220 protein-coding genes, 3 tRNA genes, 1 rRNA gene, 3 pseudogenes, 3 riboswitches and 1 other annotated feature are annotated in these 230,686 nt (G+C 35.8%); of the genes and pseudogenes, 67 read left to right on the top strand and 160 right to left on the bottom strand.

Annotation, left to right across the window (positions count from 1 at the left end):
• Positions 1 to 70 precede the first annotated feature (70 nt).
• From AAA915_RS04390 to AAA915_RS04365, 6 genes are read right to left on the bottom strand one after another with little or no spacing between them, the layout of a single operon-like run.
• The gene (locus tag AAA915_RS04390) at positions 71 to 829 is read right to left on the bottom strand and encodes a sugar phosphate isomerase/epimerase family protein (protein ID WP_294830834.1); all 759 of its coding nucleotides are present in this window, start codon (positions 827 to 829) and stop codon (positions 71 to 73) included.
• Positions 826 to 1,488 carry a bifunctional 2-keto-4-hydroxyglutarate aldolase/2-keto-3-deoxy-6-phosphogluconate aldolase gene (locus AAA915_RS04385; protein WP_265667076.1) on the bottom strand — a complete coding sequence of 221 codons (663 nt, stop codon included), beginning with the start codon at positions 1,486 to 1,488 and terminating at the stop codon, positions 826 to 828. Before AAA915_RS04385 ends, AAA915_RS04390 begins: the two co-directional genes overlap by 4 nt.
• A gap of 13 nt (positions 1,489 to 1,501) precedes the next feature.
• Complete coding sequence (hxlB, locus tag AAA915_RS04380; protein ID WP_294830830.1) at positions 1,502 to 2,056, bottom strand: 6-phospho-3-hexuloisomerase; 555 nt, start codon at positions 2,054 to 2,056, stop codon at positions 1,502 to 1,504.
• Entirely contained in the window at positions 2,050 to 2,679 is a 630-nt protein-coding gene (locus AAA915_RS04375) for an orotidine 5'-phosphate decarboxylase / HUMPS family protein (protein WP_265667078.1), read from the bottom strand. Before AAA915_RS04375 ends, hxlB begins: the two co-directional genes overlap by 7 nt.
• Positions 2,657 to 3,637, bottom strand: a complete 981-nt coding sequence (locus AAA915_RS04370) for a sugar kinase (RefSeq protein ID WP_294830826.1) — start codon at positions 3,635 to 3,637, stop codon at positions 2,657 to 2,659. The genes AAA915_RS04375 and AAA915_RS04370 overlap by 23 nt, the downstream gene beginning before the upstream one ends.
• 27 nt (positions 3,638 to 3,664) lie before the next feature.
• The gene (locus AAA915_RS04365) at positions 3,665 to 4,954 is read right to left on the bottom strand and encodes a gluconate:proton symporter (RefSeq protein WP_338200151.1); all 1,290 of its coding nucleotides are present in this window, start codon (positions 4,952 to 4,954) and stop codon (positions 3,665 to 3,667) included.
• Between the two features lie 215 nt (positions 4,955 to 5,169).
• On the opposite strand from AAA915_RS04365, the gene AAA915_RS04360 reads away from it, so the two are divergent.
• Positions 5,170 to 6,165 (top strand): LacI family DNA-binding transcriptional regulator, encoded by a 996-nt coding sequence (locus AAA915_RS04360; RefSeq protein WP_294830821.1) that lies wholly within the window; start codon positions 5,170 to 5,172, stop codon positions 6,163 to 6,165.
• Between the two features lie 142 nt (positions 6,166 to 6,307).
• Here AAA915_RS04360 and AAA915_RS04355 read toward each other — a convergent pair whose 3' ends face one another.
• Together AAA915_RS04355 and AAA915_RS04350 are read right to left on the bottom strand one after the other, a co-directional pair.
• Positions 6,308 to 7,297 (bottom strand): D-2-hydroxyacid dehydrogenase, encoded by a 990-nt coding sequence (locus AAA915_RS04355; RefSeq protein ID WP_294830818.1) that lies wholly within the window; start codon positions 7,295 to 7,297, stop codon positions 6,308 to 6,310.
• A gap of 121 nt (positions 7,298 to 7,418) precedes the next feature.
• Positions 7,419 to 8,084 carry a coenzyme F420-0:L-glutamate ligase gene (locus AAA915_RS04350; protein WP_294830815.1) on the bottom strand — a complete coding sequence of 222 codons (666 nt, stop codon included), beginning with the start codon at positions 8,082 to 8,084 and terminating at the stop codon, positions 7,419 to 7,421.
• Positions 8,085 to 8,364: 280 nt separating this feature from the next.
• Between AAA915_RS04350 and AAA915_RS04345 the strand changes: the two genes are divergently transcribed.
• Entirely contained in the window at positions 8,365 to 9,567 is a 1,203-nt protein-coding gene (locus AAA915_RS04345) for an aromatic acid exporter family protein (RefSeq protein ID WP_294830813.1), read from the top strand.
• A 102-nt stretch (positions 9,568 to 9,669) separates the two neighbouring features.
• Here AAA915_RS04345 and AAA915_RS04340 read toward each other — a convergent pair whose 3' ends face one another.
• From AAA915_RS04340 to rsmG, 21 genes are all read right to left on the bottom strand, one after another.
• Complete coding sequence (locus AAA915_RS04340) at positions 9,670 to 12,471, bottom strand: BspA family leucine-rich repeat surface protein (RefSeq protein ID WP_338200146.1); 2,802 nt, start codon at positions 12,469 to 12,471, stop codon at positions 9,670 to 9,672.
• Positions 12,472 to 12,820: 349 nt separating this feature from the next.
• Entirely contained in the window at positions 12,821 to 13,294 is a 474-nt protein-coding gene (ribH, locus tag AAA915_RS04335) for a 6,7-dimethyl-8-ribityllumazine synthase (protein WP_294830807.1), read from the bottom strand.
• 1 nt (position 13,295) lies between these two features.
• Entirely contained in the window at positions 13,296 to 14,522 is a 1,227-nt protein-coding gene (gene ribA, locus AAA915_RS04330; protein ID WP_294830804.1) for a GTP cyclohydrolase II, read from the bottom strand.
• 11 nt (positions 14,523 to 14,533) lie between these two features.
• Positions 14,534 to 15,139, bottom strand: a complete 606-nt coding sequence (locus AAA915_RS04325) for a riboflavin synthase (protein WP_046324258.1) — start codon at positions 15,137 to 15,139, stop codon at positions 14,534 to 14,536.
• Entirely contained in the window at positions 15,124 to 16,185 is a 1,062-nt protein-coding gene (ribD, locus tag AAA915_RS04320) for a bifunctional diaminohydroxyphosphoribosylaminopyrimidine deaminase/5-amino-6-(5-phosphoribosylamino)uracil reductase RibD (RefSeq protein ID WP_338200140.1), read from the bottom strand. Before ribD ends, AAA915_RS04325 begins: the two co-directional genes overlap by 16 nt.
• A 120-nt stretch (positions 16,186 to 16,305) precedes the next feature.
• Positions 16,306 to 16,439, bottom strand: a riboswitch (FMN riboswitch).
• A gap of 107 nt (positions 16,440 to 16,546) precedes the next feature.
• The gene (locus AAA915_RS04315) at positions 16,547 to 16,741 is read right to left on the bottom strand and encodes a hypothetical protein (RefSeq protein ID WP_294830798.1); all 195 of its coding nucleotides are present in this window, start codon (positions 16,739 to 16,741) and stop codon (positions 16,547 to 16,549) included.
• Positions 16,742 to 16,889: 148 nt separating this feature from the next.
• Positions 16,890 to 17,636, bottom strand: coding sequence for an aspartate/glutamate racemase family protein (locus tag AAA915_RS04310; RefSeq protein WP_294830795.1), 747 nt, complete (start codon positions 17,634 to 17,636; stop codon positions 16,890 to 16,892).
• Between the two features lie 14 nt (positions 17,637 to 17,650).
• Positions 17,651 to 19,222 (bottom strand): UDP-N-acetylmuramoyl-L-alanyl-D-glutamate--2,6-diaminopimelate ligase, encoded by a 1,572-nt coding sequence (locus AAA915_RS04305; RefSeq protein ID WP_294830793.1) that lies wholly within the window; start codon positions 19,220 to 19,222, stop codon positions 17,651 to 17,653.
• 44 nt (positions 19,223 to 19,266) lie between these two features.
• A complete protein-coding gene (locus tag AAA915_RS04300) occupies positions 19,267 to 20,421 on the bottom strand; it encodes a sensor histidine kinase (protein ID WP_046324245.1) in 1,155 nt (384 codons plus the stop codon).
• 4 nt (positions 20,422 to 20,425) lie between these two features.
• A complete protein-coding gene (gene croR / locus AAA915_RS04295; protein WP_046324244.1) occupies positions 20,426 to 21,112 on the bottom strand; it encodes a response regulator transcription factor CroR in 687 nt (228 codons plus the stop codon).
• A gap of 178 nt (positions 21,113 to 21,290) precedes the next feature.
• The gene (locus tag AAA915_RS04290; protein ID WP_338200136.1) at positions 21,291 to 22,259 is read right to left on the bottom strand and encodes an ABC transporter ATP-binding protein; all 969 of its coding nucleotides are present in this window, start codon (positions 22,257 to 22,259) and stop codon (positions 21,291 to 21,293) included.
• 1 nt (position 22,260) lies between these two features.
• Complete coding sequence (locus AAA915_RS04285; RefSeq protein ID WP_338200134.1) at positions 22,261 to 23,787, bottom strand: ABC transporter permease/substrate-binding protein; 1,527 nt, start codon at positions 23,785 to 23,787, stop codon at positions 22,261 to 22,263.
• Between the two features lie 187 nt (positions 23,788 to 23,974).
• The gene (locus tag AAA915_RS04280) at positions 23,975 to 25,837 is read right to left on the bottom strand and encodes an ABC transporter ATP-binding protein (protein WP_046324349.1); all 1,863 of its coding nucleotides are present in this window, start codon (positions 25,835 to 25,837) and stop codon (positions 23,975 to 23,977) included.
• Positions 25,838 to 25,846: 9 nt separating this feature from the next.
• Positions 25,847 to 27,571: an ABC transporter ATP-binding protein gene (locus tag AAA915_RS04275; RefSeq protein WP_046324241.1), complete on the bottom strand. Its 1,725-nt coding sequence runs from the start codon at positions 27,569 to 27,571 to the stop codon at positions 25,847 to 25,849.
• A gap of 141 nt (positions 27,572 to 27,712) precedes the next feature.
• Positions 27,713 to 28,495 (bottom strand): DUF1129 family protein, encoded by a 783-nt coding sequence (locus AAA915_RS04270; protein WP_338200130.1) that lies wholly within the window; start codon positions 28,493 to 28,495, stop codon positions 27,713 to 27,715.
• 9 nt (positions 28,496 to 28,504) lie between these two features.
• The gene (ychF, locus tag AAA915_RS04265; RefSeq protein ID WP_338200128.1) at positions 28,505 to 29,605 is read right to left on the bottom strand and encodes a redox-regulated ATPase YchF; all 1,101 of its coding nucleotides are present in this window, start codon (positions 29,603 to 29,605) and stop codon (positions 28,505 to 28,507) included.
• A gap of 24 nt (positions 29,606 to 29,629) precedes the next feature.
• Positions 29,630 to 29,905 (bottom strand): DUF951 domain-containing protein, encoded by a 276-nt coding sequence (locus tag AAA915_RS04260; RefSeq protein ID WP_046324238.1) that lies wholly within the window; start codon positions 29,903 to 29,905, stop codon positions 29,630 to 29,632.
• Positions 29,898 to 30,785 (bottom strand): ParB/RepB/Spo0J family partition protein, encoded by an 888-nt coding sequence (locus AAA915_RS04255; protein ID WP_338200126.1) that lies wholly within the window; start codon positions 30,783 to 30,785, stop codon positions 29,898 to 29,900. The genes AAA915_RS04260 and AAA915_RS04255 overlap by 8 nt, the downstream gene beginning before the upstream one ends.
• On the bottom strand, positions 30,763 to 31,542 hold the full coding sequence (locus AAA915_RS04250; RefSeq protein WP_110445546.1) for a ParA family protein: 780 nt from the start codon (positions 31,540 to 31,542) through the stop codon (positions 30,763 to 30,765). The genes AAA915_RS04255 and AAA915_RS04250 overlap by 23 nt, the downstream gene beginning before the upstream one ends.
• Before the next feature lie 15 nt (positions 31,543 to 31,557).
• A complete protein-coding gene (gene noc, locus AAA915_RS04245) occupies positions 31,558 to 32,406 on the bottom strand; it encodes a nucleoid occlusion protein (RefSeq protein ID WP_198202303.1) in 849 nt (282 codons plus the stop codon).
• Positions 32,407 to 32,421: 15 nt separating this feature from the next.
• On the bottom strand, positions 32,422 to 33,144 hold the full coding sequence (rsmG, locus tag AAA915_RS04240; protein WP_198202302.1) for a 16S rRNA (guanine(527)-N(7))-methyltransferase RsmG: 723 nt from the start codon (positions 33,142 to 33,144) through the stop codon (positions 32,422 to 32,424).
• Between the two features lie 157 nt (positions 33,145 to 33,301).
• Here rsmG and AAA915_RS04235 point away from each other — a divergent pair, with 157 nt between their 5' ends.
• Together AAA915_RS04235 and AAA915_RS04230 are read left to right on the top strand one after the other, a co-directional pair.
• The gene (locus AAA915_RS04235; protein WP_046324233.1) at positions 33,302 to 33,838 is read left to right on the top strand and encodes a CvpA family protein; all 537 of its coding nucleotides are present in this window, start codon (positions 33,302 to 33,304) and stop codon (positions 33,836 to 33,838) included.
• A 228-nt stretch (positions 33,839 to 34,066) separates the two neighbouring features.
• Entirely contained in the window at positions 34,067 to 35,137 is a 1,071-nt protein-coding gene (locus AAA915_RS04230; RefSeq protein WP_338200120.1) for a C39 family peptidase, read from the top strand.
• Between the two features lie 59 nt (positions 35,138 to 35,196).
• Here AAA915_RS04230 and AAA915_RS04225 read toward each other — a convergent pair whose 3' ends face one another.
• The 11 genes from AAA915_RS04225 to yaaA form a co-directional block, all read right to left on the bottom strand.
• Positions 35,197 to 36,126, bottom strand: a complete 930-nt coding sequence (locus AAA915_RS04225; protein WP_338200118.1) for an FAD:protein FMN transferase — start codon at positions 36,124 to 36,126, stop codon at positions 35,197 to 35,199.
• Positions 36,127 to 36,136: 10 nt separating this feature from the next.
• Positions 36,137 to 36,928, bottom strand: a complete 792-nt coding sequence (locus tag AAA915_RS04220; RefSeq protein WP_294762612.1) for a tyrosine-protein phosphatase — start codon at positions 36,926 to 36,928, stop codon at positions 36,137 to 36,139.
• Positions 36,929 to 37,011: 83 nt separating this feature from the next.
• Positions 37,012 to 37,560: an NADPH-dependent FMN reductase gene (locus tag AAA915_RS04215; RefSeq protein WP_046324230.1), complete on the bottom strand. Its 549-nt coding sequence runs from the start codon at positions 37,558 to 37,560 to the stop codon at positions 37,012 to 37,014.
• Between the two features lie 11 nt (positions 37,561 to 37,571).
• Positions 37,572 to 38,111: an NADPH-dependent FMN reductase gene (locus AAA915_RS04210; protein WP_046324229.1), complete on the bottom strand. Its 540-nt coding sequence runs from the start codon at positions 38,109 to 38,111 to the stop codon at positions 37,572 to 37,574.
• Between the two features lie 155 nt (positions 38,112 to 38,266).
• A complete protein-coding gene (locus AAA915_RS04205; protein WP_046324228.1) occupies positions 38,267 to 38,872 on the bottom strand; it encodes a TetR/AcrR family transcriptional regulator in 606 nt (201 codons plus the stop codon).
• A gap of 105 nt (positions 38,873 to 38,977) precedes the next feature.
• Entirely contained in the window at positions 38,978 to 39,199 is a 222-nt protein-coding gene (locus tag AAA915_RS04200; RefSeq protein ID WP_046324227.1) for a hypothetical protein, read from the bottom strand.
• A gap of 453 nt (positions 39,200 to 39,652) precedes the next feature.
• Positions 39,653 to 40,327: an ABC transporter ATP-binding protein gene (locus tag AAA915_RS04195; protein WP_338200112.1), complete on the bottom strand. Its 675-nt coding sequence runs from the start codon at positions 40,325 to 40,327 to the stop codon at positions 39,653 to 39,655.
• A 1-nt stretch (position 40,328) separates the two neighbouring features.
• On the bottom strand, positions 40,329 to 41,390 hold the full coding sequence (locus AAA915_RS04190) for an ABC transporter permease (protein ID WP_338200110.1): 1,062 nt from the start codon (positions 41,388 to 41,390) through the stop codon (positions 40,329 to 40,331).
• On the bottom strand, positions 41,390 to 41,923 hold the full coding sequence (locus AAA915_RS04185; RefSeq protein ID WP_294879380.1) for a TetR/AcrR family transcriptional regulator: 534 nt from the start codon (positions 41,921 to 41,923) through the stop codon (positions 41,390 to 41,392). The genes AAA915_RS04190 and AAA915_RS04185 overlap by 1 nt, the downstream gene beginning before the upstream one ends.
• Before the next feature lie 125 nt (positions 41,924 to 42,048).
• Positions 42,049 to 42,654 (bottom strand): histidine phosphatase family protein, encoded by a 606-nt coding sequence (locus tag AAA915_RS04180; RefSeq protein WP_338200107.1) that lies wholly within the window; start codon positions 42,652 to 42,654, stop codon positions 42,049 to 42,051.
• A 50-nt stretch (positions 42,655 to 42,704) separates the two neighbouring features.
• A complete protein-coding gene (gene yaaA, locus AAA915_RS04175) occupies positions 42,705 to 43,472 on the bottom strand; it encodes a peroxide stress protein YaaA (RefSeq protein WP_338200105.1) in 768 nt (255 codons plus the stop codon).
• A 56-nt stretch (positions 43,473 to 43,528) separates the two neighbouring features.
• On the opposite strand from yaaA, the gene AAA915_RS04170 reads away from it, so the two are divergent.
• A complete protein-coding gene (locus AAA915_RS04170) occupies positions 43,529 to 44,209 on the top strand; it encodes a hypothetical protein (RefSeq protein WP_338200103.1) in 681 nt (226 codons plus the stop codon).
• Positions 44,210 to 44,256: 47 nt separating this feature from the next.
• Here the strand turns inward: AAA915_RS04170 and AAA915_RS04165 are convergent, their stop codons facing one another.
• Complete coding sequence (locus AAA915_RS04165; protein WP_338200101.1) at positions 44,257 to 44,598, bottom strand: hypothetical protein; 342 nt, start codon at positions 44,596 to 44,598, stop codon at positions 44,257 to 44,259.
• Between the two features lie 187 nt (positions 44,599 to 44,785).
• Between AAA915_RS04165 and AAA915_RS04160 the strand changes: the two genes are divergently transcribed.
• Entirely contained in the window at positions 44,786 to 45,205 is a 420-nt protein-coding gene (locus tag AAA915_RS04160; protein ID WP_338200099.1) for a hypothetical protein, read from the top strand.
• A gap of 18 nt (positions 45,206 to 45,223) precedes the next feature.
• The gene (locus AAA915_RS04155) at positions 45,224 to 45,445 is read left to right on the top strand and encodes a hypothetical protein (protein ID WP_338200254.1); all 222 of its coding nucleotides are present in this window, start codon (positions 45,224 to 45,226) and stop codon (positions 45,443 to 45,445) included.
• Positions 45,446 to 45,685: 240 nt separating this feature from the next.
• Here AAA915_RS04155 and AAA915_RS04150 read toward each other — a convergent pair whose 3' ends face one another.
• From AAA915_RS04150 to AAA915_RS04130, 5 genes are read right to left on the bottom strand one after another with little or no spacing between them, the layout of a single operon-like run.
• Positions 45,686 to 46,534 (bottom strand): PTS system mannose/fructose/sorbose family transporter subunit IID, encoded by an 849-nt coding sequence (locus AAA915_RS04150; protein WP_110445528.1) that lies wholly within the window; start codon positions 46,532 to 46,534, stop codon positions 45,686 to 45,688.
• Positions 46,531 to 47,352: a PTS mannose/fructose/sorbose/N-acetylgalactosamine transporter subunit IIC gene (locus tag AAA915_RS04145; protein ID WP_122037219.1), complete on the bottom strand. Its 822-nt coding sequence runs from the start codon at positions 47,350 to 47,352 to the stop codon at positions 46,531 to 46,533. Before AAA915_RS04145 ends, AAA915_RS04150 begins: the two co-directional genes overlap by 4 nt.
• On the bottom strand, positions 47,349 to 47,825 hold the full coding sequence (locus AAA915_RS04140; RefSeq protein WP_122037218.1) for a PTS sugar transporter subunit IIB: 477 nt from the start codon (positions 47,823 to 47,825) through the stop codon (positions 47,349 to 47,351). The genes AAA915_RS04145 and AAA915_RS04140 overlap by 4 nt, the downstream gene beginning before the upstream one ends.
• Positions 47,806 to 48,255, bottom strand: a complete 450-nt coding sequence (locus tag AAA915_RS04135) for a PTS sugar transporter subunit IIA (protein WP_122037217.1) — start codon at positions 48,253 to 48,255, stop codon at positions 47,806 to 47,808. Before AAA915_RS04135 ends, AAA915_RS04140 begins: the two co-directional genes overlap by 20 nt.
• On the bottom strand, positions 48,245 to 49,336 hold the full coding sequence (locus tag AAA915_RS04130) for a tyrosine-protein phosphatase (protein ID WP_187156850.1): 1,092 nt from the start codon (positions 49,334 to 49,336) through the stop codon (positions 48,245 to 48,247). The genes AAA915_RS04135 and AAA915_RS04130 overlap by 11 nt, the downstream gene beginning before the upstream one ends.
• A 166-nt stretch (positions 49,337 to 49,502) precedes the next feature.
• On the opposite strand from AAA915_RS04130, the gene AAA915_RS04125 reads away from it, so the two are divergent.
• Positions 49,503 to 50,303 (top strand): MurR/RpiR family transcriptional regulator, encoded by an 801-nt coding sequence (locus tag AAA915_RS04125; RefSeq protein WP_187156851.1) that lies wholly within the window; start codon positions 49,503 to 49,505, stop codon positions 50,301 to 50,303.
• An 88-nt stretch (positions 50,304 to 50,391) separates the two neighbouring features.
• On the opposite strand, the gene efp is transcribed toward AAA915_RS04125, so the two are convergent.
• The 3 genes from efp to coaA all read right to left on the bottom strand — a co-directional run bounded on the left by efp (position 50,392) and on the right by coaA (position 53,122).
• Positions 50,392 to 50,964, bottom strand: coding sequence for an elongation factor P (gene efp, locus AAA915_RS04120; RefSeq protein WP_046324214.1), 573 nt, complete (start codon positions 50,962 to 50,964; stop codon positions 50,392 to 50,394).
• A gap of 181 nt (positions 50,965 to 51,145) precedes the next feature.
• Positions 51,146 to 52,135 carry an ornithine cyclodeaminase family protein gene (locus AAA915_RS04115; RefSeq protein ID WP_187156852.1) on the bottom strand — a complete coding sequence of 330 codons (990 nt, stop codon included), beginning with the start codon at positions 52,133 to 52,135 and terminating at the stop codon, positions 51,146 to 51,148.
• Between the two features lie 72 nt (positions 52,136 to 52,207).
• Complete coding sequence (coaA, locus tag AAA915_RS04110) at positions 52,208 to 53,122, bottom strand: type I pantothenate kinase (RefSeq protein WP_338200088.1); 915 nt, start codon at positions 53,120 to 53,122, stop codon at positions 52,208 to 52,210.
• Positions 53,123 to 53,217: 95 nt separating this feature from the next.
• Here coaA and AAA915_RS04105 point away from each other — a divergent pair, with 95 nt between their 5' ends.
• Positions 53,218 to 53,790 carry an SGNH/GDSL hydrolase family protein gene (locus AAA915_RS04105; protein WP_338200086.1) on the top strand — a complete coding sequence of 191 codons (573 nt, stop codon included), beginning with the start codon at positions 53,218 to 53,220 and terminating at the stop codon, positions 53,788 to 53,790.
• Between the two features lie 14 nt (positions 53,791 to 53,804).
• On the opposite strand, the gene AAA915_RS04100 is transcribed toward AAA915_RS04105, so the two are convergent.
• Complete coding sequence (locus AAA915_RS04100; RefSeq protein ID WP_338200084.1) at positions 53,805 to 54,254, bottom strand: GNAT family N-acetyltransferase; 450 nt, start codon at positions 54,252 to 54,254, stop codon at positions 53,805 to 53,807.
• 8 nt (positions 54,255 to 54,262) lie between these two features.
• Positions 54,263 to 56,557, bottom strand: coding sequence for an RNA polymerase recycling motor HelD (helD, locus tag AAA915_RS04095; RefSeq protein WP_338200082.1), 2,295 nt, complete (start codon positions 56,555 to 56,557; stop codon positions 54,263 to 54,265).
• A gap of 210 nt (positions 56,558 to 56,767) precedes the next feature.
• On the opposite strand from helD, the gene AAA915_RS04090 reads away from it, so the two are divergent.
• The 6 genes from AAA915_RS04090 to AAA915_RS04065 all read left to right on the top strand — a co-directional run bounded on the left by AAA915_RS04090 (position 56,768) and on the right by AAA915_RS04065 (position 62,742).
• Complete coding sequence (locus AAA915_RS04090; RefSeq protein ID WP_338200080.1) at positions 56,768 to 57,412, top strand: M57 family metalloprotease; 645 nt, start codon at positions 56,768 to 56,770, stop codon at positions 57,410 to 57,412.
• A 24-nt stretch (positions 57,413 to 57,436) separates the two neighbouring features.
• Positions 57,437 to 58,081, top strand: coding sequence for a histidine phosphatase family protein (locus AAA915_RS04085; RefSeq protein WP_338200078.1), 645 nt, complete (start codon positions 57,437 to 57,439; stop codon positions 58,079 to 58,081).
• 27 nt (positions 58,082 to 58,108) lie between these two features.
• Complete coding sequence (locus tag AAA915_RS04080; protein WP_338200076.1) at positions 58,109 to 58,963, top strand: class I SAM-dependent methyltransferase; 855 nt, start codon at positions 58,109 to 58,111, stop codon at positions 58,961 to 58,963.
• A 153-nt stretch (positions 58,964 to 59,116) separates the two neighbouring features.
• Positions 59,117 to 60,499, top strand: a complete 1,383-nt coding sequence (locus AAA915_RS04075) for a glycoside hydrolase family 1 protein (RefSeq protein WP_338200075.1) — start codon at positions 59,117 to 59,119, stop codon at positions 60,497 to 60,499.
• Complete coding sequence (locus AAA915_RS04070; RefSeq protein WP_338200073.1) at positions 60,499 to 61,926, top strand: PTS sugar transporter subunit IIC; 1,428 nt, start codon at positions 60,499 to 60,501, stop codon at positions 61,924 to 61,926. The genes AAA915_RS04075 and AAA915_RS04070 overlap by 1 nt, the downstream gene beginning before the upstream one ends.
• 93 nt (positions 61,927 to 62,019) lie before the next feature.
• Positions 62,020 to 62,742 carry a GntR family transcriptional regulator gene (locus AAA915_RS04065; RefSeq protein ID WP_338200071.1) on the top strand — a complete coding sequence of 241 codons (723 nt, stop codon included), beginning with the start codon at positions 62,020 to 62,022 and terminating at the stop codon, positions 62,740 to 62,742.
• An 89-nt stretch (positions 62,743 to 62,831) separates the two neighbouring features.
• Here AAA915_RS04065 and AAA915_RS04060 read toward each other — a convergent pair whose 3' ends face one another.
• The 6 genes from AAA915_RS04060 to AAA915_RS04035 all read right to left on the bottom strand — a co-directional run bounded on the left by AAA915_RS04060 (position 62,832) and on the right by AAA915_RS04035 (position 68,959).
• Positions 62,832 to 64,037 carry an ABC transporter substrate-binding protein gene (locus AAA915_RS04060; RefSeq protein ID WP_420915107.1) on the bottom strand — a complete coding sequence of 402 codons (1,206 nt, stop codon included), beginning with the start codon at positions 64,035 to 64,037 and terminating at the stop codon, positions 62,832 to 62,834.
• 351 nt (positions 64,038 to 64,388) lie between these two features.
• Positions 64,389 to 65,099, bottom strand: coding sequence for an ABC transporter ATP-binding protein (locus tag AAA915_RS04055; RefSeq protein ID WP_110445509.1), 711 nt, complete (start codon positions 65,097 to 65,099; stop codon positions 64,389 to 64,391).
• Entirely contained in the window at positions 65,100 to 65,882 is a 783-nt protein-coding gene (locus tag AAA915_RS04050; protein WP_338200068.1) for an ABC transporter ATP-binding protein, read from the bottom strand.
• Between the two features lie 2 nt (positions 65,883 to 65,884).
• Entirely contained in the window at positions 65,885 to 66,841 is a 957-nt protein-coding gene (locus AAA915_RS04045) for a branched-chain amino acid ABC transporter permease (protein WP_338200066.1), read from the bottom strand.
• 8 nt (positions 66,842 to 66,849) lie between these two features.
• A complete protein-coding gene (locus AAA915_RS04040; protein WP_174794826.1) occupies positions 66,850 to 67,728 on the bottom strand; it encodes a branched-chain amino acid ABC transporter permease in 879 nt (292 codons plus the stop codon).
• 25 nt (positions 67,729 to 67,753) lie between these two features.
• Positions 67,754 to 68,959 (bottom strand): ABC transporter substrate-binding protein, encoded by a 1,206-nt coding sequence (locus AAA915_RS04035; RefSeq protein ID WP_420915106.1) that lies wholly within the window; start codon positions 68,957 to 68,959, stop codon positions 67,754 to 67,756.
• A 453-nt stretch (positions 68,960 to 69,412) separates the two neighbouring features.
• On the opposite strand from AAA915_RS04035, the gene AAA915_RS04030 reads away from it, so the two are divergent.
• Positions 69,413 to 69,727, top strand: a complete 315-nt coding sequence (locus AAA915_RS04030) for a hypothetical protein (RefSeq protein ID WP_174794824.1) — start codon at positions 69,413 to 69,415, stop codon at positions 69,725 to 69,727.
• A 125-nt stretch (positions 69,728 to 69,852) separates the two neighbouring features.
• Here the strand turns inward: AAA915_RS04030 and AAA915_RS04025 are convergent, their stop codons facing one another.
• The 4 genes from AAA915_RS04025 to AAA915_RS04010 form a co-directional block, all read right to left on the bottom strand.
• Complete coding sequence (locus AAA915_RS04025) at positions 69,853 to 70,812, bottom strand: polyprenyl synthetase family protein (protein WP_338200061.1); 960 nt, start codon at positions 70,810 to 70,812, stop codon at positions 69,853 to 69,855.
• A gap of 1 nt (position 70,813) precedes the next feature.
• On the bottom strand, positions 70,814 to 71,359 hold the full coding sequence (locus tag AAA915_RS04020; protein ID WP_338200059.1) for a Gx transporter family protein: 546 nt from the start codon (positions 71,357 to 71,359) through the stop codon (positions 70,814 to 70,816).
• Between the two features lie 11 nt (positions 71,360 to 71,370).
• On the bottom strand, positions 71,371 to 71,748 hold the full coding sequence (locus tag AAA915_RS04015) for a NusG domain II-containing protein (RefSeq protein WP_338200057.1): 378 nt from the start codon (positions 71,746 to 71,748) through the stop codon (positions 71,371 to 71,373).
• Positions 71,749 to 71,822: 74 nt separating this feature from the next.
• Positions 71,823 to 73,718, bottom strand: coding sequence for an FAD-dependent oxidoreductase (locus AAA915_RS04010; protein WP_338200055.1), 1,896 nt, complete (start codon positions 73,716 to 73,718; stop codon positions 71,823 to 71,825).
• Positions 73,719 to 73,962: 244 nt separating this feature from the next.
• Between AAA915_RS04010 and pplA the strand changes: the two genes are divergently transcribed.
• The 3 genes from pplA (at position 73,963) to AAA915_RS03995 (ending at position 77,094) form a co-directional block, all read left to right on the top strand.
• Positions 73,963 to 74,880, top strand: coding sequence for an extracellular electron transfer flavoprotein PplA (gene pplA / locus AAA915_RS04005; protein ID WP_338200053.1), 918 nt, complete (start codon positions 73,963 to 73,965; stop codon positions 74,878 to 74,880).
• Positions 74,881 to 74,949: 69 nt separating this feature from the next.
• A complete protein-coding gene (locus AAA915_RS04000) occupies positions 74,950 to 76,035 on the top strand; it encodes an FAD:protein FMN transferase (protein ID WP_338200051.1) in 1,086 nt (361 codons plus the stop codon).
• A gap of 45 nt (positions 76,036 to 76,080) precedes the next feature.
• The gene (locus tag AAA915_RS03995; RefSeq protein ID WP_338200049.1) at positions 76,081 to 77,094 is read left to right on the top strand and encodes a UbiA family prenyltransferase; all 1,014 of its coding nucleotides are present in this window, start codon (positions 76,081 to 76,083) and stop codon (positions 77,092 to 77,094) included.
• A gap of 55 nt (positions 77,095 to 77,149) precedes the next feature.
• On the opposite strand, the gene AAA915_RS03990 is transcribed toward AAA915_RS03995, so the two are convergent.
• The 7 genes from AAA915_RS03990 to AAA915_RS03960 all read right to left on the bottom strand — a co-directional run bounded on the left by AAA915_RS03990 (position 77,150) and on the right by AAA915_RS03960 (position 85,566).
• Positions 77,150 to 78,622 carry a hypothetical protein gene (locus AAA915_RS03990; protein ID WP_338200047.1) on the bottom strand — a complete coding sequence of 491 codons (1,473 nt, stop codon included), beginning with the start codon at positions 78,620 to 78,622 and terminating at the stop codon, positions 77,150 to 77,152.
• Between the two features lie 319 nt (positions 78,623 to 78,941).
• The gene (locus AAA915_RS03985) at positions 78,942 to 79,202 is read right to left on the bottom strand and encodes a hypothetical protein (protein ID WP_338200045.1); all 261 of its coding nucleotides are present in this window, start codon (positions 79,200 to 79,202) and stop codon (positions 78,942 to 78,944) included.
• A gap of 224 nt (positions 79,203 to 79,426) precedes the next feature.
• Positions 79,427 to 81,241: an FtsX-like permease family protein gene (locus tag AAA915_RS03980; RefSeq protein ID WP_338200043.1), complete on the bottom strand. Its 1,815-nt coding sequence runs from the start codon at positions 81,239 to 81,241 to the stop codon at positions 79,427 to 79,429.
• A 54-nt stretch (positions 81,242 to 81,295) separates the two neighbouring features.
• Positions 81,296 to 83,101 carry an FtsX-like permease family protein gene (locus tag AAA915_RS03975; RefSeq protein WP_338200041.1) on the bottom strand — a complete coding sequence of 602 codons (1,806 nt, stop codon included), beginning with the start codon at positions 83,099 to 83,101 and terminating at the stop codon, positions 81,296 to 81,298.
• A gap of 11 nt (positions 83,102 to 83,112) precedes the next feature.
• Complete coding sequence (locus tag AAA915_RS03970) at positions 83,113 to 83,862, bottom strand: ABC transporter ATP-binding protein (RefSeq protein ID WP_174794813.1); 750 nt, start codon at positions 83,860 to 83,862, stop codon at positions 83,113 to 83,115.
• A 175-nt stretch (positions 83,863 to 84,037) separates the two neighbouring features.
• Positions 84,038 to 84,652 (bottom strand): ECF transporter S component, encoded by a 615-nt coding sequence (locus tag AAA915_RS03965; RefSeq protein ID WP_174794812.1) that lies wholly within the window; start codon positions 84,650 to 84,652, stop codon positions 84,038 to 84,040.
• A gap of 119 nt (positions 84,653 to 84,771) precedes the next feature.
• The gene (locus tag AAA915_RS03960; RefSeq protein ID WP_338200037.1) at positions 84,772 to 85,566 is read right to left on the bottom strand and encodes a DUF4931 domain-containing protein; all 795 of its coding nucleotides are present in this window, start codon (positions 85,564 to 85,566) and stop codon (positions 84,772 to 84,774) included.
• A gap of 112 nt (positions 85,567 to 85,678) precedes the next feature.
• Between AAA915_RS03960 and AAA915_RS03955 the strand changes: the two genes are divergently transcribed.
• Positions 85,679 to 86,890, top strand: a complete 1,212-nt coding sequence (locus tag AAA915_RS03955) for a L,D-transpeptidase family protein (RefSeq protein WP_338200035.1) — start codon at positions 85,679 to 85,681, stop codon at positions 86,888 to 86,890.
• Positions 86,891 to 87,049: 159 nt separating this feature from the next.
• On the opposite strand, the gene AAA915_RS03950 is transcribed toward AAA915_RS03955, so the two are convergent.
• From AAA915_RS03950 to AAA915_RS03940, 3 genes are read right to left on the bottom strand one after another with little or no spacing between them, the layout of a single operon-like run.
• A complete protein-coding gene (locus AAA915_RS03950) occupies positions 87,050 to 88,375 on the bottom strand; it encodes a family 4 glycosyl hydrolase (protein ID WP_338200033.1) in 1,326 nt (441 codons plus the stop codon).
• A gap of 18 nt (positions 88,376 to 88,393) precedes the next feature.
• Positions 88,394 to 90,022 carry a PTS transporter subunit EIIC gene (locus tag AAA915_RS03945; protein WP_338200031.1) on the bottom strand — a complete coding sequence of 543 codons (1,629 nt, stop codon included), beginning with the start codon at positions 90,020 to 90,022 and terminating at the stop codon, positions 88,394 to 88,396.
• 31 nt (positions 90,023 to 90,053) lie between these two features.
• A complete protein-coding gene (locus AAA915_RS03940) occupies positions 90,054 to 90,839 on the bottom strand; it encodes a carbohydrate deacetylase (protein WP_294830697.1) in 786 nt (261 codons plus the stop codon).
• 148 nt (positions 90,840 to 90,987) lie between these two features.
• Here AAA915_RS03940 and AAA915_RS03935 point away from each other — a divergent pair, with 148 nt between their 5' ends.
• On the top strand, positions 90,988 to 91,701 hold the full coding sequence (locus AAA915_RS03935) for a MurR/RpiR family transcriptional regulator (protein WP_110445491.1): 714 nt from the start codon (positions 90,988 to 90,990) through the stop codon (positions 91,699 to 91,701).
• 371 nt (positions 91,702 to 92,072) lie between these two features.
• Here AAA915_RS03935 and AAA915_RS03930 read toward each other — a convergent pair whose 3' ends face one another.
• Positions 92,073 to 94,604: a M1 family metallopeptidase gene (locus tag AAA915_RS03930; protein ID WP_338200028.1), complete on the bottom strand. Its 2,532-nt coding sequence runs from the start codon at positions 94,602 to 94,604 to the stop codon at positions 92,073 to 92,075.
• A 237-nt stretch (positions 94,605 to 94,841) separates the two neighbouring features.
• On the opposite strand from AAA915_RS03930, the gene AAA915_RS03925 reads away from it, so the two are divergent.
• Entirely contained in the window at positions 94,842 to 95,195 is a 354-nt protein-coding gene (locus AAA915_RS03925) for an aggregation-promoting factor C-terminal-like domain-containing protein (RefSeq protein ID WP_294919815.1), read from the top strand.
• Between the two features lie 115 nt (positions 95,196 to 95,310).
• Here AAA915_RS03925 and AAA915_RS03920 read toward each other — a convergent pair.
• The 24 genes and pseudogenes from AAA915_RS03920 to AAA915_RS03805 all read right to left on the bottom strand — a co-directional run.
• Positions 95,311 to 95,888 (bottom strand): annotated as a pseudogene (locus AAA915_RS03920) (transposase); the annotation flags it as partial.
• A 45-nt stretch (positions 95,889 to 95,933) separates the two neighbouring features.
• On the bottom strand, positions 95,934 to 97,526 hold the full coding sequence (locus AAA915_RS03915) for an ATP-binding cassette domain-containing protein (protein WP_294919613.1): 1,593 nt from the start codon (positions 97,524 to 97,526) through the stop codon (positions 95,934 to 95,936).
• Positions 97,498 to 99,105 carry an ABC transporter ATP-binding protein gene (locus AAA915_RS03910; protein ID WP_294919611.1) on the bottom strand — a complete coding sequence of 536 codons (1,608 nt, stop codon included), beginning with the start codon at positions 99,103 to 99,105 and terminating at the stop codon, positions 97,498 to 97,500. The genes AAA915_RS03915 and AAA915_RS03910 overlap by 29 nt, the downstream gene beginning before the upstream one ends.
• Entirely contained in the window at positions 99,105 to 100,694 is a 1,590-nt protein-coding gene (locus AAA915_RS03905) for an ATP-binding cassette domain-containing protein (protein ID WP_294919609.1), read from the bottom strand. The genes AAA915_RS03910 and AAA915_RS03905 overlap by 1 nt, the downstream gene beginning before the upstream one ends.
• Positions 100,695 to 100,726: 32 nt before the next feature.
• Positions 100,727 to 101,608 carry a lanthionine synthetase LanC family protein gene (locus AAA915_RS03900; RefSeq protein ID WP_338200249.1) on the bottom strand — a complete coding sequence of 294 codons (882 nt, stop codon included), beginning with the start codon at positions 101,606 to 101,608 and terminating at the stop codon, positions 100,727 to 100,729.
• A 40-nt stretch (positions 101,609 to 101,648) separates the two neighbouring features.
• Positions 101,649 to 102,731, bottom strand: coding sequence for a lantibiotic dehydratase (locus AAA915_RS03895; RefSeq protein ID WP_338200023.1), 1,083 nt, complete (start codon positions 102,729 to 102,731; stop codon positions 101,649 to 101,651).
• Positions 102,732 to 102,839: 108 nt separating this feature from the next.
• Complete coding sequence (locus tag AAA915_RS03890; RefSeq protein ID WP_338200021.1) at positions 102,840 to 102,977, bottom strand: hypothetical protein; 138 nt, start codon at positions 102,975 to 102,977, stop codon at positions 102,840 to 102,842.
• Positions 102,978 to 103,204: 227 nt separating this feature from the next.
• Positions 103,205 to 103,882 (bottom strand): hypothetical protein, encoded by a 678-nt coding sequence (locus AAA915_RS03885; protein ID WP_294919601.1) that lies wholly within the window; start codon positions 103,880 to 103,882, stop codon positions 103,205 to 103,207.
• Between the two features lie 19 nt (positions 103,883 to 103,901).
• Entirely contained in the window at positions 103,902 to 108,560 is a 4,659-nt protein-coding gene (locus AAA915_RS03880) for a type IV secretion system protein (protein ID WP_338207473.1), read from the bottom strand.
• A gap of 13 nt (positions 108,561 to 108,573) precedes the next feature.
• The gene (locus tag AAA915_RS03875) at positions 108,574 to 110,817 is read right to left on the bottom strand and encodes a VirB4 family type IV secretion system protein (RefSeq protein ID WP_294919595.1); all 2,244 of its coding nucleotides are present in this window, start codon (positions 110,815 to 110,817) and stop codon (positions 108,574 to 108,576) included.
• A gap of 15 nt (positions 110,818 to 110,832) precedes the next feature.
• Positions 110,833 to 111,927, bottom strand: coding sequence for a hypothetical protein (locus AAA915_RS03870; protein WP_338200016.1), 1,095 nt, complete (start codon positions 111,925 to 111,927; stop codon positions 110,833 to 110,835).
• A 76-nt stretch (positions 111,928 to 112,003) separates the two neighbouring features.
• A complete protein-coding gene (locus AAA915_RS03865; protein WP_294919591.1) occupies positions 112,004 to 112,291 on the bottom strand; it encodes a hypothetical protein in 288 nt (95 codons plus the stop codon).
• Positions 112,292 to 112,314: 23 nt separating this feature from the next.
• Positions 112,315 to 112,719 (bottom strand): hypothetical protein, encoded by a 405-nt coding sequence (locus AAA915_RS03860; RefSeq protein ID WP_294919589.1) that lies wholly within the window; start codon positions 112,717 to 112,719, stop codon positions 112,315 to 112,317.
• 39 nt (positions 112,720 to 112,758) lie between these two features.
• Positions 112,759 to 113,184 (bottom strand): hypothetical protein, encoded by a 426-nt coding sequence (locus tag AAA915_RS03855; protein ID WP_338200014.1) that lies wholly within the window; start codon positions 113,182 to 113,184, stop codon positions 112,759 to 112,761.
• A 218-nt stretch (positions 113,185 to 113,402) separates the two neighbouring features.
• Positions 113,403 to 113,648 carry a hypothetical protein gene (locus tag AAA915_RS03850; RefSeq protein WP_294919585.1) on the bottom strand — a complete coding sequence of 82 codons (246 nt, stop codon included), beginning with the start codon at positions 113,646 to 113,648 and terminating at the stop codon, positions 113,403 to 113,405.
• A gap of 807 nt (positions 113,649 to 114,455) precedes the next feature.
• A complete protein-coding gene (locus AAA915_RS03845) occupies positions 114,456 to 115,355 on the bottom strand; it encodes a hypothetical protein (protein WP_294919584.1) in 900 nt (299 codons plus the stop codon).
• Between the two features lie 66 nt (positions 115,356 to 115,421).
• Complete coding sequence (locus AAA915_RS03840) at positions 115,422 to 116,303, bottom strand: hypothetical protein (protein ID WP_294919583.1); 882 nt, start codon at positions 116,301 to 116,303, stop codon at positions 115,422 to 115,424.
• Between the two features lie 9 nt (positions 116,304 to 116,312).
• Complete coding sequence (locus AAA915_RS03835; RefSeq protein ID WP_294919581.1) at positions 116,313 to 116,924, bottom strand: JAB domain-containing protein; 612 nt, start codon at positions 116,922 to 116,924, stop codon at positions 116,313 to 116,315.
• A 50-nt stretch (positions 116,925 to 116,974) separates the two neighbouring features.
• Positions 116,975 to 117,418, bottom strand: a complete 444-nt coding sequence (locus AAA915_RS03830) for a hypothetical protein (RefSeq protein ID WP_294919579.1) — start codon at positions 117,416 to 117,418, stop codon at positions 116,975 to 116,977.
• A 25-nt stretch (positions 117,419 to 117,443) separates the two neighbouring features.
• Entirely contained in the window at positions 117,444 to 117,956 is a 513-nt protein-coding gene (locus AAA915_RS03825) for a hypothetical protein (RefSeq protein ID WP_294919577.1), read from the bottom strand.
• 77 nt (positions 117,957 to 118,033) lie between these two features.
• Entirely contained in the window at positions 118,034 to 118,297 is a 264-nt protein-coding gene (locus tag AAA915_RS03820; RefSeq protein WP_294919575.1) for a hypothetical protein, read from the bottom strand.
• The gene (locus tag AAA915_RS03815; protein ID WP_338200008.1) at positions 118,294 to 118,545 is read right to left on the bottom strand and encodes a type II toxin-antitoxin system HicA family toxin; all 252 of its coding nucleotides are present in this window, start codon (positions 118,543 to 118,545) and stop codon (positions 118,294 to 118,296) included. Before AAA915_RS03815 ends, AAA915_RS03820 begins: the two co-directional genes overlap by 4 nt.
• A gap of 9 nt (positions 118,546 to 118,554) precedes the next feature.
• Positions 118,555 to 118,926, bottom strand: a complete 372-nt coding sequence (locus AAA915_RS03810; RefSeq protein WP_338200247.1) for a DUF3854 domain-containing protein — start codon at positions 118,924 to 118,926, stop codon at positions 118,555 to 118,557.
• Between the two features lie 123 nt (positions 118,927 to 119,049).
• Complete coding sequence (locus tag AAA915_RS03805; RefSeq protein ID WP_338207472.1) at positions 119,050 to 120,099, bottom strand: hypothetical protein; 1,050 nt, start codon at positions 120,097 to 120,099, stop codon at positions 119,050 to 119,052.
• A gap of 440 nt (positions 120,100 to 120,539) precedes the next feature.
• Between AAA915_RS03805 and AAA915_RS03800 the strand changes: the two genes are divergently transcribed.
• Complete coding sequence (locus tag AAA915_RS03800) at positions 120,540 to 121,073, top strand: helix-turn-helix domain-containing protein (RefSeq protein ID WP_338200004.1); 534 nt, start codon at positions 120,540 to 120,542, stop codon at positions 121,071 to 121,073.
• The gene (locus AAA915_RS03795) at positions 121,058 to 121,933 is read left to right on the top strand and encodes an IS3 family transposase (protein WP_338200245.1); all 876 of its coding nucleotides are present in this window, start codon (positions 121,058 to 121,060) and stop codon (positions 121,931 to 121,933) included. Before AAA915_RS03800 ends, AAA915_RS03795 begins: the two co-directional genes overlap by 16 nt.
• Positions 121,934 to 122,002: 69 nt before the next feature.
• On the opposite strand, the gene AAA915_RS03790 is transcribed toward AAA915_RS03795, so the two are convergent.
• The 11 genes from AAA915_RS03790 to AAA915_RS03740 all read right to left on the bottom strand — a co-directional run bounded on the left by AAA915_RS03790 (position 122,003) and on the right by AAA915_RS03740 (position 131,360).
• Positions 122,003 to 122,656 (bottom strand): nitroreductase family protein, encoded by a 654-nt coding sequence (locus AAA915_RS03790; protein WP_294920640.1) that lies wholly within the window; start codon positions 122,654 to 122,656, stop codon positions 122,003 to 122,005.
• 2 nt (positions 122,657 to 122,658) lie between these two features.
• Entirely contained in the window at positions 122,659 to 123,546 is an 888-nt protein-coding gene (locus AAA915_RS03785; protein WP_338200000.1) for an SDR family NAD(P)-dependent oxidoreductase, read from the bottom strand.
• Positions 123,547 to 123,689: 143 nt separating this feature from the next.
• Complete coding sequence (locus tag AAA915_RS03780; protein ID WP_338199998.1) at positions 123,690 to 124,280, bottom strand: TetR-like C-terminal domain-containing protein; 591 nt, start codon at positions 124,278 to 124,280, stop codon at positions 123,690 to 123,692.
• 41 nt (positions 124,281 to 124,321) lie between these two features.
• Positions 124,322 to 124,852, bottom strand: coding sequence for a hypothetical protein (locus AAA915_RS03775; RefSeq protein WP_338199996.1), 531 nt, complete (start codon positions 124,850 to 124,852; stop codon positions 124,322 to 124,324).
• Between the two features lie 165 nt (positions 124,853 to 125,017).
• The gene (locus AAA915_RS03770) at positions 125,018 to 125,281 is read right to left on the bottom strand and encodes a hypothetical protein (RefSeq protein WP_046324173.1); all 264 of its coding nucleotides are present in this window, start codon (positions 125,279 to 125,281) and stop codon (positions 125,018 to 125,020) included.
• Between the two features lie 177 nt (positions 125,282 to 125,458).
• On the bottom strand, positions 125,459 to 126,277 hold the full coding sequence (locus AAA915_RS03765; protein ID WP_338199993.1) for an alpha/beta hydrolase: 819 nt from the start codon (positions 126,275 to 126,277) through the stop codon (positions 125,459 to 125,461).
• Positions 126,274 to 127,035, bottom strand: coding sequence for a YibE/F family protein (locus AAA915_RS03760; RefSeq protein WP_338199991.1), 762 nt, complete (start codon positions 127,033 to 127,035; stop codon positions 126,274 to 126,276). Before AAA915_RS03760 ends, AAA915_RS03765 begins: the two co-directional genes overlap by 4 nt.
• Positions 127,032 to 128,156: a YibE/F family protein gene (locus tag AAA915_RS03755; RefSeq protein ID WP_420915105.1), complete on the bottom strand. Its 1,125-nt coding sequence runs from the start codon at positions 128,154 to 128,156 to the stop codon at positions 127,032 to 127,034. Before AAA915_RS03755 ends, AAA915_RS03760 begins: the two co-directional genes overlap by 4 nt.
• 125 nt (positions 128,157 to 128,281) lie before the next feature.
• Complete coding sequence (locus AAA915_RS03750) at positions 128,282 to 129,058, bottom strand: transcriptional regulator (protein ID WP_338199987.1); 777 nt, start codon at positions 129,056 to 129,058, stop codon at positions 128,282 to 128,284.
• A 25-nt stretch (positions 129,059 to 129,083) separates the two neighbouring features.
• Positions 129,084 to 130,169: a D-alanine--D-alanine ligase family protein gene (locus AAA915_RS03745; protein WP_338199985.1), complete on the bottom strand. Its 1,086-nt coding sequence runs from the start codon at positions 130,167 to 130,169 to the stop codon at positions 129,084 to 129,086.
• A gap of 168 nt (positions 130,170 to 130,337) precedes the next feature.
• Positions 130,338 to 131,360 carry a helveticin J family class III bacteriocin gene (locus tag AAA915_RS03740; protein WP_338199983.1) on the bottom strand — a complete coding sequence of 341 codons (1,023 nt, stop codon included), beginning with the start codon at positions 131,358 to 131,360 and terminating at the stop codon, positions 130,338 to 130,340.
• 124 nt (positions 131,361 to 131,484) lie between these two features.
• Between AAA915_RS03740 and AAA915_RS03735 the strand changes: the two genes are divergently transcribed.
• Positions 131,485 to 132,489, top strand: a complete 1,005-nt coding sequence (locus AAA915_RS03735) for a CAP domain-containing protein (RefSeq protein ID WP_338199981.1) — start codon at positions 131,485 to 131,487, stop codon at positions 132,487 to 132,489.
• Positions 132,490 to 132,549: 60 nt separating this feature from the next.
• Here the strand turns inward: AAA915_RS03735 and AAA915_RS03730 are convergent, their stop codons facing one another.
• The 6 genes from AAA915_RS03730 to AAA915_RS03705 form a co-directional block, all read right to left on the bottom strand.
• Positions 132,550 to 133,023 carry a nucleoside 2-deoxyribosyltransferase gene (locus AAA915_RS03730; protein WP_174794795.1) on the bottom strand — a complete coding sequence of 158 codons (474 nt, stop codon included), beginning with the start codon at positions 133,021 to 133,023 and terminating at the stop codon, positions 132,550 to 132,552.
• Between the two features lie 47 nt (positions 133,024 to 133,070).
• Positions 133,071 to 133,901 (bottom strand): hypothetical protein, encoded by an 831-nt coding sequence (locus tag AAA915_RS03725; RefSeq protein ID WP_338199979.1) that lies wholly within the window; start codon positions 133,899 to 133,901, stop codon positions 133,071 to 133,073.
• Positions 133,902 to 133,912: 11 nt separating this feature from the next.
• Positions 133,913 to 134,596, bottom strand: coding sequence for a TetR/AcrR family transcriptional regulator (locus AAA915_RS03720; RefSeq protein WP_174794793.1), 684 nt, complete (start codon positions 134,594 to 134,596; stop codon positions 133,913 to 133,915).
• A gap of 141 nt (positions 134,597 to 134,737) precedes the next feature.
• Positions 134,738 to 135,718 carry a ribose-phosphate diphosphokinase gene (locus AAA915_RS03715; protein ID WP_174794792.1) on the bottom strand — a complete coding sequence of 327 codons (981 nt, stop codon included), beginning with the start codon at positions 135,716 to 135,718 and terminating at the stop codon, positions 134,738 to 134,740.
• A gap of 154 nt (positions 135,719 to 135,872) precedes the next feature.
• Positions 135,873 to 136,529: an alpha/beta fold hydrolase gene (locus tag AAA915_RS03710; protein ID WP_174794791.1), complete on the bottom strand. Its 657-nt coding sequence runs from the start codon at positions 136,527 to 136,529 to the stop codon at positions 135,873 to 135,875.
• Positions 136,526 to 137,371, bottom strand: a complete 846-nt coding sequence (locus tag AAA915_RS03705) for a glycosyltransferase family A protein (protein WP_338199975.1) — start codon at positions 137,369 to 137,371, stop codon at positions 136,526 to 136,528. Before AAA915_RS03705 ends, AAA915_RS03710 begins: the two co-directional genes overlap by 4 nt.
• A gap of 228 nt (positions 137,372 to 137,599) precedes the next feature.
• Here AAA915_RS03705 and AAA915_RS03700 point away from each other — a divergent pair, with 228 nt between their 5' ends.
• The 3 genes from AAA915_RS03700 (at position 137,600) to AAA915_RS03690 (ending at position 140,534) form a co-directional block, all read left to right on the top strand.
• The gene (locus AAA915_RS03700) at positions 137,600 to 138,226 is read left to right on the top strand and encodes an IS607 family transposase (RefSeq protein ID WP_174794789.1); all 627 of its coding nucleotides are present in this window, start codon (positions 137,600 to 137,602) and stop codon (positions 138,224 to 138,226) included.
• Complete coding sequence (locus tag AAA915_RS03695) at positions 138,213 to 139,376, top strand: RNA-guided endonuclease InsQ/TnpB family protein (RefSeq protein ID WP_338199973.1); 1,164 nt, start codon at positions 138,213 to 138,215, stop codon at positions 139,374 to 139,376. Before AAA915_RS03700 ends, AAA915_RS03695 begins: the two co-directional genes overlap by 14 nt.
• A gap of 192 nt (positions 139,377 to 139,568) precedes the next feature.
• Positions 139,569 to 140,534, top strand: a complete 966-nt coding sequence (locus AAA915_RS03690; protein ID WP_420915104.1) for a DUF1002 domain-containing protein — start codon at positions 139,569 to 139,571, stop codon at positions 140,532 to 140,534.
• A gap of 4 nt (positions 140,535 to 140,538) precedes the next feature.
• On the opposite strand, the gene AAA915_RS03685 is transcribed toward AAA915_RS03690, so the two are convergent.
• Entirely contained in the window at positions 140,539 to 141,342 is an 804-nt protein-coding gene (locus AAA915_RS03685; protein WP_338199971.1) for a ribonuclease H family protein, read from the bottom strand.
• Positions 141,343 to 141,411: 69 nt separating this feature from the next.
• On the opposite strand from AAA915_RS03685, the gene AAA915_RS03680 reads away from it, so the two are divergent.
• Both AAA915_RS03680 and cls read left to right on the top strand, forming a co-directional pair.
• Positions 141,412 to 142,344, top strand: a complete 933-nt coding sequence (locus tag AAA915_RS03680) for an alpha/beta hydrolase (protein WP_294602426.1) — start codon at positions 141,412 to 141,414, stop codon at positions 142,342 to 142,344.
• Positions 142,345 to 142,361: 17 nt separating this feature from the next.
• Positions 142,362 to 143,825 (top strand): cardiolipin synthase, encoded by a 1,464-nt coding sequence (gene cls / locus AAA915_RS03675; protein ID WP_420915108.1) that lies wholly within the window; start codon positions 142,362 to 142,364, stop codon positions 143,823 to 143,825.
• 51 nt (positions 143,826 to 143,876) lie between these two features.
• Here the strand turns inward: cls and AAA915_RS03670 are convergent, their stop codons facing one another.
• Positions 143,877 to 144,518: a nitroreductase family protein gene (locus AAA915_RS03670; RefSeq protein WP_338199965.1), complete on the bottom strand. Its 642-nt coding sequence runs from the start codon at positions 144,516 to 144,518 to the stop codon at positions 143,877 to 143,879.
• Between the two features lie 136 nt (positions 144,519 to 144,654).
• Between AAA915_RS03670 and AAA915_RS03665 the strand changes: the two genes are divergently transcribed.
• Positions 144,655 to 144,957, top strand: a complete 303-nt coding sequence (locus AAA915_RS03665; RefSeq protein WP_338199963.1) for a nucleoside triphosphate pyrophosphohydrolase — start codon at positions 144,655 to 144,657, stop codon at positions 144,955 to 144,957.
• Positions 144,958 to 144,984: 27 nt separating this feature from the next.
• Here the strand turns inward: AAA915_RS03665 and AAA915_RS03660 are convergent, their stop codons facing one another.
• A complete protein-coding gene (locus AAA915_RS03660) occupies positions 144,985 to 145,461 on the bottom strand; it encodes a hypothetical protein (RefSeq protein ID WP_338199961.1) in 477 nt (158 codons plus the stop codon).
• Between the two features lie 122 nt (positions 145,462 to 145,583).
• Positions 145,584 to 145,822: a binding site (T-box leader), on the top strand.
• A gap of 59 nt (positions 145,823 to 145,881) precedes the next feature.
• Between AAA915_RS03660 and asnA the strand changes: the two genes are divergently transcribed.
• The 3 genes from asnA (at position 145,882) to AAA915_RS03645 (ending at position 148,619) form a co-directional block, all read left to right on the top strand.
• The gene (gene asnA, locus AAA915_RS03655) at positions 145,882 to 146,895 is read left to right on the top strand and encodes an aspartate--ammonia ligase (protein WP_338199959.1); all 1,014 of its coding nucleotides are present in this window, start codon (positions 145,882 to 145,884) and stop codon (positions 146,893 to 146,895) included.
• Between the two features lie 122 nt (positions 146,896 to 147,017).
• On the top strand, positions 147,018 to 147,722 hold the full coding sequence (locus AAA915_RS03650) for an NAD-dependent protein deacylase (protein WP_338199957.1): 705 nt from the start codon (positions 147,018 to 147,020) through the stop codon (positions 147,720 to 147,722).
• 117 nt (positions 147,723 to 147,839) lie between these two features.
• The gene (locus tag AAA915_RS03645; RefSeq protein WP_338199955.1) at positions 147,840 to 148,619 is read left to right on the top strand and encodes a TerC family protein; all 780 of its coding nucleotides are present in this window, start codon (positions 147,840 to 147,842) and stop codon (positions 148,617 to 148,619) included.
• On the opposite strand, the gene AAA915_RS03640 is transcribed toward AAA915_RS03645, so the two are convergent.
• Positions 148,614 to 148,973: a DUF488 domain-containing protein gene (locus AAA915_RS03640; protein ID WP_338199953.1), complete on the bottom strand. Its 360-nt coding sequence runs from the start codon at positions 148,971 to 148,973 to the stop codon at positions 148,614 to 148,616. The genes AAA915_RS03645 and AAA915_RS03640 overlap by 6 nt on opposite strands.
• A 43-nt stretch (positions 148,974 to 149,016) precedes the next feature.
• Here AAA915_RS03640 and AAA915_RS03635 point away from each other — a divergent pair, with 43 nt between their 5' ends.
• The 3 genes from AAA915_RS03635 to AAA915_RS03625 all read left to right on the top strand — a co-directional run bounded on the left by AAA915_RS03635 (position 149,017) and on the right by AAA915_RS03625 (position 152,439).
• Positions 149,017 to 149,646, top strand: coding sequence for a DNA-3-methyladenine glycosylase (locus tag AAA915_RS03635; RefSeq protein ID WP_338199951.1), 630 nt, complete (start codon positions 149,017 to 149,019; stop codon positions 149,644 to 149,646).
• Between the two features lie 132 nt (positions 149,647 to 149,778).
• A riboswitch (Lysine riboswitch) is annotated at positions 149,779 to 149,955 on the top strand.
• Positions 149,956 to 150,064: 109 nt separating this feature from the next.
• Positions 150,065 to 151,690, top strand: a complete 1,626-nt coding sequence (locus AAA915_RS03630; RefSeq protein WP_338199949.1) for an ABC transporter substrate-binding protein/permease — start codon at positions 150,065 to 150,067, stop codon at positions 151,688 to 151,690.
• On the top strand, positions 151,690 to 152,439 hold the full coding sequence (locus AAA915_RS03625) for an amino acid ABC transporter ATP-binding protein (protein ID WP_338199947.1): 750 nt from the start codon (positions 151,690 to 151,692) through the stop codon (positions 152,437 to 152,439). The genes AAA915_RS03630 and AAA915_RS03625 overlap by 1 nt, the downstream gene beginning before the upstream one ends.
• 66 nt (positions 152,440 to 152,505) lie before the next feature.
• Here the strand turns inward: AAA915_RS03625 and AAA915_RS03620 are convergent, their stop codons facing one another.
• A complete protein-coding gene (locus tag AAA915_RS03620) occupies positions 152,506 to 153,408 on the bottom strand; it encodes an alpha/beta fold hydrolase (protein WP_338199945.1) in 903 nt (300 codons plus the stop codon).
• Positions 153,409 to 153,623: 215 nt separating this feature from the next.
• Between AAA915_RS03620 and AAA915_RS03615 the strand changes: the two genes are divergently transcribed.
• Positions 153,624 to 154,025, top strand: a complete 402-nt coding sequence (locus AAA915_RS03615; RefSeq protein WP_122025529.1) for a hypothetical protein — start codon at positions 153,624 to 153,626, stop codon at positions 154,023 to 154,025.
• A gap of 70 nt (positions 154,026 to 154,095) precedes the next feature.
• Here AAA915_RS03615 and AAA915_RS03610 read toward each other — a convergent pair whose 3' ends face one another.
• A complete protein-coding gene (locus AAA915_RS03610) occupies positions 154,096 to 154,467 on the bottom strand; it encodes a hypothetical protein (RefSeq protein WP_147446411.1) in 372 nt (123 codons plus the stop codon).
• Between the two features lie 177 nt (positions 154,468 to 154,644).
• Between AAA915_RS03610 and AAA915_RS03605 the strand changes: the two genes are divergently transcribed.
• Together AAA915_RS03605 and AAA915_RS03600 are read left to right on the top strand one after the other, a co-directional pair.
• Positions 154,645 to 156,240, top strand: coding sequence for an ATP-binding protein (locus AAA915_RS03605; RefSeq protein WP_338199941.1), 1,596 nt, complete (start codon positions 154,645 to 154,647; stop codon positions 156,238 to 156,240).
• 1 nt (position 156,241) lies between these two features.
• Positions 156,242 to 156,928: a response regulator gene (locus tag AAA915_RS03600; protein WP_338199939.1), complete on the top strand. Its 687-nt coding sequence runs from the start codon at positions 156,242 to 156,244 to the stop codon at positions 156,926 to 156,928.
• Between the two features lie 91 nt (positions 156,929 to 157,019).
• On the opposite strand, the gene AAA915_RS03595 is transcribed toward AAA915_RS03600, so the two are convergent.
• The 3 genes from AAA915_RS03595 to AAA915_RS03585 form a co-directional block, all read right to left on the bottom strand.
• Complete coding sequence (locus tag AAA915_RS03595; RefSeq protein WP_338199937.1) at positions 157,020 to 158,018, bottom strand: NAD(P)-dependent oxidoreductase; 999 nt, start codon at positions 158,016 to 158,018, stop codon at positions 157,020 to 157,022.
• A gap of 18 nt (positions 158,019 to 158,036) precedes the next feature.
• Positions 158,037 to 159,116, bottom strand: coding sequence for an AEC family transporter (locus tag AAA915_RS03590; RefSeq protein WP_294603440.1), 1,080 nt, complete (start codon positions 159,114 to 159,116; stop codon positions 158,037 to 158,039).
• 249 nt (positions 159,117 to 159,365) lie between these two features.
• Positions 159,366 to 160,694, bottom strand: a complete 1,329-nt coding sequence (locus tag AAA915_RS03585) for a replication-associated recombination protein A (RefSeq protein WP_294603492.1) — start codon at positions 160,692 to 160,694, stop codon at positions 159,366 to 159,368.
• A 269-nt stretch (positions 160,695 to 160,963) separates the two neighbouring features.
• Between AAA915_RS03585 and AAA915_RS03580 the strand changes: the two genes are divergently transcribed.
• Positions 160,964 to 161,803: a LysR family transcriptional regulator gene (locus AAA915_RS03580; protein WP_122025518.1), complete on the top strand. Its 840-nt coding sequence runs from the start codon at positions 160,964 to 160,966 to the stop codon at positions 161,801 to 161,803.
• 76 nt (positions 161,804 to 161,879) lie between these two features.
• On the opposite strand, the gene AAA915_RS03575 is transcribed toward AAA915_RS03580, so the two are convergent.
• Positions 161,880 to 162,755 (bottom strand): SDR family NAD(P)-dependent oxidoreductase, encoded by an 876-nt coding sequence (locus AAA915_RS03575; RefSeq protein ID WP_338199933.1) that lies wholly within the window; start codon positions 162,753 to 162,755, stop codon positions 161,880 to 161,882.
• 13 nt (positions 162,756 to 162,768) lie between these two features.
• Positions 162,769 to 163,413 carry a nitroreductase family protein gene (locus AAA915_RS03570; RefSeq protein ID WP_122025516.1) on the bottom strand — a complete coding sequence of 215 codons (645 nt, stop codon included), beginning with the start codon at positions 163,411 to 163,413 and terminating at the stop codon, positions 162,769 to 162,771.
• 207 nt (positions 163,414 to 163,620) lie between these two features.
• Between AAA915_RS03570 and AAA915_RS03565 the strand changes: the two genes are divergently transcribed.
• Both AAA915_RS03565 and AAA915_RS03560 read left to right on the top strand, forming a co-directional pair.
• Positions 163,621 to 165,144 carry an SLAP domain-containing protein gene (locus tag AAA915_RS03565; protein ID WP_338199930.1) on the top strand — a complete coding sequence of 508 codons (1,524 nt, stop codon included), beginning with the start codon at positions 163,621 to 163,623 and terminating at the stop codon, positions 165,142 to 165,144.
• A 207-nt stretch (positions 165,145 to 165,351) separates the two neighbouring features.
• Positions 165,352 to 166,869: an SLAP domain-containing protein gene (locus AAA915_RS03560; protein ID WP_338199929.1), complete on the top strand. Its 1,518-nt coding sequence runs from the start codon at positions 165,352 to 165,354 to the stop codon at positions 166,867 to 166,869.
• Positions 166,870 to 166,933: 64 nt separating this feature from the next.
• On the opposite strand, the gene AAA915_RS03555 is transcribed toward AAA915_RS03560, so the two are convergent.
• A complete protein-coding gene (locus AAA915_RS03555) occupies positions 166,934 to 168,772 on the bottom strand; it encodes a BspA family leucine-rich repeat surface protein (protein ID WP_338199927.1) in 1,839 nt (612 codons plus the stop codon).
• A 182-nt stretch (positions 168,773 to 168,954) separates the two neighbouring features.
• On the opposite strand from AAA915_RS03555, the gene AAA915_RS03550 reads away from it, so the two are divergent.
• Positions 168,955 to 170,478 (top strand): SLAP domain-containing protein, encoded by a 1,524-nt coding sequence (locus AAA915_RS03550; RefSeq protein ID WP_338199925.1) that lies wholly within the window; start codon positions 168,955 to 168,957, stop codon positions 170,476 to 170,478.
• 69 nt (positions 170,479 to 170,547) lie between these two features.
• Here the strand turns inward: AAA915_RS03550 and AAA915_RS03545 are convergent, their stop codons facing one another.
• The 4 genes from AAA915_RS03545 to AAA915_RS03530 all read right to left on the bottom strand — a co-directional run bounded on the left by AAA915_RS03545 (position 170,548) and on the right by AAA915_RS03530 (position 174,267).
• Positions 170,548 to 172,506: a BspA family leucine-rich repeat surface protein gene (locus AAA915_RS03545; protein WP_338199923.1), complete on the bottom strand. Its 1,959-nt coding sequence runs from the start codon at positions 172,504 to 172,506 to the stop codon at positions 170,548 to 170,550.
• A gap of 47 nt (positions 172,507 to 172,553) precedes the next feature.
• Positions 172,554 to 173,471, bottom strand: a complete 918-nt coding sequence (locus AAA915_RS03540; protein WP_338199921.1) for an HNH endonuclease — start codon at positions 173,469 to 173,471, stop codon at positions 172,554 to 172,556.
• A 118-nt stretch (positions 173,472 to 173,589) separates the two neighbouring features.
• Positions 173,590 to 173,730, bottom strand: a complete 141-nt coding sequence (locus AAA915_RS03535; RefSeq protein WP_109917899.1) for a hypothetical protein — start codon at positions 173,728 to 173,730, stop codon at positions 173,590 to 173,592.
• Positions 173,731 to 173,907: 177 nt separating this feature from the next.
• The gene (locus AAA915_RS03530) at positions 173,908 to 174,267 is read right to left on the bottom strand and encodes an iron-sulfur cluster biosynthesis family protein (protein ID WP_294830610.1); all 360 of its coding nucleotides are present in this window, start codon (positions 174,265 to 174,267) and stop codon (positions 173,908 to 173,910) included.
• A 188-nt stretch (positions 174,268 to 174,455) separates the two neighbouring features.
• On the opposite strand from AAA915_RS03530, the gene AAA915_RS03525 reads away from it, so the two are divergent.
• From AAA915_RS03525 to htpX, 3 genes are all read left to right on the top strand, one after another.
• Positions 174,456 to 175,556 (top strand): SLC13 family permease, encoded by a 1,101-nt coding sequence (locus AAA915_RS03525; RefSeq protein WP_338199916.1) that lies wholly within the window; start codon positions 174,456 to 174,458, stop codon positions 175,554 to 175,556.
• A 107-nt stretch (positions 175,557 to 175,663) separates the two neighbouring features.
• The gene (locus AAA915_RS03520) at positions 175,664 to 176,224 is read left to right on the top strand and encodes a LemA family protein (protein WP_110445437.1); all 561 of its coding nucleotides are present in this window, start codon (positions 175,664 to 175,666) and stop codon (positions 176,222 to 176,224) included.
• 16 nt (positions 176,225 to 176,240) lie between these two features.
• Positions 176,241 to 177,137 carry a zinc metalloprotease HtpX gene (gene htpX / locus AAA915_RS03515; protein ID WP_338199913.1) on the top strand — a complete coding sequence of 299 codons (897 nt, stop codon included), beginning with the start codon at positions 176,241 to 176,243 and terminating at the stop codon, positions 177,135 to 177,137.
• A gap of 29 nt (positions 177,138 to 177,166) precedes the next feature.
• On the opposite strand, the gene AAA915_RS03510 is transcribed toward htpX, so the two are convergent.
• Positions 177,167 to 178,105 (bottom strand): helix-turn-helix domain-containing protein, encoded by a 939-nt coding sequence (locus tag AAA915_RS03510; protein ID WP_338199911.1) that lies wholly within the window; start codon positions 178,103 to 178,105, stop codon positions 177,167 to 177,169.
• 160 nt (positions 178,106 to 178,265) lie between these two features.
• Positions 178,266 to 178,357: riboswitch (TPP riboswitch) on the top strand.
• Between AAA915_RS03510 and AAA915_RS03505 the strand changes: the two genes are divergently transcribed.
• Positions 178,326 to 179,756 (top strand): ATP-binding cassette domain-containing protein, encoded by a 1,431-nt coding sequence (locus AAA915_RS03505; protein WP_338199910.1) that lies wholly within the window; start codon positions 178,326 to 178,328, stop codon positions 179,754 to 179,756. (Overlaps the previous riboswitch by 32 nt.)
• A 9-nt stretch (positions 179,757 to 179,765) precedes the next feature.
• Positions 179,766 to 180,419, top strand: a complete 654-nt coding sequence (locus tag AAA915_RS03500) for an energy-coupling factor transporter transmembrane component T family protein (protein ID WP_338199908.1) — start codon at positions 179,766 to 179,768, stop codon at positions 180,417 to 180,419.
• A 41-nt stretch (positions 180,420 to 180,460) separates the two neighbouring features.
• Here the strand turns inward: AAA915_RS03500 and AAA915_RS03495 are convergent, their stop codons facing one another.
• The 12 genes and pseudogenes from AAA915_RS03495 to yycF all read right to left on the bottom strand — a co-directional run bounded on the left by AAA915_RS03495 (position 180,461) and on the right by yycF (position 194,279).
• Positions 180,461 to 181,876, bottom strand: coding sequence for a glycoside hydrolase family 32 protein (locus AAA915_RS03495; RefSeq protein WP_338199906.1), 1,416 nt, complete (start codon positions 181,874 to 181,876; stop codon positions 180,461 to 180,463).
• Positions 181,877 to 181,910: 34 nt separating this feature from the next.
• Positions 181,911 to 182,342: pseudogene (locus AAA915_RS03490) on the bottom strand (PTS sugar transporter subunit IIA); the annotation flags it as partial.
• 57 nt (positions 182,343 to 182,399) lie between these two features.
• A pseudogene (locus tag AAA915_RS03485) lies at positions 182,400 to 183,818 on the bottom strand (PTS transporter subunit EIIC); the annotation flags it as partial.
• Between the two features lie 18 nt (positions 183,819 to 183,836).
• The gene (locus tag AAA915_RS03480; RefSeq protein WP_338199905.1) at positions 183,837 to 185,240 is read right to left on the bottom strand and encodes a family 43 glycosylhydrolase; all 1,404 of its coding nucleotides are present in this window, start codon (positions 185,238 to 185,240) and stop codon (positions 183,837 to 183,839) included.
• A gap of 123 nt (positions 185,241 to 185,363) precedes the next feature.
• Complete coding sequence (locus AAA915_RS03475) at positions 185,364 to 186,344, bottom strand: LacI family DNA-binding transcriptional regulator (RefSeq protein WP_338199903.1); 981 nt, start codon at positions 186,342 to 186,344, stop codon at positions 185,364 to 185,366.
• An 89-nt stretch (positions 186,345 to 186,433) separates the two neighbouring features.
• Positions 186,434 to 186,913 (bottom strand): 23S rRNA (pseudouridine(1915)-N(3))-methyltransferase RlmH, encoded by a 480-nt coding sequence (gene rlmH / locus AAA915_RS03470; protein ID WP_338199901.1) that lies wholly within the window; start codon positions 186,911 to 186,913, stop codon positions 186,434 to 186,436.
• 491 nt (positions 186,914 to 187,404) lie between these two features.
• Positions 187,405 to 188,616, bottom strand: coding sequence for a S1C family serine protease (locus AAA915_RS03465; RefSeq protein WP_294603485.1), 1,212 nt, complete (start codon positions 188,614 to 188,616; stop codon positions 187,405 to 187,407).
• 64 nt (positions 188,617 to 188,680) lie between these two features.
• On the bottom strand, positions 188,681 to 189,478 hold the full coding sequence (locus AAA915_RS03460; protein WP_122025503.1) for an MBL fold metallo-hydrolase: 798 nt from the start codon (positions 189,476 to 189,478) through the stop codon (positions 188,681 to 188,683).
• Between the two features lie 15 nt (positions 189,479 to 189,493).
• Entirely contained in the window at positions 189,494 to 190,321 is an 828-nt protein-coding gene (locus AAA915_RS03455; protein ID WP_046324125.1) for a two-component system regulatory protein YycI, read from the bottom strand.
• A gap of 2 nt (positions 190,322 to 190,323) precedes the next feature.
• Complete coding sequence (locus AAA915_RS03450) at positions 190,324 to 191,658, bottom strand: hypothetical protein (protein WP_338199896.1); 1,335 nt, start codon at positions 191,656 to 191,658, stop codon at positions 190,324 to 190,326.
• Positions 191,648 to 193,501, bottom strand: a complete 1,854-nt coding sequence (gene walK, locus AAA915_RS03445; protein ID WP_174794753.1) for a cell wall metabolism sensor histidine kinase WalK — start codon at positions 193,499 to 193,501, stop codon at positions 191,648 to 191,650. Before walK ends, AAA915_RS03450 begins: the two co-directional genes overlap by 11 nt.
• A 61-nt stretch (positions 193,502 to 193,562) precedes the next feature.
• Complete coding sequence (yycF, locus tag AAA915_RS03440; protein ID WP_046324122.1) at positions 193,563 to 194,279, bottom strand: response regulator YycF; 717 nt, start codon at positions 194,277 to 194,279, stop codon at positions 193,563 to 193,565.
• A 140-nt stretch (positions 194,280 to 194,419) separates the two neighbouring features.
• Between yycF and AAA915_RS03435 the strand changes: the two genes are divergently transcribed.
• Together AAA915_RS03435 and AAA915_RS03430 are read left to right on the top strand one after the other, a co-directional pair.
• Positions 194,420 to 194,492, top strand: a tRNA-Lys gene (locus tag AAA915_RS03435).
• A gap of 277 nt (positions 194,493 to 194,769) precedes the next feature.
• A tRNA-Lys gene (locus AAA915_RS03430) sits at positions 194,770 to 194,845 on the top strand.
• A 63-nt stretch (positions 194,846 to 194,908) separates the two neighbouring features.
• Here AAA915_RS03430 and AAA915_RS03425 read toward each other — a convergent pair.
• Positions 194,909 to 195,430, bottom strand: coding sequence for a P-loop NTPase family protein (locus tag AAA915_RS03425; protein WP_338199892.1), 522 nt, complete (start codon positions 195,428 to 195,430; stop codon positions 194,909 to 194,911).
• Between the two features lie 139 nt (positions 195,431 to 195,569).
• Here AAA915_RS03425 and AAA915_RS03420 point away from each other — a divergent pair, with 139 nt between their 5' ends.
• Both AAA915_RS03420 and AAA915_RS03415 read left to right on the top strand, forming a co-directional pair.
• Positions 195,570 to 196,445 carry an alpha/beta hydrolase gene (locus AAA915_RS03420; RefSeq protein WP_338199890.1) on the top strand — a complete coding sequence of 292 codons (876 nt, stop codon included), beginning with the start codon at positions 195,570 to 195,572 and terminating at the stop codon, positions 196,443 to 196,445.
• 89 nt (positions 196,446 to 196,534) lie between these two features.
• The gene (locus AAA915_RS03415; RefSeq protein WP_338199888.1) at positions 196,535 to 197,620 is read left to right on the top strand and encodes a DUF4097 family beta strand repeat-containing protein; all 1,086 of its coding nucleotides are present in this window, start codon (positions 196,535 to 196,537) and stop codon (positions 197,618 to 197,620) included.
• Positions 197,621 to 197,870: 250 nt separating this feature from the next.
• Here the strand turns inward: AAA915_RS03415 and AAA915_RS03410 are convergent, their stop codons facing one another.
• The gene (locus AAA915_RS03410; RefSeq protein ID WP_338199886.1) at positions 197,871 to 199,457 is read right to left on the bottom strand and encodes an ATP-binding cassette domain-containing protein; all 1,587 of its coding nucleotides are present in this window, start codon (positions 199,455 to 199,457) and stop codon (positions 197,871 to 197,873) included.
• A 469-nt stretch (positions 199,458 to 199,926) separates the two neighbouring features.
• Here AAA915_RS03410 and AAA915_RS03405 point away from each other — a divergent pair, with 469 nt between their 5' ends.
• The 7 genes from AAA915_RS03405 to AAA915_RS03375 all read left to right on the top strand — a co-directional run bounded on the left by AAA915_RS03405 (position 199,927) and on the right by AAA915_RS03375 (position 205,733).
• The gene (locus AAA915_RS03405) at positions 199,927 to 200,250 is read left to right on the top strand and encodes a PadR family transcriptional regulator (RefSeq protein WP_294604646.1); all 324 of its coding nucleotides are present in this window, start codon (positions 199,927 to 199,929) and stop codon (positions 200,248 to 200,250) included.
• On the top strand, positions 200,234 to 200,878 hold the full coding sequence (locus AAA915_RS03400; RefSeq protein WP_338199884.1) for a DUF1700 domain-containing protein: 645 nt from the start codon (positions 200,234 to 200,236) through the stop codon (positions 200,876 to 200,878). Before AAA915_RS03405 ends, AAA915_RS03400 begins: the two co-directional genes overlap by 17 nt.
• 2 nt (positions 200,879 to 200,880) lie before the next feature.
• Complete coding sequence (locus AAA915_RS03395) at positions 200,881 to 201,690, top strand: DUF4097 family beta strand repeat-containing protein (protein WP_338199882.1); 810 nt, start codon at positions 200,881 to 200,883, stop codon at positions 201,688 to 201,690.
• An 80-nt stretch (positions 201,691 to 201,770) separates the two neighbouring features.
• A complete protein-coding gene (locus tag AAA915_RS03390) occupies positions 201,771 to 202,649 on the top strand; it encodes a DUF4097 family beta strand repeat-containing protein (protein WP_338199880.1) in 879 nt (292 codons plus the stop codon).
• 205 nt (positions 202,650 to 202,854) lie between these two features.
• Positions 202,855 to 203,589, top strand: a complete 735-nt coding sequence (locus AAA915_RS03385) for a DUF4097 family beta strand repeat-containing protein (RefSeq protein WP_338199878.1) — start codon at positions 202,855 to 202,857, stop codon at positions 203,587 to 203,589.
• Between the two features lie 358 nt (positions 203,590 to 203,947).
• Positions 203,948 to 204,688: a DUF4097 family beta strand repeat-containing protein gene (locus AAA915_RS03380; protein WP_338199876.1), complete on the top strand. Its 741-nt coding sequence runs from the start codon at positions 203,948 to 203,950 to the stop codon at positions 204,686 to 204,688.
• A gap of 316 nt (positions 204,689 to 205,004) precedes the next feature.
• Positions 205,005 to 205,733, top strand: coding sequence for a DUF4097 family beta strand repeat-containing protein (locus tag AAA915_RS03375; protein ID WP_338199875.1), 729 nt, complete (start codon positions 205,005 to 205,007; stop codon positions 205,731 to 205,733).
• A 54-nt stretch (positions 205,734 to 205,787) separates the two neighbouring features.
• Here the strand turns inward: AAA915_RS03375 and AAA915_RS03370 are convergent, their stop codons facing one another.
• Entirely contained in the window at positions 205,788 to 206,507 is a 720-nt protein-coding gene (locus AAA915_RS03370; protein ID WP_338199873.1) for a GntR family transcriptional regulator, read from the bottom strand.
• Between the two features lie 109 nt (positions 206,508 to 206,616).
• Entirely contained in the window at positions 206,617 to 207,324 is a 708-nt protein-coding gene (gene deoC, locus AAA915_RS03365; protein WP_338199871.1) for a deoxyribose-phosphate aldolase, read from the bottom strand.
• 328 nt (positions 207,325 to 207,652) lie between these two features.
• Between deoC and AAA915_RS03360 the strand changes: the two genes are divergently transcribed.
• The 5 genes from AAA915_RS03360 (at position 207,653) to AAA915_RS03340 (ending at position 211,422) form a co-directional block, all read left to right on the top strand.
• Positions 207,653 to 208,417 (top strand): lysophospholipid acyltransferase family protein, encoded by a 765-nt coding sequence (locus AAA915_RS03360; RefSeq protein ID WP_338199869.1) that lies wholly within the window; start codon positions 207,653 to 207,655, stop codon positions 208,415 to 208,417.
• A 10-nt stretch (positions 208,418 to 208,427) separates the two neighbouring features.
• Entirely contained in the window at positions 208,428 to 209,267 is an 840-nt protein-coding gene (locus AAA915_RS03355) for a glycosyltransferase (protein WP_294604670.1), read from the top strand.
• A 21-nt stretch (positions 209,268 to 209,288) separates the two neighbouring features.
• Positions 209,289 to 210,236, top strand: coding sequence for a glycosyltransferase family 8 protein (locus AAA915_RS03350; protein ID WP_338199866.1), 948 nt, complete (start codon positions 209,289 to 209,291; stop codon positions 210,234 to 210,236).
• Positions 210,233 to 211,111 (top strand): lysophospholipid acyltransferase family protein, encoded by an 879-nt coding sequence (locus AAA915_RS03345; RefSeq protein ID WP_338199864.1) that lies wholly within the window; start codon positions 210,233 to 210,235, stop codon positions 211,109 to 211,111. Before AAA915_RS03350 ends, AAA915_RS03345 begins: the two co-directional genes overlap by 4 nt.
• Before the next feature lie 80 nt (positions 211,112 to 211,191).
• On the top strand, positions 211,192 to 211,422 hold the full coding sequence (locus AAA915_RS03340) for a cytochrome b5 domain-containing protein (protein ID WP_294604678.1): 231 nt from the start codon (positions 211,192 to 211,194) through the stop codon (positions 211,420 to 211,422).
• An 81-nt stretch (positions 211,423 to 211,503) separates the two neighbouring features.
• Here AAA915_RS03340 and AAA915_RS03335 read toward each other — a convergent pair whose 3' ends face one another.
• From AAA915_RS03335 to AAA915_RS03300, 8 genes are all read right to left on the bottom strand, one after another.
• Entirely contained in the window at positions 211,504 to 212,526 is a 1,023-nt protein-coding gene (locus tag AAA915_RS03335; RefSeq protein ID WP_338199861.1) for an alpha-L-fucosidase, read from the bottom strand.
• 9 nt (positions 212,527 to 212,535) lie between these two features.
• A complete protein-coding gene (locus AAA915_RS03330) occupies positions 212,536 to 214,512 on the bottom strand; it encodes an alpha-amylase family protein (RefSeq protein ID WP_338199859.1) in 1,977 nt (658 codons plus the stop codon).
• Positions 214,505 to 215,716, bottom strand: coding sequence for an MFS transporter (locus AAA915_RS03325; RefSeq protein ID WP_338199857.1), 1,212 nt, complete (start codon positions 215,714 to 215,716; stop codon positions 214,505 to 214,507). Before AAA915_RS03325 ends, AAA915_RS03330 begins: the two co-directional genes overlap by 8 nt.
• Before the next feature lie 203 nt (positions 215,717 to 215,919).
• Positions 215,920 to 216,921, bottom strand: a complete 1,002-nt coding sequence (locus AAA915_RS03320; RefSeq protein ID WP_338199855.1) for a LacI family DNA-binding transcriptional regulator — start codon at positions 216,919 to 216,921, stop codon at positions 215,920 to 215,922.
• Positions 216,922 to 217,239: 318 nt separating this feature from the next.
• Positions 217,240 to 217,998, bottom strand: coding sequence for a type I 3-dehydroquinate dehydratase (aroD, locus tag AAA915_RS03315; protein WP_338199853.1), 759 nt, complete (start codon positions 217,996 to 217,998; stop codon positions 217,240 to 217,242).
• Between the two features lie 15 nt (positions 217,999 to 218,013).
• Entirely contained in the window at positions 218,014 to 218,928 is a 915-nt protein-coding gene (locus AAA915_RS03310) for a shikimate dehydrogenase (protein WP_338199851.1), read from the bottom strand.
• 41 nt (positions 218,929 to 218,969) lie between these two features.
• Positions 218,970 to 220,739 (bottom strand): FAD-dependent oxidoreductase, encoded by a 1,770-nt coding sequence (locus tag AAA915_RS03305; RefSeq protein WP_338199849.1) that lies wholly within the window; start codon positions 220,737 to 220,739, stop codon positions 218,970 to 218,972.
• A gap of 21 nt (positions 220,740 to 220,760) precedes the next feature.
• Positions 220,761 to 221,960: an MFS transporter gene (locus tag AAA915_RS03300; protein ID WP_338199847.1), complete on the bottom strand. Its 1,200-nt coding sequence runs from the start codon at positions 221,958 to 221,960 to the stop codon at positions 220,761 to 220,763.
• 400 nt (positions 221,961 to 222,360) lie between these two features.
• Here AAA915_RS03300 and AAA915_RS03295 point away from each other — a divergent pair, with 400 nt between their 5' ends.
• Together AAA915_RS03295 and citG are read left to right on the top strand one after the other, a co-directional pair.
• Positions 222,361 to 223,275 carry a LysR family transcriptional regulator gene (locus tag AAA915_RS03295; RefSeq protein WP_338199845.1) on the top strand — a complete coding sequence of 305 codons (915 nt, stop codon included), beginning with the start codon at positions 222,361 to 222,363 and terminating at the stop codon, positions 223,273 to 223,275.
• Positions 223,276 to 223,425: 150 nt separating this feature from the next.
• Positions 223,426 to 224,265, top strand: coding sequence for a triphosphoribosyl-dephospho-CoA synthase CitG (gene citG, locus AAA915_RS03290; protein ID WP_338199843.1), 840 nt, complete (start codon positions 223,426 to 223,428; stop codon positions 224,263 to 224,265).
• A 45-nt stretch (positions 224,266 to 224,310) separates the two neighbouring features.
• Here the strand turns inward: citG and AAA915_RS03285 are convergent, their stop codons facing one another.
• The 6 genes from AAA915_RS03285 to rrf form a co-directional block, all read right to left on the bottom strand.
• Entirely contained in the window at positions 224,311 to 226,191 is a 1,881-nt protein-coding gene (locus AAA915_RS03285) for a flavocytochrome c (protein ID WP_338200241.1), read from the bottom strand.
• A 423-nt stretch (positions 226,192 to 226,614) separates the two neighbouring features.
• A complete protein-coding gene (locus AAA915_RS03280; protein ID WP_338199841.1) occupies positions 226,615 to 227,325 on the bottom strand; it encodes a glucosamine-6-phosphate deaminase in 711 nt (236 codons plus the stop codon).
• 1 nt (position 227,326) lies between these two features.
• Positions 227,327 to 229,213: a beta-glucoside-specific PTS transporter subunit IIABC gene (locus AAA915_RS03275; protein ID WP_338199839.1), complete on the bottom strand. Its 1,887-nt coding sequence runs from the start codon at positions 229,211 to 229,213 to the stop codon at positions 227,327 to 227,329.
• 39 nt (positions 229,214 to 229,252) lie between these two features.
• Complete coding sequence (locus tag AAA915_RS03270) at positions 229,253 to 230,095, bottom strand: PRD domain-containing protein (RefSeq protein WP_338199837.1); 843 nt, start codon at positions 230,093 to 230,095, stop codon at positions 229,253 to 229,255.
• A gap of 381 nt (positions 230,096 to 230,476) precedes the next feature.
• Positions 230,477 to 230,549, bottom strand: a tRNA-Asn gene (locus AAA915_RS03265).
• A 10-nt stretch (positions 230,550 to 230,559) separates the two neighbouring features.
• Positions 230,560 to 230,676: ribosomal RNA gene (gene rrf, locus AAA915_RS03260) — 5S ribosomal RNA — on the bottom strand.
• Positions 230,677 to 230,686: the final 10 nt, after the last annotated feature.

Genomic DNA, 230,686 nt, shown 5'->3' with positions numbered 1-230,686 from the left:
GTATAGATCCTTAAAGTCTGTGAGAATTTTTTAACGAGGAATCCGCTAATTAACTTCAAAATCCTAAATGTTACCTTTTACCATTGAAATAATCATGGAACTTTTCCATTTCTTTGCCAATAACTTCATCATCTGGCATTGCGAATTCAAAAGCACATTGTGCATCTTTAGGCAGGTATCTAATAACCGCTTTCCAGTTAAACATCCCACGGTCTAATGACTCAGTATTTTGCATTTTGCCTTCTGCATTAAGCATAGGATTCTTCAAGTGAATATAAGCTACAAACGGTGCGAGCTTCTTTGCGGCCAAATTTGGATCAAAGCCGGTAAAGGCAAGATTACCTAAATCAAATGTAGCAAAAATGGAATTGAAACCAGCTTTTCTGACAGCAGTCAGAAAAGCAAATATTGTATCTGGGTTACCACTTATTGGTGTCTGGTCATTCTCGATAGTTGTTTGAATAGTAGCTAAAGGTAAAGTGGCAAGATCTTCTGCTAAATCGCCATGGTATTTGTAGAAATTACCGGTACTAAACTTGATTTTTTGTGCGCCAAGCTCTTGGGCTTCTTTATAATACTTGTTTAAGTTCTGGTTAAAATTACCATTATCATCAAAAATATTATCAGGTACACTATAGTTTAATAATAAGCCTTTTTCTTTAATAGCTGGTGCCAGTTCTTTAATTTCTGCAGCTACATCTTTGAAATATTCACGTCTAAGTTCAATTCCGTCTGCACCTAAATCGGCAATTCTATCCACTAAGTCCAGTTGACTAATACCACTTTGAATCTCTTTTTCATAAACCAATGTATTAATTATTAAAGTCATGATTTGCTCCTATTTGTTCTAAAATCTACATATTTCTCATTAAATTTTTTTGCATTTTCAGTTACGGCTTCGTAATCATTCTTTTTACCTGGTCCGACTAAACTACCGCCTACTCCAATAACAAAAGCTCCCTTTTCAAACCATTCGTTCATGTTTGCTAATGAAACACCACCTGTTGGCATAACATTCACATTTGGAAATGGTCCGTGGATTTCATTGATCATTGTTTTGCCAGCAACTGAACCCGGGAAAACTTTAATTACGTCTGCCCCATATGTCAATGCATCTTGAATTTCAGTTGAAGTAAAACACCCTGGAATGTATGGAATCTGGTATAAATTACACATCTTGGCCGTATCTTTATTAAAAGAAGGACTAACCACAAATTTAGCTCCTGCTATAATAGCTAGCCTTGCTGTTGCTGGATCCAGCACCGTACCTGCACCAATAATCACATTTTTGTCACTGCCATATTCTTCTGTCAACCTTTTGATCGTTATATCTGCACTAGGAGAAGTAAATGCTAATTCAATAGCAGTAATATGTCCTTTTATACATGCTTTAGCAGTTTGGTAGGAATTTTCTTCATTATTACCTCTAACTACTGCTACGACTCCGGCTTCTTGAATTCTTTTTATTGATTCATATTTTAAAAGCATTTTATCTCTCCTATCATTCCATATTACTGTGCTGTTTTTTAGCAGCGCCATTAGAAACTTCATCTCTGATGCTCAACTTGAGACAAAGAATATCTAGCACAATGTGCACACTTTGGTCAAATAGAGAACTTAAAAGTTGAATAGATTCAACCCCATCCCCATTTTTAGTTGCTCCAGGCACTACTATCACCTGTTTCGATAATTTTGCCAGAGGTGAGCTAGCATTACTCGACACAGCAATTATTTCAACTCCATTTTTAGCTGCTTTTTCTGTTAATTCCAGCACACTGCTGGTCTTTCCAGAACCTGAGACAGAAACCAAAACATCGTGTGGCTGAATTGAGGGCGTAATTGTTTCCCCGATGACAAAAACCTGGTAACCAATATGCATTAACCTCATGGCAAAGCTTTTGGCCATAAAACCGGAGCGGCCTGAACCTAAAACAAATATTCTTTTATTCTTAGTAATTAAAGTTGCAGCTTGATCAATTTCTGCCTCGTTTACCTTATCCAGGACTGTGTTTATCTCTGCTAAAACGGGTTTAATTAAATGTTTAGAATCTAACATAAATTGATAATCTCCTTAAACTTGCTAGCCTCATTAATAGGATTATTAGATTGAACAATCTTACTTCCTACAATAACCTCTTGTACTTCATTTTGCACGGCTAATTTCTTTGCCTGCTCTAAATCAATACTACCGGCAACCGCTATGTTTTTAATTGTGGGGAATTTTTTCCTAAAATCAGAGACTAAATTAAGCAAATTTGCGTTTTTACCAGCATCATGAGAATTATGCAAGTTATAAATTGCATTAGGAAATTTGGCAATCTCTAAGATAGAATTATTGCTCATGCCCATTAAATCAATAAGCACTTCCCTATTTTTTTGCTCTGCAATTTCATAAACGCTGGCAAGAGTTTCCGGATCAGCCGTTCCCATTACAGTTAGAATATCCGCCCCTGCTTTAAATCCTTGTTCAAATTCGTATTGACCTTCATCGTTTGTTTTAGTATCTAATAAAAGTAAACTGTGTTTTAAATTTACATTTGCAGCTTTAATCTCATAAAAGCCGTAATCTTTTATTATTGAGGTACCAAATTCCACAATATCAGCAATACCATCAAGTTTTCGCGCCAATTGAACTGCGGTGGTTAACGAGACTCGATCAATTGCGACTTGCAGCTTCATCTTCAGAAACACCCTGTTTTTGGTAAAATTCTTGTAATTGTTCTTTTGTTGGATAACCGTCATTATCACCTAGGGTTTGCACCTGCAGACAGCCTACAGCATTACCGCGAATAGCCCCAGCCTTCAAACTTTTTCCTTCAAGTAAAGCAGTAATCAAACCCAAAGCAAACCCATCTCCAGCACCGACAGTATCAAGAACTTTATCTGGTTTAAAACTAGGAACAGTGTATTTTTCACCTTTAACATTTTTGACGAAAACACCTTTATCCCCGAGTTTAACCATTACCGTTGTAGTTCTTTCACCTTTCAAGTAAAAGTCAGCTATTTCTTCAGGATCTTCCGAACCCATTAGTGTCTTGCCTTCACTGATACCCGGTAAGACAATATCAGCCATACCTGCCAGCTCATTGATTGTCTTAATCATATAATCTTTGCTCTTCCATAAAGGTGGACGCAAATTAGGATCAAAGGTAATTAGTTTTTTAGCAGCAATTAGTTTTTTATAAAAAGCACGGAAAGTTTCTTCTGCAATATCGGAAATTGCAGGAAAAATTCCAGACATATGGGCAATTTTAACATCACTTAAATCAATATCAGCAATTTGGCTGGCTTCCAGGTGACAAGCAGCAGAATCACGACGGTAATTAAAAGTCGCAGGATCACCATGTGTTACTAACTGCTTTAATTGATGACCTGTAAAATACTTATCATCATAACTAACATACTTAGTTCCTACATTGTGAGCAGCAATAGTTTTTTGGACATACTTGCCAAAAGGATCTTCTCCAACTCGCGTAATATACTCAACAGAGTGTCCCAATCTTCTCACGCCAATAGCAACATTTAATTCAGCTCCACCCATTACTTTGTGAAAATCTTCAGTGTCTACTAACGAAACATCTGGATCTTTTGAACACAATATAACAAGTGGTTCACCAATAGTAATTACTTCAGACATAATATTTCCTCTCTTTGCTTTTCATACTCATCCAAAAAAGTGATAAACAAGAATTTCATTTATAATTGAAACTACCCACATTACCGGTACACCATATTTTAAGAAGTCCTTTGATTTTACCTTCATGTAGTCCAAGCCCCAAACATTCCAGGATTGGGTAATATCTACTGATACTGCCATCAAAGTTGGAACATATAAAAGTGGTAATAAGAAGGCATCACTGAATAATCCAGTGCTGTACAAAACTGCAGCGGTGGCAGCTCCGGCTCCCCAGACATGTAAAGGACCGCGGAACAAAGCCAGTGGAGCCAAAATACCCAAAGCAAGACAAAGGATTAAGTGTTGATGAGGCAAAACAGCTGCCAATATTGGGCGAAATCTTTCGGCATTAATAGTTGCTGCGCCAGTAAAACTTTCCAGAGCCATTAAAAACATAATCAAGCCTGCAATATCACTAATTGCATGAGAAATTGAATCATTTAAAAACTTGAGGCCCTTTTTGTAGTCTTTAAATTGACCAGTTAAGAAAATAGCAATAATACTTGCTAAAGTTAATGCAGGTACTGCATCCCATTTAAATGCCATGTTCATTAAAACTGGAATAATAGGAACAATGTACGCTACTTTAGGCACTTTAACAGTACTAGTTTCATTATTTTCAGCACCAATTAATTTAAGATTATCATCTGCCATTGCCGGATTAATCTTTTTACGATTGAAGAATAAAAAGACAATGATCGCTAGCAACTGTACTATTGCAGCGCATATACCAAAAGTAAGGTACTTACTGTCATAAGCAGCCTTTGGCACAAAGGCCTTCATCTGGTTATAAAGGACAACGTTGATATACATTGGTGCTCCAATAGCCATAGAGAATGCTGCTAAGGCAACATCTCGCGGTAATCCTAATGATAATAGAATTGGTAATAGAATAACACCAATTGCTATTACTGAACCAACACCGTATGCACTTACAAAAATAAACGCTGTAACTAAAACAACTAAAATTGCTGCCAGAAGTGGTTTCTTTTTACCAATTGACTTAGTAGCTTCTGATATTGCAGGCGCAATCCCACTATCAACCAGTACGCGACCAAACCATGAACCAAATATGATATAAATAATAGTTGGACCATAACTGAGCGCTGGTTGCGCGAAAACTTTTTTGATTGCTTCGTTAAATGGTACTAAACCAATGATGCACCATAAGATTGCCATCACGAAGAAGCCAATCATCAAGTTCCCACCTTTTAAGATGTACCATATAAATAGAGCAAAAGTTATTAATAGCAAGATTGCTATTACTGTAGAACTCATTACACTTACCCCTTTACTAACTGATTATTTCATCTAAATAATATCAGCTTATTACTTTTTAAGGTAACCGGTTACCCTCTTAATATAAAACATTTAGTTTATCTTTGCAAGCGCTTTTCAAATAAAATTATATACGCAATAATTTATGCAATATTTCATTTTAATGGCAGTAAAATGATATACTACTTTTAAAACAAGAAAAAAGAATAGTGATTATGAAAAAAGCAACAATTCGTAACGTAGCTGAATTAGCACAGGTTTCCGTTGCATCCGTATCAAGATATTTAAATAACAAGGCTAAAGGCAGGCTCTCTGAAGAAAAAGCAAAAGCGATAGAGCAAGCAATTAAAGACTTAAATTACATTCCTAATCTGGCAGCTCGTCAAATGGCTACCAATCAAAGTAAGACAATTGCCGTAGTTGTTTCCAATATAGACGATTATTTTTCAACTGAATTATTTAAAGGGGCATCTAACATTCTCAGAGTTAAAGGTTATGAAGCCTTTTTATTAGACACTAATGCCGAACAGCAGCGGGAACGAGAATTAATTAAAACCGTCAGCAGTAGTTTCTTTGATGGGCTGCTGTTTCAACCCTTGGGTAGTAATATCAAAACAATTCAATCCGAGTTTATTCACAACATCCCTACAGTAATTTTAGACAGACGCCTGGCTACTAAACGTTGGCCACAGGTTATTTCCAATAATATTACAGTTTCAAAGGACGCGACTAAATATTTTTTGAAGCAAGGCTGCGATGACATCTTAATTTTGTCTTCTGAAGTTAAAATCGCTTCTACGAGAAGAGACAGGTACAGTGGTGTGTGCTCAATTGCAGATCCTGATCAGATTCATTTAATTGAGCTGGACGAGGAATCATATAATTATATGGCGATTAAAAATAAAATTGAATCTTTCTTGTTGAAGCAAAAAGCTCAAAACAAGAAAACCTTGATTTTTAGTTTCAAGGAGCGTTGGTTGCTTGCCTTTTTACCAATGCTTTTCGCTGATGGCTTTTTAAATAGTGACGAGGTTTTAATTACGGGATTCTCAGACACCAAATTAGTACAAACTATTTTGCCCGAAGCAAGGCTAATTTCACAAAATCCATATTTAATGGGAGCAAGTGCTGCAGAAATTTTACTTAAGAGTTTAAGCGGTGAGGATACTAGTAAAAGACATGAGCCTCTTATTGTACCTGCTAAATTTTAGCTGTTATATTTATTACCATTTACCTGACAAAAGCAAATAAAATATAAAAAGCTTTGAGAACTGCATTCCCAAAGCTTTTTATATCTTTCCCAACCTAATTAACTATTTATTGGAGCATTTTGGCCTAAACTAACTTTTTTCCTTACAAATTAACTACACTCTTTACTTCTCCACCTGAGATAATTGTTTTAGCATCGTTTAAAGCAATCTCAATACTGTTTTTAACGGCTAGTTTAGTGAAAAAGGCAATGTGCGGCGTGATCAAAACTTGAGGCATTGCTTTTAATTCCTTGTAATCTTCCGGCAATGAGTTCAGCATATCCTTTTTATTATAAAAATCAGTTTCAGCGGCCAAGGTATCTAGAGCAGCGGCAGAAATTTGTCCATTTTTTAGCGCCGCTATTAAAGCCTGTGTGTCAACCAAACCACCACGAGCTACATTAATCAAAATTGGCTTTTTCTTCATTTTACTAATAGCAGTTTTATTGATAATGTTTTTGGTACTCGGTAATAAAGGAGTATGCAAAGAAATAATGTCTGCTTCAGCAAAAATGGTATCCAAATTCGTATAGGTAACATAAGGTTCAAGTGAAGCATCATAAACTGGATCACAGGCTAAAACTTTAGCCCCTAATGCGCTATAAAGCTGGGCACTGGCTCCTCCAATGTGACCGGCTCCAATTATGCCGACAGTACAGTTAAAAATTTCTGTGCTAATTGTACTTTCGTCATAAGTAAAATCACCATGTGCCATTCTGTCTTGATAAATACCAATTTTACGCAATAAGTACATTGCATCAGTTACGCCAAGTTCAGCAATAGCTCTTGGTGAATACGCTGCAACGTTAGTAATCTTAATGCCATTCTTTTTAGCGGCAGCTAAATCCTGGTTATCAACCCCAACTTGCCGAATGGCAAGTTGCTTAATCCCATACTGCCTAAATTTTTCATATACACTAGCACCTACAGGAAGATTGCCTTCAGAACTCACGCCGTCAAAGCCTTTAGCCAATTCTGCATTTTCAACACACAAATCTGCATGGACAATTTTTACTTCGACATTATTTTTTTGAGCCCAATTTTTAATACGGGATTCTTCCATTTTGATTACACCGTAACAAATAATCTTCATTTATTCTTTCTCCTACTCTTAATTAAAACCAGCACGTTTACTTTAATATTTATGAACTAAAAAGTCTTATGGATTTTAAGCCACAGTATCGCCAATACCAGAATCAGTATTTTGGTCATCTTCAAGTCCATGAATACACACTAAAGGCATATTGACTCCTCGTTGCCCCATTCATTACTAAACCAGCAGCGGCTGCTAGCAAATCACAAAGCGTTTCAGCTGTACCAGCTTCTTTATTTATCCTTAAGCCATTCAAACCATATAAACCTACTGCTACCTGATTAGCACCTTTTTTATCTGCCCTACCGTCACTGTCAGTAATGATTACACTAGTTTTTACACCTAATTCTTGGTAAAAAGTATTGCTGATGCGTTTAGCTGTTAAATCACAATTCTTAGGTAAAGTTATCGCTGTATTATTTTTACCCTTGTCAACACCGCCACTGGTTAAAAACAAACCGTTGGGAAGCCAAGCGCCAATATGATTTCCACTTATTTCTAATTTACTACCAGATGGGTCAGCGGTTTGGTCAATAATCACTTGAATTAAACTGGCATCCTTTCTGGGTATGCGTTGATGAATTCTTTTTGCCACAGAAGTTGGTGCTACGTGGCTTAAATCCACAATATTGCCCTGCGCCATTGAGCAAATTTTAGACGCTACACAAATAATGTCGTCAGCAGCAATCTTGAAATATTCTTTTTTGACCGTTTCAACTAATATTCGGGACAAGTCACAAGTTTCAGATATCATGGGCACGCCTTGCAAGCCAGTAATCGTAACCATATAAAATCTTTATCATAGCCGTTATTATTATTTTTCCTTAATATATTTATATAATACTCTAAAAAGTCGAACAACACTATGTATTTTATGGCTTGGGCAGCATAAAAAAGCATTACTCTAAATAACCTTGATGAAGTTAACAATTAAATCTAGGTCTAGGAATTTGTATAGTGAAAAAGGCCATTTTAACTATTGAAAATGGCCTTTTATATTACTTCTGCTACTAGTAAAAGTGCTACATGTTACGCTTTTTATTATATTACATGAAAGCGTGACAAAAATGGACATTAATAAATTTCTCAAGCGTAATCAAATATTATTACCGCTAATCAACCTGCTATCGAATTTTGGCAGTATTCTAGTTGGAATAGGCGGCGCACTAATTATCCGCGAATATTCAGATAATATCGTTGTGAATGGCTTGATATCAAGTATTAGTTCCTTAGCACTTATTTTGAGCGTCTTATTTATCGGATCAAGGCTTGATAATGTCGACAAACGCTGCACGTTAATTTGGATATATATCTTTCTGTGTTTATTCTTATTACTGCCGTTTACTTTTTCCCAAAAATACTTTGTCCCCATATATATTCTGGTTGACCTTTGCATTACAATGTTCAGTTTAGTTGAAGGACTATCATTTACGGGAAATTTAAAATCTCTTCTGACTGATAATTCACTCGAGAAAACCATTAACTACAATTCTATTGCTGGTCTGATCGGTAATATTGCCAGTATAGCTGCAATAGCAGCTCTGATTTTGACTACGCACAATTATTTATATTTTCTCTTAGTAGCAAGCAGCGGCTTTTTCATTAATATTTTCCTAGCTCTAGCTTTGCACCAAAGGCATTTTGTTAAAGATAAAAACAATTTTAAAACCATAACTCATTTGGTCAAGGTCTGGCACGATATTATTACTAGTAAAGGCCTGCACGCATCAATTATTGTTGCCATGTTTAATGGTGCTCTCCAATCTGTATTCAACGGACTGATGATTTACTTCTGGAAAACAATTGATCCTACATACAGTCAAGTATACTGGCTGCTGCTTGCTGTAGTCAGTGGTCTCTTATTAGGAGCTGTGCTTATTCGCTTTGATAACCATTTCTGGTTACTGCGCATCTTAGTCATAATTACCACTTTAGCATTAAGTGTGTTCTTTTTAAAACAAACAATCGCTACCATGTGCATTAGTACAGTGTTAATTTATGGAGAAACTCTACCAATCGGTAATTGGTGCAGCAAAGCCAGAATTAAACGGACCAGTAAAAATGTCCAGACTGCTCAATCAAGTTTTTTGCAACTAGGCAGTTCACTGTTAAATATCTTTTTTACCGTCGGAATTTCAGCAATTGCCAATGTGCTGCAGCGACCTGCTCTTACGCTCCTTGCTAGCGGAATTTCGTTATTACTAGTTTTTGACATTTTTGGTATTAACGTGCAAAATTATCGCTTAGGCAAAAGCAACAGGTCTAATTAAATTTCTTCTTCTTCGATATATCAATTTGGTAAAACATTAAAAAAGCTCTATCTAGCCTATTTTTACTATGATAGAACTTTTCTAATTATTATTTCTCAATTGCTAAAAATTAGCTTTTTTAATATAGCGATTCTTACCAACAATATAGTACAGCTTATTATGCATTTTAATAGCTCCACCATATGTTCTGATCGTTTGTTTCTTTTTCAATACTTTACGACCAGAACGCTTTACTTTCTTATTAGCCTTCCTGGTGTAGATATAGGCGTTGTGCTTAAGTTTGCGTTTGATACCTGTAACATTATTAGCCTTCACAAAAGTATCGTTTCCAAGTTCGTAATATTTCTTATTCTGAATAAGCCTACTGCCATAGGTTTTAATTTTTTTGCCAATAAAGTATTCGCCAGCTTTACGGCCACCATTTTGGTCATATAGATAGGAATTATGACGAACTGTTCGAATGACACCATTTCTCGAATAAACATAAGTAACAGTTTGTGGCTGGCTGCTAAAGAAGCCGGTAGCATTAACAGGTCTAAGTTTAAGAGTATAACCTGTAATATCCAAAGCCTTGGTAATGTAGCCTTCACCAACAACGCCAGTTAAAATCTTAGAGGGAGCAATTTCATTTTCGTTCTCATCCTGATAATGAACTTCAACTCTTGCTACAGTATTATTATCATTTATCCCTGAATTTGTTCCATGACCGTTTGAGCCGGAATTATTTGATCCTGAATTGTTTGAGCCGGAACCGTTTGAGCCGGAACCGTTTGAACCTGAACTGTTTGAGCCGGAACTGTTTGAACCGGAACCGTTTGAACCGGAACCGTTTGAGCCGGAACCGTTTGAGCCGGAATCATCCTTTTTGTAGACAAATGTAACGTCATCCAGGTCTTTTCCAATGGTTCCTGAAACTTTCCCCTGCGTGGCTATTAAAGTATATCCTGTAAAATCTTTTTTAAACTCGTAATTAGTGCTGTATGTACCAGTGAAAGACTCATCATCTGTAAGCTTCTTGCCGTTTTCATCTTGATAGTGAGCTGTTATTGTAGCTTGGCGCACATATGTTTCTTTTTTACCATTCCAATTTTTCATCAATTCATCTGATGGCCAATGATCTGAGGCGTCAGGTTTTTGCAATGATCCACCACCAACATTGAGCCAAATTCCTGGTGTATCAAGACCCATTTGTGAAAAGTTTTTGACATTGTCTCCTAATTTTAAAACTAGCAATCCTGCTTGACCTTTTAACATGCTGCCACAATACGTGTTATCGCTAATTTTAAAATTGCTGATATCTAGAGTCCGTAAGTTCGAAAGTTCAGGATACTTCTCGCCATGGTAAGTATCAGCGTAGAGATAGAACATTTGCCCCATGTTAGTTACATTTGTTGTATCAAAACTTGACACGTTCAAGCTGATTAAACTATTCGTATCTCGAAACATGCCGTACATGTCCGTAACATTTGCGGTATTAAAGTTGCTAAGATCTAAGGATGTTAACTTATTACATGCTTGGAACATACTATTCATAGTTGTAACTTTAGAGGTATCAAAGTTAGAGATGTTCAGCTCTTTTAGCTTTGTACATTTAAAGAACATTCCACCCATATCGGTCACATTACTAGTATCAAAGTTGGAAAGATCAAGGGACGTAAGTTTAGAATCCCAACCAAAGACTTGGCCAGTACCGCTAATATGAAAATAATACATACAGAACATTGCCGCCATATTTGTCACATTACTGGTATTAAAATTATGTACGTCAACGGTAGGTAAACTTGCACAACAATTAAACATATACTCCATATTTTTGACGTTAGAGGTGTCAAAGCTGGTAACATTTAATTTTTCAAGACCCTTACACTCTAAAAACATAAATGACATATCTGTGACTTGGGAAGTATTAAAATTCTGCAAATCCAATTCTTTGAGACTTTCACAACCAGCAAACATATATGACATATCTCTGACTTGGGAAGTATCAAATTTACTCAGGTCAAGTTCTTCGAGATTGGTACAGGCTTCAAACATATATGACATATCCGTAACTTTTCTAGTATCAAAGTTACTTAGGTCAAGATCTTCGAGATTGGTACAGGCTTCAAACATATAAGACATGTTTTTAACATTTGAGGTATTAAAATGAGAAAGATCTACGTGTTTAAGACTACTGCATTGGGCAAACCAGGCATACATGGTGGTTGCTTCCGAAGTATCAACGTTTTCTAAACCTTCAATTTCAGTTAGGCCTCTAAGACGAAGAAAAACTGACTTAACATCGCCGACAACTTTAAAGTAACCTTTAAAGTTTACCTTTTTTACATGCGCACACTCAGGGTCTGGTCCATCTTGAACTAGAAATCCAGCTACGAGACCAGCATTACTTACAATGGTCGGGTTTTTCTTATCTTGACTACCACTCACAGTTAATACGTTAGTATCACTATCGTAACTTACGTCAGCATTACCCCACTTACCTGTTTTAATAGTTTTTGTACTAATTTTATTTTCATTCTTAGTGATGTCTGTCTCTGGTTGATCATTACCAGCAGAAGTTTGAGAGTTGGAATTTTTATTGTTGCCCTGCGGCGAGTCTACACTCCCATTTTGAGTTTCATCTGCATTATTTGTAGTACCATTAGCATTTCCTTCTGGTGCAGTGGTATTTGCATTATCAGTAGTAACGCCCTGATTATTTTCTTGAGACACAGTACTATTTGCTACTCGAGTTTTAACACGACTATCATTCTTGTCAAAGTTTTGTGCAGTGTCCTGTGTTCCTGAATTGCTATCAGCCTTTACCACATTAGTATTTAAAATTGCTAAACCAAGTGCAGCTGCCGTTAAACTACTAAAAAGCAGTGCTCCAGTTCGCTTATTGTGGTTCAATCCTTTATTCATTTTTCACCTCAATAATAAAAATTATCTAATTTTGCTACTAAAAAAATGTGCATATCATTACAATTTCATTATATAATTAATTTAATAACATTGCAAGTAAAAATATTTTTTTAAAAGTGCTTAAAATAGCCATAAAATTAACATTAGTAACAAATTAAAATAACTATTTTACTGTTATCGGATAATATATTCATATATATTTTTAAAATTAGATTTAATAATTTAAAGATAAATCAACTAATAATAAAAGCAAACAGCAAGCCGCTAAAACTACTAAGACCAAAAACAAGCCACTTCTATTTCTAAAAATGACTTGCTATTTCTTTATTAAGGAGATGTACTTAATAAATTATAGTTGCTTTATTTGCTCTTCTATATTTAATACTTCTAATACATCCGTGGCACACTCTGCACCTTTATTGCCTGACTTGCCGCCGGCACGATCAGTTGCTTGTGCGACCGTATCGGTCATAAGTACACCAAACATTACTGGCACAGGCCCATTAGCTGAGGCGGCGGCTAGCTGTGAAGTTGTACCTTCACAAACATAGGTAAAGTGAGCTGTTTCGCCTCTAATTACGGCTCCTAATGCAATAATGCCATCAACTTTGCCACTCTTTGCCAGGCAGTTGACTGTACGAGCAATTTCAAAGGCACCGGGTACTTTCACAAGCACAATATTTTCATCTTTCACGCCTGATTTTTTCAATTGCTCTAGCGCACCTGAAAGTAGGCGGTCAGTTACCACCCCGTTAAACTGAGCAACGACAATACCAATCTTTTTATCCTGTCCCTGGGCAATGTTGCCAATAATTTCTTTCATGTTAATCTACCTCGTTTAAAATATGATTCATTTCATGCTTTTTAGTTGCCAAGTAATTCTTATTTTCTGCGGTCATGCCTACTTCAACAGGTATTCTTTTGACAACTTTAATGCCATAATTTTCTAATTGCGTTACTTTATCCGGATTATTGGTCATTAATTCAACTTCGCTCACGCCTTTTTGCCTTAAAATTTCAGCAGCAACATTATAGCGGCGTGCGTCAACCGGCAAGCCAAGGTGCTGGTTAGCTTCAACTGTGTTCATACCTTCGTCTTGCAGCTTATAAGCGCGCAATTTATTTTCTAGACCAATTCCCCGACCTTCTTGACGCAAGTATAAAACCGCTCCTGATCCATTTTGCTCAATTTTTGTTAAAGCTGCGGCAAGCTGAGCGCCACAGTCACAGCGCTTAGAACCAAAAACATCCCCAGTCAAACATTCACTGTGAAGCCGCAATAAAAGAGGCGCACCTTTTTTTACTTCACCCTTACTAATTAACAAAGTCGGTTGCTTTTCAGGATGCTTTTTATCCCTGAAGCCTTCAAGCTGGAAATGACCGTATTTAGTCGGAAAGTCAACCTTGGTAAAGGATTCAATCCCCAAATCTTTGTTTGCCTGATTCTTGCGGTATGCAATTAACTCTTCAATGGTCAAATAAGGAATACCAAGTCCTTCTGCTAAAGCCTTTAGGTCTTTACGTCTGGCCATCGTTCCGTCTTTTTTAATGCACTCGCAAATAAAGCCTACAGGTGCAACTCCTGCCAATCTAGCTAGATCCAAAGCAGCTTCAGTATGACCTGTCCGTTCTAGTACACCGCCTTCTTTAGCTACCAAAGGAAAAACATGACCTGGATGATAAAAGTCAGCCCACTGGCTATTAGGATCAGCCAATTTTTTAATAGTTTTAGCACGGTCAAAAGCTGAAATTCCCGTAGTGGTTTCAGTGGAGTCAACACTAAGGGTAAAAGCCGTGCCAAAAGTATCGTTCGAACCAGTTTCAATTGGTTTTAGTTGCAAGCGGTCAGCGTATGCCTTACTCATCGGCACACATAATAGTCCGCGTGCCTTAGTAATCATCATATTAACTGCTTGAGGCGTTACCTTTTCAGCCAAACCAATCATATCCCCTTCAGACTCACGTTGCGGCGAATCAGCCACAATGACCAACCCACCAGTCAACATATGTTGTAACACCTTTTGCATTTTTTCATTCAGTTGTTCTGTCATTTTTTCCTCCATTAAAATTCCTTTTTCCAAGCTTGAATTTGTTTGACAGCGTACCGACCAATCATATCCACTTCAATATTGACTTTGTCATGCACTTGATAGTGAGCCAAAGTAGTATTTTGTATGGTATAAGGTATTAAGCTCACTCCAAAATGATCATTTTGCGCCATTGTCACGGTTAAACTAATGCCGTCAATGGCAATTGAGCCTTTTTCAACAATAAAAGGAGCATACTTATGTGGTACTGCGAATTCTAATTCTATGGAATTCTCATTTTCGTTTCTTATTACCAGTTCAGCTGTAGTATCAACATGACCTGCAACAATATGACCATCAAGCTTACCATTTAAAGACAATGAAGGCTCTAAATTTACTAAACTACCTTTTTGCAAATTGCCCAAATTAGTCCGTTTCATTGTTTCCGGCATCACGTCTACTGCAAAGTCATTATCGCTCCAAGCGGTAACGGTTAAACAAATACCATTAACGGCAATGCTTGCCCCTAAAGGCAAATCTTTTTGCACTAATTTAGGAGCGCAAATACCTAGTCTTGCATGTTGCTCACTAATTTCCAAACGGGTTATCGTTCCCGTAGTTTGAATTATTCCTGTAAACATTCTTTTCTCCTCACGCGAATTCTGACATCTTGATTGAATTTTTTAACGTCTAAAAGTTGATAATCACTTTTTTCTGCTAAAGCCTGGCCAAACACAGCAGGTAATGCAGTACCGCCTAAAACTAAAGGAGCAATGTATGTCACTATTTCGTCAGCCAAGTCCGCTGCTACAAACTGGCTCTGGACATTGCTGCCGCCCTCAACTAATAATGATTGAATTTCATGTGCGGCTAAAAACTGCACAATTTTTGAAGGTGTCCATTTAGCAGCAGTAAAGCAGCGAATATTTTCAGCTACTTTTTGAGTCAGTTCACTTCTACTTAATAGCCAGATTTCACCAAGCGTCTTAAACATGCGACTGTTAAAATCTAATTGATTAGCATCTTTAGTCAGCACTATTCGAATAGGCGGCTTGGGTAAATTCTTAATTCTGACCGTTAAAAGTGGATTGTCTATTCGCAAAGTATTTGCCCCAATTAAAATTGCTTGGTTGTGCAAACGCAACTTTTGCACATCCACCTGAGCTGCATCCCCAGTCAAAATTGTTCTCGTTTTACCTGCAGCATTAATTTTGCCATCAATGGACATTGCATATTTAAGCGTCACAAAAGGCCTCTTTTTGTGATAAAAAAAGTTATAAGCAACGTTTAAATTTTCTGTACCACCGATTATCTCAGTTTGCACCCCATGGCTTTCTAGATATTCAATACCCTTGCCAGCTACAATTTGATGTGGATCAACCTGACCAATAACAACTTTTTTGATTCCGGCCTCAGCGACCTTTTTGCAGCAAGGAGGTTGCTTGCCGTAATGGCTACAAGGCTCTAGCGTGACATACAAAGTTGCACCTTGTGCCTGCTGGGGATCAGCTAAGTGTGAGAGTGTATTCACTTCTGCGTGTTCCTTACCAAATTGATGGTGGTAGCCGGTCGCTAGAACCTGATTGTCTTTAACCAAAACTGCACCAACTAAAGGATTTGTCCAAGTCATTCCCTGAGCTTTCAATGCTTCTTGAACTGCCATTTGCATATAATCCTTATCCTGCACTAATTTCACTTCCTAAGCATTAAAAAACCTCGTTGATTCAATCAACGAGGCTTATTTTATATTCATCAAATAAGATTTCAGCGAAGTTTAATAACGACGCGAGTTTTCTGTCTAATCTTGTTTGTTCTTCTCCCATCCAGACTTTAACTGTCGGTACTAGACTCACACTAGTTCCACCGCAAAACGCGGGTCACGGACTTCAATTATTAATTGTCACCGTCGGTAGGGAATTACACCCTGCCCCGAAGAAACCGTATTCAACTTATTCCAGTATAATATAGATATCCTATATCGGCAATAGCAATTTATTGTTTTATAAAATTATATATACGATAAGCTCAAACTTAAATAAAATAATTCCTTATAATTTCCAATCAGACAGATGAAGGGGGATATTATTATTTTTACCAAAATATTTCTTGAAGGCAGTGCCAAATGACAAATGGTCTTTAAGATGATTGCGATAAGCATCTTTAATGCTCAAAATTACTGTTACTGCTAAATTAGTAGTCAATATTATCAGTATGCCAATAAATATATATAAAAGATATAGCATTTTGTCCCTCCCATTTTCAACTGTATTACTTTTCTAATACACTACTACCAAGTGGCAACATTGTCAACACTTTTTAGTAAAAATAAATAGACTAATAATTCAAATTGATTACTAGTCTATTTTAATTTGTGTTAATTCTACGTATTAGTTAATACATATATTTCTCTATAGCAGTCTTAGGATCCATTCCTGCACGAATTTTTAGTTCTAATTCAATTGCCACATCAGCAATAATTACTTGCGGATCAATAACATTATACGGATGCTCTGGCGCCTTTTCCTGAGCTAAAGATAATTCAGTACAACCAAGTAAAATTACATTACAGCCATACTGATCATGCATGGTGCGTAATATGCGGTGATAAAGTTCGCCATCAACTACGCCTTTTTCTTTAATGTTGGAATAAATCAGCTCAGTAACCAGCGGTTGAATCTCAGGACCACCCAGTTCTACCTCACGGCCAACTTGTTCAATTTCGTCTTCGTACAGATGGTCATAAATCGAACCTTCCGTAGCAATCAAACCAATCTTTTTTTCTTCCGGATAATCATTTACGAACTTATGCACGGCAATGCGCATCATATGCAAAAAAGGAATGTCAGTTAGTTTAGCCAAGTCATCATAAAAATAATGTGCAGTATTACATGGCATCACGAAAAAATCGGGCTTTAGCATTGCTTGCTGGAGCACATCATCACGCAAGGCATTGAAAAAATTAGGCTGACTATGGTCTTTGATATAAGCCGTGCGGTCAGGAATTTGGGCATCATTAACTAAAATATAGTTCAGATAGTCCTGATCTTTAGTAATCTTTATACGGTGATTAATCATGCGGACGTAGCTTTCCGTTGCAATGGTACCCATACCGCCAATAATACTAAAAAAATGTTTCATTAATACCTACTTTTCTAACCGTTAAAATGTTCTTTTTGCCCTTCAAGTTCATCAATTACCTGTTGTGCAACTGTAATATCAGACGGATAAGGAGTATCTACTCCCCGGATCTTTTGATAGCTATCTTCACCTTTACCACAGATCAGAACAACATCACCCTGCTTGGACATACTGATTGCATCATGGATGGCCTTCTTACGGTCTAGTTCTATTGTGACATCAACTTTAGAATGATCGATCCCTGCATCAATTTCCTGTGCTATATCCATGGGATCTTCAAAGCCAGGATCATCTGTTGTCAGAAAGGCTTTATCAGCGTAGGCATTCAGGCTGTTACTAAAACCGGGACGACGAGAAACTCCTTTGTCACCAGGTGCCCCCACAACGACAATAATTTTAGGATTATTAAATTCTCGTTGCATAAAGCCCATAAGAGCCATCATTGAGGCTTCATTATGTGCGAAGTCCACAACCACTACTCCGTGCTTCTTTGTAACTTCTGTTTGCATTCTTCCAGGGACGGTAACTTGACTGATACCTTTAGCAGCATCGTCATAATTCATTCCTGCCAGTCCTGCACCAATTACTGCTGCGGTACCGTTAGATTCGTTAAAATCACCTAACATCTTTAACTGGTAATCACCAGCTATTTTAAGCTGCTTGGCTTTGTCGCTAACACATAACACCTGGAACCTGGTCCGTGACATATCAAGCTCTTGGGTCGAAAAACGAAAATCGATGGTCTGTTTCAGATCCGGATTAGTAAATTTTTCGTCAGCAAACAAGTAAATACTGTCTGGATCAGTAGTAGTCATGGCCGCAGCGTAAACTTCAGGAAAATGATCAGTCTGAGCGTTAATAATACATTTACGAGCATTAACCAGCAGCTGCAACTTACAATGTAAATAATCAGCGAAATTGGGATGCTCATTGGGTCCAATATGATCAGGTGTAATATTTAAGAAAAAGCCCAGGTCATAGGTCAGACCAAATACCCTGTTTTTCTTATAAGCCTGGCTGGAAACTTCCATAACCATATGCGTCATTCCGTTGTCTACAGCTATTCGCATATCACGGAACAAATCAAGTGATTCAGGCGTTGTCAAGCTTGACTTAAAAGTATCATCTTTTTTAGGTCCCACAACTGTGTTGACTGATGAAATTAACGCTGTTTTACCGCCGTTTACCTGATCTAACATCCCTTTTAAAAAGTAGGCCGTTGTAGTCTTACCTTTAGTACCAGTAATAGCTATTAAATATAAATCGTCTTGCGGGAAACGGAAAAATGCCGCAGACAATAACGCCATCGCTTTGGAAACATTGCGCACAATCAGTGCATGCATTCCCTTACCTTCCGGATAGGGTTGCTCTGCTACATAACAATTAGCACCATTCGCCTTTGCCATTGACAAATAAGTGGGACGAAAACCAGCACCTTTACAGAAGAATAATGTATTGGTATGAACGTCACGCGAGTCATACGACACATATTCCATCTTAGAAGATATAGTATCTTGGACAGCACTCGATTTAAGCAGATGGTGTTCTTTTAAAATTAAAATACAGGTATTTAAAGAAATACTCATGCTATACTCCTCTATTTATTATCTCAGTCAAAATTATACCACAGCTATGCTGGAGTTTTTTCACTCTTTAAGTTTAAAGGCAGGCAAATAATGAAACGGGTCCAATCTTTGTCAGATTCACAGCGGATTTTGCCCTGATGAAGATCAACAATACTTTTGGTAATTGATAGACCTAGCCCGGTGCCACCCGTTTGGGTATTACGAGAGCCTTCGACTCTGTAAAAACGTTCAAATATTTTTTTCAACGAATCTTCGGGAATTTGAGCACCATTGTTTTCTACCCGTAACTCAACTTCATTGTTATTAACTAAATTAGCAATTAAGTTAATTTGTGTTGCACCTGTACCGTACTTTAGCGCATTAGTGATGAGATTATTATAAACACGTACCAACTTTTCCGCATCAGCTTGAATAGTTAAATTTTTAGGTCTTGCTTCTATATTAAATACTATCCCTTTTTCCTGACCTTCGAATTCAAAGCCCGCGGCAACTTGCTCTAACATAGAAAAAATATGTAAAGAAGACAAATTTAATTTGGTACTAGTTGATTTTAACGTGGTATACTCAAGCAAATCATGAGCCAACGATTTCATCTGTTCAGCCTTCATATATGCAATATTAAGGTATCTTTGTTGATCTGCTGGATTTGACACCCCTGATTTCAGTAAACCCAAATAGCCAATGATAGAAGTTAAGGGCGTTCTGATATCATGAGAAACATTGCTAATCAGTTCGTCCTTTGACTTTTCAATCGCTTTTTCTTCATTAATCGCATTTACTGTACTGTCTACTAACGAATTAATTGAATCAATTACTTTTTGCAAATCAGTTTTGACTTTAAAAGAAATTGTATGGTCAAAATGTCCCTTAGCAATATAATGCAGTTCAGAAATAACATGTCTTAACTGCATTTGATGATAGCGTCGAATTAAACGCCAGTACAGAACGATTAAATCACCAATACCCATGAAAATAATAAAGGTATTCTGCCAGGACCATAAGTGGCGCCCGCCAGCAAAAGTAATGGTCTTTTTTAAAAAATATATCCCGTTAACCAGGTTTTTATCTTGTAAAATTGTCAAGTTGATTAAAATAATCACTGACAGGTTCAATAGTAGCTCTAGAACTACCGTTATAACGCCTTCAGCAAACAGCTCACTCTTTTCCGCAGCTGTCAGCTTGACCCTTTCCTTTTTCATCTAGTTAAGCCTCAACTTTATAGCCTACTCCCCAGACGGTCTGAATAACATCTTCACCACCCGTTGCCGATTGAATTTTGTCACGCAGGTGTGAAACATGCACCATAACGGTTTTAGCAGAAACTATCGATTCCTGCTGCCAAACTCGTTCAAAAATTTCATCCGCTGAAAATACCCGGTTAGGGTGACTGGCGAGCAAATATAAAATGCCAAATTCTAGGGCAGTCAACTGAATGTCTTTACCATCAATTGTCTTAACTTCATGTGAATCACGGTTAATAATCAGTGGTCCGACCTCTAAAATATCTGGTTCATCATCCTTAACCTGCTTTTGGCTACGACGCAAAAGTGAACGAACTCGTGCCATTACTTCCAAAGGATTAAACGGCTTAGAAACATAGTCATCCGCTCCAGTAATCAAACCTTGAATTTTATCCATATCACCAGTTTTGGCTGATACGATAATAATTGGGATATCAGAATCTTTGCGCACTTCCTTGATAACATCAATTCCGCTCATATTAGGCATCATGATATCTAAGATCATTAATGCAATATCTGGCGTCGTAGTTAATTTGGTAATTGCTTCTTTGCCGCTATAGGCAACAACTGGAGTGTAACCTTCATTTTTAAGATAAATACTTAACAACTCGACGATTTCTTTATCATCGTCAACAACTAAAATTTTCATAGGGCTAATTTCCCTTCTTTTTATTTATTGATTATTTTCGCTTTATTCCATTATTCCACTAAATATAGTTTAGCAGAATCTATGTCTAATATTTTAGTCAATTTTGTAACAAACTACTAATATTCAAGCATAACTTTATCGTTTTATTAAAAAAGCTGGACAGTTCCCAGCTTATTTCCTATTTTAAACTATTAATATTGTTCAAATATTTAATCAGCCACAGGCGATCAATGAAGCCTAAATATTTTCCATTATTATTTTGTACGGCAACCTCATTTTGACGGCTCAAAAGTAGCAGTAATGCAGCAATTTTTTCATTAATATTAATTACAGGCATTGCTGCCAGCGAATTAGAACTAGTTTGCTTAAATTCATTAAATAAGGCTGCTTGCTTTAATGGTGTTTCATATAAATTGTTCCCTAAGCTGCCTTTAAAAAAGTCCCTGACAAAATTGTTTGCCGGATGGCGTAAGATTTCTTGTGGCTGATCGACTTGTAATAATTTGCCATCCTTCATAACGCCAATCCTGTCAGCTAAGTGCAGGGCTTCATTCATATCATGCGTCACAAATAAAATTGTATTATGCAGTTGCTTGTGCAAATTAATTACTAGTTCTTGTAAATTTGCGCGGGAAAGTGGATCCAGAGCGCTAAAGGGCTCATCCATTAAAACAATCGGTGGCTTTGACGCAATCGCGCGTAAAATCCCAATTCTTTGTTGTTCACCGCCAGACAGTTCACGAGGATAACGGTGAGCATACTCTTGGGGATTTAGTCCCACTTTTTCCAATAAATTTGCGGCCATTTCCGTAAGATCAGCTTTAGCACCTTGAATTTCCGGAATCAAAGTAATATTTTTAGCGACAGTCATGTTAGGAAAAAGAGCAATTTGTTGTAAAACATAACCAATTTTCCAGCGCAATTTCTGAACGTTATAATCAGTCGTAGGCCGCTCATTGACTAAAATCTGTCCTGCACTAGGATCTGCCAAACGGTTAATCATTTTAATCGAGGTAGTTTTTCCACTGCCTGAGTTTCCTACCAAAACGAAAAGTTCGCCTTGCTGAATATCCAAATTAAGATCCTTAACTACTACTTTTTTAGCAAAGGTTTTATTTACATGCTCAAATTTAATTGCTGAAGTCATCTTACTTCTCCTTAAGCAAATGCTGTTTTAATAAAAAGTGACGTGCGACTTGTCCAGGATCCGTATTTTTAACATTAACTTCATAGTTCATTTCCTGCATCTGCTTTTCGGAAATCCTGCCAGCCAGCTTATTCAAGCTGCGAACAATTTGCGGATGCTTGCGGGCAAAATCATTGGTCATCAAAGGAGCGCCCTGATAAATAGGAAAATTATGCTTATCATCTTTTAAAATAGTCAAATGATATTGGCGCAATTCACTATCAGTTGAATAGGCATCAACGATGTTAACTTTATTCTGATTAATTGCCTGGTAACGCAAAGCCGGTTCCATTGACTTAACAGGGAAATCAATCTTGTATAATTTCTTAATACCCTTGAACCCATCACCACGATCAATAAATTCTAATGTCATTCCTCCTTTTAGCTGATTGGTGATATTAGCTAAATCACTGATTTTTCTTAAACGATTTTTCTTTTTAAATGAAGTTTTAACTGCTAGGGCATATGTATTATCGTACGCCATAGGCTTAAGCAAAGTAAGCTTATCCTGTTTATTCATTAATTCTTTTGCTTTTTCATAGGTTTCTTTTTCAGACAAACCAGCCGTTTTAACCGGAGACTTCGCAAAGGTTTCCAAAACAGTTCCCGTAAATTCTGGATAAATATCTATTTTATTGTTTTTCAAAGCAGTATATAAAAAGGTGGTTTTACCAAAATTAGGTTTCAAGGTCACTTGAACGTGTGGATCGTCTTGTTCAATTAACTCTTTATACATGTTAATCAAAATTTCTGGTTCAGAACCTAACTTACCAGCAATTGTAACTGTTTCTTTCTGACTGGCAACAGCTTGATAAATTCCACTTCCTGCTAAGAAGATGACACTAACTCCTAATATTCCCAAAGCTGTTTTAACTGAGGCATGTTCCAGCCACTTAATGAGCGCGCTTAAAGTAATCGCCAAAACGCCAGAACAAACAGCGCCAATTACAATTAGTCCGGTATTGTTGCGGTCAATTCCCAATAAAATAAAACTGCCCAGGCCACCAGCACCAATTAAAGCTGCCATGGTGGCAGTACCAATAATTAAAACTAAGGCCGTTCTAATACCCGAAATGATTGTCGGCACAGCTAAAGGTAATTCCACCTTAAGTAATTTTTGCATGCGTGACATGCCAAATGCGTCAGCAGCTTCTTCTAGTGCTGGATCAATTTCAGTTAATCCCAAGTATGTGTTCTGAAAAATCGGTAATAGTGCATATACCACTAAAGCAATCACAGCAGGCACTGTTCCAATCCCAACGATTGGAATTAATAAACCTAGAAGTGCTAGTGACGGAATGGTCTGTAAAATGCTGGCAACTTGCAATAATACCTCTGCTATTTTAGTGTGTTTTACTGCCCAAAAGGCCAAAGGCATGGCAATCACCATTGCAATCAGCAACGAAACTAACGATATTTGCAGATGCTGCAATAAAGCAACTCCTAAATCGCCTTTGCGCTGGCTTAAAATCTGGATAATTTGATTCATCGCTTAATTCCTTTATTACTTTTTTAAAATTTGAATTATCACCAAATTATATTAATAGTGTCGAACCAACTAAATTCATTTATTTTACCATAACACAAACTAATGGTTGAAAAGTAATTATTGCTTACACCATTATTTAAAGCAAAAAAATTCCCAGTCTATAGGACCAGGAATATTTTAAGTACATCTATTCTATTTCTTTTTTACCAGTATATAACTCGTAGTAATAACCCTTCTTCTTTAGAAGTTGTTCGTGATTGCCGGCTTCAATAATATGGCCATGATCAAGCACCAGAATTAAATCCGAGTTAACAATCGTAGACAGGCGGTGAGCTATGACAAAACTAGTGCGACCTGCAAGCAAGTTATCCATACCAGCTTGTACCAGTTTTTCCGTTTGGGTATCAATGCTTGAAGTGGCTTCATCCAAAATCATCACAGGTTCATCTGCTATCATTGCTCGTGCAATACTGAGCAGCTGCATTTGTCCTTGAGACAAGTCTCCGCCATTGCCATCAATGATTGTTTTATAACCTTCATCCAAATGATGAATAAATTCATCAGCATGAGATAAGTGTGCTGCCTGATATACGTCATCATCACTTGCATCGGTATTACCAAAACGAATATTGTCCATCACCGTACCGGTAAACATATGCGTGTCTTGTAAAACAATTGACAGAGACTGACGCAAATCATCCTTCTTAATTCTACTAATGGGAATACCATCATAAGTAATCGTACCAGAATTAATTTCGTAAAAACGATTAATCATATTAGAAATCGTCGTTTTACCAGCACCGGTTTCACCAACTAAGGCTACTTTCATACCTGGCTTAGCGTCAATAGAAATGTCGTACAAAATTTGTTTATTCGGCGTATAGCCAAAATTAACATGATCAAAGACGATATGTCCTTTAACAGTGACTTTCTTAACAGAGCCATCTTTTTGTGGTACGTTCCAATGCCAGGCACCCTTAACATTTTCATCCTTGGTAATAGTGACATCACCGTCATCAATTTCAACGGGTTGATCCTCTAACTTAAAGATTCTTTCTGCGCCCGCTAAAGCCATTACAATAGAATTTAATTGTTGTGAAATCTGGGCTATTGGCATTGCAAATTGCTTAGATAATTGCAAGAAAGCACCAATGACACCTAATGAAAGTGGGGCAATACGGTTAATAGCAACTGCTCCACCTAAAATAGCAATTAAGACGTATAGCAAATTGCCCATGTTACCCATAATAGGGAACAAAATTGTGGCATACGTATGAGCTTTACCAGAGGCTACTTTTAAAGATTCATTATAAGCATCAAAGTCTTCTTCAACTTCAGGTTCATGGCTAAAGACCTTTATTACCTTAAGACCATTAAGCATTTCTTCATTGTAACCATTAACTTGACCCAATTCTTTTTGTTGCAATTGAAAATAATGAGCGGAGCGAACGGTTAAAAAACGGACGATTATAATAGACAGTGCAAAAACAATCAAGGTAAATATAGTTAATTGCCAACTTAAAGCCAGCATGGCACCCAAAACAAAAATGAGGTTCAACGCAGAGTTCATAAACTGCGGAATTGATTGTGAAATCATTTGTTGCAAGGTATCAATATCATTAGTATAGCAACTCATGATGTCGCCATAATCATTTTCGTCAAAATAGGAAATTGGCAACATTTCCATGTGCTCAAACATTTCAAGCCGCACTCTATATTGTACTTTCTGGGCCAAAACTGCCATCAACACAGCAAAAAGATAATTAGAAATAAATCCGATAGCATAGCAACCAAACATAACTGCAATTGCATGTAAAAGCGGACCAAAATTTGGCTGGGCTTCTTTAGTTAAGGGAATAATGTAAACATTAATCAAACGTTCAATAAATAGTGAACCTAAAACGTTTGCTGCAGCTGTTAAAATTATTGCAATTGTTGAAGCAATCAGCATCCAAGGACTTGTACTGGCAACTAATTTAAGCAGACGCCATAAAATTGTGGAACGTTTACCAGTATTTTGGCTATTTTTATTTTCTACTGCTTTATCCAAATTAATCACCTACTTCTTCTGTTCTTCTTGAAACTTAGCAATTGAGCTGTATAAATCATTACGCTGCAATAGCTCTTCATGTGTCCCGATATCCTGAATCTTGCCTTCATCCATTACAATTATCCTGTCGGCATCTTTAATTGACACAATTCTTTGAGAAATAATAATTTTGGTAGTATCGGGCATATCCTTTGCCAAGGCTTCCCGAATTTGACGCTCAGTCTGTGTATCTACTGCTGAAGTAGAGTCATCAAGTATCAAGATTTTCGGCTTTTTGAGCAATGCCCTTGCAATAGTGATCCTTTGCTTTTGGCCACCAGAAACATTATTACCGCCCTGCTCAACCATAGTGTCATATTGATCTGGCATTTCACGAATAAAGTCATCAGCGTGAGCAATTTTTGAGGCAGCGATAATTTCTTCATCTGTTGCATTTTCATTGCCCCATTTAAGGTTTTCCTTTATAGTGCCTGAAAACAGGACATTATTTTGTAAAACCATGGCAACATTATCACGCAATGTCTTTAAATCATAGGACTTAACGTTATGTCCTGATACACGCACCGCTCCGGAATCAGTATCATAAAGCCGCGGAATCATAGAAACTAATGTAGATTTTGATGACCCCGTACGACCAATTATTCCTATTGTTTCACCCGGCCTGATATTTAAGTTAATATCACTTAAAGCCAGTTCCTTATCATCTGGGTCATACTTAAAGTTGACATGATCAAAAATCACTTCTCCATTATTCACATGCTTTAACGGTTTACGTGGATTTTCAATTGAAGGCTTTTCATTAATAACTGCAGCAACCCTGTGACCACTAGCTCCTGAAACTACCAGCTGAGTAATGATCATAGCTAGCATGTTCAAGCTACCCAAGACAGAGTTGGAATATGAGAACATTGAAATTAATTGACCAGTCTGTAAACTGCCACCCACTATTTCCTTAGCACCAAACCAGCAAATAGCTAAATTAGAAATATTCAAAACAGCCATGACAATCATGGAGTTAAGTGACATGATCTTCTGAGCTGTAGCAAAAAGTCTATAAATAAAACCAGCTGATTTTTTAAACTTAACAGTTTGCGCTTCTTCTTGCACATAGGTTTTGACTTCGCGAATACCACGAACATTTTCCCGGACAACCTGGTTCATGCGGTCATAACCGCGGAAGATTTTAGGAAAATACTTGCTGGCACTTTTAATTACTAAGCCTAAAAGGATTACGAAAACCGGTGCAATCACGACAAAAACAAGTGACAACTGCGGACTAACTATTATTGACATAATAATTGAAACTAACAACATCATTGGTGCCCGAACTGCTATTCTAATCAGCATTTGATAAGACATCTGAATGTTATTAACATCAGTAGTCATCCTCGTAACTAGACTCGCGCTGGAAAACCTGTCAATATTTTCAAAAGAATAATCTTGCACATGATAGAACATATCTTTACGCAGGTTAGCCGCAAAACCAGAAGCAGCGTGAGCAGAGGCATAACTGGCACCGGAACCTAAAACAAGTGAAACAACTGTTAGCACCAGTAAAATAACACCAGTCTTAGTGATATATGACATATTTCCCTTCATAATGCCATTGTCTATTAATATACCAACTAAATACGGTATTAACATCTCAATGATAACTTCACCAGTAACAAATAATGGCGACAGCAAAGACAGTTTTTTATACTGCCTGATTGACTTACGCAGCGTGTTAATCATTAAATACCTCTTTCTAATTTATTAATGCTTTCTTTTTTACGTGTTTTCAGTTTAAAAAGGATAAATAGATTCATAATAAATCTATTTATCCTTTAAAACATATAGTTATCTAAGTATAGCGCTTTTCTTGACAAAAAGCACCTATTTGCTCTTATCAGCAGGTGAAAAGGCCGAACCAATAATTTCATAATGCCGACGGAACAACCAGCGAATGCCATACGCTACCGCTGCAATAATTAAGTTATATACTCCTGGCAAAGCTGGGTTGATCACTTGTAATGCAGGAAGGCCTAATACGCCAAAGCAGATAAAGAGCATTCCCATCAGTAAAACAAAACCCCAGATTAATTTTGACCACGGAATTTTACGATTTTTACTGCCATTAGGTAAAACCCAGTCATTATATTTGGTCATGAAAACACCTAGTGAAGCACCAACAATCAATAATGTTAATACACCCATCTGTGAATTATATTTGTCATTCTTTTGGAATAAGCCAATTAGTCCAAAGAGACCAAAGAAAATAGCAACATAAAACAAGGCATTATCCGTAGCATATTGCCAAAATGGAATATCTGAAGCCTTTTTCTTTTTGGGCTTTAACATGTCAGCAGCCTTAAGCTTAGGCGACATATTATAATACGTGCTGGCTGGTTGACCATGACGTTGTGCAATTACCAAGTCTTTTAAAAGCTCATCCACTCTCCTTTGGGCATCTTCATGACTCATTTTACCCTGTGTTTCCAGTTCTTTTTGCAAGCGAAACACATAGTCAGAGTTCTTATTACTGAGCTGCTTACGCAATTCAGCAGGCTGCATTTGCTTGACCTCGTCATCTTTATTCTGATTAATTACCTTTTCTTTTAACTTTTCCTGCTTATTAGTATCAATCTTAGCTTGTTCTTCAGTTTTCTTTTCTGCCATTATTTTTTCCTAAACGTTAAATCTAAATTCAATAATGTCGCCATCTTGAACTTCATAATCTTTACCTTCAAGACGTAGCTTCCCCGCTTCTTTAACCTTTTGCATGGTTTCATACTGATCAAGGTCAGTAAACGAAACTACTTCAGCACGAATAAATCCCCGCTCAAAATCAGAGTGAATAACGCCTGCAACTTGCGGAGCCTTCATTCCCTTATGAAAAGTCCATGCCCGTGTTTCAGGGCCACCAGCTGTAAAGAAAGTCCTCAGACCCAAAATATGGTAAGCTGCACGGATTAACCGGTCAAGGCCTGATTCAGTTACGCCCTCTGCTTCCAAGAACTCAGCTTTTTCATCGTCATCCAAGCCGGCAATTTCTTCTTCAGTTGCAGCAGATATACCTAAACATTCCGCATTTTCACTTTCTGCATGTTTTTTAACCACTTGATAGTACTCGTCTTTTTCTGGGTCGGCCATTGAACTTTCAGCGATGTTCGCTACATAGATAACGGGTTTATCAGTCAGCAAGAACAAGCCCTTGACAATTTTTTGCTCATCGTCATTAAAACTGATTGAACGGACAGCCTTGCCTTCTTCTAAAACTGGCTTGATTTTTTGCAAAACATTGAACTCTGCTTTAGCCTCTTTGTCATTTTGCTGGGCAATCTTTTTAACCTTATTAATTCGGCGGTTGACGGCGTCAAGATCTGCAATTGCCAATTCCAAATTAATAGTGTTGATATCTTCTTCCGGATCTACTTTACCAGTAACAGAAGTAATATTTTCATCTTCAAAGGCTCTAACAACATGGATAATAGCATCAGTTTGGCGTATATTTTCCAAGAATTTATTACCCAGACCTTCACCTTTTGAAGCACCTTTAACTAAACCGGCAATATCGGTAAACTCAAAAGTAGTATGAACAATTTTCTTAGCCGGAATCAGTTCCTGTATTCGAGCCAGTCTCTTGTCCGGAACCTCAACCATTCCGACATTAGGCTCAATCGTTGCAAACGGGTAGTTGGCCATTTCCGCACCCGCTTTAGTAATTGCGTTAAACAAAGTTGACTTGCCCACGTTTGGCAATCCAACTATCCCAGCAGTTAATGACATTTTTATCCTCTTTCTTTAACAAAATCAGTTATTTTCTTGATTAATATCCGGCCGTGCTATTTCTTTTTTAGGCACATAAAGCGTATTTTTAATATTAACCGGATCATTCGCCTTAGTTAAAACTTTTTTTAAATTATGCGCGAATTTTGAACGCGGCATCATTACGATATGGCCACACCCCATGCACTTTAACCTGATATCAGCTCCTAAACGCAGAACTTCCCAGTCATTAGTTTTACAAGCATGTGGTTTTTTCATCAATACCGTATCTGCCAAACCATAAGCAATTTCTTTATTCATCAAGGTCGACTCCCAGCACATCGAGTATTCTGTTCAACTCTTCTGTTGAAGAGAAGCCAATCGACAAATGGCCGCTACCTTTTTTGCTTGCGGAAATATTGACAGTTGAACCCAGCTTATCAGCTAATTGATGTTCAGTAGCACGAATAAATGGCGATTTGTGCACTGTCTTTTTGCGCGGCTTTTTAGAATTAAGATTGGCTACCAGTGCCTCAACTTTGCGTACTGGCATCCCTTCCTTAACCACTTGCTTAGCTACTTCATCAATCTTGTCCTTATTCTTTAAACCTAAAAGCGTTCTGGCTTGTCCCATTGAAAGTTCACCGTGCTGTAACAAGTGCTTAGTTTTATTAGGAAGTGTCAAAAGACGCAAGTAATTAGCAATATATGGACGAGACTTACCCATTCTTTTTGAAACTTCTTCTTGGGTCAAGCCTAAGTTTTTTTGCAGCATTTCGTAGGCCTGAGCTTCTTCAAGAGGCGTTAAGTCCTCACGTTGCAGATTCTCTAAAACGGCAACTTCCATCATTTGGCTTTCACTAAAGTCACGGACAATTGCCGGTATTGTAGTCTTTTTAGCCAGTTTTGAAGCACGAAATCTGCGCTCACCCGCAATAATTTCATAGCCTTTTATCGACTTACGCACAATAATCGGTTGAAAAACACCATTTTCTTTAATCGAATCAGCCAATTCTTTAAGAGACTTGTCATCAAAGTTTTTACGTGGCTGATAAGGATTAGGTCTGATATCGCTTAAATTTAAATCCTGAATTTCTTCTTCATTATCTTCAATTTGCGGCTCGTCTTCAAACAGGGCCTCAATTCCCCGGCCTAGACCGCCATGTTTTTTAGTATCTTTATTTCTTGAGTTTCTTACCATGATTCTTTAACACCTCCTTAGCTAAATCATCATAAACTTCAGCACCACGTGAATTAGGAGCATATTCAGTAATTGCTTCTCCATAACTAGGTGCTTCAGCCAGCTTAGTAATTCTTGGGATAATAGTTTTATAAACCTTATCAGAAAAATAGGAACGTACTTCTTTTACAACTTCCGCACCTAAATTAGTCCGCGCATCCAGCATGGTCAGCAAAACACCCTCAACACCTAAGTCTTTATTAAAGTGTTTTTGCACCAAACGGATGGTATTAAGCAGCTGGCTAAGCCCCTCCATAGCGTAATACTCACTTTGAACGGGAATTAAAATTGAATCAGATGCCGTGAAAGCATTGATAGATAACTGGCCTAATGAAGGCGGACAATCAATAAAAATAAAATCGTAATTGTCGCTAATTGAATCTAAAGCTGACTTCAAGCGCGTTTCTCTGGCCATCATACTGATTAGTTCTGTTTCAGCTCCAGACAAATTGATAGTTGCCGGAACTAAATCCAGCCGCTTAGTTGAAGTATGGAAAATCGTATCTTTAAGGGGAACATCATTAATCAAAACGCTGTAAATATCTTGATCAATAGCAGATTTTTCAATCCCCAGGCCAGAGGTCGCATTACCCTGCGGATCAATATCGACAATTAAGACTTGATAACCGCGTTCCGCAATCGAAGCCGCTAAATTTATAGTTGTTGTCGTTTTACCGACGCCACCTTTTTGGTTAGCAACTGAAATTACACTCACCATATTTTCCATGCCTTCCTACTTTCTTTTCAATTCAATCGTAATCATATAATCATCAGGATCATTATTTTCTTTGAACTTAACCTTGATGCCAGACTGTTGAGCAAGTTTAATTGCCTTTTTAATTGTATTAATTTGTACTTTTAAGTCTTTAGGGATACGATTGGCTGCTCGTCTTGTTTGTTCTGCCTGCTCTTTTTCTTTATCCTTAACTTTTTTGCCTGCAAAATACTGCTCAACATTTTTAACGATTTTTTCGGTGTCGCTAACATTCAGGTTATTTGCAAGTATTTCATCTAAGACACGGCCCTGATCTTTCTCACTCAGTCCTACCAAACAGCGACCATGACGTGGCGAAATTTCACCACTGGCCAAATAACTTTGTACCTTCGGTGTTAACTTTAACAGGCGCAACTTGTTAGCAACATAAGATTGTGACTTGCCAATATTTTGGGCCAAGGTAGTTTGCGTCAGGTTATTTAGTTTCATAAGATTACTATAAGCCTGTGCTTCATCAATCGGATTTAAATCTTCCCTTTGCAGGTTTTCAATTAAAGCCAATGATGCAGCCTGGCTATCATCCATGTTATTAACTATTGCCGGTATTTTTGTCCAAGCGAGCTGCTTTGCAGCTCGCAGTCTGCGCTCACCAGCAATAATTTCATAATTGCCCTCTTTTTCACGTACAACAATTGGTTGCAATAACCCGTCTTTATCAAGGGTTGATGCCAATTCATGAATTGATTCTTCAGAAAACTGGTGCCGCGGCTGAAAAGAATTGGGTTTTATTTTACTTAGCTCAATATCCTGAATCTGCTTATTTTTAGGTATTTCTTCATGATGACGTAAAGAAGAAAATAATGACATTTTGAGTCCCCCTGTTTAATGAATTGGTTTGCGGTGCGGAGTTCCCGCCTGCCGCGGATACTTCTTAGGCGTAGCCTGCACTTTTTCTATCAGAATCAAAGTGCGCTCTTCGGTACTTCGAGGTAATTGTAATTCTTTAACTGCAATGACCTTACCACCTAAAACTTTTAAGGCTTTCCGAGCTGATTTCAGTTCGTCTTCAGCTTTTGGTCCCTTGAGAGCAATGAAATTGCCACTTTCTTTAATTAACGGCAAACAATACTCACTTAAAACGGCCATGTTAGCAACAGCACGGGCAGTCACAACATCAAATTGTTCACGATACTGTTTATTTTGCCCCACGTCTTCGGCACGGCCATGAACCAAGGTAACATTTTCTAAATTTAACTGGGTGATTAAGCCCTGTAAAAAATTCAACCGTTTGCCAAGAGAATCGACGATCGTAACCTTTAATTCAGGTAGCATAATCTTTAAAGGAATAGAAGGAAAACCGGCACCGGCACCAACATCACATAAAGTATCAGCCCCTTTTAATACTGAACCAAATGTGAAAAGAGGTGTGATACTATCCCAAAAATGCTTTAGATAGACCTCATCTTTTTCTGTTATCCGCGTAAGATTAACTTTTTTATTAGTCTCAATCAGACTGGTAAAGTATTGGTTAAATTGGTTGATTTGTTTTTCATTTAATTTAAAATTACGTTTTGATAATTCTTGGACGAACTGTTCAGGATTCATTTTTCACCCGTGAAACCTTGTTTCACACCCTTTAAATTTAACGCTAAAATTGGCTTAATGTAAAGTCAATGCATCCCTTTAATTATGAAATATTTTTCGACTGTCGTCAAAGTCTAAACGCATAAATTAAGCTATAATATCGTCAAAGGAGATAAATATGATTGTTACTTTAATTGTACTGGCTTATTTGACACTAAAAACCTACAAAGGATTTCAAACGGGCTTCACCAGATTAATTATTAATCTGATATTTGCTGCCATTGTCTTCATTACAGCTATTCTGTTTCAAAATCCTGTTGGCAATTGGCTTTACAGTCAGATTACCGGGCAAAATATTCAAACCACTTTAACTCCCGGAACTAACTTAATGCTTTTTCGTTTTTTGGCATTCTTTATCATTGTCTTTTTGGGCAAAATGGTTGTTAAGATTTTTAAAGGCTGGGTACCTAATAAAAATCCCCATGCAACTAACTTTGGCAATTTACTAGATAGCGTTTTGGGTGCTGTCGTATCTTTTTTTGCCAGTTATTTCTTTGTTTACATTATCCTGTCAATGCTTAATGCTTTGCAAAATCCGTGGTTTATCCAGCAAACTTTAGACTCATCATTTATTCGCTTCATCATTTATAATACACCTGGCTTATCCAACGGGTTGTTCAACAGTATCTTTAGTATCAGTAGAACTGCTGCCTAAATTGAATAAAATAGTCATCAGCGTTTAAACTTGTTAGTTTAGACGCTATTTTTGTTTAACAATTAGCAAAAGTTTACTTCGATCTTTAACTAAAATAATTTGAGTAATTATGTTATATACACTTCTACTAATAATAGAAATCCACATAATTTTTTGGCATATATTTGCCATTTGTTGTAGTAAACTTGTTATGAAGGTATTTTGAATAAGAAAAATTAGGAGGATAAATTGAAGAGTAAATTAACCTTAAAGAAAATTGCAACTATTTCTGCAGCTGTTATTCTTGCAGCACCTGTTTTCAGTAACAATCTGACCAAAACAGTTAGCGCAGAAACGAAAGCTCAAAATAAGCAATTAAAGCAAGACCATAATCAAGTAAATAAAGAGTCTGAGACACAAAAGCCGCAAGAAAACCAAAAGACAGACAAAGAAACAGGTAAGACCGAAACCAATGTCCCGAATGCTGCGACTCAGAATAAAAAGCCTGCTAATGCCACTGCCAAAAAAGTCAAAACTTTCAAAGTAGCAATTGTTAAAAAGAATTATGGTATTTATCTTGATAATTTTACCAAGAAGAAGGCAGCCAAGAATTATTTTCACCAAACATTTAATGTCAATAAAAAATTTATCCACAATGGCAAAACATACTATTGGCTTAACAAAAAGGGTATGAAGGCCATTGGCTACATTAATAAAAAAGCTGTAGCTACTCCTAATCAGGCTAAAACAATTGAGAAGACGCCATATGTCAGTCAATATGTTCCTGTTAAAACTCCGTGGGGCTGTGCAGGAGCCTCAATGGCGATGCTGTTAGGTTCTCAGGGACAGAAAATTACCACTAGTTTGCTTACAAAAATTCAAAATAATTTACCAATGCAACCAGTTAAAGGCGGACAAAAGGGCAATGTTTACACTGGCGTCGGTTTTGGCTACGTAATTAGCCCCGGTGCCCTAGCTAAATATGCCCGGACTTTTAAAAAGGGCAAAAATATCATTAATATCTCCAGTAAAAAACTAACTGTTGATGATCTTAAAATGTATATTCAGGCTGGCAAGCCAGTGTTATACTATGGCTTTTCTTCATATCAAAAAGCTGGCGATTACAAGCGCAATCACTGCAAAGTTATCACCGGCTACAAGAAAGACAAGTTCTTGGTTTATGATCCCCTTTATTACTCCAAGTTTGATAAAGCGGGTACTGGTGGCAAGAACATGAATTATGATCATGGTGCAATTGCCTGGGTACCAAAGAGTGCTATTCAAGCAGAATTTTGCCATAAAGCTCTCTCGTTAAAATAATATACTTACCTTACAAATTTAAATTGTAATTAAAAAAGTGCCTTAGAGGCACTTTTTTATTACTTTTGAAAGTTATCATACTCAACGTGTTCATCGTTATAAACAAAAACTGCTCCAATGCGGTCAGGATCATCATGCCAACCAGCAACTGGCTTACCTGCAAAAAACAATCTCTTACATTCGATTTCAGCTTCAACTGAATACTTGGTAAAAGTAGTCACGCCAGCCAAATCAGTTTCAACCGGATAACCAGTTCGCGGATCAATCAAATGGTGATACTTATGACCGTCAACTTCTAAATAACGTTCATAAGTTCCGCTGGTAACTGCAGAACATTCTGGTACCATCACCGAAGCAATATTATTGCCACGAGGCTCTTTGGGATCCTGTACTCCTACTGACCACTGACCACTAGTCCTTTTAGGTGAGTCGCCAACAAGTAAAATGTTACCACCAAGATTAATAATTCCGGCGTGAACACCATAAGCCCGCCAGTAATCTTTAATACGGTCAGCAATCCAGCCTTTAGCAATACCGCCTAAATCTAATTCCATGCCCTCTTTTTGCAAAAAAATGGTTTGATCAGCATCGTTTAGGTCAACTTTAAACGGATCAATCAGTGCCATTCTTTCCTTAATTTGCTCAGCAGTAGGAACGTGAGCGTTTTTAAAACCAATTGCCCATAACTTAACAACCGGGCCTATCAGAGCATTGAAGCCAAAATTTTCCCGACTTTTTTCTACCGCCAATTTAACTAAATCATAGGTACCGCTTGAAACTTGAACGGGGTGCTTACCTGCAGCATGATTAACATCCATTACTTCTGATTCATCACGATTAACTGTCAATAAGTCTTCATAATGGTCGATCAAAGCAAAGGAATCATTAATCACGCTTTTATCACGAGCACCAAAAACCTGTAAAGTGATTGCTGTACCTAGGGCATGATGCTGTCCTACTTCTTGTTCTATAGCCAAATTTTTAATCATTATTTTATCCCTAATTTTCCAAATAATTCTTTCTTATCTTCTCTTGCATTTGCTGGTCAATTCCTAACTGGTTAGCAATATAGGAATCAATTCCACCAAAATCCTCATTGATGGTAATCAAGCTGGTATCAAAATATGCATTGGCAACTGAACCCAAAATACGCATGTTAGCCCGAAACTTATCATTTTCACCGGCCTTTTTAAATCGGGCATCGCGAACTTTACGGTAATCGTTGAGCATTATATTGGAATAAAGGTAATCTTGGCGAATTGTTTCTAAATCCACGCCTAAAATATAAAGCAGTATTACTGTGACTAATCCCGTTCTGTCCTTACCTTCTGAACAATGATATAAAACTGCGCCATCAGTTGTAGCAGCAATTAAACTAACAATTTGATGAATATTATTCTGAGAAAATTGATTACTGATATGATCATGATATCTTTGACACATCATATAAAAGCCGGCATATTGATCCTTGCGGTATTGCTCAAATTCCCTGCTCATATCCAAACCCTTACCACCGGTATTATCATCAGCCGATAAGGGGAATTCATAATGAGCAACGCCCTGAATGCTTTTATCAGAATTAGCTTTGCATTCTGCCGGAGAGCGCAAATCAATAATTTTAGTCAGACCATAATTAAGTAAAAACTGTTCATCTTCTGGCGTTATTTTACTTATGTTACCAGTGCGTAGTAAGCGATGAAACTTAATCTGATGTCCGTTAAAGCCAATATAGCCACCCAAATCACGCGGATTACGAACAGATTTTACAGGTAAAATGACAGGTTCACTCATGCCAACTTCCTTTCAAAAAAATAACCGGATAGGATACCCCCTATCCGGTTATTTTACTCTCTGCCAGTTAATCTAGCAAAAGTTTATTTATGTGCTTGCTCAACAAACTTAAAGAAGTTGTCCATCATGCCATCTAATTGCTTGATAGTTGCTTCATCAGTCAATTCACCAGTTTCTTTGTTAAATTTATCTGGAGCTTGACCAATTAAAACTTCATTGCCTGGTAAAACATTTGCACTCATATCAGGTGAAAGTAAAATTTCACGCATATCTTCTTGGGCACGACCAGTACCTTGTGAACCATATGATGCACCAGCAATAGCAACGGGCTTCATTTTCATAACGTTAGGGCCAGCATGTGAGCCTAACCATTCAAGACTGCTCTTTAAAGCAGCAGGAATTGTATGATCATATTCTGGAGTAGTAATTACAATACCATCAGCACTCTTAACGTCTTCGATCCAAGCCTTGATAGTATCATCAGCCATTTCTGTTCTGCAGAAAGGTGTCAATTTGTCGACTTCTTTAACTTCAATATCTGCTTTATCACTATAATGCTTGGCAATAAATTGTGCTAAAAAGCGATTATATGAAAAAGGTGCATTTGTACCAACAATTGCTAATATTTTCATTCTCAGCCCTCCTATTTAGTTACTTGTGCGTACCAACTATCAACTTCATCGAAAAAGTGATCTAAGAATTTAACGGTTTCTTCATCTTTCAAGTCACCATTATCATCAAATTGAGTTGGTGCAACACCCATCATGAATTCATCACCATTGAAGACCTTAGCGCCAAAACCAGGTGCTAAAAACAGACTCTTCAAACGACTTTGTGAACGAGAAGCACCTTGTGGCATTGGTGAAGTTGAAACAATAGCAACTGGCTTACCCTTAAATGGGTGAGTTACACAAGATAACCACTCAAGCGCGCTACTCAAAGCACTGGTAACAGAGTGTTGTTGTTCAGGAGAACCAATTAATACCAAGTCGGCATCTTCAATTTCTTTACTCAAGGCTTGGACTGCTTCTGGGGCATCTTCACCTTCTTTAAACATTGGCAACCCTTTAACTGTTGTCAGCTTAAAATCATACCTGTCGGCAAAACGCTTAGAAATAAATTTAAGCAATGCCTCATTAAATGAATTTTTGGCATTTGAGCCAGATAATGCAAGGATTTTCATAAAAACCACCTTTCAGGAAACTAATTTCACTGTTAATTATAGCATATCCGTATCTTTTTAACATGTTCCTGATTTCAGATAGCTTTAATAATTTAATACTTTCGTATAGCTTATCCTGCTTACACTATGTAAGTAGTAAAAACTATTTCGGGGCTTTAATTGTATTTTTCTTCTGTCTTAAACAGAGAAACATTACTTTTCTTGCTGAGCCAGTCGTTTAAAATTGCATCATTAATTTGTGCCTTTAAAACGTTGATAATTTGTGTTTGGGAAAAAGTCGCAATTTTATTAACTATTAATGAAGCAATTCCACAAGTAGTTATCCAGTTAGCAATAATAATACTTCTGATTTTTTCTGCAGAATACTTACTATCCGGAAATTGATCTTTAAATTTCTCAGTTCCAAAATCTATTAAAGTATCAGCGATTATTTCATTGCCACACTTACCTTCAACAAACATTGCTTTGAAGAGATTCTCTTGTTCTTGGGCAAAATCAATATACGATAAATCCATATCAATCAATGGTTCAGCAATATAGCTTTTCTGTAAAATTTTATTCTTTAAGTTGTCCGCAATTTTACGCAAAACCTCTTGGCGCAAATCTTCCATACTATCAAATTCAAGATATAAAGGCTGAGTAGAGAAATGGCCAGCCTTAGCAATGCTGCGGGCCGTTAAGCTTTCAACTCCATCCTTAACAACCATTTTATAAGCAATATTTAAGATCTTACTTTTTCCTATTTCTTTTTTTCTAGCCATTTTGATTTTTTCCTTGATTAACTTTAAACGTATTTTTTAGACCAGTTTCTAGAACTGGTATTGCCGCCGGTGAAATATATTTAAGCACACAAATGTAATGAGCAGTTAATCCTCATTATTCAAAAATTCATCATAATAAGTTGAAACCATATCACTTAATTCTTCTTTACTTAAGCCTTGAGCTGCACAAAATGAAAAGAAAGCAGCTGATAGAATATAGCCACGCTCAGAATCATCTGTTAGATTATCCGAAAAAGCCATATTAATGCTATGGTTCTGGTAGTCGGTTGTTAATTCAATAGATTTGTCTTCAGGAATATCGTTCATCATTATACCTCTAGATAAAAAGCTTTATTTAGCAAAAATTTAGTATTACACTATTAAGCTATAAAACAAAAAGCCTGCCAAATAAAAACATGAAATAAAATATTTTGGTCAGTTTAACGTAGAATCCATCTCTCAATCAATTCTTCAAATAGCTTAAAAATTAATAATTTTATTTTTAATTACTTATGTTATTTTTCTTAAAAATAACATCTTTTTACTATCATTAAGAATAGTAAATTTAAAAGTACTTTGTCAAGGACAAAGTACTTTTTTCTAACACAAAAGAATAAAGGATTTTTCTAACTTTTAATAAGCGATTTCAATTAATAACAATAATTAGAACTAGTTAAAAAAATTACAAACAAAAAATTACTATTGATAAAACAATTTAGTTACTTTGACATTTTTTTAAAAAACATTGCTAATAGTTATTTTATTCTTGAAAATTAGCAATTAACTCTTTTGCTTGATTTTTCCATCCATCATTTCATAAATGTGATCTGCGTATTGTTCTAGCCGCGGGTCATGTGTGACTAGCAAGACGGCTTTGTGATAATCTTTAGCTAATTTTTTAAACAATTGCCCTACTTCAGCCACATTCTCACTGTCAAGAGAAGCGGTAGGTTCATCGGCCAGCAAAATTTGCGGGTCAGCATAAAGAGCACGAGCAATAGCTGCACGCTGCTGTTGCCCACCTGATAGTTCATTAGGATACTTATTAATTAAAGAACTAATTTTCAGCTGCTTGAGTAATTCTTGCAATTTTGCAGCACTGATATTGCCCTCTTTTTTTACCTTATTAACTAATTCAAATTGCTCTTTAATTTTTAGAAACGGTACTAAGTTATAAGCCTGCAGTACAAAACCAAGTTGCGTTAGTCGTAAACGGTCACTTTCTCTAGTAGAAATATGCGCAATGTCCTGACCACCAACAATAACTTTGCCCGCAGTCGGTTTTTGCAAAGAGCCGGCAATTGTTAAAAAAGTGCTTTTACCAGCTCCTGACGGGCCCATAATTAATACCACTTCACCTAGGTTTGCCTTAAAATTAATGTTTTTTAACGCAACGACTTGTGCAGCCCCTGTACCATAAACTTTTTGAACATTCTTTAATTCAATAATTGCCATGTTATTCACCTATCGCCTGTGCTGGATCTACTTTTAATATTGATCTGACTGGAATTAAGCTGCCGATAATTGCAGTTACCAATAAGCCGATTGTTCCGGTCAAAATAATTTGGGGTGTAAAACTAATCGGAACAGCGGGCGGTAAAGCCTTGACTGTTATCATTGTGGCTATCAATCCGATAATTAAACCTGCAAGTACTAATATCAATGCCTGACTAATAGTTGCTTTAACTAATGTACTGCTGGGAATCCCCTGTGCACGCATAACCGCATAGTTATGTAATTTCTGCATCGTTAAAATATAGAGGAAAACTGCAATTATAATTAACGAAATAACATATAAAAAACCAATCATTAATTCAAAAGTCATATTTTGGGCAGTGTACCCCGGAAGTTTTTTAATAAACTGGTCAATGGGATAGGTCTTACAGTTTTGATAATTATATTTATAATCCGGATTACGAGACACTATTGCCGAAGCACGCAAGGTTGGCATTCCCTGACGTAATTTTTTCCAAGACTGCAACGTGCCATAAATAATTGGAGCAATATTGATTTTAGCTTTTTTAGCAAAGCCGACAATGCGGTACTTTTTAGTAGATCCGTTTAGCGCTAATTTATCGCCTAACTGGTAACCCTTAGCTTTAAAAGCCTGATCGACAGTTACTTCATAATTCTTTTTTGCTTTTCTACCTGCAATCAGTTCCTGATCATGATAAATAAACTGTTCCTTTTTAATTCCGATGAACTGCGCTGAAATTTGTGGTCGCTTTGAGTTTTTGACTACTACCGGAATTTGTCCAACTAGGGCTTCATCTTTAGTTAATGCGTCCTTTTTTAAGTCACTTTTTGTTAAAATCGATTGACTCATACTGACATTAGCATTTTTGTTTAAAACTACTTTCTGTGCATTCCAAGATTCTAGTGCCTGGGTATTTTCACTGGCCAAACCTGTTGCCAGTGCTGACAAAATAAATATTAGATAGCTAATCAAAAAGATCATTAAAATAATTAAGCCGTAACGAAGTTTTTCTCTTTTTATTTCTTTAATTGCTAAAAACATTAATTTTTCCCTCTGTTTAACAATTCCAAACTTGCCTTCAAGCGCTTCATAATAGCTGCTTTTTGTTCTGGATTCTCAAGAACCATCCTAATAGCTGCATGACTAAGTACCATAGCACTCCAATTTTGCGGATCTAATGCGGACAGTATTTTTGCCGGAAAATGATGATCAAATGTATTCTCGTTATACAAAATATGCATTTTAATTAATCCTGCATATGTACTTTCTTTTGTTTCTTCCAGGAAATGAGTTACATTATCGTAATACTGCTGTGCTTGAAATTGCGGCAATATTTTCACTGGTGAATGAACAGTTTTTAGAGCTAAATCATATATATAGTGATAAGCATCATTTAAATCCGTAAAATACTTATAAAAAGCGCCACGCGCAATCCCAGTCGCCTTAACTATTCGCGCTACCTGTGCTTTTGCCAAAGGATATTGACTGAATTCTTTCAGTAATGCACTTTCAATTTTTTGCTTTTTATCCTGTGGCAAGTTAATAAAAGTCGCCTTAACCATATTCTGATTCATCTCCTCTTCTTCTCGGTGACACTGTGTCACTTAAAAAGAATAATTCACTGACGATTAATCGTCAATTATAATGCTCATTTAATTGCCGCCAGCAAAAAAGACCTCTTATTGAGGTCTATTGCTTTTTATTCTAGTGTCAAAATACGATTATAGTAGTTTACCCGCGAAATGCCACTGCGATAAGAAACTTTTGCTAACGCACAATTGTCCATAGTTTCAAAGAAGTTCATATCACCTTGCGTAAAATAATGAGCAAACATCATTCTGATAAGAGTGCCATGACAAAATACCAAAACTTTTTTAGTTAAATAGTTCTTTTTCATATCAGCTAAAAAGCTGCCGCATCTTTCATCTAATGACTCAAATGATTCACCACTAGGTGCATATTTGATGTAAGCAGCAGCGGCCTTACCCCAAGGATCAATTGCGTCAGGATATTTTTGTCCTAATTCGGAAAGAAATTCACCATCCCACTCGCCAAAATTAATTTCTGTTAACCTCTGATCAATTTTAATTTCTTTTTGTCCCTTGGTGAAAATTTTAGCGGTGGTCAAAGACCTCTTTAAGGGACTTGAAAAGACCACGTCAAAACCAGAAGGATCAAAATTGGCAGCGGCTCTTTCAGCACTTGCACGGCCAACCTCATCCAAATCATGATCATAGACTGAACCTTGAATTCGGCCAGTTTTATTTAAATCAGTTTGACCATGACGAACAAAAACAATTTCCATAATAACCTCACATTTCTATGTCGTAAATATATTCTTTTACTCTAAATTCTTCAGCGTCGCCTAAAATCATACTCTGTCCGAAATATGTAAGTATTGTCGGTGCTAATATTTGGTACAAAATTAAAGCCAAAATCATGAAAGTCCTGCAATTGCTGCGGCTTACTCAATTGCTTTTCCGCAATATAACGCACCATTTCTCCACGCGCCATTTTGGCATGTACACCAACTGTCTTCCACTGACCATTTTTCTTTTCTTGAAAATCAATGCTAATCATTTGTCTGTTATTTGCTACAAAGGGCGTAATATTGCGCGAATATTCTTTTGAAGCTAAATTAATTAACACTTGATCTTCATTAAAAAGATTATCAGCGATTGTTGAACCCCAAAATTGGTATAAGTTGGGCTGACTAAACCCCCAAACTTTATTTTTCATTTCTAAACGGTAAGGCCATACTCCGTCAAAAGGCCGTAAAACACCATACAAACCCGATAATATCCGAACATTATCTTGTAAATAAGATAGAGCAGGGGCAGTAAACAGGTCAGCAGCCATGTATTGATACTGAATACCGGAATATGAAATAACGGCTGGAGTTAGATTGTCCTTTTGCTGCAAATTAAGTTCCTTAATTTGTCTTTGACCTTCCTTGGTCGTGCGTTCACTTGACTGCCAAATTTTTTGCAATTCGTTAAAACTACACTTTTTTAAAAAAGCAGCTAATGCTTGAGCTTGGGCTAAAAACTGCGGCTGCGACTTAGCAGGAAAAGATTCGCGGTCGACTATCATCTTCATCGCTGGTGAAATAATAATTTTCATCTTTACCACCTTTTGGGTTAAACTTATTACTGATATTTACTAGAGGAGAAAAATTAATGAATCCTGATTTTGCCATCGTATTAAATTTTAAACTAAAAAATGCTAAAGGTGTAGACGCTGATTTTTTAGTAAAAACTGCACGCAATATTGGTGCTCGCGCTGTTGCTACGGATGCATTTAAAACTGACTTTGAGAAAGCCTGCAAAAAGTATACTATTGCTTTAGTCACTACTGAATCCATTCAAGCTAACTATGAATTATCTGCCGCGAATGTGGTAGAGCAACTAGTTTCGCAGCGCAAAGCAGGACAACAAGTAATAATTGCTGTTCCCGTCACAGATGACGGCAATTTATTGGCAGAAACTAAAGCACTGCTTACGCAAATCAATAACTGGATGCATCTTTTTGGTCATGCCTTTAATGAAGGCGAGCCGTGTCATCTTACTATCAGCAATGTTAATGAAGATAATGGCTTTGTATTGCAAAATAGACACATGCTCTATCAGAAGTACATTTTCATCAAGACCCCATTACCTGAAATAATAAAAATTCACGGCTTAACCACTAAACCTAACCGCATTGAAATGGTTGCCCAAAGAACTGAACTTGATTTCACTTTTGCTGATAATGAATTGACTATCAACTTAAAAAATGCACCTAAAAGTGATTTTACCTGGCAAGTGATCAGGATTCAAGAGCATCGGCCAGAAGACGATATTAAAGAAACAAAGTTTTAAAAGTTAAAAACAGGGATGAAGAATTTGCTACTCTTCATCCCTGCTTTTTATTTAAGGTAATCCATAACTTGCTCAATATTTACTTCTTTTTTATCTTCTGGAATATTCTGATTATTTAGAATTTCAATTGCTTGCTGTACTAATGAATAAATTTGCTTGTCATCATTACTGTCAATAATGAGATAACTTATTTTAAAGTATGATTCCAAGTTTGAAGTATCTTTTTCTTCTAAAGACTTTTTAATTAAAAACCTAAAAATAGCCTTCATATTACGTGTCTTTTTATGCTTTTCCTGTTTTTTGTCATAAACGGGCAAAAATAGTGCAACGCAAACAGCTGCAATTTCGGCAAATGCTGTCACCCATTCTGACAAAGGTCCTATACCCATAGTCTCGCCTCCACAATTATTATACAAGTACTGGTTAAAAATAAAACGAGATTTTTTACTGAATAAATACTCATGAAAGCAAATATATTTCATATTGTATTCATTTATATAAAAAACTTTAACATTTTATTCCTATATGCGATATGATTATATTAAAGAACTGATTGTATTATTGAGGAGGTAAAATATGCAGTATAAAAAACCTTTTTATAAAAAATGGTGGTTCTGTGTTATTGTTATTTTTATAACTTTTTTTACTAATTTTGTTTCTGGTAACACAGGTATGCAAGATGCACAACAAACTGTTATTGCCAAATCTACCAAAGTAGTAAAAAGTAATGCGAAAAAAGTAGTTACTGAAAAAGTAACTGTTAAAAGAAGAAGAGCTACTCGCAAAAGAAAGTCAGTTGCAAAAAGAAAGCAAAAAAAGCGGAAAGGTGTCACCAAACGTAATATACGCAAAGTCTATATAGCTCCTAATTCAGGGAGAAGATACCATTTTAATCCGAGTTGTCGTGGTTTGCGCAGAGCGCATGGAAACATAACCAAGATATCATTAAAAAAGGCTATTAATCAAGGTTATACCTTATGTAAATGGGAAGATTAGGGAGAAGATTAAATAATGATCAAAATCGGTTTTAGAAAGCCTAGTTTAAGAAGGTCTATCTCTGCCAGAACAAAAGGAAGAGCAAAGAGGGCTATAAAAAGAGCTATTATTCCCAACTATGGTAAACGTGGAATGGGTTGGGCCCATCCAAAAAGAAAGCTATATAATACAATTTATCATAAGACCACCTTTGATACTCGTAAGTTATTTATTCATGACAGTTCTAGAAAAAATAAATAAGCATTTGGAACTATTTTTAAGCAGTATAAACTGAGTTATCAAAATAAGCAAAGTATGACTGCCGCCGAAAGCACAAATTCGTTTTTTTAAAATAAAAACCGAAAAGATTAAAAACTAATCGTAATTTATATTTTATTTTCAGAGTATAGCTACATAAAAAAAGACTACTAAATCATCGTTTTTAACGTATTCAGCGGTCTCTTTTTATTATATTGAAGTTTTTAAACTAATTAATTCATATTACAAAATCTTGAAATAGGTTAAGCCAACTACTACCACCATCATTGCAATAATTAACATTGCTGCATGTTTACCATTAGTCTTCTTTAAGATGTAGTAAACCAAAACAGTTACCAGTAGGCTTAACAGACCCGGCATAATTTTATCAAACATCGATTGCAAGCTAATGACATTGCCACCAACTTTGTTAGAGACATTAGAGTGAACAACAATTTTTAATGGTGTTTTGACTTTAATAACTGTTGAAATCAGAGCACCAACAACCATTAATCCAACTACATTAGCCATTGTGGAAATACGCTGGATGACATCGCTTTGTTCGTTATTATTTAAAAAAGCAATTCCCTTTTTATAACCAAATGAAACAGCATAGTATCTTGCTCCCATATTAATTATGTTATAGAGAATAAACATCAAAATTGGGCCAAAGATGCTGCCACCAAAAGCAATTGAGGCACCAATACTACCAACGATTGGCAACCATGTAAATTTAATCAGACTGTCGCCTAAACCGGCCAAAGGTCCCATTAACCCGGTTTTTAATGGATTGATCCCATCTTTTTCATCAGGAGATGTTGTTTCCTCCATTGCGGCTGATAATCCTAAAATTACAGCATCAAAATTAACGTGAGAATTATAGAAAACCAAATGCCGCTTCATAGCTTCTGATAAGTCTTTTTTATCAGGATAGATTTTTGCCAGAGCCGGTGCGATTGCCCGCATAAATCCTACACCTTGCAGCGTTTCATAATTTAAGGTAATGCGCATAGTATTGAGTCGCATAAACATGCGCCAAATATCTCTATTGTTCAATTTATGTTCAGGCGCAGTTAACTTTTCTTCACTCATAGGTCATAGTCCTCCTCATCGTCTTCTTCATCGCTGCTTGAATTATTTAATTGCGTGCTTGGTGAAACTTGCGCTTTAGCACTAGGCTCACGAGTTGCTCTTTCGTATAAGAAAGCAAACACCAAGGCGATCAACGTAATTGGTAAGATATCTAATTTTAAATAGGAAGATAAGACGAAACCTAAAATAATAAACATCCATAATTCACCTTTTTTAAGCATTGTCATCATTAATAATGCAATACCCACTGAAGGAATGATGGAACCTGCCGTGCTTAAGCCATTAATAATAAATTTTGGCAGGTCATTTATTGCTTGTTGAATGGCTCCTGCACCAAATTGCAGGGCTAAAAAAGTAGGGAATGCACAAGCAAAACCGTATAAAAATGCAGGTGGCCATGTTAGCCAAAATGTACCTTTAACATCAGCATTATCAGCTAGCCGTTTGGCCCAGCCGTTAAGAGAACAGTTAATTGTTTCGATTAAAACAAGTAGTTGTTGCGCCAAAATTGAAGTTGGAACAGCCAGTGTAATGGCAGTTGCCACCATTGTTGAAATATTGCCACTGGTGTTACCCATTATTGCAAGAGAAGTACTAATCATCGTACCGGTAATGATGTCTGGAGCCATATAGGCACCAACATCACCAATACCCATCCACATAACTTCAAGTGTTGCGCCAATAATAAGTCCAGCTTGCAAATTGCCTAAAATAATACCCACAATTGGTGCAATTAACAAAGGCCGCCTGAACATCTTTGTACTGACATTATCAATTCCTAAGAGAAAGGCCAAAGCCGTTAAGATAAAGACTTTCATTTTTGTAAAACCTCACTTAATTTAACTGCTCCATCTGTTGGAACCATTTGAATCTCTATATCTACTCCTAAATCCAGCAATTTCTCCAGTGATTTCTTTTCCTCATCAGTTAAGAAAACAGCTTTGGTATATTGTTTACGTTCATCATTGCCGCGAATGCCACCAATATTTAATTTTGGTATCTGATAACCACTGTCAACAATCTTTTCCACCGTAAATGGAGAGGCAAATAAAAGCATGGTTCTTCTTGTAACTGGGTTGTGAGGGACAATTTTTAAAAATTTCTCAGTTGAAAAAATATGTAATTTAACATTGCGCGGAACACTCATTTTTAGAACATTCGATTGAATTTTATCCTTGGCAACCTTATCATCAACAATGATCACTTGCTCAATCTGCTTAACATTAAGCCAAGTCGTTACCACTTGTCCGTGAATTAAACGGTCATCAATTCTACAAAATTCCACTGCCATCTTCGTCTTGCTCCTCTTCTTTAAATCTATCTGAAATATTCTGAAAGCCCATGTTATAGGACTTCTCTAGTGATTCTGCTAGTTCAGCCAAACTGCGATTGCGATTGGTGAATAAATCTAGCAACATTGGCAAGTTCAACCCGCTTAACACCAAGATGTTGTCTTTTTCTAAGCAAAAGGTGCCACTGACATTTGACGGGGTGCCACCTAAAATGTCGCATATAATGATGGTGCCATTACTGGTGTCAAGTTCATCATACATTTGATTCATTTTTTCTTTTGCCTGATCCAAGTTCAGGTCTTCAGTCACAGCCAAATAAGCACAATTATCTTGCTTACCTACAATCATTTCTGCGCTACGCAGTGCTTCTTTTGCCATGTAGCCATGACTAGCTAAAATCACTGCAACTGCGGAATTTTTATCTGCCATTTTCGTTCCCCTTTTCCAAGTAAAAATCTCTGGCTTTGTTAATTTCTGCCATAGTTAATTTAAAATGTTGCTGAAAGTAATTTTCAGGAGTACCAAAAAGCTCGTATATTTTATTGATTGCCGCTTTAATGTAACTTTCGCGCGTATCAATCATAGCCATTAAATAATCAAGATATGATTTTTTCTGAACCAGTTTATGATACAAGTCATACTTTAACTGGTTTCTTTCTTTGCGAATAATCTTAGTCAGCATGTAATCGCGCACGATATCTTCTTCTTTGATGTTCAATAGCAGCAATATCAGCATTGAGCCAAAACCGGTTCTATCTTTGCCACCACGGCAGTGGTGAAGTAATGGTAAAGCTTCTCTGCGCACCACAGCTTTTAGCATTCTGCCATAAGACTTTTGCGCAATCGGAGAGGTTACTAGGTCCTCATAACTTTCAATGACATTGTCGCCACGATCGTTGATATACCTTTCTGGGACTTCACCATTTTCCAAAGACTGTACCAGCTTTTCATTTTCACCTTTTAAATCAACTACATTTGCGGCAGCCTCAGAAAAACTTGACTGTGGATCACAATTGAGAATTTGTAAAACTGTAGGCAAATATTTATTGGGATGATACTGTCTTTCATGTGGTGAACGATAATCAACAATTGTTTGTAAGTTATAATTTGTTAATATTTGCTGGTCATTTTCATCCAGTTTTGATAACTGGTCTCCCCGAAACAAAACACCCCATTTTAAAAAGCGTCCATCCTTAGCCGCGTATCCGCCCATATCACGAATATTGATGGCATTTTCAAGTGGAATAACTCGTTCAGCAAAGATATTCGTCACAAAATGAGAAGCGGTGTTTTTGATAATATAGTATTTTGGCAAATTCTTGCGTGGAATTTTAACTGTAAAATCACCGCTAGAGCTTTCCGCTATAACCTTTTGTATTTTTTCAAGTTCTGGTACATCACCTATTAAAAGCTGATAAGGGCCATTGTTCTCATTCTGCAATTTAATTATCAGTTGCTCGCCATCACGTTTCATAGAAATGTTCGGTAAAATGTATGGTTGCTTTTTCATTAGCTTTTGATACCCCTTTCATTAATGATAATACTACAAGAAAATATTTTTCTCAATTTATTTTTTTAGAAAATTATTTTCATTTTTGATAAAATGTAGTACAATGAAAAAAAGCAAATCTATCCGCTTACAATAAACTTTAAGGCTTTCTAGGGAGGAAATTATTTTGAATCCACTTATAGCAATCCAAAAAAATTATTTGAATTTTTCTAAAAATGAAAAAGTTATTGCTAATTATATTTTGCAAAACAGTCCTCAGATAAATAATATGAAAATTACTGAACTGGCACGTCACACTTCAACCTCTATTTCAACCATTACCAGGTTCGTCAAGAAAATCGGCTGTCAAAGTTATTCCGACATGAAGGTTAGCATTGGTCATCATTTAATTAATACTGTTCCTAAACAAAAAGATGACATTTTAAGTGAAGTTTTTACTTTTTATCAAACAGTTATTAAAAATACTCAGCAAATGATAGATCAAAGTCTAATCAAGCAGTTTATTGCGTTGTTAAAAAAGCAAGAACATATTATTGTAATTGGTTCCAGTAGTTCCGGTGTTTCTGCTGCTACATTTGGTCTGAGACTTATGCGCATGGGTTTCGATGCTCAAAGCTTCAGCGATCCAAATTGGATGGAAATGCGTGCTAGTATTGCCAACAGTAATGATCTTTTTTTAGCTGTATCAAATAGCGGTACAACTGACTGCATTGTTAAAACACTGACCTTAGCGCAGAAACATCACGCAAAAATTGTTTCGATTACCAGTTATCTCGAAAATCCGGTTGCCCAACTTAGTAACCTGATTTTTCACGTATATAATCCGCGCTTTGCTAATAACGAGAAATTTATTAATTCCCAGTTTTCGAATATGTACCTAATTGATATTTTAACTTCATGCTTGCAAGAAGAAACTGATTTACAAGAGTCAATGCTTACTACTAGAAAAGCTGTGGGCGATATTTAGCAATAAAAAGGCCCCAAAAGTTAGACAACTTTTGGGGCTTAGTACATTTTATTTACGTCTTTTTATTATTCTAATAGTAAATATGTAATTATTTACTTCCTTCAGCTCTCGACTTATAGGAACCTTCAGCTGTATTAATAACCAGCTCCTCCCCTTCTTTAATAAAGTCGGGAACTTGAACTACTAATCCGGTTTCCATTGTGGCAGGTTTACCAGAACCAGTAACAGTAGCACCTTTAATGCCAGGTTCAGTATGAGTTACTTTCATCGTTACAGTTGACGGTAATTCCACACCCAGCAATTTACTGTCATTAGCAAATTCCAACTGAACTTCAATATTAGGCATCAGATAAAGTTTGTCATCACCTAATTGTTCACTTGAAACTTCATATTGTTCGTAAGTTTCAGTATCCATGAAAGTATAAATATCACCCTCATTATAAAGATATTGTGCGTTTTTCTTAGTGATATCAACTAAATCTACTTTCTCAGTTGGACGCATAGTCTTATGAACCACAGCACCACTTTCAACGTTGCGCAAATCCATTTGCATAACGGTGTTGCCCTTTCCCGGCTTATGGTGGTTAGCTTTCAAAACCCGAATTAATTTGCCGTCTTGACTAAAAACCATACCTTTTTTTAAGTTTATTGCTTGTACCATTTTTTACTCCTTTAAATCCATTTATTAAATTAATTATTGACTTCAGGAAACCACGCCGGAGGTAAAGCAAACTTTTTTATCAATAATAAATAAATCTCATTCATAATGATTAGTATAGCAAAATTTGGACTTTATCAACACCATAAAATCAATCATTTTAAATAAACTAAAAAGTTGAGACTTACATGTTAACTTGAGTTCCAACGTTATGCTTTACAGCGTTATTATAAATAGACTTTGCGGCCATTAGATCTTGAGCCGCGATACCAACCGTTTCAAAGAAAATTACTTCGTTATCATTTTCGCGTCCTGTTAATTCGCCGCTCACGACTTGACCAATTTCACCAGTAAAGTCGGCATTAGAAATCAAGCCTTTATTTAACGGAATAATTATGTCACCCGATTCAGCCAAAACAGCGTCTTTAGAATCAAAGTAAATTTTATCCGCTTTAGCAACCAGTTCTGCTGGTGTTTCTTCCATCTGTGGTTGATAGGCACCTACACCGCAAATAGTAGCACCTTGCTTAATAAAGTGAGCATCATAAACTGGTTTAGTTGACGGCGTGACAGATATGACCACATCTGCATCCCTGACAGCATCATTTCCAGTCTTAACCGCCGTGATTTTGGTGTGGTATTGCGCCAAGTCCTTTTGCATTTTCACAGCAAACTTTTGAGCACGTTCAAAATCAAGGTCACTCACGGCCACCTCATCCAGGTCTCGCACAATCAACATGGCTTCAAGCTGAGTTGCCGCCTGTCCGCCAGTGCCAATTAAGGCACCCTTCCTGCAATTCTTTTTTGCCAAGTACTTGAGTGCAACTCCTGCAGCAGAGCCGGTGCGTAATTGGGTTACATAATTACCGTCCAATATAGCATTAACTATACCGGTTTGAGCATCGATATTTAGAACTTGGGCATTAATAGAAGGTACTCCCTGACTAATATTTTCAGGAAACATATTCAATACCTTCACGCATGCAGCTTCGTAATCTTCACAAAAAGCGGGCATACATAAGAAAGTATCCTTACCATTTTGCTTAAGAATTTGCGTTCTTAATGGTACATCTACTTTGCCGGCAGAAAAGTAACGAAAAGCGTCACTGACCGCAGCAATACAATCTTTTAATGAATAACATTTTTCAATATCATTTCGGTTTAACAGTAACATCTATTCCTCCTGTTATCTCTCAATATCATAATTCTAAAGCCTACTATAAGTTAAAGTTATCCCCGCTACATGTTAGATTTGTTTGAGATAAATTTTGTCAATAACATGGCCAGCAGTTTTATGCAAAATCAAACTGGCACGCGGCTTGGTAGGGGCAATATATTCCCGCAAATTAACCAAATTTACCATTTGCCAAGTTTCTTGTGCAAACCTAAGAGCTTCATCCCGTGGCCCATTAGCCATTTCATAATAAAAGTTATGTGGATTATTTTTATTGAGCTCCATCAGTCTGACAAAACGCTGCATGAACCATTTTTCAATCAGGTCTTCTGGTGCATCAATATAAATCGAAAAATCGAAAAAGTCGCTGGTTACAATTTGACCATTGGTAGGCAGTTGCAACGTGTTAATTCCCTCAATAATTAAAATATCAGGCTCACATACGTGTCCATATTTTCCGGGAACAATATCACTTAACTCCTGAGAATATAGTGGGTAAACAATGTCTTTCTTGCCACTTAAGACATCTTGTAAAAAATTAATAAGCAAGTTCATATTATAACTTTCGGGAAAACCTTTGCGGTCGGTTAAATTGCGCCTGGTTAATTCTTGATTGGAATAAATAAAACCATCTGTAGTCATTAAGTGCACTTTTAAACCTGGATATGAACGACTAAGTAATATTTGCAAAAGCCGTGCAGTAGTTGACTTCCCCACTGCTACGGAACCTGAAATGCCAATAATAAAGGGGGCGCTTGCAACTTTTTGGTGTAAAAAACGCCCTTGCTTTTGCTGCAAAGTCCGCTTTTCTTGATAGACTAAATAAAGATATTTGATTAAACTGCCGTATACCTCTTGCACATCAGTTAAATTGATAATATCTCCTAAAGATTTAATCTTAGCCAATTCATCTTGAGTTATTTTAACCGGTTCAGTGGCAGACAGTGACTGCCATTCTTCTCTATTATACTGTAAATAATTTTTCATCCTAGATATCCCTGAATTTTAATTCTTATAATATAGTAAAATAAAAACATAAAGTTCTTTAATTAATTTCCTTAATCATACAGAAAGGCAAAACTATGAAAAAAATAATCTTATTTGGTGACTCCCTGTTTAATGGTTATCGTGCTGGTCATGATACTAAAATAGTAACTACTGGAGTGCAAAAAGAGTTTGCTGGTCAAGCTCAAATTAGCAACTTATCTTTAAGTGGTGCCACAACAACTCAAGGCAAGCAGCGTTTAAACTTAATTCCAACAGATTCTGACATAGTGGTCCTTGAATATGGTACAAACGACATGTCTACTGGTTGGGGAATCAGTAGTGCTGAGTATGCCGCCAATCTTAACGACATGGTTAAAAGTATTGGTGCTTCAAAAATGATTATTGTAGGTCCCGCTTATGAGGATCCTAATAATAAGTATATTATGCAATACTACAATCACCAAAATATGACAATTTATAATCAAATCGCTATAGATTGTGCCCGCAAATATAACATTCCTTTCATTAACTTGATCGCTAATTTTTGTCAGTTAAAAAATTTATCTTCATATTACCAAGAAGATGGACAGCATCTTACAGCTGCAGGAAATCAAATCTTAATTAACCTGGTAGTAGCGGCAATTAAACAAAAACTTGCACAATTATAGTGCAAGTTTTCATCTTATAAATCCTTATACATCATTACATGCTTAATGTCAGCTTCTGTAAAAGGCTCACCTTTAGTATGGTAGCCTAAAAAGTCGTAGAAGGGTTTAGCCTGCCATTGTGCATGACAATAAAGGCGGTCAACTCCCTGATTACGCAAGTATTCATGAACCTGAGTCATCATTTTGGTACCCAGTTTTTGCCCGCGGGCCGTTTTAGCAACTGCTACTCTGCCTAACAACCACTTGCCTTTTTCTTGAAAAATGCGGCAAACAGCCAGAGCGTTTGTTTTTTGATCATTCAGTAAATAGACTTGAATGGCATCCAAATCTTCGTCATCCAGCTCGGGTACCGTAATTTCCTGTTCCGTTACAAATGTATCTATCCGCAAACGAGCAACGCAAAACATTTCCCGCCCAGTCATTTGCGCAACTGTTTTAAACGTAAATTTTTCACTTTCAGTCATAGAATCACCTATTTTTCTATATATGTTTCTGGGTCTACTTCAAGAAGTGGGCTCTTTTCATTTGCATAAATAATATCAAGCTTGTACATTGCACGAGAAGTAATTGTGTAGACAAGTTGTGTTTCATCAATGCGATGATAATTTTCTTTTGAAGCAGCCCACATAATGACTGCGTCAAATTCCAGACCCTTAGCTAAATATGACGGGATGACAAGAGTACCATCTACCAAACGTTGATTGGCAGTAGCAATCAACGTCGCCTTCACCCTATCCTCTTTTAGTTGCTGCGCTACAATTTTCGCGCTGGCTAAATCTTTGGTGATGATTGCCGTTGTTAATTTGGCTTGATCATTTTCACTTAAAATTTGTTCTAGTACCTGCATAGCAGCAGTATTATTAGACCGCCCCCACAGAACTGGTTTAGGTCCTTGACGGTTAAATGCTTCAATTTTTTCGCCTTGCCGCAAAATTTGCTTGGTAAATTCTGTTAGTTGCTTGGTTGAGCGATATGATTTGGTTAATTGCACCACATCCGTTTTTTCAGGATCAAACAGACCACTAATCTGCTTAAGCAGGCTCCTGCTTTCGTCTTTAGTAAAAATAGCCTGATTTAAGTCACCCAGCATCGTAAATTTGGCGCGGGGAAAATTATACTTGAGATAACAAAGTTGAAACGGGGTATAATCTTGAATTTCATCAATAAAAGCATAGCGCATTTCATAATCCACGTGACGACCCGTAATTAGATCATAAAGATACAAATACGCTGAAACATCATTCATATGAATATAATGTTTCATAAAGCTTTGCTTAACATCTTCAACATGTTTTTCCCAGTCTTTTTCGCTAATTTGCCATTTAGCTAAATCAGTCATTTTAGGAACTGCACGTAAAAAGCTCAGATATTGGGCACGCATGTTAATAAAATTATTGCGTCTTATTTGCTGGAAAACTTTTTCCAGTGCTTTGACCACGATTTTACGGCTGAGGAATTTTTCCTCTTTTTCTTCAGATTCAAATTCTTGGTCCGGTCGATCATACAAAGCATTCAATTGCTCTTGGCTCAAGTTTTGGATAGCGTCAGATACCCATGCTTTTTTAGTTTCACCATTAATTTTACGATTAAGTGACTTAATTAATTCTTCACGTGTAGCATCAATTCTGTTACTTAAATTATAATTGGAATTAAATGAATAGTAGAGCTCACTGATTTTTTCTTTCGTAAAAAATGGTTTCTTTTTATTGCGGAAGTAAATATTTTTAAAAATTACCCCCCGATTATTAAGGTGTTTAGCATAATGATGTAATAAATTAAAGAAGTTGGTAGAGTCCTTAAACTGGCTGATAGCAGAATCAGCTGCGCTATCTTCAAATTGGTCAAACAAGTTTTCGACTGTCATTCCCGGCAGTCTCCTCGCCACAAACTGCCAATAGGTCATTTGCACCATGTTTTGTTCACCCATTTCAGGTAAAACATTCTTGATGTAATCATTAAACAATTGGTTTGGACTGAACATAATGACATCACTACTAGTGAGGTTGCCCCGATAGCGATAAAGCAGGTAAGCTATTCTTTGCAAGATGGCAGAAGTTTTACCAGAACCAGCTGCACCTTGAACAAAAAGCAAGTCGGCACTGGTATTTCTAATGATCTTATTCTGCTCCCGCTGAATAGTCGTGACAATTGATTTCATCTGGGTGCCGGATTTTTCACCCAAAACTTCCAGCAACATCTGATCGCCAATGGATTCATTGGTATCAAACATATTAACGATCTTGCCATCCTTAATCATGAACTGCCGCTTTTTAGTCATATCAACGGTAATTTCACCTTCAGGTGACATATAAGAAACTTTCCCAATTTTCCCATCATAATAAATTGAAGAAATTGGTGCCCGCCAATCATAAATCAGAAAATGGTTATTTTTATCAGCAAAGGAGCCCAAACCAATATAAATAGTCTCTGGCTTCTCCTTGTTCTCTTTAAAATCTACTCTGGCAAAATATGGCCTTTGTTCTAACTTTTGCACTGTACTCAGCTGCTTTGCGGCATGTTGCCAGGCATTTTGACGTTCATCAAGCAGTTGCTGCTGTTGGTGAATAGACAATGCAGTTTCCATTGACGTTGAATAACCGTCATAATCTAGTTTTACATCATCAAAAAAGTGTGAATTAAGATCTTGGGCCTCACCTTCAGCGGACTTAATTGACGAAGACAACTCGGACTTTTTAGCTCTAATCATTTTCAAAATCCGGTCGAGATGTTTTTGCTCAAATTCTTTATCATCCATCGCTTTTGTCATAAACTCACCTATTTTTTCAAAACTTGCATTCTATTTTACCATGAAATCGGTTTATATTAAAATCCTGCACTTATTTTTTTAACCAGTAAAATAGGGGCAATTAAGATAATTTAGGCAGTTTATGACTATAATTTAATATGCTAAAGTTAGTAAAATATGATACTTTCACCATTTTTCTTATATAATGTAAGATAATGGAGTGATTAAAGTATGAAAAATTTTCGTCATTTTTTCTCTAAATTAGCGTGTGCACTAGTTACAATTCTGACAATTGGAAGTACAATAACTCCCGTTGCTGATAACCCTTTAACTAACTGGTCTTCGCAGACTGTTTACGCTAAAAAGGCTAAAAAGAAAACTAAAAAACACAAAAGAGCTAAAAAGAAGCATGCCGCTGTTACAACTTCTTGGCGGTGGAAAAAGCCTACGGCATCGGTCTACATTGATCTTAATGATAATCAAGAACTGATTTCTGCTACCAATGACGCGATTAAAGAGTGGAATGATACTAAAGCTTTTACTTTTACCAAAGCCAAAAGCAAGAAAAATGCTAAGATTGTAATAGAACAGATTTATAGTCCCAACACAAACTATGCTGGGTATACTACTTTTCATTATTATGTTAAAACCGGAATTATGTACTCTGCTTTAACCAGGCTGAACATTTATTATTTACAAAATTTTTCACCATATAATTATACGTACCAGCGCATTCTTAATACCGTTGAACATGAATTGGGACATGCAATAGGTCTTAAACATAATAATGGGGTTTCTGTAATGTATCCAACCGGTTCACTCTATCCAATTGAGCCAGATGATGTTGCAAAGGTTGAAAAATTATACGGGGAATAAGCTGAAAAATTTGCGAGGAGTAAAATGAAAAGAATATATATTGTGCGTCACGGAGAAACCTATATTAATCGCTATAACAAAATGCAGGGCTGGTGTGACACACCACTCACAGAAAAAGGAATTGCGGGAGCCGAACAAGTGGGAAAAGTCTTGAAAGACATTCCTTTTGATATTGCCTTATCAAGTGATCTTAAGAGAGCAAGTGATACTTGCGATATTATTATTAAGCACAACACTAATCATGATGAAATTCAGCACATTGCCACTCCATTTTTCCGTGAGCATTTTTACGGCTATTTTGAAGGTATGGATTCGGATGCTGCCTGGCAAATGATTAGTGGCCCTCATGGCTACACAAGCCACACAGAAATGCTTAAAAATGAATCACTAGACACTGTTAAAGATTGGATTAAAGAAGCCGATCCATTTCATGATGCAGAGAATGCCCAAGAGTATTGGCAAAGACTAGATAAGGGTTTTAAATTAATCAGCCAGTTAGATGGCGCAGAAAATATCTTGCTCGTTACTCATGGCTTTACCATTCACAGCATTGCTGACCGCTACGGAGATTTTGAAATTAAAAAGCGGCCTCGTAATGCTTCAATTACCATAATGAATATGACGGATAAAGAAATGAAAATCGTTTCATATGACAAACTGAAACTGTAGTATTTTCTTTAATTATAGGAGATTTTTATGCAGTTAAAAAATGAGCAGTCGGAAATCACTGACAATTTAAACAACTGGAATGATCGTGCTGTTGTACATGCAAATGGTGGGTATGGCGATCTCACTCAGTTTGCTAAAGATAAAAGTGCTGTTACTACAACTGTTAAGCGCGACCTCGCCGTACTCAAGCCATATTTGTCTCATAACACGGTTAAAAATAAACGACTACTTCATCTACAATGCCACATTGGCGATGATACTCTTAGCTGGGCACGTCTAGGTGCTAAAGATGTTTATGGACTTGACTTTTCACCTGCAGCTTTAAAATATGCACGTAAGTTAGCTAACCAGGCTAATACCCCAATCACCTATGTAGAAGGTGACGCGCGTTATGCTGCAAAAGCCTTACCAGAAAAAACGGGCAAATTTGATATAATCGTAACCAGTGCCGGTACAATCACCTGGCTGCCTGAACTAAAGTCTTGGGCACAATCAATTGCACAATTGTTAGCGCCCGGTGGTATTTTTATGATTCGTGATAATCATCCGCTACTGTTTGCATTAGATAATGCTGGACTAGAAATTAAGTTAAATTACTTTAGTGGCACTGAAAATACCTACGAATCAGATGCTTCATATACCCCAAATTCTACTGGAAAAATTAAACATCAAACTAATCATAATTGGGCGCATGATTTTGCAGAAATTATTAATACATTAATTAATGCCGGTTTGACTATTAAAAATGTTGGAGAATACCAGGTTAGTGATTGGAAGTCTTTACCTTCGTTAATCTATGATAAAGACCAAGAAGGCTGGATACAACCGACAAATTTACCGCAAGTGCCATTGACCTTTTCAGTAGTAGCACAAAAGCCTTAATAACTTCTATTCAATACTTCGAAATTTTTTCGAAGTATTTTTTATTTTGCTTTTAAGTATATATTTTTGATATAAAAGCATTGATTTTTAGATTTTAAAGATATATACTTTATTCGTAATTTGTAACCACTTACATAAAAGGAGTGCGATTGAATGAAAGAACAAAGAAAGTTGCCAAAAAGCTTTTTTTGGGGGAATTCTGTTTCAAGTATGCAAACTGAAGGTGCTTGGAACGAAGATGGAAAAGGTTTATCAGTCTATGATATTCGCCAGCCTTCTGCCAACACGTCAGATTGGCATGTAGCAATCGATGAATACCATAGATACAAAGAAGACCTCGACATCATGAAAGAAATGAATATGAATATGTATCGTATTCAAATTTCATGGTCACGAGTTTGTCCAAACGGAGATGGTCCATTTAATGAGAAAGGCATAGAATTTTATGATCATTTAATTGACGCTATGCTTGAGCGCGGAATTGAGCCAATGGTCTGTCTCTATCATTTTGATATGCCGCTTAAATTAGCTCAGCAATACAATGGTTTTATTTCAAAACACGTTGTTAATGCTTTTATCAGATTTGGCAAAAAAATGATTGATCATTTTTCTGATCGCGTTAAATACTGGATTGTATTCAATGAACATAACTTATATTTTCAAGATGAAGCTTTCAATATTTCTGGATACCAAAGTGGCAATAAAAGTTTAACTGACATGTATACCATTTTTCATCATACAATGATGTGTCATATAAAGTTAGCCAACTACATTCATGAAAACTATACTGATGTCAAGATTGGCGGAATGTTAGCCTACCAACAAATTTATCCACAAACCAGCAAACCCGAAGATGTTTGGGCAGCCAAACAAGTGCAAGAATTTTTGAATTTTAATATTTATGATGCTGATACAGGTCGTGGGTATTCTCCAGAAGTCCTACAATATGCTAAAAACAATGACATTAATATGGACATAACTGAAGAAGACATAGCAGATATGAAAAAGGCAAAAGCTGATTTTCTGGCTTTTTCTTATTATTCTTCTTGGGTATTATCAAGTGATCATATTCAAAAAGGCGAAGCACCTAACCGCTACTTATTACAAGGTGGTGTACCGGCAAAATACGTTAAGACAAATGAATGGGGCTGGGCAATCGACCCACTTGGTTTTAGAAATGCAATTACTACTATGTATAATCACTACCATATTCCGATTTTTCCTATAGAAAATGGCATTGGCCTCAGAGAAAAGTGGGACGGGCAACACATGATTCAGGATGACCAAAGAATCAACTATCACCAAGAGCACATCAAGGCTATGAAAGATGCAATTTTTATAGATGGCGCTCAAGTTTTAGGATATTTAGGCTGGGGCTTAATAGATATTCCCAGTTCTCGGGGTGATATAGAAAAGCGCTATGGAGCAGTTTACGTCAATAGATCAAATCATGATTTAAAAGATTTAAAAAGAGTACCAAAAAAATCGTTTTATTGGTTCCAAAAAACATTTAAAAATAATGGAGATGAATTATAATGGCTAAGCAAGAAAAATCAGGCTTCAGTGCCTTTATTAACAAAAAAATATTGCCTCCAATAATGAAATTCGTTAACACTAAAGCAATTGTTGCCTTACAAAATGGTATGGTCTATTCACTACCGTTTATCATTATTGGGTCGATATTTTTAATTCTCGGCAATATTCCAATCCCTGCAGTTGCCAATGCAATTAATGCATCGGGCTGGGGCGCTTTCTTTGCCCAGGCAAATAACACCACTTTTCAATTGATGGGTTTATGGGCAGCTATTGGTATAGCTTATGTCTACGTTAAAAACGAAAAGTTTGAACCTTTAGCACCGGCCTTAACTTCTGCAGCTGTATTTATCATGTTACAGAATTTAAGTATAGATAATCCCCTCAAAGCTGCTTTGGCTGGCGGAATTACTAACGGCAATGCCACAGTCATGACTGGCAAAGCTGTGACTGAAAATATTGATAAATTACCACATGCTTTACAAGCATTTTTGCAGTCACCGGTTACTGGCGTTATTAATACCAAATGGCTCGGTGGTGACGGCATGATTGCCGCTATCATTATCGGATTACTTGTTGGCTGGATTTACAGCAAAATTATGAAAGCCGGCTGGACTATCAAGATGCCTGAATCTGTTCCACCCGCAGTATCCAATCAGTTTACTGCAATGATTCCAGCAGGAATTATTCTCATTGGAGCAATGTTAATTTTCGCTGGCTTCAGTTCATTTGCACATACTGACTTTTTAAACTGGATTTACAATACATTACAAATTCCACTACAAGGAATATCAGATTCATTCGGTGGAGCACTAGCAATCGGATTTTTAGTTCCTTTCTTCTGGTTCTTTGGAGTTCATGGTGGCTTGATCATGGGTTCTTTAGTTGCACCAATGCTACAAGCTAATACTGCTGACAATGCTCGACTATTTGCAGCAGGAAAATTAACATTTGCTAATGGTGCTCATATTGTTACTAATGAGTTTTATAACAACTTCATTAATCTAACTGGTTCAGGAATAACAATTGGCTTGATCGTATTCTGTTTAGTAGCAGCACGATCAGAACAACTAAAATCAATTGGTAAACTGGAACTAGTTCCTGGTATTTTTAACATTAATGAACCATTTTTGTTTGGTATACCTATTGTTATGAATCCTATGCTGGCAGTGCCATTTTTCTTAACGCCAGTAATAGTGGCAGCTTCAACATATTTCGTAATCAAACTGGGAATTGTACCTCCTCTTAACGGAGTAGCGGCACCGTGGACCACGCCGGCAGTTATATCCGGATTTTTAATAGGCGGTTGGAAGATGGCTATTTGGCAGGCCTGCACATTATTAATTTCGACAGCCGTCTATTGGCCGTTTGCTAAGAAGTACGATAAAATGTTATTAATGCAAGAACAAGAACAAGTAACAAATAAATAAGTAAAAAGATGTCACAAATAATGCTAAACTTAAATGTGACATCTTTTTTTAACAAAAATCAAAAAATTTTAGCAGAATAGTGGTGATTAAAGGATGGCAAGGGCAAAATATTTAACAGTTGTTCAAACCATTGTTAGTAGAATTAAAGCTGGCACCTATCAAGCTGGGGATTTATTACCTAATCAACAAACTTTAGCTAATGAATTAGGAGTTAGTCGATTAACCGTCAAAAAAGCTTTAGACGGCTTGGAGAGAAAAGGGATAATTTATAAGCAGTCTGGTTTAGGCACTTTTGTATCGAGTGATATCCCTATTCGTAGCAAAATTGATTCTCCGGCCAACGTGTTTACCGGCTTAATGGAATTGATGAAAACAGATAATATTAAAAGTAAAATTATTAAGTTTTCTGTTGGTTTTCCTAATAAGCAAATTCAAAAAAACCTTAATTTGACCAGCTCTGAACCGGTTTATAATATCATTCGACTAAGACTTGTAGATGATAATCCCCTTGTCATTGAGCATACTTATATGCCAGTCAATTTAGTTCCAAACTTAAATACTGATATTTTGCATTCATCCATATATAATTATATCCATCAAAACTTGAAGCTAAAATTTGGTCATGCGTATCGCAAAATCAAAGCTACCAAGTCTGATGAATATGATCAGAAATATCTGGCAGCTAAAAAAGATGACCCTATGCTTGAACTGGAACAAATTGTCTGGTTAACTAATGGCAAACCTATTGAATATTCGATTAGTCGCAACCGATACGATCAACGAGATTATACGATTATAGAAAATACCAGATTTTAAGACTGAATTACTCAGATTCATAAGGTTTATATTTAAAAAATAAAAAGGTTCACATCAAAAATGTGAGCCTTTTATTATTTCTAACAAAATTATTCAGTTTTAAAAGTTTTCCCTACTTTACCATTGATTAATTCCTCTACTGCCAGTGGCTTTTCAGGATTATGATTTTTATCAACATTAATTTTGCCAGTTACACCAGTGAAGTTTTGGATATTGCTTAGTCCTTTAGCAATTTTTGCTGAATCATCAGATTTTTCATTTTCAATTGCTTCCTTAATCATATATACAGCATCATAAGCTAAAGCAGAAAAAGTTGGTGCTTCTTCATGGTAACGCTTCTTAAAATTCTGCATAAATTTAGAAGCTGTGGGATCTTTAGCAGCTACTTGAGTTGAAAATGGTGTTGTGTAGTAGATTCTGCTTGCATTTTTAGCTCCAGCTATCTGTGCCAGTTTCGGATCAGCCATGCCATCACTGCCAATAATTGGCACTTTAATTCCGATTTGACGTGCTTGCTTAATTATTAAACCAACTTCAGTGTAATAACCAGGAACATAAATGGCATCAACCTTCTTTGCTTTAAACGAAGTTAAAACTGCGTTAAAGTCCTTGTCACCTTCTGAAAAAGTTTGACTATCAACAATTTTACCTTTATATGCTTTCTTAAATGCTTTAGCCAGACCATTGCCGTAATCACTTGAGTTATCAGTGTAAACTGCTACTCTTTTGGCCTTAATGTTTCTCATTACAAACTTGGCAGCACTGCTACCTTGAAAGTTATTTTGGTAACATGCTCTAAAAACAAATGGCTGTACTTTGCCATTCTTTTGTAAAGTGTAATTCGGATCAGTCGCTGAAGGACTGACACTTGGCACTTTTGCCTTAGTAATATTAGGTATTTCGGCTGTACCCGCATTAGTAGTGGCGGGTCCCACTATTGCCGCAACTTTATCTTTATTAGTTAATTGGGCCGCAACTGAAGCAGACGTGGCAATAGCTGTTTTATTATCACGCACAATGAGCTTGATTTTTTTCTTCTGTCCGTTAACGTCAATGCCGCCCTTTTTGTTAATTTCACTAACGGCTAGTTCAATTCCCTGTTTTTGAGCATTGCCATAGCCAGCAGCAGCTCCAGATAATTCCATGTTAACGCCAATCTTGACAGTTTTATTATCTTGTTTAGTACCAGTACTACTACTACTACTTTTTGCTACAGTACAGCCTGCCAGCATGAAAGCTGCAACACCAGTAACAACAACACTCATTACTTTTTTAATGCCACTAATATTATCCATCTTTTAGTTCCTTTACTCTCTAAAATTAATTAAAATGCCAACAAAAAAGCCTCATTCAATTCAATGAATGAGGCTCAAATTATTAATTAGTTAAACCCCAATCATTGACACGCAAACTAGGGCTTAACTGCTTTTAAATTACATAATGTAATTCATACACGTTAAGTCCTGCACTCCAACAACAAGGCAACTAAATTCTGAGTTTGAAAGATACTAATATTATTTTGTTTGTTTAAAGATTTCATTGTCATCAAAATTACCTCCTCAGAATTCTATGTAAACTTTAAGTGCTTGAACATGTGACTTAATAATGAATTACTCCCACAGTCATTACAACAGTTTTATTATGTACTAGCCACCAAAGTATACTTTCTGCACCTCTGGGTTAGCTAATAGTTCTTGACCGGTACCACTTAATTGCACTACACCGGTAGCCAACACATAGCCCCGATCTGCAATTGACAATGCTTGTTTAGCATTTTGTTCAATTAACAAAATAGTCGTACCTTTTTCGTTTAGTTCTTTAATAATTTTAAAAATTTCTTGAATATATAAGGGTGATAAACCCATTGAAGGCTCATCAAGTAGTAACAATTTCGGCTTAGCCATTAAGGCACGCCCCATTGCCAACATTTGCTGTTCACCACCGGATAAAGTGGCAGCATCCTGACTTCGTCTTTTTTGCAAAATCGGGAAACGCTCAAAAATCTCTTTATACGTTTTAGAAACTTCGTCATGATTTTTTTGTAAGAATGCACCCATTTGCAGGTTTTCCATTACAGTCATGCCAGCAAAGATATGACGACCCTCAGCTACTTGTGAAATGCCTGCACTCACAATTTGTGGTGCACTTTTATGATCTATTTCTTTTCCAAGGTAAAAAATTTGACCGCTTTTAGGTTTAAGTAAACCAGAAATGGTTTTAACAATAGTTGATTTACCGGCACCATTTGCACCAATCAGGGTTACAATTTCACCTTGGTTAATTTCAAAGCTGACATTCTTGACAGCCTGAATAACACCATAATTTACAGACAGGTCACGAACTTCTAACATTGCCATCTAGTCATCACCCTCTCCTAGATATGCTTCTATAACTTTAGGATTTGCTTTGATTTCTGCAGGTGATCCGGTAGCCAGTATTTCACCTTGATCAAGTACGTAGATCCTTTCCGCCAGGTTCATGACCAAAGACATATCGTGTTCAATTAGCAAAACCGTGATTTGAAATTCTTTTTGAATATACTTAATAAGGTTAGTTAAATCTGCCGTTTCTTCAGGGTTCATCCCCGCCGCCGGTTCATCCAAGAAAAGAATCTGCGGGTGTGTTGCTAATGCCCGAACTATCTCTAGACGTCTTTGCGTCCCGTAGGGCAAGTTCTTAGCTAGAGTTTGTTCATTTTCTGTCAAATCAAAAATTGCCAGTAATTTTTGTGCGGCTGCCCTCATTTCTTTTTCGGTTTTATAGAAACTCGGTAAGCGAAAAACAGTTGTTAAAAAATTTTCCTTATATTCATTTGTCATTGCAGTTAAAACATTATCCATTACTGTTAAGTCTTTAAATAAGCGAATATTTTGAAATGTCCGGGACAAGCCTAAATCTGCAATTTGAACTGCGCTTTTATGGGTTAAATCATAATTTTTATCATCAACTTGTAAATTAATCTTTCCGCTAGTAACTTGCACCATGCCGGTTAGCAAGTTGAACAAGGTGGTTTTACCAGCACCATTAGGGCCAATCAAGGCAACTAGTTCGTGCTTGTCCAGATGAAGTGAAACATCATTAACGGCAGTCAACCCACCAAATTTTCGCACTACGTGGTCAACATCTAATAAGTGTGGCATATCTAGCTCCTTTCCTTTTTACCGAAGTGGCGGGTTAAATTTTTAAGGGAGAATTCCCAGTTACCTAAAAGTCCCGATGGCTTGAAAATCATGATTAATATTAAAACTATAGCATAGATCACCATTCTTAATGCACCAAAGCTTTGTAAAACGGTGTCTAAAACGCCTAAAACGATTGCTGCTACAAATGTGCCAGTCATACTGCCAACACCACCCAAAACAACAATAACTAATATAGAGATTGATTCCATAATGCCAAAGTTTGAAGGTGAGATTGTTTGTAAGAATGAAGCATGAAGACTGCCGGCAATTGCAGCTGTTGCTCCTCCTAAGACAAAAGCAGCTAATTTCCATTTGGTAGTATTAATACCCATTGCTTCAGCAGCTATTTCATCTTCCCGCACAGCCTTAATTGCTCGACCATTTTTCGAACGAATAAAATTGGTCAAGATAATTGTAGTTACACAAACCAAAATATAAACAGTAGGCCATGAACATAATTGCGGAATATTGTACAATCCGGCTGCTCCACCAGTAATTTTCAAATTATTAATGACATTCCGAATAATCTCAGCTGCTCCTAAAGTAGCAATTGCTAAATAATCACCCTTTAGGCGAATGAAGGTAGCTGTCCCAATAATTGCTGCAATGATAATAGCCAAAAGTACACCTACGAGCATTGAAACTAAGAAGCCAGCTTCACTACTCATACGTTGAGTAATAATTGCAGTAGCGTATGCTCCTATTGCCATAAAGCCTGCATGGCCAAGAGAAAATTGACCACTGAAGCCAATAATCAGGTTCAAGCCAGTTGCTAAGATAATATTTATTCCAATCGTGACCAGCATGTTTTCAATAAAATCATCTATGACGCCAACCATTATCAGCGCATTGATTAGGTAAAATCCGCCTACCATCAGCAACAGCCACGACAAAATGTATTTCCAATTCGATTTCATTTTGCCACCTACACCTTCTCTTTAGTATTTTTGCCAAAAATGCCAGCAGGTAAGAAAAGCAAAATAACAATTAATACCAGATAAACGACTGCATCTTTATATGCCGACAAACCAATTGACTGGAAAAATGTCTCTAAAATTCCGATTAAGAAGCCACCAAGAGATGCTCCAGGTACTGAACCAATTCCACCTAAAACGGCAGCCACAAATGCCTTAATACCAGGTGTCATTCCCATTAAAGGATCAATTTGGTTATAATACATTCCAATTAAAATACCTGCAGCACCAGCTAAGGCAGAACCTAAAGCGAAGGTAAATGATATTGTATGATTAACATTAACTCCAACTAATTCAGCTGCAGCAGGATCGACAGAAACTGCACGCATCGCCCGACCCATCTTAGTTTTTTGAATAATCAGCTGTAATGAAACCATTAAAATCAAGGCGGTAACTAAAATCAAAATTTGAACGTTTGAAATTTGCACCCCACCAATATTGTAATTTACTTGTTCAATTACTTGCGGAAAACTACGAGCATTTGAACCAACAAAATATGACATACCATTTTCTAGTAAGAACGAAACACCAATAGCCGTAATCAATACAGCTATTCGAGGTGATTTACGTAGTGGTCGATAAGCAAAATATTCAATCACTACACCAGAAACTGCACCAATAATCATTGCAGAAAGCAGTGCTGTAATAAAGTTAAAATGCCAAGCATTAATCACATAGTAAGCAAAGAATGCACCTAACATATAAATATCGCCATGAGCAAAGTTAATTAAGTTAATAATGCCATAAACCATGCTGTAGCCTAATGCCAGCAAGGCATAAATTGATCCCAGTGACAAGGCATTAATGATTTGCTGTAAAACTGTTTGCAAATTTAAGCACTCCTTTTATTTTTATTTACTCAACACGAAATGAGTCGCTTACTTTACCATTAGTCAATTTTTCAATAGCAATCGGCATTTCAGGATTATGGAACTTATCCATGGTAATTCTACCGGTAACACCATCAAAATCTTTTATCTTAGCCAGACCTGCAGCAACTTTAACGGAATCATCAGATTTTTGTTGCTCAATAGCCGCTTTTACTAAATAAACTGCATCATAAGCCAAAGCTGAAAATGTTGGCGCTTCTGAATGATAACGAGCTCTATATGCTTTAATAAACTTAGCAGCTTTTGAATCTGGGTTTTTAGCAGCTACATTAGTTGAAAATGGCGTGGTGTAATAAATATTAGTTGCATTTTTAGCACCTGCTATTTGAACTAGTTTCGGATCACACATTCCGTCACCACCAACGATTGGAGCTTTAATACCCATCTGACGTGCTTGCTTTATGATCAAACCAAGCTCTGTGTAATAGCCAGGTACATAAATAGCATCGATTTTCTTAGATTTAAATGAAGTTAAAACAGCGTTGAAGTCTTTATCACCGGCAGAATATGTTTGACTGTCCACAATCTTGCCTTTATAAGTTTCCCTGAAGGCTTTAGCTAAACCAGTACCATAATCACTTGAGTTATCAGCATAGACAGCTACCCTTTTGGCCTTCAGCTTTTTATCGACGAACTTAGCTGCGCTCTTTCCCTGGAATGTATCTTGGAAGCAAGCTCTAAAGGCATAAGGCTGCACTTTGCCGTTCTTCTGTCTGGTGTAATTTGGATCAGTTGCGGATGGACTAACGCAGGGAACAGAAGCCTTGGTAACATTAGGAATTTCTGCTGTACCGCAGTTAGTAGTAGCTGGACCTACAACTGCAGCCACTTTATCCTTAGTTGCCAATTGTGCAGCGACTGAAGCCGAAGTAGCAATTGAGGACTTGTTGTCACGGATAAGCAACTTAAGCTTCTTTTTATGCCCGTTGACGTTAATTCCACCAGCCTTATTAATTTCGGAGGTAGCTAGAACTATACCTTGTTTTTCAGCACTGCCGTAGCCAGCAGCAGTACCAGACAACTCTATATTAATACCGACTTTGACCGTATCTTTATCTTGGTGTGTACCTTTGCCTCCCCCGCTTTTCGCCACTGAACAGCCTGCTAACGCTAAGCCAGCCATTCCCAACGTCAGGACACGCAACATTCTTTTTGAAAATTTACTCATCATTTTCTCCTTATAAATAGCTTGGTAACCAAAAACCTCATTCACTTAATGAATGAGGTCTTAAGTCAATTATTAGTCAAGCCCCATTCATTAGACGCAAACAAGGGCTCAACATGTAAAATTACTAGAAGTAATCTATTCAAGCTAAGTCCTGCGCGACAACAACAAGGCAATTAAATTTTGGGCAATAATATTTTCAGCATTACTTCGCATATTTAAATATTTAGCTTTCATTAAAATCACCTCCCAAAATTTAATTTAATACTTAGAATTATAAAAAAAGAACATTAGTATGTCAAGATAAATTTACAATTATTTTTAGCAAAGCTTTAAGATTTTTCTATTAAATTTATTCTTAGAAAAATTAGTTGAATTCCTACCATAATAAATAGTGCCAAATAAACATGTGATTTTGTGAGCTTTATGGTAAAATAGAGTTATTGAGGAGGCATAAGTATGTTTGCTACGGTTTTTTACTGGATTATAATTGCTGCTACCGGTCTTTGGGGAATATGGTCAGCAGCCTGGTCGATTATATATGTTGCTAAACATGAAAATGGCAACTTATGGATTTTTGCAATTATTAATGTTTTGATTTTAGCTTTAATAGGTCTGGCTGATTTAATCTATAGTACTGAAGGAAATCAGTGGTACTGGTTTGCTTCTACTAGGGCAGACATTAGTCTTTTGGTTTACATGCTGATGGCTTACTGCGCTCTGGTGATTTTACAAGTCATATTTGGTTTCACTCGTAAGCCTAAAAAGGCATAGAACTAAAATTAACAATTAATTTAGATAACTTTTAAATATTTTCATTATAAAAAAAGAGGTTGAACTGTTTTGACTCCTAAATTTGGGAAGTCATAGCAAACATTAAGTCAACCTCTTTTTTATGATTAACAATTTCTGGTAAGCATTTTACGGACAATATCAGCGACCTTTTCATATCCAGGATACTCGGCAAAATTTTTCTCAAGTATCGCCAATGCGCTATTTGTAAAGTCATTTGCTAAATCTTGTGCATGCCTAATTCCACCTAATTCACTCACCAGAAGGTCAATTTGCTCCAATTGAGCAGAATTCAGTTTCTTACCCTTCTTAACTAAATCCCTCAATTTACCAGAAGAATCTTTTTTCAGTGCAAAAATCAGAGGACCAGTATAAACACCGTTAACCACATCTGATAATACCGGCTTTTTTAATTCAGCAGTAGAAGCGGTGTAATCTAATATATCATCCCGCAGTTGAAATGCCTGACCAAATAGCAGTCCTACTTCTTGGGCATTCTTAGCAAGTCTTTTACTAAGTCCCCCTTCGAGTGCACCAATATAGCAGGCATAACCAAACAAACTAGCCGTTTTGCCCCGAATTTGTTCAAGATATTCTTTTTCCGTAATTGTAATATCATACTCATTACCAAACTGAGTGGTTTCACCTGCAAGTATTTTTTGCATAGTGCTGCCGTTTGCACGCAGATTTGTTATCTTTGAAGTGTTTTCACTTAGCAGCTGTAATGACAAAGCAAATAAGAAGTCTCCAGCATATAGTGCTATAGTTTTACCATATTTAGCTTGAACCGATGCTCTGCCCCTTCTAACATTTGAATTATCAATGATATCGTCATGAATTAGAGTGGCATTGTGCAGTATTTCAATCGAACCGGCAATATTAATTAATTTCTGTTCCCTGTTGCTTTCGCCCATTTCTCCAAATAATAGAACAAAACTAGGACGTAATTGCTTGCCAGGCTTAGAAAATGCATATCTAACTGCTTCTCCCAGTTTACCTTTTGGCGTCCGGATATTTTTTTGAATTGTATTTTGGACTTGCTGTAACTCTTTTTCTAGCCTTGACATGTTAATTACCTTTATTAATTATTCCTTTGATAAAACTCAATGCATCAACATAATGCAATAAGTAGCTGCTGACAAGACCAACTATTGTTCCAGAAAGAATTCCGAATACTGTCAATAAAGGCAAATACAATAAAATATATTTACTATGTGCTAGCAGCACTGCAATTAATAATTGACCAAAATTATGACATACGCCGCCAAGAATTGATACTCCCATTATGCTAATAAATCTGGGAACAAGCGGTAAAAATAATTTCATTAAAAACAGACTTAAGAATGAACCTGCAGCAGCAAATAAAAAGGTACTAGTACCTCCTGTCATCAGAGCAGTTAGTACTAGACGCAAAAATGTCAGTAAAACACAATTATTAAAAGGTAAAATCATTAATGCAATCATCGTAATAATATTAGTTAAACCAAGCCTAGCACCAGGAGCAAAGAAAAAAGGCGAAGGAAACATTTGCTCAACAACACTAAGAATAATTCCTTGTGAGCATAGAATTCCTGTAAACACATATGTGCGTAAATAGTTATTTGTTTCAGTCATAATATCTAGATCTATTTATTACCATCAATTTGATTTTTATTTTTTAACTCAATTAAGAATTTATGCGGCAGGCAGACTATTGTATCTCCGCTTTTGCTTTTCCAGCCTTCTTTAACACATACTTGGTCCTTACAATTGGCATCAATTACCCGAATCTTGTGATTTTTTATTTGTACAATATTAATTTTACCATTTTTCTGATAACGCCACTTCTGATCTTTATCTAAAGGAAGTCTTTTCACTTCACGATTATTAATTTTGACGATTCCTATAATTTGATCGTCAGCTTTTTCCTGATTGTGCAACATATAAAAAGGAGTAAAACTAATGATTAATAAAATTACTATAATTAAAAAATCACCAAGTTTAAGCTTCTTTAAAATTTCCATGTATTACCTCACTAACAATTAAAACTAAAAAAGTCTTACAGATAAAACCATAGGACTTTTTAGAGTTACCATTGTTAGTTCTTTACTCCGTTTTTATCGACATGATAAATTGGCTTCAAGACACCATATCTCAGCTTAGTAAGCTTCTTTTCCAGCCATGGAACAAACCACATGTCCAGACCAAATGCTCTACCAGAGCCGTTCATAACTGCTATTGCCGCAAATATCATCCAAACATTTACCCAATAGTTCATTCCTGATAAACAGAAAATAGCTACAAAAATTGCGCTCATACCACCGGCAAACCAGGTACATAATCCTAAAACCAGCATAATTCCTAATGCAATTTCCAAACACGTCATTGTCTTTTGAGCAACTAGTGCCGCATCCTTGTTAGGAATCATGACTTTAGTCATTGACTGTACCCAGTTAGGCATTTTATCAAAAACAGCCATTGGTGAATGACCATAGTCATAGTTTAGAGAAAATAGTGCAGGAGCAGCAGAAGTCGCTGCCTTGCCGCTTGCTGCTGTAGTAGCGGCAGCTTTCTGTGAAGCGCCACTGGTTGCAGCTTGCACAAGCCATGGAAAATGCAATTGCAATTTGTTGGTAAACCAGGAGCCGCTACCTTGAACTTTATACCAGCAGTCTACTAGCCACATCAAGCCTAAGTAAATTCTCAAAGGTACAGTCCATAAGACATTGCCATACCGATTAAGATTACCGCGCCATAAAGTTGGGCGCTTAATTCTGAACCATTCATCCATAATATAATGGAAGAGATAGTGACCGGAATAGATTTCCATGAAGTAAATCATGTCTACTATGTCTTTCATTAAGATGGCGAAAAAGCCGCTCAGATGAAAAGTATTAACAAGAGAGGCCACACCCCAGGCAGGCCCTAAAGAAACCATAAATCCTGAATAAGTCCCTTTAAATTTGACAGGTTCACCGCCGTTAATCTGACTCAAAATATTTCTTAAAGCACACTTACCAGCAGATTCAGCTCCCTGAACCACTTGCGGTTCACCACGGCCGCTGCCGTTAGCATCATAAAGAGCAACGTCTCCTATGACGTAAACATGTGGATCAGTTGGAATTTGGGAATATTCATTAACTATAATTCTGCCAGCTCTGCCAGTCTCAAAACCAAAGTTTTTAGCAGTATCAACAGCTTTAACACCAGCAGTCCAAATTAAAGTTCTGGTTGGATATGTTGAACCATCTTTAAGATCAATATAATTTTCATGAACACCAACAACACCGGTATTGACTTTAATTTCCACACCTTGTTTTAAGAGATATTTTTCTGCCTTATCAGCATCAGAGCGATCAAGCATATTCATAACAGTTGGGGCCATTTCCATCATAGTTATCTTGATGTCGTCTTTTTGCAAGTTATATTTCTTAGCTAAATCACCACGCCAAGAATTTAATTCACCAGCCATTTCAGTACCAGTAAAACCTGTACCAACAACGACAAAGTTAAGATACTGTGCCCGCTTTTCAGGATCGCGTTCTTTGGAACCTAAATGAACCATCATATCAATGTGGTCACGTAGTCGCTCTGCATCATCCAGATTGCCCAAAACAAAGCCATTTTCTTTAACACCAGGAGTATTAAAGTCATTAGGCTGCGAACCAATAGCTAATATGACATAATCATAGGGATAACTGCCATTATCGCCAATAACTTTTTTGGCAGATTGATCAATTTTGGTAACATTGTCAGTTACAACATCAACATTTTTTCTCCGTGAGAATAAACGTTGCAGATCATATTTTAAACTTTTGGCTTCTACCCTGTTAGCCGCAACTTCATGAAGTGAAGTCATCATAGTCATATAAGGATTTTTATCAATCAGCGTGATTTTGATATCATGCCGCTTTTTTAATTTCTTGGCAAGATGCTTAGTCGTGTAAAGACCACCATAGCCGCCGCCAATAACTACAATATTTGTTTCAGCCACTTTTAACACTCCTTAATGCGAAAATACTAGTTATATTATATTATACTAGTGTTTTGGATTATGGTAAAGTGGTCACTTTCACAAACTAAGTTAGTAATATTATGCCTATACGCTTTAATTGCTATCATTATAAGTTTACGCTTTCATATTTTGTGGTTGCACAAAGTAGAGCTCTATCTTATAATTATAGTAAGTGAACATGTACACAATGTTATAAATCTTTATTATCACTGAGGGAGATATTATGAAAAAGAATAATTTAATATATAGTACTGCTATTCTGGCACTCTCTACACTTTTATTAAGTGCTTGTTCAACAACAGCTAAGAAAAGTTCTTCAAACGATTCTAAGCCAAAGGTAAGTAAAGTTGAGAAAAAGAAAACTCCTAAGCAGGTTGCTGGTGGCAAACTGCAAGACGGTGTTTACAAATTAGTAGAAGACAACTATTTCAACGGTTACCGTGTTAAAGTATCTATGACCGTTAAAAATGGTAAAGTTACTGATACCAGTTACGATAATGTAGACAAGAGTGGCAAGTCCAAGGCTAAGGATGCTAAATACGAATCACAAATGAAGAAGTATTCTCAAGCAAAGATTGGTCCTAAGGAATACATCTCACAACTACAAAAATCATTTGCCGCAAATGGTGCTAATTCTAGCGCTATTCAAGTTGTTTCTGGAGCCACCAGTTCCAGCACCACTTTAAAGAATTATGTCAACCAGCTGACTCAGGCTGCACAAAAAGGTGATACAGCTACCATTCACATCAATAACAATAAGAAGATGAAAGATGGTACGTATAAACTGGCTGAAAAGAACTATAGTCATGGTTATCGCCAAGTTTTAACTATGGTAGTTAAAAACGGTAAAATTAGTGACTTTACTTACGACCAAGTAAACAACAAGGGCGTTTCCAAGACCAAAAATGCTTCTTATGAAAAGCAAATGAAGAAGGTTAACAAGATTGGTCCTAAAGAATACATTCCAAAATTACAAAAGGAATTCATCAAAGCTAAAGGCAACACCGAAAAAGTACAAGCTGTTTCCGGTGCAACGGAGTCTTCCTACTCATTTATTGCTTATGCTGAACAACTAATTAATGCCGCTCAAAAAGGTAAAAGTGGAACTATCAAAGTTGACAATATCGTTTACCAGGAATAAAAATATAATTAGTTAATCACAAAAAGAGTGACATTTAGCCGCTCTTTTTTATTAGGAGAAATAAATTATATGAAGAAGCAAACAAACAAGTTTTTGCTGATACTTGCATTACTAATTACAAGCTTCAGCCTGACGGCTTGCTCAACTCAAAGTAAAGACACAACGCCAGCAAAAACCGCTGTTACCACTACCCCTACCTCAGATACTCAATTTTTAATGGGAACAGTTTGCACCATTAAGATTTACAATAAAAACCAACAAAAAGCATTAAAAGCAGGTTTCAAGCGCATTAAGCAGTTAGCCACTGAAACTACTGTTAATCAAAAAGGTAGTGAAATAGACAAAATTAATAAATACGCTGGCATTAGGCCTGTAAAAGTTACTCCAACCATTTATCGTATGTGTAAAGATGCTTACTACTATAGTGAAATTTCCGCTGGTACGTTCGACTTAACAATCGGACCAATTACGAGTTTATGGCGAATTGGCTTTCCCGATGCCCATAAACCTAAAGCAAGCACAATCAAAAAACGGCTGCCACTAATTAATTATCATAATGTGGTTTTTAATGATCAGAAACAAACTGTTTTTCTTAAGAAAAAGAACATGATGCTTGATTTAGGCGGTATGGCTAAAGGATTTATTTCTGATGAGGTCATGAAAGTTTTGCAAAAAAACGGTGTGACCAGTGCAATTATCGATTTAGGTGGTAATATTTACGTTCTGGGAAATTCTCCTACAAATAATAGTAACTGGACGGTGGGAATTCAGGATCCCAGCGCTGCGCGTGGTGATGCCATCGGCTCTTTACCGCAAAAGAATGCAACTGCAGTAACATCAGGTATTTATGAACGATATCTCAAAGTCGGTAATAAAGTTTATAGCCACTTAATGGATCCTAAAACGGGTTATCCTTGTCAAAATAACTTGTTAAGTGTCACAATTATTGCCAAACGGTCGACCACTGGTGATGGCCTTTCAACTGCTGTATTTAATCGCGGATTAAAAAAAGGCTACGACTATGTGGAGCATAAGCCTGGTGTAGAAGCAATATTTATCACTAAAAAGAAAAAAGTATATATTACTTCCGGCTTAAAAAATAAATTCAAATTGTTTTCAGGCAATGGTTACCGACTTGCAAAACTTAAAAACTAGTAATTAACTTTTCTATGTTAAATGATGTTCTGAAAGGAAAATTTAATGGAAGCTAAAAAGAAGTACAGTCACTTTACAATAACTGATTTTTTTGAACTGGTGCGGCTTAATACCAAGTTAAACAGTTTAATGCCGTATTTATTAGGAATACTGTTTGCTTATTTTTATTTTCATACTTTTAATTGGCAGAATTCTTTAATATATTTAATTGCTCAAGGAGCAATCGCTTTATTTGTTACAGGCTTTAACAATGTCCAAGATTATCGCTTAGCCAAAAGTCGAGACTATCAAAAAGAACATAATTTAATCGGTAAGCGTAATTTATCTCCAGCAACTGCAATGGTAGTTATGCTTAGCCTGCTTTTAATTGCAGCGATCTTAGGCATTTGGCTAACTGTCCGAACCAATCTTTTTATTTTACTAATCGGTGCTCCCGGACTTTTTGTAGCTGTATTTTACACGTATGGTCCAGTCCCTTTTTCAAGAGTGCCATTGGGAGAAATTCTTGCCGGTTTATTCGAAGGGCTGGGAATTATGTTTTTAGCTGCTTACATTAATTCCCCGGTAAGTCAATTAGCCTATTTAAACTTTGAGTGGCCTCAATTTATTGTTGGGGGCAATTTAGCCAACCTCTTATTAATTTTTTGGGTAGCTTTACCACAAGCTTTCTTTAACGCAGCAACAATGCTTGCGGACAATACCTGCGATTTGAAACAAGATTTGGCTAATGGCCGTCACACCTTACCTTCTTACATTGGAGTTCAGAATTCCTTAAACTTGTTTAGTTTTTTAACCCTGGCTCCATTTGCAATAGTCGCTATCAGTGTTATATTTCGCCTTTTACCAATTTGGCAACTATTAATTTTTGTAACTTTACCTAAGTTATACAAAAACGTTCAAGCATTCAGACAAAAGCAGACCAAGGATATGGCTTTTTGGGTTGATGAAGATAATATCAAACACAGAGTGCCCACAACTTTTGACTTGGCTCCGCAAAATTTGTTTTGGTTTCAATTAATGCAAGTCTTTGGGCTGATTTTGGGCATTATCTTTCATTAATTAAAGACAATAGAAAAGCACGCTAAGGAGCGCGCTTTTTTATTGTCTAAATTTTTTAAAATTCAGCTTTGTGATATCTCCGAACTGTTAGCAGATAAATAACAAAATAAACTAGTAACATTAGTACTATTGGCAGCCAAACTTTATAATATGCTGTTGGCAAAACCTGATCAAAAAATTTTAAGCCAAACAAAACATCTAAGACGCCAAATGTTGCAGGAATAAAGAACAAAAGTCCTGTTTTGCTCTGCCATGCACTTTGAGCCAGCCTCTCATTCGCTAACTTCTGTTCTCTTTTAGTAGCTTTTACTACTATCATCAAAACGATAATCAGGCTTACGCCAAACACAAATGCCACTGAATAGCCCAATATCTTCATTTCTTTACTCATCCCCAAAATCAGCTGATAAGTAGCCGCCTTAGAGTTGCTATAGAGGTGACTATAAGCAAGATTACTTTGAGCCCGTTTATGTTCAATTTTTAGTAAAAATGGCCAATCTCTATCAAAACTGTTTAGCTGCACCAAAGTCAGATATTTAGTTTTACCTTTAACCTTATTTAATTCTGCAGTTGAACAAAGTGCAATTGTTTTATCTTTTTGACTGCTATTAGGAACGAGTTCGCGGAAACTTTCACCTGCTAGAGAATTTTTATTCAATTGATCTAACTTGATAGCTTTGACTTGAAAATTGCTTCTGCCGGTATTTTTGACATACTTAATTGGATTATCTGCCAGTTCATTACGAACAAAATAAAAGTGCCCTTTTGCTTCTTTATAATGGTAAGTTTGCTGCTTTTTAATTTTTAGTTGAGCAACATCGTTTTTAATATTAGCGGTGTTGCTGACAATTACCCCATCATAATATATGCCCCTTTTAATAACTTGGGGAAAAGCATTAAAGTCATGACTTAAAGCGAGAGCGCCCATAGTCAAAGCGAAGAGTAGTGAAATGATAGTAAAAACGCTGGCATAATGGTGAAGCTCCAGCTGCGTTTTTCCTTTAGTTAAATTAATTTTGGCAAACCAATTTGCAGGCACCAAGCTTAATAACGAGTGGCAAAGCAAATAAGTACCTGACACAATTGTGATAAATGCTGGCAATACGGTGTTAACCAGGCTTTGGCTAGGTAGATTTAGTATAAAGTAGCCTGCAACTACTGCCGTTAACCCTAAAACCACTTCAATTATTTTTAGCCCTGAATGTTTTTGAAAAATTGCAGGTGTATCTTCTTTTTCAGCTAAACTGCTTAAAGTGGATCTGGTTATCCTCAAAGTTACTACTATGCCGCCAACAATTATTAGAACCGCCAGTAACATAACGACTTGTATGCCCGAATTGATCCGCAAAAAACTAATAATGACGTTAAAATTCGGCATATCTGGTTTTATCAAACCGCTAAACAACTTAATAATTAAGGACGCTAGATCCAAGCCCAAAATAATGCCGGCGATTATCATCAGACTGCTAATAATGAGGGTCGCACAAAGTTCTACAAGTCCAATTCGCATGTTCTTTAATCTTTCCATCAAGATCACCAAACTTTCTGGTTAGCTCCTTCAAGTAGACCACCTTTTGAATTAATTATAGTTAGCGCTACCAACTTTAAAATGAGCTAGCCAATATTTTGAACGTTTCTTAACTTTTTGTTTTTATTTATTGAAAAGAAACCCCAAAATTATGCAACTTTGGGGACTTAGCACAATCAAATAAAATCTTTTTAAGTTTATTTATTTGCAATTAAAAGTTTTTCTAAATCTTTACCGTATTCAGACATACCAGCTAATTTAATACTTTCAATTATTTTCGTCGCCGTATCTATATATTTCTTATCATGTTCATAATGATTTAATATGCTTCATTTGCCATTCTACTTATTTCCAATTTTTGTTGATGGAGAGTTTTATCACTTTGATTCAATTTACCAAAAAAATCAATTAGTGAAATTTGGTTAGAATGTAACAAGTCTATTAAATCTTCTGTAGAAATTCGATTTAAGTTTTTCTCTACTTTCGCATAGAATGAAGGACTTATTATATCTTTTGCCCACTGCTTCTTTGTCTTTCTTTGACTTATCCGATAATCTTTTAGCAACTCCTCAATTGTCATTTTATTTCCCCTAATTTTAAGCTATCAAATATGACATTCCACTCTTTCTCATTAAAACCAAAATATGCTAAACATATCGTTAAGTTATGAAGAAAGTTAAAAAATAAGCAGTAGTCCAATTGACTTTGCTTATTTTTTGTCGCGAAATGTTGCGTAAATTTCTGCAGCTTTAGGAGATACTAGTCCAATTTTAGGATGAACTTCAAAATCCAGTCTTTTTATAATTATTTTTTTGTAAGTACAATTTTTTCATATAGAGTAACTGTTAACAAATAATAGCCTAAATAGAGAACAATAAAAATAGTAAATGGAATCCAAATATTATGGTAAGGTGCCTTCAGCAACGATCGAAACAGTTGTAACCCACACAAAACATCGACTATACCTAAAATAGCAGGCATAGTAAACAAAGTACCAATTTCTTTTCTGATTGAACTACGCAATAATCGTGGCCTAGCACCAATTTCATGCAACATCTGGTAGCGAACCTTGTCACTGGCAGCACCACTCAAAACTTTAAACATCAAAGTAGAAGCCAGCATGGTCAAAAAAGCTAAGCCTAAGAAAAAGCCCATAAATTCAAACGCACTAGTAAAGCCGAGCACATTACTATAATAGTATGGCTTTGAATTAAGGTAAGTATCTTTGTAGTTACGATTTTCCCTCAATTGCTGCTTTTGAATTTGATTGATCACTGGAAAATCGTGGACAAAGTCCTTGACATTAATGTAGCTGACAAATTTTTTCTGACCACCAATAGTCTGCCACCTTTTTGGTGAAACTAGATGTATCTTCTTAGGAAGACCATTAGGCACCATCTGACTGAAAATACTGTTTTCCGTAGTTTGCGGTTTATCCAGTTTAGCAGTAGCCAGCGTTTTTACTTTATAAGTGGGGGAATTGTTTTGATTGTCATGAAAATAAACTGCTACTTCTTTCAGCGGCTGCTTGTTAAATTCCGCTTGGTTAAAGTAGAGATGCATCCCCTTTTCTTTGTAATGATATGTTTGCTTATTAGTAATAGTTAACTTGGCTTCTGCTTTTTTAACTACTGGCGTCTGACTGATAATTGTAGCATCATAATAAATGCCTTTTTGCGCTTCATCCTTCATGGAACCAAAATTAAGTCCCACGGTAATTGCACCAAGAGCCAAGGCAAAAAGGATTGAAATCGTAGTTAATACCTTGGTGTAACTTTGCAAACGAAATTTCAATTGACCCAGAGTAAATTCATTAATACCACGATATGAAAAAGATTTTTTATTAAGTAGAAAGTTAATAATAGCCGTGAAGACGCCATTAAAGACAAAGAAAGAACCAACAATAATTGTTACTAACGCGGTGGGAATAAGAAGATAAATATAGTTAGTAGGTAAAGTCATTACATAGTAACCGACAGCCAGCAAAAGCACACCGCAAACTGCTTCAATTCCCCGTAAAACTGGATGATGATTTAGATTAATTGGAGTTTGATCCTCATGTAACAGGTCGATTACAGGGGTACGAATAAGCTTGCGCATATTGCCCAGTGCACCCAAGAGAAAGATAATAACAAAGAAAATCAATGTTCCTATTATGGCACTCGGCAATATTGCCTTATAGTGAGTAATTTCCAGCCCTAACTTACCTACCAGCAATTTGGTAACTACTGTTGTCAGACCTAAACCCAATGTTATTCCCAACAACACAGCCAAGAAACCAGTTAACAGAGTTTCACAAAAAATGAGTAAGCCAATACGGGTGCTTTTGGCCCCAAGCATCATATACATACCATAATCATGTTTACGCATGCTCAGCAAAAATGAATTGGCATAAACAAGATAAACCGATGTAATGATCACAAGCAGAATAATACCAAAGGTAAAAATATAATTCAGGTATGCTTCTCTACCATAAACATCTTTACTAATAAACACTGGGTTAGTAGCAATTGATAAAAACATGTAGAAAATCATGCTGGCAACAATCAAGCCGGAAAACAATACCAGATAATCTTTTAGCCTATTCTTAATACCCGTCACGGACAGTTTCCAAATCATTACTGCTCCTTTTCTTTTACTAAAAACAAACTTGTATTAATTCCTGCGCCAATTTTATTCATGTGCGAGCACGATTTTTTCATATAATTTCACCGTTAATAAGTAATAAATGAGATAAAGAACGATAAAAATCGTAAAAGGAATCCACAAGTTCTGGTAGGGGTGTGGTAAGAGTAGTTTAAATAATCTTAAGCCAAAGAGAACATCGATCACGCCCAACACACCGGGCAAAAGAAACAGAACCCCTATCTCATTTCTAATGGATTGGCGCAATATTTTCACCCTTGTGCCAATTTCAAATAGCATTTGGTAACGCACCTTGTCACTAGCTGCTCCACTTAAAACCTTGAACATTAAGGTTGAAGCCAGCATGGTTAGGAAGGCAAAACCTAAAAAGAAGCCCATAAATTCAAAACCGCTGCTGAAATTCTTGATTAACTGGTAACTGCCAGCCTTACTGGAGGTATAAATATTCGCATAAGCGGGATTTTCTTTTAATTGCTGTTTTTGCAATTTCAAGATGGTAAAGTAATCTTGATCAAAGTTTTTCACATTTACGAAGCTGACAAACTTCTTTTGGCCCGATTTTGCCGCCCATTTTTCAGGTGAAACCAAGCGAATAATTTTAGCGATACCATTAGGAACCATAGCGCCAAAAGCGTTGTTAGCGTATGTTGCTGGCACATCTAATTTTTTAATAGGCAAGTCGATCGTCTTGTAGGCAGGCTGGCCATTTTTCATATAAAACTTAACGTTTTTAACTGGATTATTAGTAAATTCACTGCGATTAAAGTATAAATACTTGCCTTGTTCCTTATAATGAAAAGTTTGCTGACGGGTGATGGTCAGTTTATTTTCAGCCTGCGTTACTTTGGGTGAGTCACTGATAATAGTAGTGTCATAATAGAAATTGCCTTTAAGCTGCTCATTGAGGGTGCTGAAATTAAGTCCCACAGTGATAGCTCCAAGCGCCAAGGCAAAAAGCAGTGAAACCACGGTTAAAATCCGCGTATAATCATGCAGCCGAAACTTCAATTGGCCTAAGGTAAAAATCCGAATGCCATGATAAGAAAAGCTTCTGCGGTTAAGTAAGAACCCAATCAGCGCACTGAAAAAGGCATTAAATGTGAAATATGAGCCGGCAACTATCGTTACCAGTGCTGCTGGAATAATGAATAAAATAGCGCCACCGGGAAGACCCAAAATAAAGTAGCCTGCAGCTAAAAGCACTAGTCCCAGCGTTCCTTGAATCCAGTGCAAGACTGGCTGACGCTTGTATGCGACCGGCTTTTGATCATCGCGCAATAGTTCAATTACCGGTGTTCTAGTTAATTTGCGGACATTTTTTAAAGCGCCAAATAAGAAAATCAAAATGAAGAAAATGATTGTCCAGATAACAGCATTAGGCAAAACAACAGCAAAATGCTTCACGGTCAAATCCAAGCGCGAAATCAGGAGCTGAGATACAATGGCAGTCAGACCAAAGCCTAGCAAAATACCCACTATTGTGGCCAAAATACCAGTTATCAGAGTTTCCAAAAAAATTAGTGCACCGATTTTAGTGCTTTTAGCTCCCAGCATCATGTACATGCCATAATCGTGTTTGCGCATGCTCAATAAAAAAGAATTAGCATAAACCAGATAAATAGCAGTAATAATTACCAGCAAGACAATACCAAAGCCAAAGGTGAACCGAACATAATTACTTGGTGCTGCAATATCATTTTTAATAAAAGTGGGATTAATAGTGATTGTGAGGAACATGTAAAAAATCATGCTGGCAACAACCAAGCCGGAAAACAAAACCGCGTAATCTTTAAAACGACTTTTGATTCCAGTTAAGGACAACTTCCAAATCATTTTTGTTCTCCTTATTCATCAGTGTCTAAGTGATCAATTAGTAGATGGTAAAATTCTTGTCTGGACTGCCCCTTTTTTAACATTTGCTCGCCAATCTTGCCATCTTTAATAAATAAAATGCGACTGGCAAAGCTGGCAGCAAACGGGTCATGGGTAACCATGAGAGTAGTAATATCATCGTTTTGATTCAAATCTGCCATAGTAAAGAGCAATTCACGGGCACTTTTAGAATCCAAGGCCCCCGTCGGCTCGTCTGCAAGTAGGATTGCCGGTTCATGCACTAAGGCCCTAGCTGCTGCTACCCTTTGCTTTTGCCCACCGGATACCTCAGCAGGATACTTGGGCAATATCTCTTTAATCCCTAACCTAGTTGCAATTTTATCAACTAAGGGATCGATTTTCCTGGGAGAGATGCCCCTTAAACTTAAAGGCAAGGCAATGTTTTCACGATTAGTTAAATTCTCCAAGAGATTAAAATCCTGAAAAATAAAGCCAATTTGCTTACTTCTAAAATCCGCCAACTGATTAGCATTTAAAGTACTGTTGTCTTGGTGATTAATAAAAACATTACCAGTTGTTGGCTTGTCTAAAGTTGACAAAATATTAAGCAAAGTTGTTTTACCAGAACCCGAAGCTCCCATAATGGCTACAAATTCACCCGAATTAACTGCAAAATTAACTCCCTTTAAAGCCTGGTATTGCTTTTCGCCCCGCTTGCCGTATGTTTTAGTAACTTGATCTACTCGTAAAATTTCAGTCATTTGTAAAGTCCTCGTTGTAATACTTCTGTACTATTTATCTAATACACTAATGAAAGAAAACAAGAATGTCAATAAAAAAATAAGCCTTTCAGAAATTGAAAGACTTATATCAATGTTATTTTCCTAATAATAGTGGCTAGCATAAAATGTTAACTTTTTATTAAAAATATCATTTTTAACCCAATCTACGTAAAACTTTGTCGAGTGGAGTAACAATAATTGGTGTCACAATAGCTGTAAATACTGCTTCCACAAGTCCATTCAAGCCGAGAGCAACTATTAAAGCTGTAATTAAAGGTGTGCCTTGACTAAAACTGCCTAAATGTCCTAGTAATTTAGCGGAATTACCCATGAAAACCAGACTGGTTAATAGTATTACAAAAGCAGTGTTAGTTAAAGAAGTCACTGCGCCTGCAATCGTGTAGCTTATTTCTTTAACACTGCTTTTCTTTTTAGCCGTGAATTTTCCAATCATTCCTGGGAAAAAGCCTGCTAGGACGCTGGGAACTACGGCAATTAGAAAGTTCTGGAAAAGCATCAGGCTGACAATATCGCCAGGCTGAGTATATGCCTGCACCATGCGGGCAATGCCCCAGAAAATGCCAAAGAAAGTCCCAGCAATTGGCCCCATAAGCAAAGAATAAACGGCAACAGTCAACGGAATAGTCGTTACAGCAGGTAAAGTTGGTAGTATGCGAATGTAACCAATATTGGGTATGAGAGTTTGCAATAAAAAGATTGCGACAAATATAGCAGTAATAGCCAGGTTTTTTGTTTCTTTTCTGTGCATTTTCATCCTCCTTAAAAAAACACCTTGCTATTATATTGCTTGATCTTATTAGTCGCAAATAATTTCTCCGTTATGGATTAGTTTTAATAATATTTAACGCTCTAAAACCATAAGAATTTCTATTCTAAAACTGATCCATATTCAAAGAAATGCTTAAAGTTTTCGGCTTCAGTGAGCAGTTTCTCTCGGTTATCTACCTGTGAGAGCTTATAACCGACAAAATACGGTGATGCCGTATAACGCAAGATCAATTTAGCACAAATACCCTGATCAAAGCGTGGATAGAAAAACAAGTTATAGGAGTTATTACGACCCTTTGACAAAACTTTTAGCATGTATTTTGCTCCGCTTTGAATCCAGTCCGACCAGTCATCAATATTGTTTTCATCAAGAAGATTAAAATTAAGTTCAATGTAGCCCTGAATCGGATGTGTGCTTACGTTGACTTCAACTCCATCTTTATTGAAAAGACTTATGCCTTCAAAATTATTGGGTTGAATGTACTTATAACCATCCATCTTTTCCAGACCGACTATTTGCATGTGGGGATGTGCAAGAGATCCACCAGAATTTTCGCCATAATTTTTATACCATAAAACCGATCTGAACTTGTGTGAATTGTTCATCTGTTTAAAGCATGATAATGAAAAACGCATCAAAGAACGATTGTAATCAAGTGAATAAGTGGTAATATCTCCTTGATGCTTATTGGACTCAATCAAAACAGTCTGAACCGTATCACGTAACGTATGGTATTTATTATCAAGCCAAATCATCCCACCCTGCTTTTTTAAGATATGAGTCAATCCCGCCACATCACAAAAGGGACAGCCAGAATTATTTTTAACTTTACGATAAGAATTAGGCTTTTCTTTAGCTATGTTAACATCAAACACTAATGGGTCATTTTCCATTGAGCAATCCCTCCCAAAAACATTCTTAAATCTTGCATTTTACTAGAGCCACAATAGATGGTAAACTGTAACCGCAATTATTTTTTTGAAAATCCCAACGGTGGTAGAACTTATGCAATCAAAAAGAAATTTAAAAAAATACAATAACCGCAATAACTTGCTTCTGATTATTATCGGAATAGTTCTGATTTTAGCAGTTGTATTTGGCGTGGTGTTTTATAACAATCACGTCGAAGCGCAAAAGCAGGCTAAAGCATTCGCTACAAATCATTTTAACCCTAATGTTAACATTTATGGCGTAGAAGTTGGAAACTTAACAATTAATAAAGCAACTGCCAAAATCAATCGGAAAGCGAACAACATTGTCTCACTGGAAAATGGTAAAGTTGCACTTGAATATGATCCTAGTTGCAACACCATTAAGAAACAGGAAGTTGCCGCTTATTTTAAAAAGCAACATACAACTATGCCCAATAAGCAAAGCTACGAATACCGCAACACTGATCTAGATGCTGCTAACAAAAAAATGCAGACGATGAGTCACGCCGTAGTTAATTACCATGTCGCAGGCAAAGTTTATAAACTCAAAACACAAAAATTAATTAACCAGGCAGTTTATAGAAAAGGCAAGTACACTTTTCTTAACAGCGAAAATTTAGCGGCAAAGCTTAATAAAATTGACCAGGATGTTTCAACAATTCATCAAAGCTATAGTTTTGCGGTGCCAAAGGGTAATAAAGTTGCAGGAAAGAAAATTACTATTAAAAACCAAAGCTATGGCTGGGGCGTACACGTCAAAAGGGCACAAACAGCTGTTGAACAGGCATTTTTGAATGGAACTAAAAATCTGGACGGCAAAAATTATATCTATGGTCTTGGCTACAGCACTTATGGTTTAGGCTATGGTAAAAATAATCATGGCATAGGCAATGACTATATTGTAGTTTCTCTGCAGAGGCAGGAAATGTGGATTGTGCGCAAAGGCAAGGTGGTTGTTCACCTTAACGATGTTGTTACCGGAACAAAGGACGGTAATAAAAATAACCGTACCCCTCAAGGAGTCTGGTATATTCATTATAAGCAACGCCATGCGGTATTGCGTGGACGCAACAATGATGGTTCTAAATATGCTTCACCTGTCAGATACTGGATGCCGTTTACCTTGACTGGTTGCGGTTTTCACGATGCTGGCTGGCGCGGTGACTGGAGTAAAAAAGCCTATTTAAGAGGCGGTTCACACGGCTGCGTTAATATTAAGCCCCAGGAAATTAAGCAGGTCTGGCACAATGTAAGCAAACATGAGCCGGTTATTGTATATGACTAAAATTTAATCAAGTAAGTCAAATAGTATGCTAAAAGACTAACTTTGAAGTGAAAGTTAGTCTTTTTTCTGTAAAAAGATTTAATGCTCACAAAAAAAAGACTAGCAATAACTGCAGTTAAAGCTAATCTTTTTAGTAATGATATTTTTAGTGCAAGCACATTAATGCAATTTTGGCCAATATTGTTTATTAGCCTCATATAACTCATCCAAAACCTTTTTACCTACATGGTAATCTGGAATGGTCTTATTGAGGACAACTGCTTCCAAAGCAACTTGATATGAGCCAGATAGCGCTGCATCCACAGTTCGTTTCTCGTAAGCTTTTTGCAATTCCATTAGTCCTTTATGGAAAGTTGGGATCTTACCAATACTAATGGTTTCTGCACCCATACTGCCAATGTATGCTGGCACTTCTACTACGGCATCAGTATCAAAATTAGATATTGCGCCATTGTTCTTTTGGTTAACGGTGAAACGTTCGTGGGTATTATGAATAATTGCGTTGGCAATATCAACAATGTAGTTGCCGTGAACGCCGGAGTTAAGTGAAGAACCTTTAGCTGTGCCGGCTTTTAAAACCCGCCGACATTCTGTGAAGATTCTCTTTTCACGTCCCTGCATTACCCAGTCACCACGTGTGAAGTTAACATCCGATTCAGCCATCATTACATCAGGCATCAGGTAATACTGCAGGTAGCAGTTAGGGAAATATTCAGGAAAACGCTTGAAAATAGTAATCATGCGCTTGTATGTATCAATCCAGTACTGGTCATCAAGAGTTTCGTCATTCCATTGAGCAAGGGTATCAATCTTGCCAGACTGAACGTCCTCACGCAGTTGTGGCAATAGATCCTTACCGGTCTCATCAATCATTGATGTCCACCAGCCGAAATGGTTCATGCCAAAGTATTTGAAGGTAATATCTTTCAAATCTTTATGGAAGTATTGTGCAATTGCGCCTTCAATTGAAATTGGCATATCACAGATACAAATTACCTTTGCTTCAGGAAATTCGCGGTAAATTGCCTCTGACAAAATTGCTTCTGGGTTAGTGTAATTTAAAATCCACGCATTTGGACAAATCTGCTTAACCTTCTTAATGATAGCGATAATATCCGGTATTACCCTCATTGCAAAGGAAAAGCCGCCAAGTCCACAAGTTTCCTGACCAATAACGCCATTGCGAATACAAATTTTTTCGTCTATTGCCCGTTGTTTATTTAGACCTGGACGAATTTGCATGAATAAAAAGTTTGCATCTTGTAGAGCTTCTTCCAGGTTAGTCGTGTAAGAAACATGAACCGGTGAACCTGTTTCTTTGTAATACATTTTGGTGTACTGTCCTAAAAGAGATACCCTTTCCTCATCAATATCATAAAGAACTAGCTGGTTCATATCTAAGTCAGCAGATCGTTGACGTAAAACCTCCAAGATACTTGGTGATTGGGTTGATCCACCACCAATGATTACAAATTTATTTGCCATTTCAATAATCCTCCTAAATTACTTTCCACTTTGTGATGGGTGTTTTTTCAGATAATCAAGATATTCATCAACTTTATCATGAATACTTTCTACATCAACTCCAAATACTATTTGGATATTATTACCATCTTGCATTACACCTTTAGTACCTGTCTTGTGTTTTAACAGATCCATATCTAATTTGTTTGTGTCTTTAACGTCAACGCGAAGTCGAGTATAGCAATTAATCATTTCATCGATGTTTTCCGGACCACCTAGACCAGCTACAATATTTTTAGTTTGATTATCAAATTTTGCAGTGTCTGCAGTTTCTGCTCCACTGTCACTTTGAGCAAGTTCTTCTTCTGCCTGCTCAACAGATTCATCTTCACTTTCTGCACCATTAAGGAGCGTCTCGTCAGCGTTAGCACGTCCAATAGTTGGAATATTGAAACGTTTGATCATAAAGACGAAGACAAAATATTCAAGTAAACCTGTGACGACAAACATTATTGGTATGAGATACTGGTGTCCCAGCCTTGCCGGAAAGGCAAAACTGTTAATAATCATATTAATACCGGTATCAAACTGAATATCAATGCCGACTATATTAGTTAAAAATAGACTAATTCCGTAAACTACTGAATGAGCTAGCCATAGTAATGGTGATAAGAACAGGAACATAAATTCCAAAGGCTCAGTAACACCTGCTAAGAAGGCTGTAGTAACAGTTGGAATTAAAATAGCCGCAACTTTTTGCCTATTCTTTGGTTCTGCCATTTTCCAGAAAGCAAAAGCAATACCAATAGGTAACGAAATTGAACCAAAGTTGGACAGATAACCAATAGATTGGTGCATTGCAGTAATATGACTAGGGTTGCCCAATTCAGCTAACCAAATGTTAAACGCACCAGTGTACAGCTTGCCGGCAATCCTGGCAGTACCGCCTAAAGGAGTGTAGAACAAAGGCATCCATAAGAAGTGGTGCAGTCCAACTGGTAAAAGCATACGGTTCAAGAATCCATAGAGGAAGAATCCAATGGAACCCGTAGTTGACATTACTTTAACAATGTTTTCAATAACCCAGTTGACTGCTGGCCAAACATAAGTAATAGCAATTGCGAACAGAATTGTGACAAATACTAAAATAATGTAAACAGATTTTGTTCCTGCATAAGGTGATAAATATTTATGGAGCTTAATATTCCCCCATTTATTTACCATCCAGCCCACTAGGATTCCTAAAATAATTCCGAGAAAAACTCCCATATCAGTGACTTGGATACCGAAAACCATGTTTTGACCAGTACCAAATAGTCCTTGAGAATTTGGCTTTGCCAAACGATGGGTTAATTGCAGCCATGAATTGTTAGCGAACAAAAAGATTAAATAAGTAACGATACCTAAAATTGCGGCATCAGTTTTATATTTAGGTTTAGCCAAAGCTGTAGCGATACCTACACAGAAAATACAACTTAATTGCCCAATCATACCACTTGACAGGATATTGTAAATAAAATTACCAGTATCTTTCAAAATGGTCGGCATTAAGTCTAGCTTCAAAATGGCACAGACTGATAAGATAATACCAGTTACGGCCATAAACATAACCGGTTGAATTATTGCCCGTGAAAAAACATTCGCGGACTTCATAAACTTGCCCTTCATAATTTTGCCTCCTTACATTACATTTTTTTATTTAAGAATTAGGATATGGAATCACTTCTACCTGATTTTCCTGCAGCTTCTTTTTAAAAGCCGAATCACAGAGGATTGTTACTTCTTTGATTCGAGGCACATTAAATGAAGAATTAAAGTAAAGTGTTTCATCTACAAATGCAGGATGAACCATAAACTCAGTTATTTGGTTATCCTGCAGACGGTCAAGAACAGCTTGTATTTCTGTTAAACATTGTTCTTGATCCGCATAATAAGATTTATCCAAACTGCGAATATGCGGGTAATTCATCAGATCATCAAAACCGGCAATTCCTCTTTGATAAGACAACTTAACTTGATTTTCGATACCGTAGCAATTTCTAACCGGTAACTGATACTTATCAGAAATACGCTGAGTAAGAGCTAAGTTCTCAGAAAAAGAATGAACATGATGATGACTATCTAAATGAGTTAGCTTCATTCCTTTACTTATCAGGAAATCAACTTGTGCGCACCACTCACGGTAAATTTCTTCCGGGTCCATTTCACTGCGGTGTTTTTTATAACCAGCTAAATGGTAGAATTCACCATTAGTATCAACCAGCGTTTTGGCATCCGTCATTGGTTTACCAGTCGTAATGTTAAGGTGACAACCAACTCCTAAGTCTTTGTTTTCATTTGCTAAATTGATTGCCTCTAAACAACCTGGCATATTTGCCATAAGCGTTGTAGAAGAAACCATCCCATCTTTATACGCTTTAATAACTCCGCGATTTACGGCCAGTGAATAGCCAAAATCATCGGCATTAATAACAACTTGCTTCATTCACACACACCTTTCAAATCATTTAAAACGCTTTCTTTAAACAAAGTTAATATAGTATAATGAAAGAGCAATAACAACAAAACACACAAATTATGGTGTGATTTTCAAAATAGGAAAATATTTTCAAAATAGCAAGGTAGTGTGTTAAATGACAAAAATCTTTCAAGTTGACCGTTTGTTCCCTAATAATCATTTGCGTCATCAAGATATTAAAGTGATTGAGTCGATTATTGACTCCATCATCACCAACGATAGCTTAGACATTCGCTACATAGCTAAGAAAAATTATCTGTCAACTGCTTCAATCAGCAGGCTAGTAAAGAGGGCAGGTTTTGCTAACTTTAAAGAATTTATCTTTTTCCTTTCTTCCCGTTACAAAACTCAACCGCTAAGGACCTTTGCCAACCTGCCATTTGTCCACTGTAATTTAAACGCTGAGGTAGTTGCTGATTTCTTCAATAAAATTAAGCTGGAAAAAAGAACTTATTTATTTGGTGAGGGCTTTTGCAAAATTCTAGTAAATTACACTTATCGCAAATTATTGCTTAAAAAAATTTATGGTGTAGACTTGGATGGCGTTGAAATCTCAATTGCATCTGATCAATCGCCTCATACTTTGATTACATTCTCACAATCTGGAGAAAATAAAAATGGTTTGATCAAAATTGCAGGTTGTAAGAAAGATGGCGGCGATATTATTACGATCACTGCTACACCACACAGCACTTATGCCAACATTGGTGATTTAGCTTTTGTCGTAGAAAGTGGCAGCGGTGTGCCCGATCCTGAGAACACCAGTCTAAACTATTTTTATGGTAATACTATTAATTTAATTGAAAATATTGTTAGTCAGTATTTATAATTAATTACAAAAAATAATAAATTTATGTATGATATTTATTTTTGCTTTTAGTATCAATGACTTTAACTTAGTTTTCTTAGAATTAAGCTAATTTTTCACAAAGATCAATAATAATTCGACTGGTAAAGAATATAGTTGGTATAAACAATTAGTCGTAAAAAAATGCTCCAATAATTAGATTACCTATCCAACTATTCTGGAGCACTTCACTTACTCTAAATTGAGAGCGCCATATTGTAAAGTCTTACTTTTATGAAATTTACATATTAATACAAGCATAAAAAAGCTGGTAAATTATGTTTTTAAACATTCATTTACCAGCTTCTTTTTTAACACTTATTAATATGATATTAAATATTAAACAATTTTACTTATAAAGTTTCCTTAACAGCTTGATTGACAGCATCCTTTTCAGCATTAATCAAGTCAACCTTGGACTCAATGTTCTTAGTATCCATTCTGATTTCACGCCCAAGACCCGGCTGATCAACCTTTGGTTCAAAGAATTCTTTGAATTCTTCCAGTCTCTTTTCAGTATGGAAAATGTTTGAAGCCACAGTAATATAAGTGGTAAATTCCATATCACCACCGACTGTTTTTTCCAGCCATGACCATTGATCTCGCAGCCAATCCCAAGCAAATTGTTCGCCTTTTGGATTGGCCAAGACATTCGCAAACCAAGAACGCAAATCTTGAGGCTTAACGACTGCAGCATTTTCAAAATTCTCAATAAGTTCCTTGATTTCAGCGGGATCTTTAGTGCTAGTAATACCATCAGTAAGATCGTCCTTATAGTTAGGATCGATGGCAGCTTGATATTCTTTAAGCAAACGGTCAACTAAGCCTGACTCATTATAATTCTTAACTTCATTCATTAAAACATATGGTCGAACTGAAGCATCAATTTCGTTTAAGTTTTGCTTGTGTTCAGTAAAAATTTGGTGACCATCTTTTATCACAGCAGAGTTGTCGGCATACAATGACAAAGCTATTTCTAATGGACGAATTCTCTTGTCATCGTCTGTATCGGAAGCTTGTGCCTGCCAGCCCAACCGTTCGACTTGCTTTTGGGTCAATTTATTAACGAATGCCTTAAAATCTTTTTCTGCAGGTGAATTCGGAGTAACAAATTTACGCAATGAACGAACACTGGAAGATAACGCACTAATGACAATATATGACTTAGAATGCGCAAATTTTGGCAGTAACGGGACAATCTCAGCGTATGAAATTTGTTTACTTTCTGCTAAAAGTCCCAAGTCTTGCAGTAATTGTAATTGATCAACCGGCTTCAACTTAGTAAATTCAGCCATAATATCATTCATTAAGGTTTCATCATAATTAACAATGAAGTGCGAACTATTGCCTACATTTACACGTAAAGCGTGACCGGCAGCACTGCGCAACTCTTGATAATCTCCTAGATCCAGTTCTCTTTCAGACATAATTTGTGGTGCCTTAAAGTTTGCATTCAATGGAATAGCCCACTTACGTCCAACATCTTTGCCTTCACCAATGAAGAATTGCTTTTGGCTCAAAATCAAGTGACCAGCTGAGTTTACTTTGGCGGAAACTACTGGGTAACCCGGTTGATCAAGCCAAGTATGCATGATCTTGCCAATATCTAAATCAGTAGCAGTTGAAAGGGCGTTCCATAAATCATCACCGGTGGCGTTGCCATAATGGTGTTGCTCAAAGTAATACTTAAGTCCCTTACGCAAAGCATCATCTCCTAAGAGTGCCCGTACCATAACCAGCATCCTTGAACCTTTAGCGTAAACAATTGCACTATCAAAAATTGAATCAATATCAGCTGGATGTTCCACATCAACGTGAACGGATTGGACACCATCAGTGGCATCTCGTTTTAAAGCTGCTGGTACTTCCGAAATTTGGTAAAGATTATCCCAAACATGCCAGTTTGGCTCTAAAGCATCAACTGAAACATATTCCATCATGTTGGCAAAACTTTCATTGAGCCACAAATCGTCCCACCACTTCATAGTAACTAAATCGCCAAACCATTGGTGCGCTAATTCATGAGTGATAACAGTTGCCACATAAGCTTTTTGGTACGGAGTTGCATTATCAGGATCAAGCAAAATTGCGACTTCACGGTATGTGACTAGTCCCCAGTTTTCCATTGCTCCGGCAGAAAAGTCAGGCAGCGCTAATTGCCAAGAATGTGGTAGCGGGTACTTGGTTTGGTAAAATTCTTCGTAAAATTCAATTGCCCGTTTTGCGATATCCAAAGCAAAGTCTAATTCCTTAGCTTGATGTGCTTTAGTCGCAAAAACTCCAACTTTAACGCCATCTTTGGTTTCAGTAATCTTTGATTGTAATTCACCAAAGGCAAAGGCAATCAGGTAACTGGACATTCTAACGGTTTGAGCAAAATAGTGCACGCCATCTTCGACTTTAACTTCCGGCATATTGGCAATTGTAGTTTCACCTTCATGCTCATCATACTTAAGTGCTAAAGAAAAAGTAGCTTTGGCTTCTGGCTCATCAACACATGGGAAGGCCTGACGTGCAGCTGTAGTTTCAAATTGAGTACCGATAATCTGTTTTTGCACACCATCAACTTGATAATATGAAGGATAGATCCCCATCATAGAATCGGTCAGCGGTGCAGAATACTTAATCTCAACCTTTACCTTGCCAGTTTGGCCCAGTTCGATTTCAATTGCTTCTTTTTCGTCATTGACAGTGAACGGTACTTTTTTGCCTTCACTTGTTACTGAAGCAATCTTCATATATTTCTGATTAATAAAAATAGTATCCTCAATTGCTTCACCGGTAATTGTCGAAGTACCATTAATACTTTTCTGCTCCCGATTGATGTCTATAAATAAATCATAGTGTTCTGGATGAAAAGTTTCATAAAAATGTTTAACAGCCATATTTACCTCCTAAAATACTAATTACTACCAATTTTAACAGACATAAATAATAATGACATTAAAACATTCATGTAAGTAATAATTGGCTTTATCAAAATAAATTTTTTCAAAACTAGTAGAATTATTAAATTTTTCAAAAATTTTGTAAGAGTTGCGTGTTATTTCTGTAACAACAATGACACATTGACTGTGTACTATTATCCATAGAATTAATACAGTTAATTGTGGGGATTGAATATATTGAAGAAAAGTAAAAGTTTAATACTTAAGTTAATTACAGCACTGGCGCTATCATTTAGTTTCGTCACTGCTTTGGAAACTACTAATAATTCATGTACGCAAACAGTACAGGCTGCCAAGATGTCAAAAGCAGAACGTGCAGCCAAGAGATGGATTGCAATGCGTGAATCGGGTGGTAATTATTACGCACGTAATGGTGTTTGTTATGGCAAATATCAATTAAACATTGCTTACTTAAAAGGTGATTATTCTAAAAAGAATCAAGAAAGAACCGCTGACAGATATGTTTACGGTCGTTATGGTTCATGGGTTAACGCTAAGAACTTTTGGTTAGCCCACCACTGGTATTAATAAGTATCTCTTTAATGCACTATCCCATTAAAAAACGCAACCTGATGAAGTTAACCCCCGGAATTGGACAAAGATTCCAATTGAAGTGCAACAAAAAAGATAGACATTTATCAAATTAATTGATCCCTAATACACGATTTCGATATTTTACCGGAGTCGTGTATTTAAGTTTATTGGATCTTCTAATATTGTTGAACCAGTAAACATATTACGTATCTGCTTCAATTCTGTTTCTGAACTGATTTTAAGTCGATTTAAGCATTCACGCTTCATTAAGTTGAAAATTATCTCTCCTAGTGCATTGTCATGGCAGTTGCCTTTTCTGGACATACTTTGAACAATATTCATTTCTTTAAGCTTGGATGATAACCAGCATGCCGATAGAAAGCATTGATCTGGATGTAAAATCGGTTGAGCATCTTGCGGTAATTTAGTTGCCGAGTTCATCCAGCATGTTATAAACCATTCGACATTGGGCAACAAACTTGCCTGACAAGCTAATATTTCTAATGAAGCCTCATCAATCACTGGTGAAATATATATCTTTTTCCCAGCAGTCAGTTTATATTCGGTAACATCAGTATGCAGTACATGATATGGTCCAGTTTCATCAAATTTCTGTTGGAGTAAGTTTCCCTTAATCATGCCCATTGGCCTCGCATAGGAACTATAGCGTGCAGTATGCTTACTATATTAGGATGTTTGCAATTACGAACAAATAATTTCACAAAACAAGAACTATTTTAAACAAATTATTTTATCGAACAAGCCTGTCATTTCTTTAGTCATATTATGTCCAATAAAAATTAGTGTGGTATTTTTTAAGTTACATAAATTCTTCATAATATCCAATGCTCCATTTCTATCAATCGCACTAGTTCCTTCATCAATTAGAAAAAAACAATTTTTATGAATTAACAATCTAGCTAATACAATCTTCTGACTTTGACCACCCGAAACATTTTTGTAATTAGCATCAATATTACTATATACTCCAAGAGGCAAATGCATTATGTCATTTTTAAGATCTACCTCATTTAATACATAATTAATTTTATAATCTAATTTATCATCAAACATTGTAATATTATTGGCAATTGTTGTGGGAAATATAACTGGTTCTTGAGGCATATAACCAATTTGCAAATAATTTGGTTCTAAAACATTATTATTTTTATCAAAATACACGATTTTACCACTTTCAGGTTTTACTTCGTTTAGTATCACTTTAAACAACGTTGTCTTTCCCTTACCACTAGCGCCTGTTAAAAGAACCTTTTCACCTGGTATTATTTTTATATCTGGAAAACTTATTTCTGTATTGTTACTAAATTTAACGGTCAAATTTTTTGTCATAAGCCCAAATGGTAAATTTTTATTTACCATTTGGGCATTAATTTTACTTACTTTCTTTTGGCTTCTCAATATTATTAATTGGTTTCTTAAATTTTTTGTTCCCTTAATCTGTACCAACAAATCTGCTATTCCCATCATAGAACCAAATAAGTTCCAATTAAAATCATCAATGCTTGCAAGCAACCCAAACGGAGTAATCTTTAACTTTATCAAAATTCCTACTAATAAATATAATAGACAATTACTAATTGAATATATAGATTCATTCAATAATTCTGATATATTATCAACTGAAGATTTCTTTATTTTTGCATTTTCTAATTTACTAGATGACTTATTCAACAAAAATAGCATTTTACTTACAGAAAAATACTGTTTTACTTCAATCAGCCCACTTAGCCAGTCAATTATCGTTTTTAAATAAAATTTATTTTTAGCAGATACATTACTAGATGCACCTTCCAAAAATTTATCCATAATCTTAGGTAAAAATATTTGAGCCATTGATATAACAATTGAAAGTAAAAATATTGTCCAATGAAAAGTAAACAGAACCCCTACTGTTAATACCAGTAGCACTATATAATAAACTAGCATTCTAATTGGCTCTACGTAATTATCCATTAACAGATTAAGATCATTAATCATTTTATTTTGAACAGAAGAAACCTTGTCATCGCTTATGCCAGTAAAGTAAATATTGGCTAATTCCTTCCTTATATGACATAAATATTCATATCCATTTTTTTGCCAAAAATATTTTCCAATAATACTTAAAAAATACGCAATTAATAAAGACGTACCTTGTAAAAATACATAAAATAAAAATTTAATTATATCCCCACGTCGAACAGCTGTAAAACTCAATGTTAAGAAATAACTTGCTGCCGTATTTAATAAAGCATTCATTGAATAAAATAATATTACTATGTAAAATATGATTGGATTAAATTTTATCAATTCTTTTATAGTCATACTTTTTTCCTTCATCTAAATTTATTTCATAATTAAATTTGTATTTTTGCTGTACTGATAAATTATGTGCAACCATTATTACAATTTGGTGTCTAGACAGAATATTATTCAAGATTAATTCCATACCTTTTTTATCAACTGCACTCAACGGTTCATCTAGCAATAAAACGGGTTTTTCAATGAATAAGCTACGAGCTAAAATTATTTTTTGTTTTTGCCCACCCGATAATGTATTATTTTCTGGATCTATTACTTCATCTAATCCTGCAGAAAAATTATTAATATCCTGCATTAAATCAGATTCTACAATTGCTTGCCTTATTCTTTCATAAGAAAAATTTTTAAACATTGTAATATTTTCAAGTATAGTCCCCGGAAACAATGTTCCACTCTGCTTTAAGTAGTCAATAATTTGAAAATTTGCTTCAACTTTATTACCATCTAAATTTTCAAATGAGATTTCGCCGTTTTCAAGCTCTATTAACCCTAATATTAATTTTAATAAGGTTGACTTACCCATTCCACTTTTACCAGTCAATAAAACTTTATCATTCTGATGAACAACAAAATTAGGATACTTTATAGTCTTACCATTACCAAATTTAGCTGATACATCATGCAGAGTTATTTTTTTAATTTCTTGTCTTTTACACTTATTTATCAATGTAATGTCATAGTTTTTATAAAGTATTTTATTACGTAAAGTTTTTGTAGAAGTTATTACTGTAAGATTATTTATGATATCCATCAGGGTATTAAATATACCGTTTGAAAAATAACCTGCAGAAATCACCATTCCAATTTGTATTTCACCTTTAAAATAAAGTATTCCTGAAATAAGTGGTATGCCAATACGTCCTAATACGTCTATAATAGATTGGCATAGTTGTGATATTGTCAAAGTTTTTTGTTGTCTTATTTGAACATTTTTTAATTCTACACTTTTATTGTTAATAACTTTTGAAAATATTTTTTCACCAGAATATCTACGTAACTCTTTTAATCCTCTAACCCAATTTTTTAGTAAGGTATAAAAACTATTATTTTTATTTTCTATTAATTTTATAGCTAACTTGTTACTCTTAAGAAAAACTTTTGTTACTGCAAGACTTAATAATGAAACTATTATGGAATAAAATACTAAAATCCAATGAAATGAAAAAAGCGTACCTATTATCATTATCAAATAAAAAAGATCAGTTAATAAATTATAAAAATTTTTAAAATAATCATTTTCTAAAATTTCAATATCATTCGTTAGCACATTCTCACATTCTGAAACTTCTATTTCTTTATTTAAAATAAAATGTTTTAATAGTGTAGCTCTGCTTCTATGAAAAAGAAATTGCGTTTGTTTATCAAATAAATATACTGAAAGTTTGTCAAATATGGTATGCACAGTATTTATAATTAATTGACACGCAAGTAAAACTCCATAAAGCAAAAACTCACCTTTAAACACCGCATTAGCTTGCGGGGTTAACAAATAGGTTCCTGCAACATCAAGTACCTGACAACATATCATTAAAAAAATAATTAACAATGCCTTAATAGGATTTATTTTAAACCATTTTGCCATTACTTATTCGTCTCCTCAATTTCGTGAATTTTTTTTTGCAAAATTGTTATTTCCCTAATACTTGCGTTTTCATTCATCATCATTTCATCCAATTTATATTTCAAAAGTCTTAATTGATTATTTTTATTTTCATTATGTGATTCATATACTTTTTTGAAATTCTTTTCTGTAGTGCTAGTTAAAACTTTTTGACGAATAATCCAACTAGTTACATTTAATTGATCTATAAAAGTTTTATCGTGAGAAATTACAATGATTGCAAACGGATACTCATTAATAAACCGTGCTAAAGAGTTTATAGAACTAATATCAAGATAATTAGTCGGCTCATCCAATAAAAGAAAATTATGCTTACTCGTGAGTATCTTTGCTAATTGAAAACAAACTAATTGTCCACCGCTTAAATTTTTTATTTGTGAATTTCTATTATTAATAAGACTTAAATCTCCAAGCAATTGCATTGTTTCCCTATTATCAAACATAGTAGACTGCATAAGAGAAGTAATGACAGTGTCATTACTTTGATTTTTTATTAAAGATATATCTTGATTAAAATAGCCCATTTTTAAACTTGAAGAAAAATATCCTTTTGCCGTTTTATCAAAAATACTTTTAACAAAAGTTGATTTACCCGTTTTATTTTGTCCAGCAAGACTTATTTTTTGATTGTTAGTAACAATTAATGGTTGTTTTATAGTAAACAATTCAACTTTTTGTATACTAATTATTTGTGGTTCAATTCGTAGAAGAGTACTACCATTTTTAAAATTTGGACCATTAATAACATTTTTAAAAGTTATGGCCTTATGAACGTAGGGCTTGACCATATTTTTATCAATATCTTTTATTTTATTTTCTAACCTTACTTTCTTCTTAAAAATAGATTTTTCACTCTTTTCTTTATTTGACTTCTGTCCCTTCCAATCTGACCAAGAAATACTAGGCTTTTTATGCTTAAATGAATGTCCATCATTTACTTTATAATTCAATGCTTCTTTTAACTTTTTTATCCGTTTATTCTCTGTTGTATACCTAGCATTTTTTCTTTTTTCTTTTTTCTTTTCAAGTTCTTCAAATTCACCATATTTCCCCTTAAATGCTTTGATATTTTTATTCTCTACATACCAAATTGTATTGCAAATACTGTTTAAAAAGTTTTGATCATGGCTAATTATCAAACATGAACCATTAAAATTATTAATGGTATTTATAAGCCATTTTTGTTGAGAAAAATCCAAATTCGATGTTGGTTCATCCAAAATTAGTAACGGATATTTCTTGTTCTTTAAAGATAATATTTTTGCTCTTATTTCTAGCTTTTCCTTTTCTCCACCACTCATATTGACCTGATCAAGTATTTGCTGAACATATTCAATTGAACAATTCCTTATAACCTTACCTTCAACATAAATATCATTTGTTAATAAATTATTTTTGTTGCTAATAATTTTTGCTAATGTAGTTTTACCGACACCATTTTTACCTATAAACCCTATTTTCTGTTTATCAGAAATATTTAGATTATTTATTTTTATTAGTATTTTCCCTTTATAGCAAATTTTTGTATTTACTATTTTAACTAACTCCATATAGCATGTCTCTTTCCTTCGGATAATTAAATTCAAAAAGCTAAAATATCTGTCCAATGCATATTACTATTACTAATAACTGTCATTAATGTCATAATCACACCTGTAGATCCAGTCAACATGCTTATATCTGCTTCACTTATTTTGAAGGACGGTGGTAAAAAATTATAATTATAAAATCTATACTTATATTTTTTACTACATTTATTATAAATTTCCTCTTCTAGTTCTGTTTTTACTTGTATTAATTCATCAGATGAAACCATTTGTCCCATATTATTAACACATAATAATGCTCCAGCTAGACCATGACAAACCGTCGCAGAATCCATGTTCCAACTATTAATATTAGTTTTTTTTAGGGTTCTAATGCTTTCTATAGCCATATTTTTTGCATTATTATTATTATTTAATTCGCATGCTTTATAAAGCTGCATTGCTATACTCATAGATCCATAACACCAACTTGGTCTAATAGGATATAATTCTATTATTCCTGAAGCAAGTTCTTTTCTTCTTGGCCAAATAATTTTTTTATCCATCAAAACAGAGTTATTTACATAGTTATTAATAATAAAGTCTCTAGCTTCATAAATGTTTTTGTAATAAAAGCCTTTAGCCAATACTTTCGTCAGTACAGAAAGTGGTCCCGCCATACCATGCGATAAACTAAAATTAATTGCATTTTTTTCAAATATATTGTTTGAAAAAATATGTTTTACCGGAATCATTAACTGAGTAGACAGTATTACATCAATCAAATTTTTTACTAAGTTATCAAATGTATTTGTTTTTTTCTTGTATAACTCAGTAGACAAAAAGTAATTAATTATAGCAGACAACCCATCAAATATATCATAATCACATTCATACAAGCCTTCTTTTCTTATATCATAATTGATTTTTTTTGATATTCTTGTACAAAATTGACATATACACTATCAAATTTTGATATCATAAAATTAAATCGCTTACTATTAATTCTCGAAAAAGTCCATATTTATCTGTAAATTTTTCGGTATATTTTCGTATACTCTCAAATCGTATATAATCTGGAGTGACTTTTTCTAAAAAGTTAAAAAGGTCTGTAAGTTGATTTAGTAAGCTAATTTCAATCTTTGGACAATTCTGATTTGAAAATAAATCAATTTTTAAGTAATTTTTGGATTCTTGTATTGCTTTCATCTGACTATTTATTTTTTCAAGTAAAGAAACCCCGTTTCCTACACGTGTTCTCTCGTATGACATCATTTCATTTTTTATAGTATTTAAATCATATAACAATTTTGACTCATCAGGTAGTGACTCTAACTTTACCAACAGTTTCTCAAAATAATCTTCATTTACACCACTTATTGATACATCGGTTAACATAAACTCCTTACTTATTAATTTTTGTATCAGTTGAATAATGTCCTCACTATAATTAGATAATCCCAAAGTGTTAATTATATATTCCACTGCATTAACACCTTTAATAGGCTTTTTAGTCGTTTCATAAATACAGCATATAAGTTTAGATTTATGAATTTTATATTGAAAATTATTAGAACTAGTACTTCTGTACAACAACTTAAAATATTTTCCATCATCAATAGCAAGTTGATTCCAGCATATATTCATATTAAGAATATTCTTAGGATTATTTTCAATACGTGTTATAACTTTGTACAGCCACTCAGAGTCTGGTTTTATAGCTTTTTTGAACATTCTAGTTTTAGAATACCCATTGCCGTAACAACTTGACAACGAAACAGATGAAAAAAGACCAAAAGGAGTAGCTCTATAACGCATTCTATTTATATAATTATTCAGTGTCCTTATCACTTTTTTGCTTTTTAGACTAGTTTCAGAGTCATAACATATTTTATGATATAAACTGGGATTACTACATAAAAGTAATTCTTTAAAAGGTGGCTTTTTTAGAAATTTTTTTAAATAGTTAACGTTATGATCAATATATATTAAACATTTATCATCCTTAGGAAAAAAAGTTTGTCTAACCATTACATTATCTTCGATTTTAAATTTTTTCATATTTTATCCTGTAAAACAAAAATAACAAAAAGTTCGATTTTGTATTCTTAGAAATCGAACTTTTTGTTACTACAATTGTGTAATACTAATTAGCAATACATACTTTAATTAGCAAAAGCCATTGGTGACACCTGAATGTCTTCTATGATTGCTTCCACCACTTAAAAAAACATCTTGTTCAATCAATTCTTCTTCCAAATCGAATAATTCTAATTTTTTGTTACTTCCTGACTGTGTTCTTTCCATTTTTATCACCTCATAATATATACTTTAAACAAAGTAATAACATTAAACTTAAAAGCTTAAATATTTAAATTATATTTATAATAAAACAAAAATAATAAAAAGTAAATAAAGTAAATATTAATTTAGCATTTTGATTTTACATATTTTTATAAAAAATTAATAATTTTTGTGTCGCTTATAGTAAATTTATTACCCATAAACACTTGTAGATTCATATACAATGTAAATTAGCTTTTTTCTTTGGCATCCTTATCTTCCAAAATATACTTACTATCAATCACTGAATTACCAATTTCATTATTTTCGAAATAATAAGTTGGCTTATTTAGGTATCGCTTTAAAGAAAAGTTCCAAACATTTAAGCTGCTAGATACCCTACTCTGATACCATTCTTTTTGCATTTGCTTAATTCGTTCCTCAGATTGCTCTTTATTAAGTTCTTCAACACTCTTTTTAAGATTCTGCATATTTTTATTCGATAGCAATGTCACGAAAGTTCCACTCTCATCTTGATACAAGAATGTAAATGTATCAAAGAATAATAAAGAATACCCATTGATAATGGCTCGCCCACATGCCAGAAAAAATCCTGCTAATGTCGCAAGCAGATTCCCCTGGGAAATTGGAAAGCTAGAACCTAAATATCGAATAAAAATTGATAATGGAATCGATCTATCTAGCGACGGTGGTCGTTTCTGAATTTTCTCTGGTAAAATATCAAACAGAAAATACCTAGCAGGTGTATACATCCCTATTATTAAGAATAATAGTACATTGCCCGTTCTAGTAAAAAAGATAATATCAATTATAAAAACCAACCAACAAGACAAAGTTACTACCCGATTTATCCAGCCAAAGACAACGGAAATATGTGAATCTTCACGATTTAAGTGTATCTTCTTCATATCGTATTGCCCTTCTGAATTATAAACTAGTAAAGTCTAAGCCATCAATTGATTGATGAGCCGGATGTGTAGCTGTGTAGTTATGTAGATTTTGCTCAGTCGGATGTAACATATCGTTTAGATAGAAGTTAAATTCAAGTCGTTGATTCGAATTATCAACATGTGTTCTAAGTGTATCACGAATTTCTCTTTCACTTTGCTTAGTTAGTGGATCACGTGAGAATATCATTGGATCACGTGAAATATCAGGACTTAGACCATTACCTGTATCGACTAGCGGAATGCTGTACTGCTGTCCAGAAGAATGAGTTCCTAAAATACTGTCTGATGTAACATCTGAAACTTGCTTGTATAAACCATCACGTTTATCTTTACCAACAATGACACCTTCATTGCCATCTGAGTAATATTTATAGTCTGAATAATTATCGCCTAGTTTATCAAGAGTAATTGGAGTGGAATCATAATTTGAACGCTCTAATTCTGGTGCTTGACGCATTGTTCGATAGTCTGACATATCAACATTAGATGCTTGCGTTGGTGCTGAAAAACCACCAAGCATTTGACTTAAATCAGGACCACCGTTGCTGTATGCACGACTTACTTTGTAATCACCAACTTGACTAAACGGCTGCTCAACTCTGTGAGTATTATTATCAAATTTTGGTCCAATAGTTCCGTCTGGCGAAACATCTAAGTTTTGAATAATAGAATCACCACCGATTAAACCCGGATCTCCTTCACCGTAATTTCCAACAAGCTGATATGAACCATCACCCATCTTAGCTCGTACATAAGAGCCATTGTTGCTAGTAACTAATTGTAAATCGCCGGCTGAAATTCCAGAACCACTTGTGTAGTTAGTATCATCAGTAATAACATTTGAAGATAGCTCGTCAATTGCAGCTTGTGGTGAGATACCTGACGGCCCCCAAGTTTTATTAAAGTCTGCAATCCTTGTTGAAGCAATATAGTCGTTAGGTGTTACCTCCGATGCATTGCCATATCCCATAGGATTACTAGTTCTAGAAGATCCACCTCTACCAAATGAGCCAAATATATTTCTTGTGCTTAATGCATTGCTAGCAGCAGCAAATCGGTCATAATCGTTATTCAAGTCAGCTTGATTGCGTTGATAATCTGCATAAGTATCAGCTAGACTTGAACGAACATTTTCTAATCGTTCATTCGCCTGTGCATTGTTTAGATAGTTCTTAAAACCTTCTGCTGTAAATGGCTCTTTGGCATTACCACCGATCATTGTTGATGGATTAGCATCCTCTTTATAAACTTGTCCTAAATCATAAGCAGAAATCGGCTTGACGTTTTCTTTAGAATTACCTGCATTATTGATTGAATAGGCTGCTTGTTTATTAAGTTGATCATTAAGACCATAATTCAAAGTTTGTAGCGGTACATCTGAACCTTCAATATTAGTTTTCGAAACTAAAGCTTGTCCTAGCACTCGATTAATTGCCGACATTACTGCCCTTTGAGCTGTATTTGATACTCCAGCAGCCTGCATTCTCTGAGAAAGGTCATTCTTGTATATCTCTTTGTTGACCATACTACTTCCAAATGCAGAATTATCAGTCTGATTAGGCATTGTAAATACCTTACCGTCTGAATGAATTGCCGCTTCTTGTCGAGCAGCAGTCATAGCAGCAGCTTCACCCTGTCGATATTGAGCTGACTTGATCCACGTATCTTGATCTGAGTAGCCATTTTGAGCAAATTTATCGCTATTCAGTTGCGCGTATTTAATCTTTGCAGCATTTGCAGCATTATTAATTGCATCACCATCAAAACGTGACTTTTCAGCACCAGTCGTGGCTGCACCAGCTGTGGCCAATGATTTTTGGAATTGATCTGCTTGACCAGCTTCTGAGTTCATCTTACTTGCTTCACTGCCCAGGGCTTCCTTAGATACCTTGGCAAGTTTAGATGCATTACTATAAGAGCCATCAGTTTGTTTACGTGCATCGGCTTGAGCCATTCTGGTAGCTAACTCTCCATCTTTAGACATATCTTGTAAATGACGCTTTTGTTCACGTAGTTCAGAAAGTTTGCTTGATTTTTCATCAGCACTGATATTGCCTTTTGCGTAAGCATCCTTAATAGCCTGCTCTTTAGCATTAATGTTATCTATGTTCTTATCAATTGCAGAATGACCATTATCAGCATCTTTAATTGCCTTATTCTGATCCGCAAGTGATTGGCCAGTCTTAGCATTTGCTTGATTGACCTTGTCAGTGGCTAATTCGCTGTTTGGTTTAGTTGTAAAAGCATTCTTAGCCTTTCTTAACTGCCTCAATCCAAGAACTGCAAGTGGCTTATTCGCCAACTTAGCCGCACGTTCTCCAATTGCTCCTCCAGCTGCACTTGCTGCTAACATTGCAGCTGGATCATCTAAACCAGAACCAGCAGCAAGTCCCATTAATCGACCTGCGCCTGGGCCAACAATACCATTCATTTTTGCTAGGGATGATCGAAGCGGTTTACGCTTAGCCAAACTGTTCTTAAAGTCGCTGCCAAAACCAGATTTCATATTATCTTTGAAGTCTTTAAGAGTATTTGCTCCTTTTGCTGCGGCCTTAACGCCATCTTTTGCTGCACCTAAAGCACCTTTAGTCGCACCTAAGGCAAGACCAGCTGGGGCCATAGCTACTGCACCTAATGCAGCACCACCTACCATAGCACCTGCCTTAAGCGTTCTAGATGTGCTTTGATGAATGTTATCAAGCATATTAGTGCTGATTCCAAACAATTCAGCCAATGATTTCGACAATGGATGGAATAAAATTACGATAATAAAACCAACAACCAAAACTTCAAAAACCGATGCACCACTAGAAGTTTGTGATGGGCCTTGACCCGCTAGTCCTAAAGTAATTGAATTCAAGAACTGTTTACCTGGATTAGATTTTTGCCAGTTGATCATATTAGCAATCTGTTGCGAAGTTTCACCAGTAATTCGTCCATTGTTCCAATCCATAAACATTGCCATAAATGTGATTGTTAACGCATGAATACACTGGATAAAGACCGTACCGCAGAAGTCGCGTAACCAGGCAACAGTTCTGCTCTTACTCCAATCTAGCGACCATAAAGACATAAATACTGGTCCAATTGAAACTAAAACTGTGAAAGCAATGGCTCTAACAAAGTAATAGTATTTCACATATACCGCTAAACTGATGTAAGCAAGTAGATAAATTATTTCGAAAATTACCCCTGCAAAGTCTGAGCCACCTAATAGCATCCCACTAGAAACAGCATTAATAGTAGTTTTATCAAAGCCCAGCTTAAGCGCCGTTTGAAAAATTGATTCATTAGCACCAGACGGCGTAACAGATTCCATAAATTTGGCGAAGCCCAGTAAAAATCCACCGTCTATTTGTAAAACCATATTTACAAAAGTCGGAAAAGCAGCTACTCCAACAACAGCAATTAGTGTATCGACAATATTTTGATACCAACGTACTCTTGACCGAACTGGATCAATAACTTGACCGTAACCCATTCGCATAGTTGAAATAACTAATGCAATTGTAATCAATGCAGTCCCCAAAGCTATCATTGCTGGCTGCAACCAATTAGATACTTGCTCCATTGAAGAGTAGTCTGATGAAACAGGATAAATTAGCGTCAACGGATTACTTTGAATATCAGTTGCTAATTGTGAAGAACTAGTTTCGCCAGCAAAGATTGAAGCTCCTGCTCCATTCTTTTCAAGCCAGGAACCAATCGAACTTGACCAAAAGGCATTCATTAAAGCTCGACCAATTTTACCCCAAAGGGTCGTTGGCGTTGGCATCTCTCCTTTGGCCAACATTTTTTCAACATCTTCGGCCGTGGTCTTTTTGTCACCTTGAGCTGATTCAGCATAGTCTTCTTTATAAGTCTTATCTGCTTTTTGAGCCTTATCTTTAGCCGTACCAGTCGCATACTTATTTAATGCAGCGTCAAGTGCTTTATACCATTTATCCGATCCTTTAGTACCACCATATTTAGCTAGATAAGCATTAACCTTTTTAGCCGCTGAAGATGTCAAAGATTTTTGAGCATCAAGCAAATTACTAGTGTATTTATTCCACGCACTCTTTTCCTGACTAGCTTGCTTATTAGCTCTACCCCATTTGTCCTTGTTTTGCTGTCCAGCATTATCAGTTTGCTTATTCTTTTTATTAACATAATCTGTAACAGCTTTTAATAGGGCCGTATCACTTTTATATGCTTTTGGATCAATATTGAGTGATTTAGCATAATTATACAAGCCTTTATCTTCAACCTTACTACCATTTCCGGTACCATTACCATGTAATTGCGATGAGCTAAGTTTTCCCTTTTGTTTAGACCATTTATTTAATGTATCGGCATTCGTTCCCCAACCGCTACTGTTGAAATGATTACCAAATTGTGTAAAGTTACCCTTGATAGTATCCCAGCCTTCATCCCAATACTCTTTCCAAGTATTAGGATTATTCCATTGAATATTACCGTGACTATCCGTTACATTTAAATGCGTGTTTTTCTTTGATGCCCAGGCTGAAAAACCAATCAAAAATACAGATACCATAAAGACGACTGTAATAGAACCTAACCATGCAGATATTTTTAAGAAAAGCTTTCCAATGCTTTTTGGCTTTTTATCCTTACTTTTTTTGTTTTTGGACACAATTTTTCATCCCCTAACCAATTGCTTTGTTAATTGAATTAATCGCATTTCTATTTTCTCTAGCCTGGCCAACAGCACGATTAGATTCCACAAATTTCATTTCTTTGGCACTTGGATTAGTTCTGATCCAAATATTTTCTCCTTCTGAACTCAAAATACCTTCACCAGGCTCTGGATTACCTGTCAAAATATCAAGCGCTCCGTCCGGTAAATCAGTAGTTTCCTTCATTAATTTTCTATGTTCCGGCTTAGTTGCTAAAACATACATAAATTCCGAGTTAGTAACTAAAGCCTTCGCTTTAGGATTACCTTGGAAACGTTCAATATCCTGAGTTAACCAAGTTATGCTACCGTTTCGTTTACGATCACGTCTAACAATTGTTTCAAAGAATGATGACATTTCTGGATCATCAATAAACTGTAAAATTTCATCGGCATCCAAAACTTTTTTAACCATTGCTTTAGATGGGTTCTTCATCCAACGTTCCCATAAATATTGAGTAATTACATAGTAAGCCACTCTTTTGAGTGAACCGTCCAGCTGCGAAATATTGAAGTTTACATATTTATAATCATTAAGCAACTTTGAGCGTCCTCTACCAAAGAAAGTTTGGCCATCAAAAATTGGGCGTTTACCGTCACGTAGATACAGTTTTAGTGCATCGAGTAATCTGCCAACTTTACTATCTACTTCTCCATCGTCATTGCGATTTTGCAATTCCAATTTGGTATATATATCAGTTAAAGTAGGTTCTGGCTTTGGTAGTCTATCTTGGTAAACTTCGTCTACCATACCTGCCTTGTCCTCAAATAAACTATTTGGATCAGATGTTATACCTAAATCATCAACCACGGCATTGACTGCATCTTCTAAACGCTTTTCTTCCCCAACGCTCATCTTAGATTCACTTTCGTTACTTGTAAGAATAACGTTAACGAATCCTTTAACATTGGCCAACATTTGCGAAACATTAACTTGTTGAACATACTTTGAACCATCTTCATGCGTGGTAATTACTTTATGCGTATCATCTCGTAATTGGATTTGCTCTTCCATCTCTTCCATAGAAAGTTGATTACCACTAGCATCAGTCATCGTTTCTTCTTCAAGCGGATTCTCAAATAAAGATAGCGCACACGGATTGATAACAAAATCAGCATCCCCCGTGATAGTCAGGTTTAGTTGATTTAATCTTTTAGCCAACAAAACATACTCACCATCAGGATCAATTGAGCGATGCTCAAAACCTAGAATGGTGATTTCCCTAGCCATTTTTAATTTATTTGATGCGGACTTACCACCACCAGCTTCTCCAACGATTCCCATATTGTAGTTGATTGGTCTATGCGTTTCTGTACCAAAAATATTTAAAAATTCGATGTTATGTGAAGGCGTAGCTTGATTGTTACCAAAGGGGATGCCCCCATTAAAGCGGCCAGCAGCATTTCTTGCAACATCCATAACAGACAAAGCCTTTCGGTCAACGTTTCTGTAAGTATCATCTAAATAACTTAATCTTGCTCCTATTGGTAAAGTTGTCAGGTACCCACTCTTTTGCCGTTTTGCATATGGTGTAACCGAAACACCTTCATTAGCCAGTAAGTCAGCGACTACACCGAAGTTCTTATTAACTTCACGATCACTCGTACCGTACACAATCAAACTAATCACAACATCATACATTCGATTTTCATCAAATTGAATCTCATCTAAGAAGTTATCAATGTCGTTATATTTTGAGATATTATCTCTTAATTGAAACGTTTGCCCTTTTTGATTTTGATAATCAGCGTTGGCTTGAATAGTCGTCAGCATATTAGATAAATCACGCATAGTTGATCTACGCTCTCTAGGAACAATATCTAAAGTTAGATCAACATTACCTTGAGCCAAAACTTCTTGGAAGATTTGAGTGTTAAGCATTCGTGGATAGCCGGAAGGTGGAACGTAAGCTGCAATACCGTATGTTTTTGATTTCATATTTTCGCGCATTACGAATTCATCTTGCATTAGATCATCAGTTGACCAATAGGATGGCCCAAGTACATTTAAGAGTGATGGCTGTCCTAATACGGAACTAGGTGCATTTCTATTTTTCTCATACTCATCTTCGGCTTGCTCATATTCATCTGATTCTTCATCTTGTGCTAAATTAACGTAATCATCATCTTCTTGCTCATCATATTCAGTTTGTTCGTAAGTATCATCTACAAACTCTTCTTCATTTCGACCTCTAAATAAGGATTTTAAACTCATTGCAGTACCTATTTTCTAATTTAAATCATTTAACTCATCAATGTTAAAGGCACTTGATACATCATCATTTGTGTCATTATCATCAGTTGCAGTTGTTTGGTAATAATCTTTGCCTTTAGCTAATAAAGCTTCATTTTTCGCTTTTTGTTCTTTTAGCAAAATATCACGCGCGTGATTGATAGCTTCAGTTTCAATATGAATACGTTGTTGTACATCTTTAAAGTATTTATCAGATTGAAGCGAACTTGAAAACATCTGATAACGTTGCAATTTGACAATATCTTCAAATCGCATTTTCACTGACGATTCACGATTGAATGACTTATACAAAACTTCTAGTAGACCAAACGATGCTAATGGTGCTAATGCATGATCCGCACGTCTAAGCAGGCCATTAGCTCGGTCAATTTGCCGAAACAGCTTTTCAGCTGCTTTTTCATATATCTGTTCTTCTAAAACTTCTGGACTATCGCCATAAACTTCATCGGGTTCGATTACAGCCATAAATTGTAAATAAGCTTTATTTTCAAAACGATCAGTTTGTCTCTGATAATTTAAAGTATCTTCGATCACTTCGGATGCATAGTCTTTCATTTGTGGGTTAGAACCAATGATCCGTTGAGAATTTTCCTTAAGTTGATTTAAAAAGTCAGTCATTTCAACTCTTTGACTTTGGGATGTAATTTTTAGTGGTTCTCTGACCCCATTGAAGAAAACTTCCATAATTGCATTTTGTTGCGCCAGTTCATCATCCGTCTTCAAATAAGGATTAGATTGTTGCATTTCTGCCAGGGCGATAAACATCCTCGAATTGTTACCAGTTTCGTATTCAATCATTCCATCTCGAATATCAATGATCCCAGCTTCTTGTAACAAATCCTCCCAACTATTCCAATCATCGTAAGTCAAATCATCTTCATAAACGGGCTTTTCTGCTGTCTCGTCGATAACCTCCTCGTCATCTTCTTCATCTTCAATTTCTTGACCCGCACGGTCTCTCGGTGTCATATCAAAATCTGAATTTTGTGAATGACGATAAATAATAATCACTACCACAATTACCGCAATCATTACCACGGCCAAAGATATAAATAATAAAATTTTAACCACCTCTTCTATTTTTAGAAAACAACGTTAAAGCAAACAGTCAACCTGCTCAGGTTGACTGTTTAATTAGCGTTTTTGACTATCTACGTCTTCTTCCACGTTTATTGTTAGAGCCTTTTCTAAAAAGTGTTCTCCAAAAACCATTCTTTTGAATATCGACCGCCAATTGACCTGGTTTCAACATAATTAGTCCAACAGCCCAAACACCAATTGAAACAGCAATAATGATGAATAATTGATTATGAGCCACAAAAATCATGTCAATGAGTAAAGCAATCCAAATAATTGCGATAAAACCAATAATCATGCCAGGTTTATTAGCTATGCTATTCTTTGAATTCAAACGCTTAGTATTTCTATTATTCATAACCATTCCTCCTTCCCTAATTTTTAATCAATTCTTCGTTCAATAACGTATGGCAAGTCAGCATTAACCGGATGACGATGTGGCTGAATATTAACGTAAGTACCAACCTCTCGCCTAGAATAGCGATAATTGATCAGTAACTGTGTACTTTCGTAATAAAGTAAGTCACCTTGTTTATCACGGATCGGTTTAAAGGCAATCACAGCAAACGGAACAACTACTGCAATAAATGCAGTTCCAGCAACAATGATTGCCATACCACCACTCATACTTAGCGCAGTTAAAATATTATTCAAAATTGCAAAAACAATACAACCTAAAATGATTCCAACTGCTGAAATACTAACTTGAAGCCAGGTTGCAAAACCTAAAACCTTTTTTTGTGCACCTGATAGATTAACTATCAATTCTTGCTTATTTCCGCCCATAGTTTTTAAACTCCCTCCCTATACGTTACTTAGCGAAATTTACTGCGTACTGCCATTAGTTGAAATTCCAGTTGCTAAACCAACGATTGATTGGGCATGGATAACTACTAATTCACCGAAAACGATGAAAAATAAACCGACAAGAGAGTTAGTCCTGTTACGTGAATCACCAGTAATTGATGATGCACCGATTTTCATACCACAAATAACTGCGCACAAAATCAAAATAACCGTCGAGAAATCTTGTAATGGAGCTAAAAAACCAAATACAATATCTCCAAAACTCTTACTGCCAGCTGTATCGCCAGAAGTTCTTGACGAAGGGTTGTAAGCAGAAGCAAATGCTGCTACTACTGTGAATTTCATTCCACAATAAGAAGAAATCAATCCTACCCAAAATCTAATTGCTCTAGCATACTTAGCAAAAAATGTTTTATTTTCAGCTTTTGTCGTTAAATCAGACATATTTTTCTCCTTTCTAAAGTATTCACTTCAATGCAAAAAATAAGAGCCACAAAACAGACTATCTCCCTATTGTTAGAAGTAGTTTATTTTGTGGCTCTTTATAAGCCTTAATTATTGTCAAAGGAATTAATGAGTTAATACCTTTTTTGCATATCAGCTAAACTAATCATACCTTGATTTTTCGAATCAGTGGCTCACACTCAAAAACAGCAAAAATGCTAAATTTTTATTTCATCTCGAATCAATACCGCTTTTCCATTAGTTACCATGTTGATCAATTCCTGATCTGTCAAAATAGTCATCCCCACTTGACCAGTTTCAGTAATGACTAACGTGCTATCTTTGTTTAATCGTAAATAAACTTTTAAATCAATCTCTGTTCGTATCCCAAGTCTTAAATTTACTTCCTTGGTTTTTTTAAGAACATTATCTTCAATGGCTTTCGAAGCGCGTTTTAAGTACATATACAGCCATACCTCTTTTCTACATTTGTGAAATAATTATACGATGTATTTTCGAAATGAGCTGCTATCACTCCATATCGGTAAAAATAAAAAAGCTTACTAGAATTATCCAGTAAGCTTATATCAAAATTAACAATATTCTACAAATTTAGCGCACCGATAAAAAGCACGATAATCGAAATAGTAAGAAAACATCCAAACATAGTAATACTCCTCTTTTCTTTTTTTGATTTTCAATTAAATTGTATGCTTTCAAAATAATGTTTTCAGAATTACTCCAAAAAAATCGTAACTTTTTCTACTTTTGAGCACAAAAAAAGCTGGTTCGTATACGAATCAACTTTTTTAACGCTATGCGTGCAATTTAGCAACTTTAACGCTATCTTTTCAAAGAAAATTATACCACATTATCAAATATGGTACACTTGAAAAGCGTGTGATTTTACGTGCCATCTCCTTGAAGGGAGGTGAGACACATGGCAACTTTAATCGCCGCTATCTTTTCAATTGGCTATTTGCTAGGTCAGGTTGCAAAGTTAGTTAATTCTCTAACTACTTTCATCAATGTTCTTCGGAACAAATAGCATTTGGACAGTCGCTTTATAGCGGCTGTTTTTTATACCAAAACAAAAAAAGATGAATCTTTCGATTCACCTCTTTGTTACACTTACAAGTTTTTATTTGAAGAAAAATCACTCCAATTTAATACTTCAAAAATAAATGATTCAAATTGTCTTTTGTAAACATAATAACTAAGTCATTAAATTCCTTCTTGTATTTGCTCATCTTTACCTCCTTTTTCAGCTCTTAAAAAATTGCTCTTGTACGAATTCTTCCATGTTTATTAGTATTTTTCGTTATTGGTACAAGCCTAAAATTACTATCCAAAAATTTTTGAAGATAATCTATAGCACGCTTGAAGTCCCGATAACCGCTCCATTCAATAACTTCTTCGTTAGATCCTGTTCTCTTATACACTTTCTGCGCTAATTTAAAAGTTTCAGCTGTATCACTTTGCCACTCCTTAACTAAATTCGCATTAGTCATAGCATAATCATAAAAATTATAATTATTGGAACGTGGACCAGAAATCAGTCCTTTAATAAGATCGCGAAGTTCAAGTTCCGAAAAGTCCATTCGATTACGTGTATCTGCTGTTCTATGAAAATCTGCTTTAATGGAACTAATCAAATAAGCAAAACCCAACAAATAGGCTTTTGACATATAAGAATAACGAATAAATGGCTTGTCGCGAAAATAGTAAACATCTGTATAATCAGATTTCAATTGATGCGCATCAGACAAAACAATAAATCGTCTGTAATACTCTCTATCAGCCATTTTATAGTAGATAGGTATGCAGTACGTTTGATCGCTTTTACCAAATAAACCTAATTTATTTTGGTCTTCTTCTGATACAAACATTGCTTCCACAACTTTATTCGAACTGGTTTTAACATTCGTTCTATATCCAATAAATGGATACAAAATCTTGGCCGCTTTTAAAAGCTGTCTGTCTGTCCATTCATATGAGTTGTAAATAGCTAATGCTACTTGTTTAAATCTAGAAAAAAGTGAACTATTAGATTGAACTTGTTTATGTTCAACTATCAATTCTTCTTTACCGAACGATCTAATTACTGGTACATCAACTGAAGCTTTCTCGCATAAGTCGAACAAATCAAGTTGACTATAATAAGCTTTCATATTATTTCTCCAAATCAAAAGGGACAATACTACGTATTGTCCCTTCGAATCTCCTCTAAATAACTACTAAAATAGTTGCCTGTAAAACTTAGGTAAGCTAACAACAATTCCAGTTAGAGCTGCCTTATCTTGCTTAAGCTGTGGTAACTTTGTTGCAGCTAATTCCTCTTTACTTGTACTAACAATTAAAGTTGGATCAAACTCTGCTACATACCTGCTTAAAAACGTTCTGATAATAAAATAAATTGCTTGATCTTCGCCCATACCACGTTCCGCATATTTATACGAATATTGCCAAACTAAGTTACTAAAAACATCTACAGTAATAGGCTTTAAACCACCTGATTTTTTAAAACTTAATGTAGCAATTTGGTAGCTCTTTTGATTCATTGAATCTAAAAAGCCACTAAAAACTATGGTTTCAGCTTCTAAACCAAACTTTTCAACTAAAATTTTATATATCGTCTTAATTAAAGCTATTTGATTACTACTAAACGGTTTTAACAGTCCAAAATCAGCGTCTAAGTTTTGATCATAGTCATCAAACTTAGCTCCAACAATCATTGCTTGTGCTACTTCAAGCAGCATATCTTCATCTTCATGCAAGTAATCTAAGTCCATACGACTATAATGATTATTACTACAAAATTCAGGATCATAAGCTTCATCAATTTGATAATCACCAATTTGATAAATTATTCTCTTTCCAACTTCATGTAGCATATGTTTTCTCAAGGAAATTTCATCCCCTAGAAACAAAATGCTTTGTGATAGTCTCACTTTTACCTGAAAATGATGTGCATATGCGTGTGTTAACTCAAAAATGAATTCAACACCTTCTCCAACATCGTTAAACCTAGCAAGATTAGTTGCTACGCTTTTAGGAATGTAAGTTTCTTGAATACCATGCCAAGCTTCTTTTACCTCTTTATATAATTCTCTTTTCAATTTTGTGCCCTATATTAAATCTTGTTCCCCGAATGAAAGATATTTTCCATCAGAAACAATAAAATTATCTATCAAATCAATACCTATTTCTTTTGACAAAACCTGTATACGCTTAACAAATTTAATATCATTTGGTGATGGGTTTAACTTGCCAGATGGATGATTGTGCATCATGAAAAATCCGGCAGCATTACGTTTTAAAACTGTTCTAAAGACTTGTCTTGGCTCTGCAATAGTACTTTCAAGACCACCCTTTGAAACAAGATCATCACCAAGTATACGATTACCATTGTCAAGCGAAACAACGTGTAGTTCTTCATGATCCAAACCACAGTATTTCTCTGCAAAAAAGGCTCCTACATCCGTTGACGTACTTGCCATCTTAGGTAATTTATCCACTTTTTCAGCAAGCTCTTTACGCAAAAATTGTAAATAAACTTGTTTCATATCATCCGATAAATTATTAAACAAAGTGCCTGTCATCAGTTGATCATCTAAATCCGTAAGACTTTTAACGCTAATACCTTGTTTCAATAACTTAAATAGATCTTCTTTTGAAAATACCGATACAAATTTACCAAATTCTACAGTTGCATCTAGATTCATATTTTGTTTGTTCATTATGTTTACTTCTCTTTCTATTACATATTTTGTTTTAATTACTTAATTTACTAGAACAAATTTACTTGTTCCTCTTCGACTGATTCAAGAATCTTAGGCTTTTTCCAATAAGCTGGACACCAGTCTACGCGATAGCCTAATTTCATAATCTTGATTTTCTGTTGATGAGAGATTGGTTCTCCTTCATACAACTCGCCTAGACTTAAAGCATCATTGATAAACATTGGACTATCAAATTCTTTTGCTTTTTGCCAAGCTACTTCCCAAATATTAAGATCAAGTCTTTCGCCAGTGCTTAAAACGTCCTTCAGACCTGTGCCGTCACTGAATATAACTGACATATTAGTTACATCGTCAGTAATTTCGCATCCCAAATTAATAAGCATTGCTTTTAGGTTAGGTAATTGTTGCTGTAATGCCGCTTCATCAGTCATACTCAATAATTCAAAGTCATTTGGATATTTTGGTAACCATTTATCTGGAATTTTTACCATCTTGTTTTCCTCTTTTTTCTTTTACTTATTCTGATTTAAGAACACTTTTGCTGTTTTCATTTGGATATGCGCAGCTGCAATTCATAAAATCATCAGAAACTGCATCGTTACAAAGATTGGCCACTCTAGCACAATACTGCTTGATTGACGGGTCTAATTCATAATCTTCAAGTGTGGCAAGTGCAAACATACCTTTTCGGGTTAATGTATGCAGATAACAACTTGGATTCATTGAATAAGTACCTTCGTAAATAAGTAAGCCATATCTTGACTTGATTAAAGAAATGTCTTCCGCAGCTAAATTCAAATCTACTGACGAAACAATTCCATTAAAGTGATACCTCGTTCCTTCCAAGTCAATGAATCCTTGGTTTTCCAACTTAATATCGTCTTCTAGCTCTTTAATGTAAGTCGCTACATCAATTATGAAAACTTCATAATTATCATTTTTAGATATTGGAATCTGTAGTAACTTTGCAAGATTTATTGTGTCAATTAATTTTGATCTATCAAAATTAATTTCATTTGATACATTCATTTTCTTTTTCCTTTACACACAAAAAAAGAGCAACAAATTTGTTACTCTTTTCCTTAAAATACTTAATTTTATATAGTTTAAACTAAAGCTTTAGTTACAATACTCTTTAAATCACTATTTACTTTATTCAAATTAGTGGATTCAGGCTGTTCGCGCTTTGCTTTACAAGTTTCAAGATAATGATCAATTCCTGCATGAAAGTCACTCTTTAGTTCAGGTAACGAACTTCCTTCATAAGATATAAAGGTGTCGTTCAAACCTAAAACATCTCCAAAAAGAATATCATCTTCTTCAGAATATTCAACAGATCCATAATAATCCTTATATTCTAATAAATTCATAGCTTACCTACCTTTTGTAATACCTGTTTAATTCTTTCTAATTGATACCGCTTTAAATATTTTTGGGGATGCGGCTTGTGTAAATCAATATTAACATTATTATAGCTAAATTGTACACGAGAGCCGCTTGTTTTTCCTTTATTTGATAATTCAAAATCTGAATACAATAATAATTTTTTTGCTTCATCAAACGTAAAGTCTTTGGGCATTTTGTTAAATCTATTCAATAATTTGTAGTATTTATTCATTTGCTTACCTTAATATGCAGTAAATTCAATTGGTACGTTTGCAACAAGCGCATCATCTATACCTTTAGCTGCATCTGGATCCCAGCCAGCTAAAATAACTCTATATCCATTGGCATTTAACATGTTAACCAATTCAGAATAATTAGCAGCAACTTGATCATTCGTCAACATGTCCATATCGTACGCAATCGTAACCGTATGAACATTCAGTTTTTTAAGCATCGGTAAAAATTTATGATAAGAATTCACTCCTGCAACAGCAAGAACATCTCTACCACATTTTTCCAATTCTTCATCTGAAAAGTTCTTTGACAAATTATTAACCGCAATATATCCTTTCAAACCACCTTCTGTTAACCAAACAGCCTTAGGCTTCTGAATATATTCCTTAAGCTTCTGATAATCCTCTGAATCATCGGGATTTAGTTTAGCGATTTCCGGATTATATGCAACTTGTATCGGTAGCTTACCTGAATTATCCGCACCGTCCTGTGCAGCACTAGATTATACCCAGTAATATTTAGCCTGTGTTTCAATTTTGAAAGTACATTCGTCTTTCATTACATCATCACCATAACTAATTGTTATCTCTTTTTGATCATCTAACTTACCTTGAGTAAGCAATTCGCCATTACGATTAGCTGCTGAGTAAAAGTAAGTCTTATAGGTATTATCGTGATTGATATACATCCTCATATCTCCGTCATGAAGCTTAAAGGGCTCAATCAATTTAGAATACTTTTTTGGCTGATCTACTCTTACTTGGAAGCCCATCACACGATTAAATTCATCGTAGTAAGGTACCAACATACCTTGTGTACCAGTCTTATGCCCATTATTAGTTGAAAATACCGGATATTTTACAATCTTGTCATTCAACTTAGTCGAGCTAGTAAAAAATCCTGGAACACCGTGCCATAAATCATTCGGTAAATTAAGTTGTTTCAAAATTCGTTTCCAACGTGAAATTACAACTGGTTGCTTATTTGAATTAAACTCCTTTTTAGCCTGGACAAAATATGGTTCACCATTTTCATCTGCAACATAGAATGAACCAAAACTACGTGAGCCATGAAGTTCAATTTGATCATCGCTTAAGCCGCGCTTATTCAAATTTTTTCTATGCGCCTCAGTTAATGGATAGGCTGCCAAAACTAGTTCATTCATCGTATCTAAATCTCTTGCAGCAGCCATTGGAAAAGTCTTATTAGCCTTAAAATCAAAAGCTTTTTTATCAAACTTAACCGCAGCTTTGCTATCAACCAATACATAAACGTAACCATTAATTGATTTAACTGTACTTTGGTATTTGAAACCATTAATAAGTTCTTCTTCAATTTTTTTACGCATACAAATGACTTTAGTTCCAGTAACATTAATCTCACACCAATGATCAGAGCCACAAATTGGACATCTAGCTCCAGCAAAACGTAAAAGCTTAACATTATCTTCTTTGGGATAATCAGTATCTTTCATACTGCTTACACTTAATCTGCCACCATATCTTTGTTCTAATTCACTTAATTTTGAATTTGTAACCATTGCTACACTCATCTTTATTCCTTTCAACTATAATTAACTATTCACTAACATTTTTATTTTTTGCCGATTTCTTATAAAAATCGCCGCCTTTCTTTTACATACAAAAAAGAGACATTGAAATTGTTCAATGTCCCTTTTCTACTTAATAATTATTTACTTTTTTATTTTTACAATGACCTACTTACAAAAGTAAATCACGACACACTAATAACTCTACTGCTCCATTTGAAGCCTTTGTTAAATAAACTACCTTGACGTTAAATTAAACGCCCATCAAGACTTTTACATCTTTAGTCAATAAAATTACTATATAGTTTACTTACTTATTATAGCATCTTGCTTGTAACTTTCGCTATAAATTACTAGAAAAAAGGCTGATTTCTAAATCAGCCTTTTCACGCACTGAAGTTAACCCTCGAGATTGGACAAAAATCCAACTGGAGGGTTTTACTATGGTTAAATTTACCGTCAAACAAAAATTACAAGCGCTTAACTTGCTCAAAGAAGGCTACAGCAGCCATTCTGTGGCGCAAATGATTGGCACCGGATCACATCAACTAATTGATACCTGGGCTGCACAATACCAGCACTTTGGCGTTAAGGGCCTAGAAATTCGGCACACCTCGCAAAATTATCGTGGTCAATTCAAGCTTCAAGTCTTAAACTGGAGAAAAGAACATGACGAGACCTATCAAAATACCGCCATTCACTTCAAAATTGCCACACCCAGCTTAATTTGTACTTGGCAAAAACGTTTTGACGAAGGCGGGCTTGATGCGCTCTTTACCAAACGAGGCCGACCACCAATGAACAAATCGCCTAAAAAACCAGTTAAGTATACCAGCAGTGAGTTATCTGAATTAGAGCGGCTGCGCTTAGAAAACCGTCAGCTCCACATTGAGAACGACTACCTAAAAAAAGTCGAAGCCTTAGCTCGGCGCAAAGACGCTCAACGCAAGAAGAACGGACCATCATCCAAGAGTTAAGGCATGAGCACAACTATCAACTGCAAGAACTATTGCACTATAGCTTTTTAGCCAAGAGCACCTACGAGTATCACCCGCGCAACAGGCGGAAAAAATACAGCGATCTGGCTTTACTGTCGCTGATTAAAGTGGTTAAAAGGCATAATCCCATCGGCTACCTGCCCATGACCGACACGCTAAAAATCAAGTACGGCTTGCAGGTGAACCATAAACGCATTTACCGCCTGATGAAGGAGCACAAGCTGCTGGCCCGCAAATACAACTTGCGTGCAGGCAAGTATGATTCATCAAAAGGTCCGCAAGGCAAGAAGGCGAAGAACCGCTTCCACCAGAAGTTTAAGACCGATCGGCCCTACCAAAAGGTAGTCACCGATATCAGCGAGTTTCGCTATGGCAATAAGAGCATGAGCGAACGGTTATATTTCTCGCCCTTTAAAGATCTTTACAGCGGTGAAATCATCAGCTACACCATCAGTCAGCGGCCGCAGAACAAATATGTTCTAGATGGACTCAAGCAGGTTTTGGCGATCCGGCCCAAACTGCCTTACCGCATGACGATTCTCAGCGATCAGGGCATTCAATACCAGTCCAAAGCATATTGTCAGACCCTAAAGCAGCACCACGTTTTTCAAAGCATGTCGCGACGGGCGACTTGCCACGACAATGCGGCCTGCGAGAGTCTCTTTCACATCATGAAGGTTGAGCTAGACTACTACACCTATACCTATCCTACTAAGAAGGCGCTGCAGGAGGCCATGGAAAAATGGATTAAATACTACAATCAAGCTAGAATCAGGCACACGCTAAAAGGCCGCACCCCGATTGAATATCGGAATACGGCCTTAGCAAACATGAATTAATGTTAACGTCCAATTTTAGGGGTTAACTTCATGACTAATTGTTAGGTTGCGTTTTTATATGTGTGTAGTTTAAGCAAAAGTATATATCTGTTTAACAGGATATCTAACAGATTTCACTTCGGGTTCTTCATCTTTAGGCCTTTTGCCGACTGCAATTGCCATAACAGGTACAAAACGTTTAGGATCAAGTCCAAAAGTTTCAGCTGCCTTCTTGACATCATAACCACCGATAGGATTACTTTCGTAGCCATGGCTTCTTGCCACTAGCATAAATTGCATTGCTGCCAATGCTGAATCGATTGACGAGTCCATTACTAAAGTTTGATAGTCTGCATGTTCATACAGCGGAAGAAATGTGCTAAATACTTCATCTAATTTTGCTTTATCAATTTGACCATTATGATATGCTTTTGTCCATAAGTCACGATAAGACTTATAAGCTTCAGTATCTCCAAACAATAAAACCATGGCAGAACAAGTTTCTACTTGAGGCATATTAAATTTCATAAAATAACTTTTCAGTTTTTCTTTACCTTCTGGCGTATCAACTATTACAAAATGCCAGGCCTGTAAGTTGCATGCTGATGGTGCTGTGGCAGTCTCCTCAATCATTTTTTCAAATTCTCCATGTGAAATTTTTACTGTTGGATCAAATTTTCTCACAGATTGCCGATTAAATACCACGTCTTCAAAATTGTCATTTATAATTTTATCGTCTTTCATTACTATCCCTCTTCAATTTCATGTGTTTCTTCCATAAATGGGGCTAAGGCTTTTAGATCAGGTCCTTTACCACTAGGAATATTTTCGGCTCTTGCAACAATCGCCGGATTCATACCTGGATGAGTCAGAATATAGAATTTATTATCTTCAAGAGCCTTAAAAATAATCTTTGGTACATTGTCTAAAGGCATTCCAGTAGTAATATCTTTTTTAGCTTGCTTTTGACCTTCCTTAAATGTTTCACTAGCATAATAAGGATCACTTTTATCAGTATATTTCTCTGGACGATGTTCTTCGGTATGATATAAATCTGTTTTTACGAATGCTGGACAAAATACATGTAAACCAATGTTTGCTTCTTCAGCCTGTAAATCATATTCAACTGCTTCAGTCATTCCTACAACAGCGAACTTAGTAGCATAATATGCAGGCATTAATGGACTTGTAATAAGCCCAGCCATTGAAGCAACATTTAAAATGTCGCCATGTCCTTTTTGCTTACGCATAATTGGGATTACTCGTTTTAATGCCCAAACTTGGCTCATCAAATCAGCATGTAAGATCCATTCCCAGTCACGTGTAGGAAGTTCCCAAATTGGTCCTGGAATTGCAACACCGGCCGAATTAATTAACAAGTTAATTTCCCCGTACTCGGCCATAGTTTTTTTAACCATAGCATCAATATCTTTTTCTTCGGTTACATCAGTTGGAATACTGATCACTTTTGCACCTGTTTTTTTAGTATCATTTTCTGTCTTATACAGTGCTTTCTTATCTATATCAGCAATGGCAAGCTTCATACCTCTTTGAGCGGCCTCTAATGATAACGCTCGTCCAAATCCATGACCTGCACCGGTAATTAATGCTACTTTGTTCTTAAATACTTTCATATGCATTCCTCTCTATTCGTATTTGTTATCAAATAACATTTCTTACATTATCTATATTAAGCGCTTGCATAAGAAATAAAACATACAACATCAATAATTTGTTAGATGTTTAACAAATTCGATAAATTGTTATATGTTTGGTTTCAGTATTTATTTTTATCTTTACTTGCTACCTTTAAAGAATGGACAATAATATTTTTCTGGGTTCTACAAAACTGTTTTTTCATTTCTTTTGGTGACTCTTGTTGCCCATTACCTAGCCAATCAAGAACAATTTCAGTAAAACCACCGGTAAAAAAATTGGCAATAAAATTGCGGTCTTCTTTTCTAACTTGTAAGTTTTCCTTGCTTATAATTTCATCAATATATCCGAAAAGAACATTTATTTGTGGTTTTCTAAAAATAGTATCAAATTGTTTAATATCCAAGTTCTCGTAAAAAGCTTTGCCTAAAGAAGGATTTTCATAAAAATATTGGAAAATATTATAAATATCGTTATCCCAATTGTCGTAACCTTGTGATTTATTTAGTAGATCTATAATTTCTGTTTTAACCGTCCATTTAATAAGATCCGGTATATCCTGAAAATGATAGTAAAAAGTAGGCCTGCTTTTATTAGTTAGAGTTAACAATTGTTTTACAGTTATTGCATCCAATGGCTCTTTTTTAAGCAATTTTTTTAGCGCCTGAGCAAAATCTTTTTTAGTATTTGAAGATATTTCTTTATTTTTCATTTTTATTCCTACAATATAATCTAATAAAAACTTCCCAGCAATTACTTATTCTCTTCAACTATTTGCCTAACTTTTGCGTACCGCTCATCCCATTTATTAATGATTAAATTATCGTATTTCTGTTTTAATAAAAAGTCGAGCAAGTCCTTTTTATCAGGTCGATCTAAAAACAAATATTTTTGCGGAACAACGATCTCAGGCATAACTGCTCGCAAATGTTTGAGAGAAATTTTTTTAACAGCACATGATTTTAAAATAGGGATAATGCAGCCATCATCTTTAGGCATAAAATAGTCATATATTTCTCCATAATCGTCTTTTTGAATTTCTTGGCCTATCTGAGCTAAAGTAGCAGCATTACTGCGAATCAAAGGAGCACATTTGATAAATAGTTGTATCCCGCCATTACTGCCGGTAGTATAAACAAAAGCCTGAAAACTATCTTTAAAAAAACTCTTGCGGTATTCAATTATTTTTTGTCCCGTTACAATTTCTTTTACGTATTCCTCATGCAGAGATAATAATAAAGTAGGTAAAAACGGATCATAAACTTCATCTTTTATTGTACACATTATCAATAATACCTTTCTTTGTTACTTATGCTCATCATAAATATGTTTAGTTAAACAAGCAACTCTATATAAAAAGGAAATCAAAAAAGATAGTCTAAATTATTTTCATAAAAAAACTGAGCTGTACCCCAACCGTTGAAGTACAGCTCAGTTTTTCTAATCATCTTATGCTCTGTGCCTTAATAAATGAACTTTTGCGGGTTCACCTTTTAACCAAGTAGCAAAGAATGCATAGCCGAAGACCATCAAAGCAACTACAGCCGCCAAAATAATCATATTATTATTGTCCAGCGAAATTGCTTGCTCTTCTTCTAGCAGATTCTTTGACTCATTAACTTGATTGCATAATCCAAAGAATAACATGATTAGACTGCTTAGAGTTAGTAAGCCATTAACTGCCGTTAAAATTTTTATCTTCGTTAGCTTCAAAAAATCATGTCCTTTCTTTCGATTTAAATACCGGTATTATATACCCTCTGGAAATAAATGCAAGACCTTTGCTTAAAATAATTTAAATTTTTTATTTCTAATATGAGTATTATTATAATTTTATAATTAAAACTTCTAAAACCGAACAAAAAGAAGTACAGAATCTGTACTCCCCTTTTATTGCCATTCACTTGTTAACCATTCCTGCGCCAGTTCAAACCAATGAGCAGCGTGCGGATTTTCTTGCCATTCTCTGCCTTTAACTACCATATCTTTTCTTGCCAAGGAAAAGCCGTGACCACCACGATTGAAAATATGAACTTCACATGGAACTTTGTTATCATGTAAAGCTTCTGCATACTCAAACGTGTTAGTAACAAGAACCACTGGGTCATCCCAGGCATGGAAAATAAAGGTTGCTGGCGTATTAGTGGTTACGCCCAAAGAACTATCCTTGATAAATTCATCTTGCGGAACTTTATCCTGCTCATCTTCTGGGATTTCAAAACCAATTTTGGTCAGGTTAATTAAAGGATAACCTAAAATAGTTTTATTAGGCAGAACTTCTTCACTCTTAAACCCAAACTCTTTCTGATACTTCGAAGAATTAGCCATGCTGTTGGCAAAACTGGTTACGTGACCACCAGCGGAAAAACCAATTGTGACTATTTTATTTGGATCAATCTGATATTCCTGTGCATGTTTGCGAAAGTACTTAACAGTAGTCAAAACGTCCAGACCTGCATCTGGGTAAATATCGCCTTCATCCTGAACCAAGTTATATTCCATGACCACGCTGTTAAAGCCACAGTTATTGAAAGCCAGCGCTACAGGTTCACTTTCTCTTTGGGACAAATGATCGAAGCTGCCTCCGGGAACTACAATTGCCAGGGGGTGTTTTGGTGTTACCAGCTCGCCAATTGACCCCAAAGTGTATGTGTGCAAGGTGAACTTGCGCTGGTTAAAATTAGTTAATGTTAAATCATTTACTTTCATTTTTTCTCCCCCACTTTTACCATGTTTTTTGCTAAAAAGGTTGTTGCTAATGGTACAGTTAATAATACACCAATTAAAGAGTACATTATAATCAAAGCTTCATTAACAAACATTTTTTCATTTAGTACTTCGCCTAAAGTGTAATTCAGACGAATGTACCATAAAAATAATGAAAGGAAGCTGCCAAACATTCCAAATAAAATAGTATTCATTGCTGTTCCCAAGACGTCATTACCAATTTTGGCTCCACTAGCTTTCAGATCTTCATACGAAATTTCTGGATTATGCTTTTTGATTTCCAATAAACCTGAACTCATTGATACAGCTGCTTCAGCCACTGCGCCAAGTGTGGAAAAGATAGCAACTGCTACTGCAATTAAGGGATAACTTAAACCCGGCATTTGCGATAAGCCAACCAAAATTTCACCAGCTTCTGGTCCAAGTCCGGCAGCTTGCGCTAACCATTCAAAACCCAGAATGATTAAGCTGGCTGCTAAACAAACAACTAGAGAAGAATAAAATGAATTTTTAGCAACCTGATAATCATGCGTGCCTAAGAAAATAATAGTTACCAGCTTTAAAGGAACGAAAATCAAAATCAGAAGAGGGATACTGATACCCCAAGAAATCAAAATAGCTACTAAGATTAATAGTAAAGTGTTGATTAAAACACTAAAGAAACTGCGAATTCCAGTTTCTCCACCTACAATCGTCATTAAGATTGCTAGCACGATCAGTAAGGCAGTTAATGTACTCATTCTTCAATCCCCGCTTTCCGCTTTTTCTCTTCTAAAAACAGCAAGCTGCAGCCAGTGGCAAAGACAACTGTTAAAACAATACCAATCGCTGAGATAATACTCTGTGTGACGCCAAGTGAAAGGGTAAAACCAAAAGTAGAACGCAAAGTGTTATTATCTCGCAAATAGATAATTGTCAGCGGCAATTCTTCAGACATAAAGATTAATACCAAGACGTTAATCAGAGGTCCCATGATTTCCTGACCCATAGTACGTCCACTTTTAATTAATTGCTTGGCAGTTAAATCAGCTTTAGTCTGAATTAATTCATAAAGACTGGAAATAATATCAGTAGCTTCATCCATTACAGCCCCTAAAATGCCCAGCAAGGTTTGTGCTAAAAAGATGCCGCGAGGATCTTGGGTGGCGTAATCTCCCGTTTCGTATTTGATCTCCGATTCACCGGTCAGGCGCATAATCAAGTAACACAATGCAAAAGAAACAAAAGTACCTAGAATTGTCGCCAACCACGTTGCCAGCATTTTACGATTAAAGCCTTGAACAACCAATAAACTAAAGAATGAAAAAACAATATCAGCCAAACCAAACAGCAAGACAATATAAGAACCGTTAAGTTTGATATCCAGCATGATCACCAGGTAGAAAATCGCCCAGCTGAGTATCATTGATGCAATTAAGTTAAACGACTTTTTACCGGCAACTGCGACCATTAGTGTTGACGTTACTGTCAACGCTAAAACCAAAACCCAGTCGCGTTTAGGATCTTGAATAACCGGTTCACCATGTTTAACATTGACCAGCACTCTCTGTCCCGCACGAAATTTCTGCGTAACTAATTGCGAGGGGTAATACATATTAGTAGTTTTATAGGTTTGACCCTTAAACTTACCTGACAAGACTTTTAAATGAAGAACCTGCTTTCTGGTTTCATCTTTATTACCATAAACATCCGTACTTTTTTCTTCTAAAGAATCCTTAATCTTAGTATCGGTAATTACAGCCACATCATTTTTAGAATAAATATCTGTCGCAAAATAGGTACAAGCTGTTAGAATCAAACCTATAGCTGCAATTAATACCGCAAATAAGTAGCGCTTTTTAATTTTTTTCAACCAAATCATTCCAATCGATTTATACTTACCTACTGTAACTTAAAAGCAGCCATTAAACATAAATTTTAAGCTAAGTTTGCAAAATTTAAATATTATAAAAAACGGCTTTTACTTAAAAGTCGTTTTTTTAAGACCTACATATCTAAGAATCGTTGCCACCAATGAGTCTTTTCTTGCTCAACCTGCATGTCTGCTAATGTTCGGTGAGTATTGGTACTAGCACCTTTCTCGGCATTTTCTTTAGCTTTAGCCAAAATTTCCTCATGCATTTGTTCGCTTGACTTTTCTTCGTCTTGTGCAACCTGAGCTCGTTTTTCAGCCGCAGTTAATGGTTTAGTATCAGGCATTTTGTCTACATCTGTTATGTCATCATCATTGGTTACGATTCCTGAAATATCAGGCAAAACACTAAAATCATCTTCTGGACTAGTAGTTTTAGGAGCAGGCTTTTCCAACTCTTTTTGCTTTTCCAATAACTGTTTATTCTGCTTTTCGATATGATCCAATTGCTTTTGCAGATTACTCAGTGCTGTATTCTGCTGGCCAATTGTTTGCTGTAAAGCATTCAGTAATTTCACCATCTGAGAAGTAGACATTACTTCCTGCTTTTTGTCATCTTCAGTTTTTTCAGGCTTATCTTTTTTAGCAGTAACCGCAAAAACCTGTTGAGCAGCTTCCTGTAAGGTTAAACCGTTATCCTGCGCCAATTTGTGAAAGTCTTCCAAATCCTGCACATCCTGCTTGCTATATAAACGCGCATTTTGCTTTGTTCTGGCATAATAATCAGTCTTACCAGTAACTTTTTCCACAATTAAAGAATATTTACGTAATGTAGCAACACTAATGTGCAAGTGTTTAGCCGTTGCCGAAGGTGCGGTTAATTCTTCAAAATTATGCTTATCTTCATTCATCAGATATACTCCCTAGCACAATTAATTAACCAATTTTATGTAACAACTTTTTCTTATGGTCAAAACGCTCCTGCGCTTTTCCAATTAAGCGGGTAATCAGTTCAGAATACGAAATACCTGCTTCTTCAAACAGCTTAGGATACATACTAATATTAGTAAAACCGGGGAGCGCATTAACTTCTGTCAAAATAACTTTATTATCACTAGCACGTAATGTCGAATCAACTCGAGCCAGGCCACTGCATTCTGTAACTTGATATACTTTTAAAGCATTTGCTCTAACTTTATCTACAATTTCTTGAGGTAATTTTGCCGGAATTTGCAAGGTAGTAGTGGAATCAGCATCATACTTATTTTCATAGCTGTAAAAAGTTCCAGCTGCATTGATAATTTGGCCTACGCCTGAAACAATTGGCTTGTCATTACCTAAAACAGCAGTTTCAACTTCTGTACCATGAATGGTTTCTTCAATTAAGACCTTGTCATCATATCTAAAAGCGTCAGCCAAGGCATTATCAAATTCTTCTTTATTGGTAACATGATGAACGCCAACTGAAGAGCCTTGGTTTGACGGCTTAACAAATAAGTCAGAGCCTAGTTTCTCACTGACTTTATCATAATCGCGTTTGGCATTAGCAGCGTCTTCATATTCAAAGCGTTTAATCGCAATCCAGTCAGCAACAGGAACGCCAACACGCTGTGCTAAAATTTTGGTAAATTCCTTGTCCATGGTTACAGCAGAAGCTAACACGTCATCACCAACAAAAGGTTTATTCAAGATTCTGAATAGCCCTTGCAGACAACCGTCTTCACCTAAATTACCATGCACAATTGGAAAGAAAACATCAATTTCCGGTAAATTTTGCAGTTGAATTAAGTTTGAAATATTGGCCACTTCATGTGGATTCTCAATAGTGTATTTAGGATCTTTTAAAACTTTAAATGAATCCTCTTCGCTTGCTAAATAGCCATCATTGGTTATCCAAATTGGGTGAACATCAAACTTATTTTGGTCAATCGCATTATAAATATTGTGGCCTGACATGATTGAGACTTCATATTCAGATGAATTTCCACCAAAAATTAAACCAACTTGTGTTTTCTTAGTCATTATTTTTACCTCTTAGCATTATTTCTTAACTTTTTATTATACGGCAAGAAAAACCCGAAGAATTGTAATTTAGACAATTTTTTAGGATTATTTTTATTATAAGCAAAAAGCCTTGTATAAGGCAAAATCATAAACAAAAAATTTATACTATATTAAAAAAATACCTTTTTATTCCCAGGTTATTTCATAAAGCTTATTTATTTTTGTGGGATGCTTGCCAGGATTAACCGGATCAAAAGACTGGTGGTAGGCTACAGTCAAATAGATATCATTACTAGCAACCAGTTGTAGGCCTTCTAGCTCAGTATAATAACCGGCTATCTCTAATTCACTTTTATGAGACAAATCAATTAGTTCCCACTGTGACGGACTGACTGTATTCCAAGGAATTTTAACAATTTTGCGATTTTGGCCTAATCTGTCGTCCGCAAACTGACTGGAAATATAGATATTCCGATTATTGTCAATGGCAAACCCCTGCAATGAGCCTACCAATCCCATGCGACCAGATAAATGTGGTATTTTAAATGCAGCAATACAATTTACCATTCTGATATCAACATGTTTGGTTAACGTTGTTGCTTCATCAAGAGCATTATTAATATCGTTTAAATAGTAGAGTGCAAAATAGCCGGTAAAGTCATTATCCCCATAGGCTATTAAAAAGTAACGTAAATCTGGTGATACAGTAACTTCTACACGCGCAAATTGATCTCCACTACAACTGACACCAAAATCAGCTCCTGCGTAATTTAAATTGGATAATCGCGGTCGCATTTTGGTATTCGAAGTAATTTTAAAATAATGTGGCATTGCAATACGTGCAATTTGTTTAGACCAGCTGGACCAACCTGAATTCAAATCATTTGGCTTGATGCCAATAAACCACTGCCCATTTCTTCCTGCATACTCCAAAGTTTGTGTATGACCTGCAGCCGTTCCAGCTAAATGTAAAACTGGTAATTCCTTATTAAAAAGAACATTACTGTTATTCTGACTACGATAAACAAAAGTATCTCCGGCTACATGTTGCAAAACATAGGCATAGCCATTATTAATAGTAGTTTTCTGTACTACTACTTGCCGCAAATCCTTATCTACCGGGCCGGTTATCCCATCCCAATCATCTAAGTTACTGCTTAAGCTGATACTGATATTTTTTGCCAGCTGCATATTTGCATTATTAATCAAAATACTTTGTCCTCATAAAAGCCTTGTGCAACAAATTATTAAACATCACTATTTATTTCAATCTTAATAATAGTTAATTTAATTTTGTCTTATAATTTATACTAAAGAAAGGAGAGCTCTTTAAATGATAAAGAAAATTTATACTGCCCTCTTGTGCTTACTTTTCATTTTTCCATTTAGTAACACCAAAGTTTATGCGGCAGAATTCACTCCTGACGAAATAAATAAGGTAACCCATTTACAACAGGAATATGCTCAGCTTGATAATACCACTTTTAATTTTAATAATCTTTATCTGAGCAAACCCCAGTTTAAAAACAGATTTAAACAAGGCACACTCGTTCCTGCTTACCTCAATAGTCAATTAGCCTACACCAACTATTATAGACAGCTATTTGGCTTGACTCCTATTAAAGAAAATTTTCAGGATAATATTGCTGCGCAAAAAACTGCAGCTGTACTGGCCGCACTTAATGCTAACCCTAGGATTAACCAACATAGCCTGCCTTTTGAAAAGCGCCCAAAAGTAATTAATAAAAACGTTTGGCAGCTAGCTCGCAACATTTCGAGCAAAGCTAACCTTAATTTCAATACTAGTGATCAATCAGCTGGTGATGTTATTACTGATCTGCTAACCGACCAATATAATTTAACAGGCGCTGACACCGGTCACCGAGCATGGCTATTATCAACACGCCTAACATCAACTGGAGCAGGCGCTGCGTATGGTAAAAATGGCTACCGCTATTCTGTTCAAAAAGTTTTTAATCCTGATGATGTTTTTCGTATTCCCAGCCAAGAAATGGTAACTTATCCTAGCAGCGAAGTTTTTCCAATTGAACTTTTGCAAGGTCAAAATATTGCCTGGTCTGTCTATCTTTCAGATCAAAGCTTTAAAGGCAATCCAATAATTACCATTACTGATAAGGATACTGCCCAAACTTATCAGGCTAAAAATGTCCATAATTACAGTAAGAGTGGCTATGGCAATTTTGAAACTATTATCACTTATTATCCTGGATCAATCCCGCTGGTTGTTGGTCATGAATATGAAGTAAAAATCTCAGGTTTGACCAGTTATACCTTTAAGCTGTTTCAACTTAAAAATCCTTCTGAATCAATTCAATAATAAAAGCCTCGAAAAGCTGTTTTTTTCGAGGTTTTAGATATTTTTGAACTGAGTAAAACTTTAAAGGTAGCGTGCAACAGCAGTCAACAAATCTTTTTCATTATTAACTATGGTTCCATTAAGCTTAATCAAACCAGTAGTATACAAGTTAACATAATGAAATTGATTTTCAGCAATCTGAGTTAGAGCGTGTAGCTTTTTTTGATTAGTAGCGCCCTGCTGGCGTGTATCAGTGTATAAGCCAATTATGGGAATCTCTTTTGCATAAGCCACACCTATTTCACTGGCAACACCATTATCAATGCTAAGTCCATCAAGAACCGCAACCATCAAATCACTATTGAGTAATTTTGCGGTATCTGCCTGGGCGATCATTTTAGAATCAGCATACGCTTGTTTATCATTAATTGACGCGTTTTCTTGAGGTAAATATAAATCAATGGCATCATCTATTTGCCGAATTTTTGCCGCTAATTGCGCGTTATAATTAATTTCTGCTTGTGAAAACAAGGCATTTGCAAAATAAATTTTCATTTGAACTTCCTTTGGTAAAAGTAATTAGTTGCTTTAAGCCAATCACTCTAATTGTTTGGCGAGCTAATTTCCCACGGAATTGCGCTTAGGATATAAAGAATGACACCTACAATGACAAAATCTAGGAAAATACTGCTGCTAATTTCCAATACATAACCTAATACAGCTAAACTTTCAACGTTAAAAATTACGGGAATAACTGCCAATACGCTCGCAATTAATATTAACCAAAACCCTGCCCACATACCAGACGCGGTAACTTCGTGGGTCAGCATTTTTGAATTTAAAAATAACTTCATATCACTTATTAATGACCGCAAACTAATAATAGCCATTATCAGTATAATTACGTTAATGATTAATAAAATAAAAGCCACGTTGCCCCCAAGTGTAACCGTATTCAGATTAAAAGCATCTATTACGTCATATGGGGCATTGTTTTCCTGCTCTTTTAGTTTTTCTTGTACTAACTGGGCATCACTAGATACGCCTTGATCAACATTTAAATCAATGTCATGCAAAATTTGCTTGGCTAATTTCATATTACTGAATTTAAACCATGGTATACCCAACGTATAGTCAATAATATGGTCAGCAATTGGCTGTGTTTGCTTAGTAGTCAACAAATTAGCGTTGCCATTTTTATTAGCACCAATTATTTCTGCTAAAGTATCAAAGTGCTTGTTGATCTGCCTGACAACTACAGCCTCATTGCTATTGTTTCTAATTTGCCCTTTCATGAAAAAGGGATTTAGGAAAGTAGCGGTAATCATGGTTAGCGACACAATCAGAAAGATAATAAAGGACAGAACTTTTTTATAATCCTCGTTCTGCTCTTTATTTATTCTGTGCAAACCATCTCGCGCGCCATTTGCCATATTTTTCCTTTCTAACAGACAATCTCCTTGTCTTCATCAAACATTGTATCTATTGCATGATGTATGGTCTTAATATCGGTAGATTCGATAATTTCATGACCTTCTTTAAGCGCCTTATCAATAGTAGATTCTGAGCAATGTAAGAAACTATACATAAATGATTTTGTACCATAATCTGCTATTTCTTCAGGAGAAACGTCATAATCTTTATTGTCATAATATAGACGACTGATGCCTGTCACGGCAAAAGCAATCCCCAGCCGTACTTCTTTCGGATCAAAGTCCACATGATTAAACAGCTGTTTTTCTTTTAACCAATCATTAATGGTATTACTCCAAAAATCTAACGACTCGTTACTTTTAAACACCTCTGTAATAATGCGCTTAAGACCTTCATCTTTGATCCCCAGCATTTCAATTGCATAAATAAAGGCTTTAGTGCGAGCACAAACTTCGTCTTCCTTGCTAACACCAAATTTTTGCACCTGCTTATCTAATGTATTGAGAATATTGCGCACTACATCAGTAATCAAGTTTGATTTATGGGGATAATATGATTGCAGTAAGGATTTGGAAATCCCCGACTTTTCTGCAATCATTTGAAATGAAACACTATCCATTCCATTTTCTCTAATTAAGTGAAATGTATTACTTAAAATTGTACGTCTTCTTTTATAATTTTTACGTCGTGCCATAATGTTTTTTCAGCTCCTATACATTTTGCCTTAATTATACCAATGATATAGAATAAATAAACAAAAAAGGCACCGGTATATTATATGCTTATAATTCATACTAAAGAGAAAAATGTTAGCAGTAAGCCATTTAATATGTCTTTACTTTAAATCACTTTCACTTAACAAATGCATTGAGCGATCATTATATACATAATTAATTCCTCGCGCCAAAAGCAAATCAACAGAAATACGGACCATTCTGTCCGGATAATGGCTATGCTTAATTGTGTCAGTCACTACAATTTGTTCAATTGGTAATTCATTTAGAACTTCAAGCGCGTTTTGTGAGAGCAGTGCGTGTGTGGCAGCAACATATACCTTTTTAGCGCCTGCTGCTAAAACTGACTTGGTTGAAGAGGAAATACGCGATCCTGTATCAATTAAGTCATCTACAATAATACACTTCTTGTCTTTAACATCACCGATCATATCATGTACATCAGCGTCATAACGGGCACGGCGCTGGTCTACAATTGCGATGGGAGCATCAAAGCACTGGCCAAAGTTACGAGCAAGTTTAGCACCAGAATGATCCGGTGAAACAACGACAATGTCGTCTTCGTCTTTAGAAGCGATGCCATTATCAATAAAATATTGCGCTAATAATGGCATAGCGTGCAAATGATCAACTGGAACATTATAAAAGCCTTGAATTTGTGAAGCGTGCAAATCAAGTGCGATTAAATGATCCATACCAGTAATTTGTAATAAATTAGCTATGAGTTTAGCAGTAATTGGTTCCCGTGAACGAGTTTTGGTATCTGAGCGTGAATAAGCCAGATATGGTACTACTACATTAACCCTATGCGCTGAAGCACGATGCAAGGCATCTAAAACAATTTCTAATTCCATAAAGTTTTCATTTACAGGATCTTGAATTGACTGAATGACAAAAACATCACACCCCCTGACACTTTCGCCAATATTAACTTGAATTTCGCCATCGCTAAAATGCTGCACAGCAGTTTCGATTAATGGCTTTTTCAATATTTGCGCAATTTTTTCATTTAAAGCGGGATTTCCGCCCAGCCCAATTAGCTTCATTGGGTGCATTAACTGAAGAAGTTCTTCCTTGTTCATAGCTACCTCGTTTTTTAAAAAATACAATCTTTGCAAGTCTATTATAACCAAAAAAGTCCTTAGTGCCTAGAAAAGTAATAATTCAAACAAAAAGCCGAAGATACTTTCGGCTTCTACTATGCGAATTTACTCTTAATTCTAAAAATTTAACGACCTATTGGAAAAAGTCTTCCATTAAGTTTAGTAATTTGAAACTCTTTACGGCGTAACTTTCATGTTTTTGTCTGGGCATGACCAAAAGCTGTCCTTGAGGAATAATTTGACTATACCAGCGGACATGCTCTACTTTAACCCAGTCTTTTTCACCCACTACACAATAGGTAGGTATTTTAATTGCCTTTAAGCTGTCAACCGACATAAAGCTCTCTGATAATTCTACTTTACTGTCTCGGTTCATGCGTAAGAAGCGCAGAAAACCTTCAGTCAGATAGTGGTAAGGCCTGATGCCATTACCGTTAACAAAAACACCTGCTATCATCAGCTTTTTAAAGATATCTTGGTCTTGACTTGCCAGCATCATTGCCACCAAGCCACCTGCATCAAAGCCAAAGCAATAGCAGCCTCTGATATGAACCTGCTTAATAAAAGCCGCAAGGTCTTCAACTTCAGTCTGGTAGTGTTCTGCTGCTTCTCCCTGACTCAGACCATGACCCCTCATATCCAACACATAAACCGTGTAATAAAGAGACAAAGGAGCCACTATCTGGTCAAACATGCCCCCATCTAAATGGTGTCCGTGTAATAGAAGAAGTGGCGCGCCCTTACCTAATTTACTGTAATAAAGTTCATTACCATTTACTTTTTCTCTCATCTTTGGTCTCTCTCACTAGCCTCAATCAACTTCTGATTAGAACCATTTTCCTTCTTATGTTCATGCCACAAGCTACGGATGATAATTTTAGCAATTATGTAATTCGCTTTAAAATTATCAGGAATCATTTTTGAATTAAAGTGATGAACCATGCTGTCTTTGCGTTGCCAGTAATGATATAAAGGCTTGCTATCACAATAAAAGCCCTCTGTTAAAGCCAAGTATTGGACATTAAATATTTGATCCTCCATAAAAGCCAAGTTTTTCTTGAAACTAAGATGATTCTGGCGTATAACCGATAATTTGTAGCCTTTGTTCCAAGTATAGCCTTTAACAGGAGTAGCCAAGCAATGGTTATCACATAAAGAGCCAAATGGATTACTGATTAACTGGTACGTTCTAGCCTTACCTTTCATTCCCCGTACAACTTTTTTAGTTACAGGAACTGAGCCCGGCTTATTTTCGTAATCAAGCCAAAAGCCACAGGAAACCATTGCAGCATCGGGATGATCATGAAAGGCATTTACAAAAAAAGCTGTATAACCGGAATCTACCCAGTCATCACCATCATGAAAAGTAAAATATGGTGTATCAACATTCGCAATACCAACATTACGCGCATCAGAAAGGCCACCATTATGCTTATTTATTATTTTAAAGTAACGGAATCGTGCGCGATAGCTCTCAGCTATTTTTCTAGTATTATCCGTTGAACCATCATTGACAATTAACAACTTAAAATTCGGATCATCTTGCTGTGCCAAATGATCAAGTGCTCGAGTCAAGTATCTTTCAACATTGTAAACTGGCATGATGACAGTTAATTCAGGTTGCTCAGTCATAGCTTCCTCCTTTACTTTTGTTATTATACCATCTTAAATATTAAAAATAACGTAAAGTAAGTAGTACATAACTATAATTTAAACTTTTGCGTTTATCATTTAGTATAATTAAGGACAGTTAAAAGGAGGGAAATAACTGCTTATAATTTTATAGAATATTATAGTTAAAAATAGGCAATTGCTATATAATAATCTTAAGAAAGAACAAAACATAGAAAGGATTGTTATATGGCTAGCTATAAGATTGGTGAAATGGCTAAATTGCTTGGTGTTACTGTCCGTACTTTACAAAAGTGGGATAGTAATAAAACATTAGTTGCACACCGCACACCAACTAATCGTCGCTATTACACTGAAGAACAAGTCGAACAAATTTTGCATAAATCCGGTAGTAAGCAGAAAGGTAAAATTATCGCTTATGCTCGAGTTTCAACTTATGGGCAAAAGAAAGATTTGCAAAATCAAATTGATTTTATTCAAACCTTTTTAAATGCCAAGGGCATTATTATGGATGAAGCAATAACTGATATTGGCAGCGGATTAAATTACAAGCGTAAAGCTTGGAATAAGCTACTTGAAGAAGTCGAAGCAGGTAAAGTAAGTGAAATTTATATTACCTATCAAGATCGTTTTATTCGTTTTGGTTATGATTGGTTTGCTGGTTTTTGTAAACGGCATGGTACTAAAATAATTGTTTTAAATCGTAAAAAGACCTCTCCTGATCAAGAATTGGTTGATGACTTAGTAAGTATCATTCAAGCTTTCTCTTGTCGCTTATACGGATTACGTAAGTATAAGAAGCATTTGGAAGCTGATAAAAGCTTAGTTGAGGAAGATACTGATGATAGTAACTAAAACTCAATTAGTCAGATTATGTCCTAATCAGATAATGACTAAGCAGCTTGTAGCCTTGTGCGACTATCGTCGTTATTGTTGGAATCAGGGCTTAGCTACTTGGAATGATATGTATGAAGCTAATATCATTAATCCAATAGATAACCCTAAGCCCAACCAATATCGAGTACGTAATGAATTAGTCGCTAACAAAGAAGATTGGCAAGATAAATTATCAGCTCGTTGCTTGCAATTAGCAATTAAAGATTTGGCACAGGCATGGCAGAATTTTTTTGACAAAGCTCAACCTGATTGGGGCAAACCACAATTCAAAAGCAAAAAGGCGGCCCGTCAAGGCTTTAAAACAGATCGAGCTAAGATTATTAATGGCAAATTACGTTTAGACCGTCCTCGAGGAGTGGTTAAAGAAGACTGGTTTGATATTAAACTAGCAGAAAAGCCACAAATGACGAAATTGTTAACCGTTAGTATCTTAAAAGAGAGCGGACATTATACAGCAGCTTTAACTTATCAATTTGAGCCTAAGGTAAAGGCAAAAACTGGTCAAAAAACTGCAGTTGATGTAAATGTTGGTCATTTTAATTGGACAGGCGGTAACTTACAAGTTTTACCTAGGAAACTAGTTAAACTATATGAGCGTATCAAACATTATCAACGTCAACTGGCACGTAAGCGAACAGTAAATGGTTTAAAAACAGCTCTTAAAAGTTGTAATTACCAAGCAGTGAAAAACAAACTGCAACGTGATTATCGTAAAGTTAATAATATTCAAACTGATTTACTGCAAAAGTTCACGACTAAGTTAGTAACTGATTACGATCAAATTGTCATTGAAGATTTAGATGTTAAAGCAATGAAAATGGGAATAGCATCTAAAGGTTTACATCGTTCAATGTTTGGAAAGTTTCGGCAGGAATTAGTTTATAAGTGCAAGTGGTATGGTAAAGAATTGGTTTTAGCAAGCCGCTTATACCCATCCACACAACGTTGTGCTAACTGTGGTTACATTAAAACTGGTCCAGAAAAGATCACGCTAGCAGGCAATGTTAAGCACCATACTAAGCACAATGAGTATATTTGTTATCAGTGTGGCTATAAAGCCGATCGTGATGAAAATGCGGTGCGTAATTTATTAGCACTAGCCAAGTAAAAAGTAATAATGGGGCAGGATATGTCCTCAAGCTGTAAGAGTTAGTCAATGTGATCACCTCAAGAGAGATATCAGAAAACTAATGAAGACGACAGTAAGTAAAATAAAGAAAGGAAAAATATTTTCTTTCGGAAAGTAGAAAAAACAAGAAATTCTGCTTTCTTCTATGTTTTATATATCAGCTAATTACATATGAAAAAAGCAAAAACTATTTTAGCTATTATTACAATGTTATTTTTTAGTACTATTTTATGTGTCACTGTTAAGCAAACAGTTAAAGCAGATGATTTGCCCGTAGTTTGCCTGGGAACGTCTTTGACTGAAACGCAAAAAACCGGCACGTTAAAAACACTCAGCGAACCTTTAAAGGGCGCTAGCTATCAAACTATTACCATCACAGGTGCCGATTTAGTCAAATACCTTAACCCATCAGGCGCCAATTTTACTACTAATTCTGGTGTTTGGTCCAGTGCAATGATTGAAAAGACCGCCTCTGGTAACGGTATTAACGTTCATATTCTTGACTATCAGGGGCGCAACAATATTACCACAATCACATCTGATCAATATAAAAACGCTGCTTTAACTGCCGGTATCTCTGATGCCAACATTTACGTTACTAGTGCCGTTCCTATTGATGGTTCCGGCGCTTTAGCCGGTGTCTACGCAGCTTACAGCAAAACCGGAGAAAACTTAAATCAGAGCCAGGTTAATGCAGCCCAAGATGAAATAAACACACTCAGTAAAATTACTAAAGAAAATAAAGATAAAGACGGCTATAGCGATGCACAACTGAACAACGCTGTTGCAGGTGCAAAGCAGGAAATGGGTAAAATTGGTAATAATATTTCAAACAGTCAAATTCATGACATTGTTAACAATCAAATTAACATCAATCATCTTGGCGACGTCATTAACAATAATCAGAAACAGCAAATAATCAACATCTTAATTGAAGTGCGTGATTCTGGTGCTTTAAAAAATCATAAATTTAGAGACCAGGCTGATGCTTTATCAAAAAATATTAAAAAGAATGCAAAAGACATTTTCGATAAAATAAATACCCCAGAAAACCGCAATTGGTTTGAACAAATTTGGCACAATATTACGTCATTTTTCAGTCACTTATTTGGCGGTTTAATAGTCACTACATTTTAACTAATTACATTTGGTCCATAAACTTATTTAATGTATGGTCAACAAATTCGTTACCGCGATTATTGGCATGGCCTTTAGTCCATTCAAATTTAGTCTGAGAAAATTCAGCCAAGAGCTGATCCAGTTCCTGCCAGCATTCAAGATTTGCAATTGGGCCCTTAGAGCTTTTGGTCCAGCCACGCTTTTTCCAACCCTTAAGCCAGCCTTTGGTAATCGGATTTAGAACATATTGAGAATCGAGTACAAACAGTAGCGGCTGGTGGTTAAAGTTCAACTCAAGCAATTTTTTGAGAGCTTCAATTAATGCAGTTAATTCCATTTTATTGTTAGTCGCTCCAAACTCACCGTTTGAATCATAAGCAGACTTTTGTTGGCCATCTTCTTGCCATTCAATTAGATAGGCCCATGCAGCTTTATCCGTTGCACGCACATGGCCACCTTTAAAATTGCCGGTATTACGAGTGCCGCCATCTGTATAGATTGTGGCAAAAAAGCTGGACGGATTTGCTTTAGTCGTTCCGTTTAATGCTCTATTCTTTTTAGAAGAAGTTGCTGGAGTAGAAGGATTATCCTTGATTTTACGGCTTTCTCTTTGAATCTTGGCAATTGCCTCTTTTAATGAATCCTCGTCTTTTTGAAAGACCCGTTGAACCGTTTCGTGATCCCAATCCAAATATTCTGTAGCATCCGTTATTTTGCTAAAAGATTTAAACTCAGCTCCAGAATAGCCATCAACCTGTTTTCGGGCTTCATCCCAAGTGCGATAAACGCCTGGCTTGCGGCCCTTTTTTACTGCATAAAATTTCATATGTTCCCCTTTCACTAATTTGTCTAGTCAATGCTAAAATAGATGTAGTTCTATTTTTAAGGTGGTATTATGTTCTTCAATACTAAAAAATACAAGGAAGAAGTGGAAAAAAACCACAAGCGTGATCTTGCACAAGAACCTAGCAGACTCAGTATGCTTTTTCTCGCTGCTTTGGCAACTTTTGCACCAACTCGTATTTTTTTGCGTTTACACAAAAAAAGAATTGAAGATGATGCCACCATTGAACCAAAAAAAGGCAACTTTGAACAAGTACCGATAATTTATTTTCATGGCTTTCGTGGCGGTGACTATACTACCAAGGTAATGATTCAGCAAGCTTTGATAGATAAAGGAACTTCGAAGTATCTCAAAGTAACTACTGACTTACTGGGTAATTTCAAGTTGGAAGGTACCTGGACAGGTGATCGAAATCCCATTGTACAAGTTGTTTTTCGCCAGCGACTCGTTGGCGTTTATGCAATTGATTACTATTTGCGTTTTACATTACCATTCTTAGCTCAAAGGTACCATTTTTCTCACTATTCGGCAATCGCACACTCTCTTGCCTGTCCCTGCATCGTGCGCACAGAAATGCGCAAATCCCGTAAAAAGCAGTTCCCTCATTTGGTCAAATGTGCTTTTATCGCAGGTCCTTTTGACGGAGTAGTATACTTAGGAGATATTCCCAACGTTAATGCTTTCAATCAAAAGGGACGTCCAGCTGTAGTTAACTTGCACTACTTGTATCTTTTACTCAGACGCAAACGATTTAATCCCAATATTTCAGTGCTAAACATTTATGGCAATGTTTTAGACAACACCAACAGCGATAAATTTATTTCCGTGACTTCTGCTAAAAGCATCCGCTACATTTTAGCACCTTATGCCAAATCTTATCATGAAGTTGAGATTCGAGGTAAAAAGTACGCAGAACACAGCTGGATGCATGATAATCCCTTTGTTATCGACATTATTGATAAATTTATTGGTCTTAAAAAGTAATTTGATTTTTGGAGGAAATAAGTGTGATTCTGCTCCGTGACATAGGACGCATCATCATTATTACTAATACTATATTAGCCTTTTACATCGTCTTTCACAGAAGACGGTCTGTCTCAACAACCTGGGCGTGGCTGATTATCTTGCTGGTTTTTCCAGTTTTAGGGATGATTATTTACGGCTTTTTCGGTCGGGGAATTTCGCAGGAAAATATTTTCGCTATTAACAAGCAACATCATATTGGGCTGCGAAATGTCCAAAAATCTATTACTGCTGCACCTAAAAAAATTAGTACATCTGATACCTCAAATAAGGCTAAGATGGTTATCCACTTTTTTGATCACGATGGTGAGTCACCATTAAGTAAAAATAACCATGTTAAACTTTATACCGATGGTGAAGTCATGTTTCACGACATGATGCGGGATATCAAAAAAGCTAAACAGTCTGTAAATGTTGAATTTTACACCTTTTATAATGATGAAATAGGCAATGATTTTCTCGACTTGCTTATTCAAAAGGCACAAGAAGGCGTATCTGTACGCTTACTATATGATGCCTGGGGTTCAATGGGAGCAACTAAAGCCTGGTTTGACCAATTAAGAAAAGCAGGCGGGGTTGTGCTGCCTTTTATTACCTCGCGCAATATGATTACGCGGTACCGGATTAACTACCACTTGCACCGCAAAATTGTTGTGGTTGACGGGAAAACTTCTTGGACCGGCGGCTTTAATATTGGTGACCAATATCTCAGTCGCAAGAAAAAATTTGGTTATTGGCGTGACAGTCAGGTTAGAATTGTCGGTTCAGCCTCTCTACTTTTGCAAGAGCGCTTTGTCATGGATTGGAATGCTTCCATTCAAAAGGAAAACCAAGTAATCACATTTAACACTATTTTGTTCCCGAATTTGGATGAAAACGACATTCATCGTGGTGACGTGGCAACTCAAATAGTTTCAGACGGGCCTGACAGTTATAATGCTAATATGCGCAATGGGATTATGCGGCTCATGTCGCTAGCTAAAAAAAGGGTTTGGATTCAAACGCCCTACCTAATTCCAGACGACGCGATGTTTGCTACTTTACAAACCATTGCGCGCTCAGGAATAGATCTCAGAATTATGATTCCTTGCAAACCAGATCACCCCTTCATTTACCGCGCAACGCAGTGGTACGCTAACGAACTATCCCGTTACGGTATCAAGATTTACATTTATAACAAGGGGTTTATCCATGCCAAAACGATTGTAGTTGACGATACTTTTTCAACAGTAGGATCTATGAACCAAGATTACCGCTCTTATGATCTTAACTTTGAAGATGTTGCCGTTTTTTATGATAAAAATTTCACCAGTGAGGTTGCGCAGTCTTTTGAAGATGATATGAAAGATTCATCATTATTAACACCCGAAGACATAGCCAAACAAAGTCGCTGGCTTAAGATTCTGCAAAGTTTCTCACGGATGCTTTCACCTATTTTATAATTAACAAAAAGCCTTCCGTTGTGGAAGGCTTTTAAAATGCGCTATTATTAATTATTCTGCAAAATGATAAACACTTTCAGCTGGGTAGCGAGTTGTTTTAGCCATAGTTTCTTCGGTTTCGTTACTCTTGCCAATTACTATTGCCATTACTGGTAAGTAGCGTTTGGGCTCTAAATTAAAGGTTCTGGCAATTTTAGACTCGTCATAACCAGCAATTGGGTTAGTGTCGTATCCATGATTGCGAGCAACAAGCATAAATTGCATAGCGGCAAGTGAGCAAGACCTAATGGAATCAATTGCACAAGAATAATATGTGCCATTTTCATAAGATGGCAAAAAGGTTCTTAAGACTTCGTCTAATTTTTCCTTAGTGATGTTGCCTGTCTCATATTCCTTGGTCCAATTTTCACGATACTTCTTATAAGCATAAACATCGGCAAAAACTTGCACAACCGCAGCACAGCTGTCCATCTGGGGGTCGTTAAACCTCAGCATGTATTTCTTAACTTTAGCAATAGTTTCCGGGGTATCTGCTACTTCAAAATGCCAGCCTTGCAGGTTGCAGCCAGAAGGAACTGTAATTGTTTCTTCAAACATTTCTTTAAATTCTGAACGCGGAATCTTGACACTCTTATCAAAATGACGCACAGAATGACGATTTTGAACCACATCATTAAAATCGTTATTACGCATTTCGTCACACTTTCTTTATTAAATATATCTCTACTTGTTAATTTTACTACATTGTGTTACCGCTTTCACATATTATTTATAACTCTTAGCAGTATAATAATATATAAATTATTACAGCTAAGAAAGGTCCATTAAAATGAAAAAATTAGTCAGAGATAAAATTCCAGAATTTGCTCATTATGCTACTTATCGCAAACTTGCTCCAGCAGAAATTGAACCAGCATTAAAGCAAAAATTAATTGAAGAAACTAACGAAGTTCTTGCCGCTAAAACCGAAACTAATTTAATTGAAGAGCTAGGTGACGTTTACGAAGTTATCTTAGCTTACCTCAAATATAAAAACGTTGACCAAGAAACTTTTTTAAATCAGGTTAATAAAAAACGCGCTCTTAAGGGCGGTTTTACTAAATATTTGGAAATGAACTGGGAAGAAAAATAATTAAAAAAAGACACGCTTTTGCGTGACTTAAAAAATATCCTGAATTTCAATATGAATATCATGATGAATGTGATTTTTGAGCGCCTCAACAATTTGCGCGATACCATAGGAAAAGCGCAGGTAATATTGTCTGTTCTTTTGTGTTGTCAAAATACAAATTACCTGCTTTTTCTTCGGATTAGGTACTTTAATTAAAGTTACCATAGCAATTTCCGAATATGAAATAGTTCGGCGAAAGTAACCTGAAACTACGGCCCTTTTTGGTGCAAGACCTGTAAAGCCGTCAATAATACCTATCATTAAGAAAATCGCTAAAAATATACTTAAACCTGGATCTCCCTTTTCAATTAACTGCCAGGTAAAACCGATCCAGATAAAAATTACAGCCCAAATAATTGAAGAGGAGCGATAATGTCCCTTTAAATCAATATTTGCCTGCCAGTACCAGCTATAACAGGTGTAGCCTAAAAGTAAGGCATCCAGAATTAAATAAAAAACTATCATATGACTCTCCTCAATTGTATTTTCATCTATTATAACAGACTCACGGTCTTTAGAGCGGTTAATCAACATTAATGATATTTTACTTGCATTTTTATTAAAATTATGATTGAATTATTATCAAATTAAATGCAATGAAAAAGACAAGTAAATAACTTACCTCTTTAAGTGAATCGGTGGCAGTGGAAAACCGTTAGACCCTGAGTTATTGAAAAACACTTTTAGCAACACGCTGAAATTCAAGTAAAAGTAGGTTGTGTCGTCTCCAGTACGTTACCACGCTGGTGAAGCATGTTAGTGCTTCATGAGTTGGCCCTTTGGGGCAATTAAGGTGGTACCGCGGAAAAAGCCTTTCGTCCTTGTTTTTATTAAAAATGGGATAAAGGGCTTTTTCTTTTCCTTAACTTATAGGAGGTCAAAACAATGACTTTAATTTTACCCGAAGGTTATCACCCAACTCTTACAATTCGTGATACAGAAGCAGCTATCGTCTTTATTCGAGAAGAATTCCAAAGGGTTCTAGCTAAAAAATTAAATTTGCAAAGAATGTCTGCCCCGCTTTTTGTTGAAAAACATACTGGAATTAACGATAACCTGAATGGGGTCGAACGTCCAGTAGCCTTTGATGCCAAGGATCTGCCTGCAGATGATACACTTGAAGTCGTTCATTCACTTGCTAAATGGAAAAGAATGGCACTGAAAAAATATGGCTTTAACATGCATGAAGGACTTTTTACTAACATGAATGCTATTCGCCGTGATGAAGATTTAGACAACTTCCATTCGCTCTACGTGGATCAGTGGGATTGGGAAAAAATCATTGCCAAAGAAGAGAGAACAGAGGAAACTCTGAAAATCACCGTTACTAAAATTTTTACAGCAATTAAAGAAATTGAAGCTGGTTGCGCTTCCCGTTATCCTGCTTCTACTTACCACCTACCTGAGAAGCTTTACTTTATCACCACGCAAGAACTAGAAGACCGCTGGCCGGATATTAGTCCTGAAGAACGGGAAAACAAGATAACTGCAAAAGAAAAAGCCGTCTTTATTATGAAAATCGGCGACAAGCTCAAAAGAAGTGGTAAACCTCATGATGGTCGAGCACCAGATTATGATGACTGGAAATTAAACGGTGACCTGATTTTCTGGTATGAGCCCTTGAAACAAAAAATTGAGATTTCCTCAATGGGCATTCGCGTTAGTCCAGAAAGTCTCCATGAACAATTAAAGAAAGCTGATTGTCTGGACCGTGAAAAATTGGAATTTCACCGCATGCTGCTTGATGGAGAACTGCCTTACACCATTGGAGGTGGGATTGGACAATCTCGTTTATGCATGCTTTTGCTCGGTAAAGCCCATATTGGCGAAGTTCAAGCAAGCGTCTGGCCTCAAGATATGGTTACTAAGTGCAGGGAACACGACATTCAAATTCTTTAATAAATAAAATGCCATGCTGTCAGAAACTGATAGCATGGCTTTTATTGCAATAACCCTATCTCACAGGCAAAATCTTGTAGTAAACTAACAGTAGAAAATCTAGTTTTAAGAAAGGCAAATTTATGATTGATTCTAATAAGATAACTGAGTTAAAAAATGATATTGATCAGGCACACCATATTACTTTTCTGACAGGTGCTGGGGTATCAACTCATTCCGGTATTCCTGATTATCGCTCCAAAAACGGTATTTATGATGGTGTATCTGAAAGTCCGGAAACAATTCTGAGTGAAGAAACACTTTATCAGCGACCTGAATTTTTCTACAAGTTCGTAATGGATAATATGTACTTTCCTGAAGCTAAGCCTAATGAAATCCACCAGAAAATTGCCGCTATCTGCAATGAAAAAGGAGATTTAATCACCCAAAATGTTGATGGCTTGGACAACAAAGCAGGCAATAAACACGTCACTGAATTTCACGGTTGTCTTTATAATATATATTGCACTAAATGTCACAAAACGGTTGAATACGATGAATATGCCAAATCTTACCGTCATGATAATTGTGGTGGTATTATCAGACCAGGAATCGTTTTATACGGTGAAGCAATTAATGGCGACAGCTTGGCAAAATCAGTCAACGCAATGCAAAACTCTGACTTAGTAATTATTTCAGGTACCAGCTTTGTGGTCTATCCTTTTGCCCAATTATTGTCATATAGACAAGCCGGTGCCAAAGTTTGGGCAATTAATAAAACAGCTATTCCTGCAGAAGGCATTTCTGCCATCATTGCAGATGCTCTAGATGTTTTTAAGCAGCTTTAAATTTTTTAAGGGCCCTTTAAGCTATTCAAATTTGTTTATCGCCCGAGTACTTATTTATTACTTGTTAAAATTCAACATAGTAATTAAATTTATTCTGAAAGAGAAAAGAGCCTTTAAATGGCAATTTTTAAAATGTATGCTCCCTTTTTTAGTGGAAGCAACTGGATTCACGTATTAACCAGTGGTAAAGATTGGCTCATCATTTTAACCCTGATTTTAATGGAGTGTTTACTTTCCGTTGATAATGCGGTTGTTTTAGCAGCACAAACTAAGGTTCTGCCTAATAAAAAGCAACAGGAAAAATCTTTGTTCTATGGCCTTTGGGGCGCATATATTTTTCGCTTTATCGTGATTGGCATTGGTACTTACTTAATCAATTTTTGGGAGATTAAATTAGCTGGTAGTCTCTATCTTTTCTATCTGTCCTTTAAGTTTTTCTACAATCAAAGGCAGCCGCAAAAGGCTGCTTTTAAAGAAAAAGCAGAATCAGAAAAGATCACTAAACATACGCCAAAAAAGGGCAAACATTTTTTGTCACTTTTCTGGCGGACTGTTATTTCAATTGAAGCAATGGATATCGTTTTTTCAATTGATTCCGTTTTAGCAGCCTTAGCCGTTTCCAGCAATCCAGTAGTAGTATTAATTGGCGGCATGATTGGTATCTTATGCATGCGCGGCGTAGCCGAAATAATAATCAAGTTAATGGACATTATTCCTGAATTGCAGCCAATGGCTTATATTTTAATCGGCATCATTGCTTTTAAACTATTGCTGTCATTGCCACCACTGAATTACGAATTACCTAATACGACCTTTGCATTAATCGTGTTCAGTATTCTAATTTTAACTATTGCTTTTCACTTTTTACGTGTTAAAAAGAGTAAACGCAAATTATAGTTTTTGATCAACGTATTCTTTGAGCACAACTGCCTGGTTGTGCTTTTTATTCTTTGCACCATAAAGAAAAAGAACATCTTGTTCAACCAGCTTATCTTTAACTTTGGCAATAAAGGCAGCAGTTACAGGATTGTGATCCAATTCATTCATGTACTTTTGCCGAAACTCAGAATATTTAGTATCATCATGATTGAACCATTTACGCAATTCCGTGCTGGGACCAATTTCCTTTGCCCATTCATCTAAATTTGCATCTTTTTTACTTTTGCCTCTAGGCCACAAACGGTCAACTAAAATGCGGTATCCGAGCGGTTGTTCATGTTCGTAAATGCGCACTAATTTTATTTTTGTCATTATATATCTCCTTTTAATTTAAGTTTACTACACGGAAAGAAAAATGAATTATTCAACTTATTTTACTAATAAATCTACTGCCGCTATTACTAAAGATTTAATTGGCAGACCTCTCACATACAATGACGGTGAACATATTATGGGTGGTTATATTGTAGAAGTAGAAGCATATTTAGGGGTCAAGGACCGCGCAGCTCATTCTTATGGCGGTCATCGCAGTCCCGCAAACGAGGGTCTTTACAGAAAAGGTGGAACTATTTATATTTATGCTCAGAGACAATATTTCTTTTTTGATGTTGCAACGCAAGAATATAATGAACCTCAAGGAGTTTTAATTAGGGCTATCGAACCGGCCTGGGGTATAGATCAGATGATTAAAAATCGCGGAGGCAAAGACGGTGTCCTTTTAACCAATGGACCTGCAAAAATGATGCAGGCTTTTGGCATTCACAGTAAAAAATGGAATTTACATTTCTTAACTGACTCCCCTTTTAAAATTGACTTAGATGACAGTCACAAAAAGCTGGCTAAGGAAATTAAAACCAGTGCCAGAATTGGGGTCAGCCAATCTGAACTAGAATGGGCCAATAAAAAACTGCGTTACTATGTAGCTGGCAACCCGTATGTATCCAGAATGAAAAAGAGAGCTTACCAAAATGACAATGGCTGGTAGTAAGAGCAAGCTTTTTCATGTCTTTTAAAATAGTAAAAGAAATTAAATGAGATAATTATAAAATATTTTTGAAATAAAATTATTGACAAGTTGCTTTTGATAGCCTATTATTTTTCTAAGTTAAATAATTTCCAATGCAATAGAGGTCGCGGTTATTACAAAACTGATCTGAGTGAGCGAACACTGTGAAGATTAGTGTAAGAATTACCGCCGAAATAAGAATATTGTTCGTTTCAATTTTCTTGTTGGGCTGCAAGAGAATATTTTGCAGACTGTCCTGGTTAGTCCCCAGGGAGCGCTATATGATTTGTTTTAAAAATAGATTATGAACCTCGTTGTTTTGATTAACAGCGGGGTTTTTATTTACGCTTTTATTGTATTGGCTTTATTTGAAACATATTTTATGGAGGTTTTCAAAATGAAGTCAAGATATAAGTGGTTGGCTACCCTAGTTGCCTTATTCACTTGTTTGAGCATAGCGACTGATTTTAGTCTTACTGAAGCTGATGCCAAAAAGGATGACGGCACACTAAAAGTAGCTATGGAAGCTAATTACCAGCCTTACAATTGGACACAAACTAATAATGCCAACGGTGCTGTGCCAATTGAAGGCTCAAAAGAATTCGCCAATGGTTATGATGTTAAAATTGCTAAAATTATTGGTCAAAAATTACATAGAAAAGTTGAAGTGGTTAAGACCGAATGGGACGGTTTGCTTCCTGCTCTAACCAGTGGCAAAGCTGATTTAATTATTGCTGGTATGAGTCCGACTGCTGAGCGTGAAAAGGCAATTAATTTCTCTCAGCCTTACAGAAACAGCACTTTTGTGGTAATTACCAAGCTTAACAGCAGATACGCTAACGCTAAGAAACTAACCGACTTTAAAGGTGCTAAATTAACCGCACAACAAGGTACTTTCCACTATGACCTGATCAAGCAATTAAAGGGCGCTAAGCGTCAGCCAGCTATGCGTGATTTTGCGGCTATGCGGCAGAGTTTGATTTCAGGTACTATTGATGGTTATGTTGCCGAAGACACTGAATCAACTTCCTTTAAGATGGTTGATCCTGACATTAAGTCAATTCCTGTCAGCAAAATGGCTGGTTTCCACGCCACAAAAGATGAGTCTGTCACTGCCATCGGAATCGCTAAGCCCAACAAAGCTCTGCTTAAGAGCGTTAACCAGATATTAGCTACTATTCCTGAAGCAAAAAGAACTAAGCTAATGACTGAAGCTGTTAAGCAGCAACCTAAAACTGATAATAACAAAAAAGGCAAAAAGGCTAAGTCTGAACCTTGGCTGGTATCAATGTGGCGCCAATATGGTGGCATGATTTTAAACGGTATCGGTATGACCCTTCTTCTGGCCTCAGTTGGTACTATTGTAGGTTTCTTTATCGGCCTGGCAGTTGGTATAGTTAGAACTATTCCTACACCAACCACTACCGGTAAAAGATGGCTGCTTAAGTTTGTGAACTGGCTGCTTTCGGTCTACATTGAAGTCTTCCGGGGTACGCCAATGATGGTGCAAGCTGCTGTTATTTATTATGGTATTGCCCAATTCTGGCACCTGAATATTGACAGAACTGTCGCCGCACTAATAATCGTTTCTATTAATACAGGTGCATATTTAGCCGAAATTATTCGGGGAGGCATTATTTCTACACCAGAGGGTCAATTTGAAGCTGCTAGCGCCTTAGGAATGACTCATAATCAAAGAATGTGGCACATTATTTTGCCACAAGCGATCAAGAATTGCCTACCTTCAATTACTAACGAATTTATTGTTAATATTAAGGATACTTCCGTTCTAAGTATTATTTCGGTATCAGAATTGTTCTTCGTCGGTTCGACCATTGCCAGTCAGACATTCAAGTTCTTCCCAACTTACCTAACAATTTCTGCTATCTACCTTGCTTTGACCTTTACCATCACGAGAATCTTTAATTTAATTGAAAAACACCTTCAAGGTAGTAAAAACTACAACTTAATGGCAAACCAAGTTCAAGTGGGCACACCTAAAGACATGGAGGCTAATAACTAATGACTGAATCTAATGAGACTATTTTACGTTTAAAGAACATTAAAAAGACATTCGGTGAACACCAAGTTTTGAAAGATATTTCTTTTGATATTAATAAAGGTGAAATCGCCACAATTATTGGTCCTTCAGGTGGTGGTAAATCAACTACATTGCGCTGCATCAATCTGCTTGAAGAGCCTACTGCCGGCGAGGTTGATTTTCATGGAGAAAATGTTTTGGCGCCAAACTACAATCGCAATATCTATCGTGCTAAAGTCGGCATGGTTTTCCAGCAATTCGATTTGTTTGAAAACAAGAACGTTTTAGCTAATTGCATGGTAGGTCAGGAATTGGTATTAAAACGGTCAAAAGACGAGGCCCGCAAAATTGCTATGACAAATTTGAAAAAGGTGGGTATGGAACAATACGTTAATGCCCGTCCCAGCCAACTTTCAGGTGGACAGCAACAACGGGTCGCGATTGCCCGTGCTATCTGCATGGACCCTGAAATTCTGTTATTTGATGAGCCTACTAGTGCATTGGATCCTGAAATGGTTGGAGAAGTTTTAAGCGTCATGAAAAATCTGGCCACCACAGGTCTAACGATGATTATCGTAACCCACGAAATGGCATTTGCGAAGGAGATTTCCGACCAAATGTTTTTCATCAGCGATGGCGTAATTACTGAACAAGGCACGCCAGATCAATTATTCAATCACCCGCAAAATGAAAAAACCGTCAAGTTTTTGAGTAATTTTCAGAATAATTAATAAGGTCTAATTAAATATAAAAAAACTGGTAAATCTGCGTGATGAATAACGTGATTTGCCAGTTTTTTAGTTTGCTTGTGGCTCTAAAAGTTCAATAATTTCCTGATTAAATTTAGTCGGCTGCTCCCACTGCGGGAAATGACCAGAATGATCAAACCAAATTATATTGCACGGACTAGTAATTTTAGCAGCATATTCTGCAGTCAATTGCGATGATACATGGTGGTCATGCCTGCCCTCACAGAAAGTTACCGGAACAGTAAAATGCATTGTATTTTCGAAATTAACGTCCATTAATTCTTCCCAGAAATACTGAATTGATTGTTTCGAGCCCTGCAAGCGATGAATTAAGTCCTTAAAAGAATAATCTTTGGCAGATATAAAAGACCAAATTAATTTGCGGTAATTTTTAGCACCGTAAATTGAGCCGCCATGAGCTACAATCATTTTAGTTAATGCGAGGCTGGCCTTAGTTGGTTCATGTGCAAAATCAAGTTGGTCAAGTTTAGCAGTATTTTTCATTTTTGTCCGTAAAAAAGCTTTTTGTAGAGCAATATTCTTTTTCATGTTAACGACTTGGCCAATTCCGATATATTGTGCAACAAGGTCCGGGTACATTTGAATAAAGTAGAGTCCTAAAACCGTCCCCCAAGAATGGCCCATGATGATCAATTTATCTTGTTTTAAACGCTTTAATAAATAAAGTACAAACTGATGAATATCCTCCAAGATGGTATGAATGGACAAGTCTTCTTCAGGTGAAAACTTGTAGTATGACAGTCCACTACCTCTTTGTTCCAGATTAACAAAAATAAAATGATCTTCTAGTTCGCTATTAAATTTTTTCGTTAAGGGAATGCAGGCATCCCCTGGACCACCATGTAAATATAAAATAATCGGCTCCTGACTTTGCTTTGAACTAATTGAAAAATAAAGTTTTGTCCCGTTAATCTCTACGTTTTCTATCACTGATGTACTCATTTTTTGGCCTATATTCATATAATCGATTGCTATTATGCATACACTGCTACTTTATTTAAGTATATTATTAATGCCGCTATTTTGTAAATTCCAAATTAAGTTTGACAAAAATCAGGTTCTATTATTATATGTAGATAAATAGTCAACAAGCATTACGCTAGTAGAAAACCCTCTACTTTTACCTCATCATCGGAGAAAAACTCATGAAGAAAAATGGTTACAAAATTACTACCTACATTTTTGGATTCTTATTTATTATCACTTTAGGCTTTTTGCTCTATGATACTAGAAACCCGCCCACTGTATTTGGGGGTTTTACTAATAATGCAATGCCACTAAATCCTTCCAATCCTCATGTGGAAATTTCGTTTGGTTTGGACCCCGAATATGCTATAAATGTCGACGGACATCAATTTGAAAGAGGCACATATAAACGCATAAGTGACAGTGTGTTTAGCTTAAAAGCAAATAATGGTAAAGAGAATGGTGTCGCTTTTTTATCAAATAAAGGTTCATACTTGTTTCACTCTAAACTAAAGAAAAAGCTGATTAGTATTGAAAAGTTTTCGAATAAGCCAGAAATAAAGCCAGGGACTATCAAATAGTCTAACGTACTTTATGCTAGAAAAAAATACCAAGCAGTATAGTTGCCTGGTACTCAAATCTTGTTAAATTTTATTCATTTTTACCTTCAGCTTGGTAAAATTTAGCCCTATTAATTAAATAGTCAAATAAAATCACACAGATTAGATTTAATACAATAATTAAGAGTATCAATAATGGGTGATCTTCTTGCTCATCTGTCATATTCAACAAATATAAAGTTTCAAAACTAATAGGTGCACCTTGTAATGCCATAAAATAAAATAAATCATTTTCGACTTGCTTAGTAAATGTTTCTTCTTTTACTTCAAAGCAAGCTGTAGCAATTATTGTTATGATGAATGCACTAATTGACCATATTAAGTTATAATTCGGCTTATTGGAGAAAAAAGCCTCCATTTCAATTATACACAACCACAGTAAAGCAACTCTTGCTAATTTCATTTTCATCTCATTTCCCACAGCCTTTCTCTTCTAATTTATTTTAATCATTTTATCATATTTTACAGTATAAGTAAAATGTTATTTTATTAAAAACATTATTCTAATAATAATTAAGGGGTCTCAGCTGTATGAAAGAGATATTAAGTTATCCAATATCAAAATATCAAAGGCAGATATATGTTTAAAAAAACACGTTTTACACTGCAAACAAAAACTATTTTTCTGGTTTTCTTTACCACCATTGTTTTTATTCTAACTGCTGGAACCATCACCTCATACAAAGTAGCGCAAAATCAAAAACAAATCATCAAAGAAGAAATTAATAGTGTGTCTAAAATTGTCGCCAATAATGAGCAGGTACAAATTGCTTTAAGAAAAAAAGTCAAACCCACAACATATAACCCGATCCAAAAATATGCCGAACAAGTTAAAAAAGAAACTAAAGTAGACTTTATTGTGGTACTTGACGATAATTACGTCCGCTATTCCCATCCTTCCGAGAATCATATAGGCAAAAAATTTAGTTCGCCTTCTGATGCTCAAAAATCAAGTTCTGGTAAGACGCATTATTCTCACCGTATGGGTGTTTTGGGAACTGGCTACCGGATTTTCCGCCCGATTTTTGCACACAAGCAGCAAATCGGAATAGTTTGTGTTGGTTTAACCGATAAATCAATTAATAAAGTTATTCGAGTCGCCCAAAGATCAGTTGTAATTGGCTCTCTAGTTTCATTAATAATTGGCATACTGCTGGCTTTATTAATATCAAGACGCATTAAAAAAACGCTGTTTGATATGGAACCAAACGAAATTGCATTTAAGCTCACAGAATTATATGCTATTAATGACAGTATTGATGAAGCGCTTATTGTTGTAAATAATCACAAAATTTTAATTACTGCTAATTACTTGGCTAAAAAATCCTTTCCTTCCTTAATGGTGGGAAAAGCCTTGGATAAAAATCTAATTGATTTATTATTCGCAGACAACCAACAATTACCTAAAACAAATGAGCTTGTCTTAATCAATGCTAAAGAATATATTGTTTCAGTTAGTCAACTGGTATACCATAAGCAGATTTTTGGTCAAGTAGCTCTACTGCAGGATCAGTCCAAATATCAGAAGTTATCCGAACAGCTTGCCGGTAGCCAACAATACATTCAGTCACTAAGGGCACAATCACACGAATTTTTAAATAAATTGCAGGCAATTTACGGCATGATTGAATTAAAGCAGTATGATCAAGTTAATTCATTCATTGCAAAAATAAACCAAAATTACCAGCAAGAATTTGGTCAATTGAATAAACAGCTCGAATCTCCTGCGCTTGTTGGCTTTTTAACTGGAAAAATTAACCAGGCGAAAGAACAAAGAGTCAACTTGGAAATTACGCCAGACTCCAATTTACCGCAAAAGGTTGTAACTGAGCAATTAAATTTAGACCTGATTAAAATACTGGGTAACCTCATTGACAACTCGTTAGCAGCAATTAAAGATAGTGGCAAAATCACCTTGGCAATTAATTTCGATAGTGAAAGCTCAGTCTTAATTATTGAAGTTGCTGATACTGGTACTGGTATTTCAAGTGAAGTTAAAAAGCATTTATTTAAACAGAAGTATTCAACTAAGGGCAAGGATCACGGCTATGGACTTATTCTGGTGCAGCAAATCATTAAATCCTATAGTGGCCATCTTGAAGTTTCATCTTGTAAGCCTCATGGTAGCAATTTTTATATAGAATTGCCTTTGCAGGAAAAACACGAAAAGGAATAAAATGTTAACAATTTTAATAGTTGAAGATGACCCGATGGTCAGCTCGATTAACAAACAATATTTAATGAGAATTATTAAGCCGGAAAATCTGACTGTTTATCAAACCGCTACTGCCAAAAAGGCACTAGCAATTACTAAAAACATCAATCCTGATCTAATTCTACTTGATGTTTACCTTCCTAAAACTTCTGGCACCGAATTACTGGAACAATTTATTCAACATAATCTCCATCCCAATGTCATTATGCTTTCCGCCGCCAAAGACAGTACCAACATCAACATGGCTTTAAAATATGGCGTTTTGGACTACTTGCTTAAGCCTTTTTCTTTTAAGCGTTTTAAAGAGGCAATTGAACATTTTTTAAAATATAACAAGGTGCTACAAAAAAACAACACGGTATCACAAGGTGAACTTGATCATATTTTTATTACTCAAGATATGAATAACTTAAATGATGAGAGCGGGTTGCCTAAAGGACTTTCAGACTTTTCTTTAACCAAAATTGAAACTGCTATTTCCCAACTTGCCGGTGAATTTTCCAATCAAGATGTAGCACGACAATCAAAATTATCACGCATTACTACCAAAAAATATTTGGATTATTTGGAAAAAACCGGCAAACTTTCCACTAAAGTTCACTATTTAAAGGTTGGTCGACCAATTAAAATATATAAATTGAACAAATAAAAAAACAAGCTATTGTGAAGTGACCCCCAAATTTAGGACAAATTTTGGGGGTCATATCATTATCGTAGCTTGCTTTTTATTTAGATAAATTTTAGTCAAGTTTCACATCATTATCAGTATGACCAGTCTCTAATACTTGGTGGAAATTTTCATAACTGACATTAATCATATCCGTTAAAGCAGGACTGGTGTATGAACCAATATGAGGAGTTAATAAAACTTTAGGATATAATTCTGTTAATTGTCTGGTCAAATCATTAGTGATATTGCCATTATAATTATGGCCTAAAACTTCTGCTTCATCAGGCAGAACATCGCTTGCAAAGCCGGCAATTTGACCATCTTTAATTGCCTTAATCACAGCAGGGTAATCAGCCAGTTGCGATCTAGCAGTATTGACCAGAACCGCATTGTTCTTCATTTTACCTAGAAAAGCTTCATCTATCAAATTATCATTTTGCCCTGGGAAATATGGTACGTGAATTGAAACAATGTCTGATTGAGCTAATAATTCGTCTTGACTTACAAACTTTACGTATTGTTTGGCAAAATCACTCGGATAAGGATCATAGCCCAAAACATTGGTCCCCATGCCATGATACAGTTGTGCTTCCGTAGCACCAATTCTACCTGTACCTATAATACCTACTGTACTTGAATGAACTTCACCTGAAAAAGTGGCAGTCGAAACTGAAAAGTTTCCCTTATTAGTCAAGGTGGTAGCTAAGGCGGTATGTCTAAAGAGCATCATTCCTAAAGTCATAGCTAATTCAGCCACTGCGTATGGTGAATAAGCAGGAACACGGGCAACTTTCATATCATATTTTTTAGCGGCTTTGAGATCAATATGGTTATATCCCACTGTTCTCGTGAAAACATATTTAATGCCCCACTCATTGAATTTAGCTAAGTTGGTTGCATCACCTACACAGTTGGCTCTGAGTAAAACTGCATCTGCTCCTTTAGCTGTTTCAACATTATCATGGGTTAGCATGTCGGATTCCAGTTGCAATTCATAATTATACTTATTTAATTTTTTAAAATAATCCACTTCATTTTTGCGAACGCCATAGGCTACTATTTTAAACATTTACAAATTCCCTCCTAATTAATGAAATATGCCAATTTGACTCAAAACGCCCAAAAAAGCGATCCATATTGGCATGGCAATAACCGCCATAATTGTTGAAATAAATGATGCATCAGAAGATAACACCGGCTCACGGTCAAAACTGATTGCATAAGATGATGCAACAGCCGCAGTTGGTGTAGCCATCATGATAATAATTGTTCCTAATGCAATGTAGCTGACAGGTAAAATATTAGTTACAGTTAAAAGAACCAAGAGCAGTAAGTTCAAGATTGGCACTAATATAACCTTGTTAAAACTGTAGTACCATGAAGTCTTGTTGGCAGCAGCTTCTTTGAATGAAGTTGAACCTAAAGTAGAGCCGATTGATAGCCAAGCAAGAGGTGAAGCCAGATTTGCTAAGTATTGCATTGGTTTATATAGCCAAATTGCGGTTTGGTCAATACGGTAAAACGCAACGTGAACTATTGGTGCATTGGCATTGATTACGCCGTTAACTGCTTGTTTAACAGCTACTTGAGGCACGTAATTTTGGCACAACCATAAAATCAAACCCAAGAATGTAGCGATCACGACTGGGTTGACAAACATCTTCTTTAAGTTGCTGGCCTTCATCTTGAGTCCAGACATCTTTATGTATGCATACGAATATAAGAAGATACGGTAACCAATGTTAAAGATAGAGCTGTACATGATACCTTTAGGACCGAAAACAGCCCCTACAATTGGAATACCAAAGAAAGTAGTTGAACCAAATGTGGTTAGTACTGCTAAAACATCCCTTTTATCTTTAGGGTATTTAACATATGATAACGGGGTCAAGAATATCAAAATGATATAAATTACAATTCCCCAGATTAAAACATTCATTCCTTGTGATAAAGTTTCATTACTAATTGGTTGCATGAATGAGTTAAAAGCCAATGCTGGTAACGCAACTGTCAAAACTATTTTGGACAATATTTTACCAAACTTTTCGGTAAAAATACCGCGTTTACGCAGGTAAAAGCCCAATAGAATAATGAAAATTGTTGACGTTATTGAACTGACAATCGCAACATTCGAAAAAGTTACTTTGATTGCTTGCGCAATATTCATTTTATTTCCTCCTATTAGTTATTCTTTTCACATTGATAATACTACTTATTTGTGAAGCTAATAACTTTATCAAACTAAAGTAACCTTTTGTAACTTATGTAAATTTAAAAGCCGTGACTTTCACTTCTGCTGTTAATCCCAAAATTAGGACAAATTTGAGATCATAACAAACAGGCAAACCACTTCCATTGTGATTTGCCTGTTTTTACTTATCGCTCGAATAGCGGAGTTTCTTTAATTTTTATCTAACTAATCAAATTTATCGTGTTCTTTGTGCCATTCTTTAATTTGCTCCAGCCTTTTTTTAAAGCGGTCTTCATGACCCTGCGAGGTTGGCAGATAATATTCGTGTCCCTCTAAACTCGGTGGCATAGTTTTCATTGTTGTTAACTTGTCTTTGGCATAATGCGCCAGCTGGTAACCTTTACCATAGCCCAAATCTTTCATCAACTTAGTCGGAGCGTTGCGAATTTGCAAGGGCACTGGTTCATCAATCGTCTTTTTGACATCTTCTTCAGCGGCTAGTCTAGCTTTATAAACCGCATTTGACTTTGGCGCAAGCGACAAATAAATCACTGCTTCAGTCAAATGCACATCACATTCCGGCATCCCTATAAATTGACAAGCCTGAAAGACGTTGACCGCTACATTCAGTGCATTAGTATCTGCCAAGCCAATATCTTCACTGGCAAAGCGCACTAGTCTGCGTGCGATATAAAGCGGATCTTCTCCCCCTTCAAGCATCCGCGACAGCCAATAAATTGCCGCATCTACATCGCTGTTACGCATTGATTTATGCAAAGCGGAGATGATATTGTAGTGTTCTTCTCCGTCTTTGTCATACAAGACTGACTTCTGCGTGATTAATTGTCCCAGACTATCCATAGTCACAGCAATCGTATTACCATTTTTGTTGCCGTTTAAAACTGCCATTTCCAGCGTGTTTAAAGCCGTCCGGGCATCACCATTGGCAAATTTGGCAATGGCTTTAATCTCCTGCGAACTGATTTTAACGGTTAACTTACCAAAGCCATTAGGGTTATGCAAAGCATTTTGCAATAACTTGATAATATCTTTGACTTCAAGCGGTTTTAAGACAAAAACCTTGCAGCGCGAAAGCAGCGCTGAATTAACCTCAAAAGAAGGATTTTCGGTAGTGGCACCAATTAACGTGATACTGCCACGTTCAACATAGGGCAAAAAAGCATCTTGTTGTGCTTTGTTAAAACGATGAATTTCATCAACAAATACCAGCGTTTTTTGTCCTACTTCGTGTTCTGCTTCAGCCTGCTTCATAATTTTACGGATTTTAGTAATACTGCTGTCAACTGCACTAAAGTTGAAAAAACTCGCCTGACTCTGCCGAGCAATTATTTCCGCCAAAGTTGTTTTGCCGACTCCCGGTGGTCCCCAAAAAATCATTGAGGAAACTTGGTCATTATCAATGATTTCCCGCAATATTTTCCCCGGTCCCAGCAGTTGTTCTTGTCCTACAAACTGATCTAGGTTTTGGGGGCGTACACGGTTAGCCAATGGTTCATTTTGCCCATTATTTGTAAATAATGATTCTTGCTTCATCATGACATCTTCTTTTTATTTACTTTCAGACAATTATTAACCTAATTATACAAGCATTTTTAAATTGATTATGAATAATAGCTATCTTTAAAAACCGCCTTTGCTTATTTAATTATTGCCACACAAAAACAACACTGAAATTTTACTAGCAATAGCATTAACCAAATTCATATTTAATGTCTAAAATATCAGCTAAAAATAAGCTTCTTTATAGTATTCACGTACGGTAAAATAAAAGAAAAATATATAAATACTAAATGGTAATATAAATGGATACAAGACAATTAAAACTTTTTCTAAATGTTTGTTACACACAAGATTTTTCAGAAACAGGCAGAAATTTATATATTAGCCGTTCTGCTGTAATTCAAAGAATTAACAAATTAGAATCAGCATTAAACGTTAAACTATTTAATAGAACCACTCATGGTGTTAGTCTAACAGAAGCAGGTAAAGCATTAAAACCAATGGCTAAACAAATTTTAAATGAAGAAACCGAAATAATAGAAGTGATGCAAGACTATTCAAAGACTTTAACAGTAGGAACAATATACCAACAGAATCCTGTAATCATTAACAAGTTTTTGGAAGAGCATCCCGAAATAGCTGATCATATTAATATACAGTTTCAAGAAATCAAAGAAGTATCAGATATTAATAATAAAATTGATATTATAGAATATTATGAAGTAACCAAATACTTAGATCAGTCTTTCGATTTCATTACCCTTAAACTCGAACCAATTTATGTCGCTATACCGCCTGACAAAATTTTAGCTAAGAAAAAAATAATTAACCTTTCTGACTTAAATGGAATGGCTGTAGATATTGAAAAAGAAGGCGTCTCTTTAATAAGTGACAAAATTAAAGATACCATAGAGAAAAAATACCCTAGGATCAAATTAAAAAGTTTTGGCATTTATAATTCATCATTTTTCGCAACAGCCCGTTTGCGGCATGAAATTATTATTATTGCTCAGGGAATGCAAAACTATGTCAAACCTTTTGTTGTAAGACCATTAAATATTAAGGAAAAAGCGCAATATGGGTTATATTATCGTAAAAAGACCAGCAAACTAGTTACAGATTTTATGAAAAATTTTAAATAAAAAAGGCGGACCTTAGTTATTGATCTTTGCTTCAAAGTAAAAATTAGTCTGAAGTAATCAATTTGTCCGCCCCTTTTTAATGCGCATTTTTCATGAAACTCATAGCTTTTTTAAGATCAGGCGCTTTGCCATTAACAGCATCTTCTGCCCTACCTGTGATTAGTGGATTTAATCCAGGGTGCGTGAGAATATAAAATTTATTGTTTTCCAAGGCTTTAAATACTATCTTACCTATGTCATCAAGTGGCATTCCAGTATCAATTTCTTGAGCATTTCGTGCTAGAACTTCCTTAAAAGTATCACTCTGATAATATGGATCTGAAGTATCCGTATATTTCTTTGGTCTATAGTCCTCAGTATGATCAAGATTAGTATGAACAAAAGCAGGAGCAAAAATATGCATATGAATTTTGTCTTGCTTATATGCTTGTAAATCGTACGCTACTGTTTCGGTCATGCCAACTACAGCAAATTTGGTAGAAATGTACATTGGTGAACCAGCTGTAGACATCAGACCTGCTACGGAAGCAACATTAAGTACATCGCCACCATTTTCTTGCTTCATCATAATAGGTAATACCTTTTTAAGCATATAAACTTGACTTAGCAAATCTGCGTGTAAAATCCATTCCCAATCTCTTATTGGCACTTCCCAAATTGGACCACCAGTAGCAATTCCAGCATCATTTATCAGAAGATCAATTTGGCCATATTCTGTCATTACCTTGTCTACAGAGTCATAAACTTCCTGTTCTTCAGTAACGTCTGCAACGATTTTCTTTACACTACTACCATTTTGAATCAGCCGCTCACAAACAGTGGTTAGAGCTTTTTCATCTTGGTCAAGTAAGGCTAATTTCATCCCTCTTGCAGATGCTTCTACAGCAAATTTCATCCCAAAACCATGAGCAGCCCCTGTTATAAAAGCAACTTTATCTTTAAATTTTTCCATAAAATTTATCCTCTTAGGCAAAATCAAGTAAATCAGATAATGGATATCTAGTAGTTGTTATTTCTGGATCAGCTTTAGGATCATGTTTACCAACAGCAATGGCCATAATAGGGATGTATTGCTTAGAATCAAGACCCATAATTTCAGCAGCTTTTTTAGCATCATAGCCAGCCATGGCATTGGTATCATATCCGTGTGCTTTAGCAACTAACATAAATTGCATAGCAGCTAAACTAGTATCTACAGTTGCGTCTGCAATGAGCATTGAATCTGGTGCATTTTGATAAAGTGGCATGAAAGTGTTAAGTGCAGCATCCATTGCATCCTTTGTTACTTTCTTTTGCTCATACATTTTATGCCATAATTGACTATATTTTTTATAAGCCAAAGTATTACCGAAGAATAAAACTATAGCAGCAGAGTCATCTATCTGGGGAAAATTAAAAGGCATGAAATATTGATGTAATTTTTTTCTGCCCTCATCTGTATCCACCACTACAAATTTCCATGATTGCAAGTTGCAAGCAGACGGCGCCTTGATTGTTTCATCAAGCATTTCTTTAATTTCATCACGACTAATTTTGACAGTCGAGTCGAACCTCCGGACTGAATGACGGCCATTTACAACTTCCGTAAAATTATTATTTACTATTGACATAAAAATATCCTCCCTTTTTGTTATCGCTTACACAAATTATTATAAAGCTTTATCTTTTTTTCGGTGTCTCTATTTCATTTACCGGTGTTAAGTAACAACTTATCAGTAATCATAGTTTTCTTTTGTTTACTTTAAGAATAAGTAGCTAATTAATAATTTGCGGTACAATGATATAAGTAAAGAAATTGTATATTATGAGGTGAAGATATGAAATTTTTCAAGAAAATTGGTATTGGCTTAGCCGCAACAGTGTTGACAATTGGTCCGCTGATGCCAAGTCTAAATCATATTCAAACAGTGCAAGCTGCGCCAAAAACACAAAAACTAGCTAAAAACAGAATTACTTTAGTCAATGACGCACCCGTATATAATCAATATGGTCAAAGACTTAAAGCAAGAAAAAACGGGAATTATTCTGTAATTGAACCAGATGTTAATGGTTTCTGCTATGTTTCTTCTTTTGATGTTGACTCCTTAGATTATTACGGCACAATAATGATTAATGGGCAAAAATACTATAAAATTGGTCAAGGAGAATATATTAATGACGGTGATGTTAATAACGTTAACGGTAAAAGCTCTAAGACCGGTAAGCTGGTTTTGAATCACAGATCTGCGATCTATACTAAAACAGGTAAACTAAAAGGCAAGACTCTACCAGTTAAATCAGTCGTTAACTATCAGGGCCAGGTTAAGCAAACCCAATCCAAGCAAAAATATTACTTTGCAAAATTTAACGTTTCTGAGCAAAAGGCAACCTTTTATTACTTGCCGACAGAAACAGTTAATGGTAAAGACTGTTATGCAATAGGGAAAAATCGTTATATTAGAGCAAATAACGTTGACAGTATAGATGGCTATCCTCTTATGTATAATGGCGTTACCTATGCTACTGTTCTCAAAAAGACGACAACTCAAACATTAACCAATGATTCCACTAAACACGTTCTAAAAAAGGGGCAAAAAATTAAAGTTGATTTAGCGGTTGAGCCTTGGGCAGAAGACTTTGAAGGCTATATCTATCGTCTGCACGATTATCCTAACGAATATGTTGGTCAAAGTTACATTAAATTGAGAAACTATTTGCCAACATCAAGTTACGATGAACTTACATTCACCTATGTAAGGCCTAATACAACAACAAATACTAAATTCTATAATTTTGACGGTACTCCAACAGGTATCAGTTACAGGAACCGTAAGCAAAGCCCCTTGACCGTTGATGGTCTTTATTACTTATGGGTACCTAGTGAGAAGAAAGCAGAACTGTTTTATCACTTTTTAACCTACAGAATAGATAGAAGCTATTTTGTTAATAACGACGGTACTGACCTTAAAAAACCAGAGCTTGACAAAAACAATAAACTAATTGAATCGACAGAAGATAAGATTCGCTATACTAACAGCTTTGTCAAAGCTAGTGATGTTACTTTTGCCGGTGGAATTAAACTTACCCCTCTCAATACTGCTAAAGACGCTGAAAGCGAGCAGAAAGTAGCAACAGATAAGGATAAGCAAGAATTGCAAAGAAAATTTGAGGAAAATAAGAATAACAAGAATGTTAAGTGTGAGCAACAAAGTGCAGTAAGTAATTATAATAATGCTTTGATGATTGCTTCTTCTGTTTTACAATCTCCAAAAGCAACGATTGCACAAGTAAAACAGGCAATTTGGCTACTTGACACAACCAAAATTCAATTAAGTACTTTAAACTTTGCCGAATGGAGTTAAATTAAAAAATAGAGTTAGTCCACTTTTATGGTGGATTAGCTCTATTTTTATTGCTTAAATTTATTGAATATTTTGAAAACCAGCTTACCCTTGCAAAAATATTGAAAGCTACGCAAAAATTTAGGTAATTTATATAATAAAACAATTTTAAGCAGCAGTTTAGGGTACAATGATATTAACTTAAGTAATTTTTTGCGAGGTCATAAAATGAAATTTTTCAAGAAAGTTGGCATTGGTTTAACAGCACTGACTCTAGCCAGCAGTCTATTTTTACCATATACCGCTAACTCCCAAACAGTAGAAGCTGCTCAGAAGGCCAAAGGAGAAGTTACGCTGCTTAAAAACGATTATGTTTATACTCCAGCAGGCCATAAAATAAAATTGAATATTGATCACGGTTATACCGTTCCTAACGGCTTTGCCGCTGATTCCAAGGGCTACGTGATTACTGATATGGAAATTGATGAATATAGTGACGGCAGGACCAGTTATCCATACTACGGCACTAAAAAAATTAACGGGCAAAAATTTTACAACCTTGGACATAACTATTACGTTAAGAATGTCGCAATTTTAGAAGTAAAAGGTCGCAATATTAAAAAAGGCAAATTAGTAATAAATCACAATTCACTGATTTACACCAAGACTGGCAAAGCAACTGGTAAGAAATTAAGAACTAATGCAATTGTCAAGTATCAAGGAAAAGCTAAGACTGCTAATAAAACACCCAAATATTTTTACTATCTTAAAGATATAGATAGATACTTCAAACCCCGATACATACCTACTCATAAAATCAAAGGCAAATATTATTATTCTTTAGGGCATAATCGCTACATCAAGGCAGCCAATGTCGGTTACATTAATGGTCACATTGCTCGTTACAACGGCACTGTAAATGCCACAGTCACTAAAAAAACCTATACTACAACAATAAATTTTTCTGCCGCAAAGCGGAAACTCAAAAAAGGACAAAAGATTAAACTTGATTTAACTGTTATTCCTTATGAAAGTGATGGCTTCGAGGGCTATATATACAGATTACATGATTACCCGGATGAATATGTTGATGAGGACAATGTTAAGCTGAAAAGGAATCTGCCTATTATTGATTACAGTGACTTGGTTTACACCTATGTTACTCCACTAGCAAATAACAGCGTTGAACTTTATGACACATCTGGCAAGTCAATTGGTAAACGCATCATAAAGCCGCAATACAGTAATCTTACAGTTGACGGCTTAATGTATCTCTGGGTACCCGAGGAAAACAAGGCGGAATTGTTTTATCATTGTTTAAATTACAGCAACGAGAGTGTGATTGGTGCCAACCAACCAATCCCGGCGCCAGATTCAAACCCAACTTATCCGTCAAAAAAGCAAGCACTAATTTATGGCAATAACTTTATTAAGGTTAACGCTGTTAAATACGTCAGTGGATTAAGGCTAAAAGCCCTGAATACGATTGAGCAGGCTGAAAATGGGCAGAAGATTGCTACAGGAGCTGACAAGCAGGAACTGCTCACAGTTTTTAATGAAGGAAAAGATCTAGAAGAAAACAGCGCTTATGATGATCTTATGTCTAATTATGATTGTGCTTTAAGAAATGCTTCTGCTATATTAAGGTCTGATAAGGCAACTGTCACACAGGTAGATGAAGCTGTCTGGTACGTTAAAACGGCAAAAGAGCAGCTGACAACTATGTCTGTCCCTCAGGGCGATTAAATTTTTTAATATAAAACCAAAAGGCTAATTCGTACTTAAAACGAACTAGCCTTTTTTGCATTATTTACTTAAGTTTAAGCCCTTTAGGCAGCTGCGGTTTTTCGCCATTATACATGACATAAGTTTCTTTAGGACTCTTTTTAGCAGAATGGTTATACAGTTTTAGTAATTGTTTTTCCGTATATTTTTTGCCTTTAGGTTTTCTAATTGTGCCTTTACCTACTGCTTGGATATGTTTAAAGCCTTTGCCCACTCCCGAACTCTTACGTAAGCGGTAATGCCCGAGTTTGACAACAAAGCCTTTGGGATTGCCAGCATTTTTCAAAATCTGACTATTATGAATATTAAAATGACTTAAATCAACTCCAGCGAGCTTCTGATCATTAGTAAACATTTCCGTTGAATCATATACTTTTGGTAACCGCCAGCCACGCAGATCAACAAAAACAAGATTATCACAGTCCATAAACATTTCGCTGACCCTGGTAACTTGGCGGGTATCCCAAGTATGCAGGTCAAGCTGCTCAAGACTTTTCGCGCCCTTAAACATCCTAAGCATATCAGTAACGTTGGTAGTATTAAAGTGACTCAAGTCAATGTCTTTCAGACTGCTGTCGCCACTGAACATATAATTCATCCAGCGTACGTTCTTGGTGTTCCAACCCGTTAAATTGAGTTTGGTCAAAGAGCTGTCTCCAGAAAACAGTGACATCATATAAGTAACATTGCTGGTATCAAAATTACTTAAATCCAAACTAGTAACAGCTGGATTGTGGGCGAACATTTCTCTCATATCTTTAACTTTACTCGTATCAAAGTGACTGAAATTTAGTTGATCCAAATGAGCGAATTTTGCAAACATCCCCGACATATCTGTAACATTACCAGTATTAAAGCCACTTAAGTCAAGTTTAGTTAAGTTAGAACACCCTTGAAACATATTTTTCATACTGGTGACTTTTTTGGTGTCCCAATTAGCCAGGTTTAAGTGAATAACTGTACTGCCCGAAAACATTTCCGCCATATTAGTCACTTGACTGGTATCAAAATTACTCAGATCAAGACTCGGTAGATTTTCAGTATCACAAAACATATCGGACATGCTTTTAACTTTACTGGTATTAAAGTGCTTAAGATTTAGTTCAGGAACTTTTATTCCAGCAAACATACCAGCCATGTTAGTGACATTACTAGTATCAAAATTAGCCAGATTAAGTTCTGCCACATCACTATCCTCAAACATGGCTCCCATATCGGTCACTCGACTGGTGTCAAAACTTTTCAGATTAAGATGTTTCATCGGGCTGTTTCTAAACATACCACTCATATTTGTGACTTTGCTGGTATTAAAACTGCTTAAATCTACTTCTGTTAATGCTGTATTGTCAAACATTCGTTCCATGTTAGTCACTTGGCTGGTGTCAAAGTGACTAACATCAGCTTTAGCTAGAGCCTTGTCATTGGCAAAAAGCAAAGCCATATTTATCACTTGACTAGTATCAACCTTGTCCAGGCCCGTAATATCCACCAAATGCTCCAGACCGGCAAACTTTTCTGCCGAATTCGGAGCCATTTGAACCGGTGTTTCAAACACAATATGCTCAATATTGCCAGACCATTTAAACTGCTTTAAAAACGGTGTGCTTGATAATTGACTACTCTTTTGCGGGCCACTAATCCGCAGGGTTCTGCTAATAACGTCGTATTTCCATGTGCAGCTACCATCAGTGCCAGTCCAAAGACCGGCATCAGATGGCAAACCTGTCGCACTAATTGGTACAATAGTAGGAGTTGCTGCTGCAGCTACATTTAAGTTAGTTTGCACCGTTACGACTAAACCTAATGCCAGTGTTGCAATACCTATCCCAGTTTTTTTAAACTTGCTTAAATTTGGTATCTTCATCTTGAGACCTCTTTTCTCTTACCCTCATTATAAGAGCATTTTGCTTAAATCTAATTAATAATTTAAAACTTAAGTTAAACTTTGTCAGACCTATATCCTTTCACATTAAGTCATATGTTTCTATAAGTATATTAGGTTATAATAAATTTGACAGAAAGTAGTAGAGATAGTGAGGGAAAATTATGAAGCTGACAAAAAGAATTGGAATTAGCCTGGCTATTTTAGCACTGGTCGCAACTCCACTTGTAGCAAATTGCGATCAAATACAGACAGTAGTGGCTGCTAAAAGCAGTAAAAAGACCGCAAAGGGTAAAATTACTTTAATCTATGGTGCCCACCTTTATAATAAATATGGTCATAAAATTAAAAACAAGAATAACGATCTGCCATATGCGGAAGATGATGCCAGCGGCTATAAGTATATCTATAGCTTTAATGCAGATGTTATGAAATACTATGGCACTAAAAGAATTAAGGGCCAAAAATTCTATGATATTGGTAAAGGTTGCTATATTAATGCTGCAGATGTCAAGGAAGTTAACGGTAAAAACAGTAAAAAGGGCAAATTAGTTTTATTACAAAAATCAGCTGTTTATACTAAAGCCGGTAACAAGAGTGGTCATACTTTACCTAAGCGAGCTATCGTTAAATATCAAGGCAAAGTTAAACAAGTTAAAGCAAAACCGAAATACTATTATACTAAATACTTTAACTCAGACAACAATGAGCATATTTTCTATCTGCCACTCACAAAAATTAAAGGGAAAAATTATTATGCCATTGGTAAAAATCGCTATGTCAAAGCCTATAATGTTGCAAGTTTAGATGGTTATCCTCTAACTTACAATGGGGTTACAACGGCCACCGTCCTCAAAAAAACAGCCACTCAGACTTTAAACGAAATGAAAACTAAACATATTTTAAAAAAGGGGCAGAAAATAAAAGTTGATTTAGCCGTTGAACCTTGGGCAGAAGACTTTGAAGGCTATATTTTCCGCCTGCATAATCATCATAATGAATACATAGATGAAAACTGTATCAACCTGAGAAATTACTTACCAACGACCGACTACTCTGATTTAACCTATAGTTTTGTTACTGCAAAGACTACTGCAAACGTTAAACTCTATGATGCCACAGGAAAACCTGTTGGGATTAGTTTTAACACTGCAAAGCAGTCTAACTTTAATGTTGACGGCTTGTTCTATATTTGGAATGGGGCTACAAACAAAGCTAAGTTGTATTACCATCTTCTGAGTAACAATTTAGATAGAAAAGCCCTTATCAATAATGATGGCACACAATTAAAGGCCCGGGCGACTGACAAAAAATATGGTCCGATCGTTCTCACCACTAGTGAAAAAATAATAGCAGCTAACAGTTTCGTCAAAGCAAGTGATGTGAAATTTAACAGGGGCATAAAACTTTCTCCTGTAAACACTTCTTTAGCAGCTGAGCAGAAACAAAAAGTAGCAACCAACAGCGATAAAGTGAAGCTCCAGAAAGACTTTGATTCTGGACAGCAAACTATTAACGAGAGTGTCCATTATGATGCACTTATGCAGAGCTATGACTATGCTTTAGCTAATGCTGCTGTTGTCTTACGGTCGAGCAAAGCGACGCTGGCACAAGTAGATCAGGCAATCTGGCTGTTAAAAACCACTAAAAAACAGATAAAAACTTTAAACTTCCCTGAATTCGCCTAAAGCTTACTAGAAAGACAAACAAAAAAGGATTAGTTCTGAAATGAGCTAATCCTTTTATTTTACTAAAAATCAAAAATGAAATGATTTTGGTAATTGTGGTTTTTTACCGTTATACATGACATAGGTTTCTCTAGGGCTCTTTTTGGCAGAGTGATTATACAGCTTAAATAATTGCTTAGCAGTATATTTTTTGCCTTTCGGTTTTCTAATTGTTCCTTTGCCTACAGCTTGAATGTGCTTAAATCCTTGACCTACACCTGAACTCTTACGCAAACGGTAGTGGCCTAGCTTCACAGCAAACCCTTTAGGATTGCCTGCCTGATTTAAAATCCCGCTGTTATGAATATTAAAATTAGTCAGATCAACCCCTGCTAATTTCTTGTCCTGCATAAACATATCAGTCGCATCAATCAGTTTAGGCATGTGCCAGCCGTGTAAATTAACTTTAGTAAGATTAGGACATTGAGCAAACATCTCACTTACTTCAGTTAATTTACGGGTGTTCCAATTATGTAAATCAACAGTTTTGAGACTCCGATCATTTTTAAACATCTCATATGCTTCGGTGAGACTATTAGTTTTAAGATGACTTAAGTTAATATTGACAAGCTGCGGGTCATTTTTAAACATGCGACTCATACTCCTGACCCGTTTGGTATTCCAGCCTTTCAAATTAACCATTTTTAAGTTGTCATCATCACTAAACATGCCAAACAAAGTCGTATTAGACTTAGTATTAAAATGACTTAAATCTAAGCTGGTAATTTTTTTCATACCAGAAAACATATAGCTGGTGTTAGTCACCTTGCTGGTATCAAAATGACTAATATCAAAATCAGTTAAATTTTCAGCATCTTCAAACATCCTAAACATATCAGTTACCTTGCTGGTATTAAAATGCTTAATATCCAAGCTAACCATATTCTTTAATCCAGCAAACATACTGTTCATATCAGTAACATTGGCAGTATTCCAGCCCGTTAAATTAAGTTGCTTTAATGCTGCATCGTTTGAAAACATACTTGACATATTAGTTACTTTACTAGTATCAAAATTACTCAAATCCAAACTGGTCAAATTTGCATCCCCAAAAAACATAGTTTTCATATTTTTGACATTACTAGTATTAAAATTGCTCAAGTTTAAAGTTCTTATGTTCTCATTATAAGAAAACATGCCACTCATATCAGTTACGTTTTTGGTATTAAAGCCTGAGCAGTCAAGCTGTTTAGCCAGACAATTATTGAACATTCGGCTCATATTTTGTACTTTACTGGTATCAAAGCTATCTACATTGATTGTTTCTGTCTTGGTACCGGAAAACATATTTGCCATATCGGTTACTTTGCTAGTATTAAAATTTTTTAAATCCAGCTTTTTAAGATTGGCTACCGCAAACATACCATTCATAGTAGTTACATTTGCGGTATTCAATTTACTCAAATCTATTGCTGTAGCAGTAGCATTATCCATACCTAATCTAAAGAACATATTACTCATATCCGTAACTTTACCGGTATCAAACTTACTAATATCTAAACTAGTAAGTTTTGCATCACCAGCAAATAAACCAGACATATCGGTTACCTCACTGGTATCAGCGTTCTCTAAACCCTTAATATCAGACAAATATCTCAAATTAGCAAATTTTCGTTTTGAATTTGCAGGTAATTTAAACGGACTTTCAAAAACGATATGCTCAATACTCCCAGCCCATTTGAATTCTTTAGTAAAAGGTATACTTGACAATTGTGCTCCTTTAGCGCCGCTAACAGTCAGCGTATTAGTAAGGACATCATATTGCCACGTGCAGCTGCCATCAGTGCCAGTCCAAAAACCTAGCTGATTATTGCCAGTGTTTGTTTCAGCCGGTTTAATTTTAGCTGTTTTATCACTCGCTTTTGGTGCTACTGAAGTGGCAGAAACATTCTGCACCAGATTAGCTCCACTCATCATGCCTAGTACTGCGGCAACCATACCGATACCTAATTTTGTTAAAATATTTTGCTTTAATTTAGTTGACTTCATTTTCTGACCTCCTTTTCCTCTTAATTTCATTGTAAGCCTTTTAAAAATTAAATAATATCATCTTTCTCATTTACTTGCGCTAGTTTCCAGCCAGTCATAAAGTGCTGCTCACGTAAAGAACGCAAGTCATTATAATCGCTTTCCAAGCTATCAATTGCATCCTGCAATTTTTTATTTTGCTTACGTATTTGGTCCAGTTCAGGATCATTAACAACGCCCTTCAGGTGCATTTTAGCTGCTAGTTCGCGGCGTCTTTCCTCAAATTCACCCTTCAAAGTAGCAAGGGCATTTTCATATTTGACCAGTTTTTGATTAATTTTAGGAATTTCATTATTCAGATTGACAAACAATTCATAGGGCATGTTGGACTTAATACGGTTGCATTCCGTGCAGGATAATATCAGATTATCAAAATCATTATTATGTGACAGTGAAACCGGATCTTTGTGATCAACGCTGCGTCCGCGTCTGCCGCAATACTGACAGCGGTAATGATATTTAGCACGAATACGCTCACGGTCAATATAATCAACTTCATTGAGCTTAAAATCGACATTTAAGCCTAATTTACTTAGATTTTCGGCAAAAGTAAATTCACTGCTGGGCACAAAGCCAGTTTGACCCGTTTCACTGTTAATTACGGCCTGATTAAAATCATGTGCTGACAGTTGCTGCTGGGCCAATTCATTGCCGTCATAATCCTGAATAAAAGCTTCATACCGCTTGCGCACATCATTTTTAGCTACCAAAAAAGAAGTATTGTCACTGTCTTCATCCTTACCTACAAAGGTAAACAGCAGGCATTGTGCGAAAACTTTAACTGCGCTATTGGTAAAATTCTCCGGCTTCTCTCCTCTTTGAATGCACAGATCACAGATACTGGTTAACTTAGGATTAATCAAACCTGCTTGTTTAAAATGTTTGGCATTTATGCGCAAACCGCACGCACTGCATTGAAACTTCACTTTTAAATGTTCTCCTTAAAATTAAGACATTAATATTTAACTCAATTCTACTCAATTTAAGATAATAAAAAAAGGTGGACGTAATGTCATCCACCTTTTAGTCTTATTTAAAAACAAACTATTTATTTTCGTCTGCTTTGGCCTTGTTCAAGAAAGCAACAACTGCTGCCACGTGCGCAACACGTTTCTTGCCATTTCTTTTGTTCTTAGGTCTTTGGTTTGGTTCACAACCGGTGTTGTAATTCTCACCTTTACGCATAGTACTATACTTCCTTTCAGATTTTCGAAAATCTCATATAGTTTACCACTTAAGCTATAATGAAGCAAGATTTGCTCGTACTAGATCATTTTACTGTGATTTTTAATATTAAAAAGCGGTTCTATTGGAACCGCTTAAAATCTAATAATATTTACTAAATATTATTAGATTATCACACTAATTATTTTCACTAACTGTCATAGCAGCATCAATCACACCACTGTCGTCAGCTAAGCTAATTGCTGCATTCTTTTCATCAACTACCAAGTTATTACCTAAGTATTGCATTTCTGCAGGACTTGTGTATAAGTCAAGGCCAGCATTATTTTCAACTTTAATTGAAAAGTCTGGATCTTGCTTATCCAAGACCACAAATTGAAAACGAGTTCCGGCAGCACAACTGCCAGCAATATTAGAGTATTTATTAGAACCATCGTTTAATGATAATAAAACAACTTGCCCATCTTTCACACTCTTTTTAATCTTATCAGCAGCACCTGATTTAACGTTCATTTTAACTGTTTCAGAATTACTCATTTTAATATTTCCTCCTAATCCTTAGCAATTTTCTCAAGTATAGGATATATTAAGTTATAGTGTCAAAAATTATGTTTATAGTAAAAGTATCCCTCAATCTAAAAAATTATTATTGCTAATAAGGGGAAAAAAGGTCAAAATGTATATAGCGATTACAGATGATTATAACTTGTGAAAGGGGACATTTTATGACCGTCTTGAAAAAGGTTTTTAGCGATAAAATCCTGCAAATTACTTTTGTAATAACGATTGTCAGTCTTTTTTTTGCTAGACCGCGGTTTGAGGACATTAACTTACATACGATCTTTTCAGTCGCCGCGATGCTAATCATTATTCAAATATACGCCTACTTACACGTCCTTGATGTGCTTGCGTACAAACTGACCAGTATTGCTGATAATATGCAAAAATTAAATATTTTATTTACGGCTTTGGCAATTATCGCGGGGATGTTTTTGGGCAATGACATAACAGCGCTTACATTGATTCCTTTATACCTAAATATTGCTAAGAGATGTGATTTGCCCCAGATTTTACCCGTTACTTTAATCGGTATGGGCGCAAACATTGGGGCTGCCTTTACTCCTTGGGGTAACCCTCATAATATCTTTTTAGTTAGTAAGTTTTCTGTTAACGCTGTCCAATTTTTTTCATGGTCTTTGCCTTATTTAATAATGGCACTGGTTATTACGCTGATTATTTTTTACTTTATTCCCCGCAAAAAAATTCCGCGGCAGGATGTTAAACAGATTAATATCAGCTTAAGACCAACAATCATTACTACAGCAGTGTTCGCATTATTCTTTTTGGGCGTGTTCAAGGTTATCAATGTTGTAATTCCGATGATTGTTGCAATTATCCTAGCATTATTAATAAACCCCAGAATCTTGCTTAAGGTTGATTTTGCTCTGCTATTAACTTTCACATGCTTCTTTATTTTCATTAGTGATATTCAACAAATTCCGATGATTGTCAGCATTATCCATACCATGATTAATTCAGAAACTTCAACTTACTTCACGTCAATCATCTCAAGTCAAATTATTAGTAATGTTCCTGCAACCATATTAGTTGGTAAATTTACCCCTTACGCTAAAGCATTGTTTTTAGGTTCCAATATAGGTGGCTTTGGTTCACCGATTGGTTCAATGGCAAATATGCTTGTGCTCAAAACTTTTACCCAAAATGCGACAGTCTCAAGGGGAGAATTTTTTAAAAAATGGACTGTAATGCAGTTCATAGGTTTGCTGGTCTTGACAGTTGTAGGCTGGGGGCTTTTATTAATTTAATAATCAATTTAGTAAAGCTTTGCTAATGAAAGGTAGTATAAGCTTCTTTTTTATATTCAAAAGTCTCTTAATCAGTTATAATTAAGAGATATATAAGGAGGAAGACTATGAACAGTTTAACTTGGATAATTGTAATTATTATTATTTTATTAATTGCAATCTATATTGCGGTATACAATGGCTTACAAAAAGCCAAGGTTTACACCGATGAGTCCTGGAGCCAAATTGACGTCCAATTAAAACGGCGTAATGACTTGATTCCTAATTTAGTCGAAACCACCAAAGGATATGCCAAACATGAAAAAGAAACACTGGAAAATGTAGTACAGCTGCGTAATCAGTTAACTAATATCCCCAGTGATGATCATGCTCAAACCTTAAAAGTTTCCAACCAGATTTCTGATGCGCTTAAGTCTATCTTTGCATTATCAGAAAATTATCCTGACCTTAAAGCCAATCAAAACTTCTTGAAATTACAAGAGGAATTGACTAATACTGAAAATAAAATTGCCTATTCAAGACAGCTTTATAATTCATCTGCTGCTCTATATGATCAAAAACTTTTAACCTTCCCTTCCAATATTGTTGCTCACATTCATGGTTTTAAGAAAGTTGACTACTTACAAACTAGTGAATCTGAAAAAGAAGTACCTAAAGTTAAATTTTAAATACTAGGTCAGTTCTATGTTATTTCAACAAATTGCCCGCAATAAGCGCAAAACTGTGGGTATTATGGGATTGTTTGTTATTATCTTGGCACTTGTAGGTGCAGGATTAGGCTACCTTTTTAGCAACAGACCAATTTTAGGTTTAGTTATTGCCGTGATTTTTAGTATAATTTACATGCTAATTGTCTTGCCCAATCCAGCAAACATGGTTATGAGCCTCAATCATGCCCAAGAAGTTCATGAGCAGGATAATCCTGAATTATGGCACGTTGTGCAAGATATGGCACTAGTTGGTCGTGTACCCATGCCGCGAGTATTTATTATCGATGATCCCAGTCCTAATGCGTTTGCGACAGGTCGTGATCCGGACCATTCAGCAGTTGCAGTTACTCAAGGTTTACTCGATATGATGAACCGTGAGGAACTGGAAGGTGTTTTGGGTCATGAAATTTCTCATATCAGAAACTACGATATTTTAGTTTCTACTATTGCTGCCGTGCTAGTCGGTGTCATTTCTTATCTTTCTGGGATTGCCAGCCGCTATATTTGGTGGATTGATGATGATCGCGATAGCGATCATGATAGTGGTGGCACTATCGTTGTCATTTTTAAGGTGATAGCAATAGCTTTTGTCTTAATTTTGGGGCCTATCTGTGCCAGTTTAGCGCAAATGGCGTTGTCACGTAACCGCGAATACCTTGCTGATGCTTCTTCAGTAGAGTTAACGCGCAATCCGCAAGGGCTAATTTCGGCGCTTGAAAAAATTGACGGCTCTGCACCAATGAAAAAAGCTGACCCCAGCAGTGCGGGAATGTATATTGAAGATCCTATGCGTAAAAAACGCAGTTTTACCCATTTGTTTGACAGTCATCCACCAACAGCGGACAGAATTAAGCGTTTAGAAAAAATGTAAAAAAACAACCTTTTGCTAAAGGTTGTTTTTTATTTTAAATTAATATTTGCCTGCCTGAATAGTTCTGCACGCATTTGCACTGGCGTTTCATGATAATATTCACTGAACTTTTTATAAAAGAAGGACTTGCCGCTATAACCAACACGGGTAATTATCTCTTTGACGGAAATATCTGGGCGAGCAAGTAAACTTCGTGCTTCCAGCATGCGCCTTTCATCAACATGTTCCACAAAACTTTTGCCAGTTTTTTGTTTAACCAAACTTGAAAAATAATTAGGATTAAAGCCAAAATGCTTGGCTGCATCATTAAGCGTAATGTCAGTAAAATGGACATCAATGTATTTTTCCAGATCCGTTTTTGCAAACTGATGACTTGTTGCTGGAGCGGAAGTTAAATTTTGACTTCTGACAGCAGAAACGAAAAGCAAAGTAAGCTCTGCCATTATAGCGTTGCGGGTAAACAAGTCGTGATTAAGATATTCATCAATTATCTTTTTAAGTAGATGGGCAGATTCTGACATTAACGTTCCGTTTAATCCTAATAATCTTTTTTGCTCAAAAGTGGTATTAACTTTTTTAAGCAATTGTTTTTCAAAATTGTTCATTACAGTTAGATTGTCGAAAAAGTTCCGGACATCTATATTAGGATCAAATTCAAGCTTAACTAAAATATCTTTACTACCAGGTTTTAATATTTCATAATTGCTCTTTTTCTGTAGAAAGATGATATTACCATCATTTAGCATAAAATTCTGACTATTGATTCTCACTTTAGTTGAGCCTTTTGCCTCATACAGAATAGTCAGTCCTGTTGTTTGGTAGCGATGAATGCCCGTATTACGATTTTCTAAAAAGGCTATAAACAAATCAAAGTTGCTGTTACCTGGTTTTATTTTCACTTCATTAGTATCAGACCTAGCCGCATCTATGATACTGGCTAAATATTGTTCCAATTTAACTGCTGCCATTACTTTCACCTCTTATACAGTTTAGGGATTATATAGTTTTATTATATAGCAAATTTTCATCTTCCTAATATAATTTTGTTATTTTACCTTTATTATTGCTACATGAATAACGGAAAGACCCAGTGCATCTAGACAACTAATTTTCTTTTCTGTATAATAAAATTTAACATCGGGGTGCCTGTAAAGGCTGAGATTAAACCCGCAGAACCTGCTATGGATAATGCCAGCGAAGGGAAAACGAAAGATTTTACATCGTCAGGCTATTATCCTGACGATTTTTTTGGTAACTAAATTGATTAAATTAAATAACCTAACATTTTCATATGATAAACAAAACCAAATTTTAACAAACATTAATTTAAATATTCCTACAAAGCAGTTTTCATTGTTAGTTGGACCAACTGGCTGTGGTAAATCTACTTTATTGAAAATATTAGCAAAGTTATATCCTGAGTTTGCGGGACAATTAAGCGGCACTGTTACTCTGGGCGGGTTAAAGGCTGCTATGATGTTTCAAAATGCGAGTGAGCAATTTACTATGGCAACTCCTCGAGAAGAAATTATTTTTGCACTGGAAAACCTCTGCCTTAATAAGGCCCAGTATCTAAAACAGTTAAATGAAGCCGTTCAGTTTACCCAAATTGATTATTTACTTGATCAAAAAATTAATACATTATCTGGTGGCGAACAACAAAGAGTGGCATTGGCTGTACTCATAGCGATGAATGTTGACTTGTTTTTACTTGATGAACCCTTCGCCAGCTGTGATCCCACTGCCCGCAAGTTCTTAATCGCTAAACTAGCACATCTGCGCGATCAAGGTAAAACAATCATCTTAAGTGACCATGTGCTAGCTGGTTATGAAGGAATCTGCGACAATCTTTTTCAATTTCAGGGTAAACGCCTGGTACAGCTTTCTCAAGCAGAGCAGGAAAAATTGTTGCGAAAAAATACGGATTCTAGTACCTATACTTTTGTCTTACCAAAGGAAAATGACCGGTCGTGCTTTACCCTACAAAACGTTCAGATTAGACAAAATCGTTTACTTCTGAAGCAGGAACATTTAAATATTGTTTCCGGTAAAACCACTCTGATTACAGGAGCCAACGGTGTGGGCAAAACATCGCTTTTTAATGCTCTGACTAAAATGATCCCTTATTCAGGCAGCATCACCTACCACAACCGTGAAATTAATAAATTATCTACTCGTAAGTATTTGCTTCATGTAGGCCAAATATTTCAAACTGCGAGTGACCAGTTTATCAACGTCTCTGTTGCAGATGAAATTAACCTCAGCAAAAAAAAGCGGACTAATTCTTATTTTACTGATGACAAAATAGCTGCCGCGTTATCCTCTCTTGAGCTTGATTCACTGCTTGATCATGTCGTGTATTCATTATCCGGCGGGCAACAAAAGAAACTGCAAATCTTATTAATGTTGATTTCAGATCAGGATGTACTGCTAATTGATGAGCCACTTAGCGGTCTGGATGCAGATTCCGCTGTCAAAGTGATGTCTTTATTAAGAGAGAGTCAGAAAGCACGGAAACAAACGCTTTTAATTATCAGCCATGAGTTAAAGAATTTAGCTGATTGGTGTGATTATCACCTCATTTTTAAAGACCAGCATTTAACCTATACAAATAAGTGAGGTACTATCATGAATCCTAGTTTTAAATTTATCCTGGCTCTGATTATTTCTATAGAAATATCACTGAAATCAAGTTTACTAACAAACCTTTTTATCATATTCTTTGCATTGATCTATTTAATTTATAAACACATTAAATTAAGCAATTTGCTTTTAACTCTATTTATGCCTTTAATTGCTGCTTTTACAGTTTTTGCGACCTTATACTGGTTCTCGCCACAGCCCAGCTTACAGAACGCACTAAGCTTATCTAGTCGAATTTACGTTTATACTTTGACTATCTACTGCGTTTCAATAAGCACAACTGCTACAGAATTAGCCCGCTCTTTTGAACAAAATTTTCATTTGCCCAGTAAATTTGCTTATGGAGTTTTAGCTGCTCTTAATATCGTTCCCCGAATGAGGGAGGCTGTTAAGCAAATTCGTACCGCTGGCATGATGCGGGGGGTATATTTGAGTTTTTGGTCACCGGTTCTTTATTTTAAAGCTATCTTAATTGCTCTGAATTCCGCAGAAAATTTAGCTCAAGGTATGGCATCCCATGGTTACCGCGAAAATGCTAAACGTTCTGTCATTGCAGCTGTTCCTGTTAAAAAAAGTGACTGGCTACAGTCAATTGCAATTTTGGTTTTAGTAAATCTAGCATTATTGACGTTAAAATAAAAAAGTGGACATGCTTGTCCACTTTTTTTCTATCTCTTAATTTATTCAGCTAAAGAATAACCTGCAACACTAATATTAACCGGCGCGTCTGCAGTGATAAAAATTGCTGGCTTTTTGGTTGTGTAATAGCGTTCTGAAAATACCAGCTCTCCGTCATTTAAGAAAAATTCAATTGAACTTGTATCAATAAAAACTTGAATTTTTAGTTTGGAGTTTGGTCTTAGTTTGCCATAACGTTGCGCGTCATTTGTCGATTTATCTGTTCTCGTCAAAATTACTTCATTATTTTCCTTATTCCAAGATAGTGTAACCAGATTTTCCTGTTCATTTCTAAAAACAAAGCTAATCTCATTACCTAGCCAGTCTCCTACACCAAACGTTAAAAGTAACTCTAAGTGCTGCGGATCAGAAACATTAACCTGCATTGAAGAACTCGTTTGTTTTTCGTCAACTACTTTTTCTTGCCGTAATTGTTTTAACTCATTGACTGGCGTCATATACAGCTGATTATTTTTTAAAGTTAATTCTCGCGGCAAAGTTAACGCCCCACACCAGCCATCAGCCTGCTCGGGAAAGTCAGCGTGCCACATATCAAGCCAGCCAAAAACAATACGCCTATTATCAGGCGTTAACATAGTTTGGGCAGCGTAAAAGTCGTGTCCGTGATCAAGTTCATGAAATGCACCATGTTTAAATTGATTGTTGCGATAATCCATTTTACCAATAAAATATCCCGTTTGATAGCAGTTAAGATACTCTTTACCGTTTGCCATGATTCCTTGAGGTGAACATAACAAAACGTCCTCTCTGCCCAATGAAAAAAGATCAGGGCACTCCCAGGTGTATCCCTCAATGTCGGCTCCCTGAGAAACAGCAATTGGTCCCAAATAATCCCAGTGCAATAAATCAGTCGACTTATAAGTAATTGCACGGCCTAATCCCTTTTTGTCCTGACCACCCACAACAATATAATATTCATTTCCATGTTGCCATACTTTAGGGTCACGGAAGTGCTGTGAGTTATCCGTCGGTGGCAACGCAATCACAGGATTTTTACTATACTTTTTAAAATGAATACCATCATCACTATAGGCAACATTTTGCGTTTGATAAAAGCGACTATGATCATTTACATCGTAGTAATGATTACCTGTATAAATCAAATACAAGCAACCATCTTTTTCAATTGCACTGCCAGAATAACAACCATCTTTATCCTCAGGACTATCCGGTGTCAGTGCAATTGGTAATTCTTCCCAGTGAACTAAATCTTGACTGCGATAGTGGCCCCAATGCATAGGGCCCCTTTTAGATGAATAAGGATAGTATTGGTAAAAAATATGATAATACCCTTGGTAATATGAAAAACCGTTGGGATCATTCATCCATCCAGAAGGTGTTGTTATGTGATAATTTAGCCGATACCGCTTGTTAGTAATTTTAGCAGGAGTTTGCATTTTTTCTTCCTTGTTTTCAATAAATTTTCGTTCTCTACTTGTTTAATTGCAAAATCAAATTGCCGTGATTGACTTCTGTATCTTTATTTTCAGTTGTAAAGCCTTTTTTATATTCCGGGAATAATACCATGACAGTAGTTTGTTTACCGGCTGCTTGAATAGCTTTTAAATCCATTTTTGCAAGAGGATCGCCGGCAGCTACTTCTTGACCGTCTTTTACTAAAATGGTAAATCCCTTGCCGCCTAAATCTACAGTATCAATCCCCATATGCAATAATATTTGCACACCCTTTTCACTTTCTAAAGTAATTGCGTGCTTAGTAGGAAACACTGAAATTACTTTACCATTAACAGGTGAAAAAATATCACCGGTAGTGGGCTGAATAGCAAAACCGTCTCCGACTAATTTTTTAGAAAATGTTTCATCATTAACTTTTTCAAGTGGAAGATATTCACCATCGACTGGTGCTAAGACTGAATTATCATCAGTAGGAACAATTATTTTGCTTTCTCGATGATTAACCCGTCTCTTATTTTCCGGTAAAATTGGCTTGAATTTATTCCAGGTAAGAATAAAGATAATTGGCAAAATAAATGCAATTAAATTACCTATGACATACGGCTCAATTGGTCTTGCAACTGTTAAACCAGGAAGTACCGTCAGTCCTTGCGCTAAACCTTTAACATTGAACAACTTCATGTAAATGCCGCCGAAACCAGCTCCTAAGAATGAGCACACAAAAGGTACAATACTATATTTAAGGTTAACTGCAAATATTGCTGGTTCTGTTATACCAACCAAAGTAGGAATAAAACTTGAAATGGCAATATCTCGATCTTTGGACTTTTGCTTTAAAATTAAATACATTCCAATGCAGCCACCACCTTGCGCAATAATTGAAACTGACCAGATAGGCTGAATATAGTCAAAACCTGTTTGTACAATTAAGTTTGCTTCAATCCCCTGAATAGCATGCTGGGTACCTGTAACAACAAGTGGCTGCAATCCAGCTGCAAAAACAAACGCGCCTAATGCACTCATCTTCATATAGAGGAAGTTAATAATACCACCTAAAATATCACCAATCCACAAGCCGAGTGGTCCAAATAATAAGAATAGGGATAAGTTGGCTGCCAGTAAAGTAATTGTCGGTACTAAAATATATGAGACAATTTGAGGTACGTATTTGGTAGCAAACTTTTCTACTTTTGCTTGGAACCAAGCGGTTAAAATAGCGGCAAAGACACCGCCCTGAAAACCAACTGCAGCAATTTTTAGACCAAATAGGTTCCAGTATGCCGGGTGCACTTGACCTAACACAAAAGCGTTTCTGTCAGCCAAATCAGGAGAAATCATGACAAAGCCAACCAATATTCCTAAAATTGGATTGCCACCAAAGCGTTTTGTTGCAGTATACATTACTAAGACAGGAAGTATTTTGAACGTAGTAGCAATCACATTCAAGAACTTACAAAAATCTCCTACATAAACACTTTGCTGTGCTAAGGACTTAGTCATACCAAACATACCAGGAGTGGCAAGCAATGATCTCAGTCCTAAGATCATAGCAGCACCAATGAAAGCTGGAATTATAGGAATAAAGATATCACCAAAAACCTTGAAAGCCTGTTGAAACTTATTCTTATTTTTCATTCCTTCATCTTTAATTTGATCTACTGAAACTTCCTTTGTACCTGATACCTTGACAAAAGCATCATAAGCTTCTTCAACTGCTCCCGGCCCAAATACTATTTGCAATTGACCACTATTGTATATTACTCCTTTAGTACCTTCAATATTATTAAGAGCATCCTGATCCGCTTTGTTAATGTCTTTTAAAACTAATCTTAATCTAGTAACACAATGAGTGGCACTAACTACGTTATCTGCGCCACCAACATTTTTTAAGACTTTTTGCGCAATTTTATTATAATCTGTCATATATTTTATCCCCTTTTATCATTTACGATAATCGTTGGAAAATTCTATTTGCTCAACATGAAGGGCTCCATTAGTCACTGTCATACTTAAGCCATGACCAAATTTATGATAAACGCGGGCATTTAAGGCAGTACCATCTAAATAAATAGTCAGGATATTATCATCCACGATTATTTTAAGATCATATTCTTTACCAGCCCGTAAATTGATTGGTCTGTTAAGTCCCTTGTTCATCATTTGATACCACCTGTAGCAAGGATTCTTATCCAAAGTTAAGCAATTCTCATCCAAATTAAATCTGAACTCATATGATTCATCTGTTGCAGAATTTTGATAAAGCCTTACAGAAAAATCACTGACACTAGAGCTGAATTTGATTTTGGCATGAAAATAAAAATGTTCACCCGTGTTTTTAATAAGTTCCTTTTCTTGAAGTGTGTCCGTGGTTTGTAATTCTTGTGGCGCAATTTCTTGTTTATTTGCGAAAGCTGCACAGATTTCTGCAATAGGGCGGACGCCTAAAGTATTATCTGAACGCTGGTAAATTTCTTGCGGTACAAAAGTACCGCCCCACTCATAGTTGTTCATGTCATTTAGATCTGTTTTGGTTGGTACCCAGCCAAAAAGTACTCGCCGCTTGCCATCAAAAGCCGTACGCGCAGCATAATAAGCACGCCCGTCAAAAGCTTCATCTTTAGGCTTAAGCCAAGGACCAGCGAGACTTTTACTCATTCTGTAGAAAACCTTATTTTTTACACTGTATTCCGAATAAACCAGATACCACCAATCACCCATCTTAAACAGCTGTGGCATTTCAAACATAGTATATAAATTTGGTGCCCAAAAATCGCCTTCAAACTGCCAATTTTCGAGGTCTTTTGAAGTATATTTTACAAGCCGTCCAGTTAGTTTGTGCTTATCTTGACCTTTACGCGCTCCTAAAATTAACAGATATTCTTTTTTACTTTCATCCCAGATAACTGACGGATCTCGCCAATTACGATTGTCATAGCCTAGTTGAGGTTCAAGTTTTAAGGCATTTTTTGATTTAGTCCAGTGAACAAAATCTTTACTAGTGGCATGCAATAAAATCTGCGAAGTCTTCTTCTCTTTTAAAAATTCCTTATTAAATCCTGTATAAAAAGCATGAATACTGCCATTAGCTTCAAAAATAGATCCCGCATAAATAAATTGATCCCAATCTTGATCGCTACCACGTTTTAATACTTCTCCATAATCCTGGTAGTGCACAAAGTCTTTAGTTGTTGCCAGAGACCATCCAAAAGGATCAGTAATAGGGCCATTTATACGTTTATCTCTTTGGTGATATATATAAAACTGACCATCTTTAGCATACGGCATAATGTCTCCTACCCAGACATCTTTTGGCTGATAATAAATTCTTTGATTATTGGTTGGCATTGATTTTGTCACTTCTCCTTGTTAGCACTTTCATTTATATATCGTAATATACTGCAACCCGTTACATATGTCAACCGGTTACACATTACAAATTAAAAAAGTCAGCTCTTAAACTGACGAGTTTTACACGGTATGACCTAAATATAGGCTAACAGGAAGGTCCAGTCGATCTGTTTCTTTTTTACCATTAATTTTATTAATCAATTTTTCTGTTGCTACCTTAGCTATTTGAGCAATTGGCTGCCTGATTGTTGTTAATCTGGGATTATATAGTAAAGTTTGCTTTGCCCCGTCAAAGCCAATAACTTTGACGTCTTCTGGCACCCTTTTATGGTGCATTTCCAAATAAAAAATAGCTAATGAAGCTAAAAGGTCGTCACCCGCAAAGATACCATCAATTTGAGGATGACTTTCCAAATAATTCTCAATAGTTTTTTTCTTTTTAGTAGCATCCCATACAAACGGAACCTCTAAGATGTTTTCTGGTAAATTGTTCTTTTTTAGTAAATCCATGTAGGCAATTGAGCGATCGTTAGCCGGTAATTTGACAGAACTATCTCCCCTAATATCAAGAATTTGCTTACAGCCATGATTAATTAATAGTTGCACTGCCATTTTCCCACCAGCATAATTATCACAAGCAACCGTTGTAGTATTCCTACCTAAATCACGGTCAATTGCAACTATTGGTAGTTTGGAATTTTGATAACCAGACACATGTTTATTATGTGTCCCCACAATTATGCCATCTACCTGGTTTTTGCGGAGCATTGTTAAATATTCAATCTCTTTTTGAGGATTATTCAAGCTGTTGCATAACAGCAGCTTGTAGCCCTGCTGGGCCAAGAGATATTCAATGTCTTGGATTAGTTCAGCTTGAAATGGGTGAACATTTGAAGGAAAAATTACACCAATTGTATACGTTCTTTTTTTATATAATGCACGAGCTAGATCGTTGGGGTAATACTCTAATTTCTTCATGGCTACATGCACTTTATCACGAGTTTCTTTACTAATATAACCGCGATTATTCAAAACTCGTGAAACTGTAGCCGTAGAAACATGGGCTTCTTCTGCCACTTCACGTATTCCAATCTTTTTCATATTTAAAATTCCATCCTAGATTCAATCTTGTAATGTTTTAAGCCCTACTGCCATGGATTTTATACAATACGGTATTAAGTTAAAGAAATCTACTTATGATAGGGACTGCCACTATTAATCATAAAGCTGCGATAAATTTGTTCAATCAAAACGACCCGCATTAACTGATGGGGCAAAGTCATTTTACCAAAGCTCATTAAATCGTCTGCTCTTTTATCCACTTCAGAACTTGTGCCTAAACTGCCACCAATAACAAAAGTAAGATCAGAATGTCCGTAGGTTGCAAGGTCCTTTATCTCGTGCGCAAATTCTTCACTAGTTCGCTGCTTGCCATTAATTGCGGTTACAAAAACGTATTCTTTATCTTTTATTTTGCTCAGGATTCTTTGTCCTTCTATTTTTTTGACATTTTCCTGCTCCGCTTGGCTAAACTTTTCTGGTGTCTTCTCATCAGGAACTTCAATTAACCGTATTTTAACAAAACGGCTCAGCCTTTTTTGATACTCAGCAATAGCATCCTTAAAATACTTTTCTTTTAATTTACCCACACAAACAATTTTAATATTCATAACTGCTATTTTATCCCCCAATTCCCAAAGTTTCCACTTACCTTTTCCACAACTGTGTAAAGTTAAAAACTACATTTTGTGGTCTTTACCTTTAGTAAGCGAATAACTTGTGTTTTGCTTATTTTTTTAAATTTATCAGGCTAAATTTACCCACAGTGAGATTACTTATAGGTAATTTTCACAAACTTTTTACCCTAAAATACTGCTGTTAAGCCTTGAACAACTGTTTGATCTAATTAATTTTCACTATTATTTACACACAATTCACAGGTTTTCCACAATTTATCCTAACTGATTTTTCGCATTTTATGCACAATCCACAAAGTTATCCACAGCTATCAACAAGATTTTTATCTTTGTGTTTTACTTGACAGCTATTAATTCCGAACTTTATTTTGTTTCCCAATAATAATATTAAGAAAAAAGCTATACTTATGTTTCAAACCGCATAGTATAGCCCTTTTTCTACTTAATTCTGGAATATTTTTGATTTAGTCCGATTGCAATTTTACTCGCAAATTGATTTCTTTTCCGTTACGGTTAACGGTTAAATTGACGTTATCTCCGACTTTGTGATTATACAAAATGCTGTGTAACGAAGCAACATCTGAAACAGCTTTGTTGTCAACCTTAATAATTACATCGCCTGCTTTAACTCCTGCTATAGCAGCCGCGCTGTGCTTGGTAACCGAATCTACATAAATACCATTTTTAAGATTAGATTTGATGTTAAGGTGGTTTCTATAACTGGAAGGAATGCCTTGTAAAGCAATTACTTTAACTCCCAGTTGTGGACGCACAATCTTACCTTTCTTAACCAATTGATTAACGATAGTTACTACTTCATTGGAAGGAATAGCAAAACCCATTCCTTCAACTGATGTACCATCGCTTGATTGAGAAAGCTTCATTGAGTTGATCCCAATAACCTGTCCTGCAGAATTAACTAATGCACCACCTGAGTTACCAGGGTTAATTGCTGCATCTGTTTGAATAACTGTCTGCTGATTAGCAGATGAAGTGGTGATGCTACGTGCAGGAGCTGAAATTATCCCCTGAGTAACCGTAGAAGCATATTCACTACCCAGAGGAGAGCCAACCGCAATTACTGTTTGTCCTGCCTGTAAGCTCTTAGAATCACCAAATTCAGCCGTTTGAGTGACATAGCTGCTGTCAATTGAAAGTACAGCTAAGTCTGTTGTAGCATCCGTACCAATGATACGTGCATTAACTGTTTTACCATTAGACAGCATAACCTGAATTTTATCACTACCAGAAACGACGTGGTTGTTGGTAACAATATAGCCCTTATTACCCGACTTGGTGTAAATTACTCCTGAGCCTTCGCTATATGTTTGCAGCTTTCCTTTGCCCTTATTATCATTATCATCGTAATCGCCGAAAATGTCGAAAAGGGAATTGCTGCTGCTTGTCTGTCGTTTCATATTAATAACTGAAACCACAGCACCTTTAACGTCATTATAAGCTGGAGTCATTGTCCCGCTAGTTTTAGCACTGTTTCTAGAGGTTTTAGCACTGCTGGAGCTAATACTAGTCTGTGCATTATTATTCATATTAGCATTATTAATTTGATCTAAGGCCACATATGAGGCCCCACCACCTATAAGTCCGGCTACAACACCAATAATAGCAGTCTTCAAAATGCCATGTTGCTGACGACCAGAGTTTTGATTATTCATCATTTAGTCTCCTTTATATATCTTTTTTACTATACTAACCAAATTTGAAAAAAGGTAAAAAATTTCCTTAAATTTGTACTAAATTAGTTGGCTGGACCGGGTCGGTCAAAACAATTTTAACATCACTGGGCAAATTAGCATCTCCGTCAACCATTATTTTTTTAGCAGCATTGTAAGCTAACTTTGCCGTATTATTGTGCTGACTCCTGTGTGCCAAAAAAATATGTTCTGTTTTACTTGTTACTACATCCAGCAGAGCCTGCCCTGCATCATCGTTTGATAAATGACCAACATCCGATAATATGCGTTGTTTTAATCCCCAGGAATACGGGCCATTACGCAGCATCATGTCGTCATAATTAAATTCCATGAGATAGGCATCTGCGTCTGCAATTACACTTTTTACTTTACGGGAAACATAACCGGTATCTGTCAAAAAGGCCATTCGTTTACCGCCGCTTGTAAAAACATAATATTGTGGCTGAGCCGCATCGTGACTGGTCGCAAAAGCAGTAACATCCAAATCACCAAATGTTTTTGTTTGCCCCGGTTCAATAACATTAATTTGTTCAACCGGTATCTGCCCAATTTTTTGCGTTTCAGTTAAATATTCCCAGGTACCACTATTGGCAAAAGCAGCGATTTGAGGGTAGCGTCGCATCAAAACCCCCAATCCTTTACTATGATCTGAATGGTCATGGCTTAAAAAAACCATGTCAATATCTTTAATATCAACGCCAACTTCACTTAGCAACATCTTGATTTTTTTGCCTGACAAGCCGGCATCCATCAAAATCTTATGCTGTCCAGTTTCGATCAAGCTGGTATTGCCAGTCGAACCGCTGGCCAAAACGGAAACCTGCACCGCATTCTTTCCTTCCTAATTTTTCTGTACATTAACATTATATGAGCTGCCCTGCAAGATTTGTGCTGTAAATGCATTAACTCTTTTAACAGTGATATTCTTAGTAGTCTTATTTTCTACCTGAATTAACCAAGTTGGTAATAAAATAGTACTCCCGCGAACATCGGTTAATTTAGAATAACCCAGGCTAACCTGCATTACACGTGAATTGTTGACAATTTCCCTATCAGTATACATTGCTTTGACAGCATGCCAGGCACTGATAATTAATTGTGGTTCACGTACAGCATTAATAGGCCCCATATAAGAAATAGTATAGTTAACAATTTGATTATCACGCACATTAATTGTTAACTGGGCATCACTGTCATAAATACGGCCATAGTCAGTATTTTGTACATAACAATAGGTATTATCGCCTGACATACTGGGTTCGAATTTAAATTCTTTACCGTAAGGAACATTTTTAGGATCATTTTTAAAATCCTCTAATTGTTGTAAATTCTTTTTACGATTTCCACTGAGCAAAATCAGGGATTTTGGTGTACCAGTTAAAGAATTATCGCTTTTAGAATAATGGGTAGTAACTTGCGTTAAACTACTGCTTTTACGAGAAAGATAGTCGCGATTCTTAACTGCTAAGTAATAACCAGATTGTTGCTTATGCGAAATATGGAGGGGAATATCAATGCCGTCAGCACGCATCTCGGCCCGGATACTTGTTGCAGTTGAACCGGATGTATCACTTAAGCTAATAGGAGAACGCCAAATTTCGATTCCTAAATAAATATCAATTAACAAGAAAATAATGAAAAATAACCATTCTATTCTTTTACGGTCCATCTTTATTTCCCTTCTTCCATTATTGCCTGTTTATATTTATTTAAGCTCAGAAAATCAACTTTTTCCCATTCAGCCAAACTCTTCCATTGATTATATGCTTTAACATAATAACCCGGTACTAGATTAACCAGGTGGTCATGTGAATTATCTTTTTCTACACCAAAAGCCACTATTATGCGCTGAATTTCTTCTTTTCTCATACCGGCATTAACTAATCTTTGCATTACCGTTGCACTCGATGGTAGAGTTTTTGTTTGCCCATCAAAAGGTATCGGAATTTGTAAATCCGTATTGTTAAAGTCAACTTTAACTGCATCTCCAGTAAATGACGTCACTACTTGAGGACTGCTGTTATCCCAAAAGACGGGTATCCCTTCAACATAATTAGCATAGCTAATAGAATCATCCGTTGTATCAAAATAACGTAAATCTTGTTCACTCAAGCCAAGTTTATGAACAAAACTGACACTTTCCAGCAGTTGATCGTTCAGCGTTTTGTCTTTGCGCTTTTCATAACGTGTATAGTGAAAATCATGGCGGTCAGTTTTAGCCTTTGGGACTCTTAAGTTGGTATAGTAGTTAAGCGAATAAGTAACCCAGCCTTTTTTATTTGAGCGTGTAGTTACATTTGTCGTGCCTAGAAGGCGAGAAACAAAGTAAGAATCGGTTTGCGTATTTGTCAAATAGCTGTATATGCGCCAGTGGTCTTGTTTGGTGAAAAAAACCTCATAACAATTTTTGAGACGCACAAACTCAACGGGGATCTTGCCCCGAGCGTTACTAGCATAACTACGCAGCTTATTAAAGTTGCCCTTAATTAAATTAATACGGTAAATGGTATAAGTCTTATCATTACCTAAATAAAGGAAATCATTACTATTTGTGATGAAGACACGGCGAAATTTCGGATCGCCTTTTTTTACGTTCTTCTTAGTAAACAAATTAATGCTGACTTCTTTAGGAAAGCTTAACTGGATGCACTCCGAATCATGCAACATTTCTTCATATTCTTTTTTATCCGTACTAATTTTCTTAATATTACGGTATTTTACCCCTTTTACTTCTTTGACAAATTCCAGTGGTAAATTCTTTTTAGCATCATACAAGCGGTACAACTGACCATTTTTAAAACCATAAGAATTAGTAGGAATATAAAGATTGGAAACAATCCGATCGCGGCGGCTGCGCGTTTGTTCTGTTACCCTGCTGGTCTGGCTAATATGATTGAAATACTGGTCATTAGTCATGATAAATATCCAGAGTACAATTGACAGACCGAAAACAGCCAAAGTTCCTATTAAAAGCAACGCGTCGCCAAGCTTAAATTTAGACTTCATCCCAATCATCCCCTTCACTCATTGGTTCATAAGGCAGTGCAATATAAAAAGTAGAGCCCTTTCCTTCACTGCTGTTGGCCCAAATATGACCGTGATGTTCTTCCACTATTTCTTTAGCAATCGCCAAGCCTAATCCTGTGCCACCCTGAGCCCGTGAACGAGCTTTATCAACGCGGTAAAAGCGATCAAAAATTTTAGTTAAGTCTTCTCGTGGTATACCCAAGCCTTGATCGGCAATACTCAAAACAATGCGTTTTTGCTCTGAGTGTAGTTTTACCGTGATCACGCCACCATCAGGCGAATATTTAATGGCATTGTTCATGATGTTATCAATTACCTGCGCAAACTTGTCAGTATCGATTTCTACCCATAATGCCTGCGTACCCAATTCACGAGTAATGGTATACTTTTTGTTTTCCTTTTTATCCGTTTTAACAATCATGTCGAAGCGATCCAAGATATGAGCTACAAAATCGTTAAAGTTAACCCATTCTAAATCAACTTTGGAAACTCCCCTGTCCATTCTTGACAGACTGAGAAGTTCACTGATCATTCTAATCATGCGCTCAGTTTCTTCTTGCGTTACCTGCAAAAATTTGGGGGCAACATTGGGATCTTTCCATGCTCCTTCATTTAACGTCTCAATATACGCGTGTAAACTAGTAAGTGGCGTACGTAATTCATGGGAAACATTAGAAACAAACTGCTTTTGTGAATTTTCATTCTTCTGTTGTTCAGTAATATCATGCAAAACACAGACACTACCAGAAACAAAGCCGGTAACTCTTTTAATAAGAGAAAAACTGGCGTGTAGAATGACTTCATCCCTTGTTCCTTTACTCAGGGTGATTGCTATACCTTTCTGGTTGGCAATTAAATCTTGTGAGGACTCTTTTAAGCCTAAAACTGTAGCGATCGGCTGATTAATGATTTCATCTTCCGTTTGGTTTAAAAAATTGAGCGCCATTTGGTTGACAACATTAACATTACCATGCCGGTCAGTTGCAAGAACGCCATCACTCATATGAGACAGTACGCTGTCCAACCTACGCTGTTCACTTTCAGATTCTTCTTGAGAGCGCTCAATTCTAACAGACAAGGTATTAAAAGCCTGACCTAACTGCCCTAATTCATCGTTGGAATAGATTTTTACCTGACTTGAATAATCACCATCAGCAATATTAAGTGCCTGGCTTTGCATTTCCTCAATGGGCTTAGTAATCGCATGGGAGACTACTAAAGATAAGATTGCACCCATTACTGCTGCAATCATAGATGTGACCAAAAACATCAATGAAATATTGCGCAGGTCATTAAAAACCCCCTGCATTGACGCTCGGACATAAATTGCACCAACAGTATTGGCGGAGCCGTTACCTGCGTTCAAAGGGGTAACTTGCACCATATAGTCTCCGTTTTCATTGACAACTTTAGTTGCCTGTCTGCCAGTTGAAGTTACCTGCTTAACTAAAGTATTATTGACACGCTGACCAATCCGGTTTTTATCATTTAGGTTTGAAACTGCACGAATAATATCCTTATTGTCTACAACAATAATTTCACTAATCGTACCTATACCATTGCTGTAGTCATTGACAATTCTGTTTAAATTACTGTCAGTATGCTTATTGTCTTTTAGTAATTGCGTTGACAACTGGTTAGAAACTATTGGCAAAACTTGAATGGATGATTGAAAATTTTCAATACTGTTTTGTTCCAATTGACGGGTAAAATAGGCACCAATAACTTCAATGGTAGCGATGATCATCGCCATGAACACAATAGCTAAAGTAGTATTTATCGAAATGGTTAAATGTTTAAACTTATTCTTGAATTTTTTCATAGTTTTACAAAATTAAATAAAAAGAAAGCCGCGCTTGCTAAATACTGCGGGGCTTTCTTTGTTAGTCTTCATTAGGCTGTTTAACGTAATAGCCAACACCGCGACGAGTTACTAAAATCTGCGGCTGAATTGGATTATCTTCAATTTTTTCACGTAAACGGTGCACAGTAACATCAACTGTCCGGACATCACCGAAGTAGTCATAACCCCAAACAGTCTGTAAAAGATGTTCCCTGGTCATTACCTGATCCATATGCTGGGCTAAATAATAGAGCAACTCAAATTCACGGTGAGTCAGCTCAATCTTTTTACCTTCTTTTTCAACAATATAAGCATCTGGCATAATTACCAAATTGCCAATAGTAATATTTTTCGTTGAACTATCATCGCCAGCACTTTCATCTTTTTTAACAATATTACGCCGACGCAAATTAGCCTTCACCCGTGCCACTAGTTCACGGTTAGAAAAAGGCTTAGTCACATAATCATCTGCACCCATTTCCAGACCCAAAACTTTATCAATTTCAGTATCTTTAGCCGTAACCATAATTATGGGCATATCATGCGTTTGTCTTACTTCACGAGCTACATCCAAACCATCTTTTTTGGGTAACATCAAGTCTAAAATCATTAAGTCAGGATTGTATTCGTCAACTTTTTTGATGGCTTCTTCACCATCATATGCAGTGTCAACGTCAAAACCCTCTTTTGTCAAATTAAATTTAATAATATCAGAAATCGGTTTTTCATCATCAACAACGAGAATTTTCTTTGACATCGAAAAGCCCCCTTTTGTTATCATTATACTGGTTTTTAGTTTATTAGCCAAAAAAGTCATCAAAATTTAATAAAAAAACTTGCATTTCATCGAAAATAATAGCATAATAGTCTCCGTTGGTTATTTGTAATAACGCTTATGGGTGGCTAGCTCAGCTGGCAGAGCAACGGACTCTTAATCCGTGGGTCCAGGGTTCGAACCCCTGGCCACCCATTGATTATTAAAGACAGCAATCACTTGATTGCTGTCTTTTTTGTTAAACCTTTACATAATATCAAATAGTTTTTATTTGTCAATTCTGATAATCTTGCTCTAATTTTGCAAAACATCATAAATTTTATAAAATATCAAAATCATCTCTTTGATGCCTAACCAAAATTTTTTGGGTCAGTCAAAGGCTAAGTAGAATTCTTCATACTTTTTTATACAAAAGCCTTGTCAAAAAGCAAATTAATTGTTATCATAATTAACTGTCAACAGAAATGATAACGGGTGGCTAGCTCAGTTGGCAGAGCAACGGACTCTTAATCCGTGGGTCCAGGGTTCGAGCCCCTGGCCACCCACCATAATAAAAATAGCACTGCAAGTAGTCGGTGCTTTTTTTATTGCCTTTTTTAATTAATTAAATTTTAGGTGACGTTCCGGTCACCTTTTTTCATTTTATAATCTGCAATATCTGTCAAAATTGCCTCTGCCGATTCCTTGATCGAGCCTTCTGCCAGTTTACGCTCTTTTCCGCCAAGTGTATCCTCTTCAAGCCACCATTTTTGAAGAGTTGCGAGTGGAAAAGGACTGCTCTTTTTATCATTGTTTTTTACTGTTTGTGCAAAAGAAATATCTAAATAATAAACAAAAGCTCCTGCACCGAATTCATGAATTATTTTAGTTAGAGTTGGGCCATAAATCTTTTTGGGCAATATCCCTTCTAATATAATTATGGGATAATACTGCCGGCCCCACATTACCAGTGAGTCTATTAGACTGGCAGTTGGTGCTGCTACTTTTTCCTTAACATGTAAAAGATCAAGGCGCAATACATCTTCATGCAAAAGTAAACATCTTTGGTAGCCAAACTGTTTTTGCAAATAATTAGCTAAAACGGTTTTGCCACTGCCTGAGTTTCCTCTGATTAAAATAAAAATTGGTGCCATGAAATAAATTTCCTTTCAATGTAAGAACATCTAGAGCTTGCGTTACTATTTAAGCTATATTATTAGCCCTTTGCCATTTTAATATTAGAATAATACACGTAAGATATAATTAATAATCAATTATAAAAAAGGTAATATTATGAAGAAAAAATGGTTAATTGGATTAGGCAGTATTCTTAGTGTGCTGCTGCTTGCAACCATGCTGTGCCATACTTTTAAAAAGACAAGCCCTCAGCTGAATGAAGAAGTTAACTCCACATACAAGAAAAAAACGCCTTTTGCAGCAGTGCCTACCATCTATTTGCATGGCTATGGTGCGGGAGCACGATCCACTGCAGGCATGATTGCATATGCTCAGCAGCATAATGGTGCTCAAAAAGTCTTAACTGCCAGAATCTCTGCTAGCGGCAAAGTTGATTTACAAGGAAGTTGGCCACGCGCTACTAAACGACCACTTATTCAAGTGATTTTACAAGATAATAAAAACAGTAATTACTATACTACCCGCGAGTGGTTTTATAATTTGATTTTACTCTTAAAACAAAAATATCACATTAAACACTATAATACCGTTGCTCATTCCATGGGAAACATCATGACACTCGCCTACCAGCTAAAATATGGTAAAGACAAAAACTTGCCACGATTAAAAAAACAAGTCAATCTCGGTGCGCCCTTTAACGGCATCATTGGCATAGATGAGGAGCCCAACCATAATTACCTGCTCAAAAATGGGCGGCCAAAATATATGACTCCATCATACCGTTACTTTTTAAAGCACCGTCATAATTTTCCCAATAATGTTTCTATATTAAATATTTTTGGTAATAAAGAAGACGGTACTAATTCAGATGATGATGTCAGTTGTGTTTCAGCACAATCTTTGCGTTACCTGCTAAGAGGCAAGTGCAAGTATCATGAAATTGAAATTAAGGGTGCAAATGGTCAGCACAGCAAATTACATGAAAATTACAAAGTTGATCGGATCATTGGACAATTTTTGTGGTCAAAATAATTTTTAATTTTAAGTTATTTTAATATTTTTATCATAATTTTAGCGTATAATAAAAGAAAAAGTACGTTTTTAGTAACAGGAGAAAAATGATGAATCCACTATTTGAAAATTTCATCTCAAAGTTAGCCCTTAATTTATCAACTTTGTCTACCGCTGAGCAAAAATATACATTAGATTTTTACCGGGATTTTCTACTTGATGGTGACTTTCAAACAAAAGAAGAAATTATTAGAGAATTAGGAACTCCAGACAGCTTGGCCCAACAGATCAAACGTGACTATGTTAAGTTTTTAACAGCAGCCACTTCTTCCGCTAATGCTCCCCATGCCAGTGATAATTATTTTAACGGTTTGCGCGTTAAAAGATATCCGCGCAGAGAGCGTACTATTGCTCTTGGAGACTTCAGTGAAGTAAAGCTGGAAGTATTGGACACTGATGTAGTGATTCATCAAGGTAAGCAATTTCAAGTAGTAGTGGCAGATTATAGTAGTCGGCCAATACAAATAGATTTAGTTAAGCAGACATTAGTAGTTAAAGAGTCTCCCACTGAACAAAAAACTCATGTGCTTATGTTCAACAGACTTACCAATGCCAGCCGTGTAGAAATTACCGTTCCTAATGTAGATTCGTTAACTAGAATTAGCGGACATAACCGCGATAGCGACATTATGTTACAAAATCTCAGTCTCAATAATATTGTACTTAACTTGCATGATGGCGACTTATACTTAAATAACGTTCAAGTCTCAGACCAACTAACCTTTTTTGGCAGAGACTCTGACTTCTTTGTCACCCAATCAAAAGTTGCTCAGTTATCAAGCAGAGTTCATGACGGAGATCTCAGCTTTAAACGCAGTATCCTTAAGCAAATAGTCGTCAAAACAGGTGATGGCGATGTAGAAATTAACCAATGTCACGCTAACCTCAACCTAGAAGCAAGAGACGGAGATATTAAGATTGAGCGCAGCCAGCTTACTAGCAAAAACATTGTTAAAACTGCAGATGGTGATTTGAGGTTAAGCCATCTTGCTCACGAGATCAGCGTCCAATTAAAAACAAGTGATGGAGACATCATTTATCACCATTCCAATATTGGCAACAGCTTTAATAGCCAAAATGCACAAAGTGATTCTCTAAAAGCAGTTTCAAGAGACGGAGATATTATCATTAGCTAGAAATACATAAATTAAAAAGATACTACCTAATCAATTTACTATCACATATATTTCTATATTTCACTTATTAACATGAAAAAGGTTCGACCTGTTTCTCCACTTATATGTGGGGTAACCCACTTTGATCATTAATTTAAATTCTAGCCAGTATTATGGCTGGCCCAAAACCTGATAACTTGAGCTTATTAGGTTTTTTCTGTTTTCTTCAAGATATAAAGCTTCTTCTAAAAAGTTGCACTACTACAACATTTTAAAATCGAATAACCTCATCCGCTTTAGCTATTAAGTCATCATCATATGTGTGGGTTACATATAATAATGTAACAGGTAAACTTAAAAGCTTACTTTCTATTTTTTGCAAAGTTATTTTATCTATTCCAGAAGAGAATTCATCCAAAATTAACACACTTTTTTCTCGAAGTATTAGTCTTGCCAATTCAATTCTCTTAGCTTCTCCTCCTGAAACTTTTGTATCTGAATTTCCAAGATTCATATTCAAAGATTCGGCATTAGCCCATTTAGTTAATTCTACGAACTTTAACACTTTAATTATAGTTTCATCCGGATAATTTTTATATAAAGTTAGGTTATTACGCAATGTAGTCGCAAAAACGTGACCATCTTGTGGTAAGTAACTGATATTTTGATAAATTTGGTTATCAGTAAGTCGGGTTATATTTATTCCATTTAAGAAAATCTCTCCCTGGTAGTCATCTAATTGTTTGGTTATAAGTTTGATAAAAGTAGACTTACCACTACCGCTTTTACCAACAATCAAATATTTTTTCCCAGCTATAATTTTAAGACTCAGTGAATCAATAATATTTTTTTCTTTAAAAGAAACACTTACATTTTTTAATTCGATACTAGAAAAGGGCGCAATGGCTTTATCGTTTTCAAAGGTAATGGTTTCTTCGCCAGTTTCCTTTTCTATAGAGTCAAATACCTTTTTTCCTCCGATCCATTGAGAAAATAGATCAGAAAAACTGTAAATAGGAAAAGAAATATTCGTAACTAATTGAGTAAATGCCACAATTTGGCCTATTGATAAATTATTCTTCATAATAAAAAACGTGCCAATTAGCCATGTACCAAAATACAAAAAATCAGAAAAAGTTTTATTGAGAACTGTAACTGTATTTTCTGTTTTTAGCTCTTCTTTTTCACTATGTAATAATTTTTCATTGATTTTGTTTTCTTCTGTAACTACTGCAGCTTCAGAACGATTTACCTTCCAGTCTGTTAGACCAGAAAATAAGTCGTTTGTTTCATTAACATAGTCATTAGTTGCAGCAATTGTGCTACTCTTTTTTAATTGTAATTTTTTCCTGAAAATTATTGGTATCAAAATATTAGGAATACTTAAAATAATAGCAAATACTGCCATCACTGGGTTTATTATCCAAGAAAGCAAACTGGCAGCCAAAAATTGTAGTAGTAAATATAATCCCCAAAAAAAGGTATAAAAATAATTTTGCCCTAAATTATCCATTTGGCTAGTTAATAGTGAAATGTATTGCCCAGATTCATTTGAATTAAGTGTTAGCAATCTTTGTTTGGACAAGCGTTCAAAAACTACATTACGATAGACCGATACAGCTTCTCTTGCCAGATATTGTGAATTTAGCTGCTGCAAATAATATGCCAGAGACTGAACCAAAATAAATAACAATACATTGATAACCAAGGACACGTATTTATTCAAGCCCTTGCTTGAAGCCACGTCCATAATGTACTTTAATACCAGCGAATTTGAAACCATTAATAGCGCCAAAATAATGGTTAAAATAAGGTAAACTATTACCCTTTTAGGATCTTTTTTAAAAATATATTTCACTTACAACCCCCTAATATAAATTTATTGGTAGTAGAAATATTCGCATAAGGTGAGCTTAAACCCTTTTGTACTCCCTTATTATTTTTTATAAGGAGCGTGTTTAAGCCCAAATTTTTCAAAAAGCGACATTTCGAAGTATTTGTTCTTAGAACTTTATTTAAGTTTTTTTATTAATTCATCATGCAATCCTGGTTTTAAAAATTCTCAATAACTATTAAATAATATTTAAAATTAAGTTTTATAATATTGCAATCTTTTTATTATAATTTTTATAAACAAAAGCTGTATTAAATTAATAACCGCCAAAGTATGCCAGCACAGAGACGGTTATTTTTTGTCCTAACATTTTGAGAAAGGTCGATTGTTCATTTTTCGGGATATTTATAAAAAAGTTATGGCTTGGTACTTGCTAATTTCTGCGGCCTAAATTAAAATATTATATAACATATAATATTAGGGGAGGCAAAGCATGGCAATCCAAATACCAACTCGTTTGCTAGATGGTGCGGTTTTAGCTTTTCTAAAACAAGATGATCTGTATGGCTACGCTTTGACACAAAATGTGCAAAAGATTTTTTCTATCTCCGAGTCAACTATCTATCCTGTTTTACGAAGACTGAAAAAGGATAACTGCTTAACAACTTACGATGAACCTTATCAAGGACGTAATCGACGCTATTACCACATTACTGCTGAAGGAATAACGATGTTAAACTCAATTCAAGATGAATGGCTAGATTTTAGTGCAAGAGTTAATCAAGTATTAGGAGGACAAAATGACCAAAGTAATTGATGATTATATTGCCGAACTTGAACAAAACTTAGTCGATTTGCCTGCAAAAGACCGTGAAGATGTCGTTGAATTTTACCGTGAATTTTTATTAGATGGCGACTTCGTCAGACGTTCTACAATTGAGGCGGAATTAGGAACCCCTAAGCAGCTGGCAATCAATATTCTAGCTGATTATTCAACTAAAGATGACTCAGCACCCGCTAAAACAGAAACTCCACGATCAAATTTAAAGGCCAGCTGGTATATATTATTGGGTATTTGTGCTGCTCCGATCGGGATACCGCTTATTTTGGTAATTTTATTCGTAATCTTCTTTTTACTGGCTATTTTCTTTGGCTTATTTTTTGCTTTAATAAGATTTTTGTTTAATTTTTTTGTTGGTGGCGGTTTAAACTTTCTGAAGTCGCTATCTCTCCTATTCACCAGTGATTGGCCAACAGGCTGCGTCTATTTAGGTAAATCGTTAATTTGTATCGGCGTCATCCTGCTGTTACTCCCGTTTATTGTCAAACTAGGCCAAATTTTAATTGCCAAGTGTACCCAAATTATTAGAAACTTAGGTAAAAACCTGCTTAAGAAAAATTACTTTCAGACGCGTTCTGAAAAGAATACCAATGAGGATAAATAAAAATGAAAAAGTTTTATAAAATCTGTGGACTAATCTTTGGCCTGATACTGCTTATTGGTCTCATTCTTCTAGTCGTATTTAGATTAAATGATAACCCATCACATGATTATAATGGTAAACACGCTCATTATAATGCAAGCAAGACTTTTTACGTAAAAAAGTTCGACAGTATTAAGTTAGCTTGTTACAGACCCGATATCAGAATTTCACTTAAGGATATTAACAAGTTTAAAGTGGTGGTTAGAGGTGGTCACGGAGCAGACATCAAAAAAATAAAAACCAAGGTCGCTAACAATCAGCTCACTATTTCGGATCAGCCAGAACATCATTATAATGATGGTTATTATGCAGTCGACATTTATATTCCTGCTAAAAATGCAGTGAAAAAGATAACTGGTTTTTGTGAAGAAGGCGATTTTTATATCAACAGTTTAAATGTTCCCCGCATCAATTTGACAATAGAAGATGGCGACGTTTTGCTTAATAAGCTTACTGCGAAAAGCCTTGACCTCAATTCAAATGACGGTGACCTCAAAGTAAACCAGTCAACTTTTTCACGTAGTTCACTAAAACTAAATGATGGCGATGTTAAAATTAGCGACTCTCAAATACTAAATAACAGCTCAGTTATATTGAATGACGGCGACTTTTCAATGTCAAACGCCCCTAAGATCAACTATGTATTGACAAACCATTCGGATGATAAAATCATGTTTAAAGGTTCTTACCATTCCAACCATTTTGCAAAAAAAGTTAAAAATAAACCCGTATTAAAAGTTACCAGTATGGATGGCGATATTTTAATTAATTAGTAGGGAAGTAAATTTTACTTAGATGTGTTAGTAGCACCCATTTAAAGCTTAAAAATTTAGCCAAAACAAGGAGGATAGCAATGAAAAAGTTTTACCAAATTAGCGGGCTGATCGTCATTATTGGCATCATTTTATTTATTTTTGGCCATGCAAAAGGCGGCAATGAAGATATCAATAGCACTACAACTAATATTGGCAATTTTTTTAATCATAATCAAAGAAGTAGAAAATCCCACCACGTAGTAGCCAAAAAACGTACTTTTAATGTAGATAAGTTTTCTAAGATTAATATTGACGCCGAAGAACCCAATATCCAAATCAGTAAAGGAAACGACTTTCAAGTTACTATCAGCGGTCCTAATATCAAAAAGATCAGTGCTAAAGTTGAAGACGACCAGCTGACCATTTCTGACAATAATGCTTATGAGGACGGGACTTATCAGGTAAATGTTACCGTTCCGGCAGATGACTCTATCACAGAAATAACAGGATCATGCTCTGAAGGCAATATTCATTTAGCTGACTTAACTATCGCTAACCTCGACTTGCAGGTTGAAGATGGTAATGTTAGCGCTGAAAACGTGAAAGCTCACAAAGCCAATTTGGATCTGGACAATGGCAATTTAAAAATTTCGAACTCTGCTTCGACAAGTGGTATTTTAAACTTGAGTGAAGGTGATTTAAACGTTATAAATAGTCAATTTAAAATTAAGGCAACTTTGGGTGATGGTGACGTCAGAGTCAATGATTCCAAATTACTGGCTGACAGCTCCTTTAATCTAAGTGAAGGAGATTTCCAAATGAGCAGATCTCCTAAGGTCAGTTACCAGTTGTCAACTTCTTCAGAGGATGAACTTATATTGCATGGTAATAACTATCACAAACATTTTGCTAGAAAATTAAGGGGTGTGCCTCTACTCAAAGTTTCTTGTGGTGACGGTGATATTCTCATAAATTAACTTCCATACAATTTGCAGCTGATTAAACTCATAAAGCAAAAAGGGTGGGATTGATTTTTAAAATTTATCCCAGTCTTTTTAAATGGTTATTTTAGTTGACTAAATCTAATACTTTATTTTTTTATTGCTTCACTTAAACTAGCATGATATTATAAGATAAAGTAAAAATTAAATTAGTGTTAAAAAGATAAGAGATAATTTAATTATGAAAATACATATTGACGGAGACTTTGATCAAGAATTTGAAGCTCATGATGAAAAAGTAGAATCACAAGAAATTGATTTGGAAAATTTTAGCAACATAGATGTTAAAATAGCCGCCTCTGGTGTTTCTGTTCAAGTAGGCTCTGATTTTCATATATCAACTTATGACATTAATCCTGATCGGATAAAAATTCGTGTGGTGGAGCAAACCCTTTTTATTCGTGCACGAAAGCCTCATTTTAACAAAAAAGTTTATATTCGCAAAATTAAACCTAAAATAACTATTACCATACCTCAAGCTACAGAGCTCAATGAAGTCCAGATAATTGACTTTGCTGGCAACATTGACCTAGCTGGATTTAATATGCAGAAACTTGATGTCAGAGCAAATGCTGGTTCCTTAAAATTACAAGACATCACGATCCAAAATAAAGCCGAAATGGTGCTAGACGCTGGTAGTTTATACATCAATCACTGTAAGATGAATTCTAATGCAAATCTGGCTGCTGGAACTATCAGGGTCACAAGCTTGCAAGGGAAAAACCACTTTAACCTAGCCGCTGGCTCATTAAAAATGATAGATGATGAAGAGCATAAGACAGATTACGATTTATTTGCCACTTTAGGATCGATCTACTTTCATGGCAATAGAATGGGCAAGCATTTTTACAAGCATGAAGGCAATGCCAACCAATTAACTGCTATCAGCTCGGTTGGCTCAATCAAAATTCAATAAAAGAGCAGACCTCCTAAGGCAAGCTACCAGTAAGCAACTGCTTCAGATGATGAACTTGTATTTCACGGTAATAACCTATCACAAAGATTGTGCTAAAAATTAAAGGGTGCGTCTTTACTCAAAGTTCCCTGTGATGACGGTGACATTCTTATAGATTTAACTTCTATATAATCTGCAGCTAATTACCAGCATAAAGCAAAAAGATTTGAATTGATTTTTGAAATTAATTCAAATCTTTTTAACTGTCTAGATCAAAGTAATAAATACAAAGTTTAATTTTTTATTGCCTAGCTTAAACTAGCATGATATCATAAGGAAAAAATTAAATTAGTGTTAAAAGATAAGAGATAGCTTAATTATGGAAATACATATTGACGGAGACTTTGATCAAGAATTTGAAGATGAAAAAGTAGAATCACAAGAAATTGATTTAGAAAATTTTAGCAACATAGATGCCAAAACATATGTTGCTAATGTTACTGTTCAAGTGGGCGCTGATTTTCATATATCAACTCATGACATTAATCCTGATCGCATGAAAATTAGTGTGGCAGAACAAACTCTTTTTATTCGTGAGCAAAAGCCTCATTATCCTCAGAATAATCAGAAAAAAATTTATATTTGCAAAGCCGAATATAAAATGACAATTACGGTTCCCCAGACTGCCGTGCTCAATGAGGTACGAATAAACGACTTTTCCGGTAGACTTAATTTGAGTGGCCTGAATATGCAGAAACTTGATGTCAGAGCAAATGCTGGATCCTTAAAATTACAGGACGTCACGATTCAAAACGATGCTAAAATACGTTTAGATGCGGGTAATTTAGATATCTACCAGTGTAAGATGAATTCTAATGCAAATCTAGCTGCTGGATCTGTCAAGATCAAAGGTTTACAAGGAAAAAACCACTTTCAACTGGCTGCCGGATCACTAAAAATGTTAGACGCTAGAGATGATCAGACTGATTATGATTTATCTACTACTTTAGGCTCAATTTATTTCCACGACAGTAGAATGGATAAGCATTTTTACAAGCATGAAGGTAGTGCCAATCAATTAACTGCTATCAGCTCGGTTGGCTCAATCAAAATTCAATAAATAAGCAGGTCTCCTAAGATCAGTTACCAGCTTTCAATCGGCTTCGCATGATGATCTTGACTTTCATGGCAATAATCATCGCAAACACTTTTCTAAAAAATTAAAGGGTTTACCTTTGCTTAAAATTACAAGTGGATACGGCGATATAGTTATTAATTAAAAATTCCAAAAGTTTTGAGTTGGAAGCTTTTGTCACATTAAAATAAATATAAGAATAAAAATCTGTTATTTTTATTCCTATATTGACTAAATCAAGTTGCGGTGCTAGTATTTACCAAATATAATATTAAGCCTAGATTAAAGAAAGAAAATTACAATGAAAATTAATTTTAATGGTTCACTTGACTTTCAAAATAAACCAGATCCTGAACCACATGAAATTGACCTATCCTCATTTACCAACATCATAATAGATCTTTATGCCTTTAGCATTGATATTCATTCTGGAACAAATTATCATGTAACAATTTGTGGTAATGACAAAGACTATGTAACTGCTGAAGTTAAAGAACAAACTTTATTTATTCGTGAAAAAGGACATAATTCTCATAGTTTTACTTTCAATTATTCTTTCAAAATAAATAAAATAATAGTTACTATTCCAGAGGATGCACCGCTTAACACACTGCAAGCAAATGAACATGCTGGAAGTGTTTTTTTATCTGACCTTAATATGCAACAGTTTAAATTGAAAAATGAAGCCGGTTCAACAAAATTGCTCAACGTCACAATAACTGAAGATGCAAAGCTTAATCTAGAAACAGGCAGTTTGTCAATCAACAACTGCAATATAAACCTAAAAGCAAAACTTTCTGCTGGTTCGGTTAAAATTGATAATTTACAAGGAAAAAGTCAATTCATACTCTCTAGCGGATCATTTAAAATGATTGACGACAATAATACTAATATAGGTTATGATTTATCTGCTGATGTCGGGACAATATATTTTCACGGTAATAGAGAAGGCCGGAGCTTTTATTGCCCAGGTGACGATCAAAACCAAGTAACTGTTCAGTGTGGAGCGGGCTCAATCAAAATTGTATAAAAAAGTCTTACCTTAACCTATTCAGGCAAAGGTAAGACTTTTTTAATGCAAAGATTAGCGCTGAACATCAATTATAAACGAGTTAATATCTCCTCGATATTTGGCAATCGAATATTCAATTGGCCGTTCATCCCTTGTTAGTCCTCGAGTGTGAAAGTAGAACACCGGCTTATTTACTGCAATGTTTAATAAGTTAGCGGTAGTTTCGTCAGCTTCTATTACTTCCAATCTCCGAACCACCCGCGTAACTTTTAAATGGTATTTTTCAAGAGTACTATATAAAGATTCCTGGGCAAAATTATAATTAATCAATTCAGGTATCCTCTGTTTAGGCACATAAGTTGTAACTAAAACAATCGGTTGATCATTAGCATAGCGCAGCCGCACTAATTTAAAAACCGGTGCTTTCTCAGGCAGCTGTAAATTTTTGCTTACTTCGGGTGTAGCTTTTTCTTCATCAAAGTATAGTAGATTAGTTTTAGGATAGATACCCTTAGCGCTCATTTCTGCACTATAGCTTTCAATCAAATGGGTAAATTCTTGCTCAATCTTAACCTTTTTAACTAGTGTCCCTCGCTTACGCTTTCGCTCCAGATAACCTTGATTAACTAACAATGAAATTGCTTGCCGCATTGTTGGCCTGCTCACTTGATATTTATCCGCTAATGCAGTTTCCGGTGGAATAATTGTATTTTGCGGGTAAAAACCAGTTTGAATTTTATTCAAAAGATCATTGGCAATTACTTGGTATTTAGGGAGTGCTTTTTCTGCCAATTTATTCCATCACTTTCACATTACTAATTATGTCATTATAAAAATAATATACCATGCAAAAAGCCAGTGTAAAGAGTTAACTGTTACTTTTTTTACACTGACTTTTTATTTAAATTTCAATTGCGTTGATACCATCTTTTTCAAATCGTTGTTTAAGAGTTTCAATAATTTTTACGCCTGAACTGGTGCCTATACGTTCGGCGCCAGCTGCAATCATTGCCAAGAAATCATCAGTATTACGGATTCCCCCTGCTGCTTTGACTTTAACATCAGGACCAACATTTTCCTTCATCAGCTTAACATCTTCTACTTTTGCGCCAGCAGTACCAAAGCCAGTTGAAGTCTTGACAAAATCTGGTTTCACCTTTTTAGCAATCAAAGCTAGCTGCTTAATTTCAGCTTTAGTCAAGTAGCAGGTTTCAAAAATGACCTTACATGGTACATGATGATCATGGCACAATTTAACCATTTGAAACATTTCATCTTCGATATAAGACCAATTATGAGCTCGTACTTGCGTTAAATTAACAACATAATCAATCTCATTAGCACCATTTTGTAATGCATCTTTAGTTTCTGCCAATTTACAAGCTATTGTAGTTTGTCCCAAGGGAAAGCTGATTGCAGCCCCAGTATCAATATCCGTCCCCTTTAATTGCTGGGCACAAAATTCAGATTGAACTTCATTAATTGCTACCATCTTAAAATGATATTTTTTAGCTTCATCACAAAGCTTTTTCATGTCTTCTTCGGTTGCATCCGCGTGTAAGTTGGTATGATCAATTAGTCGCGCAAAATCATCTATTGTATATTTCATTGTTATTCTCCTTTTGTGTTTACATAATATAAATTTAAGAGTAATAGCTCATCCTGTTAATTAACCATTATTACAATTGTTAATTATATTATAATGCAATCAACAGAAAACAACATTAATAAATATGTATTTACAAATTATTATATTTATACGGCCACTTCTTATATAGCATATTGATTACACAGCTAGAAAAATAATTACCCTTATGAGCATTATATAAATACATTTTTTAGATTATAAATTATGGCAAGTACCTGTATCGCACCCTTTTTAATATCATAAGATTCATGATAAAATTACTTAATGGCATTATCGAAAGAAGGGTTTCATGGGTAAGCAAAAATACTTTTATCATCATTTAACTGATGATTTGGTAGTTAGCCAGAGCCAGGATTATCATTTGCCAAATAACTATAATATATTTCCCCATTCATTAGGTGGAAAAGTTTGGGCAAAAATTGTACGTCCATTAGGACACATAATTAGTATAATCTATATTAAGTTGGTTTTAAGGGTAAAGATAGTTGGCAAAGATAAACTGCAAGCTGCGGCAAATCAGGGCTACTTTATCTATGGCAACCATACCCAAGCCTTTGGTGACGTGGTTTTGCCGCTTAGTGTTATTCCGACCAAAAATTATTATGCTATTGGGGCACAGTCAAACTGGGGCATCCCTGTTATAGGCAAATTCGTTTTGCCTTATTTTGGGCTTCCTGTGGGTCAGAACTTACAGCAATCTGGTAAACTAATTAAGGCAGTAGCTACTGTTATTAAGTCTAAAAAAGTAGTTGTCATCTATCCTGAAGCTCACGTTTGGCCTTACTACACCAAAATCAGGCCTTTTCCAGCAACCAGTATGCACTTTCCTGTTACACTTGGCGTCGCCAGTTTTACTATGACTACAACTTATACTAAACCCAAATGGGGTAAAAGGCCGAACATAATTGTATATATAGACGGTCCTTTTTACCCGGATTTACACATTGGTAAAAAGCAGGCACAAGAAAAGTTGCACCAGGAAATTTATCACGCAATGCAAAAACGTGCCTTAAAAAGTAATTATGAATATTGCACGTACCAAAAAATAAATTAAGGAGTTCTCAATGAATATTCTTTTTTGCGGTGACCATAACGCCGAAGATGGCATTCTTATCGCTACCCTTTCATTATTGAAAAACAGTGGTGCCCAAGAACTCCATATATACATCCTAACAATGTATACTCAAAGTTATCATAAAAAATTTCAGCCTTTTAGTAAGCAAGCGGCTGATTACATCAAATCACTTTTAGTAAAGCAAAATCCCCAAAACACTTTAAAATTGATGGACTGCACTGGTTTATTTGTCAGAGAACCTCTCATAGCAAATATGAGTACTCATTTTACTCCCTATGCTATGCTCAGACTTTTTGCCGATGAAATACCACAGCTGCCAAATAAAATATTATATCTTGATGCTGACGTGATTGTCAGACGCAGTTTAGTCAGTTTTTACCAGCAGGATCTAACTGGAACTGAATTTGTCGGTGTTCTTGATTATTGGGGTCGCTTCTTTTTTCACAACTTGCACGAACACAAAGTGCTTGATTACGTTAATTCCGGCGTTTTACTGCTTAATCTGCCTGAAATCAGGAAAACCAACTTATTTGCTCGCGTTCGGCACCTCTTACAAACCAGAACAGTTTTAATGCCGGATCAAACTGCACTTAACCGTTATGCGCGAGAAAAGAAAATTGCTCCCAGGCGTTATAATGAACAGTATAAATTGCAGCCAGATACTGTAATCCAACACTTTACTACGAGTTTTCGCTTTTGGCCTGTCTTTCATACCTTGACGGTTAAACCGTGGGATGTTCAACGTGTACATAAAGTGCTAAAATTGCATGAATATGACGACATTTTGACTAATTATCTCAATGTCAAAAGCAATTTAATAAAAAAATAACGTTTGGAGAAAAATTACAACATGACAATTCCAGTTTTTTATGCTATCAGTGATGACTTTACAAAATACGCGGCAGTATCGCTCAATTCTTTGGTTAAAAATGCCGCTGCTGATAAAGACTATACAGTTTATTTTTTAAGTCAGGATTTATCTGCACAGCATAAACAGGATCTACAAGAAATAGGCACTAGCAATGTTCACGTTAAGTTTTTTAATATTAATGATGAAATAGTTGCTCCTATTCAAAATCGTAGTGAAAACTTTTTGCGGGCTGACTTTTTTACCATGTCCATTTTTTACCGCTTATTTATTCCTGACCTGTTTCCACAATACGATAAGGCTATTTATATCGACAGCGACACAATCGTTAACGATGATATTGGCAAACTGTATGACACTGAGCTGGGGAACAATCTCTTTGCTGCTTGTACAGACTCATCAATTCAATATGTGACAAAAATGGTTAAGTATATTAAAGAAGTGTTAGTTCTTGATCCTAAAAAATATATCAATTCCGGAATGCTGGTTTTAAACTGCAAAGCCTTTCGTGACGAACACTTTATTGACCATTTTATGGATCTGCTTAAAAAATATCATTTTGACTGTATCGCTCCTGATCAAGACTACTTAAATGAAATTGGCGACAAGAGAATTTTACATTTAGATCCCAAATGGGATGCAATGCCAAATGACAATACTGAGCCCCTTGCTAATCCCAGTTTAATTCACTACAATCTTTTCTTTAAACCTTGGCATTTTCAAAAGGTTCAATATGAAGACTATTTTTGGAATAGTGCCAAAGAAACTAAGTTTTACAATGATTTATTAGCTGAATTAAATAATTACACTGATAAACAGCGTGATGAAGACAGACATAAATTAGATCATATGTTGGCCAAAGAAGACAAGACCATTAATGACCCTCATAACTGGGCTAATGTAAAAAAACAAGGACCTGTTAGTTTATGATTATCGGTGACAATCGTGAACAAGTAATTCAAAATATTAAAGATGCTGTTGCTAATGAGGACTGGCATGCCAAAGTTGAGGTTGGTGATCCTGTATTATCTATTAAGGAGAGTAAAGAATTAGTCAACAATTTTTGGCATGAACAAAAAACTGTCAAGGGAAAAATAAACGATCGAATTGGTCACTTGCTTTTCAATACTTTGATGCATATTTTGACATCATCGACCACATTTACTGGACTTGAAAACCTGGCTGATTTACCTCAAGGCGGGGCAATTATTACTGCCAATCATTTTAATCAAATTGATTCTCTTCCTATTAAGCATTTAGCAAATAAAGCTCATCATTCATTGAAAATTGCCATTGAAGATACTAATTTGAAATTACCGGGAATCTTATGTTATCTAATGAACTATGTGGGCACTATTCCCTTAATAGAAACTCCTAGCTATGTCGGTAACGAGTTTCCTCGTCACCTTCATGATGCTTTAGAGCAAAACAACTGGGTTTTAATCTATCCTGAACAGGAAATGTGGTGGAATTACCGCAAACCACGTGAATTAAAACGGGGCGCGTACTATTTTGCGGCTAAGCAAAATGTCCCAGTCATTTCTACTTTTATTGAAATTCAAACAATCGATAAGCTAGAAAAAGATCATCCTAATTTTTATAAAACAAAATATGTAGTCCACGTTTTACCACCAATTTTTCCAGACGTTAAACTAAGTGCCAATGAAAATTCCAAGAAGATGAAGGCATGTGATTATCAGCAAAAAGTTGCGGCTTATGAAAAGGCTTACCAGCGTAAGTTGGATCTGACTTTTACCCCTTGGGACATTGCCGGCTGGCGCTTTAATTATAAAAAAAGACTGTAATAAAAGTTAGACTTGTAAGTTTTTTGCGACTATAATTAAGCTGACAATAAGTAAGTGTATTTGGAAAGGGGATATTTCCAATGGAAAAATTTACAAAAGAGTCTTTAGCAAAATATGATGGCAAAAATGGCAATCCAGCCTATGTTGCTATTAAGGGTGTTGTTTATGATGTAACCGGCAATCCTCACTGGACTGATGGTCAGCACCATGGCAATCTAGCCGGCCGTGATTTAACAGTTGCTATAGGACAATCACCTCATGGTGAAAGTGTTCTAGGTAAACTGAAAAAGGTTGGCACTTACGAAGACTAATTAGATAAATAAGTAAAAAGAGCCTAACTTTCAAATTACGAAAGTTAGGCTCTTTTGCATCTTACTATTTAAGTTTTAATATTATTCGGCTAATTTAGCTGCAGCAGCAATATTTTCTTGTGCAGGTAAAGGAATTCTGCCTAAACCATCAAGTCCAACATTTAAAAGATAATTGATTCCCAAGCTATTTAAGTGCTTGCGATACTGGTAAATTGTTGCAGGAGATTTCCAATTTTGATCGCGATACGAAAAGCCCCAAGAATCATTAATTGTACCAGCCGTCTCATATAAACCATAAGGAGACGGCTTAAATCCTTCAATTGAATTATAATCAACATTTTGCTGGTTTTCTTCTTTGTCACTTGGAATTTCATTATCACCAAGTGAAACATAATCATATTTACCGTTACCAAGACGGGAATTGATCAAACAGTTTGGCTGTAGTTTTTTAACCGTGTCGTATACTTCCTGACTCTGTGCTTCAGTCAAAGTCATTGGTACATCAAACCAAGCTGTAGCTATCTCACCGTAATTACTCATTATTTCCTTAATTTGGGGGATGATTTTGTCATTAAAACACTGTGCAAAGTTCTTGTTTTTCTGCGGAAAATCCCAGCTGTTATCCCAAGTAGTACCAGCTGATTCGATATCATTTGAAAGGTAGCCACCACCGTTAGGTTCATGCCAGTCTAAGTCTTGCGAATAATAAAGGCCAAATTTCAAACCCGCCTTTTGACAAGCCTTTGCTAATTCTCCGATTACATCTCTATGAAAAGGTGTCGCGTCATAAACGTTATATGGGTCTACTTGAGAATGATACATTGCAAAACCATCATGATGTTTGGTAGTTACTACTAGATACTTCATACCACAATTTTTAGCAAATGCTACAATCTTATCAGCATCAAAATAAATCGGGTTAAAAGCCGTTGCAAGTTGGCGATACTTAACAATAGGTATTTGCAATTTAGATTGAATCCATTCGGCATAATAACTTGAAGATTTTCCTTCATATTCACCAGCAAGAAGAGAATATAATCCCCAATGAATCATCATGCCATATTTAGCATTTTTGAACCATTCAATATTATTACTTTTAGTCATATACTTCTCCTAACATTGTATTTTTACAATCTCATAGCCGTCAATTTTGGGAACCGTAAAGCTAACTTTGGTATCATCTTGCTGAAAAGCAATTTCCTGATTTTGCCTTATAAGCTCAACTTTTTTAACTTTTCTGTTTCCTACTAAAACTGTAAACTTTTGATTTATCAACTGTGTCCGTTCATCAATAGTATATAAATTAACCGCATTCTTCTTTAGAGGATAATCTAATAGGTGTAACAAAAACTTGTTTTCATTTGATGAGTAATGTAACTGTGCTGACAGACTTGGCTTATCTTCTGGCTTAACAACATACCGATCTGGAAGTAATATGTTCAAAGCATCAGAGATAATTTCTTTCACCCACCGAGGAGCATAGTCACGATATATCTTGAAAACAGGGTGTGAAAAGTAAATGCAGTTTCCTTTTTGAGTAGCTGCTGGTACACCCTTTTTGCCTGTGGAAGGAGCATGTTTATGACCGTAATAATATTTACCTTCACGGTTAAAGTAGGGTTCACGTGTCTCTAAAATGACTTTTGAACTAATTGGTTCAACAGCCATTCCCTGCTCATACATAACATGTTCTTCTTGTGGCAAATTACGTCCTATTTGTGAATTAGGATATATATAATCGCGATCCCAGAATGAGTGACCTTCCATTAAATTACCAGTCAGAGGGTTTTCAGCGTAAACTCCCTGATCCATTGACTGGTAGGACAACAGTACCTTGCCACCATTTTTGACATAGTTTTGCAGTTTAGCAAAACTTTCTGGGGTAGCTTTAATTTTGTCTGGCAGAATCAGCAATTTATATTGTGAAAAATCTGCTTCTAAGTCTATGATATTAAATTGATATCCCAGTTCATCAAGTACCCGGTTGGCTCCAATAAGGGATTCATCTAGAGTCATGCCGTTGTCCCATATGCTTTCCGGAGTAACTACGGCAATTTCGGCTAAAGGAATTGTATTTTCAAGTTCTGGTTCTAATTGTTCTACAGTTTTATACACATGGCCAATTAATTCATAAGTGGCAGGAGATAATTGACCACTAGGATGTAATTGGTCACCGATTGAACAACCCGCACCAAAAGATAACATTTGGAAAACTTCATATTCCAAAGCTTCTTTATTTTTAAAGGATTGAAAATCACCCCATGATGTATGAAACTTTCCAGTCATACCGATAATATCTTTACCCAGTGTTCTAGCATATCTGTCTACTAGAGGGAAATTATCGTAGCCCCAGTTTCCACCAGGAAGACTTTCTATTTCAAGATGTGAGTAGTAACGCAGTGAAGTTTTAATATAAGGTCCAACATGAGAACCATTATAAAAAATAGTAGCATTCTTAACCCGTTTATGAATTAAACTAGTCATTTCACGTTTAAATTCTTTTAGCATTAAATGACAATACCGCACGCGTTCACTTTCAATTGTGTGATCAATACCTAGGCGAGCCATTTCTTTTCTGCAATGTTTGCAATCGCATGGCACCAAGAAGAAAATATCAAAGAAGAAACCATCAATGTTCTCCGCTCCAATACTGTCTATCACATCGTTAACATGGTCGAACAAATAATGACGATAATCGCTATTTAAACATAAAACATCATTAAAATTAGGCTTTTCATCACCCATATTAATTCTATTGCCTTCAGGATCCCGACAAAGCCATTCTGGGTGATTTAACATGCAATATTCATCCCATTGGCAGGTAGAATAAATAGGAACTTTTATTCCTAATTCATGACAAGCTTTAATTTGTTCTTCGAGCAAGTTATGATTGACTAGTCCTGGATGAATCATTTCAGGATGGTTTTTAGAATTATACCAGAGATACCCATGATGATCCCGAGCAAAACAAGTTATGGAGTTGACATGAGCCTTTTTTAGCGTTTGAGCAAACTCATGACTGTCAAATTTTTCACCAACTTTAACATACGGACTAGTGTGAAAATCTAAGTGAACAGTTCTTTTACGCATCTTTATTGTCTCCTTTAGCTTTATTAGCTAACATCAAATTTACAATCAAAAATACCACACCAAAAATAATCCAAATAAGTGCTGAAATGATCAGACCCATTTCAGGGCTATAGTTATGGAATAAAGATCCTAAAAATTGGAAGATAAATGGAGCAAACGTTCCACCGATATTAATGCCAAAGATAACTATGGAAGTACTCAATGTCATTGAGCCCTTTGGCGAACTAAGAGCAAACAATTCAGTCATATGAGGATTCATAATGCCCCAGAAAAAGCCGGAAATCATAATACAAGCGCCAATTAAGTAGGAATTGCGTAAAAATAGTGTGGCTCCTAATGCAAGGCCAGCAATAGTAGCACTAAACGCAGTAGTATTTTTCTGCCATACATGATAAATGTATTTATAAAGTAGCCCGGAAACAATAGCTGCAATTGGTAGTAAGCTTAAAATAAAGCTTCCAGTACTACTGTCACCAATATGATTATTAACAATGTAGCTTGGAATTTTAAGACTAATTCCCATATAACTAATTTGCATAATGCCAAACAAAATCGCATAGCCAATTATTTGCCAATTAGTTGTCTGCTTAATCTTTTGCTGATCGACATCTTCGCCAACAGTAACACTGTAATTATCAAAGCGCTTGGGTATCCAGACCAAAGTCATTACGAAAGGAATAACAGCCAGAGCAAATACCCAGTAGGCAGAATGCCAACCAAGTTTTATCAGATAACCAGCTAAAAAGAGTAAAACGGTACTGCCAATATTAATAAAAGAGTTTCTATAACCTAAAAGCTCATTAGCTCTTTTTTCATCATAAATATCTGTGATATATGAAACACTTAATGGTGTAAGTAGAGAGATCCCCACTCCAACCATTATTCTGGAAAATAAAATCAACCAATAATTACCGGTAAATACTGGAATAACACCACAGATTGCAGTGATACCTAGTCCTAACAGTGCCAACAATTTTTTACCAGTAACTTTTTCAATAAAACCAGCAAGCAACGGAATAAAAATTCCTGAGAAGCTTGGAATAGTAACAATCAACTCTACAGTAGAAGTCGGCATGTTAGCAAAATGTTTTTCCATTAAGGGAATAGTACCACTAATTGCTCCTGAAGTAGATAAAACCAGAGAAATACCCATGATCGCTATCATCAGTTTTTTACTCTGCTGAATAACACTTTTGTCATCCATAAAATTTCTCCTTACTTAATTAAACAAAACTTTTTTAAACCGGTTCATTTTTGTAATAAAATATAATGTTCACTCAAGAATAATACTATATATTACGAAAATGAACCCCAAATTGATGTATGTAATTAAAAGTTTTTAATAATTGAACCGGTTCAATTACACAATCATAATATTACTTTTTGAAATTAATTGCAATCGCTTTCTTAAATATTTTTATTCATAACAGAATCTCGCCAAACAATTTTGGCTTTGAAAAATTTGGTTTGGTAGGCTAAGTCAGCAGGATTGGCAATTTTTTGCAAAATTATTTTTCCAATTTCTCGACCTATTTTTACAACTGGCTGTGCCACAACAGTTAGCTGTGGTTTTATCACTGTAGAAATATCATAGTCATCAAAGCCAATAAACGAAATATCCGTGGGAATTCTGAGGTTCATTTCATTTATTGCTTGTATAGCCCCTATTGTCATATAATAATTAGACGAATATAATGCCGTTATTTGTTGGTTATTATTGAGTAAGTCTAAAGTAGCATCATAGCTTGCATCTTTAAATGAGCTGCCACCCGCTATTAATTCGCGGTCAAAAATACCGTATTTTTTCATTGCATCAACATAACCGTGTAATCTTTCAGAACCAACATATCCTTGTTGTCCTCCAGATATAAAACCGATCTGCCGGTGTCCAACTTGATAAAGAGATTTGACAGCTTCAACTGAAGCATGATAATTATCCAGCAGTACTGTATCGCACTCAAATCCAGATATAGGAGTATCAACAGCTACTACCGGAATCTTTTTCTTCCGAAATTCTTTTAATATGGGCACGGCTTGTTCAACATGAAATAGAACTATGCCATCTACATTCCTTGAGTACAGAAATTTAAGCTTTTCGTTTAGCAATTTTATATTGTTTTTATAATCAGCAATTATCAATTCATAGTTATTTTTTTCCAAAAGGTCTTCTAAAGAAGTGACTATGGATGCAGCAAAAATATCTGTTAGGGCGTTTACGACAACACCGATTGCATGACTTTTCTTTGTTTTTAAACCCTTTGCTAAATAATTTTGCTTGAAATCAAGCTTCTTAATCGCTGCAGCAATTTTTTCCATATTTGCTTTTTTTAGAGTATACCCATTCAAATAGCGCGAAACAGTACCTAAAGACACACCTGCCTCTTTCGCAACATCACGAATTGTAGCCAACTGATGATCTCTCCTTACATTTATTTTAAAAGTTTAATGATTTACAATAAAATAGTATTCTTTTGCTCTAAACATTTTATCATTTAAAGTTTGAATATGCTTTCAAATTACTTCTCTTGATAATTGTACTCTTGTACTGTCTCACAAAAAATAGACATTATAATATTACTTAGTTACATATAAAATAAAATAAAAAATCTTAATATATAAAGCGACTTAGTTATTTCGAATTTTACTATTCAAAATAAAATTTGTACACAAAAAGCTAACTTTATATTCTTATAAAGTTAGCTTTTTAATACTATTATTATATTAATTTTAATCCACTGCTAAGTACTTTTCTGCATTACGCAAATTTGCAATTGACAGTTGACCTGGTGCAGAGATTTTGCCAACAGCACCAAATGATAAGCTTGAGCCGAAAACCTGACCCGCTACTCTCGTTACTTTACCAATATCACCCATGGCCATTGTAATCAAGGGATTAGAAATTTCTGCATTCATTTCTGTCGTTGCTGCTAAAAGAGTTAAAACGTCAACTGCACTATGAGGCATGCAGGCTAACTTAGGGACATCTGCACCAAGTTGAGCCATTTTTCGTAAACGAAATTCAATTACGTCTTTAGCTGGCACCTTTTCAAAGTCGTGATTACTCATAATTACTACGACGTTGTAGTCATGAGCTAATTTCACTAAAGATTTTACTCTTTTTTCATCATGAAAAAGTTCTATATCAACAGCATCACCCAGCCTATTAGTAATGACATATTCTAGTAAATTTAAATATTGGTCTTCAGCCAGGCTGCAAACTCCACCTTCATTTTTAGTGCGAAATGTGACCAAAATAGGCAGCTCTCCTACTTTCTGCCGCAATTTTTTGGCAATAGTATTTAGCTTGGCAAAGTCATTAACTCCTGCAGTAAAATAATCAATTCGCCATTCCATTAAATCAGGTTTGGCAGACTTAATCTCTTTAGCTGCAGTCAAAATTTCTTCTGCGGTCGTTCCAACATTAGGGACGGCAATTTTGGGCAGCCCCGCACCTAAAACAGTATTTCTAATCCTTACAGTAGCCATTAGTCAATCCCTCAACTAATCGTTATCGTCTGAAAAGATAATCTCACGAATGTAATCAGTTGGCATCTCTTTACCTGTCCACAGCTTAAATGATGCTGCTCCTTGATCGATCATCATGCCGATACCGTCATAGACACGCTTAACTCCAGCCTCTTGGGCCACTCTCATTAATTTAGTGGTTCTCGGTGAGTAAACCGTGTCAAACACCACCATATCCTGATGGAACCATGATGGATCTGAAACTAACGTCTTATCTTCAAACGGCTTCATTCCGATGCTGGTTGCATCACAGTAAATATCACTTTCTCCAATTGATTGTTTAAATGCTTCCTGATCAGATAATTCAGTAAGAGAAACCTTACAGTCAGTGTTTTCACGAATAGTCTTAACAGTCTTTTCAGCTTGAGGCCAATTTTTATCTCTAATGTTAAACATTCTAATTTCTTTAGCACCATCTAAAGCTGATTGAACCGCAATCGGAGTTGCAGCACCGCCGGCACCAGTTAAGGTCATAATTTTACCATTAATATCAAAGCCTTCATCCTTAAGTGATTGCACAAAGCCGATACCATCAGTGGTATAACCTGTTAAAACACCATGATCGTTCACAATAGTATTAACTGCATCACACATTTTAGCAGCAGGTGATAATTTATCAAGGTATTGAATGACCTCTTTTTTATTAGGCATTGAAACGTTGGAACCACGCATGTCTAACGTGCGAATAGCGTCAACTGCACCTTTTAATTTATCGTTGCCAACTTCAAAGCAAAGATAGGTATAATTCAAACCCAACTTAGCAAAGGCATTATTATGCATTGTTGGTGACATTGAATGCCGAATAGGATAAGCCATCAAACCAATTAAGTAGGTATGACCATCAAGCCAGCCAGTAATAGGACCATTAACACCAGTAATTTTATTAGTCATCATTTTTCTCCTTTATTAAATTTAAAAATAATTAATCTACACTAATTTTTAGAAGCACCAGACACTACATCAGTTGGAACAGGTGCGGTCTTTTTCAATTTTTGATAATTAGCATTATCAGCAGCCTCTGTTCCGGCCACAAAGCCTGAAGCATAAGACCAAGAATTCATCATACTTGGCATTGAATCATGGCCGTTAGCGTCGCCAACAATCTCACCCGCCGCATAAAAATTGTCTAGCGCTTTAAAGTCTTGGTCCAAAAGCTGCATATGCTGATTAGTTTCATAACCACCAAGGGTAGTACAAAAGCGTAATTTCTGCTCAATCACAAAGTAGGTCTCGCCTTCATATTTATGCATAAATTGGGAAGGGCGACCAAACTCAGGATCATTACCTGAAGCAACATATTTATCGTAGTCAGTTAAAGTCTTCTTGAGGTTTTCATAATCAATGCCAGCCTTTTGAGCCACCGTCTGCAGGTCTCCGCTAACTAAAATCGGACTCTTCTTACCGTCAAGATCGAAGAAGCCCTGCACTTCATCTTTGGTAAAACCATATTTAAGAAGCAATTCATAAAATCTGTTCCATATTCTTTCATCCATTACTACAAAAGCAATTTTATCCTTTTGTTCAGTAATAGCATCCCGAAAATGAGTATATGGGGCAGATTCATTTACAATTCGTTTACCACTGGTATTAACAAAAATAGCACCCAAGTCTGTAGCTTCTTTTGTTGAATAGGTTGTTAATTTGGCAATACCAGGTTCAACTTCCAAACCATGCGGATAAACCTTATACCAGTCAAGATTACGGGAAGCTAAATTCATATTTTTAGCAAAATCGAAATAATCACCAGTTGAAGTCATTGGACCATAATAAGGAATATTGGTCTTATGCTTAAGGTAATCACGAGCACCCCAGCCACCAGCTGCCATAACCAGGGACTTAAAGTTTACAGTAACAGTTTCGTGCTTGCCTTCAGCAACTAATGAGACAAGCTGGCCCTGTTCATTTTTGTTAAGTTGTTCCACACGAGTTTCCGGTAAAATCTTACCACCCTTTTTGGTAAAAGCATTTGCCACTTTAGTTATCAATTCATAAGAACTTTCCGTTGGCATTTCAATTTGGCGGTTAACGGAATGCTCGATAGTTTGTGTCTCGGCTTTCTGATAGGTTAGGCCTGCAAATTCAGTAATAAAATCAACTGCTTTACCAATATTTTGCGCCAGTAAATCTGAAAGTAAGGGATAGTTTGTCCCCCGGCATTCTCGGGCAATATCTTGAATTAAGAGCTGCGAAGAATCTTTATTTGCTTCCTCACCAAATAAAGTAGCTGCTAATTTTGAACCAGTCCCAACAACATTTGAACCATTTAAAATTGTAGCTCCACCGAGATAACCATTTTTTTCAAGTAAAAGAACTTTTTTACCCATTGATAACGCCCGAGAGGCAGCCATTAGGCCCGCCATCCCCGAACCAATTACGGCTACATCCACATCATAGGTTACATCTTGATGTGCCTGATCGCTAGGCTGAGAAACAATATTTACACCATTTGCTTTTAAGGCTTTTTTACCAGAGTCAAGCATAGCTTGTGTCATAATCGAAGCACCGGAAATAGCATCAACAGCGAAACTTTGATTATTTAGAATATTCTTTTTTAATTTACCTACAACCTGGTTAAAGATACCCGGGGTTTCGGCAGTTTTGGTTACCTTGATATCAGTAATTTGATTGTCTTCGACTTTGATATCAAAGTCGATTTGACCATTTCTGCCTTCTGCTGTTGCTTTAATTGTTTTTTCTGACATAAATTCACCTTCTACTTGATATTAATTTTTGATATTGAAACTTTTACTACGACTAATCAGGACAACACATAGAACCACCGAAATGATCGTTATCACTGTAGTTATCCAAAATACCATCAGTGTACTTGCAGCATTGGCCTTTAATACAAACGCAGCTATAAGTGGTGCTACAAAGTAAACCACGGCTGGCGCAAAACTGTAGTATGAAGTAATTTTTCCGTGACTTTGGGGAAAATAAGAAGTCAAAACGGAAAGTGCAACTTGCCAGACTCCCCCTGCAGTAAAGAAACCGACAGCTAAAGAACCTATTTCACCAGCTAGCAGGGACGGTTTTAAGACCATAAACAGCAGGCCAAGGGCAGTAATAGCTGAATATACCATAATCAAATTCAACCTTTTTACCCTAGTTACTAAAGCTGAGGTCACAAACACAGATATTAAGGAAGCAATCGAATACCATGATACAAGCTGATTGGCGTTAGCAGCGGACTCATTTAACACATACTGCCCATAGTAGGGAGCATAAAGAGAAAAAATATAGAATGTAAAACAAATTGTAAAACCTAAACCAATGATCATTAAGCCATCAACAGCTAACTTAGGCTGATTCTGCTCACTAATACCAGTTTCTTGGCTTTTCTCTTCTGCAGGAGCCTCTTTTGCCTCAGCTTGTGGGGCAAAAGCTGTTTTCATTGTAAAAACAACATCCAGTAAAATAATAATAACTAATATTAACGCTGTAATCTTAGGGTTTTTAATTATTTTTACACAAAACGGAAATAACATTTGCATGACCTGCATTGCAGCTTTAACAAACGAGTTCATTGTGGCTGTTTTGTCTGGAAAAGCATCTGCAAGTGCAGGATAACCGGCTGTATCGCCAAATGAATTGGTTGCACCGAAAAACATTGCTGCTAACCCCGCTATCCAAATATTGTTTGCAAAAGCAGCACCAAGAAGAAAAATTGCGTCACTAAGCAATGCAATTAATAAACTCCTTTTACGACCAATCTTATCTGATATAGCACCAGCAAATAAAATTGTAAAAATTCTTCCTAACCCAACCATTGCAATTACAAGAGAAACTTCGGTTTCAGTAGCATTCCAAGAATGCGCCAAAATTTCTCTATATTGACTAATAAATAAGGTAGCTGCTCCCACAACTGCAAAATGGGTATAAACAGAAGCAGCAACGCCACTATAACTTTTCCCTTTTTTCATAGCTTTACCTTTCAAAATTAAGACTGCTGATAATTCAGAAATAAATATATCCTATTAAAACGGATATGAATAATTATTTCTGATTACTGAATTATAAAAAATAACTATAGTTACAAGCGCTACTACATCAATATTTTTCTTTTTTAAATCATGTCAAATAATTCTTTTGTAGCAGTTAGACAAAGAAAATAAAAAATGTAGAATTTATCCGTAATTAGTTACCAATAATTAAAAAGACTCATTAGTTAAAAGCGCCAAAACATAGTAAAATTAACAATAATGCATGAATATTAATTTCAGCAATAGCAATATAAAAGAATTTAGTAAGAGCTTTATAAAACTAAGTATAGTAATTATTAATATTAATATTGAATATAAAAATAATTTTTGAGGTGACATCATGAATTTAAATCAACTTTATTATTTTCGTGAATTGGCAGACCAAAAACAATACACAAAAGCAGCAGACAATTTGTTTATTAGTCAGCCTACCCTCTCGATATCGATTAAGCAACTGGAAAATGAGCTGCAATGCAAGTTGTTTAAACATAATGGACGTTATGTGCAATTAACTGAATATGGACGAATTTTTTATGATACTGTAACTAAATCATTAAATACTTTAGATCGTGGTAAAAAGCAGATCGAGCAGCGCATCAGTCAGGACCAAGGCAATATCCATATTGCCGGTATACCTACAGCAATTGGAACTATATTGCCCCATTTAACCAAGCAGTATCAACAAGAAAGTAATATTTCCCCTCATTTCATTTACCACGATAATCCCTCATATCAAATCTGCGAAGGTATTAAAAATGGCTGGTATGATGTTGGAATTTCCTCATTTGTACCTGAATTTAGTCATTTTACTTATATTCCCCTTTACACTGAAGAAATTATTGCTATCGTTTCAAAGGAAAACAACCTGGCTAAAATAAAAGAAATTACTCCTGAAGAATTACAGGGCGAGTCAATTATTACCTATTCTAAAAAAATTCAGATTGGTAAAGACATAACTAATGCTTTATTGGCAACTGCATCTGATTTAAATATCACGAATAGACTACACGATGAATTAGCAATTGCGGGACAAGTATTGACTAATGACATTGTCGGCATAGTTGCCAAAACTATTTATCTAAGCGGCTTTGATATTCACATTATAAAACTAGATTTACCCAAAAATACTCGTCAGGTTTATTTAGTTTATGATTCCAGTCAAAATTTCTCACCAGGAACTGTTGATTTTATTGACTTTCTTAAAAGTCACAAACCAGATATTCAAAAAATTGTTGATAATATTCCTGTCAACTAAAGCCTAAAAAGTAAAACGAACATCTATCAGGAATTAATAAATGGTATGGTAGAGAAGTCTTGAAATAGGATATACTGATATTATGACAAAGAGGTATAACATAAAAACTATTAAAATTGTTCAACAAGTTGTCAAAGAATTAACTAACTAATGAATAAAACCTATAATATGACTAATTCAATTACCCAAAACGCTTTACGCTCGCTTCTATATGAAGTTGTTACTGAACCCAAACCTGGCCTGGTAGATCCTGGAAGTCAAGGTCCCCATCCCGATATGGATATTTATACTTTTATTGACAGCTCTATCAGTTTGGAATCGTATTTTGTCGATGCTGTTAAAATTGGCCAGACTTTTCACTCAACTGATTTAACCCAAATGTTTCAGCAATTAAGGCAAAGAGGCATCACCGCTGAAAAAGAAATGTTTACTGCCACCCATGGTGCCAATACCCACAAAGGAGCAATTTTTGCATTGGGAATTTTTGTTTGTGCTGAAAGTTACAGTATGGCAAACAAAACTGAACTATTTCTTACTATTACAAAGATGTGTAAAGGGCTCGTACAGCATGATTTAGTTCAAAATAATGAATTACAAACAGCTGGTGAAAAAGAATTTGTTAAATATAAAATAGGCGGAGCAAGAGCACAGGCAGAACAGGGCTATCCCATAGTCAGAGAAGTGGCCCTGCCTTTTTTAAAAAGCAGTACTGGGACTGTTCAAACCAGGCTTCTGGACACATTAATGAAAATAGCTACAGTAGCGGTTGACAGTAACTTAATTAAACGGGCCGAAAATTACGATGTAGTTAAATGGCTCCACCAAGAAACAACAAAATATTTAAATCTTGGCGGCTATGTTACTCCAGCTGGGCAAAAGCAATTGCAAAAATTAAATAAAGAATGTTTAGCACATAATTACAGCTTAGGCGGTTGTGCAGATTTACTAATAGTCACTATTTTTGTTGCTTTTGAAAGAGGATATATATAAAAAAAGGAAGGCAAATCGCCTTCCTTTTTTACTAGAATCAAAATATTATTTTTCTGATGCACCAGTCACGGCATCATTATGTGCAATCTCACCGCATGCAGTATCAGCAGCTATTCTACCAAAGGTAAAGATATCAGCTAGTGAATTGCCACCTAGACGATTACCAGCATGCAAGCCGCCAGCAACTTCACCAGCAGCGTAGAGGCCTGTAATAACCTGGCCATCTTTATTTAATACTTGCGCTTTTGGATTAATCTTCAAGCCACCCATTGTATGGTGAATAGCTGGCTTACGAGGCGTTGCATAAAACGGTGCAACTTCACATTTAAGGTTAAATGCACTTTTACCAAATTCTGGATCGCTACCAGCATCAACGTATGAATTATACTTTTTAATGGTATTGACCAAAGTAGCAGGATCCATACCGGCTTTTTCGGCTAATTCTTCTAGAGTATCAGCTTTTAATAGTGTACCGGCCTTTACCTGAGCCTCAAGTGATTCCTCAGTTGTGTTATAGGCAGTAGCCTTTATTTTTTCATCTGCTATTAAGTAGAATAAAGTACCATTAGCAATTGCTGCCTTGGCTAAAGTATCACGCTCTGCAAATTCGTTAACAAAGCGTTCACCCTTTTGATTAACCATAATAAAGTTTTCAGGCGGAGTTTGGATACCGGTAAACAATTCACCAGTCTTAGGATCAGAAACTGGCATTAATTGAATGAATCCCATACCAACTAAATCAGCGCCGGCTTCTTGGCCTAAAGCAATACCATCACCAGTTATCGCTGGTGAATTGGTAGTAGCAATGTCGTCATCAATGTGCTTCCAGTAAGTATTGTACTTTTGTACCATTTTAGTATTTGCACCAAAACCGCCAGAAGTCAAAATTACTTTTTGGGCATGAACAGTAACTTTACTGCCATCGCTTCCTTGGGCTACAACACCTGTAACTTTACCGTTTTCAATAATTAAATGTTGAGCCCTAGTTTCAGTTAAAACTGTAGCGCCATGATCTTTTATCCAATCACCTAAAACATGAATAAAAGCATAGCCCATAGGTTCAACCGGCTTATGACCGCGGCGCCATAAAGCTCCAACCGGCATAGTGACATCAGAACGGTCAAATTTTACTCCTAATTCAGTTAGCCATTTAACTGAATCAAGTACGTTATTGACAAGTTCAGTAACTAAAGCATAATTGCCGTGAATTTCATTACCATTTAAGTCAGTTCTTTTACCACCTAAATAAGTCTGTATTTCATGTAGTAAAACCGAATCAAAAAGATAATTTTCTCCTGAATCCACATAAGCCTTAATTTGCTTTTGCAATTCTTTAAAATCATCACGGTATTCTGGGTCAATTTCAGCAATTGGAGTAGCGGCTAATTTTTCCAGGCTTTCTTTTTCACCAGGTAAGGCTTGGAATTTATTTTGCCATTCTGGTTCAGCAGCATTTAAAGGACCACCAGCTCTTGTAGTATTACCACCAATTTGAGGGAATTTTTCTAATACTATTACTTGTTTACCGTTTTGAATTGTTCTTGCGGCTGCAGCAAGACCAGCACCGCCGGCACCAATCACCACAACATCAGTTTGGTATTCAGTGTCTGAACTATTAGCGGTCTGAGGTTTTGGCCTGTTTAACCATTCTTGCGCGTCCCCACCGGCCTCATTAATTGCCTGGGCAACACCGTCAACCACTCCATGGCTGGAAATGGTAGCTCCACTAACAGCATCAACATTTAAAGTTTGATTAGCAATAATTTGTTTTGGTAAACGTTTAAAAACTTCATCGGCTACTCCCGCAGTTTCACCACTTGAATCTATATCTATTTCTTTGATTTTATCCTCAGAAAGAGTCACTTCCATAGGCATAAAACTAGAACCGTGACCTTTAGCCTTAACTTTGTAAGTACCAGGTTTCATCATTAATATACTTCCTTTCTTTTAATACTCATTAGTTAAATTTTACTAACTTTTTAGCTGTACTTCAAATCAAGAAAGCTTATTAAATGTAAGTTTGTTTTCTATATCATTATTTTAAAGTTATAAACTTTTGGTCTAATTAGAGTAATCCAATATTTGTTAAAACTATAACTTAATCATAAAAAAGCCACAAAAGTTATCTAACTTTTGTGGCTTTTTTACTTATACTCTTTCTTGTAATGAAATTTTGCTTTTTATCTTTTTATATATTTAATTAAAAAAGATTTTAAGTCAAGTTACTCTACATTAACCACCTTAAGTGCTTCGTTATAAATCAATTTCTGCGATACCATATTACTAAAAAAATATCATACATAATTTAAAATCAAATCGATTAGTTAATATCAGTTACTCCCAGAAAAATCAGATTTTTGTTGCTGCTTCTTGATCCACTATCACTGTTAAATCAGGATGTAATTTCAAAATAGATGCCGGATATGTTTTATCAACAGGACCTGCAACTAAATGCCATACTGCTTCGGCTTTTTCAATTCCTGTAGCAATTAAAATTAATTTTCGTGTAGCCATTACACTTCGTGGACCCATTGTAATCCAATGGTCAGGTACCAATTTTGAATTACTAAAATGGCCACTAATTTTCTTTCTTAATTCGCCTTTTGCACTAACCTTTACTGTCTGATCTTCAAAATTAGTAGCTCCTGGTAAATTGCCACAATAGTGTCCATCTTTGCCAATACCCAACAGCATTGCATCTAAGCCACCAATTTGTGCCAGCTTTCGATCGTGTACTTGATAATTTGAACTATCTAAATGATGGATTCTTTTAGCACTTATTTCAGCAGGATCAAAGTATAGTTTTTTTAAATCTCGCATTGTTATTCCGATGAAATTTGGATCAGTTGACGGAATTTCATCAAAATTGAAGTAATGAACATGATCAAAGGCATGGCTTTTTTTAATTTGTGGTGCCATATATTCGTATGTCATTACGGGAGTGGAACCCGCAGTAATCGAAAGATTATATCTAGTAGATTTACTTAACATTAAACCAATCAGCATTTCTCCAGTTAAAACACTTAATTCTGCTTTATCTTTTACTTTAATAATTTTCATTTTAGTTTGCTCTCCTTACTGAATCTTTATATGGTATGATTTCAATTAATGGATCTCCTGATTTAATTGGCTTACTATCTGAAGGAGTTAGAACAGACAAATAGTCATCAGAATTAGTAACTACCAAAATCACTGTGGGATCATATTTATTTTCCTTAATTTTATTTAAATCAAATTTTAGTATTTGTTGTCCTACTTTAACATGGTCTCCTTCCTTAACCAAGCAATCAAAGTACTGCCCATTCAAATTTACAGTATCTACACCAACATGTATCATGACTTCGACGCCTAAGTCGTCAGAAAACAAACCAATTGAATGTTTTGTCTTAAATACCATTTTAATCTTCCCAGTTATCGGTGCTACAATCTTACCATCCTTAGGCATAATTGCTACTGTTTTACCCATCAATTCTTTTGAAAAAGTTTCATCTGGAATATCTTCTGTTAAATAAACATCACCATTTACAGGACTTTTAATTTCAAAAGAGTTTAAATTTGTTACACTAGATTCTGTGTTTTTAGTTTGAACCTCGTCGATTTTTAAGACTGTTTTAGATAGCAAATAGGTAATAATCAATGTACTAATAACACTTACAATTGCGCCAATTAAAAAGCCGAGAGTTTTATCATTTAAAAATACTGGAACTGAAAGTATACTTGGCATTACCATTGCCATTGCCTTTGCTCCCATTGCTGCTCCAACTCCGGCACCGCAAGCTCCTCCAATACAAGCACCAACAAATGCTGCACGATACTTTACCAAAACTCCATATAAAGCTGGTTCAGTAATTCCTAAGAAGCCTGAAATTGTAGCAGATAAAGAAATTTGCTTCATTTTCTTGCTCTTAACAATAAAGTAAATTGCAAGAGCTGCACTGGCTTGTGCCATAGTACTCATAAAGTTCATTGCAGCAAGTGTTGAATAACCATAAGTTGAAATTTGTTGAATTGTTAATGTTCTTAAAGCATGATGCATACCAGTTAGAACAAGTATTGGACGCAAGCCACCAGCTATTGCTCCTGCTAACAAAGGTGAAAAATCAATTAATATTTGTAAGCCCTTTGCAACATAATCTCCAATATAAAATCCGAGAGGTGCAATGCAAAAAAGCATAATTGGTACAACTACTATTAAAGAAATTAATGGCGTAAAAATAACCGTAATCATGCTAGGAAGATGATCCTCTAAATAACGATAAATATAACTTAAAAACCAAACTGATAAAATAATAGGAAGTACTGATTGACTATAATTAAATATTGGAATTGGTAAAAATCCCAAAAACATAATTTGCGTAACTTTTCCTGCTGTAGCAGCAGCTATTAAAGTTGGATATAATAATACTCCTGCTAAAGTTGCAGCCATATATTCATTTGTTCGATAAAAATGAGCAGAACTTACAGCCAGCAAAAATGGGAAGAAATAGAACATTGCATCTGCAGCAATATTCAGCACTTGCATAGTACCACTATTAGGACTAGTCCATTTTAAAGTAGTTGCCAAATATAAAAAGCCTTTAAGCATTCCTCCACCAATTATTGGTGGTAAACTAGGAACTAAGATTGCTGATAAAGCGTTAATCATTCTATTAACAAGTGATTCCCTTTTTTTATTTGATATTTTACTGTTATTTTCACTAAGTATCGGAATTTCTTTAATAATAGATTTATAGACTTGACTTACTTTTGGACCGATAATAATTTGATATTGTCCACCCCTTTGTTGAACTCCCATTATGTTTTCTAAAGACTCTATTTTTTTATCATCAGCCTTAGAATCATCTTTTAAATTAAAACGTAATCTTGTAACGCAATGAGTCAGCGATTGAATATTTGATTGACCGCCAACTAACTCAATGATTTCCCTTGCTAAACTATCTTCAGACATTTTTCCTCCAAAATATATTTTAATATTAGAAATTTTTAGCTAATTTAATAACTGTACCAAATGCAAAGTAAGATAAAGATATTCATCTTCGCTGACTTTTGAGTTAAATTTCTTTGTTAAGTATTGGCTAATCTTCTTACTGATTTTGTACTCAGTAGGATACTGTTCGATAATCATTTGCATTAATGGTTCATTATTTGTAGTGGTCGGCACAGTTTCCTTACTAGCTAACCTTAAAACCAAATATCGTAAATGCTTATTAAACCGTTTATAAGAAATAGTTTGTTGATCTATCCTCTTATTACTATTAATTCTAATTAATAGGTTTACATCTTTTGACACTTGAAGCCAGTCAATAGTAGTATCAATAGAAATCAGATTTTCAACATTATTTATCACATGTAATGAAATAAATGCTGCTTCAGAAGACGGAAGACTAATTTTACGTTCGTCGTTTATGAACTTTACAACTTTAAGCCCAATTTTATAAATGTTTGGATAAAAGTTTTTTATTTCCCAATCAAGGGGACTTTTAATGCTTATTCCCTGATTATAACGTTGAAAAGTAAAAGTTAAATGATCTAAAAGGCCAAAAAAAAGACCCTCACCTGTTGTTTTTCCAATTTGTTTTTCAATAAATTTAACGATTTTATATGTTAAACTAATATCTTCTTCATCAGCATTTCCTAATTCTGCAGCCATTTGTTGAAGATTTCTTTGACCACTAGGAACATAAATCGTCTGGACTAGATTCTTTTTTATTATGTCCCCTGGATGTGCCTTAAAACCGAGTCCTTTGCCAATTATCACACCTTCCGTTCTTCCTGCTCCGATTCCTGTTGCAAGCACTACATTGTTATTAATTCTTCGTTTAATTTTCACATTAACTTAACCTCCTAAAAAGCAAAAAACCATAGCCATATTTGAGACACATAAGTCTAAAATATAGCTATGGTTATGCCCAACAAAAGTTGGTAACTATTCCATTACGTAGTAAATATACCACATAAAAAAAGCGTTTACAACACTTAAATTATAATATTTTAACTCTAAATTTTATTAATAGATATCTTAGTCTATGCTCTATATCAAGACATTGGTAAAAAGTTTGTAAGCCTATCAATCTAGTCCTTAGTCCTACTTAGGAATTGATTATGCTTTCCTTGAATCATCAATGAAGCTTAAGTATCTAGTTTTTAAGATTTAAGTAAGATTGACTTTAAAGACAAAAAAAGAGGACCTCTTGGTCCTCTTCTCTCTTTGCTCCGGCTGTCAGACTCGAACTGACGACATCTTGATTAACAGTCAAGCGCTCTACCAACTGAGCTAAGCCGGAATACTAAAAAGCACGGCAGCGTCCTACCCTCGCAGGCAGTCTCCCACCAACTACTCTCGGCGTGAAGAAGCTTAACTACTGTGTTCGGCATGGTTACAGGTGTTTCCTTCTTGCTCTTGCCACCGTACTTTTTCCTT

Origin of the sequence: Lactobacillus rizhaonensis (genome assembly GCF_036246345.1) — a bacterium.
GTDB lineage: Bacteria > Bacillota > Bacilli > Lactobacillales > Lactobacillaceae > Lactobacillus > Lactobacillus rizhaonensis.
The sequence above is the reverse complement of the archived record's forward strand: the minus strand, read 5'-3'. Positions and strand labels throughout refer to the sequence as shown.

Bases quoted from the DNA above. Each gene is read 5' to 3' on its own strand.
- AAA915_RS03295 (WP_338199845.1), top strand. From the start codon at position 222,361: ATGAATTTAAATCAACTTTATTATTTTCGTGAATTGGCAGACCAAAAA.
- AAA915_RS04270 (WP_338200130.1), bottom strand. From the start codon at position 28,495: ATGGCAGAAAAGAAAACTGAAGAACAAGCTAAGATTGATACTAATAAG.
- AAA915_RS04345 (WP_294830813.1), top strand. From the start codon at position 8,365: ATGGACATTAATAAATTTCTCAAGCGTAATCAAATATTATTACCGCTA.
- AAA915_RS04315 (WP_294830798.1), bottom strand. From the start codon at position 16,741: ATGCTATATCTTTTATATATATTTATTGGCATACTGATAATATTGACT.
- AAA915_RS04390 (WP_294830834.1), bottom strand. From the start codon at position 829: ATGACTTTAATAATTAATACATTGGTTTATGAAAAAGAGATTCAAAGT.
- AAA915_RS03905 (WP_294919609.1), bottom strand. From the start codon at position 100,694: ATGGAGTTAGTTAAAATAGTAAATACAAAAATTTGCTATAAAGGGAAA.
- croR (WP_046324244.1), bottom strand. From the start codon at position 21,112: ATGAAAATTTTAGTTGTTGACGATGATAAAGAAATCGTCGAGTTGTTA.
- AAA915_RS04065 (WP_338200071.1), top strand. From the start codon at position 62,020: ATGGCAAGGGCAAAATATTTAACAGTTGTTCAAACCATTGTTAGTAGA.
- AAA915_RS04375 (WP_265667078.1), bottom strand. From the start codon at position 2,679: ATGAAGCTGCAAGTCGCAATTGATCGAGTCTCGTTAACCACCGCAGTT.
- AAA915_RS03450 (WP_338199896.1), bottom strand. From the start codon at position 191,658: ATGAAGTCTAAATTTAAGCTTGGCGACGCGTTGCTTTTAATAGGAACT.
- AAA915_RS03895 (WP_338200023.1), bottom strand. From the start codon at position 102,731: ATGAAAAAATTTAAAATCGAAGATAATGTAATGGTTAGACAAACTTTT.
- ribA (WP_294830804.1), bottom strand. From the start codon at position 14,522: ATGACAGAACAACTGAATGAAAAAATGCAAAAGGTGTTACAACATATG.
- AAA915_RS03565 (WP_338199930.1), top strand. From the start codon at position 163,621: ATGAAATTTTTCAAGAAAATTGGTATTGGCTTAGCCGCAACAGTGTTG.
- aroD (WP_338199853.1), bottom strand. From the start codon at position 217,998: ATGGCTACTGTAAGGATTAGAAATACTGTTTTAGGTGCGGGGCTGCCC.
- AAA915_RS03725 (WP_338199979.1), bottom strand. From the start codon at position 133,901: ATGGCAAATGGCGCGCGAGATGGTTTGCACAGAATAAATAAAGAGCAG.
- AAA915_RS03800 (WP_338200004.1), top strand. From the start codon at position 120,540: ATGGTTAAATTTACCGTCAAACAAAAATTACAAGCGCTTAACTTGCTC.
- AAA915_RS03830 (WP_294919579.1), bottom strand. From the start codon at position 117,418: ATGGTAAAAATTCCAGATAAATGGTTACCAAAATATCCAAATGACTTT.
- AAA915_RS04000 (WP_338200051.1), top strand. From the start codon at position 74,950: ATGAAGAAGCAAACAAACAAGTTTTTGCTGATACTTGCATTACTAATT.
- AAA915_RS03425 (WP_338199892.1), bottom strand. From the start codon at position 195,430: ATGGCACCAATTTTTATTTTAATCAGAGGAAACTCAGGCAGTGGCAAA.
- AAA915_RS03615 (WP_122025529.1), top strand. From the start codon at position 153,624: ATGAAGAAAAATGGTTACAAAATTACTACCTACATTTTTGGATTCTTA.
- AAA915_RS03405 (WP_294604646.1), top strand. From the start codon at position 199,927: ATGGCAATCCAAATACCAACTCGTTTGCTAGATGGTGCGGTTTTAGCT.
- AAA915_RS03395 (WP_338199882.1), top strand. From the start codon at position 200,881: ATGAAAAAGTTTTATAAAATCTGTGGACTAATCTTTGGCCTGATACTG.
- AAA915_RS03720 (WP_174794793.1), bottom strand. From the start codon at position 134,596: ATGGCACGACGTAAAAATTATAAAAGAAGACGTACAATTTTAAGTAAT.
- AAA915_RS03950 (WP_338200033.1), bottom strand. From the start codon at position 88,375: ATGGCAAATAAATTTGTAATCATTGGTGGTGGATCAACCCAATCACCA.
- pplA (WP_338200053.1), top strand. From the start codon at position 73,963: ATGAAAAAGAATAATTTAATATATAGTACTGCTATTCTGGCACTCTCT.
- AAA915_RS03600 (WP_338199939.1), top strand. From the start codon at position 156,242: ATGTTAACAATTTTAATAGTTGAAGATGACCCGATGGTCAGCTCGATT.
- asnA (WP_338199959.1), top strand. From the start codon at position 145,882: ATGACTTTAATTTTACCCGAAGGTTATCACCCAACTCTTACAATTCGT.
- AAA915_RS03635 (WP_338199951.1), top strand. From the start codon at position 149,017: ATGAATTATTCAACTTATTTTACTAATAAATCTACTGCCGCTATTACT.
- AAA915_RS03300 (WP_338199847.1), bottom strand. From the start codon at position 221,960: ATGAAAAAAGGGAAAAGTTATAGTGGCGTTGCTGCTTCTGTTTATACC.
- ribH (WP_294830807.1), bottom strand. From the start codon at position 13,294: ATGAAAGAAATTATTGGCAACATTGCCCAGGGACAGGATAAAAAGATT.
- AAA915_RS04145 (WP_122037219.1), bottom strand. From the start codon at position 47,352: ATGAAAGTCTTTATCTTAACGGCTTTGGCCTTTCTCTTAGGAATTGAT.
- AAA915_RS04060 (WP_420915107.1), bottom strand. From the start codon at position 64,037: ATGGATAATATTAGTGGCATTAAAAAAGTAATGAGTGTTGTTGTTACT.
- AAA915_RS03785 (WP_338200000.1), bottom strand. From the start codon at position 123,546: ATGAAAGTATTTAAGAACAAAGTAGCATTAATTACCGGTGCAGGTCAT.
- AAA915_RS03910 (WP_294919611.1), bottom strand. From the start codon at position 99,105: ATGGCAAAATGGTTTAAAATAAATCCTATTAAGGCATTGTTAATTATT.
- AAA915_RS04030 (WP_174794824.1), top strand. From the start codon at position 69,413: ATGTTTGCTACGGTTTTTTACTGGATTATAATTGCTGCTACCGGTCTT.
- AAA915_RS04025 (WP_338200061.1), bottom strand. From the start codon at position 70,812: ATGTCAAGGCTAGAAAAAGAGTTACAGCAAGTCCAAAATACAATTCAA.
- AAA915_RS03640 (WP_338199953.1), bottom strand. From the start codon at position 148,973: ATGACAAAAATAAAATTAGTGCGCATTTACGAACATGAACAACCGCTC.
- AAA915_RS03285 (WP_338200241.1), bottom strand. From the start codon at position 226,191: ATGAAACCTGGTACTTACAAAGTTAAGGCTAAAGGTCACGGTTCTAGT.
- AAA915_RS03890 (WP_338200021.1), bottom strand. From the start codon at position 102,977: ATGGAAAGAACACAGTCAGGAAGTAACAAAAAATTAGAATTATTCGAT.
- AAA915_RS03750 (WP_338199987.1), bottom strand. From the start codon at position 129,058: ATGAATGAAGATAAGCATAATTTTGAAGAATTAACCGCACCTTCGGCA.
- AAA915_RS03335 (WP_338199861.1), bottom strand. From the start codon at position 212,526: ATGACTAAAAGTAATAATATTGAATGGTTCAAAAATGCTAAATATGGC.
- AAA915_RS03520 (WP_110445437.1), top strand. From the start codon at position 175,664: ATGAACAGTTTAACTTGGATAATTGTAATTATTATTATTTTATTAATT.
- AAA915_RS04305 (WP_294830793.1), bottom strand. From the start codon at position 19,222: ATGAGTATTTCTTTAAATACCTGTATTTTAATTTTAAAAGAACACCAT.
- yaaA (WP_338200105.1), bottom strand. From the start codon at position 43,472: ATGAAAATTATTATTTCACCAGCGATGAAGATGATAGTCGACCGCGAA.
- AAA915_RS03530 (WP_294830610.1), bottom strand. From the start codon at position 174,267: ATGAGTAATTCTGAAACAGTTAAAATGAACGTTAAATCAGGTGCTGCT.
- AAA915_RS04195 (WP_338200112.1), bottom strand. From the start codon at position 40,327: ATGGCAATTATTGAATTAAAGAATGTTCAAAAAGTTTATGGTACAGGG.
- AAA915_RS03735 (WP_338199981.1), top strand. From the start codon at position 131,485: ATGATAAAGAAAATTTATACTGCCCTCTTGTGCTTACTTTTCATTTTT.
- rsmG (WP_198202302.1), bottom strand. From the start codon at position 33,144: ATGAATCCTGAACAGTTCGTCCAAGAATTATCAAAACGTAATTTTAAA.
- AAA915_RS03495 (WP_338199906.1), bottom strand. From the start codon at position 181,876: ATGCAAACTCCTGCTAAAATTACTAACAAGCGGTATCGGCTAAATTAT.
- AAA915_RS04215 (WP_046324230.1), bottom strand. From the start codon at position 37,560: ATGAAAATATTAGCAATTGTTGGTACAAATGCACCTTTTTCATATAAT.
- AAA915_RS04200 (WP_046324227.1), bottom strand. From the start codon at position 39,199: ATGAACGATATTCCTGAAGACAAATCTATTGAATTAACAACCGACTAC.
- AAA915_RS03965 (WP_174794812.1), bottom strand. From the start codon at position 84,652: ATGCACAGAAAAGAAACAAAAAACCTGGCTATTACTGCTATATTTGTC.
- AAA915_RS03690 (WP_420915104.1), top strand. From the start codon at position 139,569: ATGAAAAAAGCAAAAACTATTTTAGCTATTATTACAATGTTATTTTTT.
- AAA915_RS04180 (WP_338200107.1), bottom strand. From the start codon at position 42,654: ATGGAAATTGTTTTTGTTCGTCATGGTCAAACTGATTTAAATAAAACT.
- AAA915_RS03845 (WP_294919584.1), bottom strand. From the start codon at position 115,355: ATGAAAGCTTATTATAGTCAACTTGATTTGTTCGACTTATGCGAGAAA.
- AAA915_RS03550 (WP_338199925.1), top strand. From the start codon at position 168,955: ATGAAGCTGACAAAAAGAATTGGAATTAGCCTGGCTATTTTAGCACTG.
- AAA915_RS03745 (WP_338199985.1), bottom strand. From the start codon at position 130,169: ATGACTAAGAAAACACAAGTTGGTTTAATTTTTGGTGGAAATTCATCT.
- AAA915_RS04260 (WP_046324238.1), bottom strand. From the start codon at position 29,905: ATGAATAAAGAAATTGCTTATGGTTTGGCAGATACGGTATTGATGAAA.
- AAA915_RS04300 (WP_046324245.1), bottom strand. From the start codon at position 20,421: ATGAAAAAGGAAAGGGTCAAGCTGACAGCTGCGGAAAAGAGTGAGCTG.
- AAA915_RS03455 (WP_046324125.1), bottom strand. From the start codon at position 190,321: ATGGACCGTAAAAGAATAGAATGGTTATTTTTCATTATTTTCTTGTTA.
- AAA915_RS03375 (WP_338199875.1), top strand. From the start codon at position 205,005: ATGAAAATTAATTTTAATGGTTCACTTGACTTTCAAAATAAACCAGAT.
- AAA915_RS03765 (WP_338199993.1), bottom strand. From the start codon at position 126,277: ATGAAAGTAAATGATTTAACATTAACTAATTTTAACCAGCGCAAGTTC.
- noc (WP_198202303.1), bottom strand. From the start codon at position 32,406: ATGTCATTATTTTCTTCTTTACGTCATCATGAAGAAATACCTAAAAAT.
- AAA915_RS04170 (WP_338200103.1), top strand. From the start codon at position 43,529: ATGAATCCTGATTTTGCCATCGTATTAAATTTTAAACTAAAAAATGCT.
- AAA915_RS04385 (WP_265667076.1), bottom strand. From the start codon at position 1,488: ATGCTTTTAAAATATGAATCAATAAAAAGAATTCAAGAAGCCGGAGTC.
- AAA915_RS03700 (WP_174794789.1), top strand. From the start codon at position 137,600: ATGGCTAGCTATAAGATTGGTGAAATGGCTAAATTGCTTGGTGTTACT.
- AAA915_RS03475 (WP_338199903.1), bottom strand. From the start codon at position 186,344: ATGAAAAAGATTGGAATACGTGAAGTGGCAGAAGAAGCCCATGTTTCT.
- AAA915_RS03975 (WP_338200041.1), bottom strand. From the start codon at position 83,101: ATGATTTGGAAGTTGTCCTTAACTGGAATCAAAAGTCGTTTTAAAGAT.
- AAA915_RS03980 (WP_338200043.1), bottom strand. From the start codon at position 81,241: ATGATTTGGAAACTGTCCGTGACGGGTATTAAGAATAGGCTAAAAGAT.
- AAA915_RS03625 (WP_338199947.1), top strand. From the start codon at position 151,690: ATGACTGAATCTAATGAGACTATTTTACGTTTAAAGAACATTAAAAAG.
- AAA915_RS04050 (WP_338200068.1), bottom strand. From the start codon at position 65,882: ATGCCACACTTATTAGATGTTGACCACGTAGTGCGAAAATTTGGTGGG.
- AAA915_RS03820 (WP_294919575.1), bottom strand. From the start codon at position 118,297: ATGAATTTATTAGAATATAAGGATTATTATGGATCTGTTGAATATTCT.
- AAA915_RS03930 (WP_338200028.1), bottom strand. From the start codon at position 94,604: ATGGCTGTTAAACATTTTTATGAAACTTTTCATCCAGAACACTATGAT.
- AAA915_RS04080 (WP_338200076.1), top strand. From the start codon at position 58,109: ATGCAGTTAAAAAATGAGCAGTCGGAAATCACTGACAATTTAAACAAC.
- AAA915_RS04350 (WP_294830815.1), bottom strand. From the start codon at position 8,084: ATGGTTACGATTACTGGCTTGCAAGGCGTGCCCATGATATCTGAAACT.
- AAA915_RS03860 (WP_294919589.1), bottom strand. From the start codon at position 112,719: ATGGGCGGAAATAAGCAAGAATTGATAGTTAATCTATCAGGTGCACAA.
- AAA915_RS04255 (WP_338200126.1), bottom strand. From the start codon at position 30,785: ATGGTAAGAAACTCAAGAAATAAAGATACTAAAAAACATGGCGGTCTA.
- AAA915_RS03710 (WP_174794791.1), bottom strand. From the start codon at position 136,529: ATGAGAGAAAAAGTAAATGGTAATGAACTTTATTACAGTAAATTAGGT.
- AAA915_RS03955 (WP_338200035.1), top strand. From the start codon at position 85,679: ATGCAATCAAAAAGAAATTTAAAAAAATACAATAACCGCAATAACTTG.
- AAA915_RS03775 (WP_338199996.1), bottom strand. From the start codon at position 124,852: ATGTGTACAATAAAAGATGAAGTTTATGATCCGTTTTTACCTACTTTA.
- AAA915_RS04285 (WP_338200134.1), bottom strand. From the start codon at position 23,787: ATGAATCAAATTATCCAGATTTTAAGCCAGCGCAAAGGCGATTTAGGA.
- AAA915_RS04205 (WP_046324228.1), bottom strand. From the start codon at position 38,872: ATGGCTAGAAAAAAAGAAATAGGAAAAAGTAAGATCTTAAATATTGCT.
- hxlB (WP_294830830.1), bottom strand. From the start codon at position 2,056: ATGTTAGATTCTAAACATTTAATTAAACCCGTTTTAGCAGAGATAAAC.
- AAA915_RS03545 (WP_338199923.1), bottom strand. From the start codon at position 172,506: ATGAAGTCAACTAAATTAAAGCAAAATATTTTAACAAAATTAGGTATC.
- AAA915_RS03935 (WP_110445491.1), top strand. From the start codon at position 90,988: ATGACAAAAATCTTTCAAGTTGACCGTTTGTTCCCTAATAATCATTTG.
- AAA915_RS03480 (WP_338199905.1), bottom strand. From the start codon at position 185,240: ATGCCAACCAATAATCAAAGAATTTATTATCAGCCAAAAGATGTCTGG.
- AAA915_RS04150 (WP_110445528.1), bottom strand. From the start codon at position 46,534: ATGAGTGAAGAAAAGTTAACTGCGCCTGAACATAAATTGAACAATAGA.
- AAA915_RS04085 (WP_338200078.1), top strand. From the start codon at position 57,437: ATGAAAAGAATATATATTGTGCGTCACGGAGAAACCTATATTAATCGC.
- AAA915_RS03280 (WP_338199841.1), bottom strand. From the start codon at position 227,325: ATGAAAATTATTAAAGTAAAAGATAAAGCAGAATTAAGTGTTTTAACT.
- AAA915_RS03760 (WP_338199991.1), bottom strand. From the start codon at position 127,035: ATGAGTACATTAACTGCCTTACTGATCGTGCTAGCAATCTTAATGACG.
- coaA (WP_338200088.1), bottom strand. From the start codon at position 53,122: ATGAAAAATTATTTACAGTATAATAGAGAAGAATGGCAGTCACTGTCT.
- AAA915_RS03660 (WP_338199961.1), bottom strand. From the start codon at position 145,461: ATGATAGTTTTTTATTTAATTCTGGATGCCTTACTTTTAGGCTACACC.
- AAA915_RS04185 (WP_294879380.1), bottom strand. From the start codon at position 41,923: ATGAATCAGAATATGGTTAAGGCGACTTTTATTAACTTGCCACAGGAT.
- AAA915_RS04020 (WP_338200059.1), bottom strand. From the start codon at position 71,359: ATGACTGAAACAAATAACTATTTACGCACATATGTGTTTACAGGAATT.
- helD (WP_338200082.1), bottom strand. From the start codon at position 56,557: ATGACAAAAGCGATGGATGATAAAGAATTTGAGCAAAAACATCTCGAC.
- AAA915_RS03345 (WP_338199864.1), top strand. From the start codon at position 210,233: ATGATTATCGGTGACAATCGTGAACAAGTAATTCAAAATATTAAAGAT.
- AAA915_RS03575 (WP_338199933.1), bottom strand. From the start codon at position 162,755: ATGGAAAAATTTAAAGATAAAGTTGCTTTTATAACAGGGGCTGCTCAT.
- AAA915_RS04365 (WP_338200151.1), bottom strand. From the start codon at position 4,954: ATGAGTTCTACAGTAATAGCAATCTTGCTATTAATAACTTTTGCTCTA.
- AAA915_RS03500 (WP_338199908.1), top strand. From the start codon at position 179,766: ATGAATCCTAGTTTTAAATTTATCCTGGCTCTGATTATTTCTATAGAA.
- yycF (WP_046324122.1), bottom strand. From the start codon at position 194,279: ATGTCAAAGAAAATTCTCGTTGTTGATGATGAAAAACCGATTTCTGAT.
- AAA915_RS04090 (WP_338200080.1), top strand. From the start codon at position 56,768: ATGAAAAATTTTCGTCATTTTTTCTCTAAATTAGCGTGTGCACTAGTT.
- AAA915_RS03590 (WP_294603440.1), bottom strand. From the start codon at position 159,116: ATGAATATTGCGCAAGCAATCAAAGTAACTTTTTCGAATGTTGCGATT.
- AAA915_RS04135 (WP_122037217.1), bottom strand. From the start codon at position 48,255: ATGGCAGATAAAAATTCCGCAGTTGCAGTGATTTTAGCTAGTCATGGC.
- walK (WP_174794753.1), bottom strand. From the start codon at position 193,501: ATGAAAAAATTCAAGAATAAGTTTAAACATTTAACCATTTCGATAAAT.
- AAA915_RS04035 (WP_420915106.1), bottom strand. From the start codon at position 68,959: ATGATGAGTAAATTTTCAAAAAGAATGTTGCGTGTCCTGACGTTGGGA.
- AAA915_RS04075 (WP_338200075.1), top strand. From the start codon at position 59,117: ATGAAAGAACAAAGAAAGTTGCCAAAAAGCTTTTTTTGGGGGAATTCT.
- AAA915_RS03340 (WP_294604678.1), top strand. From the start codon at position 211,192: ATGGAAAAATTTACAAAAGAGTCTTTAGCAAAATATGATGGCAAAAAT.
- rlmH (WP_338199901.1), bottom strand. From the start codon at position 186,913: ATGAATATTAAAATTGTTTGTGTGGGTAAATTAAAAGAAAAGTATTTT.
- AAA915_RS04140 (WP_122037218.1), bottom strand. From the start codon at position 47,825: ATGGCAGTGGAATTTTGTAGAATTGATGACCGTTTAATTCACGGACAA.
- AAA915_RS03465 (WP_294603485.1), bottom strand. From the start codon at position 188,616: ATGATGAATAATCAAAACTCTGGTCGTCAGCAACATGGCATTTTGAAG.
- AAA915_RS04360 (WP_294830821.1), top strand. From the start codon at position 5,170: ATGAAAAAAGCAACAATTCGTAACGTAGCTGAATTAGCACAGGTTTCC.
- AAA915_RS03330 (WP_338199859.1), bottom strand. From the start codon at position 214,512: ATGCGTAAAAGAACTGTTCACTTAGATTTTCACACTAGTCCGTATGTT.
- AAA915_RS03790 (WP_294920640.1), bottom strand. From the start codon at position 122,656: ATGAAAGACGATAAAATTATAAATGACAATTTTGAAGACGTGGTATTT.
- AAA915_RS04115 (WP_187156852.1), bottom strand. From the start codon at position 52,135: ATGTTACTGTTAAACCGAAATGATATTGAAAAATGTTATTCATTAAAA.
- AAA915_RS04225 (WP_338200118.1), bottom strand. From the start codon at position 36,126: ATGATTAAAAATTTGGCTATAGAACAAGAAGTAGGACAGCATCATGCC.
- AAA915_RS03990 (WP_338200047.1), bottom strand. From the start codon at position 78,622: ATGGAAAGATTAAAGAACATGCGAATTGGACTTGTAGAACTTTGTGCG.
- AAA915_RS03415 (WP_338199888.1), top strand. From the start codon at position 196,535: ATGAATCCACTATTTGAAAATTTCATCTCAAAGTTAGCCCTTAATTTA.
- AAA915_RS04045 (WP_338200066.1), bottom strand. From the start codon at position 66,841: ATGAAATCGAATTGGAAATACATTTTGTCGTGGCTGTTGCTGATGGTA.
- AAA915_RS03985 (WP_338200045.1), bottom strand. From the start codon at position 79,202: ATGACAATTGAGGAGTTGCTAAAAGATTATCGGATAAGTCAAAGAAAG.
- AAA915_RS03555 (WP_338199927.1), bottom strand. From the start codon at position 168,772: ATGAAGATACCAAATTTAAGCAAGTTTAAAAAAACTGGGATAGGTATT.
- AAA915_RS03585 (WP_294603492.1), bottom strand. From the start codon at position 160,694: ATGAAGCAAGAATCATTATTTACAAATAATGGGCAAAATGAACCATTG.
- AAA915_RS03680 (WP_294602426.1), top strand. From the start codon at position 141,412: ATGTTCTTCAATACTAAAAAATACAAGGAAGAAGTGGAAAAAAACCAC.
- AAA915_RS03350 (WP_338199866.1), top strand. From the start codon at position 209,289: ATGACAATTCCAGTTTTTTATGCTATCAGTGATGACTTTACAAAATAC.
- AAA915_RS04355 (WP_294830818.1), bottom strand. From the start codon at position 7,297: ATGAAGATTATTTGTTACGGTGTAATCAAAATGGAAGAATCCCGTATT.
- AAA915_RS04055 (WP_110445509.1), bottom strand. From the start codon at position 65,099: ATGGCAATGTTAGAAGTTCGTGACCTGTCTGTAAATTATGGTGTTATT.
- AAA915_RS03730 (WP_174794795.1), bottom strand. From the start codon at position 133,023: ATGAAAATTTATTTTGCAAATGCCTTGTTTTCACAAGCAGAAATTAAT.
- AAA915_RS03275 (WP_338199839.1), bottom strand. From the start codon at position 229,213: ATGTCTGAAGATAGTTTAGCAAGGGAAATCATTGAGTTAGTTGGCGGT.
- AAA915_RS03835 (WP_294919581.1), bottom strand. From the start codon at position 116,924: ATGAACAAACAAAATATGAATCTAGATGCAACTGTAGAATTTGGTAAA.
- AAA915_RS03325 (WP_338199857.1), bottom strand. From the start codon at position 215,716: ATGGATGACAAAAGTGTTATTCAGCAGAGTAAAAAACTGATGATAGCG.
- AAA915_RS03695 (WP_338199973.1), top strand. From the start codon at position 138,213: ATGATAGTAACTAAAACTCAATTAGTCAGATTATGTCCTAATCAGATA.
- AAA915_RS04130 (WP_187156850.1), bottom strand. From the start codon at position 49,336: ATGAAAAAGCAACCATACATTTTACCGAACATTTCTATGAAACGTGAT.
- AAA915_RS03960 (WP_338200037.1), bottom strand. From the start codon at position 85,566: ATGGAAAATGACCCATTAGTGTTTGATGTTAACATAGCTAAAGAAAAG.
- AAA915_RS03605 (WP_338199941.1), top strand. From the start codon at position 154,645: ATGTTTAAAAAAACACGTTTTACACTGCAAACAAAAACTATTTTTCTG.
- AAA915_RS03885 (WP_294919601.1), bottom strand. From the start codon at position 103,882: ATGAAGAAGATACACTTAAATCGTGAAGATTCACATATTTCCGTTGTC.
- AAA915_RS04165 (WP_338200101.1), bottom strand. From the start codon at position 44,598: ATGGGTATAGGACCTTTGTCAGAATGGGTGACAGCATTTGCCGAAATT.
- AAA915_RS03850 (WP_294919585.1), bottom strand. From the start codon at position 113,648: ATGTACTTAAAACGCGCTTCGAAAGCCATTGAAGATAATGTTCTTAAA.
- AAA915_RS04100 (WP_338200084.1), bottom strand. From the start codon at position 54,254: ATGACTGAAAGTGAAAAATTTACGTTTAAAACAGTTGCGCAAATGACT.
- AAA915_RS03570 (WP_122025516.1), bottom strand. From the start codon at position 163,413: ATGTCAATAGTAAATAATAATTTTACGGAAGTTGTAAATGGCCGTCAT.
- AAA915_RS03535 (WP_109917899.1), bottom strand. From the start codon at position 173,730: ATGCGTAAAGGTGAGAATTACAACACCGGTTGTGAACCAAACCAAAGA.
- AAA915_RS03945 (WP_338200031.1), bottom strand. From the start codon at position 90,022: ATGAAGGGCAAGTTTATGAAGTCCGCGAATGTTTTTTCACGGGCAATA.
- AAA915_RS04250 (WP_110445546.1), bottom strand. From the start codon at position 31,542: ATGGTGAGTGTAATTTCAGTTGCTAACCAAAAAGGTGGCGTCGGTAAA.
- AAA915_RS03650 (WP_338199957.1), top strand. From the start codon at position 147,018: ATGATTGATTCTAATAAGATAACTGAGTTAAAAAATGATATTGATCAG.
- AAA915_RS03510 (WP_338199911.1), bottom strand. From the start codon at position 178,105: ATGGCAGCAGTTAAATTGGAACAATATTTAGCCAGTATCATAGATGCG.
- AAA915_RS03875 (WP_294919595.1), bottom strand. From the start codon at position 110,817: ATGAGTTTAAAATCCTTATTTAGAGGTCGAAATGAAGAAGAGTTTGTA.
- AAA915_RS04160 (WP_338200099.1), top strand. From the start codon at position 44,786: ATGCAGTATAAAAAACCTTTTTATAAAAAATGGTGGTTCTGTGTTATT.
- AAA915_RS03420 (WP_338199890.1), top strand. From the start codon at position 195,570: ATGAAGAAAAAATGGTTAATTGGATTAGGCAGTATTCTTAGTGTGCTG.
- AAA915_RS03780 (WP_338199998.1), bottom strand. From the start codon at position 124,280: ATGAAAAATAAAGAAATATCTTCAAATACTAAAAAAGATTTTGCTCAG.
- AAA915_RS04235 (WP_046324233.1), top strand. From the start codon at position 33,302: ATGATTGTTACTTTAATTGTACTGGCTTATTTGACACTAAAAACCTAC.
- citG (WP_338199843.1), top strand. From the start codon at position 223,426: ATGAATAAAACCTATAATATGACTAATTCAATTACCCAAAACGCTTTA.
- AAA915_RS03815 (WP_338200008.1), bottom strand. From the start codon at position 118,545: ATGAATAAATACTACAAATTATTGAATAGATTTAACAAAATGCCCAAA.
- AAA915_RS04105 (WP_338200086.1), top strand. From the start codon at position 53,218: ATGAAAAAAATAATCTTATTTGGTGACTCCCTGTTTAATGGTTATCGT.
- AAA915_RS03390 (WP_338199880.1), top strand. From the start codon at position 201,771: ATGAAAAAGTTTTACCAAATTAGCGGGCTGATCGTCATTATTGGCATC.
- AAA915_RS03380 (WP_338199876.1), top strand. From the start codon at position 203,948: ATGGAAATACATATTGACGGAGACTTTGATCAAGAATTTGAAGATGAA.
- AAA915_RS03385 (WP_338199878.1), top strand. From the start codon at position 202,855: ATGAAAATACATATTGACGGAGACTTTGATCAAGAATTTGAAGCTCAT.
- AAA915_RS03595 (WP_338199937.1), bottom strand. From the start codon at position 158,018: ATGTTTAAAATAGTAGCCTATGGCGTTCGCAAAAATGAAGTGGATTAT.
- AAA915_RS03310 (WP_338199851.1), bottom strand. From the start codon at position 218,928: ATGACTAATAAAATTACTGGTGTTAATGGTCCTATTACTGGCTGGCTT.
- AAA915_RS04290 (WP_338200136.1), bottom strand. From the start codon at position 22,259: ATGACTTCAGCAATTAAATTTGAGCATGTAAATAAAACCTTTGCTAAA.
- AAA915_RS04370 (WP_294830826.1), bottom strand. From the start codon at position 3,637: ATGTCTGAAGTAATTACTATTGGTGAACCACTTGTTATATTGTGTTCA.
- AAA915_RS03995 (WP_338200049.1), top strand. From the start codon at position 76,081: ATGGAAGCTAAAAAGAAGTACAGTCACTTTACAATAACTGATTTTTTT.
- AAA915_RS03560 (WP_338199929.1), top strand. From the start codon at position 165,352: ATGAAATTTTTCAAGAAAGTTGGCATTGGTTTAACAGCACTGACTCTA.
- AAA915_RS04190 (WP_338200110.1), bottom strand. From the start codon at position 41,390: ATGTTTTTAGCAATTAAAGAAATAAAAAGAGAAAAACTTCGTTACGGC.
- AAA915_RS03645 (WP_338199955.1), top strand. From the start codon at position 147,840: ATGGCAATTTTTAAAATGTATGCTCCCTTTTTTAGTGGAAGCAACTGG.
- AAA915_RS03355 (WP_294604670.1), top strand. From the start codon at position 208,428: ATGAATATTCTTTTTTGCGGTGACCATAACGCCGAAGATGGCATTCTT.
- AAA915_RS03855 (WP_338200014.1), bottom strand. From the start codon at position 113,184: ATGTCTGATTTAACGACAAAAGCTGAAAATAAAACATTTTTTGCTAAG.
- AAA915_RS04340 (WP_338200146.1), bottom strand. From the start codon at position 12,471: ATGAATAAAGGATTGAACCACAATAAGCGAACTGGAGCACTGCTTTTT.
- AAA915_RS04015 (WP_338200057.1), bottom strand. From the start codon at position 71,748: ATGGAAATTTTAAAGAAGCTTAAACTTGGTGATTTTTTAATTATAGTA.
- ychF (WP_338200128.1), bottom strand. From the start codon at position 29,605: ATGTCATTAACTGCTGGGATAGTTGGATTGCCAAACGTGGGCAAGTCA.
- AAA915_RS03755 (WP_420915105.1), bottom strand. From the start codon at position 128,156: ATGATTTGGTTGAAAAAAATTAAAAAGCGCTACTTATTTGCGGTATTA.
- AAA915_RS03525 (WP_338199916.1), top strand. From the start codon at position 174,456: ATGACCGTCTTGAAAAAGGTTTTTAGCGATAAAATCCTGCAAATTACT.
- AAA915_RS03610 (WP_147446411.1), bottom strand. From the start codon at position 154,467: ATGAAATTAGCAAGAGTTGCTTTACTGTGGTTGTGTATAATTGAAATG.
- AAA915_RS03580 (WP_122025518.1), top strand. From the start codon at position 160,964: ATGGATACAAGACAATTAAAACTTTTTCTAAATGTTTGTTACACACAA.
- AAA915_RS03915 (WP_294919613.1), bottom strand. From the start codon at position 97,526: ATGACTATAAAAGAATTGATAAAATTTAATCCAATCATATTTTACATA.
- AAA915_RS03630 (WP_338199949.1), top strand. From the start codon at position 150,065: ATGAAGTCAAGATATAAGTGGTTGGCTACCCTAGTTGCCTTATTCACT.
- efp (WP_046324214.1), bottom strand. From the start codon at position 50,964: ATGGTACAAGCAATAAACTTAAAAAAAGGTATGGTTTTTAGTCAAGAC.
- AAA915_RS03970 (WP_174794813.1), bottom strand. From the start codon at position 83,862: ATGACTGAAATTTTACGAGTAGATCAAGTTACTAAAACATACGGCAAG.
- AAA915_RS03670 (WP_338199965.1), bottom strand. From the start codon at position 144,518: ATGCGTAATAACGATTTTAATGATGTGGTTCAAAATCGTCATTCTGTG.
- AAA915_RS04210 (WP_046324229.1), bottom strand. From the start codon at position 38,111: ATGAAAATCCTTGCATTATCTGGCTCAAATGCCAAAAATTCATTTAAT.
- AAA915_RS04220 (WP_294762612.1), bottom strand. From the start codon at position 36,928: ATGAGTGAACCTGTCATTTTACCTGTAAAATCTGTTCGTAATCCGCGT.
- deoC (WP_338199871.1), bottom strand. From the start codon at position 207,324: ATGAAATATACAATAGATGATTTTGCGCGACTAATTGATCATACCAAC.
- AAA915_RS04310 (WP_294830795.1), bottom strand. From the start codon at position 17,636: ATGAAACATTTTTTTAGTATTATTGGCGGTATGGGTACCATTGCAACG.
- AAA915_RS03360 (WP_338199869.1), top strand. From the start codon at position 207,653: ATGGGTAAGCAAAAATACTTTTATCATCATTTAACTGATGATTTGGTA.
- AAA915_RS03705 (WP_338199975.1), bottom strand. From the start codon at position 137,371: ATGACTGAGCAACCTGAATTAACTGTCATCATGCCAGTTTACAATGTT.
- AAA915_RS04275 (WP_046324241.1), bottom strand. From the start codon at position 27,571: ATGATTAACACGCTGCGTAAGTCAATCAGGCAGTATAAAAAACTGTCT.
- AAA915_RS03805 (WP_338207472.1), bottom strand. From the start codon at position 120,099: ATGAGTGTAGCAATGGTTACAAATTCAAAATTAAGTGAATTAGAACAA.
- htpX (WP_338199913.1), top strand. From the start codon at position 176,241: ATGTTATTTCAACAAATTGCCCGCAATAAGCGCAAAACTGTGGGTATT.
- AAA915_RS03715 (WP_174794792.1), bottom strand. From the start codon at position 135,718: ATGAACAAGGAAGAACTTCTTCAGTTAATGCACCCAATGAAGCTAATT.
- AAA915_RS03685 (WP_338199971.1), bottom strand. From the start codon at position 141,342: ATGAAATTTTATGCAGTAAAAAAGGGCCGCAAGCCAGGCGTTTATCGC.
- AAA915_RS03825 (WP_294919577.1), bottom strand. From the start codon at position 117,956: ATGAATGTATCAAATGAAATTAATTTTGATAGATCAAAATTAATTGAC.
- AAA915_RS03665 (WP_338199963.1), top strand. From the start codon at position 144,655: ATGAAAAAATTAGTCAGAGATAAAATTCCAGAATTTGCTCATTATGCT.
- AAA915_RS04325 (WP_046324258.1), bottom strand. From the start codon at position 15,139: ATGTTTACAGGAATAATTCAAACTACGGGAACGATAACCCGTTTGGAA.
- AAA915_RS03940 (WP_294830697.1), bottom strand. From the start codon at position 90,839: ATGAAGCAAGTTGTTATTAATGCCGATGATTTTGGCTATTCACTGGCC.
- AAA915_RS03400 (WP_338199884.1), top strand. From the start codon at position 200,234: ATGACCAAAGTAATTGATGATTATATTGCCGAACTTGAACAAAACTTA.
- AAA915_RS03305 (WP_338199849.1), bottom strand. From the start codon at position 220,739: ATGTCAGAAAAAACAATTAAAGCAACAGCAGAAGGCAGAAATGGTCAA.
- AAA915_RS03865 (WP_294919591.1), bottom strand. From the start codon at position 112,291: ATGAATAATAGAAATACTAAGCGTTTGAATTCAAAGAATAGCATAGCT.
- AAA915_RS03505 (WP_338199910.1), top strand. From the start codon at position 178,326: ATGCCAGCGAAGGGAAAACGAAAGATTTTACATCGTCAGGCTATTATC.
- AAA915_RS04070 (WP_338200073.1), top strand. From the start codon at position 60,499: ATGGCTAAGCAAGAAAAATCAGGCTTCAGTGCCTTTATTAACAAAAAA.